The organism is Endozoicomonas sp. (assembly GCF_965196975.1).
Taxonomy (GTDB): domain Bacteria; phylum Pseudomonadota; class Gammaproteobacteria; order Pseudomonadales; family Endozoicomonadaceae; genus Endozoicomonas.
The window spans coordinates 1,384,110-1,614,795 of sequence record NZ_OZ239981.1 but is presented as its reverse complement, the minus strand read 5'-3'; the positions used below and the strand labels follow the sequence as shown (position 1 = coordinate 1,614,795).

Sequence of the window (230,686 nt, the reverse complement as noted above, 5' to 3'; positions counted from 1 at the left end):
TAACTCAACCATAATGATTCAGAATCACACCTCCCAATTGAAAACCAACGGGATAATACAAACCTGAAACCAACATTTTCGATTGCTCAAACCATCAGCGAACTAATAAAACGCTCTGACAAAAAAGCCCGGGAAGAACCGGGCTACTGGCTGTAGAGAGTGATTATAACAGACACGTTAAAACGATGATCAAACCCTTTCAAAAATAGTGGTTATGCCTTGACCAAGGCCCACACACATCGTGGCCAGCCCCACTGTTCCACCATTTTGTTTCATAACATTCAGAAGTGTTCCTGAAATTCGCGCTCCTGAGCATCCAAAGGGGTGACCAAGAGCAATTGCCCCACCATTCAGATTAACCTTTTCGTCCATCTTATCCAGCAACTTAAGGTCTTTCAGGACAGGCAGTGCCTGAGCTGCAAAAGCCTCATTGAGCTCTACATGATCAATATCATCAATAGTCAGCCCTACGCGCTTAAGTGCCTTCTTACTGCTTGGAACCGGACCATAACCCATGATGGAAGGGTCAACGCCGGCAACAGCCATTGCCCTGACCACCGCCATTGGCTGCAAACCCAAGTCTTTAGCACGCTGGGCAGACATAACGATCATGCAGGAAGCGCCATCGGTAATCTGTGAGGACGTTCCTGCAGTCACAGTGCCCTTTGGGTTAAATGCAGGTTTAAGCTGCGAGAGAGCCTCTACCGTCGTTTCAGGACGGATGGTTTCATCCTGCGTGAACAGACAAAGATTGCCATCAGCGTCATGCCCCTGCATGGGAATAATTTCATCTTTAAAATGACCCGCTTCGGTTGCCGCCCAGGCGCGCTGATGGGAACGGGCTCCAAACTCATCCTGAGCCTGACGACTGATACCGTGCATGGTACCCAGCATTTCTGCGGTCAGCCCCATCATACCGGCCGCCTTGGCTCCGTACTTGGACAGCCTTGGGTTCGGATCAACACCGTGCATCATGCCCACATGTCCCATGTGCTCTACACCACCGATGACAAAGACATCACCATTATTGGTCTGTATGGCCTGAACGGCTGTCTGCAAGGCACTCATGGAGGATCCACACAGACGGCTGACCGTCTGGGCACTGGAGGTATGAGGAATCGGTGTCATCAGCGACGCCATTCGGGCAATGTTCCAACCCTGTTCTAGGGTCTGATTTACACAACCCCAGATGACATCTTCCACCTCAGCCGGGTTCACTTCAGGATTTCGATTCAGTACACCGGTGATCAACTCGGCGGACAGGGTGTCAGCACGCACATTACGGTACATTCCACCCTTGGAGCGCCCCATTGGGGTACGTCCATAATCAACAATTACCGCATCTCTTGGATTCAGGCTCATGATATTCTCTCTTTTATATTCCCTGAAAATGGTTCAATAACTTAAGACTCACGCAGTTACTCAGAGAGCCATCAACCGTAGAAGGTCTTGCCTTCACGAGCCATTTCCCGGAGCTTGTCAGTAGGTGCATACAGTGGGCTGATATGAGCATACTTATCTGCAAGCTCGACAAACGCCGCCACACCCAGACTGTCAATATACTTCAGGGCACCACCGCGGAAGAGAGGGAAGCCAATACCCATAATCAGTGCCATATCCGCTTCAGCGACAGAATCAACAATACCATCTTCAAGCGTACGAACGGTTTCCATGCACAGTGGCACCATCATGCGGGCAATGATTTCCTCATCATCAAAGGATTTTTGCTCCGCACAAACCTCATCCAGCAAGCCATAGACAGCCTCATCAACCACCTTCTTCGGCTTGCCTTTTTTATCCTGTTCGTACTGATAGAAACCGGCCCCGTTTTTCTGACCAAAGCGCTTGTTTTCAAACATCACATCAAGAGCGGTTTTGAAATCACGTTTCATGCGATCCGGATAACCTTCAGACATGACGCCCTCGGCATGGATACCGGTATCAATACCCACCACATCCAGAAGATAGGCAGGCCCCATAGGCCAGCCGAAACGTTCCATGATTTTATCCACCTGCTGGAAGTCAGCACCATCACGAAGCAGGGCTGAGAAACCACCAAAGTATGGGAACAGTACACGATTGACCATAAACCCAGGACAGTCATTAACCACCACCGGTGTTTTACCCATCTTACGGGCATACTCAACGACCGTTGCTACGGTTGCTTCGCTGGTCTTCTCGCCACGAATAACCTCAACCAATGGCATGGCATGAACAGGGTTAAAGAAGTGCATACCACAGAACTGTTCCGGACGCTTCAGGTCGCTGGCCAGTTCAGTAATCGAAATGGTGGAAGTATTGGAAGTCAGAACAGCCTTCTCTGAAACCTGGCTTTCCACGTCTGCAAGTACGGCTTTCTTGACCTTTGGGTTTTCAACAACGGCTTCAACAACAACATCAACGCCTTCAAAGTCACCGTAGGACAAAGTAGGCACAATATTATTCAGCACACTTCCCATCTTGCCAGCATCCATCCGCCCCCGGGAAACCCGTTTGGAGAGCAGTTTGGTGGCTTCTGCAAGGCCCAGATCCAGTCCATCCTGATTGATGTCCTTCATCAGAATAGGCGTGCCTTTCAAGGCTGACTGATAGGCAATACCCCCCCCCATAATACCCGCACCCAGCACTGCCGCTTTGTTGGTTTCAGCAGCAATACTGGCAGACTCTTTGGCCTTTTTCTTAAGTTGCTGATCGTTCAGAAACAGGCCAACCAGGGCATCACACACTGAAGACTTGGCCAGTTTGATAAATCCTTTGGCTTCCGCTTCAAGAGCCTTATCACGCTCCATGAAAGCGTGCTTCTGAATCGCCTTGACCGATGCTATTGGTGCCAGCATATGGGGACCGGCCTGCTGTTTTACGACGGCAGACGTGGTTTCAAAAACCATCATCGCTTCAACCGGTGGCAGTTTTAGCTTGCCTTTTTTCTCATGCTTTCTGGCCTGATAATCCAGTTCACCATTCATGCAGCGACGCACCAGGGCTACAGCAGACTCTTTCAATTTCTCAGGAGCAACCACCGCATCAACAGCACCTACTTTCAAGGCAGCATCAGGGCGATACTCTTTACCACTGGCAATCCACTCAACGGCGTTATCCGCACCAATCACCCTCGGCAGCCTGACGGTGCCGCCCCAGCCCGGATAGATACCCAGTTTCACTTCCGGCAAGCCAACCTTCGCTTCGGTGGAAAGAACCCGGTAATCCGCACACAGACAGATCTCAAAGCCACCACCCAGAGCAATGCCATTCACGGCCGCCACGGTTGGCATGTCAAGATCTTCAAAGCCAGAAAATACCTTATTCACCGTTATCAATTCGGCCAACAACGTTTCATCATCCTGCTTAAAAGTCTGGGTAAACTCATTAATATCAGCGCCAACGATGAATACCTCTTTACCACTGGTGAGAATAAGGCCCTTGATACCTTTATCAGAACGGATGGCATCCAGCGCAGCGGCAAGATCCTCAATAGCAGAACGACTGAACTTATTGACACTTTCGCCGTCGAGATTGAACTGCAATTCGGCGATACCATCTTCCACAGGCAAAACCCTGAACGCCTTCCCCTGGTAGATCATGAACTTCTCCTTTCGGATTGAAGATAGATAGGCTAACAATGACGAAACGATCTGCCAGCTTAAACAGGCTGATCTTTTTTTCCATTAACAATGGTAGCTATCTGATTATTATTGCTTTACTTCCTGACTTTACCCTGGCAGGTACCAAGTGCTTCCCAGCAAATTCATACACTTGTTTGAATTTAGTGCTTACCTTCTGTGAAATGGTGTTTAAAGTCAAGTCTGAAAAAGCATGAAGATGCCACCTTTCCCCATACTTACACAAGAATGATCATTGACAAAATAACAACTTACGAATCTGGATCATTGTTTATGGTGAATTACCGGACAGACAGCGAAGAAAACCATGAATAAAAGCAAAATAGGCCTTACAATAGACATGCCATGACTTGAGAAGCGTTCATGCACACCATGAACCCCTCAATGTATTTTATTGATTTCATGAGGAATCGCGACAGCGGTCTGGCCATCCAGATGTTATAGGGCGGATCACTTTTTGCATCTATTGAAGAAGGAAGACAGCTTATGAGCCTCTACAAGCACGTTCTGGTTGCGATCGATTTGTCCGACGAAGCCGATGAGGTGCTCGAGAAAGCAAAATCCATTGCCGAAAAAAATCAAGCCAGACTGACCATGGTTCACGTTGTTGAACCACTCAGTGTCGCTTATGGCAGTGATATCCCTCTCGACCTCACCACCCTTCAGGATGAAATCACCGAACAGGCAAGAGAGCGCATCGCCCGCCTGGCTGATTCAATCCAGCTGAAGAAAGGTGAACAGCATGTCGTCTATGGACGACCCGAGCGGGAAGTTCATCGAATTGCTGAGGAGTCAGACGTTGATCTGATTGTCGTTGGCAGCCATGGCCGTCATGGACTGGCACTGATCCTCGGTTCCACTTCAACCAGCATCCTGCATGGTGCCAACTGTGATGTACTGGCTGTAAGAGTCGGCAAAAACAACAGTTGATCTCTTTACTAAAGAAGAGCCACCCGAAAACCCTATGGCTCTTCTTGATCCCTACATATTGTCCAGCTCTTCCCAGCGTTCCATTTTCTGTTCTATCAACTCATTCAGCTCAGCCAATCTGCTCAGAACAGATTGGACTTCAGACTGATCTCCCTGATAAAAGCTCGACTCAGCGGTTTGAGCTTCCAACTCACCCAGCTCTTCTTCAAGCGCCTCGATCTCACCTGGCAATGCATCCAACTCACGCTGCAGTTTGTAACTGAGTTTCTTTTTAACCGGTTTGCTGGCAGCTTCAGTCTGACTTGGCCTCGTTGTGACCTTTTCCTCTTTTTTGACAACCTGAGTTTCAGCCACCAAATTGGAAATTGAACCTCCCTGGTGCAACCAGTCATCAAATCCACCAACATACTCACTGATATGACCACCTGACTCAAACACCAGAGTACTCGATACCACATTATCCAGAAATGTCCGGTCGTGGCTCACCAACAGAATGGTGCCAGTAAACTCCACCAGCAATGATTCCAGAAGTTCCAGTGTCTCAACATCCAGATCATTGGTAGGCTCATCCATCACCAACAGGTTAGCCGGCTTGCTGAACAAGCGAGCCAGAAGAAGACGGTTTCTCTCGCCACCCGAAAGCGCCTTGACCGGAACACGACAGCGGCCAGGGGGAAACAGGAAGTCTCCCAGGTAACCAATGACATGACGACTTGAGCCATTAATGGAGATACTCTCACGGCCTTCAGCTACGTTATCAATGACCGTTTTCTCAAGATCCAGCTGATTACGCAGCTGGTCAAAGTAAGCCACCTCAAGCTTGGTCCCCATTTTGACAGAACCCGATTCTGGCTGGAGATTACCCAGAAGAATGCTTAGCAGCGTTGACTTCCCAGCCCCATTGGCACCAATCAAGCCAATCTTGTCACCACGCATAAGCCGCAGATTGAAGTCTTTGATAACGGTATGCTGATCAAAGGACTGGGATATATTCTTAGCCTCAAGAACCAGCTTTCCTGATGACTCTCCCTGCTCCAGTCCAAAACTGGCATTGCCCTGAACTTCGCGACGCTGACGACGCTCATCCCTGAGTTTTTTCAGGTCACGAACCCGTCCTTCATTACGGGTACGGCGTGCTTTAATCCCCTGACGGATCCACGCCTCTTCCTGTGCCAGCTTTTTATCAAACAAGGCATTTTGCTCAGCCTCAACCTCAAGCGCATGAGCCTTACGCTCCAGAAAGGTTTTATAGTCACATTCCCAGCTGGTCAGCTGACCTCGGTCAAGTTCAATAATACGGGTCGCCAGCGACTGGAGAAATGAACGGTCGTGGGTAATAAAAAGCAGGGCTCCGGAGAAATCCTTCAGCTGCTTCTCAAGCCAGTCTATAGCAATGATATCAAGGTGGTTAGTCGGCTCATCCAGCAACAATAGATCAGGTTCTCCCACCAGCGCTCTGGCCAGTTCAACCCGCCGACGCCAGCCACCGGAAAGCTCTTTCATCTGTTTTTCAGCAGGAAGCCCCAATTTCTGAATAACCGTATCCACCTTCTGACTGAGACTCCAGCCATCTACGGACTCAAGCTGTTGCTGGACTTTCTCCAATGCTTTCATATCAGCATCAGTGCTGATATTCATGGATAAGGCATGGTAGCGACTGATCAGTTCGCCAACAGCCTCAAGGCCTGAGGCAACCACATCATAAACTTTTTTCTCATCCTGATCTGGAAGATCCTGGTTCAGAACCCCTACTTTCAGGCCCGGTTTACGCCAAAGGGTGCCATCGTCTGGCAGAATACTGCCCGACACCAGCTTCATCATGGTAGACTTGCCTGCGCCATTGCGGCCTAATAAACAGACCCTCTCACCTTTTCGAATCTGAAACTCGACATGATCCAGCAGGGGTTGGTCGCCATAAGCCAGGCTGACCTTTTCGAATCTAAGTAACGGCATTATCCATCCAAGCGGTGAAGCCCTTTGCCAGCTATCACCACCAGCAAAAGTTTCTCAACGGAAAGTGTTGAATAAAAACGGGCTAGAATAGCGCCAACCACCAGCAATGGGTAGAAGTATCACTGTTTTTTCAGGCAAATCGCTACGATCAAAGCCATTAACTGGCAAAGTAATAAAGGCAGAAAAGCCAACTGGTAGTCCTGAACGGACAAAGCACTTAACCCATCATGCCCAATGCCTTCCAGGATAAACCCTATCAGCAACTGCATGATCGGACCTGCTAACAGCATGGAGCCATTGGTGACAGCCAACAGAATTCCAACCCGCTCTGGAGGACTGATACTTTTCACTACAGAGAATGCCAGCATATACCCACCACTACTGATCCCTGCCATAAAGCAGACGATCCCCATGAGTACCATCGAGCAAGGGTAAAATATCAAGATGCTGAACAATACTGGCGAAGTAACAGCACATGCCACCATTACTTTTCGAGTAGACCCCAGCAAACAAGCGATCCAGCCCAGAAGTGGAGCGCCAATAGCAGCACCGATAAAAATTAACGCAACCATATCAGCAACGGCTTCCTGTTCCCCAGGGAAGCGCTCATAAAAGAAAGGGATTCCCCATAGGCCACCAAAACTGGTGATAACAGCAAAAAGGCCAAAGCCATACAGGCAGCAGAGGGTTAAGGAGGTGCGATCCAATGGGGGCTTATCACTCGCGCTGATCTCAGGCCCACTATCACACCCCACGTCATGCAACCTGACATCACTCACAGATACGGGTGGAGTACTTTTAACAAAGATGGCAATCATGCCGGCAAGTACAACGCCAAAAATTGCAGCAGCCTGCATTGCACCCTGCCATCCATAAGCTGCCATGAGATTTGGCAGTATCAGTGGACCAAGCCCTCCACCGGCTAAGGCAAAAGCTTCTATTGCACCCGCCAGTGTTGGAAAATAGCGTTCTGGAAACCAGCGGCTGGCCAGGGTCATACACACAACAATTACCGGTGAAGTCACCACCCCCATGAACGCCCGGGAAGCGCTGGCTGATAGCATGCTTCCAGATATACTGAACCAGTAACAGCAAACAGCCATCAAAACACTGCAAGTCACCAGTAATAACCGGGCATTGCAGTGATCCGCCAGATAGCCTCCCGGCACTTGAAAAAGCAGATAAAAACAGAGGAAGCTGCTCGTTAACCAGCCAATATCTGCAACATCAAGGTCGAATGCAGACATCAGCTGAGGAACCATTACGGATGGCGCCCCCTGAAGCAGAAATTGATAAGAGCAGAATAGAGCTGCAATCGAGCAGATAAGAATGCCTCTGAGGCTTATAGAACTTGTCGCCACCTTACTTACTCCCTAACTATCCCTATACCCTTTCCCTGCCTAAAGCACCAGCAACATGGGACATGAGCATGATTAGATTAGATGGCAAATGAAAAGTTCATTAAGAAATCAACACCTGACAATTGAATTTGGAGTTATCAACGATCACAGGCTTACAAGAACAGAAAGATAGCCTGAAAAATGCGGAAAACAGGGGGATTTTCCGCAGGCAGAGAGGTCAGGTTTACGGCAGAAATGCGCAATCAAGAGCGAAACTTCATCACCTAAAATGACGGAGTTATGCGCTCAATAACTCTACCCATTCCAGGCGCAAGAATGTCCATATCCAGAACCAGAGCCATTCCTGTTTGGAAAGTTGGGCCTGCCTTAGGGGTTCCGTCGCACAGTAGACCAGTCAAATAGCCGACCATTGGCATATGACTGGCCAATAGCACCACACCGGAGTCAGGAAGGGATTCGAGCACTTTAACAGGATTACCGTCAGGCTCCAGCTCATCCAATGTCTCTAACTCAAGTCGAAACTCCTCTGCAGCAATGGAGCCTGTTTGCTGAGCTCGAAGGTAAGGACTGGCAATAACACGATCTACCTTGTGGCACATTAATGAAGAAAGGGTATCAGTCACCTCTCTAACTCCCTGCTCAGTGAGACTCCTTTCCCTATCAGAAGCAGCGGACCATGAAGCCTGACCATGACGCATAATGATGAGTTTCATATACTTTAATCGCTATTTCTACCGCTCAGGTCTTTTTCATCAGAGCCTGAAGATGCCCTACCTTGACCAGAAGCAGGCCAGTCTGAGAAAGGGTATGGCTTGATGTCTGAGTTGTAGGTCAGGAATCCGGCAATCTGGAAGATGTACTGATTCACACCAGCACTGAATTTCAGCAGACGATCATTTGGCTCACTCATAATGAACCCATGAACAGCCTGCACAATGGCAATCAACATCACCAGAAATGCTGACAGATAGGCCACAACACCAAAGACCACCATAAAGACAAGCCTCAACCAGCGAGACTCAGATTTAAGATTATTAACTACCTTCTCATCCATTGCGCTTCTCTCCAAGCTGTCTTAGTTGAGTCCAGCAATTATCTGGACATAAACTCAACATCCGTTTTCTGCTCACGGAGCATCATTCCCTTAACAAGAGCGCCAATGGCATTGCCCTCAAAAATAATGCTGTACAAACCATCGACAAGAGGCATATACACCCCCAGTTCATCGGCTTTTTGCTTCACCTGTTTAAGGGTATTCACGCCTTCTGCAACCTGACCAAGCCTAGATTCAGCCTCATCGAGAGAGCAACCTTCACCCAAGGCAAAACCAACACGGAAATTTCGACTCAAATCAGAAGTACAGGTTGCAATAAGATCACCTACCCCTGCCAGCCCCAGAAATGTCATCGGGTTAGCGCCAAGCGTTACAGCGAAACGACTCATTTCCGCCAAACTTCGAGTAATTAACATGCTTTTGGTATTTTCACCCATACCCAGTGCTGCACCAATACCAGAAACAATGGCATATATGTTCTTCAATGCGCCTGCCAACTCCACACCATAAACATCGTTGTTGGAATAGACTCTGAAATAATCACAGTGCAGTACAGACTGTATAATCTGACACAAGCCTTCATCTTCACTGGCAATCACTGTTGCAGTCAGTGCTTTAGCAACGATCTCACGAGCCAGATTGGGCCCACTGAGCACACCAATGCGGGCACTTTCAACTTCCTCCACCAGAATCTGACTCATTAGATCAAAAGTAGCCGGCTCAATTCCTTTCGTAGTACTAATGACGATCTTGCCAGAAAGCAGCCCATTCGTTTTTTTAACCACTTCTCTGAAAGATTTACTGGGGATAGCGATAAAAACAATATCTGCTTGTGAGACTACGGCCGCCAAATCATTACTTGCACTAACGGAAGAGTGAATTTTGAACTCGGGCAGATACCTGGCATTGACATGATCATCATTAATGCTCCTGACCTGCTCTTCATCTCTCATCCAGAGTTTTACTCTGTGACCATTGGTTGCGGAAATATCAGCCAGAGCCGTTCCAAAACTGCCACCGCCAAGAACAGCGATTCTATATTCATTGGCACCACTTTCTAAGGTACCATGTGGCCTGTCTGTCATAAAGTTGATCCCAATTTACACACTCAAAGCTGCTTTAAGATGTCTAACAAGCCGCTTAATAATAAAGCATTATTTAATCACACTAGCGGATAGGGTTGCACAGAAGATACCTGTCAGGCACTGAATTTTATCCATCAATAGTGAGCTTTTTTAAAATTGTACTATAGTACAAAGCTAGCAAACCATTACTGACTGTATTACCTTTACCCTCCATATGACTATATTTGCCTCTGCAGGCTCATTAACATCTTAAGCCAGTTTTGCAATAGGCCTGACGCTTATCGTCTTTCTGGTAATAAAAAGCTACGAAACTTATCATTGACTGCTGTTTCAGCAGTTCAGTGTTGTCTTTTTGTTACAAACAGGCCAACAGCACTATGACAGACAAAAAGCAATGGTATAGTTCATCTCCGGAACGATAGTAATGCATTTTGCAAGACTGTTAGGATTAAGCGGGGTCATAGACCCCTGATGTGAACGCCGTATCGGCAGGGAAGTCCCGATCAGAGTATCGGCTCCCGGGTGTCATCACTGGCCTGATGCCATGCAGGTGCTGGACCTTCCAGGAACCAATAAACTAATGAAGCAACCATTTAAACAAAACTCCTTCAGTAAAGAAGATTTGTTGCGCTGTTCTCAGGGCGAACTCTTTGGTGCAGGTAATGCTCAGCTACCAGCACCAAATATGCTGATGCTTGATCGCATCATTCGCATTTCTGAAGAAGGTGGTGCCTACGGAAAAGGCGAGATCATTGCAGAACTGGATATTAATCCAGACCTCTGGTTTTTCTCCTGTCACTTCCCGGGAGATCCTGTCATGCCAGGATGTCTCGGACTTGATGCCATGTGGCAGCTGGTTGGCTTCTACCTGGGCTGGATGGGCAACCCAGGACGGGGGCGCGCTCTTGGCAGTGGCGATGTAAAGTTTACAGGCCAGATTCTGCCTACTAACAAAAAAGTAACATACCGTATTGATATTAAACGTATCATCGCACGTAAACTGGTTCTTGGTATTGCTGACGGAACGGTCAGCGTTGATGGTCGGGAAATTTATACAGCGGAAGGGCTACGAGTAGGTCTCTTCCAGAACACTGACTCTTTCTGATTTCACTAATCCCTCTTACTGAATTAACGAGGGACATCTGAAATCTGACTCTGGTTTTTCTGACTTAAACAGGCTATTCAGGTTGACATCAATGAAACGTGTTGTAGTTACAGGGATTGGAATCACATCCTGCCTGGGTATCACCCAGGATGAGGTAGCCGAGAGCCTTAAACTTGGGCGCTCTGGTATTCGCTTCAATGAAAGCTATAAGGAGCATGGTTTTCGAAGCCAGGTATCCGGCACAGTAGACATCGATTTCGAACAGTTTATTGACCGTAAAACCCTGCGCTTTATGGGCAACGCCGCTGCATATGCCTACATTGCCATGAAACAGGCCATTGAAGATGCTGGCCTGACTGAAGATCAGGTTTCCAACCCTCGAACTGGACTGATTGCTGCGTCTGGCGGAGCTTCATCAGAGAATATTGTCGACTCTGCTGACATTATGAGAGAAAAAGGTGTCAAGCGCGTCGGCCCATACCGTGTCACCCGCACCATGGGTAGCACCGTTTCAGCCTGCCTTGCTACCCCTTTTAAAATCAAGGGCGTTAACTATTCAATTACCTCTGCCTGCGCAACCAGCGCACACTGTATCGGCAATGCCATTGAACAGATCCAGCTGGGCAAGCAGGACATCGTCTTTGCCGGTGGCGGTGAAGAGGAGCACTGGACGCAAACCGGTCTGTTTGATGCCATGGGTGCCCTGAGCACCAAGTACAATGAAACACCTCAGCAGGCTTCCCGCGCCTACGATGCCGATCGTGATGGCTTCGTTATTGCCGGTGGTGGTGGCATGATCGTTGTCGAAGAGCTTGAGCACGCTAAAGCCCGCGGTGCCAAAATTTATGCTGAAATCACCGGCTACGGTGCCACTTCCGATGGCTATGACATGGTCGCCCCTTCTGGTGAAGGTGCTGCACGCTGCATGCGCATGGCCATGGAAACCATTAAAGCCCCTATCGATTACATCAATACTCACGGAACCAGTACACCGGTCGGTGATGTGGCTGAGTTGAAAGCGCTTCTTGAAGTATTTGGTGATAAGATGCCAGTCATCAGCTCCACCAAATCACTTTCCGGCCACTCTCTGGGAGCCGCCGGTGTTCAGGAAGCGATATACTGCCTGCTGATGATGAAGCACAACTTCATCACAGCTTCTGCTAATGTTCAGAATCTGGATGAAGCGGCTAAAAACATGCCAATTCTGACTGGTGAAGCCCGTGAACAAACCCTGAACCGGATTATGTCCAACAGCTTTGGCTTTGGTGGTACTAACGCATGTCTGGTATTTGATCGTTATCAAGGATAACGGTTACTAACAACACAAAAAAAACCGGCGTTAAAGCCGGTTTTTTTGTGTGCGGGCAGGCGTATTTATCGAACGAAAATACAAAGCTGGCAATCCGACCTCATTACCCCCCATAAAACACACTCTAACTCTAACTCCCCAACCATCGTTCTCTGAAAGAAGAACTCAATGGTTATAATATTTACTCTTTTTTACTATTTCTTTTAGTACTTTTTAGAATGATTACACCAGACCAGCACCGCATGAATAGTGCCAATACATACAAAATCTCAGCAAATTTTCGAAATAGCTAAAACAAATTATAAGAATTTACCGAAACAAACTCTTTGAAAGATAAAAAACCGTCTAAAATACCACAAATCAAAAAATAATCATTGTGATCTGCATCAAAACACGAAATGCACAATTTCTGTACAGTCCGCGCCAACTGATTAATTACTGACCGGATAACACCACATGTCACAAACCTTTACTCAATCCATTGCTGTAAATGATGCCTCGACGGGCGGTTGGGAGAAACGTGATACGGAATGGATGCTGACACTGTTTGGCACTGCAATTGGTGCAGGCGTTCTATTTTTACCAATTAACGCAGGTCTTGGCGGTATCTGGCCTCTGATCCTGATGACCATCCTTATCGGTCCGATGACATTTCTGGCTCACCGCGGTCTCAATCGCCTGTGCCTGTCCTCCAAAAATCCACAGGCCGATATTACCGAAACCGTTACAGAGCATTTTGGTCAAAAGGCGGGCAGCCTGATCACTCTGGGCTACTTTGCTTCCATCTACCCTATCCTTCTGATCTATGGCATTGGTATTACCAACACCGTCAGCTCACTGATGATTAATCAGCTGGGGATGGAAGAACCAAACCGCGCAATCCTGAGCTTTGTTCTTGTAGCTGCCATGGTGAGCGTTATGGTCGCCGGTCAAAAGACCGTACTGAAAGTCACCAACGCGATTGTATACCCTCTGATTGCTGTACTTTTTGGTACCTCTCTGTACCTGATCCCCCAGTGGAATACTGCCCAGTTTGAAGCCTCTGTTTCCGCTGGCGACTTTTTGAAAACTGTTTTTCTAACCATTCCAGTGCTGGTATTTGCATTCAACCACTCACCAGCCGTCTCTTCTTTTGCATCAACCTATCGTAAGGAGCTGGGCAACAACGCGGAACATCAGACCAGCAAGACACTTAAGCGCACCACCATGATGCTGGTCGGCTTTACCATGTTCTTTGTTTACAGCTGCGTTCTTACCCTGTCTCCAGCAGAGCTTCTTCATGCCAAAGCTGCAAATCTGCCAATTCTGTCCATTTTTGCAGAGCGTACTGATAATCAGATCTTTGCCTGGCTCGCTCAGGTAGTTGCAATTGTTGCGATCTCTTCATCCTTTTTTGGTCACTACATGGGAACCCGCGAAGGACTGCAGGGCATGATCGTTAATCGTGCAAAAGCACAGGGCAAACAGGTAAATATGAAAGCCATCGATAAAGGCATTATCGTCTTTATCACCCTGTCAGTGTGGGCTGTTGCTTATGCCAATGTCAGTGTAATGGGCATGATCGAATCATTGGTTGCCCCAATCCTGGCGATGATTCTGTTCATCCTGCCGGTATACGCGACCCATAAAGTGCCTGCAATGGCCAAATACCGCTCAAAAGCCAACATCTTCACCGTTGTGATGGGCTTGATTGCAATTACCGGTTTCATTACTTCCCAGCTGATCTGACTCCCTACCGGGGCTCTGGCTGCCCCGGAACAATCACAATCATCATTCGGAAAACCGGGAGAGCGGATAGCTCTCCCGTAATATCAGTCCAGAACAAATGACGGCACAATAAGATAAGAAATTTTTATGTAAAAATATCTAAACAGCCATGGGCATTAACAAGGCAACAGGCTGAAAGATATTAATAATGTCGCCGTTTTCTTTAAATCTTTTTATAGAGCCAGCAAAGACTATGCTCAGCATTTTTGATATTTTCAAAACAGGCATTGGCCCATCCAGCTCACACACTGTTGGTCCAATGTGGGCAGGCCATCGTTTTTTAAATGAGCTTGAAGAAAAAGGCATCCTGTCCAGCATCTCATCCATTCGTGTTGGCCTGTACGGTTCACTGGCGCTGACTGGTGTAGGCCATGGAACCGATAAAGCCACCCTTCTTGGCCTTGCGGGTTATCGTCCGGACACTATTGACCCAGATGAAGCCGATCAGATTTTTGAAAACATCAAAACAAATAAAGCACTCGAGCTGGCCGGTAAGCACTCCATTGAGTTTGATTACGATACACACCTGATTTTCCATAACGGAGAAACGCTGCCTGAGCACCCTAATGGCATGCGAATCTTCGCTTCCGACAAAAATGGTGTTGTGGTTTATTACAAGTCTTATCTCTCCATTGGCGGTGGCTTTGTCGTCAGTGCCGATGAGTTCAATCAGCCAGAGGCAGCCAACAGCTCTGAAGATTCATGTCAGATTCCTTACCCTTTCAGAACAGCCGCAGAGCTTCTTGATCTATGCCATGAACACAATCTGACCATTGCTCAGTTGAATATTGAGAATGAAGTTGCCCGACATAATGGTGATGTGGTCCTGGTAAACGACAAGATTGATTCCATTTGGGAAGTCATGCACGCCTGCATCGAACGAGGCCTGCGAATGGAAGGAACCCTTCCGGTCAGCGGCCTGAAGCGCCGTTCAGCTGATATGCATAAAAAGCTGACCAGCAACCCTGAAGCCATGCTGATGGATCACTTTGCCATCATGGACTGGGTAACCCTGTTTGCCATGGCGGTTAATGAAGAAAATGCCTGCGGGGGGCGTGTAGTCACGGCACCGACAAACGGTGCTGCCGGCGTTATCCCGGCAACCCTGGCGTACTACACCCGCTTTATCTCCCGAAACAATCAGCAGGGAGTTCGTGATTTTATTGCCACAGCCGCCGCCATTGGCTCGCTGATCAAGATGAATGCGTCTATTTCCGGTGCCGAAGCTGGCTGTCAGGCGGAAGTAGGCTCTGCATGTTCAATGGCAGCCGCAGCGTTAGCTGCCGTTCAAGGAGCAACGATGGAACAGGTGGAAAATGCCGCTGAAATCGGTATGGAACACCACCTGGGGATGACCTGCGATCCAATTGCCGGACTGGTTCAGATTCCATGCATTGAGCGCAATGGAATGGCCGCCATCAAAGCGATTACCGCAGCCCGTCTTGCCATGCGTGGTGATGGTGATCATGCAGTATCTCTGGACAGCTGCATTGAAACCATGTACCGGACAGGGCTCGATCTTCAGGCAAAATACCGTGAAACATCATTGGGCGGCCTGGCCGTTTATGCCAAGGCTCAACCCATCAAAATAGTCAAAATGGTATCCTGAAAGTTGTCATCGTTTTGATACAAAAAAGGCGAAGTCATGACTTCGCCTTTTTTATTGTTAACTCACTTTTTTTCAGACTGCCATTTCCAGCAACAGCTTGTTAAGACGCTGAACATAAGAGGCTGGATCATCCAGCTGACCACCAGCCGCCAGACTGGCCTGATCAAATACAACACGGGTCAGATCGGCAAACCGGTCTTCATCAACTTCTTTATCCAGTCGACCAACCAGTGGATGCTCAGGGTTAATCTCAAAGATCGGCTTGGACTCCGGCATGCTCTGGCCTGCAGCTTCCATAATACGGCGCATCTGCATGCCCATATCATTCTGACCAACCACTAGGCAGGCTGGTGAGTCTGTCAGACGATGAGTAACCCGCACATCCTCAACATCAGAGCCCAGTACATCCTTGATACGCTTGATCAGATCTTCATTCTCTTTGGCGGCCTCTTCCTGAGCCTTCTTCTCTTCTTCAGAATCCAGCTTGCCGAGATCCAGATCACCACGGCCAATATCGACGAATGACTTGCCATCAAACTCAAACAGGTGCGACATCAACCACTCATCAACACGATCAGAAAGCAACAAAACTTCCAGGCCTTTCTTGCGGAATACTTCCAGGTGAGGACTGTTAGCTGCCGCTTTAGGTGTCTCTGCCGTGATGTAGTAGATCTTGTCCTGACCTTCCTTCATCCGGGCAACATAGCCTTCCAGCGATTGATCCTGCTCAACACCCTGACTCTCAGTCGATGAGAAACGCAGCAGTTTGGCAATACGCTCACGATTGGCATAATCTTCAGCTGGCCCCTCTTTCAGAACCTGGCCAAACTCCTTCCAGAAACTGGCGTATTGTTCAGGCTCTTTCTTGGCCAGTTTCTCCAGCATATCCAGCACCCGCTTGGTCAGCGCGGTTTTCATGCTGTCTACGGCTGGATCTTTCTGCAAAATCTCACGGGAAACATTGAGAGACAGATCATTCGAATCAACCACGCCCTTGATAAAACGCAGATACATGGGCAGGAACTCATCCGCCTGATCCATGATAAAGACACGCTGAACGTAGAGTTTCAACCCTTTCTGCATATCACGGTTATACAGGTCAAACGGTGCCTTGGCCGGAATATAAAGCAGGCTGTTGTATTCCAGTTTGCCTTCTACTCGGTTATGGCTCCACTTCAGCGGGTCGGCATGATCATGGCTGATGTGTTTGTAAAACTCTTTATACTCATCGTCAGTGATGTCGCTGCGGGAACGGGTCCACAGGGCTTTCGCGGTATTCACCGTTTCCCATTCTGGCGCCTTATCTTTGACTTCTGTTTCTTCCTCCTCTGCACCAGGCATCTCTTCTTTACGCATCAGGATTGGCATGGAGATATGGTCAGAGTATTTGCGGATGATATTACGCAGGCGCCAGCCATCAGCAAACTCTTCAGCTTCCGGCTTCAAGTGCAGAATAATGGTTGTGCCACGCTTGTCCTTCTCAATTGGCTCAACAGTAAACTCACCAGAGCCATCAGACACCCAGCGCACGGCCTCTTCTGCGTCTGCCTTGCGGGTTTCAACAGTCACCTTGTCTGCAACAATAAACGCAGAATAGAAACCAACACCAAACTGACCGATCAGCTGAGAATCTTTCTTCTGGTCACCCGTCAGTGTTTTCAGGAAATCCGCAGTGCCGGATTTGGCGATGGTACCCAGATGGGCAATCACGTCATCACGGTTCATACCAATACCGTTGTCAGCAATCGTTACGGTTTTGGCTTCCTTATCGAAATCCACCCTGATTTCAAGATTAGGGTCACTTTCCAGCAGCGCACTGTTATGGAGTGCCTCATAACGCAGCTTGTCTGCGGCATCGGAAGCATTGGAAATCAGCTCCCGTAAAAAGATCTCACGATTGGAATAGAGAGAGTGAATCATCAGGTGCAGAAGCTGCTTCACCTCAGTCTGAAAACCCAGAGTCTCTTTTTTCGCTTCAACTGTCATTAGAACCTCAATTCCGGTCAATCATCACATTGAGTATTTTGATAATCAGGAGATATGGGCGGTGATTGAGAATTCAACCCTCTGCAAGGCAAAGCTCAGATTCTATTGAGGGAGGGCTATAAAAATCCCGGCTCATAAAGTCATATATCATGGGGATGAACGAGGAAAAATGCAGGGCTAGAATATCAAGAAAAATCATCAGGCAAGTGATAACTGGACAGTACCTGCAGAACTTTTGAGTGAAACTCCCGGCTATATAAAATGACCACCACCAAGACCGCTGAAAACATCAGTAGCTTTGGATCTATAAACCAACTCAACGTTGCCAGCGCAAAATAGTAGGCCCGCAGCCCAAAGTTAAAGTGTTTGGCTGCCAACGTCATGATAAAGCCGGATGCCCTGGCATAATCCAGCTGTTCTGAGTGAGCATGCTCAACTTCTTTATAAAGTGGTGCACTGCCCATAACGACACAGCCGAAGTTATAGAGGCGAAGGCTCCAGGTAAATTCAAAAAATGAGTACACAAAAATAATAACCATCACCAGCATTTTCAGCTCCCATAACTCACGGGTTGTGGTACTGACAAATGGAATGGTTGAGAGCACACCAACAGCCTCCTCAGAAGCCGCTATCCCAGTGATAAGCCCAGCCAGCACGAGTATTGATGTTGAGGCAAAAAAACTGACACTGGCTCTAAGGCTACTCAGCAAGCTGGCATCTGAGGTTCGGTTTTCCCTGGAAATAATTCTGATCATCCAGTCCTGACGATACCTCGCGAGAACACTGGAAAGGCAAACTGCACTATTGGATTTGTAACTGGCATAACACGTGTAGCCAACCCAGCTGACCAACAGAGTTGCCAGAGCCAGCCAGTCTTGGAAGCTACCTGCACTTAAAAACATAGTGATGCCGCCTTTCCATTTTTGTATCAATGGTCTTCCCGGGTCTTCTGGCAAAACAGCTGTAATACCTGAAGAATGCCGCAGTTTGCCTGCCGGAGATTTTTTTATTACTCAATGATGAGCATTTACCAAAAAGAGCCTAAGTATCTATTTATCGTTTTCAACAGCATTTTATGGTTAACAGCTGTTTTCATCTGATGGCCAATTGATGCAAAATGCACCTCTGATGGTTATTTACTATAGCCCAGAGCTTCATTCTAGCTGGTAATATCACTTTCTCTTCCTAAGAATAGGAGCAATTAACGTCTCGTGAGGAAGCTGGAAAGTGCGGTTTTACTGCCACTCATTCTGTGGCAGTTGTTGGAGAGTCAATGACAGAAATGCAGTATTATTGGGGCTGGGCTGTTTACCTTGCAGGTGCCTTCGGCTGTCTGCTGAGCCTGTGGTTTATTGTTCGTAAGTGGCACCCTCGATTAAAACGACCTTTGATGATGGCCTGTGCTGTTCTGTTTTTCCTGCCTGGTACGATTCAGCCAGAGCAGAGTTTTCTTGGCCCAGCCCTCCTCATCAGCCTTTATGATGGCCTTAGCCTAGGGGTAGATGCCATGTGGCGTACTGGACAGACTGTTGCCATTACAGCGGGCATTGCTGCAATTGTGGGCCTGTTATTACCTATAGGTAAGGTAAAAACCGGTACTCATGACAAGGGGAGAAAGTCTCAGACAAGCAAGAAAGGTGGAAATGCTCAGCGCCAACGTAGAGAGCCTACTTGCTGATACTGACATCAAGAAGATTCATGTCCGAGGATAATGAGTCAAGACACAATCATTTCTAATCATAAATCTTCAACTTAGCAGCGTTTTTTAAATTTATGTGTGAACTTCTTGGAATGAGTGCCAATACCCCCACAGACATTGTGTTCAGCTTCAGCGGCTTGATGCAGCGTGGCGGTAAGACTGGCCCCCACAGCGATGGATGGGGCATCGCATTCTATGAAGGAAAAGGCTTACGAGAGTTCCGTGATCCTAATCCTAGTTGTGATTCTGAGATCGCCAATCTGGTTTGTCGCTACCCGATCAAAAGTAATATCGTTGTCAGCCATATTCGTCAGGCTAATGCAGGAAGAATTGCCCTGGAAAACACCCACCCTTTCACGCGGGAGCTCTGGGGAAAGTACTGGACCTTTGCCCATAATGGCCAGTTAAAAGGCATCAAAAAATTCCCTCTGAGACATTACTTTCCAGTGGGGACCACTGACAGCGAACATGCGTTTTGCTGGATAATGGATCAGATTCGTGATCGCTTTCCTAAATCTCCCGGACGGATGGCCACACTGCAACGTTTTATCAAGAAACTCTGTGATCAGTTACGGGCTCTGGGGGTATTTAATATGCTTCTGACAGACTCCCGTTACCTCTACTGCTATTGCAGCACACGATTAAACTGGATTACCCGAAGAGCGCCATTTGATCAGGCCAGTCTCAAAGATGCCGACATTACTGTGGATTTTGCCAAGGAAACCACTGAAAACGACATTGTTACCGTGGTTGCTACAGACCCATTAACGGTTGATGAAACCTGGACACCGATTCAGCCAGGTGAAATGGTGGTTTTTGATAATGGTGAGCTTTGCTAATAGCAAGATTCACAACAACTAATAATCACTTTAAGAACTTAGAAAGCTTCGTATAGAAAACAGATATAGCAATATATTACCCGATTGCTGGCGGTACATTTACTCCATGACCGCCACCTCTCTCTCCCCCTCAGTGCATAACGATCAGGACTATAGCTTGGGAAGGCACGCCCTATAAAATACAACCTGCTAACACTTTATTTTTCGGGTAAATGCTTACCCCTTATTGCTTAAAGGGCTACTTTTAATAACTGCCTCTAAGGCAAAATCATACCTACAAAAATGTAAAAACAAAAAGACTAAAAAGCCAAAGATATTTATGCCTCACATAGTTCAGATTTACTCAATACTTATCATGGATCGCCAATGAATGTACTATTCAAAAAGTGCCAATCTGATAGTGATATAAATGCCATTCCCTCAGGAGAAATTTCAAATATTACGCCAGGAAAACCTGCTTTCCATGTCTGGAATACTCGCAGTCATCATTCTCAGTCGATCACAAAAGCTGCCTTTAGAGTAGAAAGTGAGGCAAGCTCTCCATGCACATCAGGCATTCTAACCAGATCCATAACATCACAAGAAAAACCCGCCTCTTGTCGACACTTGAAATCAACCGAACATGAAAGCTGTAAAATGTTCACTCATGATAATGAAGAGCGCACACCGGAATTTAATCGCCAAAAGAAAAGCACTATAACAACAGGTATTGATCTCAACTTCCTGTCAATGGAAGATTCCAACGACTCAATATGTGATATTCGAGAGACAAGAAACGCCAACAGACGTTCTATCAGGGCTGCAAATAACACTGTTAACAATGACACTCATCACCTCACGACAAGGTCTAACAGCTGGTGGGAACGGAGTACAAATTGCAATTCCATTTTAATCATTAGCAGCATAACCGTTGCCGTTATAGTTTTGGCTTCGCTCATTACCGATATATTCAGGGATGGTGATGATGCATTATTTCAGAGGTCAGGAGCAGTCTTGATTTGCTGGACAGCACTGTTTGGGTTTATCAACTATTCAAAGAGAAAAGATAAAGAAGAAATCTTTGAAATAGTGTCTAAAGTCAATAATAAAGAATTACCAAGTGAAGACAATATCCGTTTAATGAGTCCAAACTATGATATAGAAAGTGCAAGATTAATAGCAAGAAGGGCAAAAGGGAGAGTCAGTAAGGCCGAATGGATAATGCTTCTAACCAGCATTACTGGCACTTTGATCTGGGGATATGGTGACTTACCTTTCAAAAAGTAAACTAAAGCACTATTAGGCATAATATCATCAAGATTTTGGTATTAAGTAAAAGCGCGGCACCAGCATTTCGATGATCTCCGATGGTTTCTATCAGGCTCACTGATGGCAAAAATTGAGATTCAAGAGTTTTCAATAAACCAAGATGCCCCCACCAACTACTTCATAGCGTACGACAGGCGGTATTTTTCGCTAGAAACCAGGGGGTAATGTAGTTAAAGCGCTCTATACCAGCCACTCCAGCCTAATGATACAATTTGCGACAACTTTCCCAACATTTCAGGGTATCAGTGTGGTCTCTGAAGGATATAATCCTGCGCATAAATGAATCATACGCCAGATTCCCCCCAAAATCTGATGCCTCAGGAGACTCCCCGAGCCATGACTGCAACTTCTCATTTTACTCAGCCCGGGTTGATATTGGCTCAAATACTCCCGACCAAATTCAGGGCAATTCTGCTTATTGCCCTGACCTCGCTGGCACCTTTTACCCATTCAGCACCAAAAGGCCAGGCACCCACGGTAACAGCCTTCCCAGTCATGGAAACCACATTACAGCAAAAGCTAATTGCACTGGGAAACCTGAAAGCCAACCAGTCAGTTGACATCACCCCCCAAATCAATGGCCGCATTATTGCGCTTCATCTGAAAGATGGCGCCAAGGTCAAATCAGGAAAACTGCTGGTCGAACTGGATGACCGTGAGCAGGCGGCCATAACCGCTCAGGCACGTATTGCCTTTGAGGATGCCCAGCGTCAACTGGAATATATGGAAACCCTGATCACCAGAAAAGCCATCTCTGTTGATGAACTCAAGGCTCAGCGGGCAACGGTTGAGCGTCTTGAAGCTGCGCTTCAGGCGGAGCTGGCCATACTGGATCATTATACATTGGAGGCCCCTTTCACAGGGACGTTAAGCTTCCACGAGCAGAGCATTGGTGCACTTATCAATGCAGGTACCGTATTGACCACATTGGATGACCTCAGCACCATGAAATTAACGTTTGACCTGCCTGAAAGCAGTCTCAGCCATGTCAGAAAAGGTGCCCGTATTACTGCGACTACAGATGCGTGGCCCGGAAAGACGTTTACCGGTACCATCGACAGCATCAACTCCCGGATTGATCCAGTCAACCTGACCTTTCAGGTCAGAGCGCTTCTGGACAACCCGAACTCACAACTCCTTCCTGGCATGCTGATGCGCACCTCTATCGAGCGCCCGGGGGAGCAACAGCTGGTCGTTCCTTCCCGCAGCATTTTGTTTGATGGAAACCGTCGCTACGTATTCGTTATTGATGAGCACAATCAGGTGGAACGCAGAACCATCACAACCGGCCAGACCATTGATCAATACATCGTTGTGCTGTCTGGGTTGGCCGAGGGAGAGATGGTGGTCAATGAAGGTGCGGTAAAAGTGACTGATGGCCGCCGGGTAAAAGTACTTGAAGAAGAACAGCCTGTTCTCTCTTCCAGCCCGGTTCAACCTGCAGCTGCGGATGGATTGCTCTAATCATGATATTGTCTGATTTATCCATTAAACGTCCGGTGTTTGCTACCGTTGTCAGCCTGCTGCTGATTACTTTCGGGGTCGTCTGCTTCCAGATGTTGCCGGTAAGGGAGCTGCCAGATATCACCCCCCCAACTGTCATGGTTTATACCGGGTATGACGGGGCTTCTGCAGAGGTCATTGAAAGCAAGATCACCAACGTCATTGAGGACCAGCTCGGTGGTATTGAGGGTGTTCGCTTTATTGAGAGTACCAGCCGCAATGGCACATCCCGAATTAATATCGAGTTCTCGCCCGACCGGGATATGGAAACGGCGGCCAATGATGTCCGCGAAGCCATGTCACGGGTTATATGGCGCCTGCCGGATGAAGCCGAATCGCCCATTGTCTGGAAGAATGATGGCAGTGGTGAGACCATTCTCAATGTCAGCCTGCAAAGTGACACCATGTCACTGATTGAGCTCACTGACTACGCAGAACGGACCTTACAGGATCGGCTTTCCCTCGTTGATGGCGTCAGTTCTGTTGATGTAATGGGCGCCCGCGAATACGTCATGCGTATTGAGTTGGATGCTCAAGCCATGGCCGCCCGACAAATAACCACCAGTGACGTGCGAAGCGCCCTGCGCCGTGACAACGTCGAGCTTCCTGCCGGTGAATTAACCGACAGTTTGAGGACGTTGCCCGTTCGCGTTAATCGTGACTACAACACCATTAATGATTTCCGCCGTCTACTTATTCGTCAGGACGGCAGCAGCAAAGTCTATCTGGAGGATATTGCCTCCATCCGCACAGAAGCAAAAGAAATTGAAACGCTGGCAAAAGCCAATGGCCGGAACGTACTAAGCCTTGGAATTGTGCCGCTTTCCCAGGCCAACCCGCTGGAAGTCATCCAGAACGTGAAAGATGAGATCGAAGCGTTCACCCCTTTCCTTCCGGAAGGCACCTATATGACCACCACCCGGGACTCCTCCATTTACATTCAGTCAGCCATCGATGAAGTGTATGCCACCCTGGCCATGACCATTGCCCTGGTCATTCTTGTCCTTTATATATTCCTTGGCAATCTTCGAGCGACCCTGATTCCTGCAGTGACCGTACCGGTTTCTCTGATCAGTGCTTTTATCGTAATTCACCTTCTGGGCTACTCAATCAACTTGCTGACACTTCTGGCACTGGTTCTGGCAATTGGTCTGGTGGTTGATGATGCGATCGTGGTTCTGGAAAATATCCACCAGCATCTGGAGCGCGGAGAACCTCCGCTGGTCGCCGCCTGGAAAGGTGCCCGTGAAGTTAGCTTCGCGGTAGTCGCAACCACGGTCGTTCTGGTGATGACATTCGTACCGATTGTGTTTATGGAAGGCTCTGTTGGCAGACTATTTTCTGAATATGCAATGACACTGATCGGTGCCGTGGTTTTCTCAAGTCTGATTGCTCTGACCCTGTCTCCAATGATGAGTTCGCAGCTGCTCAAATTGAATGTAAAACCTTCAAAAGCAAGCCAGCTGATCGAAAAAGCACATCAATGGCTGACTGATGTATACCGAAAAACACTGGTAAAAGTCCTTAAATTCCAATGGGTGGGCCTGCTTTTACTGCTGGCTTCATTGGGTGTAACCGCACTGCTCTACCCAATGATCCCCCAAACCTTCACGCCATCAGAAGATCGGGGTGAGTTTATTGTGATCTTAAAAGGTCCTGAGGGTGCGAACTATGACAGCATGGAAGAAAGCATGCTGCAGCTTGAATCAAAACTATTGCCTCATCTCGGCGAAGGCGTGCTGAAATACCTGTTTGTCCGCTCGCCTGGCTGGGGCGGCAACAGTGGCAGTAACTCCGGTATTCTGATCGGAACTCTGGAAGACTGGGACGACCGGGATGTCAGTGCTGCCGAAGTCATGGGGCAGGTACGCCAGCTTATGGCCGGCATTCCAAATGTTCGGGCCATTCCTGTTATGCGTTCCACCATTGGTGGTCGTTCCGAAGCCCCGATTCAATTCGTCCTTGGTGGTGGTTCCTTTGATCAACTGGTTGAATGGGCAGATGTCATTGCAGAAAAGGCTCGTGAAAACCCAGGACTCAGGGATGTTGATATTGACTTTAACCAGAATCAGCCCCAGCTCGAGATAACGATTGACCGGGAACGAGCCCAGGAGCTCGGTGTTTCTGCAGAAGAAATCGGAGCAACACTGGAAACCATGCTGGGTGGAGTCACCGACACGACTTTTATGGAGCGCGGCGAGGAATATGATGTTTTCCTGCGAGCCAAAGAAGAAGCCTTTAACAGTGCTCTTGACCTGGCTTCACTCTACGTCCGGTCCCATACCACTGGCGAGTTAATCCGTCTCGACAACCTGGTATCCGTGGAGGAAGTGGGTAAAGCGGCCATGCTGAAGCACTATAACCGGAACCGGGCAATTACTATCTCTGCCAGTCTCGTAGGTAACTACTCCATTGGCGAAGCACTGGAGTTTCTCGACCAGCAGGTGGTTGAACACCTGCCCCCGGAAGCAATTGTCAACTACAAAGGGGAGTCTCTGGACTATCGATCCAACCAAAGTGCCATTTTCTTTGTCTTCGCGATGGCTATGCTGGTTGTGTACTTGGTGCTGGCAGCCCAGTTTGAAAGCTTTGTTCATCCACTGATCGTTATGCTCACCGTACCTCTAGGTATTTCCGGGGCTCTGTTTGGTCTATACATCAGCGGTGAAACTCTGAATATCTTCAGTCAACTGGCCATGATCATGCTGATCGGACTCTCTGCCAAGAACGGGATTCTGATTGTGGAGTTTATCAACCAGCTCCGGGACCAGGGGCTGGCCTTTAATGAGGCGGTACTTGAAGCCTCGGCCTTGCGACTGCGTCCAATTTTGATGACAGCGCTTACCACAGTGGTTGGCGCCATCCCCCTCCTCCTGGCAACAGGAGCCGGTTCCGAGTTCCGGTTCTCTATCGGGGTCGTCGTTTTTGCCGGGGTCGCCGTCTCCAGCCTGTTAACCCTCTTTGTAGTGCCATCCATATATGCACTGATTGCCAGGAGAACGACTTCACCTGACCATATAACAAGGGCATTGGAAAAAGCGTTAGCTTAGTCAACAGAATAGATACAGGCTCTTTCCATATTAAGAGCCTGATTACTTGTCGGTTAAAGCAATTAAAGAGGCGTCAAGGCGAGGAAGTGTAAATCTACTGCCAGCGCTACCTAGCCTGGGATACCGCTGTGAAATCGAAAATTTTGATCCGGAGACAAAATCGCATCTTGTTCAATACCGGCAAAGAGATTCACTCGATCGCCAATATCAGAACCATTAATCACTTCAGCCAGAGTGAGATAATCCTGAAAATGCCGACTCTCAGACTTAAGCAGTGATTGGTAAAACTTCTTTAATTCATCATCCAGCCAAGGGGATAGTGCTGCAAAACGCTCACAGGAGCGAGCTTCTATAAAAGCTCCCATAATCAAAGTGTCCACTAATCTGGCAGGCTCATAGGTCCTGATGATGGTACTTAACTGTCCTGCATACCGACCCGCTCCCAGGTGAGTATAAGGAATCTCCCTTCGCGCCATAATGGCCAGTACCTGCTCATAATGCCTTAGTTCTTCACGAGCCAATCTGGACATTTTGTTCAACAGACTTAGCTGGTCTTCAGGCTTAAGTTGCAGACCTCCCGTTTCTTCGTCATTCCTACTACGTCCTTTGTTTCGATCAAACTTTCCCGTACGGTAACGACTCATGATCGCCATTGCCGATTGAGCGGCCTTGAGTTCGTTATTAGCATGATCCACCAGAATCACCGAAAGATTTTCTGGCTTACGAGCTTCTTCGATCCAGTCTTGGGGGGTTGGGCAAGGTAGGAATTCTAAAATATGAGAAATATCAACTATCATATGGCCTCCAAGTGGGAAGGCCATAATACCAAATAATCAAAAGATCATTACTCAAATATTCTAGTTATCAGTAACAGGAAACCCTTACATTACCAATTCACAAATAAAGTATTATCAGAATACGTGTGTTGTTCTCAAAAGATGGTTTACATGATTTTCACCAGAGTATCCAAATAGAACTACAGCTTCTACTTCAGGTAAAGTAAACCCTAATTTATCCTGCCCAACAAATAGGACACATGAGTTAAGAATAATAAGTCAATATAATGTGCTGACCAAATTCATCGTGGCCAAGGTTTGGTTGACACTTAGCTCTCAAGAGGTATTTGGTAATATCATCAAAATCACCAAATATGATTGGATAATATCACATACAACATCTGATTTCTGACTAAGGCAGAAAACTGAAAGGGTTCAGGGAATATACTTTTCATTTTCATGAACAATACCCTTCTTACACAAGGCTTCAGCAACCATTTTATTGGTATTATCTGTAATCTCGAAGCCCGTCGTAGAGCAAATTTTTATCCCATTATGCAGATAGACGGTCATGGAAAGATAATAAGGGAGATGCAGTACATAACTGGCCCACCTAACTGAGCCAGCAGGGTAATAACACGAACAATTTACGGATAGGAGAGCATTAAAGCGAGGTATCAATATCTTTCTTTTTCTTATGAAGCAGAAGATCGAGCAACCCCATAAAGAACGCTGAAGCCACGAAGGTCAGATGCATCAATACGGCCCACATCAACTTATCATTAGGGATATTTCCCGCATTCATAAAGACTTTAAGCAGGTGAATTGACGATATGGCTACAATAGACGCTGCAACCTTGGCTTTGAGAGAGCCGGCATCCATTTTGCCCAACCAGCTCAGTTTTTCAGAAACTTCGTCTAAGTCAATCTTGGAGACAAAGTTCTCATAGCCAGCATACATCACCATAACGATCAGACCGCCAACCAGTGCCACATCTACCAGGGTCAGCACCTTCAACGTTACTTCGGTCTCATTCATATTGGAAACATTAAGTAATAGATATGTCACGCTCTCAAAGAACTCAATCAACAGAGCGATTAATACAAGACTCAAACCAATATAAATTGGAGCCAGCAACCAACGGGCGGAATAGAGCATTTTTTCGAACAGTTTTTCCATAAAGCAGCCAAATCAGTCAATACAGCAACAATTTTTCCAAAATAGTAACACATTTCAAACCACTGGATTATATAAAGTCGTATTGGAAAAGACGACAGCCATCTACTAGCTTGAAGCAGTGCTGACCCCCTATCACTTATAAAGTGGAGGAGCTATGAACAAGCTTCTTATCGCATCAATCCCTTCGTTGATTCTTTCTCAGGCACTTTTTACTCATGCTGAAGAGCTGGAAAAAAAACTCTCTGAACAAGAGCAAAGCCAGTCTCAAAGAGCTTACATCCATGTTCATGAACCAACCAAGGAACAACGACTAAAAAGCAGTGAACTGATCACACAAACACTAGAAGAAGGTGAAGTTGTTCTTGGTGACAAACATAACACGCAGTACTTTGGCGCATTTTTAATGGGCTCCCAAAATCAGGAATTCACCGGTGTACTTGACACTGGCTCAAGCAATATCTGGACACCCGAAAAGAACTGCCTGTCGGCCGCCTGTGAGAATAAGCAAAAGTTTGACCCAGAGCTCAGTCAGACATTTTCAACCAATGACCAGGAATTATCCATACAATATGGAACTGGAAACATGCAGGGATACGTTGGTTATGACACCGTAACCTTTGGGGGGATCAGCGTCTTTAATCAGGGTATCGGATTGGCCAGCCAGCTTTCTGATAACTTCCAGAACTCTCCTTTTGACGGTATTTTCGGGCTTGCCTACAAAAATATTGCCAGCGATCAGGTAACCCCATGGATGGATAATGCCGTTCAGCAAGGTTTGATCCCTAAGGCTATTTTCTCATTCTATCTTTCAAACACCCCCTCTGACGGGAAAGGACGGCTCATTATTGGCGAGCCGGACCCTCGATACTATCAAGGTGATATTACCTGGCATCCGTTACAGTCACTCGAAACTGGAGGCCCCATCGATTTTTACTACAACATTGCCTTTGACAGCATCGCTGTGAATACAGAAAACGTGCCTTTAAGCTGCCAATATCAGGGAAATTGCAGAGCAATTGTTGATTCCGGAACATCATTAATTGTTGGACCTGCAGAGGATGTGTCCAACATCCTTGATACACTGAATCTCAGTCCAGACTGTTCAAATCTCAAGGACCAACCCTCTCTGACTTTTAGTATTGGTGGCCAGAACTATGTAGTTCCACCCGAATTTTATGTGGTCAAGCAAGTAGACTGGTGGGGACAGGAGCAGTGCACCGCGGGTCTGGCACCAAGCAACCAAGATTTCTGGATTTTTGGGGATGCCTTTATGAGAGCCTTCTATGTAGTCTTTGATAAGACCGACAGTAAGGTGGGCTTCGCTAAGCTGGCAGAAGACCTCAGTTCACCTCAGGAACTGCGCAAACATTTCACTTCTCACCCGATGATCGCGACAAATCCCATTCAATAGTAATAAGGCTGCTATCAGTGATCTGGCAGCAGCCTTCCATTCAATGAGCTAGTGATGTATCAAAAACGATAGGCTACACCGGCCATATAGACCCACGGATCCAGAGAAACATCGATTTTGTAGTCACCAGTTCCATTAGCATTTTTAAAGGTTCCTGTGGTATCAATATCCATATACCACACAGCAGCATTTAAGCTCCAGTTTTCGGCAATCTCATAATCAAAACCTACCTGAGCTGCTAACCCAAGAGAATCATCTAACTCCAGGCTGCCAAAAGTTGCATCCGCCCCATTGATGAATTTTTCACTGAAAAAGATAGTATAATTCAGGCCAACGCCAACATAAGGCTGAAAAGCTGAACTATTGTCCATTGGGTAATATTGAACCGTCAATGTTGGCGGTAAATGCTTCACCTCTGCAAAGTCATTCAGGCCAGCAAGACCACCTTTTCCTTGCAGGTTATGTGAGAAAGGCGTTGCGGCCAAAAGTTCGATACCAATGTTATCTTGAACCATGTACGTTAAAGACAAACCCATCTGGGTATCATTATTAACATCAACTCTCTGGTCTGCTTGCTCTACGCCACCCGCATATATGTTCCCACTATCCACATCTGGGTTCACACTGGCCAGACCACCGCGAACGATAATGTCGCCAGTTTCATAAGCCTGGACAGCACCTGACAGCAGTGCAGTTGCGCTGATAATTGCAAGAGAAAGGGATTTAATCTTCATTCCTTGTCCTTTTTGTTATTAATTCACGGGAAATGTAAGATGATGTTATTGTATAAACTTCAAGCAATAAATTTATTGACACAGATCAAATCACTAAAAGGAACAACCAATGTCGCAAAATCTCTTTTGTTAATGTAAATTTTCATGAGATAACATTCACATACTCCTAACTGCACAGTATTTTATTGATCGTAATCATAAAAACATCAGTTACGCTCATGCATGATGGAACTATAACAAACAGAATATCCAGCAAGAGAGGAAAAATTATGCGTGGAATTACCAAGGTTCTGGCCGTTGTTGATACCAGAAAGGACCAGCAGCTTGCCCTTGAGCGGGCCAGCCAGATCTGTCGGGTAACCGGCGCTGCCCTGCATATTCTTGCTCCAAACCCCAAAGCGGACGGTGAGTCAATGGTTCGCCTGGAAGCACTCGCTGAGCCATTAATGGCTGAGGGTCAGGAGGTCTATCTTCATGAAACGTGGAATGGCTCCGTTATAGAAACCATTATTCATGTGCGTCAGATGGAACGTTGTCATCTTGTTGTTAAAGATGCCAAATTAATCACTGCCATTCAGAAAGCGTTTTCAACACCTGAAGACTGGAGCCTGCTACGTCGCTGCCGGGTTCCTGTGCTGCTGGTTCAGGATAATAGCGACTGGACTCAAGGCAAAATCCTCGCTGCCATTAATGCCGACCCAAGGGACCATTATCACAGTGTGCTTAACCAGGCGATCCTGCAATACGCAACTGATATCGCCAATGAGTTCTCATCAGAGCTGCACTTGGCCACTGCTTACCCAACCACCATGCTGGCGATTCAGGACCATGGTGATGGACGGACTGACAAGGACTATTACGAAAAGCATTGTCAGGAATATGCTCAGGAGTTCAATCTGAATGAAGACTATTTCCATATTGAACCAGGTCCAACCGAGACCATGATCCCCGCACTACTGAAAGAAACCGATGCCAAACTGCTGATTCTTGGAACTCACGCAAGAACCGGTATTAGTGCCCTTGCAATTGGCAATACCGCTGAGCAGCTTATCTCTGAGGTCAAGACCGATATATTGGTACTTCAGCCTAAACACCACATGATTCCACTGGAGCGCGAACTGGGTAAATAAGCCAGCATAATAGCTGCCAGTCTTTCATACTGGCAGCCATCTCAAAATAAATTCACCTCTTTCTGTAACGAAACCGGATAAAGCGCCTAAAAACTTCTATATTGTTTCATTGAGGCTCTTTTCCCATCACAGCTTTCATTCAAGTAATAGATACACTCCAGGCTGATTGTGTTTCACCACCTGCCCAGGTTTATCCCTGAGCCGAGCGAAGCCAGAAGCTGATAATCAGGCATTCTGGTATTTTCTTTCCACATAACTGGTAATTCTCTGAGACTGGATATGAACAAGAAAGAACTGGTTGAGCAAGTCGCTGAACAAGCAAACCTACCCCGCAGCAAAGCAGAGCTGGTTGTCAATGCCTTTATCAACAACACGCAAGAAACGCTGGCAAGCGGCGATATCGTTCAACTTATTGGTTTTGGCACATTTTCAGTAGCAGACCGGGCGGCCAGAAAGGGGCGTAATCCGCAGACTGGTGAAGAAATTCACATTCCTGCCTGCAAGCTGCCACAATTCAAGCCAGGTAACAAATTCCGGGAAATGATCAAATAGGCAATACACTTACTGCAATTTCCGGGACTGTAGCCTAGAAAGCAAAAAGCGCCTTAACGGCGCTTTTTTTTCTGGAAACATGTAATGATATTTATGCCATCGCTCTCATCACATTAAGAATGGCTCTTTTTTTCATCAGGTTCATCCGGTGTAACTGACCGATGATCTCACCATCCACTTCAGAATCACTGATTACCTCATCAGAGGTGGTCAGGTATTGATTGCCACGCCCGGTAGCCAGCCACTCGAAAGATACCTCAAGGATTTCAGCCATTTTACGGAGATTATCAAGACTGGGACTACTCATGCTGGTTTCCCACTGGGCCAGCGCACTTCTGGACACACCAATCAAATCGGCCAGAGCCTGCTGGGAAAGCTTCTTGTCTTTACGGGAGCATAAAATCCTTGTTGTCAGGTTCATCCTTGCACACTCACGAAAGGTTCAGAAAGATATCCATGCCTGCAAAGCACAGATACCCCAACACATAATTCATTCACTATGTGATTCGGCCATTTCTTTAAAAGCGTTAGATCAAGCTGATGAAGGGAAAATATGGAAAGGAGAGGAAAACAGGCCACGGGTAAACCATGGCCTGAATAAAAGTATTACAGGGTAAGCATCAGACCTGCAATCGTAGCACTCATAAGGTTTGACAGGGTACCAGCGGCTACCGCCTTGACCCCCATGCGAGCAATATCCTGACGACGGTGTGGCGCCATGACACCCAGACCACCCAGCAGAATGGCAATGGAAGACAGGTTGGCAAAACCACACAATGCGAAAGTAATGATGATTTGAGTACGCTGTGACAGCACTTCAACACCCGCAGCAGCAGCAGCTTCAGGGTTCAGGTAATTCACAAAATCCATGTAGGCAACGAATTCGTTCACCACCAGCTTCTGGCCAATGAAACTGCCGGCAGTCACAATTTCATTCATTGGCACACCAATCAGGAATGCCAGAGGGCTGAACAGATAACCCAGAATAATTTCAAGGCTCAGATCAGGGTAATCAAAGAATCCGCCAACCCAGCCCATGATACCGTTGATCATGGCGATCAGGGCAATGAAAGCCAGCAGCATGGCGCCAACGTTAGCAGCCAGCTTCATACCGGAAGAAGCACCAGAAGCAGCGGCATCGATCAGGTTGGCAGGCTTTTCGTTGCTGCCTTCTTCATCAACCAGCTCAGAATCATCCGGTGTATCCGTTTCCGGCTTGATTATTTTAGCCATCAGCAGACCACCAGGTGCCGCCATAAAGCTTGCTGCGATCAGATACTTAAGCTCAACACCCATGCCTGCATAACCAGCAAGAACAGAGCCTGCAACAGAAGCCAGACCACCCACCATAACGGCAAACAGTTCAGAATTGGTCATACGGCCAATATAGGGTCTGACCACCAGCGGAGCTTCAGTCTGACCGACGAAGATGTTCGCTGTTGCAGACAGGGATTCTGTACGACTGGTACCCAGTACTTTCTGCAGTGCACCACCGAGGAAGGTAACGACCTTCTGCATGATGCCCAGGTAGTACAGAACCGCAACCAGGGAAGAGAAGAAAATGATAATCGGCAGTACGTTGATGGCAAAAATAAAGCCAACCTTAAAGTTACCCAGATCACCAAACAGGAAACCAATACCCTGATTGGCGTAACTGATCACATTACTTACCGCGTTGGAGACACCACCAAGAATTTCCTGACCCAGGGGAACATAAAGCACCAATGCTCCCAGTCCGGCCTGAATGGCAAAGGCACCACCTACCGTTCGCAGGTTGATCGCTTTTCGATTATCGGACAGTAAAAAGGCAAGTGCCAGAAGGCTGGCAATACCTACCAGACTCATAAGTATTTGCATGGGAACAGGTTACCTCAGATGGATGATCGGTGCCGACCGGTTACCCGGTCAGAACTATAGATAATTCGCGGGAATTGTATAACCTGATTTACAAAAACAGAACAGTTATCTGACACAACTGTTCAAAATTAAAACAACTTCAGAGCAAAACATTGAGCCAAATCAACAGATGGAAAATAAATTAAACGATGATCGGCAACTATCTATTGAATAATATAATTGATCATGCATTCAAATAAATCGTTGCCTTTACACACAAACAAAGCAATAGCCACCATCATTCAACAGAATGTCATCAAGAATGATCACACCAATAACTAGTCAGCTGGATCATACAGCTGGATAATGCTTGAAAAGTCTTGTGTGCTACCCGAACGAATTGAATGCATTCTGTACAGATTATCGGCAAGAGAAGCCATGGGGGTTGCGGTCCCGCTACCAGTAGCGGTATTCAGAGCCAAACCGAGATCCTTGGCCATAAGCCCCACCATAAAACCACCCTGATAACCATTACTGGCCGGTGTCTGAGGCATGACGCCTGGCACCGGATTATACTTTTCAAGTACCCAGTTCCCGCCTGAGCTTTTGTTCATGATTTCTGAGAGTACTGCTGGATCAAGACCATTATCGATACCCAGCTTAAGTGCTTCCGAAGTACCTGTCATAAGAATAGCCAGAAGCATATTGTTGCAGATCTTTGCCAGCTGCCCCGCGCCGGCTCCACCAGCATGGAAGATATTCTGTCCCATTACCTCAAGATACGGTCTGGCCTGCTCTACGGTCTCAGCATTGCCTCCCACCATAAACGTCAGTGTTCCAGCTGCAGCACCGGCTGTACCACCGGACACGGGTGCATCAATAAAGCCGATACCCTGCTCTTCTGCCTGCAGACTGACTTTTTTAGCCACATCAGCCTCTATGGTGCTGCAATCAATAACCAGACAACTGCGATCAATGGCTTTAAAGAGACCATCATCTCCCAGGTAGAGTGATTCAACATGTTTGCCAGCGGGCAACATACTGATCACCACACTGGCACTCTCTGCAGCCTCTTTAACGGACTCAGCCTTTGAGCCTCCGGCTTGCTCCAATTGATCGAGAGCCTCAGGAACCAGATCAAAACCACAGACATCATACCCGGCTTTCACCAGGTTCTGAGCCATGGGACCACCCATATTGCCAAGGCCGATAAATGCAATTTTTGTCATTATTATGATCCTTATTCAAAACAGCCGGACTCAATGCGGTCTGATGAAAAGCTCTGCGGGAAGAGCCTCTATTGCTTAGGGGGCGTTCTCAATTAGCCATGAGACCAGTTGATAACACAAGCTCTCAGGCAAGACGAACGACGCAGGGCATGGTGGTTCCATGTTCAAGTCGTTCAACGCAGCATGAGTGCTTGAGTTATCAACCCGAAGGGCCGCCCTCGGTTTGCGCCATTCTGCGTTGCTCACTGCTTATGTGGAATAACCACACCGCGCAGTTCACGCCTTGTCTGGCACAAACCGCGGGTGGCTGGTCACATGTCTAATTGAGAACGCCCCCTAATCACTCGTAATGCCACTCAGGTTTACGCTTCTCAAGAAACGCGCTGACACCTTCCTGCTGATTCTTGCCACTAAACAACTCAAGGAACAGCTCTCTTTCCGTTGGCAGTGCTTCCCTTGAGAAACCGGAGCGTCCCATCTGCACCAGCCTTTTACACGCTCTCAGAGCGTCAGGACTCTGTCTGCCAGCATCACTTGCGAGGGCTTTTGCCCGCTCAAAGCTTTCACCTGTGCCTACCATTTCCTCTATCAGCCCAATCTTCAATGCTTTTTCAGCATCCACTTTCTCTCCACAGAGGATCATACGCTTGGCCCAGGCCTCCCCTACCAGCAGGGTAAGGTTCTGAGTTCCGCCGGCACAGGGCAATAGTCCTACAGCAGCTTCAGGCAAAGCCATGATGGCTCCCTCTTCAGCAATACGCAGGTCACAGGCCAAGGCCACTTCCAGCCCTCCCCCCATGGCATAACCGTTGATTGCTGCAATACTGAGCCCTGAAAAGTCACTGAGAGCTTCAAAAGCCCTGCCAAAGCTTTCAGCAAATGGACGAGCTTCATCGGGCGTCAGGTTATCAAAGCGTTTCAAGTCAGCACCGGCACTGAAAAACTTCTTTGAAGCCGAGGTGATAACCAGGGCAATCACGTCGGATTTACAGTTCAACTCTTGAACAATCTGTTCCAGTTCATCCAGACTTTCAGGAGTCCAGGTATTCGCCGGAGGATTATCCAGTGTAAGAATCGCGGTACGACCTTCATAGGCGAGATGCAATACTTCAGACATGATCACTGTAACTCCATACCAGTTTGTGAAATGCTCTCAGAGAGCAAACGACGTGCGACAATCAATCGCATAATTTCATTGGTTCCCTCAAGGATCTGGTGGACCCGGTTGTCCCGTACATGTCGCTCCAGAGGGTACTCCTTGATATAGCCATAACCGCCATGAATCTGAAGCGCTTCATTACAGACCTGGAACCCGATATCCGTAGCAAAACGTTTAGCCATGGCACAGTAGGCCGTCGCTTCAGGATCCTGATGATCCAGCTTGAAGGCCGCCAACCGAACCATCTGCCGGGCAGCCACCAGCTCCGTATTCATATCCGCCAGTTTGAACTGCAATGCCTGAAAACCTGCCAGTTCACGACCAAACTGCTTACGCTCTTTCATATAGGCACGTGCCGTGTTGAGCGCCAGCTGCGCAGTACCGATGGAGCAAGTGGCGATATTGATTCGACCACCATCCAACCCCTTCATCGCGAAAGAGAAACCCTGACCTTCCGCTCCCAGCAGGTGGTCTGCCGGTATACGAACATTATCAAATGAAATCAGCCGGGTTGGCTGGGCATTCCAGCCCATCTTTTCCTCTTTCTTACCGTACTGGATACCTTCCAGATTGGCGGGAACAGCAAAGGCTGAAATACCTTTTGGACCGTCTTCACCGGTTCTTGCCATGACCAGTAGCAGATCGGTGCTGCCAGCTCCCGAAATGAACATTTTAGAGCCATTGAGCACGTACTCATCACCCTCAAGTACAGCTCTGGTTTTCAGTGATGCAGCATCACTGCCAGCGCCAGGCTCGGTAAGACAATAGGATGAGAGCTTACTGCCACTCACCAGCCCTTCCCCCCAGTCGGCTTTTACCTGGTCGGTGGCAAATTCACTGATCATCCAGGTCACCATATTATGAATGGTGATGTAGGCGGTTGTTGCCGTGCATCCCATAGCCAGCTGCTCAAAAACAATATGCGAATCCAGCCTGGAAAGCCCCAGCCCCCCCATGGATTCATGGGTATACAGGGCACAGAACCCAAGATCACCCGCCGCCTTGATTACATCAACCGGGAAATGAGAATCAAGATCCCATTGCGCTGCATGGGGAGCCAGTTCGGCATCGGCAAATTGCCGAGCCAGATCACGAAAAGCGACCTGCTCTTCAGAAAGGTTGTAATCCATGACTTCAGCCTCTTGTTCTTATTGACAGCAAATGACCGGGGCTCATTCGATACATAAAGAAAGGGTCAAAAAGCCCTTTCACTTTATCATATCATTTCCACAGCAATGGCAGTCGCTTCACCACCACCAATACAGAGTGAAGCAACGCCTTTGCGACCTCCGGTCTTTTTCAGGGCATGCAACAAAGTGACCAGAATACGGGCACCACTGGCACCCAGGGGGTGACCCAGCGCACAGGCACCACCATGAATATTGACCTTGTCATGATCCAGACCCAGCTCACGAATAGCCATCATGGCGACGACGGCAAACGCCTCATTCACTTCAAACAGGTCTAGCTCACTGGCCTGCCAGTCAATTTTTTCCAGCAGCTTACGGATACAGTCTACCGGTGCAATGGTAAATTCTTCAGGCTTCTGGGCATGACTCTGGTAACCCAGAATTCTTGCTATAGGTTGAAGGCCCTGCGCTTTTGCATCACTTTCACGCATTAAAACGAGAGCTGCTGCACCATCAGAAATTGAGCTGGAGTTTGCCGCTGTGACCGTCCCGTCTTTGGTAAAGGCAGGGCGCAGCTGACGGATTTTTTCCGGCCGGGCTTTACCCGGCTGCTCATCAATTTCGACCACGCCTTTCCGGGTTTCAACAGGCACAATTTCTTCAGCAAATGCACCAGAGTTGATCGCTGTGTTGGCCCGTTCCAGAGAAGCAAGGGCATAATCGTCCATAGCCTCACGAGTCAGGCCGAAGCGATCAGCGGTTTCCTGGGCAAAGACACCCATGGCCATCCCCCGGTAGGCATCCTCCAGGCCATCAGTAAACATATGATCCTTTACCTGCCCATGTCCAAGACGCATCCCCCCTCTGGCTTTATCCAGCAGGTAAGGGGCATTGGTCATACTTTCCATACCACCGGCAACCACCAGATCGGCTTCACCGGTTTTTAACTGCGTCGCACCCAGCATGACAGTTTTCATACCGGAACCACAAAGCTTGTTAAGAGTGGTTGTAGGTACATGAACGGGAATACCTGCATTCAATGCAGACTGACGAGCTGGCCCCTGGCCGGTACCTGCTGGCAACACGCAACCCATTAATACTTCCGATACTTTCTCGGGAGCAACGCCTGCCCGCTCCAATGCTGACTTGATAGCAATAGTACCCAGTTCAACCGCCGTGATAGACGACAAGTCACCCTGAAATCCACCCATTGGGGTACGGGCAGCGGAAACAATGACAATGCTTTCCTGTGATGGGTTGGGTGCAGAAGACATACTGAAACTCGCTTTTTTTGTTATTTATTTTTCTGGTTGAAAGGACAGTGTTCTGTGTTTTTCGCGTAACTGTCTCTTTGCATCATAGCTCTATTGGTACCAGAAAACGATATCAGAGCAAAACTGAAACAGGCAATTCTTCACTATCCATTACGATTCGAGGGCGATTATACGAGTGATTTTCGCGTTGTAGCTCACCCTTTTGAACTACAAATTAAGAATTGATGATTATCTCCAGATGGAAAAACAACAGATCACTGATATTTTTTAAAAGGCAATGTCAGTATAAGGAGCCAATCATGCCTCTCAGAGTCGGCCTCACCGTTTCTACCTGCGTTCTGTGTACCTCCCTCGCTCTACAGACATCAAATACCCATGCCTGCACAACCTTCGCCTCCGTTGGTACAGCCAATAATGAGGGCGGACTCATCATGGCCAAGAACCGTGACTCCCTGGCTGCTTTCGAACAATTGGAAGTAAAACGGGAGCCCGGTGAGAATGCTTATCTGGGACTCTTCTACAACACCACTGACCGGACGCCTTTCCCCTACATTGCCGCTGGCATCAATCAGTTCGGACTGTCTGTGGTGCAAAATGAGTCTGCCTCTATTAATAATGCCAGCAAATTCAATGATGGCGACCAGTCTGACGCTATTTACAATATTCTCAAACGTTACCGTTCAGTAGCGGAAGTACTGGCTGACCAGGAGGCATTATTCGGCAATGGGCTTGCCAACTTCCTGATCATTGGCGACAAGACCGAGGCCATTCTCGTTGAAATTGGCCCCGTTAAAGGCTCCTATGAAATACTGAAGGCCAGTCAGAACCAGAACCGCCTGTATCACACCAACCATTATGTTCTGGAGCCCATGAGAAAGTTCAACAAAGTGTTCTACCCAGACTCCGAAGATCGCTTTGAAACCATAAAAGCTCTGATGAAAAACGCTCCCGGCCAGCTGACGGCTGAAGGCAACTACTACCGCTGGATGAACAGCGCACAAAATGGCCCTTACAACAGTATTCTGAGAGAAGTCACCGTTGCCAGCTGGGTAGTCACTCTGCCAGAGGATAATAACCCTGAACTGAACCTCCGCTTTACCTCACCCAGTCAAACCTTCCAGCGTTATGAGGTGGAGCTTACCCCTGAATTCTGGAATTACCCTCCTGAACACTTACTGCCAATGCCACTGAATGCGGATGGTATTGAAAGTGAACCGGTCGGTAGTGAACGCCGCTACACGTATACCGAAGGTGAACTTTAAGCCCAGTTCGTGACTCCAATGACAGATGGCAATAAGTAGCCACTTAACGCCATCTTTCATAACTCATTGAAAGAAAAGAAAAATAAGATAGTCATTTACCACTACATTCACGTAAAATACCGTTACTTCTGCACTTCCAAAGACAGGCCATGCTGCAGAAGCCTTATCGATATACAGAGTCAATCTCTGACTGACGAGATTCCCGGATGAAAAGCAGTATCCGACTGAGAGCACTGGAAAAGAAAGACCTGCGGTTTGTGCACTCTCTTAATAATAACCGCAGCATTATGTCCTATTGGTTCGAAGAGCCCTATGAGTCTTTCGATGAGCTGGAAGACCTCTATGGCAAGCATATCCACGACAATACTGAACGCCGTTTTGTTGCTGAGCACACAGCGACTGAAAGTAATGAAGCGGAATCCATCGGTCTGGTTGAATTGATCGAAATTGACTATGTTCACCGTAAAGCTGAGTTTCAGATCATCATTGCGCCGGGACACCAGGGCAAAGGTCACGCCCGGGCATTGATCAAATCAGCGCTGGACTATGCCTTTACCATCCTTAACCTGAACAAAGTGTATCTGGTTGTGGCCGTTGAAAATGAGAAAGCCATACACCTATATGAACAGACCGGCTTTATTGAAGAAGGTCGGATGGTTCAGGAATATTTCACCAATGGTCAATACTGTGACGTATTAAGAATGTACATTCTTCAGCGTGACTATCTCAACAAGAATCGCTCTGTCAGCCCCTGAAGAATTCTGCCATTTATAACAATGAAGACGCCGGGACTTTCGGCGTGGTCTCAAGCACTGGCATCCCTGACAGGTATCCCCATATAATTGAACAAAAAACGATGCTACGTCAGGGATAACAAAGCATGCCAAATATCAAAGGATTGAAATCTCTTTATTTTGCATTCCTGCTTTCTTCCTGTTTCCTATCCCCTTCTCTTCAAGCCCATAACAACAAAGTGTCTATCACCATTAAAGATGGGAAGCGATGTATAGTCTCCAACGGTCTACCAGATCATGAGACCGGCCGCTTCCCAAACCGGGGAAACCCAAACTCAATTGTTGAACAACAGGTCCACCTCTGCTTTTCACTCAATCCTGAAAAAGGCCATAGACCTCAGCCTGTCAGAGGCTCTATTGGCGTTGCCATTAATGGCGTCCAGATCCGTCCAGGCACCGCTGAGTATTACGACGCGTCCAGCCCCAGGGGGTTCAGTCGTGACCGGAGCTCTGGCTGGAATCTGGAAGGCATAGGTGCCAAAAACCGGCTAGGCATGGATCAGAATAACGCCCATGTGGACCAGCGTGGGCTCTATCACTACCACGGTATTCCCGATGATCTGCTAGACACTATCAACTCAACACTGATTGGCTATGCCGCCGATGGCTTTGAGATACATTATGCCGGTGAACGACAGATATCGAGCTATCAGCTGAAACCTGGAAGCCGTCCTGTACCTCCCGGTGGGAATTTTGACGGCACCTATAATCAGGACTGGGAGTATTTGGCAGGTGCAGGAACATTGGATGAATGCAATGGAGGCTTTCTTGAAGGGCAGTTTGTCTATTACGCCACCGACACATATCCGTTCTTTCCCAGGTGCCTGTGGGGCGAGATCAGTGGTGACTTTCTAAACAGCACTGCCAATCGTGAAAGCCGGCGAAATCAGAGTAATCAAAGAGAGTCAGGCAGACGTAACCCACCTGAAGAAGCGATCTACGCATGCTATGGCAAACAAACCGGTGAACGATGCAAATTCACTGTACCAAGGCATGGCCATCAAATAACTGGGGTGTGCGGTATGACACCCGAGCATTCAACCGCCTGCATTCCACAAAGGAAACACTAAGACCGGAAAGCCGGGTAATCAAGCTTGGTCATTACCCGGCGATACCTAAACGACCAGAGTTTTAAATATCAATCACATCAAAAGGCACATTGGGATTAACATCAGTGTCATAATCCACACCATCAACGCCAAAACCAAACAGCTTCAGGAACTCTTCTTTATAGAGAATATAATCCGTTAGCTCGGTCAGGTTTTCATTGGTCAGCTGCGGCCAGATTTCCTGACAATGCTTCTGTATGTCTTCTCTCAGTTCCAGGTCATCAAGGCGGAGGCGGTTGCTGTCATCAACTTCTGGAGCAGCTCCATCACTGCGATAAAGGCGCTCACGGAACATTCGGTTGATCTGTTCGATACAACCCTCATGTACACCCTCTTCCCGCATCTTCTTGAAGACCATTGAGATATAGAGAGGCATCACTGGAATCGCAGAGCTGGCCTGCGTGACGACACTCTTCAAAACGGCGATATTGGCAGAACCGTGCAGGGTCTTCATCTGGTCATCAATGGCATGAGCTGCGCGGTCCAGATCTTTTTTGGCTTCACCAAGGGCACCATCCCAATAGATCGGCCAGGTCAGTTCTGTACCAATATAGCTGTAAGCAACGGTCTTGCAGCCTTCTGCCAGAACACCCGCTTCAGACAATGCCTTCATCCAGAGCTCCCAGTCCTGGCCACCCATTACGGTGACGGTCGCCTCGACTTCCTCTTCTGTAGCCGGCTCTACAGAGGCCTCAAACAGGGTGTCTTTATTGGTATCTACGGCAGTAGCACGATAGGTTTCACCCATCGGCTTCAGTACCGAACGGATCACCTCACCGGTATCCGGCAGTTTTCGTACGGGCGATGCCAGCGAGTAAACCACCATATCCACCTGACCCAGATCCTGCTTGATCAACTCGATCGTCTTCTCTTTAGCAGCATGGCTGAAGGCATCACCATTCAGGCTTTTTGCATAGAGCCCTGCTTCATGTGCCAGTTTTTCAAAGGCAGCAGAATTATGCCATCCAGCAGTTCCGGGCTTAGTTTCAGTAGCTGGCTTCTCAAAAAAAACACCAATGGTAGCAGCGCCAGAGCCAAATGCTGCTGTGATTCTGGAAGCCAGTCCATAACCACTGGAAGAACCGATCACCAGCACTTTTTTGGGGCCGTCAGCCACAGGGCCCAGTGACTGGGTATAAGCAATCTGCTCCTTCACATTGGCTTCGCAACCCACCGGGTGAGTGGTTGTACAGATAAATCCACGAATCCTTGGTTTAATGATCATCGTTGTCCCCAACAGGTGAAACTCGGTTCGGCAATCAGAGGCTCATCAGCCTCACTGTAAAATAACGAAGTAGCTTATCCAAAAGCCACACATTGGGAAAGAGATGGTGAGTATTACTCAGTAGCGTTATGGGTCAATTTGTTACAACTTGTAAGCACGATACCTAATAGTACCTGCCCTGAGAAGTACACTAAAACCGAGCAAGCCATTTGACCAACCCCAGAGCCTGAACTAGATATTCTTCTCGATTAATCGACTCATTTCCTGTCAGGCAGGATTGTACTGACATGAGCCTATTAAAAGCGCCTGCGGTTCTAATCTTGATGATTGTTGACTATAAAACAAAAACTATAGTCTCTGGCAATCCAGACAATCCGCTGCCTTATCACTCTCAGCGAGAGATAGAAAAAGCATGAAACCAAAGTACTTACTTTCAATTGTTGCCATCAGTGTCTGCTGTCATTCCGATTACCAGGGTGAGCTGGACAATCATGAGGCTTTAGAAAGCCTGGCAACCCATTGTGACACAGAACAAATCGACTTAAACAGGGTCAATACACCTGAAGATATCCAGCCAACCGCCAAATTACTGGATATGCAGAAAATAAAACTAACGAGCTCCATTACTCGAATCAGTCAAAATGCTGAGGAAGATGAACCTTACTACACTGAGGTGCTGGGTCATACATACCGTGCGGTGCCTGACGTATTTTCGCCCAAGTATTTCCGCTCAACGGGTGTTCTGACTAAAGCGCTTCCCTTGATTGAGAACGAGCGATTTCTGGAAATAGGAACCGGAATAGGAGTAACCGCAATCACCGCTGCAAGGGATTACCTTAACAGCGTGGTAGCCGTTGATCTAAACCCTTCTGCTGTTAAAGTGACCCGTGAAAATGCAGCAATGCACGGTGTCACAGTCGATGTGAGAGAAAGTGATGTTTTCTCTGCCATGACTGATGAGCGCTTCGATACCATTTACTGGGATCTTCCTTACGTCTATGCGGAAGGAGATGAATGTTCGAAGGTACTGTTTCGAGCAGTTTGTGACCCAGAATACCGTTCTATAAACGTATTTCTTAAAGAAGTACGCAACCACTTGAACGATAATGGTCGCATATTCATTGGCTTTGGTACCAATGGAGATGAGGGTCGGTTTGATCAGCTACTTGAGAAATACAGTTTTAAGAAAACACTGATCCACCAGGAGCACTTTGACATCCGTGGAGGAATGGATTACTACCTCTATCAACTCGTTGATAATCACTAAGTACACCTTAATAAGCGACAAGCAAGGTAATCCATACTTAGAATGGTATCAGCTTCTGCTATTAAATAGTTAATCCAGCGGATACCACGAACCATCTGATGAACATCCTGATGATTAAGTGAGTGAGAGCATAGTTTTAGTTGCCTGGTTCATACTACAAATCGAGCGAATAAACCAAGGCAACTCTATCCAGAATTACCTCTCAATACGCCAGGTTGTCCCTTCCCTGCTGTCCTGAAGGATAATTCCCTGGGCAGCAAGCTCATCACGGATACGGTCTGCTTCAGCAAAGTTACGATTCTTTTTGGCGTCATTTCGTTGCTGAATCATGGTTTCAATCATGGCTTCATCAACATCCGCACCTGACTTCAGAAATGCTTCAGGATCCCGCTGCAGAATACCCAGAATGCCACCGAGTTTGACCAGCAGTGCAGCCAAAGGAAGTGCTGCCACTTCATCCTGACTGCGCACAGTGTTGAGGTGACGCACCAGCTCAAACAATACGGCAAGTGCTTCTGCAGTATTGAAGTCATCGTCCATGACCTTGAAGAACCGCTGCTCAAACTCATTATCTGCTGGTGCAGACACCCCATCAAGATCAAGCCCCTTCAATGCAGTGTACAAGCGCTCAAGGCGAACACCCGCTTCTTTCAGGCTGTCTTCGGAGTAATTAATCGGGCTCCGATAGTGACTGGAGATCATGAAGTAGCGAACCACTTCCTCATCGTACTTATCCAGCACTTCACGGATGGTAAAGAAGTTGCCGAGGCTCTTGGACATCTTCACATTATCGATAAGGATGGCTCCCGAGTGCATCCAGGTATTGACAAACTTGGCATCGTTACAGGCTTCACTCTGGGCAATTTCGTTTTCATGGTGGGGGAATTTGAGGTCAGATCCACCACCATGAATGTCAAACGTATCACCCAGACAGCATTTACCCATCACTGAACACTCAATATGCCAGCCGGGTCTTCCTTCGCCCCAGGGCGATGACCAGCTCGGCTCACCTGGTTTTGCCGCTTTCCACAGAACGAAATCCAGTGGATCTTCTTTCTGCTCTTCCACCTCAATTCGGGCACCGGCTTCCAGCTCATCAAGCACCTTGCCAGACAGTTTGCCATATTCCGCAAACTTGTGAACCCGGTAATAGACATCGCCATTTCCCGGTGCATAGGCAAATCCTTTGTCGATCAGCTGCTCGATCATTTCAACCATGCCAGGTACAAATTCGGTCGCCTTTGGTTCATGGTCTGGTGGCAGGTTACCCAGTCGCTGAAAATCTTCCTGCATAGCTGCGATCATACGACCGGTCAGTGCCATAAAATCCTCACCGTTTTCTGCCGCCCGGCGAATAATCTTGTCATCCACATCCGTGATATTGCGGACATAGGTCAGGTCGTAACCTCGGGCGCGCAGATAACGGGCCACCACATCGAAAGCCGTCACTGTCCGCGCATGGCCAATATGACAGTAGTCGTAGACCGTCATACCACAGACATACATGCGTACGTGGTTTCCATCCAGCGGGGTAAACGGTTCTTTCTTACGGGTCAGGCTGTTATAAATCTGCAGCACTATATCTATCCTGTTTTGCAATTGCCTGTCGGGCTCTTATTGACAGAGCCTAGTTCTGAGGTATAGGAAGTCCGTGTTGCCTTAGGAATGACAATTTGTCCCAATATCCCCGTTGAAACACGATTTTTCCATCTTTGACCTGGAAAAACCCACAGCCACGCAGGCCCAGCGGATCTTTCCATTCCAGAATAGCCCAGTCACCATCCTGAAAAATATGCTCAACAATGCAGACCATTTCTGCAGTGGCAAATTCCTGTTCAAACCGAGAACGAATTGCCTCTTTACCGATCACTTTATCATTGGCTACCTGATGATTGACGGCATCATCGGCATAAAAGCTGGTGATCAGCTCAACATCCGCGTTATTAAATGCCTCAACCCATGCAGCAACAACGTTTCTGGCTTCCATGACGTTTGATCTTCTGGAATAAGTCAAAAATACGGGGCGATGGCACCCCGTATTTGCATCGAATCAGGCTTTGTTAGCCCAGGTATCTTTCAAGCCAATGGTCAGGTTAAACACTGGATGTTCGGCCGAGTGGTCACAGCGGTCTGCAACAAAGTACCCTTCCCGCTCAAACTGGAAAGACTGCTCTGGTGCCGCATTCACCAGCGATGGTTCGACCCACGCCTGTGTTGTCTTGAGAGATTCTTGATTCACATGACTCAGAAAATCTTCTTCGCCACGATCCGGCGCCGGGTGGCTGAACAGGCGATCATAGATTCTCAACTCTGCCTGCTTGCCATGAGTTGCCGAAACCCAGTGAATAACACCACGGGGACGAATGCCCTCAGGTGGATCTTCACCTACGGTACCTGGTACATAAGAGGCATGTACCTCAACAATATTGCCGCTGTCATCACGGATCACTTCATCTGCCTTAATGACATAAGCACTTCTGAGGCGAACGTAATCACCAATCACCAGGCGCTTGAACTTCTTCCGGGAGAGCGTGGTGTCTTCAGTGAAGTCTTCCTGATCGATATAGATTTCCCGGGTAAACGGCAGCGTTCTCTGCCCGAGCTCCGGACGATTCGGATGTACCGCTGCCGTCATCTCCTGCACCTCGCCTTCCGGCAGGTTCTGAATTACCAGCTTGAGTGGAGAGAGTACCGCCATGGCACGGGCAGCGTTCGTATTCAGGTCATCACGAATGGCATGTTCCAGCATGGAAACATCAGCGGTACCATCGGAACGACTTACACCCACCATTTCGGAAAAGCGACGAATGGAGTTCGGGGTATAACCACGACGGCGCATACCGGAGATGGTTGGCATCCTAGGGTCATCCCAGCCATCTACCACACCTTCATCCACCAGCTTCTTTAACTTCCGCTTGGAAGTCACGGTATAATTCAGGTTGGTACGGGCAAACTCATACTGTCGCGGCCTTGCAGGTACCGGCAGATTATCCAGGAACCACTCATACAGAGGGCGGTGATCCTGAAACTCCAGGGTACAGATGGAGTGGGTAATATACTCAATGGCATCTTCCTGACCATGAGCAAAGTCATAGCTGGGGTAAATGCACCACTTGTCCCCCGTCTGATGATGAGGCACCTTGCGAATTCGATAGAGAACCGGGTCCCGCATATTCATATTGGGGCTCTGCATATCGATTTTCGCCCGCAGGGAAGCCTTACCCTCCTCATATTCACCAGCCCGCATTTTTTCAAATTCGGCCAGGTTTTCTTCAACGGACTTGTCTCTGTCTGCACTCTCAACACCCGGCTTATTGAAATCACCCCGGTTAATGCGCATGGACTCAGCATCCTGATGATCAACGTAGGCCTTGCCTTCACGGATCAGGTGCAGCGCCCAGTCATAAAACTGGTCAAAGTAGCTGGATGCGTAGCGAACCTCACCGGACCACTGGAAGCCCAACCAGCGGATATCTTCCTGAATGGCATCCACATAGACCTGCTCTTCTTTCTCCGGGTTAGTATCGTCAAAACGGAGGTTACATTCACCCTGGTACTTCTCTGCCAGACCAAAGTTAAGACAGATAGAGGTGGCATGGCCAACATGGAGAAAACCATTCGGCTCTGGAGGGAAACGGGTATGAATACGACTGACCCGGCCTTCTGCCAGGTCTTTTTCAATAATCTGTTCCAGAAAATTTCTGGCTTTTTCGGTAGCAGTCATTGTCACTGATGCATCTATGAGAGGTTACTGGCGAATACTGTCTATACACCTACGCCATAATCGGTTGAGACTACCATATCTACCAATACTGGAAAATAACTCATTACCCTGCTGACAGAATTTACCGGGCAGGATAACGGTTTTTACCGACAGATAGTCTTAACAGGCAATAATAGATCGTATTGAATATCAGTATTCAGACACAGGTCTAACGAATAGGTTTTACACTAGTACGAGAAACACCTAGAATCCGTTGTTTTCCTGACTCTCACAGAGTCTGTGGACGTTATTTAACAAGAGTGGTGCCCCACATGATGGTTGTATTACACACCAACTTCGGTGATATCAAACTGGAACTGGACGCTGAAAAAGCCCCAAAAACCGTTGCCAATTTCCTTGAGTATATTAAAAGTGGCCATTTTGATGGCACCATTTTCCACCGTGTTATTGATGGCTTTATGATTCAGGGCGGTGGCTTCGAGCCAGGTATGGTTCAAAAATCCACCAAGATGCCCATCGAAAATGAGGCCGACAACGGTCTCAAGAACGAAACCGGTACTATTGCCATGGCCAGAACCATGGATCCGCATTCTGCATCGGCCCAGTTCTTTATCAACGTTAAGGATAATCACTTCCTCAATCACACGGCAAAAAACACCGATGGTTGGGGTTACTGCGTATTCGGTAAAGTGACCGATGGTATGGATATTGTAAACAAGATCAAAGGGGTTAAAACCACGTTCCGTGCAGGCCACCAGGATGTTCCCGTGGATGACGTGGTTATTGAGTCCGCTGAAGTTCTTGAAACGGTGGAAACTGCCTGATGAAGGCGCTGTTTATTTCAGACCTTCACCTGACACCAGAGTGCCCGGCTGTTGCCCGGGCATTCTGCCATTATTTGATGGATCGCGCCCCTCAGGCTGATGCACTCTACATTCTGGGTGACTTCTTTGAATATTGGGTGGGTGACGATGCCATGGATGACTTCCAGCACGATATTGCTCGACGGCTAAAGCAATACACGAATAGTGGCAAGGCCGTTTATCTGATGCCGGGCAACCGGGACTTTGCCATCGGCAAATCATTTCTCAGAGAGACGGGTGTAACGTGGCTGAAAGACCCAACACTGGTCACCCTTAACAATCAGAAAATCCTGCTAACGCATGGCGATTCACTGTGTACTCAGGATAAGCAGTACCAGCGATATCGAAGAATCATCCGCAACCCTCTGGTCATGGCCATACTGCGAATGACTCCCCTCTCCTATCGCAAGAACCTGGGCCAGAAAATACGTCGGAACAGTAAAGCGGCCAAAGTTGGTAAAACTCTGGACATAATGGATGTCACGCCATCTGCCGTTATTGATGTCATGGAGAAATTTCAGGTCAATACCATGATTCATGGCCATACACACCGACCTGACATTCATGAAGTCACTTTAGAAAATGGAACGGGTAAAAGGTATGTATTAGGTGACTGGACCGATAAAGGCTGGGAAATTGAAGTAAGCCCTGAGACAATAAAAATGACTCATTTTCCAATCCAATTGTGAAAACCAGCTGCTTGGAAATAACTGATACATTTCGTGAAAATCATCCACTTTAATTCGACCACGATAAAAAAGCATTACCGCCGATTAAGCCTGCAGAGTAAGTATATCCAATATCGTCTCTATCGGTATTGCTAATTAATCAAACAAACATACTTAGCTCAACAGACTCAGCAACACTGATTTCCAGCTGATTAAATGGAGAACAGAAAAATGTATAATTGTCTTAAGGTTGGATACCAGTCAGTAAAAATGCTTTCCTGCAATATGTTGGATGAAAAAACAGTATTTTCTCGCCACTTACGATTTATATCCTTCACACCATGCACTACAAATTATCTCCAGCTTGCATTAGAAAAGATGCAGTGGCAAGCCAGCATCTCTATTTTGCCCGCACCAAATCTTTTATTATGGGAATAGCGCCAAAAAACAATATCCACCCTATAAGAATCAGTAAAAGATATGAAGACCAGCGGTAAATACTATCCCAGCCTTTATTCGCATCATGGAGAATTGAAAAGTCAGTAATGTAGATGGTTTCACAGGCACCATTACCTGTATCGGTACGGGTAATACTGGTTTCCCTGTTTATCTTTCGTCCCCGGTAATTCGAGAGGTAGCCCTTTAAATGAATAATATCCCCATAGTTGGAATCAAGAATTGTCTCTGCAACCAACGGATCGTCTGTTAGCAGATGATTATTCGCTAACCTCGTCCCTTGAAAACGACCATATACTTCAGGGTCATCTGTCCAGAAATAGCAGGTCCATTGCCCACTGCTGAAATCAATATTCTTATAAACCAAGGGATCCATATTAGCTCCCCCCCAGATAACACATAAATCCTTAATATTGAGATTATCCGCCCACTTTTCGTGAACACGATCCATCCATGAATCACTGTGATGGTAGGAAACGACCATACCCCACTGCTCATAATCGTACCTGGGAGTGATTTCGTAACGCTCTCCCCCTACCTGAGTCATGAAAGGTTCTGCACGGGTAGGCTTCTGTACAGGATCGTTCAACAGACCATCAACGGCAACGGGCTGTGCAGGTAGCTGGTCTTTCATCCACCCTGAACCTACCCAGACCGCCGCCAAAATAATCAATAAATATTTTTTCACGTATATTCTCCAGCCCATCCCTGCTGACATCGGCTGGAGAATACGTTTATCCAGACACGATAGAAGACCTTTAAAACCTTTGTATCGTATTAGAGATTGGTCAGGCTTCCATTTTCCATCCGATAGACCTTATCCATCTTCTCAAGGGCAGTCCTCTTATGGGTGATCATAATGATGGTACTGTCTTTAAATTGACGAAAGACGGCATCCATCAGTACCTGTTCACTGTGAACATCCAACCCTTCGCCCGGCTCATCCATAACCAGTACAGGTGCCGGTTTCAGCATAGCCCGCGCAAGAGCCAGGCGACGCTGCTCACCACCAGATAATGCAATGCCACCCTGCCCTAACCAGATATCCAGCAAATTGCCGTCGTTCTCTCTGGCAGCTGCAAGTCCACTCAGCCCTGAATTTTTAATTATCGTTAAAAGCGCCTCATCACTGGCTGCAGGTGCCGCCAACAGCAGATTTTCCCTGAGCGTGGCACTGAAAACATGGGTTTTCTGAGGCACAAACGTGATTGACTGGTAAAGCGTCTGCTCAGAAAATCGTTGAATCTCCTGTCCATCCAGTAATATTTTCCCAGCAGAAGGCTCCAACCCACGGTTTAATAACTTGATCAGTGTTGATTTACCGCAGCCCGTTTTGCCGAGCAGAGCAACATGACTGCCTGCAGGAATATGAAGAGATAGCTTATTAATAACTGTCTGGTCATTGGCATAGCCACAGGACACATCCGTAAACTGAATCTCACCCTTTACCTCGACCTCAGGTGCTGTCTCTGGAAATACAACCACCGGTGAACTCACTACCTGACGCAATCGACTGGCCGCGTGTCGTGTATGACTGAGAAACTGAAATGCAACGGGTAACGGCATCAGCGCTTCAAAGCTGGCCAGCATTCCAAAGACCATCATGACCATGACTGGCCCACTGAACAGGCCTGCATTCATTTCACCACTGGCAATGTACAAAACCAGTAATGCAGCTGCACCGGAGCCGGAAACAAACAAGGCTGAGCCAAACCCTTCCATCACTGCCATACGGGACTGGTCTGCAACTAGCTTCTCTTCCGATTCAGCAATCGTGGCGCGGCCATTGGCCTCACTGCCGTAGATCTGCTGTTCAGCCATACCCTGCAGATAATCCAGCACCTCCTGTCTCAATCGCGCCTGCCTGACACCCATGGACTCCCCGGTCCTGCGACCCAGGACATAAAACAGCAATGGCATGGTAATGATCCAGAGCATCATCACCAACAACACCACCATGGCAACGGTTGTACTGAAAAAGGAGATAAACAGTGAAAACAGCAATGCAACAACAACAGCGGACAGTAACGGACTAACCAGCCTCAGATAAAGCTGATCCAACGCATCAATATCGGCCACCAGCCGGTCAAGCAGCTCACCTTTCCGGTATTGCCCTAGCTGCTCCTGAGATACTGGAATCAGTTTACTGAAAAACCAGCTTCTCAAGCCTGACAACAACCGAAAAGTGGCATCATGACTGACCAGTCGCTCTGCATAGCGGGCAGCCGTTCGGGCAATGGAAAAACCTCGAACACCCGCTCCGGGGGTAAAGAAGTTAAAGGTCTGAGCCGTTGCAAAGCTCAGTCCCGCTATCGCTGTGGCAGTAATAAACCAGCCGGACAGTGAAAGCAGACTGAGACTTGCCAGCAGGGTAACAATCGCCAGCAAAACACCCAGTGATAACATCCCAAGATGCTGACGGTACAGTTTTAGAAAAGGCCAGAGGTCATTCATCGTCCAGACTCCCGCTGTGCATGCTGACGAACTGCTGATACAGAGCACTTTCCCTGGCCAGCGTTGAGGGAGAACCATCAGCCACCAGATTCCCCTTATCCAGCATCAGGATCTGATCCATGGCATTGAGTTGACTGATTCGATGGGTAATCGTGATGACCGTGCATTCATCCGGTATGGCGTCCAGGGCATCCAGAACCAGACTCTCACTGACAGAATCCAGGCTGGCCGTCGGTTCATCCAGTATTAATAAACGCACCGGAAGTACCAGAGCTCTCGCCAGAGCGATTCGCTGAGCCTGACCAACCGACAGGTTTCCCCCCTGCTCCTTGAGTACACTGTCCAGACCGTCCGGCAAATTAGCCAGAATGTCCATACCCTGCGCCCTGGCCAGCGCTTCAAGACACTGATCATGAGAGACAGCACGGCCAAACGCAATATTGTCATAAACAGAACCATGGATAATCAATGGAAGCTGACCCAGCCAGGCAATCTCTTTGCGCCAGCTATCGAGCTGAGTATCCGCTAGAGACTGCCCCCCTAGTTTGATTTCACCCTGATAGTTCCAGAACCCCATGAGGGTATTAATCAGCGTCGTTTTACCGGCACCGCTGCTGCCAATAATACCAACACGACTTCCGGGCTCGACCTTAAACGACAGATGATCCAGTAATAGCTGATGTTTATTTTCAGAATCATCCGCTGACTCAGAGCCAGCAGAGGATCTTATGGCTGCTGAAACGGAGAGTTCTTGTACCTCTAGGGTCAACGGCATGGCTTCTGGTACAGACAAACCGCCACGATGCGCTTGCGGTTCTTCACGGGACAATACTTCCAGAATCTCTTCCGTCGCACCGATGGCCTTGGCCTTGGCATGATAGTAGGTTCCCAGTTCCCGCAATGGCTGATAATACTCAGGAGCCAGCAGTAACAGGAAAAGTCCGGTATACAGAGTAACTTCACCGCCAAAGGTAATGTGGCCAAGAAAACTCATCCCAAGGAATACCGCCACAAGCGCAATGGAAACCGAAGCAAAAAATTCAAGCACCGTGGAAGACAGAAAAGCCAGGCGAAGCACCTGCATGGTTTTTATCCGAAAGTCTTCACTGGCATCAGCCAACTGTGTTTCTGCAAAGCGGGTTCGCTGAAACAGTTTCAGCGTTTCCAGACCCTGGAGACGATCCAGAAAAAAGCCCCCCAAACGAGAGAGTGCCTGAAAGTTTTTACGATTAGCCTCCGCGGCTTTCATTCCAACCAGAATCATAAAAACAGGAATCAGTGGTGCAGTTCCCAGGAAAATAATACCCACCACCCAACTCTGGGGAAAAGCAACCACCAGCATAATGGCCGGTATCATCACCGCCAGAGCCATCTGAGGCAGATATTTAGCGATGAACTCCTGAAGTTCTTCTACCTGCTCAACGGCAATCGCCGACCAGCTGCCAGCAGGCCGCTCACCAATTACCAGGGGGCCAAGACGGCGCAGTTTATCCAACAATAGTTTGCGCACTTCCACCCGGACGCTGGCGCCTGCGCGGAAACCACAGAACTCTCGCCCCCAGGCACAGGCACCACGAATAATGACCAGCACCAGAACCCAGAGAAAATCTTCCGTTAGCATCTCCCGGGTTGCACTTTCCATCACCAGCCGGTGGATCATTCCTGCCATGATCGAAGCCTGAGCAATCAGAAAGACTCCATTGAGCAAGCCCAGTACCATGGAGATCAGTAGCCATTGCCGGGCCGGCCTTATCTGCCTCAACAACCAGCGATAGGCCTGCTTTTGCGTAGTTTGACTCATCTTTTGAATGTATTTCCCGGACTACTTACGACGTGGAGTGCATTGTACATAACTCGATCGGTACTCACCACGAAGATACAGACTGGTTTTCAGGTACTTCCGCCCCCTATAATTACGGACCAAATTCACTATGTAGTTTAGGCTCTGTTGACATAAGGTTGCAGGCTCAGTGGTTCGTATAGCCGTCTTCCGCAAGGCGGACTGGTGCAGGTATAGTGGTTCTACATCAAACCAGTCCAACGAAGCTGGAAGGCGGCTATACGAGCCACCCTTCGGGCTCAAACCAGAGCGCCCATGACGTCGTTGCAAGAACTTGAAAGACGTTGGTATTCCTGCGTTCTTGCGCCTGGCCACGAACGCCCTGGTTTGAGCTGAGCCTGCAACCTTATTGTCAACAGAGCCTAGAGCAGTCCAACAGGACAGCACCTTCAGTAACTCAGCCATTGGTCATCATGCTTCAGAATATTCGAATCATCCTTATCAACACGTTTCACCCTGGCAACATAGGCTCCGCGGCCCGAGCCATGAAAACCATGGGCCTGAGTAACCTCTGCCTGGTAACCCCTCAACGATTCCCTGCTCCCGAGGCGGACTCTATGGCAGCAGGAGCGCTGGATGTGCTTGAGAATGCCCGAGTATTTGACACTCTGGATGAGGCTATTGCGGACTGCTCTCTGGTCATTGGTACCAGTGCCAGAACACGCACCCACTCTTTCTCACGCCCGATGTTGGGTGCTGAAGCATGCGCTGAGAAGCTGCTCTCGGATTCCCGTCAATCTCCCGTTGCCCTGGTATTTGGTCAGGAAACCATGGGCCTTACTAACAGCGAACTGGAAAAGTGCCACTTTCATACCAGTATCGATGCAAACCCAGAATACCCGGTTCTTAATGTTGCCTCCGCTATCCAGATCCTCTGTTATGAGATCTTCAAGGCTTCACTGAAAAAAGAGAGCGACTGGCACGATGAAAAACCGGAACAGGAATACCCTCTGAATCAGGAACTGGAAAAGTTCTATAAGCATCTGGAAACCACACTGACCGACATCGACTTTATTATTCAACAGCACCCGGGCTTAGTGATGACACGGCTCCGTCGCTTCTTTAACCGCGCTCGCCCAGAAGCCAAAGAACTGAATATGTTGCGTGGTATTCTTGGAGCCGCCCAGAAAGCATCTGGAAAAAACAGTACTGATGGCTGAACCTGCTCCGCTTACCGTTGATGAGATCAACCCAATAGCCTTTCCCCTGGTTAACCGTTTTTTTAAAGAAAATGGGCATAAAGGCAAAGTGTCCGGTAATGAGCGGGTTTGGGTCGCCCGCTGTCCAGAAGGAAACATCGTCGCTGGCCTCAGGGCCAGTCCAAAAGCCAATGACTATCTTCTGAGAAGCGTCTGGGTCGGCAGAAATGTCCAGAGAAAGGGTGTTGGGTCGTTCTTTTTGAGAGAAGTCCTGAATGACCTGGGGAGTATTCACTGCTGGTGCTACCCATACGCTCACCTTGAACTTTTTTACCAGAGAGCAGGCTTTTTCAGTCCAGATCCTGACAATGTACCGCCTGATATTCTGGCCCCTTACCTGAGGTACCAACAACAGGGACACGATTTCTTATTGATGTGCCACTGCCCTAAGTAATCCAGAGATTTCTTCGTCCAGAAGCAGGCGATGCTGACCAGGTCCCGTTCCATCCAGAAGTAAGTTCACCATACGAATGCGCTGCAAATCCATTACGCGATAGCCCAGCGCCTGACACATTCGACGTATCTGACGATTCAGTCCCTGGGTCAAGACAATCTTAAAGGCATGACTGGCTACTCTCGTTACCCGGCAGGGCTTTGTGGTTACATCCCCATAACGGACACCCGGCGCCATCGACAAAAGAAAAGCCTCATCAATCGGCTTATTGACCGTGACCAGATACTCTTTTTCATGGTAATGATCCGGATGCAGCAAGGTCTGGCATAATTCACCATGGTTGGTCAGCAGCATCAAACCATGAGAGTCTTTATCCAGTCTGCCAACGGGAAAAACCCTTAAAAGCTCATTAAGTTTAGGCATATGATGAACAATACTGGCCGGATCATCAATGTCACACACTGAGTCAACACCTACCGGCTTGTTGTAGAGAAAGTATATTTTTTCAGTCGTTAACTTCAGTTCACGCCCATCAACTGTCACACAATCGCTGTCTGTTACTCGATCAATATGTAACCCCAGTCTGCCATTGAGCAGCACGCAACCACTGTCAATCAGACGGGAGGCCTTCCGCCGCGAGCAAAAGCCGGCATCAGCAATGAATTTGGAAAGGCGAATCATAGGCAATTTTCATGTATTATCCGCCTTTTAAATCGATAGTAATTCACAGATACGGACATGTTAAAACAGATTTTCAAAACTTCAGCCATACTGAGCACCCTGCTCAGCCTGATCATAACCTCAATGCCTGCAGTGGCAACCATCAATGATGCAGAAGCCATTAACAAAGCAGGCCGTCAGCGAATGCTCAGTCAGCGGATCGCCAAAAGTTACATTATGATTGGCTCCGATGTAAATCCCGATCAAGCGACAGCTGACCTGGATATCAGCATGGCCCTTTTCGAGCAGCAGTTTCTCGAGCTTCTTGATTACGCGCCCAATGAAAGGATTCGCAATAGCTTGAATGATGCCGCTATCATCTGGCAGGAGTTCCGCTTAAAGGTGCTGGAAGCACCAAGCCGTGAAGACGCATTGACTGTACTGACACTCAGCGATGAACTTCTGGCGCGCAGCGAACTGGTTGTTAAAGCCATTACTGAGCATGTGGGACATGAAGCGGGGCATCTGGTCGATATTTCTGGTCGGCAGCGGATGCTCAGTCAGCGGATCGCCAAACTCTATATTGCTCGGGCCTGGGGGATTAAGAATCAGTCGGTTGATGAATCGCTGGCCGTGGCCATCAATGAGTTTGGAACCGCGCTGACCACTCTCCGCCAGTCTGAACTGAACTCCACCGATATCAATCAAAAGCTGTCCAAGGTTCAGAGCCAGTGGGATTTCACCAATGCCGGATTTAAAATCAGCGATCAGGGCAAATTTGTCCCAAACATGGTGTCAGTGACAACCGAATCCATTTTGAAAAAAATGAATGATCTGACCTACGACTATGAACAGCTGATGATAAAATCCAAAGGCTGATTATCCGGCAAAAATCGTCTGATTGGATGATATGAAAATCATAAACCAATCAAGACAATGGAGTGCTCAATAGAACAATAACAAAGAGCCACTCCCATGAAAAAAGTTATGCTCAGTCTGCTTGCCCTGATTGCTGCTACAGCAGGGTTATTACAGATAACGGCGGTTCAATCCTTTCTGGTCGGCCTTATCTTTCCATCCTTTCCTGAATACCCGCAACCCATTACTCAACTGAATGAGCAAACTGAGGGCACTATCTACTATCAGAGCGCTACCCCCTTTGATCTGGATGTTCTACTCAATAATATGGACGACGCCAAGCCGACAACCGGACTGGGTCATCTTTATATTCCCGAGTCAGCCACCAGCAAGCAGCCGGTTCCAGCAATGGTGATACTGCATGGCAGTGGCGGTATCTCGCCTGGACGTGAGCATGAACATGCCAAACTGCTGAACCAGAACGGTATTGCAGCGGTAGTTGTTGACTACTACCAGCCCAGGGGGCTTACTGAAGATAAAAGCTATATGATGAAGATTAATGCCGTCACAGAGTTTGACGTCATTACCGATGCCTATTCGGTTTATAAACTGCTGAAAACCAGTCCCCTGATTGACGGCTCACGCATTGGGGTTATGGGTTTTTCCTACGGGGGAATGGCCAGTCGGATGGCAATGGATGAACGTTTCCACAAGACACTGGCTCCCGGAACGGATGGATTCAGTCTGTACGTTGATGTTTATGGTCCCTGCTTCCAGAACCTGGGAACACAGTCAACCAACGGCAAGCCACTCCTGACACTGAGAGGCACAGAAGATTATTCAAATGATCTGCAAGCCTGCGCTGATCGGGAGAATGAACTCCGAGCACTTAATGTCGATGTTGAAAGTATTGTGTATCAGGGTGCTGGCCACTCCTGGGAAAATCTGGCGCCTCAGATGCTCAAAGAAGACGCCCCTTATATTTCAGGGTGCGAAGTCACCTATGATGCCCAAGGCAATCCTCTGCTGAATGGCGACTCTATTCTGGAACTGTCAGAAACAGCAAGCCGGGAAGAGCGAATTGCTGCTCGCCTCAAGAGTGGACCTAAATATAAGGATTGCCTGAAGTATGGTTACCTGATCGGCAACGATGATGAGACCAAGCAGCAGGCATACAGTGATTTATTGAGTTTCCTCAAAAAGAATTTTGATCGCTCAATGGCTTTAGCTGCTGTTAATGAATCTTAATATGCAAAAATCCACCCCCAGAGACCGTAAAGAGCACAAAGGAAAGAAAATCTATTCTTCATGCTCATTATGGCCTCTGGGGTCAGGCTTTTTCTTCACTGAAGAAAGCCAGAAATGGTAACTATTCAGCACCCAGCAAAGGCGTATTGTTGTAATTTCGAACCGCTTTAAGAAGCGCCTGAAATATGTTCAACCCCTGCTTTTTAGCAGATGATAAATAGCTTCGGATTCGGGTAAACATGGTACCTCCGTCTTCGCTTCTGAAGCAGCCTGAGATCTTCTGCTTAAGTTTGGCCATCCTGGCATCACGTTCACTGCCATTGTTATCGAAGGGAATTGAAAAGTCCGACATGAAGCGCAACGTTTCAACCTTAAACTCAATAAGCCTTTTGAACAGGTTGTAGGCCTTGGTATTCCTGACCTTCTTACGTCCAAGCACCTGTCGTTGTTTTTCCATATAAGCGGTTTCCTTCGTGAGAGCCCTTTGAAGGATTTGGTCGTATATCGTCTCAATGCGAAGCTGTATTGCACCAGGCATTTGAGTCAGACCGGCTGCTTTGTATTTCTTGCAGAAGTGCCAGGAGAGCGTAAGCAATTTCATCAGCCGCAGAGCCAGCTTATTCGCATCCCTATCGACAACTCCCTGAAGCTCTCTCAGATGATGGGCATTACAAAGCACATGCACTGCCGCATAGGCAAAGTAGGACTTCCAATGATCGTGAACCAGAATGCCTGCAAAAGTCAGCAGGATGCCCATTGCATCCATTGCTTCACAACCTCGCCTTTCTGAGAGGTAGTAAAGCGTCCATTGGTCATCTCGCATAATGTGTAACCACCACAGTGAACCGTCAACCCGCATGCCAGTTTCATCCGCTCCTGCAACCGGACTTTCTTGTAAAGCATCGCGGATACTCTGCTCAGTAGAGGCCAGGTTCTCATGGGTATAGGCAACAAAATTGGCAACAGAGCCTGCGCTGACACTCATGCAATAAATAGTATTGAAATACTCAGACACCCGGTGATATGGGATGAAGTGATACTGGTTTAAATGAACAGCCATTGCCTGAGTCACTTCTCCGTATTGAGCAGCGGCTTTCACTCCTTGGGGAAACTCAGCGGTGTTCCGTTTACCACAAGGACATACTTTAACGTCTGCCCAGTACGCGGTAACTTCAAATTCTCCGGGTCTACCTGGATCAAAAACCTGTCGCTCAATGTATTTGGTGGGTTTAATATCGATAAGCGAAGACTGGCAACAGCAACATTTTTCAACCTTCAGATGCCTGACATAATCGGGTAAGGCGACACGTCTCAAACAAGAGCCTTGATGACCTTTCTGGCCACCTGGTTTATTGCCTGAAGATGGTCTAAGGCTTTTGGGGTTCGGTGTTTCCTGTGAGGAGCAGGGGGCTTCTTTGGAAGATGTATCACCTTTATCACTCCCTTTTTTACTGGGCTTTTGATAACCATCTGACGATGGTGGCTTACTACTGTTTTGACTGTTTTTATTAACCCTTTCTTCCAGTTCGCTGCAACGTTCCCGTAAAAGCGCATTCTCGGTCCGAAGCTCTTCATTCTCTTTAAGGAGAGCTTCGGTAAACGGAGTAGCTGGGAAGTCTGGTTCCATACTGGAGATTTGTTAGAAAAATTGAGTATAAGATGATGGTCGAAAAATCAGAAAATTCCAGATTTATATGAAGGGTGCTGAATAGTTACCAGAAATGTTACTGGATTAGCCAGGCTCTATGAGAATAAAATAATCACTCATAACAGCACTGGGGTTTTACCATGGAAATATGGGTTGATGCCGATGCTTGCCCCCTGGTAATAAAAGAAATTTTATACCGGGCAGCTGAGCGCACCAAAACACCAACAACTTTTGTTGCCAATCACTTTTTACAAGTAACTAAGTCTAAATACATTAAATTCATGCAGGTGAGCACTGGCTTTGATGTCGCTGACAATGAAATAGTTAAACGTATAACCAGCAAAGACTTGGTGATTACCGCTGATATTCCTTTAGCAGCTGAAGTCATTGAAAAAGGTGCACTGGCATTAAACCCACGAGGCGAGTTATATACCGACAGTAATATCAGGGCGCGATTTTATGGACACCCTGAGGTCAAGTGGTATTCAGACGGGTGGTGTTCCGGCCATTAGCCAAAGTGATCGACAAACCTTCGCCAATAATCTGGACAGACTATTAGCGAAGAAGTCAGAAGCATAAGCATGCCATGAATTAATACGGTAACGCTGGCAAGTGTCTAGTAGTTAGAAATTCGCCCCCGGGAAGTCAGCACCAATGATAACTATTTACTCTTTACCTGCTGCCAGTAATTTTCCATTTCTTCTAATGTTAACTGCTCAAAAACCCGATCGTTTGTTGTGGCAAGCAGCTCCATTTTACGAAAACGCCCATCAAATTTATGACATGCCTTCCGCAAGGACATATCCGCATCAACCCCTAGATGACGGGCAAGATTAACACAGGCAAATAGAAGATCTCCTACCTCTTCAGCAACCCGCTCCTGGCTCTCACTTCCTGCTGTGCGGATTTCGTCCAACTCTTCATGTATCTTGTCAAATACCGGCTCAGCTTCAGGCCAGTCGAAGCCGACTCTTGCTGCTGCTGCCTGAATTTTTTCGGCACGCTGCAGTGTTGGCAACAATCTGGGCAAATCATCGGGCATAGCAGAGCGACGCTCTTTTTGCCCCTTTTGTCTTTTTTCTTCTGCCTTTATTTCCTGCCATTTCTGCTTAACCTCCTCTGGTGTCAGCTTCTGCTCAGAAGCAAACGACTCGAGGCTACCATCAGGAAATACATGAGGGTGCCGGCGCAGCAGTTTTGTTAACAACCCCTGACTGATATCTGCAAAGTCAAAGAGTTCGCTTTCCTTTGCCATCTGAGCATGAAAAATGACCTGAAACAGCAGGTCTCCCAGCTCTTCTTTAAGGTTGTCATAATCTTCACGCTCAATGGCTTCGGCAACTTCACAGGCTTCTTCCAGAGTATAGGGAGCAATGGTGGCAAAGGTCTGCTTCAGATCCCACGGACAACCATGCTCTGTATCTCTAAGTCTGGCCATCAAAATAATCAGATCATCAATGGAATGTGACAAACCAGACTCCTACAGGTATTAAAATGCATGAAAAGGGAGGGTACTCCCACGCAAAGCGTGGGAGTTAATAGAGTCATTTAACTCATTTTACGGTGACGAACGGCATCAATAACGTTGGGCAACTGACTGACCTTGGCAAGAAGACGCCCCAGGCTTTCCAGACTGGGAACTTCCATGGTCAGCAGCATACTGGCCAGATGCTCTTCTTTGCTGGTACGGGTCTGCATGGAGAGAACATTCACCTTATCGTTTGCCAGCACCATGGTAATGTCCCTTAACAAGCCCGGACGGTCATAAGCCGTAATAATGACATCAACCGGATAACTGTAGTCAGGCCTAGTGCCCCAGTTAACCTCTATCAGACGCTCAGGTTCACGGTTACGCAGAGAGAGCGCAGTATTACAGTCTTCCCGGTGAATCGTTACGCCACGTCCAACGGTGATATAGCCAATGATCGGATCACCCGGCACCGGCTGACAGCAGCCCGCCATCTGAGTCAGCAGATTACCGACACCATCAATATTAATAGTGCTGTCCGATAGACGGTCTTGCTGTGGCTTAGTGCGGATTTCAAACGTTTTCTCTTCTTCGGGCGCAACCTGTTTCTGTGCCAGCGAAACCACATGGCGAAGCTTTATGTCTCCGGCACCAATACCCGCAAACATATCATCAGGAGAGAGACAGTTTACGGCCAGAGCAAGCTCTGAGTAATTAACGCCATGTAACGCCTGACGCTTAAGCTCCAATTCCAGAAGGCTCTGACCATCCGCAATGTTGGCGTCTCTGTCCTGCTTTTTGAACCAGCTGGTGATCTTAGCCCTTGCACGACTGGTGGTGACATAGCCAAGGTCAGGGTTTAGCCAGTCCCTGCTGGGACGCGCATTTGGAGCGGTAAGGATTTCGACCTGATCACCCGTTTTGAGCTTATGAGTCAGCGGCACAATACGACCGGCGACTTTTGCGCCCCTGCAACGGCTACCTACCTCAGAGTGAATCCGGTAGGCAAAATCGATAGGGGTAGCCCCGACCGACAAGTCAACCACATGACCATCTTTGGTAAATACGTAAATTCGGTCTGGCTCTACATCCGCACGCCACTGGCCACCCAGCTCACCCAGATCTCCAAGGTCTTCATGCCATTCCATAACCTGACGCAGCCACGAGATCTTTTCTTCGTAGCTGTCACTGCGGCTATTAACATCAGTGCCCTTGTACTTCCAGTGAGCACAAACCCCGAGCTCTGCTTCCTCATGCATATCATGGGTGCGTATCTGAACCTCAAGGGTTTTTCCTTCAGGGCCGAATACCGCCGTATGCAGTGAGCGATACCCATTCTCTTTCGGAGTGGCAATGTAATCATCAAACTCTTTGGGAATATGATTCCAGAGAGAGTGCACGACGCCCAGCGCTGCATAGCAATCACGCACTTCATGAGTAAGAATACGGACCGCACGAATATCATAGAGGTCACGGAAATCAACATTTTTCCGCTTCATCTTCCGCCAGATACTGTAGATATGCTTCACCCGCCCATTGACATCACCCTCGATTCTGGACTCCGACAGCGATGTTTTCAGGGTATCTACAACGTCGGTAATGTATTTCTGACGATCAAGTCGCTTGCCGTCCAGCAGCTTGGCAATCTTCTTATAGTCATGGGGCTTTAGATAACGGAAGGAGAGGTCTTCAAGCTCCCACTTGATATAACCAATACCGAGCCGATGAGCCAGCGGCGCATAGATTTCAAAAACTTCCCTGGCAACACGCTGCCGTTTTTCTTTACTGGCATGCTGAACAGCTCGGATAGCGCAGGTTCGCTCGGCCAGTTTGATCAGGGCAACACGGACATCGTCGATAATAGAAACCAGCATCTTGCGAACTTTTTCAAGCTGATCCTGACGATGATCCAGAACCTGCCTTCTGGGGTTCTGGATATTGCTGATCGCTGCCATGCCTTGAACGTCTTTGATCAGACCGGCAACCACTTTACCAAAATTCTCTTCAACCTGATCAAGAGACAATTTGGTTTCACGGACAGCTCGATAGAGGACGGCTGCAACCAGGGTATCCATATCCAGTTTCAGCTCTGCAAGGATCTCCGCCATTTCCAGTCCGGTTCGGAAACACCCTTTTCCCGTTGGCCAGGCTGTTTCTTCAGCGCTCTGATGGAGAGACCGCTGCAATGCCAGCAGCTCAGCCTGTCGGGCCAGCTCACAGGCCTCCCTCAGGCTATCAGTATCACCAACGCCATAACGTTCCTGCAGGCGATTCAGCCAGGCACCCAGATCGACACTGCCGTCGAAGTGCTGAGGCTGATCCTCTCTGACCTTGACCATCTATTCCATTCCGTCTCTTTCTATATAAATGATGCCCTGTCGCCATTCCTGGTACTTAGGGCCTGTTGACGTTTCGTTGCGTGCTCAGTGGCCCAGAAAAGCGTCATATGCGCGAAAGACTTGCGCAGGGTGTAGTAATCTACATCAAGCAAGTCTGACAAAGCAGATGCGCTTTTCTAGGCCACCCTTCGGGCGGATCAGGGCGACCCTATGTCTTCGTTGCGGCATTTTGAAAGGCAGCCAGCCTTCCTGCAATGCCCCGCCTTGCCATAGAAGCGCCCTGATCCGCTGAGCTCGCAACGAAATATCAACAGGCCCTAGAGCCCTGGTCAGGCGTCGGCTTAAGACTACTACCTGAAAGCAGCCATTAATAGACTACTTTCTAATAAATTACTGTCTGATGAACTTAGTCCTGACAGCCTATGCACGAATAAAAAGTGCCATGGACTCCACATGAGCAGTTTGCGGAAACATATCCATCACACACAAACGCTCAAGTTTGAAACCATAGGAAGCAAGATTGCCAGCATCCCTGGCAAGAGTTGCCGGGTTGCAGGAAATATACAACAAGCGATCGGGCAATAAACTGGCCAGTTGTTCAATCATAAAGTCCGCACCGGCCCTCGGTGGATCCAGAACCACTATGTCGTAATGCTCTTTTGCCCAAGATTCCGCAGTAAAATCACTGGACAGATCCGCACAGTAAAAGCTCACATTATTCAAACCATTCAGATCGGCATTTCTTGTCGCCTGTTCAACCGAATTCTGTGAACCCTCAACACCCGTGACATGGCCTGACTTTTTAGCCAGTGGTAGTGAAAAATTGCCCAGACCGCAGAAAAGATCAAGCACTTTATCGGAGGCATTCGGAGTAAGCCACTGTAGAGCTTGCTCAACCATCGCCTGATTAATCACCCAGTTTACCTGAGTAAAGTCCTGTGGCCGGAAGCACAGCTTCACTCCGGATTCAGGAAGAAAGTAATTCAGTGCTACAGACACACCTTCATCGGGCATGCCGGGATATAGAACCCTGATACTCTCAGGACTATCCTGCAGATACAGAAATAGCTGATGAGTAGCGGCAAATTCTTTCAATAGCACCCGATCTTCTTCAGACAGAGGGCGAATATGACGCAGCAGCAACCCACGCCCCTGCTCTGCCAGAAAGCACTCTGCATGAGAAATTGCTTCACGGCCTTTCAGTGTTGGCAAAAATGACTGGAGAAGTAAAGGCATCTCCTGCAAAGGCTCTGCCAGCACTGGGCATTCATTTATTTCACAGATGGTATTACTGCCCTTTTCCCGAAATCCGAGGCTCAGCCTTCCTTTGCGCCAGCGGATGGCAAAACGACAACGGTAGCGATACCCATAGGGAGGAGAAATCAGAGAATCTTCTACATGCTCAGGCACAACATTGGCAAAACGCCTTAGCTGATCAAGCACAATTTGCTGCTTACCTTCGAGCTGCCCGGCATGAGACCAGTACTGAAGATTACAGCCCCCGCACCGATGAAAATGCCGGCAGACAGGCTCACAGCGCTCGGAGGACGCTGACAGAACCTCTTTTACACGGGCGTTCATAAAGCGACGTTTATCTTCCACAACCTGAACACGAATGGTTTCACCCGGCAGTGCGCCGTCAATAAAGAGGGTCTTCCCATGGTAACGGGCTATCCCACGACCATCATGGGAAAGGCCGTCAATACGCACATCCTCATTCAGAAAAAAAGGGGTTGAGGTAGCACGTTTAAAGCGCATAAAGTACTTCCAACATTCTCATTACTGCCCATTCAGGGCTGTTTAAAAGCCTCATTCTACATTGGATATGGGTTACAAAAAACTCGCAGTCATACGTCCATACCTGGAAATTTCAGCCATTTATAAAAAATGGCTATGGTAAAAATACGCCTGTTGAAAGATAACGATCACCACGGTCGCAGATAATCGCAACAATGGTGGCATTCTCTACGCTTTTTGAAAGTCTCAGAGCTGCCGCAACGGCCCCACCTGACGAAACACCACAGAATATTCCCTCTTCACGAGCCAGCTGCCTCATGCACTCTTCAGCCTCTCTCTGACCAATATCCATCACTTCATCAATAGCGGAACGGTCAAAAATGGCTGGTAAATATTCAGGGCTCCAACGACGAATACCCGGTATTTGAGCTCCCTCTTCTGGCTGAAGGCCAACAATCTGAATAGAAGGGCTCTTTGTTTTCAGGTAACGAGAGGTGCCCATTATTGTCCCGGTTGTCCCCATGGAGCTGATAAAGTGCGTCACTGTACCTTGGGTTTGCTGCCAGATTTCCGGCCCGGTCGTACCATGGTGAGCTAATGGATTATCAGGATTGGCAAACTGGTTAAGCACCTTCCCCATTCCCTGCTCTTGCATTTCCAGGGCTTTATCACGGGCACCTTCCATTCCATCACTGACAAGAATCAGTTCCGCTCCATAGGCACTCATTGCTGCACGACGCTCGGCACTCATATTGTCCGGCATAATCAGAATCATTCGATAACCACGAACAGCCGCCGCCATGGCTAGCGCTATTCCCGTATTACCACTGGTGGCTTCAATTAATGTATCCCCCGGCCTGATGGCATCACGGGCCTCGGCCTCCGCGATCATCGACAAGGCCGGGCGATCTTTCACTGACCCGGCCGGATTCTGCCCTTCCAGTTTGAGCAATATGGTATTGGAGCTATTCCCTTGCATGCGTTGCAGGCGAACCAGAGGGGTATTGCCAATAATCGACTCTATTGTCGGATATTCCATGGACATATAACTTACGTAGACTTTATTATTCCAGCACAGAGAAGAATAGTTCTGGCTATTGGCTATTTATCAGCGCCCTTACCCTAAAAAACAAACCTCTGGAGCCTGTCGGACTTAACCAGCCGGAGCAAGACAAGTCCTACACATTCCTGAATATAAGGCGTTTATTTTTTAATAGCTTTGAGCATAACCCTGCAATAATACCGAACAAAAGCCAAACAGGGAAAGGCAGTACCATGAAACAGCACCTTATGGCATTCCGCCAGCGCATACTTCTACTGGCTTTTCTGCCCGGCATTATCGTTTCCCTACTCATGGGCGGTGTCTATCTGAGTAAGCGCTATAACGAGCTGGATAACCAGCTCATGGCCAAGGCATTGACTCAGTCTGAACAAAAAGCAGCCATTGCGTCACTACTACTGAATAAAACCCAGCGTGAAGACCTTCAAACCCTGATCAGTATGCTGCTCGATGATATGGATATACGTGCGGTCAGTCTGGTCGATGAGCAAGGCAAGGAAATTGTCCATGCCGGCCCCAAGCTCACTGATACCGGAAAATCATCCTCATTGATGGGTGCCGGCCAGAGGTGGTTCCAGAGCGATCAGGTCATACAGGTTGCCAATCCAATCTCCAGCCCAAATACGACAAAAAGCAGTGGCTGGCTGATTATTGATTACACCTATGCAGAAACTCACCTGACCCGTTATCGCTCTCTGGCGTTCAGTATTATCGTCATCTCGATGGGGTTAGCGATTGCATTGGTTATTAGCCTTAAGCTGGGCAATGGCGTTACCCGCCCACTGGATCATATGGCAAGGGTCATTGGTCGTATAAAGAATGGCTTCTTTGATACCCGACTGCCAGACAACCCGAGTAGCCTGATGTATGAACTGGAATCATCTATCAATGAAATGCTCGATAGCCTGCAGGCCAAACACCAGAAGATGACCAGTCATATTGCCCAATACAATGATGAGCTGCAGGAAACGCTGGAAACCATTGAAGTTCAGAATGTCGAGTTGGATCTCGCCAGAAAGGAGGCTCTTGAGGCAAGCAGGAGCAAGAGCGAATTTCTGGCTAATATGAGCCACGAAATCAGAACTCCTTTGAATGGTATTATTGGTTTTTCCAACCTGATGCTGAGCTCCAGGCTCACAACACAGCAATACGACTACGTCAGCACCATTGAGAAATCCTCTCAAGGACTTCTCACCATGTTGAATGACATTCTTGATTTTTCCCGTATGGAGGCCGGGAAGCTTGAACTGGATCCCCAGCCCGTCAGCCTTCGAGAGATCGTTGAGGATGTTATGACTTTTATGGCACCTGCTGCGCATGGCAAGTCTCTGGAAATTGTTCACTTTATCTACGACGACGTTCCTGAGAATATCATTATTGATGGCCAGCGGTTGAAACAGATCCTGACCAACCTCATCAGCAACGCTATTAAATTCACCAGTTATGGTTCCGTCGCGGTTCGAGTAATGCTGGATCAGGAAGGCAAACCTCATCAGAAAGAAAGTAGTGATGAACCCCTGACCTTGAGAATTTCAGTGGCGGATACTGGCATTGGGCTAACCCGGGAGCAGCACCATAAACTATTCCATGCTTTTGCCCAGGCAGACGCCAGCCGAACACGCAAGGCTGGAGGAACCGGACTTGGCTTATCAATCTGTAAAAATCTGGTTGAGCAAATGGGTGGAGAAATTGGCCTGGAGTCCGATTTAGGACAGGGGGCAACATTCTGGTTTACCTTTAAAACAACCCTTAATGACAAAAATAGTGAACCGACTGCTCATGATGGTTCTGAGCAAAAAAACATCGTACCGACACTGTTGAACGGCCGGAAAGTACTCCTTGTCGAGCCCCATGAGCTGACTCGGCTCTCAATTTTTCATTTGCTGGATAAACTGGGTGCAAATATTACCGCAACAGCCAGCATCCAACAGGGAGTCTCACCCAACAAGACAAGTGTCTCCTACGACTTTATTTTCATTAATCTTGATGATGTCGAACCCATTCAGGTTATCAGGCACTTAAAAGAATCCTATAAAAACGCCAGTATTATTGTTCTCAGTTCAGCAGGCATCACAGGAACAATGGATCCTGTGATGCCTGAAAGTACTGACACACTTTTGAAGCCTGTTGGACTGAACAGACTGAAAGCACTGCTTACCCATATAAAAACAGATCAGGAAGGCAAAGACACTCATCAACAACAGACCTACAAAGCCCTGAACATTCTGGCCGTTGATGATAACCCCGTAAACCTGAAATTGCTCAAAACCATTCTTGGAAATCTGGGGCAACATTTACAAACCGCAGAAAATGGTTTTGATGCCATTGAACTTTGCAAGCAGTTCGCTTTCGATATTATTTTCATGGATGTCCAGATGCCGATAATTGATGGACTTGAAGCAACAAAGAGAATTCGAAGTGAGCTCCCAAATCATCAGCGTACCCCTATCATTGCAGTGACTGCCCATGCACTGCCCGAGGAGAAAAAGATACTTTTGCAAAGTGGATTTGATGACTACCTGAGTAAACCAGTCAGTGAGAAACACCTAATCAGTATGATGAATCAGTGGGCTAAGATGCCAATCGACACGGAGAATAGAGAATACTTCCCAACATCAAAAATCAGCGTGTCTATCAATCAGACAATCGAGCAGGCTGAAAGCCCAGTTGACATCAATCTTGCTACTCAACTGGCCGCAGGAAACCGGAGTCTGGCTCAAGAAATGCTGCTTATGATGCAAGATGGATTGGATGATGACCTAGAGACACTCAAAGAGGGATGGACCACCAACGATTTTTCAGCGGTACTGGAGCGTGTACATCGATTACACGGAGCCTGCCGATACTGTGGAGTCCCCGAACTTGAACGTGTTTGCAACCGGCTGGAAACACGACTGAAAAAATACAATACCCTGAACAATGATAAAGTCAGGGAAGATTTTCAATTATTGATCCAGTCCATCATCCGACTGAATGAGTGGGAAATAAAGAGCCTGAATACGGCTGAATCAGAAGTCTGATACCCATTAAACTTTCCAACTGTTATTAGAATGATGGGCTGGGCAGAATAGAGAAGCTGGTGCGACGAGTCATACTATGGTGATGAGAAAGAGAGCTGATATCAGCTCTCTAATACGACAAAGGCAATCGCATTATCCTGTTCATCAGAGAGACTGAGGTGAAGCCGCTTAACCGCTCTTTGATGCTGCAGCTCAAGACCATAATCATACAATAACAGCCCAGGAGCTCCGGACGCGTTATTTCTTACTTCTATGTGCTGAAATGAAAGCTTACCGATGCCCGTTCCAAATGCCTTGGCAACCGCCTCCTTGGCCGCAAAACGCTTAGCCAGCCAAGCTGCAGAGGATGAGCGCTCCCGCCATTGTGACTGTTCATAATCGGTGAGAATTCTTCTGGCAAACGCATCACCCAGCCGGCTGAGTGAACGCTCTATCCGATCAATTCTTACAATATCGGTGCCTATACCCACAATCACTTAAAACGCTTTCCGTGAAGCTTCCAACATCAGCGCTTTCATTTCACGAACCGCTGGTTTCAAACCGGTAAACAGTGCACGGGCAATGATCGAGTGACCAATATTCAGCTCATTGACACCGGCAATCATCGCCACAGGCTCAACATTCTGATAATTAAGGCCATGGCCAGCATTGACGATCAATCCCTGTTCCAGACCAAATACAACAGCATTTCTAAGACGTTCAAGCTCATCCTGCATGGCTTCAGCCGTCAAAGCTTCGGCATAAGCACCGGTATGCAGCTCAATAGCAGGCGCTCCTGCCCTGGCTGCTGCCTCAACCTGATCGAGATCAGGGTCGATAAACAGAGAAACCTCACTGCCCTGCTTTCCGAGGCGATCACAGGCTGATGACACACTGTCAAAAAGGCCTTTGACATCCAGTCCGCCTTCAGTTGTTACTTCTTCCCGCTTCTCAGGAACCAGGCAGACATGTTCAGGTCTGACCTTTTCGGCGATCGCGATCATTTCGTCGGTAACCGCCATCTCAAGATTCATTCTTGTCTGCAGAACATCACGAATCCGAAATACATCATGATCCTGAATATGCCGACGATCTTCGCGCAGATGCAGTGTGATGCCATCTGCCCCCGCCTCTTCAGCTTCAATTGCAGCCTGCACAGGATCTGGGTAGCGAATTCCCCTAGCCTGCCTGATGGTTGCAATATGATCAATGTTGACACCCAGCAAAATACGCTGATGAGGAACCATGAATAAACCTTCCCGTTAATCAAACAATGTCAGTCTTTGGCAATAAATCAGGCTTTCCCGAATGCGCTCGAGTCCGCCCTGCAAACAGCATTCGGCTCTGCATCGGCCTTTCACCGATAAGCGGTCTCATGGCCTGTCTGGTAAACCGCTTAAAACCCGGATAGAAATCAGTATTTGAGAAATCCCTGACCGAAAGCGCTTTAAGCAACTCTGCAGTGTAGCAAAAAGGTCTCTCATGGTAACCGATATGCTCATTTGCCGGGACCAGCCCATGCTCTGGTTCAAAGCGGTAAACCATGCCTTCTTTTAGAGGAGCACCACTAAGTGCATCCCAGTCAAGAGATGGGGCATAACCACAGAGTTCCAGCAAATCCAGCTCAAATGATCGGAGCAAAGGTTCAAGAGGAGCGCTCTGATTAAGATGAGCCAATGTTTCCCGGTATAAATCCGTCACGCCATCGACCGGCTGCCCTGGAATCATTGATCTCATCAACAACTCATTGGTATAGAATCCACAATAGAGTCGTTCACCCGTAAGAAAGCTAAAGCGATCAAGCTCAAGATCAACCAGAGTCTTCAACTCGCCTCGCCCCTTCCAGCGAACCAGTACCTGGTGAAAAGGCTGTAATAGTGAAGCTAGCCGGGACTTCGACTGCCGTACCCCACGAACCACCATGGCCATACGGCCATGATCTTCCACTAAAAATTCAGCAATGACAGAACGCTCTTTATAAGAGCGCCGATGAAGCAACCAGGCTTTATGAAAATCATTCCCAATCACTGGTTGTGATCATACCCCAGACTTTTCAGGGCACGCTCATCATCCGACCAGCCTGCCTTAACCTTAACCCAAAGATTTAGCATGACTTTTGAGTCGAACATATGCTCCATATCTTTACGGGCCTCCTGTCCGATTTTCTTCAGCCTTGCCCCCCGGTCACCAATCACAATGGCCTTCTGACCCGCTCTCTCAACAAGAATCAGTGCACTGATGGTCAACAGAGGACCTTTTGGCCTCATTTCGTGCTTGAACTCTTCAATTTCTACCGTAACTTCATAGGGCAACTCATCGCCAAGCTGCCTCATTACTTTTTCCCTCACCAGTTCAGCAGCAAGGAAGCGCGAGCTCCGGTCAGTCAGCTGATCTTCAGGAAAGTGATGGATACCTTCGGGGATCAGCTGGGTAATCATTTCATCCAGCTGTTTCAGGTTATGGCCGTGCTGTGCGGAGATTGGCACCACCGCATGAAAATCCATATTTTCAGACAGGGACTCAAGATGCGGGATCAATTGAGCCTTGTCACTGATCTTATCCACCTTGTTAACCGCAAGAATGACTGGACAACGGGCTCCTTTTACCTTTTCAAGGACCATCTGATCCTCTTCATTCCAGGTAAGCCGGTCAACCACAAAAACAATGGCATCAATACCTGCCAGAGCACTGCTGGCAGCCTTGTTCATATAACGGTTGATCGCTTTTTTCTGAACTTTGTGCATTCCCGGTGTATCAACATAGACCGTCTGAACGCCCTGCTCTGTCTTGATGCCAAGCACCTGGTGACGTGTCGTCTGAGGGCGGCGGGAGGTGATAGAAAGCTTCTGCCCAAGAATATGATTCAACAGGGTGGATTTACCAACATTGGGTCTGCCAACGATAGCAACATAGCCACAGCGGGTGAGCTCCGAAGAGGGATCGGACAGGCTGAATTCATGAGCAGTGGGCTCTTCGCGATTTACATCAGATGTCATCTGTTTTCTGCTCTCTATTCTACGCCAAGCAATTTCAATGCATTGCGAGCCGCCTGCTGTTCAGCACCACGACGACTCGACCCTTCCCCCTTTGACGGCTCATCCAGACACTCCAGTACACAATTCACTGAAAAGTGCTGATCATGAGCTTCCCCCTGAATGTCAGTCACTTGATATTTTGGCAGTGACTGCTGCCGAGCCTGAAGATATTCCTGCAAGCGGGTTTTTGGGTCTTTATTCTGCTCATCCGTCGTGGTCAGCTTATCCAGACGGGTTGTAAACCAGCTGCGAATTCGCTGGTGGCAAACAGCCATCCCGGCATCAAGATAAATCGCACCAATAATGGCCTCAACCGCATCCGCAAGAATCGACTCCCGCCTGAAGCCTCCGCTTTTAAGCTCACCAGAGCCAAGACGAAGAAAATCACCCAGCTCAAACTCCCGCCCAAGCTCCGCAAGCGTTGCACCACGAACCATTCGAGCCCGCAGACGGCTCAACTGACCTTCTTTGGCATCGGGGAAACGCTCATAGAGCGCTTCAGCAATCACAAAGTTCACAATCGAGTCGCCAAGGAACTCCAATCTCTCATTATTACGACTGCCAAAGCTACGATGAGTGAGCGCAAGCTCTAACAGGCTCTGATTGGAAAATTCATGCCCTAACTTTCTCTGAAGTCGGGCAAGTTCAAGCATTTTCACTGAGTTCCAGCTTTCCAGTTATGTTCAAACGTTAATACAAGATCAACGTTATAGAAAAAATGAATCCGCCGCTCGTAGTCAATATCTACAGCAACAACACCGTTTTCGCGGGTTACATTAACCTCATTGCGATCAAGCTTAACCAGATTTAACTGCAGCCCTTTATTTATCCAGGTTCTAACCTGAGTAACGGATGCAGTAGAAGAGCCCGGCCGGTCGGTTAACGAAGACACTACCTGCTTTACAGAGTGGTCATCCATATAAAACGGCACAACCTTAACCGCAAAAGACAACAATAGTCCACCAATTAACAGGTAAAACAACCAGCTGACCGCACCACTGCCTCGCTGCCTGCTCTTCATACCATACATAAGATTCTCTCCTTAGAGTTCCTATACAGCTTACTCAATCGCCCCATTATTCTTAAAGCCGGGCAGTTGAGTCCAGCTAGGCCAGTGCATCCAAATGTAAACCGCCTTACCTACAATGTTTTCTTCTGGCACAAATCCCCAGTAGCGACTGTCATTACTGCGGTCACGGTTATCCCCCATGACGAAGTACATGCCTTCAGGCACCACCCATTCACCTTCAGCCCTGAAATCATTGCTGGTCAGTTCTTTACGAATCTGGTACTGCTTTCCTTCACCTTCGTTATAAAGACGGTAAATAGATCGGTCATCACTTAACTGAGCGACAAACTCCTCAGGTACTGGCTTACCATTCACGGTCAAACGCTTTCCCATGTACCGGACCACATCACCAGGCAGGCCAATTACACGCTTAATAAAGTTGATATTTTCTTTACCTGGCTGTTTAAACACCATCACGTCACCACGATCAGGCTCACCAATGGAAAGAACCTTGGTTCCTGTCACTGGCAAGCGCAAACCGTAGCTGTATTTATTAACCAGAATAAAATCACCCACTTCCAGAGTCGGAATCATGGAACCAGACGGAATTTGAAAAGGTTCGAACAAAAAGGATCGAATCACGAGAACAAACAAGAGAACAGGAAAAATGGATTTAGAAGTCTCAACGATCGCTGGCTCCTTAGCCAGCTTTTCAGCAGCCTCTGTGCCCGCCCCCACATCATTGAGTTGTGCAACCGCTGCCAGACGCTTCGGCAACAGGAAAAATCGGTCTATAAGCGCAATGATACCCGTAATGAAAACTGAGAGTACCAATAGCAGCGGAAAGTTAAAATCCATGGCTGTTTTTCTCTAAACCTGTTTTATCAGACCTGAACCCATCGGCAGATCTGCACAATAAAGTCCAAAATGCAGTAATTCCCCGGCACACAATGAGCCGGTAATCCGGCTCATTGTGTCAACCTTACATAGTGCAGGTTATATATAATAAAAGGTCAATTACTTGTCGACCTTAAGAACTGCCAGGAAGGCCTCTTGAGGAATTTCCACACGCCCCACCTGTTTCATTCTCTTCTTACCTGCCTTCTGTTTCTCCAACAGCTTACGCTTACGGCTAACATCACCACCATAACATTTGGCCGTTACGTTCTTTCTCAGTGCCTTAACCGTTGTACGAGCAATAATCTGACCACCGATGGCAGCCTGAATGGCAACATCAAACATCTGACGATGAATGATCTCTTTCATTTTTTCAGTCAAAACCCGTCCGCGGGAAACGGCGTGATCCTTGTGCACAATCACTGCCAGCGCATCTACCTTTTCACCATTAATCAGAATGTCAACCCGAACCATTTTGGCGGATTCAAAACGATCAAAAGAATAATCCAGAGATGCAAACCCCCTGCTCACTGATTTCAGTCGGTCAAAGAAGTCCAGAACGACTTCATTCATCGGAATATCATAGGTTAGCGAAACCTGACCGCCGGTGAACTGCATATCTTTCTGTACACCACGCTTTTCAACACAGAGAGAAATCACATTGCCAAGGTATTCCTGGGGTACCAGAATATTTGCCCGGGAGATGGGTTCACAAATTTCATCAATTCCTGCGGGATCAGGTAATCTGGAGGGGTTATCTACTTCAACCACGCTGCCATTCTTCATATGACATTCATAGATTACCGTTGGTGCGGTGGTAATCAGATCCAGGTCATATTCACGCTCAAGACGCTCCTGAATGATTTCCATATGCAGCATACCCAGAAAGCCGCATCGAAAACCAAAGCCCAGCGCATCACTGCTCTCCGGCTCATAAAACAGCGAAGCATCATTCAGGCTTAATTTCTCAAGCGCATCACGAAAATCTTCAAAGTCATCAGCGCTGACTGGGAACAAGCCTGCATAGACCTGCGGCTTAACATGTTTAAAGCCTGGCAGCGCCTCAACATCCTGAGTTTTCAGGTGAGTCAGAGTGTCACCGACGGGGGCACCGTGGATATCTTTGATACCGGCAACCACGTAACCAACCTCACCGGCTTTAAGCACCCCGGTAGGTGTCCGCTTTGGAGTAAAAATACCAACATTATCCACCACATGAGATTGTTTGGTGGATTTTACAATGATCTTCTCGCCCTTGCGTAACGTGCCATTTTTAACTCGAACGAGAGACACTACACCAAGATAGTTATCAAACCATGAATCAATAATCAGTGCTTGCAGCGGGCCATTAATGTCACCTTCGGGGGCAGGAATCGTTGACACCAGACGTTCAAGAACATCTTCAATTCCCAGACCACTCTTGGCAGAGCAGCGAACAGCATCGGTTGCGTCAATACCGATAATCTCTTCAATTTCCTGTGAGACCCGGTCAGGCTCAGCCTGAGGCAGGTCCATTTTGTTAAGGACCGGCATAACTTCCAGCCCCTGTTCTATCGCTGTATAGCAGTTAGCAACGGACTGGGCTTCTACCCCCTGCGCCGCATCAACTACCAGCAAGGCACCTTCACAGGCAGCCAGAGAACGTGAAACCTCATAGGAAAAATCGACGTGCCCTGGAGTATCAATGAAATTCAACTGATAGGTATTACCATCTTTTGCATGATAATCCAGCGTAACACTCTGAGCTTTGATCGTAATTCCACGCTCACGTTCAAGCTCCATAGAATCAAGAACCTGAGCCTGCATTTCACGATCACTGAGCCCTCCGCAGGTTTGAATAAAACGGTCGGCCAGCGTCGATTTCCCATGGTCGATATGGGCAATGATTGAAAAGTTCCGAATAAGGCTTAGGTCGCTCACGATAGCATCTACTATAAAAACATCACAAAAAGTTGTCCCCGCAGTGGCGGGGACTTTCTTGGCCTAAACAGTTGGCCTGCAGATCAATATGACGCTTCTGGGCGAAGCCAAAGCATAAGTTTTTTAACTCATGCTGAGAAACAGGCTTCAGCGGCGCTTAACAATGTGTCTGATCTGTTATTAATGATTCCTCACTATTCTATAACATGTCAGCACAGTACTCCATGGTCATATACTGTGCTGATCATAATTGGTCACTCCTGTAGGCGGAAAGTGATGTAACCCGGGCTACCTCCACGAATTACCCTCATGGAAATTGAGCGATTTTTGGGCAGTTTGGCAACCACTTTTTTGAATTCTGCGACAGTAGTCACACTGCGATTATTAAGGTCCGTTATAACATCACCCTGCCGCAGCCCAATAGAGCGCCCTGCCCCCCTATTGACACCGATCACGACAAGCCCCTGGACATCCTCATCCAGACGCAACTTACTGCGATAATTCTCATCTAGCTCAGCAACCTGAACACCTAACGGATTTTTATCAGAAGATGCCTTACCACCGTTCTTTTCAGGGGGAGCGCCCTCATCCGGTAACTGACCTACTTCAACAGTCACGTTTTTTCGTTTGCCATCACGAATAAATTCAAGAGCAGCTTTCTCACCCGGAGTAACAACACCAACAGACATGGGTAATATTCCAGAACTGGTAATTGCTCTATTATTGAAACGAACAATAATGTCCCCAGGATGCAGTTTTGCTTTATCGGCCGGGCCACCTGGCACAACCTGACTTACCAGGGCTCCCATTGGCTTTTCAAGGCCAAATGACTCCGCAAGATCACGATCAACATCCTGAATAGCCACTCCTAGCCAACCGCGCGTTACATAACCTTTATCCTTCAGCTGATCCACCGCCCACATAACGTGATCAACAGGTATGGCAAATGACAACCCCATAAAGCCGCCAGAACGGGTGAAAATCTGTGAATTAATTCCAATCACTTCCCCATTCATATTAAATAGAGGACCACCTGAGTTGCCAGGGTTAATAGGTACATCAGTTTGAATAAATGGAACATATGAGTCGTTGGGCAAGCTTCTGTTCAGAGCACTGACAATGCCTTTGGTAATCGAGTATTCAAAATTAAACGGAGACCCTATGGCCGCCACCCATTGACCAGGCTTAATTGTCTCAGAATCACCAAGTTTGACCACTGGCAAGCTTCGGTCACTTTTAATTTTTAGCAATGCAAGGTCAGATCGCTTATCAGCACCTATTAGCTCTGCTGGCCGCTCACTCCTATCACTGAGCCTGACAATGATCTGATCAGCACCATCGATGACATGATTATTTGTCAGAATATAGCCGTCTGAGGAAATTATAAAACCAGACCCCAGAGACATTGGCTGAGAGCGACCAGAACCACCATCATCAGGCAATGGAATACCAAAATACCGCCTGAATATTTCAGGAATCTCTTCACCACCGGGACCATAAATCTGCTGCCTGGCTTTTGGTTTAGCCAAAGTACTGATATTAACTACAGCAGGTGAAGCTTGCTCAAAAAGCCCAGTAAAATCTGGCAACCCAGATCTATCAACCGAAGCATTTGCCAATGACACATAAAACAAAAGAAGCGATATTCCAACACTCTGGAATGACCTTTTGAAGAGAAAAAATACCCTGCTCATAAATATGATTTCTCCATTTTTTGATAATTAAAAGTATTCACCGCAGACATATAACCCCTGCAATAATATTTATAATCACATGATAGAGATTTGATTTCGGCCAGATACTATCCGCCATGAAAGCAAAATGCATACAGATTCGTGTAAACTAAAGAGTACTTATCATCGAGCGATTAAAACTGCCCCAAAGATGAATTTCGTTCAGACGAGAGCTCTGAAAACCCCCACTCCTTTGAAGGCAGCTTCCTTATCACTTCCACACGACACATATCAGCAGACCTTTTTCCAACCACCCTTACCAAGCTAAACCCACTTAGAAGCAGGATGCCAGCGACAAGAGCCAGCACCCAGTCTGCAACCACCAACAGAGATAGCAACCAGACTCCAGACATCATCAGTAAAAGCGGAAAAAGATATAGCAGAAATGAAGCCTTCAACAAAGAACCTTCCGGAATCCCAACGATAACTCTATCACCCTTTTTAAGCACAATAGCGCTAACTGCATTGATGTATGAAAGTGAAGCATCGGGCTTGTACTTTTCGGAGAGGTGCTGACCACAGCCATTGCGCGCACTACAGCTAGCACAACTGGATTGTCTAACTGTTTCCACCCAAACACAGCCACGCTCTACACCAACCACCCGTCCCTGCTCTTCTATCATTTTCCTGAACGCCTGAAGCACATCGGTAACGAAACAATAAAAGAAATATCCAACCCAAAGTCCAGCAAACTTACTTGATCATTACATCAGGGCGTTTTTTTTATTGGACGAACAGAGACCGCCACTCGCTCTGCGGTTCCAAGTGGAAGATCACCAACGACAGTGACATGGAAGTACTGATCACCTTCTCGGTAGATCTTTGAAACGGCAGAGAGAGCTCCGATTTTTTCTGAAGCCTGACTAAGAACACGAGTATCGTCTTTCTCAACAAAAACAGAAAAACCGGCAATACCATCAGAAAAGATAAGCGCATCTACACTGTGTTCACTAACAGGTGAAGGTCGAACACTTCTGCTTTCCAACACAAAACCATCAGGTAACCAGCCAGTCTCCCAATCAAGAGGCAAAACAGAATTCTCTGGATACTCTTTCAAGGAGCTACTTTTTACGTGGATAGTTTCATCAACAGCAGAGGGCTTACGCTCTAGAAGAGCCTGAGCATCATCTGATAGCTGACCTATGCTCAAAGCGGTAAACTGTAAACGCTCAATAATTTTGCCCTGCTCATCAACCATTACTGATTTGAGCAGCAATGAAGACTGCCTGTCGAGCCATAACTGGTATCCGTAGCGAAATCTATCCTTTGGCAGTACAAGCAATAAGACAGCCTCTCTACCAGCAACTCGATCAATACCGATAATTTTCAAATCATAGTAACTGTCAGTCACACCTGAGCGAAATTTGTTTATCACTGGCATCAACGAACCATGATTAAACTTCGTGACCCCTTCATTGTAACTTGAAAAGAAGAGCTCACTGCCAGAACGCATTACCTCTCGGGGTGCACCATCGAGATAAAGAATACGCTCTCTTTCCGGCCTTTTCTGATCTTCAGCCTGATGAATAATACTCAACGTTTCAAGCTGTGCACCCTGCTGATAAACAAACTCACCTTGAAAACTGAGCTTTTTAGAAGATTCAGCCATCCTTTCAAGCAGGTAACTGGCATCTTGCGTAGCTTCTGCATACAAAAATCCGCTGACAAAAAAACACAAAATCAGCAGCTTTCTGGAAATCCATTGCATCTGTTTCATAAATTCATTGATTGTCAAAACTGGTCAATCTGGCAAATGACAAAATACTCTGCCCACTTCCCATTGCAGACAGCTCTGCATGCTGAAGTGCATAGGCATGAAAGCGCTCTCTGGTTGCTCTATCAGCGAGACTCTGCGCGTAAGCAAGCTGTTCAGGTGTAATACTGTCATGTTGCTTAGAGTTATACCCGGCACGAATACCCGACGCACCATAATCGTTATGACCTATTTGCGCGAGCTGAACTGGCTGAGTAAGCGTAGCAGGCTCATTTTCAGCGAGAACCTGCAAATCAGGAGAGGGACTACTGTTTCTGACCCCAATAACAACAGCAACCGCTACCGATGCTGCAACAGCAACCTTGCCCAAAGAAGCCCATAAATCTTCAATAAAACGATTTGGCCTAGACCTATTATCAGAAGAAGCCCCAGCTCCTGATGCGTTCTGCGAATAAGCGGTATCGACTTCTTCCTGCTCTATGGCAGACATAACGCCTTTGGAAATATCAACATTAGCGAACTTGGGGGATTTACCTCGCAAAGCTTCACCAATCAGTTGATAACGGCCAGCCAAACCGCGCAAATCTTCATCTCTACCTATACGGTCAATTACGCGCCGTAATTCGAGCTCACTGGCCTGTCCATCCAGAGAAACCGACAATGACTCTTTCAATCGTTCTCTGGCGTTATACTGGGAACTCTTTTCACTCATAGACAAACCTCTGGTAATCACGCAGGCACGGTTTATGCCGAACGTGCGTTAAACCTTTTTAACCGCCTTGCCCTAATAACGGTCTAATTTCACGATCAATTGCTTCTCGAGCTCTGAATATTCTGGACCTCACAGTCCCCACCGGACAGTCCATGACATCAGCAATCTCTTCATAGCTAAGACCATCAAATTCCCTGAGCATAACTGCGGTTCTGAGCTCATCCGGCAAACGCTGAATAACATCATGAATAACCTGTTCAATCTCATCACAGTACAGGTTGCGTTCAGGGGTATCAACAACTCGAAGCGTTGTTGCAGTTTCCAGGAAATCGGCATCATGCACATCAATGTCAGACTCCGGAAGCCTGCGCCCTTTTGACACCAAATGGTTTTTGGCAGTATTGACAGCTATACGATACAACCAGGTATAAAAAGAGCTATCACCTCTAAACTTATCCAGCGCACGGTAAGCTTTGATAAATGCTTCTTGGGTTACATCCTGCACTTCTTGAAAGTCACTGACATAACCGCCAACAAGGCCCAGAATGCGATGCTGATATTTAATGACCAACATATCATAAGCACGTTTATCGCCTTGTTTAACACGATCAACCAGCTGCTGGTCAGAGTCTGGACTGTCTACCATTCAAGCATCTCCACCCAGATACGGAAGGAGATCAAAAATAGCACTATCGTGCAAAATTAAATTTAGCTCGACCACCAATCTATAGACCATCAAAATGAAAAAAAGTTCCTGATATTTTCAATTTTTTACTATAAGAAAAATTTATCCACCACATCCCAGTTTTCCTGAACACTGTATTTATATATTACAAAAGGTTCAGCGATTGTCAGCGCCAACATGGCGCTATAGTACCTCTAAAAAATTCTATATAATGCCTATGACAGTTACACAATAACGTATTTTTGACCTAGCTCACCAAAAATCAGGTAAATTCATTTAGACTTCTGCCCGATTCATTGAAGTCAGCAGTATTCTTAACATCGACCTGAAAAATAGCTGCTTTAGCCTGAAATACACTACAAGTAATTGTAATCAATCATACTTACAAATGACCAAGCCTCTCAAGAGAGAACTTCACTTGTCCTGTACCGGACTGTCACAGTTCCACAGGCTAGCACATTAATCCACATTACATTCATTTTCTTATGGATTTTATGAAGGATAAATTACGTCAGAGTCATCTGATGACAGGGGATCCCTATGCAACAGCCCGCTAATTACGATGTGATTATCATTGGTTCTGGTGCCGCCGGTCTGACTACAGCACTTCAGCTACCCTGCACTACACGCATAGCCATTTTCAGCAAAGATTCATTGAGCGCCGGATCAACATACTGGGCTCAGGGTGGCATAGCAGCAGTATTGGATCAAGTTGGGGATAATATCAGTCAGCATGTCCAGGACACATTGATTGCCGGAGCAGGATTATGCAACGAGCCTGCAGTTCGCCACATCGTCGAGAATGGCAGGAACAGTATTGAGTGGCTAATTAATCAGGGAGTCCCATTCACTCCAGATAATGATATCAACAGACCTTTCGATTATCACCTTACCAGGGAAGGTGGACACAGCTCCCGAAGAATAATTCATGCAGCTGATGCAACGGGCAGAGCAATCTCAGACACCCTGCTTGAAAAGACAAAATCAAAGCCAAACATTGACTTGTTTGATCATCATTTGGCGATAGACCTTATTACTACCAGTAAACTAGTGGGCCTATCCGAAAACCCCATTGACAACAGTCATCGCTGCGTTGGCGCCTACATTCTTGATCTGAAGACTGATCGAATCAAAGTATTCAGAAGCCAATGCACTGTACTTGCTTCCGGAGGAGCCAGTAAAGCCTACCTTTATACCAGTAATACAGACGGCTCCTCTGGAGACGGTATTGCCATGGCTTGGCGTGCAGGCTGCAGGGTTGCAAATATGGAGTTCAACCAGTTTCACCCTACCTGCCTGTATCACCCCAACGCCAAGTCATTCCTTATATCAGAAGCGGTTCGGGGTGAAGGAGGGTTATTAAAACGCCCGGATGGTTCCAGATTTATGAAAGAGTACGACCACAGGGAAGAACTGGCTCCAAGAGATATAGTTGCCCGGGCAATTGACCATGAAATGAAACGACTGGGCTCAGACTGCCTTTATCTGGACATTAGTCATAAATCATCAGAGTTTATCCGGTCACACTTTCCTACGATTTATGAACGCTGTCTAAGCTACGATATTGATATCACCAGAGACCCAATACCTATCGTTCCAGCAGCACACTATACCTGCGGTGGAATCCTGGTTAACCATAACGGCCAGACAGATACGGAAGGCCTGTTTGCCATAGGCGAATGTAGCTTCACCGGACTGCATGGAGCCAACCGGCTAGCCAGCAATTCCCTCCTGGAATGCTTTGTATCCGCAACAAGCTGCGCTCAAGTTATTGGTGATACACTCCACGAATACCCTGAACTACCTTTACTGCCAGCTTGGGATGAAAGCCTGGTGACAGATTCTGATGAAAACGTCGTTATCTCTCATAACTGGGATGAGCTTCGCCGTTTTATGTGGGATTACGTAGGAATTGTCCGCACAACAAAACGCCTGCAACGAGCCTTGAATCGTGTCGAGTTACTACAATCTGAAATTCATGAATTTTACAGTAACTTCAAAATCAGCAATGATCTAATTGAGCTTAGAAACCTTGCACAGGTATCCGAGCTGATTATTCGATGCGCCATGGCCAGAAAAGAGTCTCGCGGCCTGCATTATACCCTGGACTTCCCACACTTGGATGATACTCCAGAGGACACTATTCTAGTCCCTGACAATTTTAGTCCTTACCATCAAAAAGGGAGAAAGAATCAAGCATCATCTTTAGCCTGAAGCCATGCAGTTCAACAGGGTCAGCGCTATCTGGAAACAGAATCAGATAAGAAGGATGGCGCTTGCCTTCAACCCGCAACTTAAAGCAAATGTAACTATTCAGCACCCAGCAAAGGCGTATTGTTGTAATTTCGAACCGCTTTAAGAAGCGCCTGAAATATGTTCAACCCCTGCTTTTTAGCAGATGATAAATAGCTTCGGATTCGGGTAAACATGGTACCTCCGTCTTCGCTTCTGAAGCAGCCTGAGATCTTCTGCTTAAGTTTGGCCATCCTGGCATCACGTTCACTGCCATTGTTATCGAAGGGAATTGAAAAGTCCGACATGAAGCGCAACGTTTCAACCTTAAACTCAATAAGCCTTTTGAACAGGTTGTAGGCCTTGGTATTCCTGACCTTCTTACGTCCAAGCACCTGTCGTTGTTTTTCCATATAAGCGGTTTCCTTCGTGAGAGCCCTTTGAAGGATTTGGTCGTATATCGTCTCAATGCGAAGCTGTATTGCACCAGGCATTTGAGTCAGACCGGCTGCTTTGTATTTCTTGCAGAAGTGCCAGGAGAGCGTAAGCAATTTCATCAGCCGCAGAGCCAGCTTATTCGCATCCCTATCGACAACTCCCTGAAGCTCTCTCAGATGATGGGCATTACAAAGCACATGCACTGCCGCATAGGCAAAGTAGGACTTCCAATGATCGTGAACCAGAATGCCTGCAAAAGTCAGCAGGATGCCCATTGCATCCATTGCTTCACAACCTCGCCTTTCTGAGAGGTAGTAAAGCGTCCATTGGTCATCTCGCATAATGTGTAACCACCACAGTGAACCGTCAACCCGCATGCCAGTTTCATCCGCTCCTGCAACCGGACTTTCTTGTAAAGCATCGCGGATACTCTGCTCAGTAGAGGCCAGGTTCTCATGGGTATAGGCAACAAAATTGGCAACAGAGCCTGCGCTGACACTCATGCAATAAATAGTATTGAAATACTCAGACACCCGGTGATATGGGATGAAGTGATACTGGTTTAAATGAACAGCCATTGCCTGAGTCACTTCTCCGTATTGAGCAGCGGCTTTCACTCCTTGGGGAAACTCAGCGGTGTTCCGTTTACCACAAGGACATACTTTAACGTCTGCCCAGTACGCGGTAACTTCAAATTCTCCGGGTCTACCTGGATCAAAAACCTGTCGCTCAATGTATTTGGTGGGTTTAATATCGATAAGCGAAGACTGGCAACAGCAACATTTTTCAACCTTCAGATGCCTGACATAATCGGGTAAGGCGACACGTCTCAAACAAGAGCCTTGATGACCTTTCTGGCCACCTGGTTTATTGCCTGAAGATGGTCTAAGGCTTTTGGGGTTCGGTGTTTCCTGTGAGGAGCAGGGGGCTTCTTTGGAAGATGTATCACCTTTATCACTCCCTTTTTTACTGGGCTTTTGATAACCATCTGACGATGGTGGCTTACTACTGTTTTGACTGTTTTTATTAACCCTTTCTTCCAGTTCGCTGCAACGTTCCCGTAAAAGCGCATTCTCGGTCCGAAGCTCTTCATTCTCTTTAAGGAGAGCTTCGGTAAACGGAGTAGCTGGGAAGTCTGGTTCCATACTGGAGATTTGTTAGAAAAATTGAGTATAAGATGATGGTCGAAAAATCAGAAAATTCCAGATTTATATGAAGGGTGCTGAATAGTTACAAGCAAATTAACATTGAGGTAACAACAATTTCACCCTCAGGCCAGGCACGATACCAGACACCTGCAAGATTTACTCGCCACTGATCTTCCTGCAATCGAACGGCAAAAATACTGGTCGGAAGCTTCTGTGCAATAAATTGAAGGTAGTATCGATACAAATGCAAAGCCAGAGCCATGGCCAGAGCATATTTTAAAATAAGCAAGATTGAAGAAAGCCATAGAGCAACAAATCCAGCTCCATGGCTTAGCAACATTAAAACAAGTTGGTAACGGGAACGTCTTAAATTAACTTCACAAAGACTCGCCTTTGTATCGCCCACGTTCCAATACCATATCAACCATGCGGCTCAGTGCCTCATCTTCAGGCCTTGTACCACTCATAAACCAACTGAAGAGATCCGGGTCTTCACACTCCAACAGGCGAACATAAGTTTGCTGATCAGCCTCGCTCAAGTCAGGCAGTGCCTCCCTGGTAAAAGGCTCCAAAAGCACATCAAGCTCAAGCATCCCACGACGACTTCGCCACTGCAGGCATTTCAATTCATTTTCGCCCAGCATTTTAGAATAACTCCAATTATGGATTTTGCCGGTTATTATACCTTTAAATTTGAAGCAATAATCCTCTATTATGCCAGCATTCACTGAATGCATGCCCCAGGGCATAACTGGCAGACAAAACAAACGTACGGCGATCAATTATTTTTAATTTTTCGGGTGCCAGGGCCTGTTGACGTTTCGTTGCGAGCTCAGCGGATCAGGGCGCTGCCTATGACGAGGCGCGGCATTGCCGGAAGGCTTGCGGCCTTTCAAAATGCCACAACAAAATCATAGGCACGCCCTGATCCGCCCGAAGGGTGACCCAGAAAAGCACCATCTGCGTTGTCATGCTTGCTTGATGTAGAATAACTACACGCTGCGCAAGCCTTTCGCGCATATGACGCTTTTCTGGGTCACAGAGCACATAACGATACGTGAACAGGCCCTAGTGTTCTGCCCTATCACATTGCGGCAACCAGATAACAAGGTAATCAGATGGCCACCGACTGGAAGACCTACTTAAAAACTCAAGGCGCTGTTTATGAAGAAGAGCTGTTGACAGGCTTTTCTAAAGTGCCACATGCACTGGGTGAAAATGCTGTCTCAGTATTATCTGGCCAAAACTTCATCAAGGTCGACGGCACCGATCGCCAGAAGTTTTTACAGGGACAAATATCAACACATATGGTTCAGCTTGCCGCTCATCATTTCAGTACTGGGGTGGCATGCTCACCTAAAGGACGGATGTATACAAATTTCAAAATAATGGACAATGGTGAAGACTATCTGTTGTGCATGAACTCAGATCTTATTGAAACCACAATGGAAACTCTGAAGAAATACGCGGTTTTTTTTAAGGTTAATCTCACCAATCAACCCGATTACGTAGCTCTCGGCCTGTCTGGTGCAAATACCAACACAATACTTACCAATATTTTCCCCGACTCATCTCTACCAGAGCAAAATGAAGTTATCAATGTTTCCAGCAGTAGCTACCTCATGAAGGCCCAAGGTAACAGGCCTCGTTATGAGCTCTGGCTTCATCAGGACGACCTTCCTCTGTTATGGCCAGAACTGACAAAAGAGCTTACACCTGCTACTGAAGATTTCTGGGAGTTGCTGAATATCGAATCTGTCATTCCAGAACTTCGTCAGGAAACCATCGATAAATACATCCCCCAGCACCTCAATCAACCCTCGCTTGGTGGTGTCAGCTTCAGAAAAGGATGCTATACCGGACAGGAAATTGTGACCCGGATGCAAAACCTCGGGCAGCAGAAGAGCCGATGTTACTGGTTGACCCTTGATAACGCCGAAGAGCCTGACATTAACACCCGCCTATATAACAGTGCCAGTAAACCTGTTGGCGAAGTCATCCAGCGTGTCCGTAATATTGAAAACAACAACTTTGAATTACTGGCTGTGATTCGGATTGAAGCAGCTGAAGCCAACGATGTATTTCTCGATGCAGAACAAAGCCACCAGCTGGAGGTTCACGAAATACCCTACGTAATAGACCCAAAGGCCGAACTTCAAAAGTAGTGGCACCCGATCAGTCTTATCCCCCAGATTCACTCCCAACTCTGGGGGATAGCGCATGGCTGGTAACCAACGCTGGCCATCAGCTGATATTTTTTTTAATCTCCCCCAGCACTCCATAGGCTTCATCAAAATCGTAACTGATAACAGCATCCTGAAACAGCTTAAGCTTTTTCTGGTCAATCTGGTCTTTCAACCCTTGAATGAGCGTTGGAAGGAGAGAAACTACATCCACATCACCCTCACTCAGCTTTTGCTCCATCTCATCAAGCAGGTCATTCAACTCACCAACTTCTATAGATCCTTCCCCGGCAGGCTCTAAATCTTCTTTGACCGGAGGCAAATGCTCAAGACCTTCCATCACCTGATCAAAGGCCAGCACAAACGAGTCCATTAAGCTGTTATCGGGCATTTCACTCTGTTTTCGCAAGCTATTTTCCAGCTGGGATGCCTGCTCATGGAGCCGGTTCGCCCCTAAATTACCAGCAACACCTTTCAAAGCATGTATCAACTGACAAGCCTCATGCCATTTTCCTGCTTCCAAAAATCCCTGTAATTGAATCAGATCTTCCCGCTGACCTTTGTAGAAGTCCGCCAATAACTTTTCATAAAGCGCCTGATTTCCCTGAAGCCTCTTAAGAGCTTCGTCTACATCTATTCCTGGCAGCTTCAAACAAGAAGTAGTGTCAGATGCTTGCTCCAAAGTCACAGAATGAAGTACGTCAGTTTCTCCAACCTGCAACCAGTGGCGCACCATTTGTTTAAGCGCTTCAGGGCTTAATGGCTTGGAAATATGATCATTCATTCCAGCCTGCAGGCAGCGCTCTCTATCACCGGTCATGGCATGAGCGGTCATGGCAATGATAACCAGCTTATCTTTGCCAAGCTTTCGCCTGATCATCCGTGTTGCCTGATACCCATCCATTTCAGGCATTTGGATATCCATAAAGACCAGATCAAAGTCTTCGCTCTTCACCCTCTCAACCGCTTCAGCTCCGTTCGTGACCATGACAACATCAAGCCCCATACCCTGCAGCAGTTCACGGGCAACCTGGCGGTTGATCTCATTATCCTCAGCCAGCAGTATGCGCCCCTTAGGCATAATCTCGCAAAATCGAGCTTCTTCAATAATTTCAGCTTTCGGATTATTCTGACACTTCAACATGCGCAGAATAGTCTCTACCAGAACGGAGCGATTGACCGGCTTGATCAGAAAAGCATCGACTTCATCGGAAGCTCTTGCCATAACCTCTTCGCGACCATAGGCCGACACCATAATCAGCTTGGGGTCAACAGCAAGATTGAGTTTATGAATACTTTCTGCCAGCTCAATACCATCAATATCAGGCATTCTCCAGTCCAGCAGCACCAGGGAAATAGCCTCATGATCACTGGAATTTTTCTCTTTAAGTAACGAAAGCGCCTTATCACCATGACCACTTTCCCAGGTTTCACAACCGGATGTTTTCAAATGGCTGATCAGAAGTGCTCTTGCTTCCGGGTTATCATCCACCACAAGGACACGAACCCCTTCAAGCGACTGTTCCAGAATCTGGGTCTGATGGGCGACCCCTAACTCAACGGTAAAGCGGAAAGTGCTTCCCTTGCCGGGTTCTGAGTCAACAGAGATGTCCCCATTCATCATGTACACAAGGTTCTTACAGATAGCCAACCCGAGCCCGGTGCCTCCAAACTTGCGGGTTGTTGAACCATCCACCTGAGAAAATGACTGAAACAGCTTACTCTGTTGCTGTTTACTGATACCAATGCCCGTATCAGATACTGAGAACTGAAGCCTGACAACGTCCTGCCGGCTGGAAATCAACTGAACCGATACATTCACTTCTCCTTCACTGGTGAACTTGAGCGCATTATGGGTCAGGTTGATGAGTATCTGCCCAAGTCGGAGTGGATCACCTCTTAGATGCCTGGGAACGTCAGACTGAATATCGTAAGTCAGTGTGAGTCCTTTCTCCCTGGCTTTGATGCTGCTGAGGTTATAAACGTTGTCAAAAACACCGCCAAGATCAAACTCAATACTCTCCATATTGAGTTTACCCGCCTCAATCCTTGAGAAATCAAGAATATCGTTGATGATACCCAGAAGATCATGAGCAGATATCTGAATTTTACTGATGTAATCTCTCTGCTGATGAGACAGCTTCGTTTCCTGAACCAGGTGGCTCAAGCCAATGATGGCATTCATCGGCGTGCGGATTTCATGACTCATATTGGCCAGAAAATTGCTTTTGGCCTGATTTGCCTGATCAGCGACTTCTTTCGCCTTATGTAACGCTTCTTCCGTCTGTTTTCGATCGGTAATATTTCGCCCGGAAGCAAAGAGGTAACCCTCTCCTTCATACTCCATGTAATTAGCGGTTACTTCTACTGGAAAGATGCTGCCATCGGACGTTTTTCGTAGCGTCTCATAAGTCATCCCTTTTCTGAGCACCAGCTGCTCCCAGAGTTTTTTCCAGGAGCTCCGTGTAACCGCCGGATTAATGTCCATGATGGACAGTTTCATTAACTCTTCCTGAGAGAACCCCAGGGCTTTACAGGCAGATTCGTTGACATACTTGTGATAGCCGTCTCTTCTAAACCAGTGAATATGATCGCCCGCGTTATCCAGTGAAAAACGAGCCATCGATAGCTCACGTTCACGTTCAATCTGGTGAGTAATATCCACCATTGTACCAATAACACGCATTGGCTTACCCACCTCATCCCTGAATACCACTTTCCCCTTGCTGCGGACTGTGGCGTAACTGCCATCTTTACGACGGATACGGTAAACGAACTGAAAGGAGTTATCAGAAGTCGCCAGCTGGTGCTCGAAGAAGCGTATTGTTGATATTTTGTCTTCCGGGTGAAGCAATCGGCGCCAGGCACGTATCGTGTGCAACAGCTCCCCAGGCTGATACCCCAGCATGGTCTGGTACCGGGGACTCAGATACATCCAGTCACGTTGCACATCCCAGTCCCAGAGGCCATCAGAAGCAGCATCCATAGCCAGTTGATAACGCTCTTCACTGACCCTCAGAGCATCTTCCGCATTTTGCCGATCACGAGCAACCGCAACCAGCTCACCCATTCGGTGCAGCAAATCCATTTCATTGATATAGACCTGATATTTTACCGGAATATTAATCAGGCCAATGCCGCCAACCACACGGCCAAACAGCATCATAGGTGCATATACTGCGATGGAGATACCCAAGCCATCAAGAATTGTAGCCCCTTCCAGATCACCCTTCTGCAATATTTCATCACGAACCAGAATGTTGACCTGATCCTTTTTCACTTCTCCATAAACACCGGTAAAGTCGTGGTCAAACAATGGTTCAAAGGCTGCAGGATCAGGGTTAGACCTGCATGTCCAATAATGTTCAATACGAGCTTTGGGCTCCCAGGAGAAGATACAAACGGCTTCAGCATTGAGATAGCTCCCAAGCTGACTCAGAAAATAGTCATTGGCTTGATGAACCGGCTGATCCATAAAATGTCTGGAAATATCACTTAGGAGACGATCCAGCTCTGAACGAACCCTAAGCCCTTCTTCCGCTTTTTCCCGATCAGCAATTTCTATAGTCAAGCGACGATTCCAGTAAACAATGAGAATCAGTGTCACCAGAATTAATACCAGACCAATAAACAGTTCTTTATTGGGTCGCCACATTCCCCCCTGAATGGACAGCCAGCTGCTTTCAAGAACTTCACGATCTTCCGGAGTAATGGTATCAACCGCTTTTTCAAGAATAGATGCCAGCTCAGGCGCGTTGTTTCTCGATGCCATGCTAAAGTCATAGTTAAAACCAGCCTCAGCAACGACCTGCAAGTTGGTGATTTTCATCCGCTCTATTTCATAACTTGCAGAAGCCAGGTTAACAACCATGGCATCAAGAACCCCACTGGCAACCTGATTCAACCCCGTGGCAATATCCGGAATATTGACAAAATTAATTCCCGGATATTTCTGCCGGAAGAGTTCATAAGTGACATAGCCGGGGGTAAAACCAACTTTTTTCCCATTTAAATGGGATGGCGAGCGGATGCTTTTGTCGGAAACACGGGCAAGAATCACGGCAGGCACACTGACCAGTGGTTTGGTAAAATTCAGATAACGGCTGCGCTCTTCCGTTTTCTGCAGCATCGCTACTGCATCAACATCATGCCGATAAGCCTGACTCAACGCATTTGTCCAAACGGGATCCTGATGAAGCTGAAAGGTAATACCGAGCCTATCCTCCAACAGCTTGAGATAAGCTATGGCAATTCCCTGCCACTGTCCTCTTCTATTAATATACGAAAAAGGAGGTTTATTATTATCAACCAGCACACTGATTACTGGATTCTCTCCTAACCAGCGACGCTCAGAGTCATTCAGCTCAACCACAGAGCCGCTACGACGGAAATAGCGATCTCTGTTACTGATGATCCAGCGGTTTTCAATGGCCCGATATTCATCAGGAGTAATGGCTCGAAACCCATTATTCAACTCAGGCAATAAGTCAGCAGATCGGTTCAGTAAAAGTCCTGCCCCAACCGCCTCATTCAGATTAAAGTACTCACTGGAATTCACTTCTCCAACCAGACCATGCCGATTAAGTGCTGACTGGACAATCACAGGTTCACCCAGAAATGCGTCTATTTCTCCTGAAAAAAGGCTTCCAATCATGTCGGACACACTGCCGTGTTCAATTGGATAAGCATCCGGTAACCAGCGGCGAACAAACTCCTCCTGACTTGATGAACTGATCACACCCAGTTTTTTGCCATTAAGCTCAGCCCCGGGATCGTCCAATTTACTGGTGGGACGAAAATAAATTCGAGTATTCAATCCATAATAGGGGTTGGACAGCGCCATCCACTGGCTTCGCTCCATCGTCGGTGACACGGCAGCAATAACGTCGACCTTACCCTCTTTTAATGCATCAATATTTTCGCCAATAGGACTGACTCTGAACTTAACTGGCGTTCCAGTTTTTTCTGACCATAAATTCCAGATATCAACAAATAGGCCTGAAGGCTTACCCAGCGCATTAATAAAAGATAATGGTGCTAGACCAGCATCAAGAGCAACCACCAGACTTTCCGGGTTACAAGGAGTAAACCTGAACCACTCTTCGATAAGCCCTGCCTTCTCCTGATCAGAAACGTTAGCCATCCCATGTTGAACAATACTGACAAGATCCGGTCTATCTGGTGCAATAGAGGCTTTAATCTCAACCGGTTGCAGAGGGGCGTGAACAACCTGATACTCATCTTCAACCCCTAAGCTTTTCAGGTAGTAGCTCAAACTTGCACGACCACCGAGTATTGCATCAACCTCTCGATTCGTTGCTGCTCCGGCCATTGACGAATAAGAAGTGAATGGCACAACAACAGCTTCAGCATTAAATTTTTTAAGATGGGGCTGACAGTTATGACCTTTGACATAACCAACCCGGAGTTTGGCAAGTGCCTCTTCAAAGCTGCTGATCTGATGACTCTTCTCAATGAAGAGCACAGGAACAAACGTGTAAATCAGTGCACTCTCTGCCCCACTTTTACGTAACTCATCTTGAATACCGGGTGGTGTATACGCCAGTGCATCAACCTCCGAACGTGTGAGCTGCTCTCCTATTTTCCCTGATGAAGACGCGACAAATTGTATAGCTACGTTATTTTTTACTGCCCACAACTTCCATAGATCATGAACCAGCCCATCAGCCTGTCCCTCACTGTTGGTAAACATCCAGGGAGCATCATCTGTGAAATAAGCAATTTTGATCGGTTTTTTACCGCCCGCTGCGTAAAGAACAGAACTGATAGACAACATCAGATAAAAGAGCAGGAAGGATATCAAAGTCCAGGAAATCGATCGGAAATAACGGCTCTGGGCGAAGGGCATAGTAGTTCGAAGTAAGTCAGGGAACCGGGAAGCGAGCCTATCTTACCCTGAATCAAGACAATCACCTATTAAAGAGAGGGTAAATTCGGTTATTTGCTAGAATAACTAGGAGAATAACTATCAGGTAAATACCATGGAAACCGAACAATTATCCATTAAACAGCTTGACGCCAGCAAAAAAGCTATCGCTCAGGCTAAATCATTGATGGATTTAATGAAAATGCTAAAGAAGAAGTTACATCTCAGTGAGGGTTGCGGACAACGTTTCCTGCAAAAGACCAATCCCGACCTCGCACTCTTACAAAAAGCTGAACAAGAGATTACCGCAGCTTTTAGCGGCATGCCCCAGAAAACCCAACAGAAGAGCTCCAAAAGTAAAACTGGGCTATTGAACAATATCGCCCGCAGGGGGCAAGCCTGACACCCTGCCAATTTGGTTGACAGCATGATGGATACCGCCGACAGTAGCCTTACCTGTAGATTACTGATGACGTTAACCTGTGCTGACCATATACCACTCTAACCATCTGGATGTTCTTAAGGACCTTCTGGTCGAGCTTTTTCGCCAAAACCCACCAGCCAATCCATTGGAAGACGAACAGGTTCTGGTTCAAAGTCCGGGGATGGCTCAGTGGCTCAGGCTGGAACTGGCAAAAGGGCTGGGTATTGCAGCCGGTATCAATTTTCCTCTGCCTGCCAGTTTTCTCTGGCAAATGTACACCCAGGTCCTCCCGGACGTTCCCCGCCGCTCCGCCTTTAATAAAGAGTCCATGACCTGGAAGCTGATGGGCCTCCTCGACTCCCTGAAACACGATCCGGACTTCCTGTCATTATCTCAATACCTAGCGAGCGATGATGACGACATTCGAAAATTTCAGCTATCTGGGAAAGTTGCAGATATTTTTGACCAATACCTTGTCTACCGCCCTGACTGGATTCTGGACTGGGAACAGGAGAATGACACCTCTCTAATTACTTCAGACCAACCCTGGCAGCCAAAATTATGGCGTGCCCTGGTCGCAAGAACGGCTGAACTTGGCCAGTCTCCCTGGCATAGGGCCAATATGCACCATCGATTCCTTCAGGCAATGGCAGATCAGAACAGAAGCTCACAGCTGCCACAACGGTTGTTTGTCTTTGGTATTTCAGCCCTGCCACCACACTTTGTAGAATCCATTGAGGCCATGTCCAGCCAGTGCGATGTCCATTTAATGGTTGCCAACCCCTGTCAGCACTACTGGGGAGATGAACGGGACCCCAAATACCTGCGAAAACTGGCCGCCCGCAAATTACTGGATCGAAAGAAACCGAGTGGCAATGAGCACCAGCAGGATGATAAAGGCTGGTTCAGTAAAGAAGGGCTTTCTCTGGACAACCTCGATTCTATTGGTAATCCATTGCTTGGCTCTATGGGTAAGCTTGGCAGAGACTACTTTCATCAGCTCCATGGCTTGAATGCTTTTGATATCGATGTCTTTGTCAGTGACCACAAAGATACTCTGCTGGGGAATTTGCAAAACGACATTTTCGAACTGCACGATCGGACAGCTCAAGGCCAGAAAACGGAAATGCAAAACGACCAATCTCTGCAATTTCACAGCTGTCACAGCCCACTCAGAGAGGTGGAAGTCCTTTATGACCACCTACTCAATATGTTTGAGAAGAACCCGGAGCTGACCCCAAAAGATATTGTGATCATGCTGCCGGATATCGACAGCTATGCCCCCTGGATTCAGGCCGTATTTGGCAGCATCGATGACCAGCGCCGTATTCCCTATGCCATTTCTGATGTCAGCGCAAAAAGCGAGCACCCTGTTCTTTCTGCATTCCTAAAGCTTCTGGAGCTGGACAAAAGCCGTTGCTCTGCACCAGAGCTCATGGAGCTGCTGGAAGTACCTGCCATTCAATATCGTTTCAATCTGACAACCGGTGACCTGGACATTCTGAGGCAATGGACGCATGAGTCAGGTATACGCTGGGGATTAACCCCTACCCACCAAACCCGGTTTGACCTGCCGGAGTTACAGGCCAACTCCTGGTTATTTGGAATCAGAAGGATGCTGCTGGGCTATGCCATGCCTGAAAATACTGGAGTCTATGGTGATATTTTGCCTATGGATGCAGTTCAGGGAATGAATGCAATATTGGCGGGCTATCTGGCCAGTTTTATTGATAGTGCTGAGCAATTGCTCAATGAGTTGGATAACACCCGATCCATTGAACAGTGGATCCAGTTCACTCACCAGCTGCTTGATCGATTTTTCCTTACCCGGTCGGAAGAGGACGAATCAGCGCTCAGGCTGGTCAGGGAGACACTTTCCCATCTCTATGAACAACTGCAGGAAGCGGGGTATAACCAACCTTTATCACGAAGTGTATTTATCAGTTATCTGACAGAGCGTCTGACTCAGGAGCGCAGCAGTCAGCGATTCCTGGCAGGTCAGGTCAATTTCTGCACATTGATGCCCATGCGCTCCATCCCGTTCAAGATTGTCTGCCTGCTGGGTATGAATGACGGCGCCTATCCCCGCAGTATTGCCCCGGCAGGATTTGACCTGATTGCCCGGCACGGCAGGCGCGGCGACCGCTCACGCCGGGTAGATGACCGCTATCTTTTTCTTGAGGCTCTGCTCTCTGCACAGGATACCCTTTACATCAGCTATGTCGGACGACGGATACAGGATAACAGTGAAAGAATACCGTCCGTTCTGGTAACCGAACTGCTCAACTACTGCGAACAGGGCTTTGGCCTGAGTTCAGATCAACTGGTTATCGAACACCCCCTACAGCCGTTCAGTCACAGAAATTTTCTGGATCATCCTGAATCCGACCAGACAGGACTGCCTTATTACAGTTACATCAAGGAGTGGTTACCCGCAGCCAGTCGCAATGAAGAAAAGCCAGCTCAGTTCATTCAGGCTCGCCTGCCCAATGAAGAGGGGGTTAACTTCCATGACGTTGAGCTTGCTGAACTGTTGAGGTTTTACAACAATCCATGTCGCTACTTTTTCAATCGCCGTCTGAAAGTCTATTTCTCCGTTCAGGACCAGGCTCTGGAGGAAACCGAAACCTTCGCCATGGGTCCGTTGGAGAACTACCAATTGAAAGCTGGACTGCTTGAAAGCCTGATTAACAGAGAAGATCCGGAGCACCTTGCCAGGCGACTTCAATCCACCGGAGAGCTTCCACACTCCGCTTTCGGGCAAATCCTGCTGGATGAGCAGATAAAAGACCTCACCCCGATGGCTAACCGATTAAGTGTTCAGCTGGAGAGCAGTGCTGAAGATCGGGAGGTCAACGTGCATATTCCCTCCCCTGAATTTTGCCAGAACCCGGTTCATCTAACCGGCTGGCTGAAAGGCTTTTCAGCACCTGGTATGCTTCGCTACCGACCCGCCAGTTTTAAAGGTAAAGACCTGATCAGGGGCTGGATTGAACACCTGTGTCAATGTATGGCTGATAATCCAGAAGTGACCCGTATTCATGACCCAGAGAAAGAGCGCCTGTTACCGGTTATTCCTAAGCAGGAAGCAGAACAATACCTGGCCACGCTTGTTCATTATTTCCATATGGGGCAGAACCTGCCGCTTCCCTGGTTCCCGGAAACGGCCTACAGCTGGCTAAAGGCCACTCCGGATGAGAATCCAGACAAAGCAGAGAAAGCCGCTGAGAAAGCCTTTGCCGGTGATGACTTCCATTTACGGGGTGAGTGCAGTGATGACTACATACAGCGAGCCTATCCTGAGCTGACACCCGTATTCACTGAAATGACCAGCCTCACCAGAGAGATTCTGGCCCCTGCATTTGCCACTCTTCAGGAGGTGCAGCCATGAGCCAGACAACAGCCACTGACCAGACCAGCCGTTGTCCGGAAACACTGGATCCTCATGCGCTTCCCCTGCATGGCGTTCGCCTGATAGAGGCCAGCGCCGGCACCGGCAAAACCTATACTATTGCGAACCTCTACCTTCGAATACTGCTGGGGCACGGCAGCGATAAGACACAGCATGAAACCCCGTTAACCGTTGACCAGATACTGGTAGTCACCTTTACCGAAGCAGCCACCGGCGAGTTACGCGATCGTATCCGAGCCAGAATTCATCAGACCCGGGATGCCTTTATTGAAGGCAAATCCAGTGACCCATTCATTCAACAGCTGATTCAGGATATGGATCAACCAGAACAGTGTCAGGCACTGTTGCTGGCCGCAGAACAGCAGATGGATGAGGCTGCAATTTTCACCATCCACGGCTTCTGCCAGCGCATGCTGAAACAGCACGCCTTTGAAAGTGGCACACTGTTCTCCAGTGAGCTGATTACGGATACAGAGCCTATGTTACAGCTGAGTGCTGCAGACTACTGGCGCCGTAACTTCTACCCTCTGGAAAAGCCGCTGGTAAAACTGATCCGTAATCTCTGGAAAACACCCAACGACCTTCTGAGTCATTTGCGCAGCTGGCTGCCTTTGTCAGACTTGAAACTGGCCGGAGATCAGGTTCCGGACTCAATGGAAGCGTTCAGAAGAATCTATTTGGCGCCAGCCAGTGAACTGAAGTCACTCTGGCAGAATGATCAGAACACCATCACTGACCAGTTGACTAACTGTGGCCTGCGAAAAGATCGTAAACCTCTCAAGCGCCTCGGTGAAATGCCGCGTTTTCTTGCCTCTGACGACCTGATACCCAACCTGGATAAAGACAGCTGGGAGATCTACGGCACCGATGTGTTACAGAAGAGTCTGTTAAAAACTGGCAAGTTGCCGGAACACCCCATTTTCCGAAAAATTGATGAATTCCTGAGTTTGCCCCTCTCTCTTAAAGAAGCGCTTCAAGGTTTGATCACCCGGGATGCTCTGCAGCATATCAAATCCCAGCTGACACAATTGAAAGCCAGCCGTTATCAGCTTTCCTTTGACGACCTGCTGACCAACCTGGCCCACGCGTTGTTCGCTGGGACCAATTCAGGAGAGAATGCCGGTGATAGTGAACTGCTGGCCCAGGCTATACGCAGCCAGTATCGAATAGCGATGATTGATGAATTTCAGGATACCGACCCCCTTCAGTACCGTATTTTCAACAAGATCTATATGGAAGGCAGCGACCCCGGCGTTGGCCTGTTTATGATCGGTGATCCCAAGCAGGCCATCTATGCCTTCCGTGGTGCTGATATTTTCACCTACATGCAGGCCAGGCAACAGGTACACAGTCATTACACGCTGGATACCAACTGGCGCTCAAGTGATGCAATGGTGTCTGCGGTTAACACGATATTTCAACAGTCGGCCACACCCTTTATTTACAACGACAGCATACCTTTTGATCCCGTTCACCCATCACCGGGAGCATCACAGAAACGTCTTTATCATGAGGGTGAAGCACTGCCCTCAATGACCCTGTGGCTGCAACAGCCCATGGATGGACCAACCATCAATGCCGAGAACTATCTGGATACCATGAGTCAGGCAACCGCGACCGAGATCAATCGCCTGCTCTCAGCCGCAGATCGGGGTAACTGCAATATTCACAATGGAGACCGGCAAACACCTTTACAACCCGGAGATATTGCCGTTCTGGTTCGCAGTGGCCGACATGGACAAAAGATTCGTGAAGCCCTGGCAGCACAGAACATCGCCAGTATTTACCTGAGTAACCAGGACTCGGTGTTTACATCACAGGAGGCGTCTGACCTGGAGAAAGTACTGCAGGCCTGCCTGCACCCCACCAGCGAGCGAGTGTTAAAAGCCGCCCTGGCAACCTCGCTTTTTCATCTTGACGCCCTGTCGCTGGACGCACTCAATGTTGATGAGCAAGCCTGGGAAAGTGCAGTAGAAGAGTTCACCCACTATGGAGAGCTCTGGCAGAACAAAGGCATCCTGCCCATGCTGCGGCAGCTCATCTTCCACCGGAAGATTGCCGAACGACTGCTCTCATTTCAGGATGGGGAACGCCGACTGACTGACCTGCTGCATCTGGGCGAGTTACTGGCTGCGGCCAGCCTTGAACAACAGGGAGCATCCGCTCTGGCCCGCTGGTTTTCCGAACAGATCATCAGACCTAACCACAATGCCGATGATCAACAACTGCATCTGGAGAGCGAGCGAAATCTGGTCAAGATCATTACCATTCACAAGTCCAAGGGACTGGAATACAAAGTGGTCTTTATCCCCTTTCCATGTCATCTGCGTAAAGCCGACTCCCCCCTGTACCATGACCCGCAAACCAGTGAAACCTGGCTGGCATTAACGCCATCCGAGGAAGCCTTGGCCCTTTCCGAAAAAGAGCGTCTGGCTGAAGACCTGCGCCTGCTCTATGTGGCCCTGACCCGCTCAGTCTACTGCTGCTACCTGGGCATGGCGCCCTACAAATCGGGAAGAGCCAGTAAAGATGGTAAAACGGACCTGCACCAGACCGCGATTGGCTACCTGCTCAACCAGGGGTCGGACATTGTCAGTCAGGACCTTAACGTGTTGCTGGAGCAAATGGCTGAATGCTGTGATCAGCAACAGATTGTGATTTCTGAACCACCAGCAGCCACTTTGCCTCCCTTCACTCCAGTGGCTTCACAAGAACAGTCGTTAAGTGCCCGGAATTTCGAAGGAAATATTGAAAAAAACTGGTGGACCACCAGCTATTCAGCCCTTTCACGGCACAGCTCGGGATCACCGGCAGATGCCAGCAATGAATCGCCAGGCTTTGATACTGATGCCATCAATGAACAGCATACTGCCCAGGATAACCAGCAGGCTGAAGTCCCCATCGACCCTTTAAGTCTGTTCAACTTTCCAAAAGGGGCTCAACCGGGAACGTTCATGCACAGCCTGTTTGAAGAGCTGGAGATGAACACACTGCGTTCTGCTGATAGTGACTCCTATCTCGACAGTTTTCTTGTTGATCGTCATGCCCGGGCCGGATATGGAGAAGAGTGGCTGCCGGCCACCAAAAGTATGCTGTTAAATTGCCTCAACACGCCGCTGGATGGGGAAAACCTTCGTCTAATGAACCTTCAGGATTCAGCGCGACGAGTTGAGATGGAATTTTACCTGCCTATTGAACAGCTGAACCCGCAGAGCCTAAACCAACTGATTGCTCGACATGACCCTCTCAGCGCCAGGGCCGGAGAGCTGCAGTTCCACCACATGAAAGGCATGTTGAAAGGATTTATTGACCTGACCTTTGAATACCAGGGACGCTGGTATGTACTCGATTACAAATCAAACTGGCTGGGAAATACCATCAGTGATTACTCCAGGAACGCCATGGAAAACGTCATGGTAGAGCATCGATACGACCTGCAATATCAGCTGTATTCTCTGGCACTACACCGACTGCTCAGGCAACGTGTACCAGATTACGACTATGACAAGCATTTTGGTGGTGCCATCTACCTTTTTCTACGCGGGGTTCAGATGAACGATCCTGAGCAACATGGGATATTTAGCCATAAGCCCTCTTTCGAGCTCATCAACGGCCTGGACCAGCTTTTCAGGGGTGAAGACGTTAGTAGTGAAGTAGAGGAGCTGATAACATGTTAAATCAGCTGCAGACTCTGGAACAGCAGGGAGTTCTTCGTGCCCTGGATTATCAATTCGCCAAACTGATTCACTCCATGAACCCAGACCCCTTACTGACTCTGGCGGCCGCCAATGTCAGCTTTGAACTGGGACAGGGTAATGTATGCATGTCTCTGTCATCAGACTTCACCCTTTTTGGACTGGATGAGAAAGAAAGCTCCCAACTGATGGATTCCATTGCCATTCCTAAAGAGCAGTGGTTGACCAACCTTAAAAGCACTCAAATTGTGGGTGAAGGCAATAGGCCAACTCCCCTGGTTATCGATAGTGACCGCCTTTATCTCTACCGATACTGGCAATACGAACGCAATGTCGCCAGCTTTCTCAAGAGCAGAAGCACAGAGGCATTGGATACGGATGAAGCCCGCTCAATATTGCAGAGGCTTTTTACCAGGGATTACCACTACCTGGCTCAACAGTGCAATGGTAAGTCCGAAGCCAGTCAGAAAGCTGAACTCATTAAATGGCTGGATATTGAGTCAATTGATGGGCTGGATTGGAAAGCTATTCTGGATGCAGTTAACCAGGGGGCCGATACCGATACCCTGGATTCTCTTATTCCAGAGTCGGCGTGCCTGAACTGGCAGAAAATTGCAGCGGCATTGGCGGCCAGCCGCTCATTTTCAGTCATCAGTGGCGGTCCGGGAACCGGCAAAACCACAACCGTCACTCGGCTTCTTGCTCTTCTCACAGAGCTCGGCCTAAAACGCCATTCACCTCCGGATATTAAACTGGTTGCCCCCACCGGCAAGGCTGCAGCCCGCTTAACAGAATCCATTGGGGGAGCCCTGGCAAAAATCAACTGCAGTGAAAGGGTAAGAGAGAGGATCCCTGCCCAGGCTGGTACCCTGCATCGCTTACTGGGTGTCATTCCCGGGAAAGCAGGATTTGTTCATAATAAAAACAACCTGTTGCATCTGGATATTCTGGTAGTGGATGAAGCATCCATGATCGATCTGCCACTGATGAGCCGTTTACTGGAAGCACTGCCAGATCATGCCCGGTTAATTCTGTTAGGTGACCGTGACCAGTTATCGTCGGTGGAAGCTGGCAGCGTCCTCGGTGATATCTGTGCAGCAGCCAGCTTTGGCTACTCAGACGAACAGCGCAATCTTCTGGAAGTGTTAACGGGACATGAGCTTCATAAACATGATCTTCTTACAAGGAAGCCTGAACAGACTTATGCACCCAACTCAGTTTCAGACAGCCTTTGCCTGCTTCGCAAAAGCTACCGCTTTGACGCTCATTCGGGTATAGGCAGTCTGGCAAAAGCCATCAACAACAACGATCATCGAACTCTGAAATCGGTATTCGCATCAGGCTTTGACGATATTGAGCTCTTTTCCATCGCCAGAGACTCCGGTTATCAGCAATTGATACAACAATCTGTTGAATCCTACCATCACTACTTGGAACTGATTAAACAGAAGGCTGAAACTCACCTTATTCTCGATGCCTTTAACCAGTTTCAGGTGTTATGTGCTCTGAGAGAAGGCCCATATGGTATTTCAGGCCTGAACGAAGAAATACAAAAAGCCCTTCAACAAAAAGGTCTCATTGAAGTGACTGGGCAATGGTACGAAGGGCGCCCCATCCTGATCACCCGTAATGACCACGGGCTTGGCCTCTACAATGGTGATATTGGGATTACCATCAGAGGCTCTGATGGTCGACTCAGGATTGCTTTTCAGTTGCCCGATAAACAAGTCAGGCAGTTTCTTCCCAGTCGGCTTCCTGAACATGAAACCGTTTTTGCGATGACCATTCACAAAAGTCAGGGTTCTGAGTTTGCGGATATTGTGATGGTCTTACCGGATAAAGACAGCCCCATCATCACCCGTGAGCTGGTATACACGGGTATTACCCGAGCCAAGTCAAAACTTACGCTCTTTGCCGAAATGGGTATCTTGATCAAAGCAGCAAAGTCTCCAACCAAGAGACAATCCGGCCTTTATCAGCGGCTGGTTCAATAATAACCAAGACATAATCAGTAAAACACAGAGATCACAAAATGCACAAAGGAAAAGACAAGCTTTTCTGAGTGCCCTTTGTGGTTTCTTGGGCTCTAAACCCGTCAAGCCACGCTACTTTCAGGCTCATGGTTTTTATCTTCACTGCCATCATCGTCGCCATTAAGCCCAAGGCACTGGCATAACCTTGAGAATACAATCGCGAAAGCACCATTACCACTGACATTCATGGCGGTACCAAAGGGGTCAAAAATCATATAAACGGCCGTGATCAGCCCCAGCATCTCATCTGAAAACCCCATCAGACTCTGCAATATGGGGCCTACCACAAGAATGACGCCTCCTGGCACAGCCGCTACCGAAAATTTGGCCAGGGCATAGTAAAAACCAAAGATGGCAAAACTCTGAAGGTCAGGAATTGGCATATTGAAGGTATTCAGCGTCACCAGTGCCAGAATGGTCAAACCAATCGCGCTGCCAATGGTATGAATATTGATTGTGGCTGGAACAATGGTTCTTGCCATGATCTGGCTACCAATATTCTTTTCAGTACTATCAATCAAAACCGGCATGCTTGCTGCGCTGGAGACCGTACTTAACCCAGTCAGCCATGCAGGAAATACATTCCCCACATACGTTATAAAATCCCGAAATGAGCACTTGGCTGCGACAAAAAAATAGATAAAGAGGTACGTCAGCTGTGAAACAATAACCAGCAGCAAAATCGGACCATAGGCAGAGATTGCCTGGCTCAAAATACCATCAGCATGGAGTTTGAAAGCAAATCCAAGGATAAAGAAAGGAAGTATTGGGATAAAAATATGTTTCAGAAACCAGCTGGAAACATCACTTGCACGAAAGAAAAGCTCTCTTAACGGTTGAATATCCAGCAGATTCACCAGCATTCCTGCAATGAACCCCACAATTAAGGCATTCATATTGGTGAAAAGAGGAGGCAATTCAAATACCCACATGGTCGCCAGGCCACTGCCCTCCATCGCATCAAGGGTGATAGGCATTGATATCAGCGGCACCATGACACTGCCAATTGTATACCCGGTAAAAATGGCCGTGATATTGGAAGCGAACACCATCACGATAAGCAAAAGGGTAAACAGCAGAGCGCTCTTTCCCATTCTGGCGAGACAGGAGACCACAAAGCTGAAAACAATGAATGGAAGAACAAAAACCAACAGCGACTTAATGGTAAGGCTCAGAGAGAAAAAAAACGATTTAACATCATAACTCACCCAGGAGTCTGTAAGAAAAGGGATAAAAAGAACCACCAGAAGCATGGCCGGCAGTTTTACTTTGGCAAGATGCTCAACAATCTTCACGACTCTCCCCTTCCATAGTTATCAGACTGACTGTGATGAAAACATAGACTTTTTTTCTGTATCGTCAAAATGTGACAGTCCTCTCACCCTGAAATTTTACAAATTCGAACAAAAGTTGTCCCAGCGCACTGTTTTTCACTTTAGAACTTACGCATTGACAGCTCTGATAAAAGATGGTCTCAGCCAGTCTTTACCATCAGAGAAGCTCTTAATGAAGTCCCAAATAGCATCCTTGAGCGCATCATTCTTAACGCGATAGATGCTACTGAGAGATTCAGATACTTTCTTGGCCTGAAGGCAGGCATACCCAAAGATAGAGGCAAAAATATGGTTCCTGACCTGCTGCTTTCCTCTCACCTGAAAGCGCTCAATACTGCAGAGTTGTTTCAGCGCCCGGTGATACTCTTCGATCGCCCAATGGTGCAGGTGAAGTTCATTAAAGCCTACCTGTGGTGATACCTCTGATCCAGCATGGGGTGTGTAGACGACGTAATGGCGCAGCTCGTTTTTTAGCCGCGTCCGGTACAAACGCACAGAACCAAAATTACGTAGCCAAACGGTTATTCCCTCTTCAGGAATCTCCAGGCTCTGCACTTGTTGGTAGTCACCCTTTTGGATAGAAACAGTACGGTTGCTTTTAACGGCAAACATAAAACCCAGACCGTTGTTTTTCACAGTCTTCAGGTTTGCGGCACTGCTATACCAGGAATCCCCCGTAACAAATGCAGGTCGTAAGCCCCATACAAGTACTTCTTTCAGCATCTCGAGAAAATAATCATTTTTGGACTTTCCGTCCGCAGAGTCATAGATACGGAAATTGACAGGAAGGCTATAGCCTTTGATATCGGTGTAATAGAGCGTTATGAGATTAATGCCCTTGACGGCTTTATGATGCTTGCCCGAGTAATGATAGCCGATGAATGCCGTGTAGTTACTGTACGGCTTATCCAGCACCGTATCATCAACCGATAGCGTGCCCCCATCAAGAATCAGCCTTGCGGCTACTTCCATGAAAAGGTCATTGGGAGCAAAGTCTTCACGTTGTAGAAAACGGTTAACGCTGTGGTGTGACATATCTCCGATCTCACTAAGGCGAGTACAGGTTGCTGATTTCGGCTCACACAATAGAAACCCTGTATATTTCGGCAAATCACACCCAGCTGTTGTAGGTCTTGTTATCTTTCTACGCACGACGACATCCGCTATTTTTTGCTGATCTAGCAATTTTTACAGCTGCCTGTCAATGCGAAAGTCCTACACTTTTCTAAAGCTTTTCTAAAGAGAACGTAAGGAATCGCTGTCATTTTCTGACATAGATCAAAAAACATACCCGCCAAATCGTTAGGATATGCCCGCACGATGCCTATAGCTAAGGAAGCTAATAGCTAGATAACGCATTGATTAAATTAATAAACCCTCGGAGTTCATTCATGGAGCAGAAGATCAAGTTACCTTCTATGGGACAAGTGTCCCTGGTATTAGGTACCTTTCTGGTTCTCGCTTTTGCGTTTACCGCCAAACTGAACCTTCCTATTCAATTAGCACTCTGCATAGGCTGGTTCCTTGCCATGGGACTGGGTGTCAAACTGGGCCACAACTACAAGGATCTTGAAGCGGCTGCCGCTGAAGGTATCTTCAAAGGCACCGGTGCGATCCTGATTCTGATTGCAGTAGGCGCACTGGTCGGTACCTGGATTGCTGGAGGTATTGTTCCTTCCATCATTTACTACGGCCTGAAGACCATCCATCCATCCATCTTCCTGCTGGCCACCATGGTGATCTGTTCCATGACAGCCCTGGCAACCGGTACCTCATGGGGTGCTGCCGGTACTGCCGGTATTGCCATGATGGGTATTGGTCAGGGTCTGGGTGTTCCTGCTCCTGTTACTGCCGGTGCCATCCTGTCCGGTGTTTACTTCGGTGATAAACTTTCTCCCCTGTCTGACAGCGTTATCCTTGCTTCCTCTATGTCCGAAGTTGAGATTGTTGACCACATCAAGGGCATGCTGCCAATCAGTTTGACAGCTTATGTTCTAACCGCCATCGCTTTCACTGTATACGGCTTCCAGTTCGGCGGCAGTGCGGATATGGCCCAGGTTCAGGAAGTCATGAACCTGATGGATGAGAACTTCAGCATCTCCATCATGGCGTTTGTCCCAGTGGTTATCGTCCTGTTCCTGCTGGCCAAGAAATTTCCATCCTACCCTGTCATCATGCTGGGTGCCGGCCTGGGTATGATCTGGGCTGTTCTGTTCCAGGACCGTACGCCAATTGAAGCGATGAATGCGCTGTGGGCTCCTTTGACAGTCGATTCCGGTAATGCCTTCCTGGACAACATTCTGAATAGGGGCGGTATGGTTAACATGCTGGGCTCTGTTGCAGTTATCATCTTCGGCCTGGGCTTCGGTGGCCTGCTGGATAAAGTTGGTATCCTGGAAACCATCGCACGCACTTTTGAAAACCGCATCACCAACGAAGGTAACCTGACTGCATACACCGTTGTGACTGCCTTCCTGGCTAACGTATTCGGTTCTGCCATGTACGTATCGCTGATCCTGACTCCTAAGATCATGTCCGGTAATTACGACCGCATGGGTGTTGACCGTCGCATGCTATCTCGCAGCTCTGAGTTCGGCGGTACTCTAACCTCCGGTATGGTGCCATGGTCTGACAACGGTATCTTCATGGCTGGCCTGCTTGGTGTATCTACTTTCGCATACGTTCCTTACATGTGGATGAGCTTCATCAGTATCGGTCTGGTTGTTGCCTTTGCCTACATGGGTAAATTCCGTCCAGTCGATGGCAAGTACGTGAAAAAAGCAGAAGATCACGCAGTTCACGGCCAGATGGCTACTGCCTGACCAATCACTTAATCATTCATTCTCAGCGCCGCCCGGGTTGTCATAAACAGGGCGGCGTTTTTTTCAGCCTCTGCCTCAGATCAACCAAGCGATGCATTGAAGTGATAGACTTGATAAAAGTCCATTACCCAATGACAATCGCCGCTTACATCAGGAAGCAGGCTGTTTCTTGAGATAAAAAGCATTAGGAAAAGTCATGAGCAAGAAAATCTACGTTGCTTACACCGGTGGAACCATTGGCATGCGCCCTTCAGAGTCTGGTTATGTACCCGGCGATAATCTGATGGGACTTCTGGAAGAGAAGCTTCCACCCGATGTAATGGCCAGCCTGCCAGAGTTCGAGCTCTATGAGTACCCTCAACTGATTGACTCCAGTAATATCCGCCCGGATAACTGGAAACAGATCGCCTCTGATATTGCCAGCCGCTATGAACAGTTCGACGGTTTCGTGGTTCTTCACGGTACGGATACCATGGCTTATTCCTGCAGTATGATCTCTTTTATGCTGCAGAACCTTCAGAAACCGGTCATCTTCACCGGCTCTCAGATTCCTCTGTGTGAAGCCCGTACCGATGGTCTGGAAAACCTGGTTGGCGCTTTGACCATGGCCGCCGATGATCGAATCAAAGAAGTTTGTCTGTATTTCAATGGCCGTTTATTGAGAGGCAACCGTTCACGTAAACTGAACGCCTATCTGTTTGATGCCTTTGACAGTCCGAATTATCCGTGGCTTGGCCGCGCAGACATCCATGTAGAGCTCAATGAAACGCTCCTGTGGCAACCGAAGGGGAAAGAAAAATTTCAGCTGGAATGCGATTCAGAAACTCATGTTGGCATTCTGCAGCTGTTCCCCGGTATTAATGCCCAGTGGATGGAGTCTGCTCTGAACCAGCCAATGGACGCCTTTATTCTGCGTACTTACGGTACGGGAAATGGCCCAGATGCTGACCATGCCCTACTGGATACCTTCGCTAAGGCAACCGCAGCGGGCAAACTGATTGTAAACCTGACCCAGTGCCATCGGGGTACAGTGCACCAGGGCAGTTATGCAGCAGGCTCAGCGCTTGCCAAAGCGGGTATTGTGGGAGGCCTGGATACGACAACCGAAGCCATGTTCTGCAAACTTCATCACCTTTATTCTCTGGGTCTCAGTACCGAAGAAGTCAAAGCCATGCTCAGTGTCAATCTGGCTGGTGAAGTCTCTATCTGATAGAGCCTCCTTCTAATGATAAGGGTGCCCAGACCACCCTTATCTCCTCCCACGTTTTGAGCTACCAGCTTCCCCTTCTATCGCATCAAAACCCTGTTTAAGGCTATAATCCGTTCCCATCGGTAATACCGGGAATGATCATAACAATGAATGTGGGGTAACAGTTTGAAACCGGTCAAAGTAGGTATCTGTGGACTTGGCACTGTCGGTGGCGGCACTTTCAATGTCCTTCAACGTAACGCCAGCAGTATTGCTGCCCGGGCCGGTCGACCTGTAATTATTGAGCAGGTTGGCGCCCGCCGTGATAACCCTGACTGCGACACCGGGAACATCAGCGTTACCCGGGATATTTTTGAAGTCGCTCACAACCCTGACATTGATATTCTTGTAGAAACCATTGGTGGCTATGACGTTGCCAAAGAGTTGATTCTGACAGCAATCGAGCAGGGAAAACATGTTGTCACCGCCAACAAGGCTCTGATTGCCGAGCATGGGAATGAAATTTTCGAGGCTGCCCGCGAAAAAAACGTCATTGTCGCCTATGAGGCCGCGGTTGCTGGTGGTATTCCCATCATTAAGTGTCTGAGGGAAGGCTTGTCGGCGAACAGTATCAGCTGGCTGGCGGGCATTATTAATGGAACTGGTAACTACATCCTGACCGAAATGGGCGACCACAATCGTCCTTTTGACGATGTTCTGAAAGAAGCACAGGCACTGGGTTACGCAGAAGCAGACCCAACATTTGATGTAGAAGGCATTGATGCCTGCCATAAACTGACCATCATGGCTTCTATCGCCTTTGGTATTCCTCTTCAGTTCAATAAAGCCTATACCGAAGGAATCAGCAAAATTACCCCAAGCGACATCCAATATGCTGCCTCTCTTGGCTTTAGAATCAAACACCTCGGGGTTGCCCGCAAGACAACCAGTGGAATTGAGCTGAGAGTACACCCGACACTGATTCCATCCGACCGCCCACTGGCCAACATTAATGGCGTTATGAACTCTGTTGTGGTTCAGGGTGATGCCGTAGGCCAGACCATGTACAGCGGTCCAGGGGCTGGCGCTGAACCCACGGCATCTTCTGTCATCGCCGATATCATCGATATTGCCAGAACTCTTGATACCCCAGATGCCGCCGTTAATGCACTGGGCTTCTCCGCAGAAAGCCTGAGCGACTCCCTGTCAGTATTACCAATTACTGAGACTGAATGCAGTTTCTATCTTCGTATCCATGCCGACGATCACCCGGGTGTCATGAATGCTGTTACCCAGGTATTGAGTAGCCACGGCATTAATATCGATGCCATTACCCAGAAAGTCACTCGTGAAGATGATGGATGTGCAGATATTGTTATTCTCACACACCGTATTCTCGAAGGTACCATGGACAAGGCCATCTCCGAACTCGAAGCGTTGGAGGATATTAAATATCCCATTACCCGAATTCGTGTTGAAACCATGGCCTGAAGCTATTCACCCGCTCGCTTACCTTTTTATGGGTAAGCGGTGCTGTCAGAGGAATCTGGCACAGTAATAAACAGATATACGGAATTCCCAGTGAAATACATCAGTACCCGAGGACAGGGACAAACCAAAGACTTTCAGGATGTTCTGCTGGCTGGGCTGGCGGATGACGGCGGTCTATACGTACCTGAAACCCTGCCACAGTTCAGCGCTGAGAAAATTCGTGCCCTTAAGGGGCTCCCCTACAATCAGCTGGCCTTTGAAGTCATTCAACCGTTTGTCGGTGGTACCATTGAAGACGACAAACTCAGGCAGATGATTGATGACAGTTATGCCGAGTTCAGCCATCAGGCTGTTGCACCTCTGCAACAACTCGGTGCCAACCAGTGGGTCATGGAGCTTTTCCATGGCCCAACACTGGCCTTCAAGGACTTTGCACTGCAGCTTCTCGGTCGCCTTCTGGATCACACCCTGACTGAGCGCAATGAAAAAGCGATTGTACTGGGTGCAACTTCCGGTGATACAGGTTCAGCAGCCATAGAAGGCTGTCGTCATAGCGAACACCTGGAAATATTCATTCTTCACCCCTATCAACGTGTATCAGAGGTTCAGCGTCGCCAGATGACGACGGTTCTGGACAGTAATGTTCACAACATCGCCATACAAGGCAACTTTGATGACTGTCAGGATATGGTGAAAAGGTGTTTTTCCGACCAGTCGTTCCTGCCAGAAAACACCCGCCTTGTTGCTGTTAACTCCATTAACTGGGCCAGAATCATGGCTCAGATCGTGTACTACTTCCATGCCGCTCTGGCCCTTGGTGCTCCCGATCAACCTGTCAGCTTTTCAGTGCCTACTGGAAATTTTGGTGATATTTTCGCAGGCTATATCGCCCGGGGAATGGGCCTACCGGTAGAAAAGCTTATTGTTGCCACCAACAACAATGACATTCTCCACCGTTTCTTCCAGAGCAATGACTACCGCAAGGAAGAACTGCACCAGACACTGTCGCCCAGCATGGACATCATGGTTTCCAGTAACTTTGAGCGGTTGCTCTTTGATATGCATAACCGTAATGGCAATGCCATGACAGAGTTAATGTCCGTTTTCCAGAAAACAGGGAATATCCGCGTTGATGATCGGGCATGGCAGGCCATCAAGGAACTGTTTGACAGCAGCCGATCTGATGACCAGCAGGTCTGCGACACCATCAGTGCTCTTTATGATAATACCGGTTATCTGGCAGACCCCCATACAGCAACCGGTATCCGGGCAACTGAAGAAATTGAGCTGGCCAGAAAAACTCCAGTGATTACACTGGCAACCGCACATCCAGTCAAGTTCCCTGATGCGGTGATCAAAGCGGGGCTGGATGCTCCAGCGCTGCCAGCCCACATGTCAGATCTGCTTGATCGGGAAGAGCGCTACGAGATTCTTGAAAACGATCTCGCCGCACTCAAGACGTTCATTCAGAATAACTGAGACAGTTAGCCATCATCCTGTTTAAGGCAGGGTGATGGCTACACTTCACTTTGCATCGCGCTGTGTTAATCTGAACGTCTCTCTTTCTGCTGCCAGCTGTTTTCATTCCTATGCCAGTAAACATAATCCACCGCTCATATGACCTTTCTGCCTGCCATTTCACACCCGATACAGACCCGCTACTGGCACGAATTTATAGCGCAAGAGGCATAACATCAGCGAGTGATCTTCCAAGACAACTCCAACAGCTAAACGACTATAGACAGCTTAAAGATATCGATGAAGCCGCTGAAATACTGGCTGATGCCATTATCCAGAAACAACGCATGTTAATCGTTGGAGACTTTGATTGCGACGGTGCCACCAGCAGTGCTCTGGGTGTTTTAGCTTTAAGAAGTATGGGCGGCCATGCTGAGTTCCTGGTACCCAATCGCTTTGAGTATGGCTATGGTCTGACCCCTGAAATTGTTGAAGCGGCGCTTCCTTTTCAACCAGATGTACTAATCACTGTTGATAATGGCATTTCCAGTATAACGGGTGTTCAGGCGGCAAAAAGCAAAGGTATGAAAGTCGTGGTTACTGATCATCATCTGGCAGGTCGGGAGTTACCAGAAGCTGATGCGATTGTTAACCCTAACCAGCCAGAATGTTCTTTTCCTGGAAAAAATACTGCCGGTGTGGGTGTGATTTTCTATCTGATGTGCGCCTTGAGAACCTTATTACGATCAAGGGGGTATTTTACGAATAAAACAGAACCCAATCTGGCTGAACTGCTCGACCTTGTGGCACTGGGCACCGTGGCTGACGTGGTCAAACTGGACAGCAATAATCGCATACTGGTGTATCAGGGACTTGCCCGCATACGATCCGGACGATGCCGCCCCGGTATTACAGCACTGATTGATGTATCGGGTCGAAATGCTGAAAAGCTGGTGGCTTCAGACCTTGGCTTTGCTCTTGGCCCCAGACTTAATGCTGCTGGTCGCCTCGATGATATGTCTATTGGTATCGAACTGCTCCTTTGCGATGATATGAACCGCGCCCGCGAGCTGGCTTTTGAACTGGATGGGCTAAACCGCGACCGGAAAGCCATTGAGGGTAATATGCAAAGCCAGGCTATGGCAGAGCTGGAGAAAATCCAGTTTGATAAGCAAACAGAGCTACCATGGGGAGTCAGCCTGTTTCAGGAAAACTGGCATCAGGGTGTGGTTGGAATTCTGGCTTCCCGAGTAAAAGAGAGACTAAATCGTCCAGTTATCGCGTTTGCTGAAGCCGATAACCCGGTGGGAGAGCCTGAACTCAAGGGTTCCGCCAGGTCTATTCAAGGACTGCATATGCGCGATGCCTTAGACAGTATCGCCCGTGAAAATCCTGACCTGATTATTAAATTTGGTGGTCATGCAATGGCTGCCGGCCTTTCTATAAAAAAATCAAATTTTAGTGCATTTCAAGAGGCCTTTGACGTTGAGGTGAGAAAGCAGTTAACAGCTGATGATCTTCAGGCAGAAATACATACTGACGGTGAGCTGATGCCTGACCAGATGACCATGGTCACTGCATATAACCTCAGAGAGGGTGGCCCCTGGGGGCAAAATTTCCCTGAACCCAGCTTTGATGGAAAATTCCAGATTGTTCAGCAAAAACTGGTTGGAGAGAAACACCTGAAAATGGTACTCAAAATACCGGGCAGTGAACTCTGGCTAGATGCTATTGCCTTTAATATCGACAATAGAGTGTGGCCAAATCCCAATGTGCGGCAAATCAAAGCGGTATATAAGCTGGATATCAATGAGTTTCGTGGCCAGCATAATCTGCAACTGATGGTTGAGCACTTTGAACCAATGTGAATTAAGTGATCTTAAGCTGACAAGACCCGACTATTAGACCAGACTGATCTATCAGGTTCTATTACTAGTCTACATTAAAGCCAGTAGCGATTTTGTTGCAAACTCAGTGTCCCAAAGAGCGTATAACAGTACCTTAATGGGTCACAGAGAATACTGGTAAGAACAAGAATGAGTTCACAAATGACAGCGTCCAGATTATTGATCCCTTTAATGATAATCATCTCCCTTTGTTTGCTGGTTCCGGGCTTAACACAACCCATGATAACCATGAAGGCAGATCTCAATCGTCAAGCGATGCTGAATGAGGGAAAAAAAGTCATTCAACAGCAGAACCTTCATCCTGCCATGGCGAGCATAGCCACGCAGTTCATTGGCAGCCTTGACGTTAAAGGAACCTCCAGAGTTTACGAAAAGAAACGATCCATTCTTGGTACTGCTGAAGATCTCTGGAAAAGTGGCTATCATCTGGTGGCATTACTGATTGTCTCTTTCAGCCTATTGGTTCCTATTTTAAAACTTGGCTTACTCTTTCTGGCGCATTTTCTGAAAAAAAACCACAAATTGCTAAAGCTGAACAGTTTATTAAGCAAATGGTCCATGGCGGATGTTTTTGCCATTGGCATATTAATCGCCTTTCTGGCAGCAAATTCGTCCGCTGTAGAAAATGCCATTCTACAATTTGATGCAGAACTCCACTCCGGCTTTTACTGGTTTGTTGCTTATTGTGTTATCAGCAACTTCTTCGGACAATTTATCGAAAGGGAACTAAAGACTCCCCCAACCCAATAGCTTTCTTCTCGAAGAGTTCAAGCTGTTCCAAAACACTCTCTTCACGCAGATCCAAAAGCCTGACCCCTAACCCAAGAAGCCTGACTGGACGCCCTTCCCGTTCCCAGGCTTTTACCACCAGCTGTGTAAAATGATCTTTCACGGTTTCACCAGTTGTCGGCAAACTTTCCTCAAGGGTGGTCTGGGTAAAATCTGCAAACTTCACCTTCACAACGTGCTTATGAACTTCATATTCATTTTCAATTCGCTTGTATCGTTTCTGAAGCTCTTCAAGCAATGGTCCGACTTGAGCTTTGACTTCATGGAGCCCTGAGAGATCGCTATCATAGGTATGTTCAACAGAGAGGGACTTCCTGCGTCGACGGGTCTGTACTTCTCGATCGTCCTGCCCCCGCGACAACTCCCACAATCGCTCACCAAAACTTCCAAACCAACGGCTTAGCTCAAGCACAGAATACTGACGTAACTGCCCACAGGTCTTAATGCCTTTTTTGTAAAGCTTCTCTGCAGTAACGCGTCCAACCCCATGAATTTTTTTCACGGGCAGATCGAAAATAAAGTTACTTACCTGGTCTGGAGTGATCACAAAAAGACCGTTAGGTTTATTCCAATCACTGGCAATTTTAGCCAGAAACTTATTTGGAGCCACGCCAGCTGAGACCGTCACATGCAGTTTTTGGAAAATCTGCTGCCGAATAGCTTCGGCAATTAATGTGGCACTGCCTCGACAAAGATCAGTTCCAGTAACGTCCAGGTAAGCCTCATCCAGGGATAAAGGTTCAATAAAATCAGTATATTGGCGAAAAATAGCGTGAGCCTGCAAAGACGCTTCACGATAGACAGGAAAGCGGGGAGGTATAATTTTAAGGTCTGGACACAGCCTCATTGCCTGTGCCGACGACATGGCTGAATGCACCCCAAATCTTCTGGCTTCGTAGTTACAAGTGGCAATAACTCCTCTGCGATCTGAAGCCCCCCCAACAGCAACAGGCTTCCCTGACAACCTCGGATTATCACGTATTTCAATACTGGCAAAGAAGGCGTCAAAATCAATATGTATGATTTTTCGTTGAATCACCTTTTGCTGAAGGTTGGCATTACTGTCCATCATGTTCCAAATAGCTCCGGGATAAACACTGTATATACATACAGAAAGATTTTGGCAAGCACTTCATTGCCTGTTCACCAGTACCCAGAAACTATCTTTTTGCAGCCGGGAAAGATCCAGTGCAACCCTGCTGTAGATACTCATTATCTGTTTTTGAAGCTGTGTTTAAAGCGATCATTATTTTGATAGTTTTCAACACCGCTTCCTGTAAACCAGGATAGCAAGGCAATCACAGCATCATGCAAACCACGATTTTCAATACGCCTATTATCAGTCAGGCCCTCTCTCTATTGGCAAAGCTGTTCCTAAAGTCCATGGGCTGGGAAATTCAAGGCAAAGCGCCCCGTTTGGCCAGGTACATTCTGGTAGGAGCCCCTCATACCAGTAACTGGGACTTTATCTATGGTATGGCGATTGGGCTGGCTACCGGTGTTCAGTGTTACTGGGTGGGGAAGCACACCCTGTTCTGGGGACCTTGTAACTGGGTTATGCGTTGGATGGGAGGCATTCCCCTCGATCGAAAAGGTCGATGCCGAAGAGGAAGCCTGGTAGAGCAAACTGTCTGCACCTTCAAATTACATCGAAAGCTTGGATTAGTGATCTGTCCCGAAGGAACACGCTCCAGGGGAGAGCGCTGGCATACTGGTTTTTATCACATGGCTAAAAATGCAGGGGTTCCTATCGTTCTGGCATTTTTAGATTTCAAAAACAAAGCAGGCGGTTTCGGACCTATTATTGAGCCAGGCGATGATATGGAAAAAGATTTATCCGAAATCCAAGCGTTCTACGCAGATATCCATGGAAAATACCCGGAGGATTTTAGTCCCGTCACCCAGAAATGCCTTCAAAGAAAGAGGGACTGCTCTCATAAGCCATACTTGCATAAAACATGATGCGCATGCCTCGCTTTGAGATAGGCTATTATCCCACCCCGACAAGCATAAACCGCCTTTAAGCAGGCGTTCAGGTTTGAGACAAAACAGATTGAAACTGATCAATCGACTGTTTGCAAAATCTACAAGCGCTTCCTGAAAGAGCAACAACCCTATCTTTCAGATCTTTGCCATTCATATCCTGGAATGGCGCAATGTAGTCACGCATTATCTCGTTATAAGTACTGGTCATCAGCCACTTATCCCTTTTTTCCACCCATTCGAAATTATCGTTACGAAAGGCGGAGTAGATCTCGATACCTTCATATACCATCAGTCCTGCCCAAGCTACGGTAGGTATCACTCCCGCTACCGAGGTGACTACATAGAAGCCAATGAGCGGAAAAACACGATCCGTAATCGGGTTTATGAACAAAGAAAGTGTTACTTGACAAACCTTTATCGTCCAGTCGGCAAAACTCTTCGGGCACCCCAAAAGATAGGAAGCCGCCATCCCAACCGGAGCAGTCACTATACTTACAGAGAGTCCGATTAGTGCAGTACCAACTGCGGCTACGGAGAATTGCAGCCAACACCCAACTTTGGACGATAATTGAAATGGAGCGTTTTTTGGGCATATCGGTATCGGTAAATGCCACAAGAGCTGAGTGCACGCCTTTTTAAGGGGCGAGTTTTTTCGTTGATCATGCAAACTAACGCCATCGGCAATACGAACGCCATTTTTGTCAAGAGGCGGCTCATTTAACTGGTAATCGATGTCTACCTTTTCCTTTTGGCAGATGTTGGTCCATAGTTCTGTATGGCTACTAACTGGAGTCGTCATGTATTGCCCGATTATCAATCACTTACAATTAGTACGACCAGTTCATTATCAATTAGTTCCTGTATAAAGAGGTTTATTTACATATGCTTAAGTAATAGCTTCTGTGTCTTGCTCTTTATTCTTACAAATCAAACCAATTGACCAATCCACCTTATAGTGGCAAGCTCAAATAATGGATTACACAGTAATAATTGCAGATGACCATCCTTTATTCCGGACTGCTCTAAAGTCCTCAGTTGGTCATGCACTTCAGGAACCTATGATCTTGGAAGCCGGCTCAATTGCCGAGCTACAGGCACTGCTGGAAAAAAGCGCCTCCCCAGACCTTATCTTACTGGATTTGCATATGCCGGGAGCTCATGGCCTATCAGGACTGATCTTTCTGAGAGGACAATACCCCGACGTTCCTGTCGTTGTCGTATCAGCTTCTGATGACCAGCAGGTCATACAAAAAACAAAAAATCATGGTGCCAATGGCTTTATTCCAAAATCCACGCCATTGGAAGACCTCAAAACAGCCATCTTGAAAGTTCTGGAAGGTGAAAACTGGTGGCCTGTTAACTTCCAGCCTGCGGAATCCAAAGAAACCAGTGACATTGAAGCCCGGCTGGCAACCTTGACCCCCCAACAATTCAGGGTTCTCGGAATGATCAGTGAAGGTATGTTGAATAAACAAATCGCCTATGACCTGGAAGTTTCAGAAGCGACGATAAAGGCACACGTGACAGCTATTTTTAAGAAGCTGGGGGTTCGAAGCAGGACACAGGCAGTCATCGCCATTAAAGAGCTGGAAATTGAGATGCCTGGCCAAGACACAAAGGACCAGGATAGTCCAGACTAAACAGTCTCTGCCCTGTGGATTTCGGCTTCATAACGATTCAGGACTGCCCTCATCGCAGCGGGCTTCACGGGCTTTCTCAAATAGCTGATATTCAGCTCACGGCATTGTTGTCGTAAGTCATCCTGTTGATTAGCTGTGACCAGAACAGCACCGGCTTGATAACCTAACCTCTCACGAATACGCTCAATCAAGTCAATACCGTTGACTTGATCACCCATCTGATAATCAACCATTAATAAATCCGGTGTCATACCCTTAAGCGACTGGATTGCTTCCTGATGATTTTGAGCAGTCTCCACCCTGCACCCCCAACGAGTTAACAAGCCGGTCATACCTTTGATAATCTCCAGTTCATCATCAACACAAAGAATCTTTAATCCCATATCACCGTTTTCAGGATTATTAGAAATCACTCTGTTTTCCAAAACGCTTCGAGTTACCAAAGGCACCACTACGGAAAAAATAGCTCCTTCTCCGGGCGATGATGATAAGGAAATTTTTGCGCCAAGGATCTGGGCAATTCCTTTGGCTATAGAGAGCCCAAGGCCGAGCCCATTAACCGCCGTTGATAAGCGCTCAAATTCTGCAAAAATAAGCGCCTGTTTGTTTTGTGGTATGCCCTGTCCGTTATCCCTTACCTCAATTTTCAGCTGTTGATTTTTCATATAACGACAACACAACATTACTTTCCCAGGTCTATTGGTGTTTTCAACATAACGAAACGCATTGGTAAGAAAATTTTGTAAGATTCTTCGTAACTATTCAGCACCCTTCATATAAATCTGGAATTTTCTGATTTTTCGACCATCATCTTATACTCAATTTTTCTAACAAATCTCCAGTATGGAACCAGACTTCCCAGCTACTCCGTTTACCGAAGCTCTCCTTAAAGAGAATGAAGAGCTTCGGACCGAGAATGCGCTTTTACGGGAACGTTGCAGCGAACTGGAAGAAAGGGTTAATAAAAACAGTCAAAACAGTAGTAAGCCACCATCGTCAGATGGTTATCAAAAGCCCAGTAAAAAAGGGAGTGATAAAGGTGATACATCTTCCAAAGAAGCCCCCTGCTCCTCACAGGAAACACCGAACCCCAAAAGCCTTAGACCATCTTCAGGCAATAAACCAGGTGGCCAGAAAGGTCATCAAGGCTCTTGTTTGAGACGTGTCGCCTTACCCGATTATGTCAGGCATCTGAAGGTTGAAAAATGTTGCTGTTGCCAGTCTTCGCTTATCGATATTAAACCCACCAAATACATTGAGCGACAGGTTTTTGATCCAGGTAGACCCGGAGAATTTGAAGTTACCGCGTACTGGGCAGACGTTAAAGTATGTCCTTGTGGTAAACGGAACACCGCTGAGTTTCCCCAAGGAGTGAAAGCCGCTGCTCAATACGGAGAAGTGACTCAGGCAATGGCTGTTCATTTAAACCAGTATCACTTCATCCCATATCACCGGGTGTCTGAGTATTTCAATACTATTTATTGCATGAGTGTCAGCGCAGGCTCTGTTGCCAATTTTGTTGCCTATACCCATGAGAACCTGGCCTCTACTGAGCAGAGTATCCGCGATGCTTTACAAGAAAGTCCGGTTGCAGGAGCGGATGAAACTGGCATGCGGGTTGACGGTTCACTGTGGTGGTTACACATTATGCGAGATGACCAATGGACGCTTTACTACCTCTCAGAAAGGCGAGGTTGTGAAGCAATGGATGCAATGGGCATCCTGCTGACTTTTGCAGGCATTCTGGTTCACGATCATTGGAAGTCCTACTTTGCCTATGCGGCAGTGCATGTGCTTTGTAATGCCCATCATCTGAGAGAGCTTCAGGGAGTTGTCGATAGGGATGCGAATAAGCTGGCTCTGCGGCTGATGAAATTGCTTACGCTCTCCTGGCACTTCTGCAAGAAATACAAAGCAGCCGGTCTGACTCAAATGCCTGGTGCAATACAGCTTCGCATTGAGACGATATACGACCAAATCCTTCAAAGGGCTCTCACGAAGGAAACCGCTTATATGGAAAAACAACGACAGGTGCTTGGACGTAAGAAGGTCAGGAATACCAAGGCCTACAACCTGTTCAAAAGGCTTATTGAGTTTAAGGTTGAAACGTTGCGCTTCATGTCGGACTTTTCAATTCCCTTCGATAACAATGGCAGTGAACGTGATGCCAGGATGGCCAAACTTAAGCAGAAGATCTCAGGCTGCTTCAGAAGCGAAGACGGAGGTACCATGTTTACCCGAATCCGAAGCTATTTATCATCTGCTAAAAAGCAGGGGTTGAACATATTTCAGGCGCTTCTTAAAGCGGTTCGAAATTACAACAATACGCCTTTGCTGGGTGCTGAATAGTTACGATTCTTCTAAGCAGAACCGGATCGGTTTTTATCCATGCGTCTGATTTCACCACCCTGAATATCAGACCATCTTCCCTCGACAAAAGGGAAAACTCAGACTTCAAGGGTTCCAGAACATCCATTACCGGCAAATTCCGAAAATTTACTGCCATCTTTCCAGCTTCAATTCGTGACATGTCCAGTAAATCGGTCAATAAATGCTCGGCAGACCTCAATGAATTGCTGATATTTTTCGCCAGCTCTTCATGTACGCTTCCCTTTGCTTCCAGCTCCATGGAGGCAGTAAACAGTCGCGCCGCATTCATTGGTTGCATCAGGTCATGACTGATCGCGGCAAAAAAACGTGAGCGCAGATGATTCGCTTTCTCTGCCTGAGACTTTGCTCCCAATAGTTGCACATTTAACAAAGAAAGCTCTTTTGTCCGCTCCTGTACCCGGTGCTCCAGGCTTTCATTCACGTCTTTCAATGCATTTTCAACCTGACGGAACCCGGTAATATCCGTGAAGGTCATGACAAAGCCACCCCCAGGCATCGGATTTCCCTGAATCTGGATCACCCTGCCATCCTGTCGTCGCCTTTCTGAACGATGAGCCGTCCCATTCCTCATATAGGACAGTCGTTTATTGACGTGATGATCGACTTCCCCTGCCCCACAGAGCCCATTTAAAGCATTATGCCGAATCATATCAGCGATGGGGCGACCTACCTTAATCAAGCCATTTGGGTAATCAAACAACTCCAGGTACTGTTGATTCCAGGCAACTAACTCCAGGTTACGATCAACAACACTGACCCCCATACTGATATGCTCAATTGCTCCCTGGAGCAGTTCCCGGTTGAACTGAAACACTTCAGAGGCCTCGTCCACCATGGCCTGAACCTCTTCAAGCCCGACATTCCCATGAACAAGCGACTTCATAACAATACGGGCCGATGATGCCCCCAGTGTTCCTGCCAGCAACCGCTCAATCGCTGCCACCAGCTGAGGCTCTGCCTGTTGATTACTCTCCAGCGCTCCAAAAAGAAGTCCTCTGTCTCCGGACTCAAAGCTCTGAATAACACCATGCACCCGGTTTTTACTGACAAAACGGGTGGCCAGCTGTTCAAGCTCTCCTACCTTAATGGCGGCATCCAGAAAAACACCGTCCTCAGAAAGGACCGCATCAACGAACTTACGGGACTGCCTTCTCTCCTCAATACCAGGCCTCAGATAGAGACACCCGCATAAATAAATAAACGTATTCAGGGATAACGCGACCAGAGTCGCTCCTGTGACCGTATCAGTCATATTAAGGCCAAAAAGACTCCCCGGCTTTAGCCACTCATAACCAAAAACTCCGTACTGAACAATACCAGAGTCCAGCCATGAGACTTCAACCAGTACTGGTACCACCAGACAGAAAAGCCAGACTGTGAAACCCACGAGTAAACCACCAGCGGCTGCTTTAGAATTGCTTTCTTTGATGTAAAGGCTACCGAGCAACACCGGTGCAAGTTGAGCAACGGCCGAAAATGACATCTGACCAATAGCTGCCAGAGACCCCGAACCTTCAAGCAGCCGATAAACAACCCATGACATCATTAATAAAATAACAATCGTCGTACGCCTTACCGTCAGCAGAAGCCCACTGAACCGGTAAAAGTCATTGCTATCCCTATAGCTGTGATTATTTCTGCGCAGCAGTAGTGGCATTAAAATTTCATTGGATACCATGGTTGTCAAAGCAAGTGTTGCAACAATCACCATGCTGATGGCAGCAGATACGCCCCCCAGAAAAGCCAGCACAGCCATTGGCAAGCTACCCATTAGCTTTGGCAGTTCAATCAAATAGGCATCGCCGGGCACATCACTGCCCAATAGTTGATTGCCGGCCAGCGCCAGTGGAACCACAAACAGAGCCAGCAATACCAGATAGGTAGGGAAAAGCCATCGAGCCTTATAGAAATCCTCAATGCTGCTGTTTTCAACGACTGTGACATGAAACTGTCGGGGCAAACACAGTATGGCCGTCATAGCCATTACCGTAGGCATGAAAACACTATCAAACCAGCTGAAATCTGCATTCCGGCTACCCTGCTGAATGATGCCATCAAGATGAATATGATCCAGGGCAGCCCACGTGACCCAGCCTCCAACCAACAGAAATACAGAGAGTTTGACCAGAGACTCAAAGGCAATTGCCGTCATAATGCCATTCTGATGCTCGGTAGCATCCAGCTTTCGAGTACCAAACATAATGACAAAAACAGTCAGGGTTACGGTAATGGCTAATGCCAGATCTTCACGGGACCATCGGCCAGGCCCAAGACTGTCATTTGTTAGCTGAGCAAAGCCCATTACAATGGCTTTTAGCTGCAGCGCTATATAGGGGAGCACGCCAATGACCAGAATTAGGGTCACCAGAATCGCCATAAAGTGGGAACGACCATGACGGGAAGCGATAAAGTCAGCAATAGAAGTAATGTTCTCCCGCTTACTGACAGTGATCAGCTTAACCAGCAGTTTCCAGAAAAGAACAAAAACCAGGATGGGACCAAGGTAGATTGGAATAAATGACCATAGGTTTTCACTGGCCTGCCCAACTGCGCCGAAAAAAGTCCAGGAAGTACAGTAAACCGCCAGAGAAAGGCTGTAAATCAACGGCTGCCAACGTTTCCTGAAAGTAGCCCCCCGATAATCACCAAACCAGGCGGCAACAAACAGACAGGCAACGTACACCGTTGCAATAAGGGCCAGTATCCATCCAGACATAGCTATTATTCTTATGAGTCATATTTCAGCAGCCAAAGCAGAGTTTTCTGTGGCTTGTTTCAGCGAAATATACACCTGATCCAATGGTATGTCGCCCCTGATACACATCAGTCAGGAGACTGATACTACCGGTAGTATTCGAAATAATGATAGGGTTATTATTTAGACAAGCCCAGAACGGATACTTTTCTGATACAGGTTAAGACCAAAGTCTAATACCAGAAATCCCCATAAATCCTAAACTGAGAACACGTTAATAAATGCGTCCACAGTCGTTTTTTTCGAGCAATTGCTCAAACTGAAAAATATAAAAAGAACCGCCCTGAGTCATTTTGAACTAAATTAGGACTTTCGCATTGACAGGCAGCTGTAAAAATTGCTAGATCAGCAAAAAATAGCGGATGTCGTCGTGCGTAGAAAGATAACAAGACCTACAACAGCTGGGTGTGATTTGCCGAAATATACAGGGTTTCTATTGTGTGAGCCGAAATCAGCAACCTGTACTCGCCTTAGTGAGATCGGAGATATGTCACACCACAGCGTTAACCGTTTTCTACAACGTGAAGACTTTGCTCCCAATGACCTTTTCATGGAAGTAGCCGCAAGGCTGATTCTTGATGGGGGCACGCTATCGGTTGATGATACGGTGCTGGATAAGCCGTACAGTAACTACACGGCATTCATCGGCTATCATTACTCGGGCAAGCATCATAAAGCCGTCAAGGGCATTAATCTCATAACGCTCTATTACACCGATATCAAAGGCTATAGCCTTCCTGTCAATTTCCGTATCTATGACTCTGCGGACGGAAAGTCCAAAAATGATTATTTTCTCGAGATGCTGAAAGAAGTACTTGTATGGGGCTTACGACCTGCATTTGTTACGGGGGATTCCTGGTATAGCAGTGCCGCAAACCTGAAGACTGTGAAAAACAACGGTCTGGGTTTTATGTTTGCCGTTAAAAGCAACCGTACTGTTTCTATCCAAAAGGGTGACTACCAACAAGTGCAGAGCCTGGAGATTCCTGAAGAGGGAATAACCGTTTGGCTACGTAATTTTGGTTCTGTGCGTTTGTACCGGACGCGGCTAAAAAACGAGCTGCGCCATTACGTCGTCTACACACCCCATGCTGGATCAGAGGTATCACCACAGGTAGGCTTTAATGAACTTCACCTGCACCATTGGGCGATCGAAGAGTATCACCGGGCGCTGAAACAACTCTGCAGTATTGAGCGCTTTCAGGTGAGAGGAAAGCAGCAGGTCAGGAACCATATTTTTGCCTCTATCTTTGGGTATGCCTGCCTTCAGGCCAAGAAAGTATCTGAATCTCTCAGTAGCATCTATCGCGTTAAGAATGATGCGCTCAAGGATGCTATTTGGGACTTCATTAAGAGCTTCTCTGATGGTAAAGACTGGCTGAGACCATCTTTTATCAGAGCTGTCAATGCGTAAGTTCTATAAATAACAATAACAAAACTAAGGGAAGTGATATGTCTGACACCTCCGTTTATCCAGTAAAGTCCGCTGTTCTTGAAAACACACTGGTTAACAACGACCAGTACCTGGAAATGTATCAGCAATCCATCATCAACCCTGAAGGCTTTTGGCGCGAACACGGCCAGCGCATCGACTGGTTCCAGCCTTTCTCCAAAGTGAGAAAAGTCTCTTTTGATGACCACTTCGTCAGTATCAATTGGTTTTATGATGGTACCACCAATGCTTCCCACAACTGCCTTGACCGGCATCTGGAAGAGAGAGGTGACCAGCTGGCCATTATCTGGGAACCGGATGACGAAGGTGAAGCAAGAAAGGTGACCTACCGGGAACTGCACGAGCTTGTCTGCCGTTTTGCCAATGCATTAAAGAGTCAGGGAGTCCGCAAAGGTGATGTTGTCGCGATCTATATGCCGATGGTCATCGAAGCCACCGTTGCTATGCTGGCCTGTAGTCGTATAGGCGCAATTCACTCTGTGGTGTTTGGTGGATTTTCACCGGAAGCACTGGCAGGAAGAATCATTGACTCCAAAGCAAAGATTGTTGTTACCGCAGATGAAGGGGTTCGAGGTGGGCGCACGGTGCCTCTCAAAACAAACGTCGATGAGGCACTGACACACCCTGACACACACACCATTGAGAAAGTCATTGTTCTCAAGCACACAGGTGCCGATATCGCCTGGCATCGTCACCGTGATGTCTGGTGGCAGGAGTTAACAGCACTCACTTCACCACACTGCGAAGCCAGGGAGATGAATGCCGAGGACCCACTCTTTATCCTCTACACTTCAGGATCTACCGGGAAGCCAAAAGGCGTCATGCATACCACAGGTGGCTATCTGGTATACGCATCCATGACCCATCAGTATGTATTTGACTATAAACCCGGCGAAGTATTCTGGTGTAATGCTGACGTTGGCTGGATTACCGGACATTCATACGTTACCTATGGCCCTTTATTGAATGGCGCAACGATTGTGATGCATGAAGGTTTACCCAATTATCCGGAAACCAATCGCATCAGCAAAATCATTGATAAACACGGTGTGAATATTCTGTACATCGCACCTACGGCTATCCGTGCATTAATGGCAGAGGGTGATGCCGCAGTCAAAGATACTCATCGCAATTCGCTGAGACTGTTAGGCTCGGTAGGTGAGCCTATTAACCCCGAGGCTTGGAGCTGGTACTACTCAACAATTGGCGAAGAGCGCTGCCCTATCGTCGACACCTGGTGGCAGACCGAAACCGGTGCTGCCATGCTGACTCCACTTCCAGGAGCCACTGACCTTAAGCCCGGTTCTGCAACACGGCCGTTCTTTGGTGTTCAGCCAGCCCTGGTGGATAACATGGGTCGCCTTATCCATGGTCCCGGAGAGGGCAATCTGGTCATTCTGGATAGCTGGCCTGGACAAGCCAGAACCGTCTATGGAGATCACGAACGTTTTGTACAGACCTACTTCTCATCTTTTAAAGGTATGTATACAACCGGTGACGGAGCTCGAAGGGATGATGATGGCTACTACTGGATCACCGGTCGTGTGGATGATGTCATCAATGTTTCAGGCCACCGTATGGGCACGGCAGAAATAGAATCAGCAATGGTCGCTCATCAGCAGGTAGCCGAAGCCGCGGTTGTTGGCTTCCCACACGATATCAAGGGCCAGGGTATCTATGTTTATGTCACACTCAATAGTGGGATAGACACCAGTGAAGACCTGAAAAAGAACCTGAAGGACTGGGTGCGAAAAGAAATAGGGCCTATTGCTACCCCCGATATTATTCAGTGGGCCCCGGGACTGCCCAAAACCCGGTCAGGAAAAATTATGAGGCGAATTCTTCGTAAGATAGCCGCTGATGAATACGAAAACCTGGGAGACACTTCAACTCTGGCGGACCCTGAAGTAGTGAATCAATTAATCGCTAATAAAGCAGTAGCCAGTTAGTAACTGTCAATTGTCGTGCGGTATTCCTTCTATAGCCAATACCGCACGTACTTCTACTCTCCCCCCTGTCACAGCAGGTAATCCTTGACATTATAACCAGCGTCCCTATAATTCGCCTCTCTTTCGACGCGGGATGGAGCAGCCTGGTAGCTCGTCGGGCTCATAACCCGAAGGTCGTCGGTTCGAATCCGGCTCCCGCAACCACTTTTAAAGCAGTTGATGTTCCCTTCTTTTTTAAAGGGATCGGCTGAACAGTTTTGTCGCGGGATGGAGCAGTCTGGTAGCTCGTCGGGCTCATAACCCGAAGGTCGTTGGTTCGAATCCGGCTCCCGCAACCACTTTTAAAGCAGTTGATGTTCCCTTCTTTTTTAAAGGGATCGGCTGAACAGTTTTGTCGCGGGATGGAGCAGTCTGGTAGCTCGTCGGGCTCATAACCCGAAGGTCGTTGGTTCGAATCCGGCTCCCGCAACCACTTTTAAAGCAGTTGATGTTCCCTTCTTTTTTAAAGGGATCGGCTGAACAGTTTTGTCGCGGGATGGAGCAGTCTGGTAGCTCGTCGGGCTCATAACCCGAAGGTCGTTGGTTCGAATCCGGCTCCCGCAACCACTTTTAAAGCAGTTGATGTTCCCTTCTTTTTTAAAGGGATCGGCTGAACAGTTTTGTCGCGGGATGGAGCAGTCTGGTAGCTCGTCGGGCTCATAACCCGAAGGTCGTTGGTTCGAATCCGGCTCCCGCAACCACTTTTAAAGCAGTTGATGCTCCCTTCTTTTTTAAAGGGATCGGCTGAACAGTTTTGTCGCGGGATGGAGCAGTCTGGTAGCTCGTCGGGCTCATAACCCGAAGGTCGTTGGTTCGAATCCGGCTCCCGCAACCACTTTTAAAGCAGTTGATGTTCCCTTCTTTTTTAAAGGGATCGGCTGAACAGTTTTTTCGCGGGATGGAGCAGTCTGGTAGCTCGTCGGGCTCATAACCCGAAGGTCGTTGGTTCGAATCCGGCTCCCGCAACCACCTTATCTATATATTCAAAACCTCATAAATACCCATCATTCAACACGATGCCCCTTCTTCATCAGTTAAAAGAGCGCTTGTTGTTGAAGGTGGTGGCATGCGTGGAATCTTCACCGCTGGCATTTTGGATGCTTTTCTTGATAAAAGAGTCAGAGCTTTCGATGGATACTATGGCGTATCTTCTGGCGCCCTGAACCACAGTTCATTTATTGCGGGCCAACGTGGTCGTAATCTGGATATCTATACCAATCTATGCCTTGACTCAGATTTTATCAGCATTTTGCGTCACATCAGAGGCGGGAATCTATTTGATCTGGACTGGTTTTTCCAGAAACTCTCACAGCAAAACACGTTAAATTTTGCCCGTTTCAGAAAAAGGCTGAATACTCAACGCTTTACCGTTGTCAGCACATGCATTGATACCGGAAAACCTGTTTATCACAGCATAGACAGCAACACTCCAAATGAGGTTATCAACGACACATTGAAGGCAAGCAGTGCCTTACCCATGATTTATCGAAAGCCGGTATTGATTAACAACCATGCCTTGACCGATGGCAGCTTATCAGACCCCCTGCCAATACAAAAAGCTATTGATGACGGTCATACTCAGATCGTTGTACTTAGAACCAGACAAGCAAACTTTCGTAAACGATCTACGACCGGATCAAGGGTTTATGCCTGGCAAAATCGCCAAATGCCAGCAGTATCAATGCTAATAAAAGATCAGAATATTATTTACAATCAGGCGGCGGACTTTGCTGAATCTATTTCACAAAGCACAAGTGTACAGCTCATTCATATCTCTCCACTGAAGCCACTGAATACCTCCAGAGGAACAAGGCATAGAAGCCACCTTGTTTCTGACTACCACAGTGGCTACTCCATTGGCTACAGCCTTGCTGAACAGCTGGAATAGAGCTCCACTTCAACCCAGCATCATTTCGCCATCAAATTTGTCTCACCAATCTTAACTATCTGCTAGATTAAAATTCTGTCGGCACAAGAGCCTGTTTAAATATCTTAATGCGAACTGAAAACGGTGATAAAACAACCCTGTTATTCATTATTTCTCATTGTGTAGTGTGACTTTGCGCAGTAGAAAGCCAATATACAGAAGCTTTGTCTCTCAGTTTTAAATACCCGCAAAAGATCGTATACGGCCTTTAGCTGCAGACGCTTCACATTTACTTAATACCCCACTTTCTAATGAGGGTCTACCATGCCAAGACAGGTTCTCATCCCAGTTGCTGATGGCTCTGAAGACATTGAAGTTGTGACTATCATAGACACTCTCAGGAGAGCGGGAGCTCAAGTTACTGTTGCCAGCTGCCTTCCAGATGGAAGTCAAACCATCACCGCTTCACAAAAAACACAGATCACAGCAGATGTACATATAGAAGCCTGCACAGGAAATCAGTTCCATCTGATCGTCCTCCCAGGAGGAATGCCCGGTGCAGAGAACCTTAAGAACTGCAAACCACTCATAGCACTACTTCATGATCAGCAAAAGGCTGGAAAATGGTATGCTGCCATATGTGCCTCCCCTGCCGTAGTTCTTGCTCACCACGGTTTACTGGATAACGTACACTCAACCTGCTATCCCAGCTTTATGGATCAAATGGAAGGGGCCTTACCACACCCTGGAAACGGCATAGTAGTGGACGATAAAAAAAGGGTAATAACAGCCCAAGGCCCAGGAAATGCTATGGGCTTTTCATTCAAATTAATTGACGCCCTCTATGGAAAAGACGCTTTTCGGCCGATAGCTAAACAGATGATTGCAGACTGGGCCTTGTAACCCCTTTCCAGCAAAATACCAATCACAACAGCGATGTTAATTGAACACAGTTGTACAAATGCGTATAGAATAGATATAAGGGTTTTCCGTAACTTCAGGGAAGCCCAGTGCATTAACCCACGAGGTATGAAAAATGGAAAGCTTTATCCTGATTGTGGCTAGCATTTTTGCACTGTATTACCTGAGTCAAAAACAGGACATCATGGCAAACAAGATGTTTGGTCATGAATTCAATCGCTTCGAGAGGATTTACCAGAACGTCACATACTCTTGTCAAAATTCCACCATCGTCAGAAAACAACTAGTCAGTGGAATGCCTCTACCGTTCGTCCCATCAACTAGCTATTCTGTCAGAGCGTTATGTCTTACTGAAGACAAAAACTGGTTTTGGTTTGATGCCTCAATACGTCGCATGAAGCTTCATCGTACCAGTATAACTCCGACAAATTCCAAAGAAGCGTTTAACGCCTTGAAAGATGACCCTGAAATTTTACACCGCTATTTTTCTAACCATGACCAGCAGTCAGCTTAACTGACTGCTGCCCTGAAACATCTTGGATAACTTGAAATCAAAAAGACTGATCCAGCTTCAGGTACGGAATCGATAGTCTGCATATTTCGGCATGAGTTTTCCAACATAAAAAGTCAAGCTATTCCCTCCTCCTGCCTAAGGTCTTTTCGCAAGATTTTTCCAACAGGAGTCATGGGCAGCTCATCACGAAACTCACATACTTTTGGTACTTTGTACGCTGTCAGATAATCACGACACCAGTTTAATAACTCTTCCGCCGTAAGACTGGCATCAGACTTGATGACAAACAGCTTGACCTTCTCTCCCGAGCTTTCATCAGGAACACCAATAACTGCACAGTTAGCAACCTTTGGATGGCCAGATACAACATCCTCAATTTCATTAGGATATACATTAAAACCGGAAACCAGAATCATATCCTTAAGGCGATCAACAATCCGAACAAAGCCGTCTTCCTGAATCACAGCCACATCACCCGTCTTCAGCCACCCATCTGTACTTAGCACCTCAGCTGAAGCCTCAGCACGCTGCCAGTATCCAGGCATAACTTGCGGCCCCCGCACACAAAGCTCACCTGGCTCACCTACCGCTGTCTCATCACCATTATCATCTATAGTCTTCAGCTCTGTAGAAGGTATTGGCAAACCCGCAGTTCCTGGCTGCGACAAGTCACCGGCTGGATTCATACATACAGCTGGTGAACACTCAGTCAAGCCATAAGCCTCAGAGATGATACACCCTGTTTCTTTATGCCACCTTTGTGCTGTTGCCTCCTGAAGGGCCGTACCTCCCGAAAGTGTCAGCTTAAGACCCGAAAGGTCACATTCTTTAAAACGGGGATGGTTCAACAAACTGGCAAACAAAGTGTTCAAACCAATAAAGGCAGTAAAACGCCACGGTTTGATGAACTTGATGAACGTATTAGTATCCCTCGGGTTAGCAATCAAAATGCTGTGGTTACCCATAAAAGGCATACACATCAAATGAACAGTGAAGGCATATATGTGATAAAGAGGCAAAGGAGCTATAAGAATTTCCTGACCCGCTTTTAAAATTCTCTGTCCTTGGTCATCCACTTGAGACAGCATTTCTTTGGACTGAAGCATATTTGCTATCAAATTTCTATTGGTCAAGATAGCCCCCTTCGCTACACCGGTAGTACCACCTGTATATTGAAGCACTGCCGGATCCGACAGTTTTCCTTCTGGAACAGGCTTATAATCAGAGGCGCTCACCGACCTAAGAGCATTAAGGAGAGGGACAGCTCCAGGCAATGCATATTTCGGTACCATCTTTTTTACATGTTTGACCAAAAAATTAACAACCTGCCGCTTTGGCGCTGGAAGCATATCCGCAAGCCGAGTAACAAAAAGGTGTTGTATTTCTGTCTGACCAACAACCTCCTCTACGAGATGCCCAAAGTTTTCAAGAAATACCAGTGCTTTTGCCCCCGAATCCTTAAACTGATGCAGCATTTCCCGTGCGGTATAAAGCGGATTAGTATTAACAATGACCAAACCGGCTCTCAACGCTCCATAAACGACAACTGGGTACTGCAAAAGGTTGGGCATCTGGATCGCGATTCGATCCCCCGGCTTCAGGTCGGTATTTTTCTGTAGATAAGCCGCAAACTGCCTACTCTGAAGATCAATATCCTCATAGGAGAGTGTATGGCCAATACCTGTAAACGCTGGGCGGGAGCTATTTTCATTCAAAAAAGCATTGATCACGGATAATGCACTGGAATATTCGTCAGGATTAATAACATTCCCAACACCAGCAGGTCTTTTACCATCCCAGAACGATGCATCCATAGCACTACGCCTCTTATTTTATGGTTATTGTTATCAGGGCTATTTTGCCTTTTTAAGCGATTCTACCCAACATTTTATCGATAGGCATCTAATAAGTGACGAATTTGCCGAATAATTATCATGCAATGTCTGGCAATGACGTTTTTTTTACCTTAATCTGTTTTTTAAGGATTATAATTTCGCTGGCAGTCAACAAGTCAAATGACACCAGCTACTACCACGGACAGAATCAACAGGATGTTGGCAATTTTAGCGATTATAAGCTCTGTCACATTACTTTCTGCCACAAACTGGCAGGGGGTATCTAATGACTGAATTTTATCTCAAAATACTTTCTGGCAATCACATTGGTGCTGAGATTCCTCTTGAGCCAGGGCGCTACTCCTTAGGCAAGAATGATAGCTGCGACCTGATTCTTACCGATGAAAGCCTGAATGACATTGAGCTTATCATAGAGATCTTTGATGATGGGCAGATAAAAATTCAATCCAGTACTGCAGACACGCCGCTATATCTAAATGGTGGGCCTGCTGGCTCCAATATTAGCTACAAACATTTTGATATTGTGGCATCTAACAATCTTTTTATGGCATTAGGTCCTTCAGACGCAGATTGGCCTGAACTAACACTGCCCGATGCAAGCCCACCAACCAGAAGTAATACTGTCCCAAATGATGATAATGAGCAGCTTCCTGAAGCTAACGAAACAGAATTATCAGCAACAGACTTTGGCGAAGAAATATCAGATGATCTCGAGCTTGGTGAAGATGATGATGAGTTCGACGAAGAACCCTTTTCAAGCAATATTAATAAAAAATGGCTTGCAGCAATCCCAATAGCACTTGTTTTAGTCATAGCTATTTTAAGCCTCATAGTTTCAAACACAGATACACGAGTCCAAAAAGTAACCAGAATCCCCGGCATTCTTGAAATATCTACAACAGTAAAGAACAAGCTCGGACTCAAAGACATAACCCTCAAACAACTGCCTGACAAAGCACTGCTGGTTTCCGGCTATACACAAACCCTTCAAGATAAGCTTGAACTTCAAAAACTCCTCAGAAAGCAAGGCATTCCTTTTAACTCGCAAATAGTGGTAATGAATGAAATGCGAGATAATGCAGAAATGCTGCTGCGAAACCGGGGATACAACGAACTGGAGCTTGAACTGGATAACACACCAGGGTCCCTTGTATTGATTGGTTACGTTGCGACCTCTGATGAGCTTGAAAAAATCATTAGGATGCTTAAGCAGGAAATTTATGGGCTTGTCTCAGTAGTTGATCAGGTAGAAAACCAGATAGGCAGAGTAAACACCCTCAAGTCCATGCTTCGAGAAAAAGGGCTTATCCCCAGAATTCATGTAGTCGTTCGAGACCAGACAATTATTTTAAAAGGTCATTTATTGGACGAAGGACAAGTTTATGACCTTCAAACCGTTGTAACAAAATTTCAAAAAAAATACGCCAATAAACCATCCATCGAACTAGCAACCAAATATTCAGGAGGCACGCTAACCAATAGCCAATCACCATTATCACTAAATATTCGTGGTATCAGCATGGGCAAGGTGCCTTATGTCATACTGATAGATGGTTCCAAATACCTAATAGGAGCAAAACTCTCCAATGGGTATATAATTGAAGATATTAACCTTGAGTATCTTTTATTAACTAACGGAACTGACAGAATCAAATACCGTCTTGGAGGGAACCGTGACGGACAAAACAACAAACGATGAAAAAATTCATCTATCGACAATCGAAGAGCAATTGATCGATGACAAAACCGGTACCTATCGGGATCAGCTGCTTGGTCAACTATTTTCTGAAGCCACTCGCCTCAAAGGTTTAAAGGATCAAGGCGCTGCTCCAGAAGATTTTTCAAAGATTGACAGCCTACTGACAGCAGTCGTAGCGGCTATGGAGGTTGTCGACAAGAGCTGGAAGCAGCATCACGGTCAATCAAAAGCCTGAGAAGGAACTCAGCCATGGCATATCAGGATACCTATAACCCAAATTACAATCAGCCTGGGAGCACCAGTTTCAGCTTTGACAGAGTCTCTGAAACATTTGGTAGTCAGGCAGAAGCACTGGATGCAGCCTTAAAAACCCGTGTTGCCAATATGGATCCAAATAGCACCAAGGATATGGTGGAGTTTCAGGTTGAGTTCAACAAATACATGATTGTTGAAGGCCTTCGCTCCAGTATCGTTAAATCAATAAAAGATACGATACAGAGCATAATTCAAAAACTCTAAATACAATCCATGGATGGAGATAACTGGCAATGATTGATGATAAACTTTTAAAGTCCCTGGCTGACATCGGCTTTATGGCCAGTGGCACAGGCCTCCCTAAACATGCCTTTGGGATATTCAATGGTATTGAAGCAGCAAGGCCTGATAGCCCACTTAGCACGATTGGTTTTGCTCTTGAGTTTATGAATCGAAAGCGCCACCAGGAAGCTATCGATATACTTCACAAAGAAGGGCTTTCAAAGCACCCTGAAGACCCAACTATCAAAGCATTTCTTGGACTGGCCCTGATGTTTGCAGGTCGCAACAAGGAAAGTGAGGATTATCTCAAGCCTTTACTTTCATCTAAAGAGTCAGAACCTTCTATTATGGCAAAAGAGCTGTTAGCGAATATTCACGGCAAATAAACTAATCTGGGAGCCTTTCTTTTAAGGCTTCTGGTAGACCTTTCCCAGGCACCATCTTTTCCAGCTGCCACTGTTTAACAATTGCCGTAAAGAAAATCAGGAAACGCTCTGCCTTCTCTGGCTCATCAACGATCGCTTTCAGCAACTCTAGAGACTTAGCTAGCGTGTCAACTGCAAAGTAATCATCTACTACAATTCGTTTAGACCCGCCATAGTGTCTCTGGGCAAAAACGGCAGCACTTCCAATCTCTTGTCTGAACTCAGTGACAGTACCTGAAAGCAACCCCTCAAGCAAAGTATCCGACAGCAATGCCACCGGCTCCTGCCAGCGCGGTTCAACCCATCGCTGAATCTCCTCTCCCCCCTGACACAACCTACGAATGGTTCTTGTAAAATAGTTCCTGAGGCGCTGACCTGAAAACTCTTGAAAGCCGTCAAATGTCCATAAATCAACCATCTGTTTCCATAAAAATTGACGATCGTATCTCTGGAGATAGCATACTGGCATTCCTTTACATGCATTCAAAAGCTCGCACCACTCATCATGATGAGTTATCACAGCTGTAAATACGGAGACAATACCTTTTTCAACCTCATTATCATAATGCCTCCCAAGGCAAGGTTGAACATCATCCAGTGAGTGCCTTTGACCAATACGGATCCAATTATTCAATACCAGATTTTCTTTGACTGGAGGACTTTCAACCAGCTCACCATTAGCCAACTGGAAAACGCATGCCGTATAACTATTAAAGTGAAAAAGCTCCCAAAGGCTTTGAAGACCCGTTTTCTTAAAACTGTTATCTTCTCCTGCAAATCCCTTCATCGGATCATTTAGCTCTGACTCATAAGCACGAATAATGCTGGGGCAGAAAGCGGTTTTAACGTCGACGATGTAAGGCTTCCCCTTACTGGATATAATGTTTCTATGATGAAGGTCACCTAACCCCAGCAGTATTGCCAATCCAGCAATAACACCCAGACTCTGGTAGTAATGTGTCGCCAGATTATCATCCAACACGTCATCCGTACTGGAATTAACAAATTCACAGAAACCATAAGCACCATCAAAGCGCCTAGGCAAGACCTTAATAGTAGCTAGCTCAATACCCTCTTCCAGCCACTGGTTAATTTTGCCAGCAATATTACTCCGATCTTTGATATCACCGATAATTTGATGCTCAATACTCAGGTCTCTATTTTTATAAACCACCTTTTGCCCATTATCGCACTCAATAATTGCAACCACTGTAGAAGAGGTACTTAATGGAAAATATAAACTGGCAATTTTCTGAGCTGGCTTATCCCAGTGATCAGAAAATAGCTGATTAATATCAACAAGATCTCGATCAAACCTTTCAAAGAGTTTTTTATAGTCTCTTAGTGTATGAATAATTCTCAGTCGATTTAGTCGATACCACAGAGGAAATCTCGTGCTAAGAAATTGAAGCCCTCCCTGCTCAACAATGTAATCCATAATATCTGCATACTGATGATTTTCTCTCTGCTGGCCAATCCAACCAATAGACTGAAGCAGTTGCTCATCCATTGTTGAAGCAAGCGTCTTCAGCAAACTGAGCCTAAGCTCTAAATTCGCTGGCTGGTTATGATATTGAACCAGCATCTCATCCAGCCAGAAAAGTATAGGCTCCAAAAGCCTGAACCGGCGGGGCTCAGCAAAATCCATATGGCTCATAACTTCAGATGGCAACCGCATTTCTTCAGGCCACCAATGTCTCTGACGACCAGCAGATACCATGGGCATGCAGTCAATTTGATACAATAATTGATACTTACACATCCAAATAACCGTTAGCAGAAGCATTCGCTCATCAGAGAATTTCGCTGATATTTCATCAACAGAGCGACCAGACAAACAAAACCTGGCTAACTGATCGATTAATTCTGGATTTAAAAATGAACCCATTTCATCATAATGAAAATATTGCTCGGACCTTGTCAGTATTCTTACTCCACGATCCGTAGTCTTAAAACAATCGGACTCACGTAACTGTTTAGCCGGGTAATGCTCAAATATTTGATGATAAGGAAGCCCAACAGGCCGATTAGCCAGTCTTGAGATCTGATCCGCTTCCTTATTTAAGGCATCCACGAGGTGGTGATAATCATCAACGATGGACTCCCATCGATAATACCTGTACACCCTATCCCTTCCCTCTTTTCCAATTTTTTCACGAAGCTGAGCATCCAAAATCAACTGATTCAAAACTTCTGAACACCTGTCCAAGTCAACAGAGGCTCCCTGGGACTGAAGCAAATGGGCATGTTCTGTCAACAATGCCCCCAAAGGACGAGCAAGGTGATCAACATCCGTAGACATCGTATCGATTAAATAGCCACTCTTACCATCCTCAACCAGCTCTGAGTAGCCATTCCAATTGGAAATAACTACAGCCTTTCCATTTATCATCCCCTCCAGAGGCACCAGCCCAAAGCTTTCCTGAATATTATCTGACAGTGACAACACAACATCGCAGGCTGCCAGCCACTGATGCTTTCGCTCATCACTAACCTCTAAATCAAAACGAATACAACCTTCCAGATTCAAATCGTAAGCCTGTTTGAGTAAAGACTGAACCGCAGGGCTAGCTGCATCCCCAGCACCAGCAATAATCCACTTAATATTTCTGTGCCCAAACCCTTCTGTCAGATCATTCAACACCAACAGTAATGGATGAAGATCCATCTTGTCCGCTGGAGCAATTCGACCCAGCGTCAAAATCACAAAATCCTCAGGATCACAATTGAGCTGGTTCCGCGCTTCTTCCATATTTCCAGTAAAATACTCATCAGGCTCAACCCCTAGAGGCAACCTTAAGATGCTGCCTTTGTATGGAATAGCAACACCAATATGATCTGAAATACTTGAGCTTGCCGCAGAGAGCAAGCGTTTCATTACCTTTTTTTGAGCTTTACTACTGCATAAAACTGCATCGCAACTCTTTAGTGGCGACAGAAGCAAATCCCGGGATCTCGAAAGATGGGAATCTGTGCTTAAAGTATGAGCCCGCCCAGTGATAGGAAATGGTTTCTGGCAATATTGATCGCGCAATGCAGAAAGATGACCAATCCAGGGGTCCCCTTGATGAAAGACCTGATAGTTCACTTTTGAGAAATAGTCACTGAGTTCATGCGCTGGTAAGAAATGAACGACCTTGCCGCTGCCATAGTGCTCTAAATAGCCAGACCAGCTTAATTGCAAACCAGGCAGAAGCGCCAACGGAGAAAAAATATGGATTTCTTTAAAACGGCTATAACGAATAATGGCCTTTAAAAAACCGTCGTTCGCCCTTCGAAGTCCATTGAAGTAAGCACCCTCAGCACTTCCCACCAGACAGCCAAAAATTGAAGTATTAACTGACCGCTGTTTTCTTAAAGACATATCGAGTCATTCTGTCTATTGATATATCTTATATATCGAACTTAAGGTGCTTTCTATTAGGGCATCAGCATCATGGAAGGAGTCGGTGGTGGAGGCGCGCTTTGCCCCGCCCACTGAAGAAAAAGCTCAAAGTTATTACTCAGTGTTTCGATGCACTCTTCAATACGGCCGAGATTAAGATCTTTAAGAGGGCTTGAAAGAAAAATTGCTAGAGCATTCTCGTCGGAATCAATACAAAGTGAAACACGCTCAGTAGCAAGAAGAGCCAGATTTTTTTCCAATAAAGAAGTCAATAGCTCGGCACGCTTAGCGTCATCCTCTGGAAGCTTGGCGACAACACCATAAACGTAAAACTGCCCATTCGCTTGAAAGCAAGCGATTTCCATGCGGTTATCAATAGTCAATAAGAACTGGTTATTATTGAATTCAAGCGGTCCAAGCTGCTGACGAGTGGCAAAGGCATTCATCAGGTTTTCAAAGCTCATGGCATCCATGCTCCCATTATGAACAAACAAAGAAGGCCTCCTTGCCTTCCCTTAAGCTTAGTGTAGCTTTATTACTTGGCCAGATGTCCAGAAGCTGGCGCCAATGAGCGAGACTTTTCAGAGAGTCTTCTAAATAGGACGACAAGACCGATAAAGGCAACAAGTGATGCAACAAAGCCCGCTGAAATAGAGTGGCTGATTCCCATTACCAAGTATCCGAACATCGCTACAGCCGCTATGCTAAGGGCATACGGAAGCTGCGTATTAACATGATCCATATGGTGACAGGAAGCCCCAGTAGACGAAAGAATAGTGGTGTCAGAAATCGGAGAACAGTGATCTCCAAATACAGCACCAGCTAAAACAGAGGCCAGCATAGGCAGCATCATAGCAATATCCGCTGCTGCTGCCATATCTCCGGCTATCGGCAACATAATACCAAAGGTTCCCCAGCTGGTTCCGGTAGCAAACGCCATCACACCGGAGACAATAAACAGAATCATGGGCAGGAAACTGGGGGAAATATTGCCACTAACCAGGCTGGCCAGATATTTCCCGGTCTCAAGCTGACCGATTATCCCCGTCAAAACCCATGCAAATACAAGGATATAAATGGCTGGCAACATAGACTTGCTGCCTTCAATTAGAGCCTTACTCCAAATTTCTCCAGCAATATTGCGGCTCAACAGCCGAACTATTGCAAACAAGAGCCCAATCAACCCACCGCTGATCAACGATAAAGTAACATCAGTATTCTCAAAGGCGCCAAGAATAGAAAATACCTGATTATCAGCGGCCAGTGCGGAATAACCTGTCCATATCATGGCTGTCAGAGTAGCCAGAACCAGCACCAGAATCGGTGCAACAAGGTCAGCAACTCGGCCATTCTTATCTTCTTCAAGAGCCGGTGCTCCCGGAGGGTTCCCCTTATTAGCATCAAAAAGACTGCCGGAAAGTGCTGCGTTCTCGTGCTTAGCCATTGGGCCAACATTGAGATCCATGGCTGCGGTACAGAAGACTAGCGCCAAAGCAAAAATGGCATAAAGATTCATAGGAACCATGCCCAGGAATGAAAAGACAGGGCTTTCACCGCCAACACCATGGGTCGCCATAATAGTACCCACCAAAGCTATGATATAAGCACCCCAGCTTGAAATTGGTGTAATTACGCAGATAGGGGCAGCGGTTGAATCAATCAAATAAGCAAGCTTGGCTCTTGAAACCTTGTGCCGATCAGTGAGCGGCTTACTAATACTACCCACGGCGAGGCTGTTGAAATAATCATCAATAAAGATGATAACACCGAGAAAAACCGTCAGCACCTGTGAACCCTGACGGGTCTTAACGCGTTGACGAGCCCACTCGCCAAAAGCTCTGGCTCCACCGGAAATACTGATCAGACTGGTGATAATACCCAGTACCAGCAAAAAGAGCAGAATATAGATATTGCTTAAATTAAGCCCCTCATCCCAAAATACGCCAACAAAGCCATCAAAAATACGGTGAATGGTTATAAGCGGGTTCAAGCCGGTAAGAAGCAAAGCACCGGTGACAATACCAGCCCCCAGAGACCACAATACTTTTCGAGTTATTACTGCCAGAATAATCGCGATAGCTGGAGCCAATAAAGATAACGACGAATCACTGAAACTGGTTAATTCCATAAAACTGATCTCGTTTTTTGATCACACACGCCTGTTATTCCATTGCTTATTAGGGTGGGTGAACCATTTGTCATTAGATCAGGAGGCAAGCGTACATCGAGGAAGCACATAAAGAGTAGACCTCAGTGCTCTCTGGTACCCGTTAGCTCTCCACAGTAAAAACTGTGACAGTAGTACACCTCTTCGATGCACTACCAGTGAAGCTGGTCGACCACCAGACTCACTTCGGCGCCATTTCCTTTCAATCGGACTGCGGGTGTCACCCTATTCCGATTTACTGATAAACAGCGCGCCTCTAACTAGGGAAAGAGGATCACAGGCAGGAACGTAGCAAGAACAAGCCCACTACATCACCCCTGAATGGGCGCATTATGCACCATTGCTCCCGATATAAATACCCAAAGCAAATATAAGAACAGGAATCAGGCATTACATTTAGTAATAACCGTATCACTCCCACTCAATCGTAGCCGGTGGCTTACTGGATACATCATAGGTCACCCTTGAAACATGCTCAATTTCATTGATGATTCGATTTGAGACTTTTTCCAGCAGTTCATATGGCAAGTGAGCCCAACGGGCGGTCATAAAGTCAATGGTTTCAACCGCTCTAAGAGCAATAACGTACTCATAACGACGCCCATCTCCGACGACACCAACAGACTTAACTGGCAGAAATACGGCAAATGCCTGACTGGTATTATGATACCAACCGGATCTACGCAACTCTTCAATGAAGATAGCGTCTGCCTGACGCAGAATGTCCGCGTACTCTTTCTTGACTTCACCAAGGATACGAACACCAAGACCAGGCCCCGGGAATGGATGGCGGTAAACCATGTCATATGGCAATCCCAACTCAAGGCCAATGGTACGAACCTCATCCTTGAACAGCTCACGAAGTGGCTCAACCAGCTCCATTTTCATGTCTTCTGGCAAGCCACCCACATTGTGGTGCGACTTGATAACATGCGCTTTACCAGTTGATGAACCCGCAGACTCAATTACATCCGGATAGATGGTTCCCTGGGCAAGAAATGCGATGTTATCCAGAGCACTGGCGTGCTCATCAAACACCTCAATAAAGGTGTTACCAATTATTTTGCGTTTGTCTTCAGGGTCCTGAACACCTTTAAGGCGATTGAGGAATAAGTCTTCAGAATCCGCTCGAATAACCCGAACCCCCATGTTTTCTGCAAACATGGCCATGACCTGATCACCCTCATTGAGACGAAGCAGACCGTTGTCAACAAAGACACAGACCAGCTGATCCCCAATTGCCTTATGCAATAGAGCCGCTACGACACTGGAATCAACGCCACCGGACAGTCCCAGCAACACCTTCTGGTCACCCACCTGCTCACGAACACGGGCAATAGCGTCATCGATGATCTTGCCTGGAGTCCACAGTTTCTGACACCCGGCAATATCAACCACAAAACGTTCTAGAATTCGTAACCCCTGGGTCGTATGCGTCACTTCAGGGTGGAACTGAACTCCGTAATACTGCTTTTCTTCACAAGCCATTGCAGCAATCGGGCAAGAGCCAGTAGAAGCAGCAACCACAAAGCCATCAGGTATTGCAGTCACTTTATCACCATGGCTCATCCAGACATCCAGGGTAAGATGGCCACCTTCACAGACATGATCTTCGATACCATCAAAAAGGCGTACTTTCTCTTCCAGCTGAACCTGGGCATAGCCAAACTCACGCAGATCAGAGGTACTCACCTTACCACCCATCTGCTCTGCCATGGTCTGCATACCATAACAGATACCCAGTACTGGAACACCGAGTTCAAAAACAATATCAGCAGCTCTTGGAGAGTTATCACCGGTAACGGATTCAGGGCCACCGGACAAAATTATTGCTTTCGGGTTGAATTCCCTAATAGCTGCATCATCCATATCGTAAGGATGAAGCTCACAATAAACGCCAATCTCACGAATTCTACGAGCGATAAGCTGAGTGTACTGCGAACCAAAATCAAGAATCAGAATGCGGTCTGAATGGATATCCTGGGACATGATTAATCTCTAAGTCCTGTATCAGCAGAGCAAGGAAACTTAACCCTGCTGAAAGTAAGCAGCCGGCCAGAAGTGTTATCATTTCTGCCCGGCTGTAAGTTTCAACAATAACATCGCTATGAAGCTGTCTTAACCAACACGGTAGTTAGGGGCTTCTTTAGTGATCGTCACATCATGCACATGGGATTCAGCCATACCCGCATTGGTCACGCGAACAAACTGTGGCCGGGTACGCATGGTTTCCATATCAGGAGAGCCGGTGTAGCCCATTGCGGCACGCAAGCCACCCACCATCTGGTGGATGATGGCATGGAGGGGGCCCTTGTAAGGTACACGGCCTTCGATACCTTCAGGAACCAGCTTTTCAGCCCCCTCTTCGGCACTCTGGAAATAACGGTCACTGGAACCGGAAACCTGCGACATTGCTCCAAGAGAACCCATACCACGATAAGCTTTGTAGCTACGCCCCTGATAGAGCTCTACTTCTCCGGGCGCTTCTTCCGTGCCGGCCAGCATACTGCCCAGCATAACCGTGCTGGCACCCGCAACAATTGCTTTTGCCAGGTCACCTGAAAAACGGATGCCGCCGTCAGCAATAACAGGAACCCCGGTATCTTTCAGCGCTTCGACCACATTGGCTACCGCACTGATCTGAGGAACACCAATGCCGGTGACAATACGGGTAGTACAGATAGAGCCAGGGCCAATACCCACTTTAACACCATCAGCACCCGCTTCGACCAGGGCCTTGCCAGCCTCAGCCGTCGCAATATTACCGCCAATCACCTGAACCTGAGGGTAGTTTTCCTTTACCCACTTCACTCGCTCAATAACACCACGGGAATGGCCATGAGCAGTATCCACGATAATGACATCAACACCAGCAGCCACCAGAGCAGCAACACGTTCAGGTGTTTCAGCACCCGTACCGACCGCTGCACCGACTCTCAACTGTCCCTGACCGTCTTTCGATGCATTCGGGTACTGCTGAGCCTTTTTGATGTCCTTAACCGTCATCATACCGGTGAGATTAAACTGATCATCAACCACCAGCACTTTTTCGATACGGTGCTTGTGCAACAACTTGCGAACGGTTTCCGGATCCGTACCTTCCTTAACCGTCACCAAACGGTCTTTCTGGGTCATAATTTCGGAAACGGCCTTATCCAGATTGGAGACAAACCGAACGTCACGACTGGTAACAATACCCACTAGATCGTTACCAGAAAGCACGGGAACACCGGAGATATTATGTCTGGAGGTCAACTCCAGAAGATCTCTGACGGTCGCACTGGCATCAATGGTAATCGGGTCTTTGACCACACCACTTTCGTGCTTCTTAACCTTGCGAACTTCAGCGGCCTGCTGCTCGGGCGTCATATTCTTGTGAATAATCCCGATTCCGCCTTCCTGTGCCATGGCAATAGCCAGAGACGCTTCGGTAACGGTATCCATCGCCGCAGAAATCAGCGGAATATTCAGCTCGATACCGCGGGTCAGTTTCGTTTTCAGGGAGACATCTTTGGGGAGGACTTCGGAGTAGCCGGGCAGGAGGAGGACATCATCGAAGGTGAGTGCATCTTGTGCAATTCTCAGCATTGCCTGTTACCAAGAGTTTATGGGAAAAAAATTCGGACAAGTATACCCTATATTTCAACTTCAGCTAAACCACTTATTCAGGCAGAATACCAAAAAACTGATAATCTCCTGCAAGGCTTGATCCATGCACCACTATACAGACACACCTGCTCACAACGTTGAGGCCTCTGCAAAAGCCCTCTCTGTCACGGAGTTAAATGGTAAAGCCAGACGATTGCTGGAGATGAATTTCAATAATGTCCGCGTTGAGGGTGAAATCTCCGGACTGGCCCGCCCCAGCTCCGGTCACTGGTATTTTACCCTGAAAGATAAACAGTCTCAGATCCGCTGCGCCATGTTTCGCAACCGGAACCAGGCACTTAAGTTTGTTCCAACTGAAGGTATGCTCCTCATGGTCAGGGGGCGTGTTAGCCTATATGAAGGACGAGGCGATTATCAGCTGATTGTCGAACATATGGATAATGCCGGCACCGGAGACCTTCAGAAGGCGTTCGAGGTTCTCAAGGCGAAACTTGCCACTGAAGGCCTGTTCGATATGACACGCAAACAGCCGCTGCCCACTCATCCGAAACATATCGGGGTAATCACCTCACCGACAGGCGCAGCCATTCGGGACATTCTCACCGTACTGAAAAGGCGATTTCCTGCCATACCGGTCACCATCATCCCCAGCTCAGTTCAGGGAGAGCAGGCTAAACACGAACTGGTCAGTGCGTTAAAGCTTGCAGAACGCTCCAACCGATTCGATGTGCTGATTATTGGTCGTGGAGGCGGCTCACTGGAAGATTTGTGGCCATTTAATGAAGAACTGGTCGCCAGGGCGATAGCGAACTGCCCTATTCCCATTGTCAGCGCCGTTGGTCATGAAATTGACTTCACCATAGCCGACTTCGTTGCTGACTACCGGGCGGCGACACCATCAGCAGCGGCAGAAATCCTCAGCCCGGATCGTCAGGCCATATTGAACCAGCTTCACCTTTTTAGCAGAAAGCTCACCACACTGACACGCCATAAGCTTCAGTTAAGCCAGAAAGAGCTTGATAACCTGAAAAAGCGCCTTAGACACCCCGGCGAACGCTTGAGAGACAGTAGCCAGCGACTGGACGATCTGGAAATCCGATTGAAACAGGCCATAACCCTCAGTCTGGCGCGAGCTCAATCAAATCTCGATCGAACCAAAGATCGAGCACACCAGCAGGGTCCCCAACGCAAATTAGAGCTGTTCAAAAATAAAAATGAGCATATCAGGCAAAAGTTGATTCACCTCATGCTGAACAACATGGAAAAGCGCCAATTAAAATTGGAAAAGGCTTCCGGAGAACTTAATGCAGTAAGCCCTCTGGCAACCCTATCCCGAGGTTATTCTATTACAAAGTCACACAATGCAATCATCCGAGACAGTCAACAGCTAAAAGAAGGCGATCTGATCAGTACGCGATTCCACCGCGGTGAAGCAATATGCAAGGTAGAAGAGCTAAAAAGTGAAAGCTAGAGAGGGAGGGCAAGATTGCATTCCGCTATGCGCAATCTTGCAGGAGCGATGGAAGTTCTTAATTAAGTATCAGGAATGTGCTGATTCCAGATAACTTTTTACCGTTCTTACAATAGCCTGAGTCTGACTGTCTATTTCCAGGTTAATTTTATCCCCGACTTCTGCCGAACCAAATGACGTGATTCTCAGCGTTTCTGGGATGAGATGAACACAGAAACGCCCACCTTCAACTTTCTCACCAATAGTCAGGCTGCAGCCATTTAAAGAGACGTAGCCTTTAGGCAGAATGTAGTCTTTCCATTCAGGAGCAAACTGAAAGAACACCGTCACATTATTTTCTTCGTGCTGAATTTCACAGATCTCAACAGTATCGTGAATATGGCCAGACAACAGATGACCACCAATCTCATCACCAAAGCGCGCAGCGCGTTCAATGTTAACCTTACCGCCTTCTTCAAGCGCCCCCAGGTTTGTCACCCTTAGCGTCTCTTTCATCACATCAAAAGTGGCACTTCCCTGATCAAAAGCAACAACCGTCAAACAACACCCATTCACCGCAATACTGGCTCCGGTCTCAAGGCCCTCCAGTAATGGCAGAGGCAAAAGCACTGTTATACGGTTCAGTTCGTTGAACTTTTCAATTCGACCAACCGGAAAAAATCCCTTCACAATACCTGTAAACATACACTACCTATGTTGGCATACTTCAGAATGTTTTAAGACAGTGAACCAGTCTCTCAAGAGCAACCAGACTGTCTGGAGTATAATTTCTGTGGTTTCGATTAGATAGCACCTCTTCCGGTGACTCAAGAACCACACTGGCAACTTCTTCTTCCTGCAGGGATAATGGGCCATCATAATAGCAGCTGTATACTCTGCCCCAGACCTGACAGTCGTCATTCTGGAAGAAAAAATGAAAATGGGAAGTGATCGGCACTCCTTCGACCCCAAGTTCTTCAGCCAACTCCCGTTCAGCAGCCTGATCATAGCTTTCCCCTTCGGTAACCACACCTCCGGTCGCAGGATCAAAATATCCGGGATAAATGTCCTTACTCAGAGTCCTTTCCTGCACATAAAGTTGCCCTTTTGAATTAAAGACAAATATATAGGTTGCCCTATGGCACAGTGTTTCCTCTCTCATTTGCCCCCTGGGTACAGACCCAAGGACAAAATTATGGTCATCAACTACCAATACACTTTCCACAGACGTTTCCACCTCTTGCTGGCCAGGCATCGAGATCTCCTGTTATCTGCCTTCATTTGTTATTATGGCAACATCTTATATCATGCCATTCGCAATCGAAAACAGAAAATTAGCCAATCGCCTCACGCTGCTTCCCAGTTATCAATATCGGATGGACCAGTTTATTGAAATCGTCCCAGCTAATTTCCAGCAACTTTGATGAGCTGCCACTGCTGAATGCAAGCGTATTCTTCTGGTTCAATGAGTCAGAAAGATAAACCGCCATACCAAACAAGCCACCAAAGGGAGGCATAGCACCAGGTTCAAACCCGGAAAAGTGGTGAGCAAACTCCTCTTCCCTTGCCAGCTCCGCAGTCTTGCTGCAGGCAACTTGCCTTAGTAGGCTCAAATTAACCCGTTCTACAGCGGGTAATACGCAAAGGGCTATCTGCCAATCAAGCTTGACAACTACCGTCTTGGCAACGCGCCGACCACTGATGTGAGCCTTTTCTGCCACCTCCTGAGCAGAAAATGCTGGCATGTGATCTCTGACAGTAAACGGGATGTTATGGACATTTAAATAAGTGATGATGCTTTGGACAGACATGGTCAGATACCTCACGGAAAATCCCGCTCTGACGCAAAAGAACACAGTAAAAGTTTTCTATTTCAGCACAAGCCAATGAACGGATGACTATTGGTAAAATCTGAAAATACAAAGTGATAGCCGGGAAAAGCGCAAAAGAGCAACTGCTACTTCCTCCAATTTGTCAGAGACGTATCATTTCGTCAAGACTGATCAGAAGCGAATAAAACCAGTATAATTAGCCCATGGTTATAGGAATTATAACTTCCCAAACCTCTCTGAGCTTTAATTTTCACTCGATTTCAACTCATAGGATCCGATATTTAGTTAAGAGTATTTTTGTCCTGATAAGTATCGTTATTGCCAGAACCACCGGAAAGATGCTACTGGACACCAAACATCATCCTCTAAGGGGGCATAATGAGTAAACCTAATGTAGTCTCCGCCATTGTTAACCCGGTTGGCTCCATGCGAGTTCTGTCCAGCCGGGAAGTCAATATTCTTCAGGATAATACCAAAGCAGGTCTTCACCGCCTTTTTCGCCAGTGCGCCCTGGCAGTTTTAAGCAATGAGCTGGAAGGCGACAGCGCAGAAGAGCTTTTACAAACCTATACCGACTTTGACATCCGCATTGTTCAGGAACACCGTGGTCTGAAACTTGAGCTTATTAATGCGCCTGCCTCGGCATTTGTTGATAAAAAACTGATCCGGGGTGTTCGGGAAAACCTGTTTTCAGTACTCAGGGATATTCTGTATGTCTCTTCCCTGATCACAAACGACAAGCGTTTCAGTCATGAAAGCTCTTCAGACATTACCCACCTGGTGTTTGAAGTCCTCAGAAATGCCAACGCCTTCATCACCAAGCAGACGCCCAATATTGTTGTCTGCTGGGGGGGCCACTCCATTGGCCGTGATGAATATGAATACACAAAGCTGGTCGGCTATCAGCTGGGGCTCAGAAGAATGAATATCTGCACCGGCTGTGGTCCGGGCGCAATGAAAGGCCCCATGAAAGGCGCCTACATCGGACATGCCAAACAGCGTATCAGTAATGGCCGATTTATTGGTCTGACTGAGCCAGGGATCATCGCTGCTGAGTCCCCCAACCCCATCGTAAATGAGCTGGTTATCCTGCCAGATATTGAGAAGCGCCTGGAGGCTTTTGTCCGCCTGGGGCATGGAATTATCGTCTTCCCTGGAGGACCGGGAACCTGCGAGGAGATTCTTTACCTGATCGGAATTCTCCTGCACCCGGACAATAAAGACATCCCTCTGACCATGATCCTTACCGGCCCCGCTGGGTCGGAAGTTTACTTTGAACAGATAGACAAGTTCATCGGCAACACACTGGGAAAAGAGGCTCAGGAGAAATATCAGATCATCGTCAATGATCCAGCAAGAGTGGCAACGGTCATGGCAAGGGGTCTGGAAAAAGTAACTCGCTTCCGCCGTCGCCATGGAGATGCGTATTACTTTAACTGGCTGTTAAAAATTGATCAGGAATTCCAGCAGCCATTCGAACCCACCCATGAAAACATGGCCAATCTCGAACTGCACAGCAAGCTTCCAGCACACCAGCTGGCAGCTAATCTACGCCGTGTGATGTCGGGCATTGTCGCAGGAAACATAAAAGAAGACGGTGTTAACCTGATTCGTGAGCATGGACCGTACAGGCTAAGTGGTGAGCCAGAACTGATGAAGCAGATGGATACCCTCCTGCAGTCGTTTGTTGAGCAGTACCGGATGAAATTACCTGGAAGCCATTACGAACCCTGCTACGAAATCATCGAGTCATAACTACTGATCACTTCAATCGGGAGAGACCTTTTTGGCTTCTCCTGAACCTATTTATACAAATCACAAATATTGAACCAACCATTCACAGAAAAAATAGTGGTTATTTCGGTCTTTACTTAACTTGAAAAGCACCTTCCGCTATACTGCCCGCGCCACCAGTGCTTTATCTGCCGAAAATCTTCAACCATAGAAAGATCGTTCAAGGCCGTACCACGTAGCACTGGTAAAGATTTCCTTGGAACATCTGACGGACCCATAAGATCATAATGGTTTGTCGAAGGATCGCCCAAGAGCCTGCCACAGATGATGAGGGTAGAACTCGTGTTAGAAGCCTACAGAAAACACGTCAAAGAGCGTGCCCAAGAGGGTGTCCCACCAAAGCCGCTGAATGCAGAGCAGGTGTCAGGCCTGGTTGAGCTGCTGAAAAATCCACCAGCAGGTGAAGAACAATACATTCTGGATCTTCTCGAAAATCGAATTCCTCCCGGTGTTGATGAAGCAGCCTATGTAAAAGCTGGCTTTCTTTCCGCCATCGTAAAAGGTGAAGCTGAATCACCACTGGTTGACAGTAAGAAAGCCGTTGGGCTGCTGGGCATGATGCTGGGCGGTTACAACATTGAAACCCTGATCACCCTTCTGGACAGCACTGAGCTGGGCGAACTTGCTGCTGAGCAGCTGAAAAGCACCCTCCTGGTCTTCGACTCTTTCCACGACGTTGAAGAAAAAGCCAAAGCAGGCAATGCTAATGCTCAGGCCGTTTTGAAATCCTGGGCTGAAGCGGAATGGTTCACCAAACGTGATGCCGTCCCTGAGAGCATTAAGGTCGCTGTATTCAAGGTCACCGGCGAAACCAATACCGATGATCTTTCCCCTGCCCCAGATGCCTGGTCCCGCCCGGATATTCCTCTGCACGCTCGTGCTGCCTACAAGATGACCCGTGACGGTCTTGAGCCAGAAGAGCATGGTGTTACAGGACCTTTAAAGCAAATCGAAGATATCAAGAGCAAAGGCCTGCCGGTTGCTTTCGTGGGTGACGTAGTCGGTACCGGTTCTTCCCGGAAATCTGCAACCAACTCCGTACTCTGGTTCTTTGGTGATGATATTCCGGGTGTTCCTAATAAGAGAGCCGGTGGTATCTGTATAGGCAGCAAGGTAGCCCCTATTTTCTTCAACACCATGGAAGATGCTGGCGCATTGGTCTTTGAAGCACCGGTTGATCAGCTGAATATGGGGGATGTTATCGAAATTCGCCCATACGATGGCAAGATTCTCTCTGAATCTGGGGAAGTTCTGTCTGAGTTTACTTTCAAATCCGATGTCATTCTGGATGAAGTGCAGGCCGGTGGCCGTATCAACCTGATCATTGGTCGAGGGCTCACTGACAAGGCTCGTGAAGCACTGGATCTGGGTCATTCTGAAATATTCCGTCGCCCACAGGCTCCTAAAGAATCAACTCATGGTTTCACTCTGGCCCAGAAAATGGTCGGAAAAGCCTGTGGCGTTACCGGTGTCCGCCCTGGTCAGTACTGTGAGCCCAAAATGACGACTGTCGGCTCTCAGGACACTACTGGCCCAATGACCCGTGATGAACTGAAAGATCTGGCCTGCCTGGGCTTCTCTTCTGACCTGGTTATGCAGTCTTTCTGTCATACTGCCGCCTATCCAAAGCCGGTCGACGTGGAAACTCACCACACCCTGCCAGACTTCATCATGAACCGTGGCGGCGTTGCTCTGCGTCCTGGTGACGGCATCATCCACAGCTGGCTGAACCGCATGCTGCTGCCAGATACTGTGGGTACCGGTGGTGACTCCCACACCCGCTTCCCGCTGGGCATCTCTTTCCCTGCAGGCTCTGGCCTCGTAGCATTTGCTGCAGCAACCGGTGTTATGCCCCTGGATATGCCGGAGTCAGTTCTGGTTCGCTTCAAGGGTGAAATGCAACCTGGTATTACCCTCCGCGACCTGGTCCACGCAATTCCGCTTTATGCCATCAAGCAGGGCCTGCTGACCGTCGAAAAGAAAGGCAAGAAGAATGCTTTCTCCGGCCGTGTACTGGAAATTGAAGGTCTTGAAAGCCTGACAGTCGAACAGGCTTTCGAACTGTCTGACGCTTCTGCTGAGCGTTCAGCTGCTGGCTGTACCATCACACTGTCTGAAGAGTCCATCACTGAATACCTGAAGTCCAATATCACCATGCTCCGCTGGATGATCAGCGAAGGCTATGGTGATCGTCGTACCATCGAGCGTCGCGCCAGGAAGATGGAAGAGTGGCTGGCAAACCCAGTCATGATGCGTGCGGATGCTGATGCAGAATACGCCGAGGTGATCGAGATCGATCTGGCAGACATCAAGGAGCCGATTCTTTGTGCACCAAACGATCCTGACGATGCACGTACCCTGTCGGATGTTGCCGGTGACAAGGTTGACGAGGTCTTCCTGGGCTCCTGCATGACCAACATTGGTCACTTCCGTGCTGCAGGCAAATTGCTGGAACAGAATCACGATCCACTGAAGACCCGCTTCTGGATGTCACCTCCCACCAAAATGGACAAGGCCCAGCTGGAAGAGGAAGGTTATTACAACATCTACAACGACAACGGTGTGAGGACTGAAATTCCAGGTTGTTCACTCTGCATGGGTAACCAGGCGCGAGTAGAGCCAGGTGCAACAGTTCTTTCTACCTCTACCCGTAACTTCCCTAACCGTCTTGGTGATGGCGCTAATGTGTACCTCTGCTCTGCTGAGCTGGCATCGGTCGGCGCCATTCTTGGCAAGATTCCAACGGTGGAAGAGTATATGGAATACGCCAGTAATCTGGATGCCATGGCCGGTGATGTTTATCGCTACCTCAATTTTGATCAGGTGGAGTCTTATCAAAAGGCTGCTGACGATATCATCGCCAAAGCCAGCTGATAGATTTCAGCGTTAATCAATACAAAAGCCCCTGTTTTCAGGGGCTTTTTATTTTTAACATAGATAACTAAATACACAATGAGTGATGGTCTTCAATATGGACACGGCAACACCAGAATCCCTGTTTACATCAGAACTGATAGCGTGGATAAAAGACAACATTCCTCTGCTGAATAACATGGAAGTCAGTTTTGATCAGTTCAACAATGGAGAACTGGCTATCAGCTGCCCGCTGGAGCCCAATATTAACGACAAAGGAACGGCTTTTGGTGGAAGTATTGCTGCACTCGCTACTATCTGTGGCTGGCTCTTCACGACACTGCACGCCAGAACTCATGTACAGGACTGCGCTGCCGTTATTGCCGACTCCCAACTGACCTACCATGCTCCCGGCAAAGGCCGAATATCAGCCCGCTGCAAAGCCATTGTTCCAGACACGTTTTTTGATCGCTTAAATGAACGTCGCAATGCCAAACTGGAATTAACCGTTGAGTTATATTCAACAGGGAAAGAAGAGAACTCACTCACCAACATCGCGACTTACAAAGGTATTTATGTGGCGACGCCTTAGCCTCGGCCTACCAGGGTTTGAAATGCTCAGTGAAAGCCTGAACCTTCAGATCACGGCGCAACTGTGCAGGATTACAAGACCGCTACCACCTTATAGCTGCTTGATCATTTTGCTCAACTGGTCAAGCAACTGCTTATTTATTCTCTTACGCCCTGAGTAAGCAGACAGGATATAGAGATCAACTATTGGCAATAGTTGCGCGCCCATCAATGCATTTTCAGCGTTTACTCTCAGTGCAAAATTCTTTGGTCCTTCCCCTGCCTGTCGCTCAAATCCCTTTGCAAACAGTTTACGTTCGAGGCGTAGCCAAAGTACTTGGTGAGGATTTAGAGCTGGTCTTTGAAACAAGGCAAAGACCCCGTAAAGCATGAGAAACAGAGCCAATAATGCGCCAAGCACACCGATCTGCTGCCAGTAGAAGGATGATGTACCAAACAAGTCCCTCATAAAAGACTGCTGTTTTTCCTGTTGGTACTGTACCACTGACTTCTGCCAGCGGTACTCCAGCCGCTCCCAACCCTGTCGAACTGACTTGAAGACACCTGTTTGACCAAAGCGGTAAGCCAGAGGGATCCGCCCCTGCAGCAACCGACCCTGATCAATCATTTCATCAATTCCAAGATCAATACGCTCAGGAGCGACCGCTGCGGTAGGGTCAAAACGAATCCACCCCTGCCCTTCGACCCATATCTCTGCCCAGGCATGAGCATCTCGCTGAAGCACCCTGACCACCTGTTCTTCGGGTAAGTATTCTCCTCCGAGATAACCCGTCACAATGCGTGCAGGAATACCCACCGATCGCATCATAAAGACGAAACTGCTGGCATAGTGCTCACAAAACCCTCTACGGTGAACAAACAGAAATTGATCAACCTCATTCTGCTCCATCAACGGTGGTGACAGAGTGTAATAAAAAGGCTCCTGATTGAAATAGTCCATTACTCGCTTGCCCATGGCCGCGGGATTCCGGCCTGATTCAGCGAATAACTGTTGAGCCAATATACGGCTCTGAACATTTCCATCAGAAGGCAGCGATTTATTGAGCGCCCTCAACCAGGAAGGCATGGTGATCGTCTCCACAACCACACTTTGCTGCGCAGGCTGGTATAGCCGTCGTTCAAAAACAGGTTTATCCGCTTCAAGACGAAGGGTTCTTAGAACCCTTGTTTCTGGAATTGATGCAGCAACCATCCCCAGAACGGGAAGCCACTGTTGACCACTGGGTTCCAATAATACTTCATAGTTATACTGCCCGGGCTTTACCTGCCACCAGCCATCACTTATCGGCAACGTACTCTGCCAGCTTCGTTCATCATCAATTTCTCCAGGGTACTGATTGAGTAGCCGTATAAGATCACTTTGCCGCCACTGTTCACCATCATATTGATCAAGAACCAGTGCTCTCCAATAACGCTCTCTGGCCGGTGGTACAGGGCCGGTAAACTGAGCACGAAAAGCCAAATCATAGGACTGGCTGAGCCTTGCAACATCACCTGGCTGCATCGTGTCCGACAACCCCGTTTTAGCCTCACCTTCAGGCCAGGGCACAGCCCATAATGGGCCAAGACGAGGAACAAAGATGAATAGAGCCAGCGTTAGTGGCACAGTCTGCAGCAGAATGAAGCTGGTAAAGCGAAGGCTGCCTTTTAAAGCGGAACTTGGTGCCGAGCTGTTGGCTGGCGAATACATCGCATGAATGGCTGCGACTAATACCCCCACACACAGTAACTGGAATAGTGCCTGCAATAGTGACAGGGAATAAATCACCCCAGCCCCCACCACAAAAAAACCAATATAGGCGATCACCAGTGCATCCCTACGTGTTTTCATTTCCAGCATTTTTAATGCATAACCGGTCACCAGAAACGTCACAGCAAGCTCCAGTGAAAACTGCAAGCCAGAAGAAGTGACAACAAGTATCAGGGAAAGGACGACTAACAGACGTCTTAAAAAGTCAGAAGGCCAGGCACCTCTGCCAAACCAGATCAGTGCACGCCACATCAGGGTAAGCATCAATAGAGGAAGTACCGAAATGGGCAGGACCTCAAGCACCGGCAATGTCACCATGACCTGTGCAATCAGAAGCCAGAGAGTGGCATAACGGGAAACAGACGGGCTATCCATTTACCCCTCCAGAACGAGCCATCTCCCCATCCAGCTCGTACAACGCCAGCATTTCCAGACACTGCTTCAGATGCGCCTCACCGGTTGACGGTGCCAATTTCTGCCCTGCCAGCACCAGACCATAGGCATATTGTTGTTTATCACACTGCAGACACCAGGCGGTCAGTACCGATAATCTATGCTCAATATCCCCGTCGGGTACCTGCCCTAGGGAAAACCAGAGTTCACGGCCGGATGGTTGATCAAACCGCTTGGTCAACAGCTCTCCGATTCGTGCATACCCTTTCCAGAAAACGTGAGCAGGATTATCAGTCTCTTGATACCCCCTGAATCCGGCAAAGTCGTCAAAACCAGACGCCGTCAATGAATGCTCACCATCATCCGCTATATCATTCTCCGGTAATGGGTAACTGTCATCTGGTGCAGGGTAAACCACCGAATGAAAGTCCAGCCGAACCCAGCTCCATGCCCGGCATAGCCCAAGAGGGTAAATACTTTCTATGCGCATTCGCCCGGGCCGAAACCATCCCCTTGAACCAGCCTGAGCAACCAGCCGCTGCTCAATATCATTGCCAAAACTAACCAAAGTGGACTCCGTTTCTGGCCAGCCAATAGCGATAGAGTAGCGTGGCCTACGTTCTCTGAGGCAATCAATCGTTACGGGTATAAGCTCACCAGCATGTCCAGCTTCGGCGCCTTTGGCCACCAGGGTTATACCTGCCAGATTACGCCATGTATGCAGAATGGATAATAAGAAAAGGCTCAGCATAAAGAAACAGAGCCCATAGGCCAGTGAATTGCTGTAATTGACCGCCACCAGAAAAATCACCAGCACCATCGAGAGCCAGAAAAATCCGGAACCAGTAGGTACGATATAAATGCGACGTTGGTTAAGCTGAATTATGGATGCCCTGGGTGTCCGCTGGTCAGCCCATTGGTGAAAGCGGGTTGTCAGCCAGCGCCAGGGGAGGGTATAAGGCGAGTCATTCATTGATGAAATACTCAGGCCATTGCATTAATGCGGCCAAGAAGTTCACCTGGCGATATGCCCTGTTTCTGCATGGTCAGCCGGTGCGTCGCAACCGGGACAAACACCGCCTGAATATCTTCCGGAATCAGGTAATCCCTTCCATCTATGTAGGCCCAGGCACGGGCTGCCTGTAAAAGCGCCAAACCCGCTCTTGGTGATAAACCAACGGCAAAATATCCCTCTTCACGGGTGGCTTTAAGTAATCGAAGCACATACTCCAGTAAAAGATCACTGGCATGGACGTTATTGACATCCTGCTGCATCAACAGAAACGCTTCCGGTGTTACTGATTGATCCAGCCGATTGACAAGAAATCGCCCTGCCTCCCCCCGGAGAATGGCCTTTTCTGAGTCTGAATCCGGATACCCCATGGGAATACACATCAAAAAGCGATCCATCTGCGACTCTGGTAGAGGGAATGTTCCCTGTTGTGTCAACGGATTCTGGGTCGCGATCACAACGAATGGCTCAGGCAGCGATCTGGCCTGCCCCTCTATGGTCACCTGTCTTTCTTCCATGGCTTCCAGGAGTGCACTCTGGGTTCGAGGTGAGGCACGATTGATTTCATCAGCCAGAAGCAGCTGAGAAAAGACAGGGCCTGGCTTGAACTGGAATTCGGATGACTCACGATCAAAAATAGAAACGCCCAGAATATCAGCCGGCAACAGATCACTGGTAAACTGGATTCGTTGATAGTCCAACCCCATCAATCGGGCCAGTGACAATGCCAGTGCTGTTTTTCCATACCAGGCAGGTCTTCGATCAACAGATGGCCTCGAGCCAGCATACAGCACAATGCCAGTCGAAGTTCCCGGTCTTTTCCCCGAATAACACCAGACAGTGCATCCAGAGAATTCCGCAGCGTTGAGTTCATAAATGACGGTTCCAGCTTTATTCTTATTAAGGGTGCCACCTTTGGATAGCACCACACTGGGCTTACAACAACTGCTTGAGTCCTTTTTCCAGATCAGCTTTGAGATCCTCTATATTCTCAAGACCAACGGCAATGCGAACCAGACTTTCCGTGATACCTGATTTCATTTTGTCTTCATCAGACAAACGACAGTGTGTTGTTGTTGCCGGATGTGTAATGGTTGTCCGGGTATCACCCAAATTGGCAGTACGGGACATGATTTGAACACTGTCAATGACTTTCCAAGCTGACTCCCGACCACCTTTCACTTCAAAGGCCAGTACACCGCCGAACCCTTTCTGCTGTTTTTTTGCCAGCTCATGACCCGGATGAGAGCTTAAACCTGAATAATGGACACGCTCTACCGCTTTATGATGACTGAGCCAAGAGGCCAACTCAGAAGCATTTCGACAATGAGCATCCATACGCACAGGGAGTGTTTCCAGCCCTTTATAAAACACCCAGGCATTAAACGGACTCATGGTGGCCCCTGCAGCCCGTTGCCATAAGTGAACTTCATCCACAAGCTTTTTCCTGCCAACGACCATGCCCCCCAGACAACGACCCTGACCATCAATATATTTTGTGGCCGAGTGCACCACCAGATCTGCACCAAAAGACAGTGGGCGCTGCAGAGCAGGCGTACAGAAGCAGTTATCGACCATAAGTAATGCGTCGTTACTGTGGGCAATGTCAGCCAGAAGCTCAAGATCAGCAACATCACTCAATGGATTTGAAGGGGTTTCCAGAAAAAGAAGACGGGTTTCTGGTGTCATTGCCTGACGCCACTGCTGATAATCCACCAGATCAACAAATGTGGTTTTCACACCAAATTTTTCAAAATACTTAGCAAAAATAGTGAATGTCGTGCCAAATACATTGCGGGAACAAATAACATGATCCCCACTTTTCAACAGAGACATACAGGTGCCAAGAATAGCGGCCATACCAGAGGCTGTGGCGCACGCTGTAATTTCGCCTTCAATGCCACCGCCTTCCAGCACAGCCATACGATCTTCCAGCATCTGCACGGAAGGGTTGGTATAACGGGAGTAGACGTTACCTGACTCATCCCCTGCAAAGACAGCCTGAGCCTGAGCCGCGCTGTCATAGACAAAACTTGAACTCAGATAAATGGCTTCGCTGTGCTCACGCTGATCACTGCGAAATGAACCTGCACGGATAGACTGAGTTTCAAATGCCAAAGCCTCAGTCAAATCATGATCATTCATGGAACTTCCTGAATTACTGCGTATTTTTGTAATTTATACCTATACCAGTCCGCTAACATACCAGAAGAGAGGTCAAATCCACAGCATGCCTTGAGCAAATTTCCGTTATCATTGTCGAAAGTAAATAATGACCACTGGAATCACCGGAAAAGATGGTACCAACGCTACTTCTGATTGATGCTCTGAACCTGATACGTCGCATCCATGCTGCAATCCCTTCAAAGGACTCACAGGCCGATGCAAGCCAACAGGTGGATGGTGCATTATCCGCAACACTCTCATCCGTTCAAAGAGCCATTAAAGAGTGTAACCCAAGCCATATTTTGATTGTCTTTGATGGCGACCCTCCTACCTGGAGGCACCAGCTTCTACCAGGGTATAAAGCGCAACGTAAGCCGATGCCAATGGTCTTACGCCAGAGGCTGGTTGAATTCAATAATGCTTTCCGCCAGATGGGGCTGATGACCTTCCGTCGTAACGGCATAGAAGCCGATGATGTTATTGGTGCAATCACTCATAAAGCCATTGCTGCAAATATAAATACAGTCATTCTCTCAACGGATAAGGCCTACCGGCAGCTTCTGCATTCACCCCGGGTCATTCAACGGGACCACTTCCAGAAAGCGAATTTTGATAGTGCCTCTGTTAGTTCAGAGTATGGAATACCCCCTGAAAAATTACTCGATTACTGGGGTATTGCAGGGGTTGGAGATATTTCTGGCGTGGAAGGCGTGGGGAAGAAAGGCGCGAGTGAACTACTCAACCGCTACGGTAGCTTGAAAGCGATATTCAAACCTGAAGTGGAAAATGAAGAAAAGGTTAAAGGTGCTTTGAAGAAAGTGCTGGCTCAGAGGGAACAAGCCGAGTTATCGGTACGTTTGGCTACGCTACAATATGATGTGGAATTAGGGCTGAGCTTAAAAGACCTTCGATACAGGCCGGAAGAGAACAAGGCAAGCCGGATAAACCAGCCTGCCTGATGATAAAAGAGAGTTAGATTTCCCCTTCATTATGCAGGTCAATAATATCGCTCTCAGCCTGGCGACTGTCATCATTCCGACTGGAAGCCAGCTGCTCCAGATAATGATCATCAATATTACCGGCCACATAGCAACCATCAAACACCGAGCAATCGAAATCTTCTATGGCCGGGTTAAGAGAGGAAACCGCTTTCTTAAGGTCTTCCAAGTCCTGAAAAATCAGCTTATCGGCACCAATCAGTTCACAAACCTCCTGATCAGTACGACCATGGGCAATCAGCTCTTCCCGGGTAGGCATGTCGATACCGTATACATTGGGGTAACGAATGGCCGGAGCCGCTGAACAGAAATATACCTTATTTGCTCCTGCATCTCTGGCCATCTCAATGATCTGCTCACAGGTCGTTCCACGGACAATGGAATCATCTACCAGAAGCACATTCTTGCCCGCAAACTCCTGATCAATGGCATTCAGCTTCTGGCGAACAGATTTCTTGCGAATGGCCTGACCGGGCATGATAAAGGTTCGGCCAATATAGCGGTTTTTAACAAAACCTTCCCGGTAAGGCAGGCCCAGACGGGTTGCCATCTCAAGAGCAGAGTTTCGGCTGGTATCCGGAATGGGCATCACCACATCAATATCATGATCTGGCCATTCACGGAGAATTTTATTGGCCAGCGTCTGCCCCATGCGCAAACGGGACTGATAGACAAAAATACCATCTACACTGGAGTCCGGTCTGGCGAGATAGACATACTCGAACATGCAGGGAGTGAGTTTACCCGGAACACACTGGAATGTATGAAGCTGACGTTGCTCATCAATATAAATGGCTTCCCCCGGGGCTACATCACCAATCAGCTCAAAGTCAAGGGCATCAAGTGCCACCGATTCGGAGGCCAGCATATACTCAGTACCGTTCTCAGTTTCCCGCTTACCATATACCAGCGGCCGAATACCATGAGGATCCCGGAAACCGACCATACCATGACCATTAATCAAGGCCACAACAGCAAAGCCACCTTCACAGCGCTGGTAAACACCTGTCACCGCATTAAAAACATCTTCTGCCTGTGGCTTATGTTTGCCCTCTTTCGCCAGCTCATGAGCGAAAACATTCAGCAGAATTTCAGAGTCGGAGTGGGTATTAATGTGGCGAAGGTCACTTTCAAACAGCGACTGTTTTATATCATCCGCATTGGTAAGGTTGCCGTTATGGGCTAAAGCGATGCCATAAGGGGAATTTACATAGAACGGCTGGGCTTCTGCTGAACTGGAAGTACCTGCAGTCGGGTATCGAACATGCCCAAGGCCTGAACTACCACTGAGGCGCTTCATGTGACGAGTACGAAAGACATCCTTCACCAAGCCGTTATCTTTGCGCAGGAAAAAACGGCCATCATCAAGAGTCACCATCCCCGCAGCGTCCTGCCCCCTGTGTTGCAGCACAGTCAGCGCATCGAACAACAGTTGGTTAACATTCACCGTTGCCGAAATACCGACAATTCCACACATGTACTCATCCTCAGGATTGATCAGCTAAATTGTATGTTCAGCCCAGCGACTGGGGATTACTGCCTGTTCAGTCGAATTTGCCTGTTCCCTGAACAATGAGGCAGCTTACCAGCCGGACAACTGTAAAGGCTTGAATCATACGCTATTTAGCAGGCTAACTGGAACAGTAGATGGTAAAAGGCCGGATAAAGTTCAAAGTTAACCGGCCTTGTACTGAGGAAAGGAGGGAAAAATATGAGGAATGCATTACGGACAGAGGAAGGTGAAACTAGCTTTGCATCAGAGGCCCCATAAGATCGACTACGGTTTGCTTGGACCAGTCTGCCAACAACATAAAATGGGGTAAAAATACAGACTGCTTCCAGGCCGGATCTTGTTCCAATGGCGCGAGTGTCAGCAGACCTACGAGAATCGTGACCAACAGACAGCCCCGCAACCCACCAAAAGCCATGCCCAGAATACGGTCAGTACCCGACAGCCCTGTCACCTGAACCAGTTCAGCGATAATACGATTAACCAGCGCACCAACCATCAACGTTGCAACAAACAACAAGGCACAAGCCGCCATGACTCGAACCGACGGGGTTGCAATGTAATCAGTCAATCGCTCTGACAGGGCTCCACCAAAAGACCAGGCAACAAAAATAGCTGCCAGCCAGGTCAGCAGAGAGAGAATCTCTTTAAAAAAACCGCGCTTTAAGCTGACAAGCGCGGAGATGATAACAATACCGGCGATCAGCCAGTCGATCCAAGTGAAAGTCAACTGAAAAGCCCTAAATTAACAAGCGTGATGATTCTTAAAAAAGTTTACTTTTAAGTTAGACTCTTCCATAAGTATCCTCAAAACGAATAATATCATCTTCTCCTAGATAGCCCCCACTCTGGACTTCTATCAACTCAAGATCAAACTTTCCCGGATTCTCCAGCCTGTGCAAAGCACCAATTGGTATATAAACAGATTGATTCTCTGTCAGTAAGAGTTCATCACCATTTACCTCCACCAAAGCTGTTCCCTTCACCACTATCCAGTGTTCTGCACGGTGAAAGTGCTTTTGTAATGAAAGCTTGGCACCAGGCTTCACAGTAATACGCTTAACCTGAAATCTGTCACCAGCATCAATTGAATCATAAGCCCCCCAAGGGCGATAAACCTTCCGGTGCAGACTCACCTCTGGCCGCCCTTCGGCTTTCAGCTGCTCAACCACCTTCTTGACGTCCTGTACGCGGTCTTTATGAGCCACCAGAATGGCATCATCACTTTCAACCACCACCAGCTCATCCACACCGACGGTGGCAATCAGTTTTTTATCACTGCGCACATAGGTGTTGCGGGTATCGTGCAGCAGCACATCACCCTGCACTGCATTTCCCAGTTCATCCTTTTCAGAAATATCCGCCAGAGAAGACCAGGAACCCACATCAGACCAACCGGCATCCAGAGGCATAACAACGGCAGCCGTCGTTTTTTCCATCACCGCGTAGTCAATGGAATCATCCGGACAGGCCTTAAAAGCTTCTTCATCAAGGCGGACAAAATCCAGATCCTGATTCTGCACCGCCATCGCCTTTTCACAGGCTTCCAGAATATCCGGCCGGAACTGCTTCAACTCTTCCAGATAGCGGGATGCCTTAAACAGAAACATTCCCGAGTTCCAGTAATAATCTCCGGAAGCCAGATACCCCTGAGCCGTCTCCAGATCCGGCTTCTCAACAAATTCCTGAACAGCAAAAACCTGTTCTTCGCTTGTCTTTTCCTTGCATATCTTTTCTTTGTGGGCTTTGTGATCTCTGTGGTTAAACGCTTTTATATAACCGTACCCCGTTTCCGGATGAGTAGGCACAATACCGAACGTCACCAGCTTACCTTCCATCGCCGCCGGCAACGCCGCCTCAACCGCCCGGTGAAACGCCTTTTCGTCCTGAATCACATGATCCGCCGCCAACACCAACAAAACAGACTCTTCTTTATAAAGAGCCTTTTCTTTGTGCTCTGTGCGACCACCAAGGACGGTGGAAGTGTCTGTTTTGCATGGAGCATTAACAGACCGACCACCAGGGATGGTGGAAGTGCCGGTGTTGTCGGGAACAATCACCGGCTCTTTGTGTTTAAGCGCTTTTAAAGCTGCCAAAGCAACCGCAGGAGCAGTATTCCGCCCCACCGGCTCCAGAATAATCGCCTCAGCACTGCGCCCCATCTGGCGAAGCTGTTCTGCCACCAGAAAACGATGATCCTCATTGGCAATCACCACGGGAGCACCCACCGCATCCAGGCCATCCAGTCGGGCTACTGTGTTCTGCAACATGGTCTGTTCATTGACCAGTGGCAGAAACTGCTTCGGATTCAGAGATCTGGACTGAGGCCAGAGGCGGCTGCCAGAACCGCCAGACATGATTACGGGAATTAAATTCATAGGTTTCTTTTTTGAACCACAGAGAGCACAAAGTTCACTAAGGCAAAGATAAGCTTTTTCTTTCTTTGCTGGCTTTGTGGTTCAATCATTTAAAAAATAATCTTTAGTGTGTTGATGAACCTGCTCGGAAGACAACAGCTGCTCAACGGTAAACCAGTGATAGTCACAATGCTGATCATCCGGCAGCTGCCCGGGCACAATATCCAGCGTCAGTTCATACCCTAACACAACATAATGGGTAGAGAAGTCACGACCGGAAAAGTTATCGTCATAAAAGTGCTGATAGACGCCCAGGAAACGGGCCTGTTCCAGCGTCGCTTCAACACCCAGCTCACCAGAAACCAGGCGGTGAAAGGCATCAGCCATCCGCTCATCTTTGCGGATACGGCCACCCGGTACAAACCAGTAACCCTGGGCCGGACGGTTATTCCTCAGGCCCAGCAGCACCTCACTTGCCTGATTACGAACCACAAGGTCGATTGAAACCAGCGGTGTTGAGGCAACAACCGTTTTAAAAGTCTCGAACTCAAGCATGTTAAAAGCCCTTTCAACCACAAGCTCACAGAGGAAAAGGACAGATTTTTGTTTAACCACAAAGAGCACAAAGTCCACAAAGAAAGAAAAAAGAGAAAAAAGCCTTCTCTTTTCCTCAGTGAACTTTGTGCGACAGCCAAGGATGGCGGAAGTGTTGGTAATGCAGGAGCAATGACCAGTGCCCTTTGTGGTTCCAAGCTTATAAACCACAGAGAATACAAAGCTCACAAAGAAAAAAGGTAACTATTCAGCACCCTTCATATAAATCTGGAATTTTCTGATTTTTCGACCATCATCTTATACTCAATTTTTCTAACAAATCTCCAGTATGGAACCAGACTTCCCAGCTACTCCGTTTACCGAAGCTCTCCTTAAAGAGAATGAAGAGCTTCGGACCGAGAATGCGCTTTTACGGGAACGTTGCAGCGAACTGGAAGAAAGGGTTAATAAAAACAGTCAAAACAGTAGTAAGCCACCATCGTCAGATGGTTATCAAAAGCCCAGTAAAAAAGGGAGTGATAAAGGTGATACATCTTCCAAAGAAGCCCCCTGCTCCTCACAGGAAACACCGAACCCCAAAAGCCTTAGACCATCTTCAGGCAATAAACCAGGTGGCCAGAAAGGTCATCAAGGCTCTTGTTTGAGACGTGTCGCCTTACCCGATTATGTCAGGCATCTGAAGGTTGAAAAATGTTGCTGTTGCCAGTCTTCGCTTATCGATATTAAACCCACCAAATACATTGAGCGACAGGTTTTTGATCCAGGTAGACCCGGAGAATTTGAAGTTACCGCGTACTGGGCAGACGTTAAAGTATGTCCTTGTGGTAAACGGAACACCGCTGAGTTTCCCCAAGGAGTGAAAGCCGCTGCTCAATACGGAGAAGTGACTCAGGCAATGGCTGTTCATTTAAACCAGTATCACTTCATCCCATATCACCGGGTGTCTGAGTATTTCAATACTATTTATTGCATGAGTGTCAGCGCAGGCTCTGTTGCCAATTTTGTTGCCTATACCCATGAGAACCTGGCCTCTACTGAGCAGAGTATCCGCGATGCTTTACAAGAAAGTCCGGTTGCAGGAGCGGATGAAACTGGCATGCGGGTTGACGGTTCACTGTGGTGGTTACACATTATGCGAGATGACCAATGGACGCTTTACTACCTCTCAGAAAGGCGAGGTTGTGAAGCAATGGATGCAATGGGCATCCTGCTGACTTTTGCAGGCATTCTGGTTCACGATCATTGGAAGTCCTACTTTGCCTATGCGGCAGTGCATGTGCTTTGTAATGCCCATCATCTGAGAGAGCTTCAGGGAGTTGTCGATAGGGATGCGAATAAGCTGGCTCTGCGGCTGATGAAATTGCTTACGCTCTCCTGGCACTTCTGCAAGAAATACAAAGCAGCCGGTCTGACTCAAATGCCTGGTGCAATACAGCTTCGCATTGAGACGATATACGACCAAATCCTTCAAAGGGCTCTCACGAAGGAAACCGCTTATATGGAAAAACAACGACAGGTGCTTGGACGTAAGAAGGTCAGGAATACCAAGGCCTACAACCTGTTCAAAAGGCTTATTGAGTTTAAGGTTGAAACGTTGCGCTTCATGTCGGACTTTTCAATTCCCTTCGATAACAATGGCAGTGAACGTGATGCCAGGATGGCCAAACTTAAGCAGAAGATCTCAGGCTGCTTCAGAAGCGAAGACGGAGGTACCATGTTTACCCGAATCCGAAGCTATTTATCATCTGCTAAAAAGCAGGGGTTGAACATATTTCAGGCGCTTCTTAAAGCGGTTCGAAATTACAACAATACGCCTTTGCTGGGTGCTGAATAGTTACGAAAAAAGCTTATCTTTTCCTTTGTGAACTTTGTGCCCTTTGTGGTTCAAAAATCTTACCTTTTCCTTAGTGAGCTTTGTGCGACAGCCAAGGATGGCGGAAGTGTTGGTAATGCAGGAGCAATTACCAGTGCTCTCTGTGGTTCCAATAATCAAACTGACCGCAGCTCAGCTGCATTTTCCAGAAACCACCGATAAGTCTCTGCCAGGCCTTCCTGCAAAGAAATCAATGCCTTCCAGCCCAACCGCTCCAGGCGGGAAACATCCATCAGCTTGCGCGGTGTGCCATCAGGCTTGGTGGTATCAAACACCAGTTCGCCTTCGAGGCCGATCACCTGCTTCATGGTCTCTGCCAGCTCGCGGATCGTACAGTCCACGCCAGTGCCCACATTAATGTGCGACATCATTGGGTCTGTATGCTCGCTGTAAATCGCCTTGTCTAGGTTCATCACATGCACACAGGCTGCGGCCATATCATCCACATGAAGAAACTCACGCATTGGTTTACCCGTACCCCAGACCACCACTTCTTTATCACCACGGAGCCTGGCTTCATGAAAGCGACGCATCATCGCCGGGATCACATGACTGTTTTCCGGGTGGAAATTATCATTCTCGCCATAAAGATTGGTGGGCATGACAGAGCGGTAATCCACACCGTACTGACGGTTATAGGATTCACACAGCTTGATACCGGCAATCTTGGCAATGGCGTAAGGTTCATTGGTTGGCTCAAGATGGCCATTCAACAATTCACTCTCCACCATCGGCTGTTGCGCCAGTTTCGGATAAATACAGCTGGACCCCAGGAACAACAGCTGACGTACACCAGCCTGAAATGCCTGATGGATAATATTGCACTCCATCATCAGGTTTTCATAAATAAACTCGGCCGGATAGATGTTATTGGCATGAATGCCACCCACTTTGGCTGCAGCCAGATAAACCTGGTCAATCTGCTCAGCCTGGAAAAATTCCGCCACCGCCTGCTGGCTGATCAGATCCAGCTCACTGCGACTACGAGTGACCAGTTCAATATCAGCCTGTTCTGAGAGCTGACGAACAATAGCCGAACCCACCATTCCATTATGCCCGGCAATAAAAACTTTCTTCATAGCAACCTTAAAAGCTGTGAACCACAGAGGGCACAAAGAACACTAAGAAAATCAAAAGCCTTTTTAATAAGGACTCTGACCAAAAACGTTTAATCTTTCCCTTTGTGCGCTTTGTGAACTTTGTAAAATTCTCTTCATATCAACCTTTAAAAGCGTTGAACCACAGAAAGCACAAAGAGCACTAAGACAATCAAGAGCCTTTTAATAAGGGCTCTTTTACCAAAAATCTTTTAATCTTTTCCTTTGTGCGCTTTGTGCTCTCTGTGGTTCAAAAAAATCTTATTCCCGCGACACCTTCACATCGTAGCCATGCTCTTTCAACAAAGCATGCTGCTTGGCCTTGACCAGATCGTACTCAACCATCTCGGCCACCATCTCTTCCAGCGTGGTGGTCGGCTCCCAGCCCAGTTTGGCCTTCGCATTGGAGGGGTCACCCAGCAGGGTTTCCACTTCTGCCGGGCGGAAGTAACGGGGGTCAACCGCCACCACCTGCTGGCCAACGGTCAGTGCCGGGGCGTTATCACTGTCGATACGCTCAACGTAGGCGCACTCATCCACGCCTGTACCTTCCCAACGCAGCTCTACTCCAATGGCCTTGGCGGTGAAATCCACAAACTGTCGTACAGAGTACTGAACACCGGTCGCAATCACAAAATCTTCCGGCTGTTCCTGCTGCAGCATCAGCCACTGCATCTCGACATAATCACGGGCATGGCCCCAGTCGCGCAGGGCATCCATATTGCCCAGGTACAGGCAGCTGTCCAACCCCTGGGCAATATTGCTCAGGCCACGGGTAATCTTGCGGGTAACAAAGGTTTCACCACGACGCGGAGACTCATGGTTAAACAGAATACCGTTACAGGCATACATGCCATAGGATTCGCGATAGTTAACGGTGATCCAATAGGCGTACATTTTGGCCACCGCGTAAGGTGAGCGCGGGTAGAACGGTGTGGTTTCCTTCTGGGGAATCTCCTGCACCAGACCATACAGCTCAGAAGTAGAGGCCTGGTAAAAACGGGTTTTCTTCTCCAATCCTAAAAAGCGGATCGCCTCCAGCAGACGGAGAGTACCCAGGGCATCCACATCGGCCGTGTATTCCGGAGACTCAAACGAGACCGCCACATGGGACTGTGCTGCCAGGTTATACACCTCATCCGGCTGCACTTCACTGATAATGCGGGTCAGGTTAGAACTGTCGCTCAGATCACCATAGTGCAGTTTAAACTGGGCATTTTGAACATGGGGATCTTCATAAATATGATCCACACGCTCGGTATTAAAGGAAGATGCACGACGCTTAATACCATGCACCTCATAGCCTTTTTTCAAAAGAAACTCAGCAAGATAAGACCCATCCTGACCGGTGACACCAGTAATTAGAGCAACTTTTCTAGACATGATGTATCAACCAACGTAAACAAGAAATTATATGAGCAGCTTTCCATTGAAAGACTAGCGAGAAAAAAACTGTGGAATCTTACTAAAATTCTTCATCAACAGAGTATTAATACCACCGATATTATGGTGTTTTATAACCTGATAATCTTCCTGACTTTTTAGTAACATATTACCTAATGAGCGGTTAGAAATACCACCTACTCTCATACGCACTAGAACTTCTGGTATATAACGAACGTGAATATCTGGTGTGAGAAGATAGCGCAACATTGAATCATAATCAGCAGAGATACGATATTGCAAATCAAATCCACCATACTTCTCATAGAACCTACGTTTCATATAAAACGTAGGATGAGGTGGCATCCAACCTTTGGAAAGCATATTTTGATCAAATTCATTACTTCGCCAATAGCGAACTATTTGATTTGTATTTTCCTTTTCAACATAGATAAGGTCACCATAAACAGCATCAATACTACTATCATCAAAACTATCTTTTATCCTAAGTAAAGAAGAATGATCAAAAAAAAGATCATCGGAATGCATAAAGCCAATAACGTCACCAGTTGCTAGGGCAATACCTTTGTTCAAGGCATCATAAATTCCATTGTCTGGCTCGCTTATTAAAACACTGATATGCTCAGAAAACTCTTGTAATATATTGATTGTGTTATCCGTTGAAGCCCCATCGATAATGATTATTTCGATATTTTTATAAGCTTGACTAATAATTGATTCCAAGGTGCTTCTGAGTGTATGCTGATTATTATAAACGGCTGTAATAATAGATATTTTCAATTTAGAACACATCCGAACAACTAACCTTCTAAATCCATGGAAATATTAAACATTTTAACTGCAACTGAATTCCAGTCAGCAGGCAGGTAATCCAGTTGCTCTTGCCAGTCTGGCCACCAACCTTCATCAAGCTTATGCTTTAATATAACGATAGCTTCAAGAAGAGACATAACATTATTATCTTGAAAATAGATTGCCATATCACCACATAACATTCTGGCATATGGGAGATCTGGACAAACTATTGGTATTCCACAATACATCGCCTCAATTAAAGGAAAACCAAAACTTTCCTCCTGAGAAAGAAAAATTAATGCATCTGACTCTTTATAAAAAGATACCATTTTATCTGGTGCAATTAATCCAACACATTGAATAGCAGGCCAATCCAAATTAGGGCTGCAGAATGAATCAATCGTTAAAGTTATGTTCTCAACAGGCCAGCAATGGAAATCTTCAGCATTGACGTTCGAAAGCAAGCGGTGATTTTTATGAGGATATGACGCTGCTGGATAGAAAAGCCTTAGACCTCCAGAAGTACAGCGTCCAACCCTAAATACATCAGAGTGGATTAGCCAGCCTGGTACAGGTTGAGGGACTACTGAAACTCGACCTTTGACAACAGGATAGAAAGACTCAAGCCTCTCTTTCATCACCTCTGTTTGCACTATATAGTGTTTGACATATTTATGATTAAGTAAAAAAATGGACTGAGCAACTGAATACTTTAAATAATCAAAGTTAATTAGTGAAGGTTTATGATTACGAACCAGATTGGATGTCTGGACAAACAGTGTTTGCGAGGCGTTAGTTCGTAGTGGCAAATCACCAAGTACTAATAATTTACTATTATCTGGTAATTTGAAAGAAGAAAAAAAACACTCAAAAAATCGAGAGATAAATTTAGGCAGTCTTCGACGTACGTTAACAACACGTACTTGATTACTTTTCCATTTAAAGTCACTCAGTTCACCACGATCAGGCAAAATTACAGTGGTTGTATGCTCGGATATACGAAGCAATTCCGGCAATAAAGACTTGACTAACTGAACAGCCCCTGTCCCAATAACATTGCTCAGATGAAGATAAAGTTCTCCAGATTCTGATTCATACTTTTCCATATAATATTCTCACAGATCCTTATATGAGCTAATCTGAAAACTATCTTTTTCAGCAAGATGACTGTATATATCCTTTGAAAGTAACTCGTAACCTTTTTCTGAAATAGAGCTGAGTAAGCCATGAATACTTTTGTAATCTGGCTCAACGACGTAGCCATTGATACCATGGTTAATTAATTCTGCTCCTCCACAGTGACTTGAAACTATCACAGGAACATTAAAGTACAATGATTCTTCAATAACCAAGCCCCATGGTTCACGTAGACTCGGCAAAATAAGAAAATCATATTCGCAGAATAAAAAAGATAGGTCTTTATTATCTATATGTTCTCTAATTTCAACATTATTTGTCTTTATTTTGGACAGGTATGAACTGAGTGGACCATTCCCAATCAAAGTTAAACTACTACAAGGGAGATCCTTGAAAACCTTTAGTAATTCAAATAAATTTTTTTCCGGTGACAGTCGACCTAGAAATAGAAACCGTCCCTGATAACGATCTCTGTGTTTGCGATTGTTACCAACATCAGGTTTATTAATAATCCCAACACCCTTAGTTATCCTGACATCGCCTTTATAACCAAGATGAAAAAGTAACTCTTTATGCAAATTGCCAGAGGCAAGAACCCGAGCAACTCTTGATAAGAAAACTCTTTTTATTATACCCTTGAACCCTGAAGAAGCACTCTCATAGACAGTGGATTCAAGAGCAAGGTTATTCTTATTTTTTTTATTAATAAAAACAAGAAACCAAAACTCTGGTAAATCCCAGCCGCTAACCAGTAATTGATTAAACGACAGAGTTTTAACCAAAGAATAGAGATTAATAAGACTTTTTATCTTGGGCCTACGTTCAAATTCACCATCGAATAAGAAAACATGATCAAAATTAAAATCATTACTGACAAAATCACTGGTTCGACAACTAGATTGATGCCCAACAAAAACAACCATTATTTTACTATTTTTTGAAATTTCTTTATACAGGTTAACCTTATAGAAGGCTGGAAGGTGAGTTACGATTAATATGTCATACATACTTTAAAAAACCATTTGTTCCAAACTTACTTCTTATGAAAACAAAAAATGCTATAAAAACCAGACTTAACAAAAGATGAACAAGCCAAAATCCATCTGCGATCTTCATTGCTAGTAAATAACCAATATTATTGGTATAAGTATGAAATGCGAATATAAACAGAAAATAAGGTGATATAAAATCAATAAAACAACGTTTATCTTCAAAATACCCAGATAACAATCTCCCAAGACAAACAAGAAAAACAATAACACTGAGCGCCCATACGACATTAACCAAGGGATGACTATAATTTAGTCTAGCCATATCAAGAGCAGGGACTCCCCAAAAATAAAAAATAAAAACAATTAATAAAACTGAAAAAAACAAAATAAAATTGACACTAAAATAATTAATCCATCGTTTATATAAAATGCCAAGTGAAACCCAGAAAGCAGCATTTAGAGCAATATCAATCGAGAAAGGAAGATCAACATTAAAGCTTAACGTAAATATTAATATTGATAAAGCCGGAAAAAAATACAAAGCATCCTTACAAATATACATCAGAAGATTGACTATTATTTTTGCAAAAAACAAAGCGCTCAGAAACCATAATACAAACCCGTAATGATTAGACAGTGACTCAATACTCATATCGTACAGAACACCTCGAATCTCATAAAAATAATCTAACCCCCTCCTATTTAACAGCGTCCGTTTAATACTTTCAGCAAGTAACGCCAATAATGAAAATACATAAAATGGAATCATAAGATTTTTGAAATCTTTGATAATTCTGCATTTAAGCTCAGTCATATTTGTCAGTTTTTTCATAAACAGACCTGACAAAAAGAAAAAGAATGGCATATGCCATGAGTATATAAAACCAGAAAATGGGCTGGCAATATGCCCTAGAATAACAAAAAAAAGTCCAGTTAATTTAAGGATATCTACCCATAACAGGCGATCAGCAGTCATTATTTTATCGACTCAATATTTTTTTAACGTGAAACTTAAAAAGAATCCATTGATTGATCAGTGACAGAATGATTTCTTTAGCTATCATATTTTTTCGTTTAATAAGATCATATTCTGCTAATACCTCTAACTCTCTCTTATTTCCAATACCGTCTGCTCTCCATCTTGCAACGACAATATCTTTTGTTACAACTTCAGGAAATTTTTTATAGGCTCTAAGAAGGTGTTCATAATCCATACAGAAAGTATTTTTTACATCAAAGAGACCATAATCAATAAATAAATTCCTGTGAGTAAATAGGCCTTGATGGGGAAGAGACATTCGAAACAGAAGGCTGCTTTTGTAAAACTTCTTTTGTTTTTTTGAAAAATACAAGTGTTCCCCCTTATCACTTACTCTTTCAATTCTGCCAGAAATCAACATAACCTTTCTAGGATCAACAGACTTCATCAATCTCTCAATAACGTCATCAGCAACAAAACCATCCCCATCACCCTGGAAGTTTATATAGTCTCCACTCGAAGCAAGTATACCTTTGTTGAAGGCATCAGATATACCTCCATCCTTTTCGCTCACCCAGTAACTGATATAATTTTCATATTTTTTTATAATATTAACGGTACTATCAGTTGACCCACCATCGATAACAATGTATTCAATGTTACGATAAGTTTGGTTAATAACACTCAGAATAGTTTCTTCAATGAAACGTTCTCCATTAAATACAGCAGTAATAATAGTAACCATTGGAGTTTGATTTTTCTCTGAAAAATCAAGACTGCCAGCACACTTATCAGACTTGAGCATAAGAAAATCTTGAACTTAAAACGCTTTTTCAAAAACCATAATTTTATTGGCACTTTGCAATCTTTTTTCAACCATTTTTTTATTCCGGATAAAGATTGTATTACCAGATTCTGAATTTTTATTCGCCATATGAATCAGTTTACGATTTATTGGATCATATGAGTAAGTATCAAAACCATAACCATGCATTAACCTTACAATAGCAGACTCATCAAAACCATAATAGGTACCACTACCATTCAACTCCATGATAACAGCCTGCAGGGAGTCCTTTTTCAGGATTTCGCAGGCGCCATCCAACACAAGTGTCTCATACCCCTCAACATCAATCTTCATCAGAAATGGTGACTGATCAGCCAAGACAGCATCTAAGGAAGTAACATCAACTAAGATTGAGTTTTCATTGGTTTCATTATCAGCTAATGCATGGTTCATTGTGTCATTATCGCAAGTGAATGCAATATGACCTTGTACTGAAGCAACACCTTTGTTGATTAGATTAACTTTATTATTCAAATTATTAATCCATATGTTTTGTTGCAAACGTTTAAAGGTGCTTGGTACTGGCTCAAATGACACACTATTTGCTCCAGCAACACCACTAGCCAGAAGCGTATATGAACCAACATTCGAGCCTACATCAATAAACAAATCCTCACTTTTTAATACGTGAAGCAGAAAACTCATCTCTTCAAATTCATGAAGCCCTGTATATATGTTTCCCGTTAGCCCTGTTTCACCATTTCTTACAATAAATTTTACACCGCTGATCCATTCATAAACAACTGCCCCAGGGACAAGCCTACTGCCAATTTGCCACCGTAAGAAACGCATTATTGGTTTTATTTTCTGGCCATTATTAACAGGATGATCCAAAATAAACTTTAAAATCTTGAGAAAGGGCATACTATACCTTTGATCGAAAAATATTTCACAAATAAACTTTTATTTAAACATAAAAGGCAATCACTTAATTCCATTATTATTACTAACCATAGCGGAGCTATTATGTGGAAGCTGTAATTCACAAGGCCAATATAGTGTTGACTTTTTACATGGTACTTTTTATATAAAGCAGAATTCATTATTGCAAGCTTACTCTAATCTCGTTTTTTTAAGAACAAGCCTATAAATGAAATCGTTATGAACATCCTGGAAAAATCTGATGAAGCGTATGACTCCCCTTTCATAGTTGCTATTAAAAACACTGAAATAAAAAGAGATAAAATCATTACGAACTGTTTTTTTGACTGTGCAAGAAATCTTGAGGCAGAAACAAACAATAAATAATAAAGATACATCAATAGGAATAATAGCCCTAGCCCTCCTTGCTGTAATAATCTGATAAACCCGATATCAGAATAGCATTGCGAATCTAAACTACAGACATGGCCACCACCAAAGACCCAGCCGAAGAAACTCTCAGGCCAGTGTAGCATTAAGTTTAGGTCACTAATTGTTGTCAGCTCTTCAGGCTCATTGTTGAAAAACTGAGTCACACCAGTCACCCACCACCTAATCAGTACGGCTGATTCCAATCTTATCTCTAATATCAAAAAGATAATGATAAAAAAAACAGCTAGTAGTCCCAAAAAAAAGTACGCTTTTAATCTGGAAATTCTTATTGATAATGTACAAGTCTGGATAATTGCAAAAATAATTGGAATGCATCCAATTCTTCCATTAAGTAAGGAAATAAAAAAACCCATTAATAATAAAAGAGAGATCGTAATAGTATTATTGTAATTCCAGCCAATAATACATAATGCTGAAGCTAACCCTGCGGCCATCGGCAGCCCATAGAGATGATGCTGGCTTAGACCATAGCCACGAAAAGAAAGGGCATTCTGAAATGCTTCACCTTCATATGTCAAATGATTATAGAGTAAACTTAGCAACCAAGAGCGCTGCTCAGGAAAAACAAACATCAAAATAGAAAGTAAAGCTTGAAAAAATAAGAATATAAACAAAATTTTGTAGCAATCATCCGGAGTTTTAACATATTTGAAATGATACAAAATAACTGCGATCAAAAATCCTTCAATCAGAGGCCTAATGAATTTCAAAGTTAATTCAATACTTCCTCCCGAAATAACAATCGCATAAATAATTAAAAGTGCAATTCCATAAAACTCTTTACTCGAATAAGGGAGTTTAAGAAAAATAGCAACAAAAATTGAAAAAATGAAGTAGAATAGCTGTATTGAAATAGGCAGTGTATTAGCAACACTTACCCCAAAAATAAAAATAAGAGCTGGTATAAATACTCTTAAACCAAGTACTCCATTGTTTTCTCCTAATAACATAAAGAGCTTCATTTAGAGAAAATTATTTTTATCAACACCCAGTAAAATCGATAATCACCTAATGCAAATCCTGCCGATTTCCAATAACTAAATGCTTTAGATTTGTTAACCCGTGAAAGCATGAGTGCATTTCGAAGCGACCACTCTCTTAAAACCTCTTTCTTGTTTCTAATACCATCAGAATAATATTGTACGATTTTGAAGTGACTATCTAACACTTTTTCATTGTAAAGCATGTGTGTATTTGTATGATGATGCCGGTAATATGTGAGCTTCTTTTTTATAACCTTTGCATAGCCACCATCTTTTAATAATTGCAACCACAACGCCAAGTCTTCCACATAAAACTCAGGATTTATCTCGCCCGTCGTATCGAAATCTTTTTTTTTGAACATAACTGATGCAGGCGGTAGATCAGCCTTCATTAATACATCGATAAAAGCATATTTTTCTATATCCCGTGTAGAATATTCAATTTCACAAATAATATTTGAATTTGAGTCAATTGCAAAGCCTTCTGTAAAGAGTATCTTTAGATTATCATCAGCTTCAAATACTTCCACCTGCTCTTTGATTTTATCAATATGAAAATAATCATCAGATGCACAGACGGCAATATATTTACCTGAGGCAAGACCTATTCCAGTATTTAATGAATCAATTATTCCCTTATTCTTACTTTTTCTAAAAACATGAATTTTTTCTGAAGCAGCTAACGTAGATACATATTCAGAAGTACCATCACTTGAATTATCATCGACAATAATCAGTTCAATATTCCGGTAGGTTTGACTCATAATAGAAGCAATAGTTTGCCCTATATAATCTAAATGATTGTATGAGGGGACAATAACAGAAACTAAAGGCTGACTCTCTACCACAGTTTTTTTCCTGCACTATAACAATAAAACACTATTAATCACGTACAACGTTACGTAAATTAAAAAAAACAAAAAGAAAATAAAAAAGATAATTTAACAGGTAAGAAATAGTAACACCCTGCAGACCAAACTCTTGAATGAAGCAGTAAGACAATCCTACAAAGCTTAGTGCACCACCCAATTCTGTTAGAACAAACCATTTTGTAGCGCCCTTCGCTAACATAGGAAATGCGTACAGCCATGCAACCACCTTTACAGTATCACCCAATAGCTGAATAGCGAATAAATCACGGGCAGGACTGAAGCTTTCAGTGAAAAGTAGTGTTATCACCAAGTCTCTGAGTAGATAAATGCTAACCGCCAAAAGCATGACCACCGGCAAGACTATTTTAAGTGTGCTCTGAATTTCTTGTCTGATCGATGAATAACCATTTAGTTGAGATAGTCTTGGCAAAAAGTAGGTACTAAGCGCCATCGTAATAACACCAAGATATACCTCTGAAATTTTCCAAACTGCCTGCCAATAACCAGCGTGCTCCCAACCCACTCTTGCAACCAAGAAATTACGAATCAGTAATAGAGCAACCGGAAAAGTTATACTAGAGGTTAGGGCCATTAGTACATAACTACCAATAGCCTTCCGTTGTACATTTCCTGACTTTCCTAGCCACAGTGAAAATCTGAACCAGGGTTGATTGAAGGAGAAAACTGTTAGTACAAATCCAATCAGTCCCATTTGAATGGCTGCCGCCAATAGTGCACCTGACAAACCCTCTATTAAAATCAAAAACACCATCACTGAGCTTGAAGCTACAGTTGCCAAGGCACCCATAACTACATAACGTCGATATTGCTGCTGACCATTGATCACTGAGGTAATCAACGTTCCAATTGCCGAGAAGGGTAATACCAGAACAGTTATGTAGATTAACCAGTAGTATTCAGTGCTTTCAAATAGCCAATAAGAAAGATGTCTGGCAAATATGATACCTGAGGGAATTAGAATGACAGCAAAAAGTAATATCCATTCACTGGCAGCCTTCCACCAAGGAGAGCATGCCTCGAAGCCCTCCCTATAATTTTCAGCAGTATACCGAACGATGCCACTTCCCACCGGTGCACTCATAATTCCTGAAAGGGAACTAACAACGTTCTGTATTTGGCCAAGCATTGCCATTCCAGTTGGACCGGTATAAATAGCAACGACTTTAGCGATTAAAAACCCCGTCATCATCCTGAACAGAGTCAGCAATCCTGTCAGAAAGGTAATCTTCAGTAAACGCTTCATCCCTTAAACCCATTAAGTGCGTCAACTACTAAGTTCACTTCATTGTCATTAAGTACTGGACTTATTGGGATACTTAGTACTTCTTGGTGCAACTGCTCTGATAGAGGATACGATTGCTTGTTCCAACTACTGTAGGCTGGTTGATGATGGGGCGGTGTAGGGTAATGTACAAGTGTACTAATTTCTTTATCTTGTAAATAAGATAATAAAGCATGCCTATTGCTGCTGCGAATCACATAGAGGTGCCACACATGTGTCTCAGGGCTTGTAAGATGGGGCAGCATGACCAATGGGTTTTTTATTTTGTCTGAATATTGTTTGGCAATCCACTGCCGTGCCGCCGTTTCTATGTCAAGATAACGAAGCTTCACTCTTAGCATCGCCGCTTGAATTTCGTCTAAACGGCTATTAACACCACGATAAAGGTTTTTATACTTTTCATGCGATCCGTAGTTACGAATAGCTCTTATGGCGACTGCCAGATCTTGGTCAGAGGTAGTTACAGCACCAGCATCACCCAGTGCTCCCAGGTTTTTACCTGGATAGAAACTAAAACCAGCTGCATCTCCGAGACTCCCAACCTTCTTCCCTTTATATATTGCACCATGAGCCTGAGCACAGTCTTCAATCACTTTCAGTTCATACTTTTTGGCTATGGTATTAATCTCTTCCATGGCAGTTACCTGACCATAGAGGTGAACAGTCAGGATAGCTTTTGTTTTTTCAGTAATATGCTGTTCTATCAGTGACGGGTTGAGGTTATAGGTTCGTAGATCAGGCTCCACAAGTACTGGTTTCAGACCATTTTCAGATATTGCTAAAATTGAAGCAATATAGGTATTTGCAGGCACAATGACTTCATCACCCTCTGCCATAATACCCAACTCCTTATAGGCTCGAAGTATCAGTACTAATGCATCAAGACCATTAGCCACTCCTAGGCAATATTCCGCTTGACAGTACTTGGCAAACTCTTTTTCAAATTGCTCGACTTCATTCCCAAGAACATACCAGCCTGAATCGATAACACGCGTAGTCGCTTCAATCAGTTCTTCACGGTATTGAGCATTGATTGCTTGTAAATCCAAAAATGGAATCACTGATAAATTCCTATGCAAAGCTTAGATAGACTCAAAAAACGATTTTGAAATATGGTTTCCATTTTGCACTACATAGTCTTTTACTGTAAGACCACAATAATCTCTGATATCAATTTTACCGCCCATATCAATAATCTCTTCGATTAATTTTGTATCGCCAGACTTCTCTAAATAGTCCTTTGCAAACATAAGAACAGTTGTACCCTTGTTATTCTGATCATTTATTGCTGCACCTTTACTTACAAGGATACTGACTATATCAATAAATCCATAATATGCGGCAACAATTATTGGGCTCCAACCTTTACTATTTTTCTCATTAATAAGAAATGAGTTTTCTGAAAGCTTGTTGATCAATTCTTTATCACCTGCCTTACATGCTTTTAACATTTTTTCAAGTGAGTCTTTATACAAACATAAGTTATAATCTATGGTTGAAAAGATTAATTTATCATCATCTTCATTGATAAGCTTTCCGGATTTTTCAGTGCTTCTATGCTCTAGAATTTTGACACCAAAAATACTATGACCTCCAATATTTGGTAGCTGATAATCCCTGAAAGTAAATGCTTTTATCTGGTTGGCAATTTCAAAAGCAGATTTATTAAAGTCAAACATTAAATTTGAGTAGTCAATGGATTTCTGACTGTAATAACTTGAATTCCGAAACCTCTGAGGAGTGGAGTTAACTTCACCACTAATTAGTGATTCAATATTTTTAATTACCAGCCTAGTGCCATGCGTGATGTACTTTAAATAGAGTGATTTTGCCGTTTCGTTCTCATCAAGGTTGAAATCTAGCTGACTTATTATATCACCAGTGTCAATGCCGCTGTCGATTTTATGTAAAGTAACTCCACTTTTATCTTCACCATTTAGTATTGGCCAAACGGATGTATACATTCCTTTATATTTAGGAAGTAATGAGAAATGGATGTTATATAAATTGTCGTGTTTAAATAATTCTGGTTTTACGATACGGTCAAACTCTAAAGATAAAAAAACAGAATTTTCTAGTGAGTATGCTTCCTCTAGTGTGATTACCGGTATGCTATTTTGCTCACTAAACTTCGCAAAGGATCTCTGAAAACCATCAATCCCCTTGTCTGTTCTATTAATTACTGAAAAAACACAATGCAATGGAAATTTTTTGATAATATATGCTGCTACATCGACAGCTATATTATTTTTCCCAGCTATAATAATATTCATTATTAAACTTCTTTGAGAAAATCGTTGTAATCTCTAATGTAATCAGATTCATCATACAGTTCACTAGCCAGTACCATCAGTACGCAGTCATCAGTGAAATTATACATTTCATGCCAAATATTCTTCCCGATATAGAGGCCGACTGCTGGCGAATCTAGGCGACAGTCTACTTTTCCTTTGCCATTATCCAACAAAAATGAACAGGCGCCCTTTACACAGATCGCCACCTGTTCAAGAGCTTTGTGGGCATGGAAGCCTCTACGAGTGTTTGCCGGTGTGCCGTAAATGTAATAAACCCGCTTAATCTCGAAGGGAACATTCTGGCCCTGTTCTAGCGCAACCAGCCCCCCCCGGTAATCTTTGATCTCTTTAAAATGTATAAATTCTGGTTCTATCATCACGTTTTTTGTCTCGCTTCAAAAGCCAGCCTTATCAGATATTGACCATAACTGGTTTTGCCCAGTGCTTCACCTTTGTTATGAATATCTTCGAGGCTGACCCAATTATTATTGAAAGCAATTTCCTCCAGACACGCGACTTTCATGCCCTGCCGGTGCTCAATGGTCTGGACAAAATGACCTGCTTCAAGAAGCGCATCATGAGTACCAGTATCCAGCCAGGCGAAGCCACGACCAAGTAGCTCAACATGAAGCTGATTTTGTTCCAGATAGACACGATTCAAGTCGGTAATTTCCAGCTCGCCTCTCTCTGATGGTTTAATCTCACGAGCTAAATTAACGACATTATTATCATAAAAGTACAAGCCGGTTACGGCATAGTGGGACTTGGGCTTTTTGGGCTTTTCTTCAATCGATGTGGCTTTTCCAAAATCATCAAAAGTGACCACACCAAAGCGTTCTGGATCACCAACCCGGTATCCAAATACAGTTGCCCCCTCTTCTCTGGCTGCGGCTTCCTGTAATTTCGGGGTAAAGCCCTGTCCGTAGAAAATATTATCACCCAATACCAGGGCAACTTTATCACTTCCGATAAAGTTTCGGCCTATGGTAAAAGCCTGAGCCAACCCTTTTGGTTCAGCCTGAATGGCGTAGCTCAGATTAATACCAAACTGGCTACCATCGCCCAGTACATTAAAAAAATTAACCTGATCTTCAGGGGTGGTAATAACCAGAATGTCCCTAATTCCTGCCAACATAAGTACTGACAGGGGATAATAGATCATTGGTTTGTCATAAACCGGTAGGAGTTGCTTGGATACTCCTTTGGTAATTGGATGCAACCGGGTACCACTGCCACCGGCCAAGATAATTCCTTTCATTGTTTATTCCTGAATTGACCCCAGTCGTTCCCGTCGATAACTGCCATCCAGTACATGTAAGCACCATTCACTATTATCAAGATACCATTGCACTGTTTTGCGCAATCCGGTTTCGAATGTTTCTTGAGGCTTCCATTCAAGTTCTCTCTCAATTTTTCCTGCATCAATAGCATACCTCTGATCGTGGCCTGGTCTGTCCGACACAAAAGTAATCAGATCTTTATAATATGCCACGCCTTCAGGTTTATCAGGCATGAGTTCTTCCAACAAGTCACAGATGGCTTGTACTACCTCGATATTCTGTTTTTCATTCCACCCACCAATATTATAAGTTTCTCCAATTTTACCCTCTGTAACCACTTTATAAAGTGCACGTGCATGGTCTTCAACATAAAGCCAGTCACGAACTTGCTGACCCTTTCCATACACTGGAAGCTGTTTACCATCCAATGCATTGAGAATAACTAATGGTATAAGCTTCTCAGGAAAGTGGTATGGGCCATAATTGTTTGAGCAGTTAGTAATAACAACTGGAAGTCCATAAGTACGATACCATGCTCTGACCAAATGATCTGCTCCCGCTTTACTGGCAGAATAAGGAGAGCTAGGAGCATATGGTGTACTCTCTGTAAACAGTTTTTCAGAATTACTTAAATCACCGTATACTTCATCAGTGGAAACATGATGAAATCGAAAAAGTGCCTTCTTTTTAGTGTCCAATTCGCTCCAGTACTTCCGCACTACTTCCAATAATGTGTATGTACCAACTATATTCGTCTGAATGAACTCTGCAGGACCATCAATGGAGCGATCAACATGACTTTCTGCTGCCAAATGCATTACCAAATCAGGTTGATACTTAATAAATATTTGAGCAATAGTATCAGCACTACATATATCAGCCTCAACAAACTGATAGCGATCATTATCTGCTACATCGATTAATGATTCCAAGTTTCCTGCGTAGGTAAGCTTATCAATATTTACCAGGTTATGAGTCGTATTATTTATCAAATGCCTTACAACAGCAGAGCCTATAAAGCCGGCTCCACCTGTAACAAGTATCGTTTTATTCATAAATACCTTTTTTAAGCCCGTTAAGCACACAACCGGAAACATTAACACCCCCAAGCTGCAAGCGACGCTTAGCCATTTTAATTTCATAGGTCGTGGTTGTTTCTGCACGAACAACCATTATGCAAACATCACATAATCCACCAATAATCACTGAGTCGCTGCAATCTAAAATGGCAGCAGAGTGGATCAAGACTACGTCATAATGGGATGAAAAGACTTCTAACAATTGTCCGAGAACTGGTTGCATTAATAATTCGGATGGGCTGTCAGTTGAGTTATGCTCAGTTATCAGATCCAAGTTGTCTTGTAATGATACAATCGCTCTCAAATAATTTTTCTCTATATCAGTTCCACTTTGCAGTAAGTCAGATAGGCCTATTTGAGTTTTAACAGACTCCTTATATTCATTTACCTTGCGTAAATCAGCATCAATTAACAAGACCTTTTTACCAGCTTTCGCTAATAACTTAGCAAGATTTACAACTACCGAGCATTTTTCTTCAGCTGTGGTTGGGCTGCAAACCAACACTCGATTAGTTGTGCTATTTCCAAGCAGGTAGAGCAAATTAGTTCTTAGCTCTCGGATACCTTCAAGGTCTCTATCAACCACAGAGGCCAGCACACTCATCTGAGCTTTATTTTCCAACTCTACGGCTGTCCTTACTCCTCTGCGAAATACTTCCTGGAAAAATACAGCTATAGCACCCAACCCAACCCCTAACATCAATGCAAACATAATTATCAGTTTGTATTGGGGATACGCTGATTTTACATCCACTTCCGGGCGGTTAAGCACATAAACACCAGATCCTGCCAGGTCTTTAGCCTGCTTCAACATTACTTGTTGATGAAGGGCATCAGTGTAACGGGCGCGAGTCTCTACCAAAGCATTCTCAAGCTTTAATAACAACATACTCCCCTGTTTATCAGGCATCTTTGAAACCGCAACCTCAGCCTCAAATAACACAGCTCCCGCTTCCTTCAAATCACTATAGCTTAGCGCAACACGATTATTAACTACGGTAACCACCCTATCCAGCGTCGCCTGAAACTTCTCACCACCCTGCTGAATAAAATAGTTAGTGATCCGTTCCAGTTGACTGACGATTTCTTGTGAGTCATTTCCTTTCAGGGAAATCTCAATAATACCAGCACCCTTCACTTTTTCCTTGACTATATAATTGTTCAAAAACTCATTAACATTTAGTTTTTGTTCACCTAGCCCAAGAAGGGATGCACGCACAAAATCAGTAGTCTTTAATAGTTCAATTTCTGCTGCCAGTGATGGTTTTTCCAATTTAACATTACCCACCCCATGCAAAGCAATGATGAATTCACTCTGGTTATAATCTACTTTAATAAGTGCACTGGCTCTCCATACCGGCTTTACCATTAAAAGATAGAGTAAACACACAGACAAGCAGATTAGCGTTGACACAATTATCAAACGCTTTTCTCTCAACAACATCCAGCCAATATCAGATAAAGAAATCATATCGGCATCCATGTTTTGGATGACATAACGGTCAGGATTATTTGTCATTAGAACATGTTCTTCTTGGAAGTTACTTTAACGATATAAAAGACTAAATTTATTTTAATGAGGAATAACTAAACCTATCATTAATATTTTATTTACAAGGTCAAAAAGACTATTTCACTGCAAAAGGATACCTTTTTTATATATAATACCAATGGACAGCCTAGGCTATCTACGCGCATTGGACGATACAGTCTAGCCTAGGCAAAAAATTAAATTTCACCTACCAATTACTCGCCATTCTCTATTTCAGTCTTTTTCGCTGCTGAGCTTTTCGATTCAAAAACGATATCTTTTTTCAACCTATATTTTTTACTCATAACACCAAGCTTTGTTCCAGACACTTTCACAATAAATGCGAAATAAACACAAAACAAACCTAGGAATACAAACAATTGAAAACTCTCCCGGACTTCATAAGTATGCAAAAAAACGCCAAAAGCATTGACTATCAACTGAGCTACTAAAAGGAAAACCAGCACTACTCCAGTGCTATAGCCTTTGTCTAGAAGAACATGATGGACATGGGAACGATCCGGCATAAAAGGGTTTTTCCCTCTCATCGATCTACGAATCGTAGTTGCCACCATATCCATTAATGGTAAACCGAGTACAAACAAAGCAGTAGCAGGCTCAATAAATGCTGGACGAAGAGGGAGATAATCCTGTGACGAACGAATCAGAAGCCATACCAGAGTAAAACCGAGCAGCATTGATCCAGCATCCCCAAGAAATACTTTTTTGAACCCCGGATATAGCTGTAAATTAAAGGCAAGAAAGGCCCCCAAACCGGCAATAATTGAAATTATTGGAACAAGTGAAGATCCTGTGTCACCTAACAAAACAACAAATGTACACATTGATAATAGGCAGAGGCCAGCAGCAAGACCATCAATACCATCTATCATATTAAGACAGTTTATCGTTCCAAATACAGCGATGATGGTAAAAGGCACCGCTATAAACATCGGCATGTGAATATTACCAAAACCAAATAAGTTACCAAGGTCAGACAATACGACGCCTGCACCAAAAATCATCATACATGCTGCAATAACTTCCGCAAGCAACCGGATTCTGACCCCTAATCCAAAGCGGTCATCATAAGCACCTGTAAAAACCATAAGTGCAGCCGCAGCCAAAAAATAGTATAGCTCTGCCCCAGCCTTTCCCCATATCAAACTAGTTACCGTTACAGTAAAAAATAGCGCAACACCACCAATCATAGGGGTTGCCTCATCATGCTGCTTTCTGCCACCCGGCTTATCCATTAGACCAAACCGGTATGCTAAGGGCTTCAGGAATTTTATTAGAATGGCTGTAAAAAAGAAGGTAAGTATTAGCTTTATAAGTTGTTCAATCATACATACAAGCCGAAAAGTACGCTACCGCCCGTCGACTTAAGCATATGTCGAAACAGCTGCACGGAAAACAACAAGCATGATCGAGCAACTCGTTGCATCAGCGTAAAGTTTTATATATCAATCTAACGTAAAAGGAACTCTAAAGGCCTTCTACGTTAGAAGTTTCACAAGACGGAGCATTCTACACGACAATCGTAAAGTTATCACGGCAGGAAAACCTTTTATGCATGATTTCTATAAGGACTATATTGAGATCGTCGGATTTCTGTGGATTGAGTCCTTAAATATAAAGCTATTGTGATAGCTGCCCTCTCAATTTGATAACTAAATCATAGGTTGACTTCAACATTTCCAGTCAAGAACTCAGACCAAAGCTGTTTACAGCACCCTTCACTCTGGATCAGTGCTCTGCTACTTTACCAGATCCTTACAAGCCGCTTCAGCAACCCCGGAATCGATTAGCTAGTGGCGCTTAACCGCCTGATGGTAATTCATTAACTGGTGATTGTTTGCAAAATAGTTCACAGCTTTGAAGCGCTTCTCTGTTATTACGATTGTCTTTTTCGCGAGCTGTGCAGTTCAGTTTCTTGGATGTTTTTTTGACTGCTCCACGTTTGTTTTTCAAACCATGCAGCCGTCTTCAAGCCACTGGCGTCACTTCGCCTTACTAGCTGGAAACAATGCTTCTTCCGCTACTGCTAAATACTTAGATGCATGATAAAAATCGAGCATCTGCCCAGAGGTGTGTTGTCTCTAATAACTTCAATTTCATCTATCACCGTCATCTAACCCCATTTAAGTAACATTTGGGCAGGACACTTTAGCTCTGCAACCTCCTCATCGAGCTTGCTCATAAAGCCTTGTTTAACATATTCTCGCGAACTGGTGGCTGCATAAATCCCGTGAAACCTGCCTACACCTGCAGAATATAGGCTCAACACCCCTCACACGGCTTCCCGCCAGACTTCTTCACAAATCAGCAGGCAGTTAATGACGAGCTAAAGTACATATTTTAGATTCACTTCAGCTTGCAAAGTACACAATGACGATCAATAGGAACGTAGTAAAGATATCTTGCCCAGCAGTGCTTCTGATTACGGAACGACAGCTGCCATTAACCGATTATATGTTGAAGCTGTTCTCTGGAGAGTCTGAACTGGAGAGCCCTGGAGATATTTACCAGAAAAGTTTTGCAGCTGGCACAATCGATACAATCGGTGGTGCTCAAAAGGTATTTGGGAGAAAGCCTTCGAAGCATTAAGCTCCGATCGTGATATGAAACACCTCATGTTTGACGAATCAATTGTTACCATATCCCGGCAAAGCGGCTCGATCTAATGAAGCCGCAGGTAAATCGAAAGGTGGATTAACCACCAAGATTCATGCTTCAACTGATGCCTTAGAAAACACGTTTCCCTTCATTATCACAGCTTGTCAAGTATCAGAATATGTTCAGGCCAATGCCACGATCAATGGATTGAGCTCGGATTTTATTCTTGCAGGTAAAGGTTACGACTCGAATGAGTTCATCAAATCGATTGAGATATCAGGAGCTCAGTCGGTAACCCAACACAAGAGCAACAGGTTAAATTAGAGGACTTATGATAAAGAGGTCTATAAAGAACATTATCTGATTGAATACTTATTTCAAAAGCTAAAGTACTTTCGACGTGAAGCCACGCAACACGCTATAAAAGGCCGACAAGAAGCTATATGGGCATGTAGCGGCCTTAATGATCGAAATTGTATAGTCCTGCCGATCTGTTGCTTGAAATTCGTACTCATCTCAAACGACTGACTCGAAGAATAATATACTTCTTAAAGACCAGAAGAAGTGCGTGACAAGGTTATCTGCGAACCCATCTTCAGAATATGGCATCTCTTATTCCAAACATCACCAACAATGAACAAGAATCCTCAACCGACTGCAATGAAAATCACAAACCCCATTAGGGAACATAGCGAACAACAATACCATCAAGCCCCATCTCTTTCTTAATGGTGACTTTCAGCTGCTGCAGCTCATTCGGTCGCACTTCAGGACCGATATAGACCCGATAAAATATCTTCCCCTTCTCCGTAGAAATTGTCTTCTGAAAAGCACTGTACCCCTTGCTTTTCAGCTGCTCCTCCAGGTTACGGGCATTATTTTTATCGGCGAAGGTTGCCAGCTGCAGGGACCAGGCTTTCAGGTACCCCTTCTCATCCACGCCGCTTGCCTGGTCAGCACGTTCGCTTTCTGGCTCGAGAATTATCTCCGAAGAAGAAGACACCACTTCAACAATATCCTGCGGGACATCAAGCTGATCAACAAATGCAGGAACCGGGGGTGAGTCCTGCTGTGGCGCTTCAGGGGAGGATCTGGAGGTTACCAGTGGATGAGATTCTCCCCCCCTGAACAGCGCAGGGGCGAGAATGATCAATAAGGCCAGCAATACGACAGCACCTATTAGTCTTTGCTTAAGTCCCTCGCCCAAGATACGCTCCAAATGTGCACGACAGGAAGAATGTTAGTAGTTATATAGTTTCAACTTAGCGGCTGCTGGTCAAGGCAGCAGATACCGTCATAAAGGATCCTGTGACCAGCACCCTATCTCCACCAGTAGAGCTTGCAAGAGCATGATGCAATGCTTCAGCAACACTTTCATAGTTATTGACCACATATTCTCGTGCAATCAGCTTTTGTGCCAGCTCTTGTTCAGGCAGCGCCCTTGGAGACTCAAACTGCGCAACATACCACTCATCAATATTGTTGCTTAAGCAGTCGACAACCGCCATGTAGTCCTTATCCTTACACATGGCAATAACAGCTCTTGTGTTACCGTCAACCGGAGACTCATCAAGACGCTGCTTCAGCATTTCTGCTGCCTGGGGATTGTGGGCAACATCCAGCACAACCTCGATTGACTCACCCGATTCGTTTTTCATAGCCAACTTCTGGAATCGCCCCGTAACCGATACCCGCGATAAGCCTTCTCGAACAGCCTCAATGGCAATAGGTTCCGGTAAAAATTGCAGCGCCTGCAATGCAGTTGCCGCATTATCAATTACCACACTGGGAACAGGCAGGTTTTCCAGCTTCCGATTCTCACCACCTGACCAACTCCAGCTACTACCTTCCCTTTCAAGTGTAAACGCCTCCCCTTTGCAATAAAGAGAGCTGCCAAGGCGTCCTGCCATTTCAGTGATTGCATCTGGCACTGGCTGATCACCAAATATCGCGGGCTTATTGGAGCGGAATATACCTGATTTCTCTTTGGCAATGGCTTCAATGCTATAACCCAGGTACTCCTGATGATCAAGCGCCACCGTAGTTATTACCGACACATCCGGGTCAACCACATTCGTCGCATCCAGACGCCCACCCAAACCAACTTCCATCAGTGCTACATCCACCTTCGCTCGTTTAAAGCAGTCGACGGCTGCCAGCGTGGCAAATTCAAAATAGGTTAACCATGTCGTTTTTCTGCCATCATTAATCTTCTCAAATGAATCACATAACCAGTCATCACTCACCGGTTCGCCATTAATACGAACTCGTTCGTTAAACTTGAGAAAATGGGGTGAGGTAAATAACCCAACTTTATACCCGGCTGACAGCAAAATAGCCTCAAGAACCGCCAGTGTTGAGCCTTTGCCATTGGTCCCTCCCACCGTAATAACGAACGGTGCGGGCTTGAGCAAATCGAGCCTCTCACCCACCAGCCGAATCCGGTCCAACCCAAAGTCGATCTCGTGCTCTGGACGCGTCTCCTCCATCCAGGTTAACCATTGAGCCAGATTTTTTTCTTTCTGTTCAAAAGAGTTTTCAAAAGAGGACAACGTCACTTCTCCAGACGATCAGTTATAAGGCAAGTATTAGAACGATAAAGACAGAGAATAATACGCAATTACATAGAAAGAAAAAGGCCGGTTAGAAAAAACCGGCCTTAGGAGGGATTAAGCAACTTCTGCTGTCTCAGCAAATTCTACATCAGAATCGGGCTTACCCTGCATTTTGCGACAGAGCCTGGCAATAGTGGACCGCAGCTCTGATCGAGAAACAATCATATCAATCGCGCCATGATCCAGAAGAAATTCACTGCGCTGGAAACCTTCAGGCAGCTTTTCCCTTACTGTCTGCTCAATAACCCTGGGGCCAGCAAAACCAATCAGAGCTCCCGGCTCAGCCATGTTGACATCACCCAGCATGGCAAGACTCGCAGAAACGCCACCGTACACCGGATCAGTCATCACAGAGATATAAGGAATACCTGCCTGGCGCATTCTTTCCAGGGCTGCACTGGTCTTCGCCATCTGCATCAGAGAAAACAGAGCTTCCTGCATTCGAGCACCACCACTGGCAGAAAAACAGATCAGGGGCATCTTTTCTTCGAGGCATAACTCGGCAGCTCGGGCAAACTTTTCCCCGACCACAGAGCCCATGGAGCCGCCCATAAACGAAAACTCAAAAGCAACGGCAGCTACCGGAATTTCCTCGACGGTACCTCGCATGGCAATCAGAGCATCCTTTTCGCCCGTTTGTTTTTGAGCTGCTGCCAGTCGATCACGATACTTTTTCGTATCACGAAACTTCAAGCGGTCATTGGGCTCAAGGTCAGCAAACAGCTCCTCTTTTCCTTCCCGGTCAAGAAAGTAATCGAGCCGTGTGCGGGCACTGATTCTCATGTGATGCTGACACTTGGGACAAACACCCAGATTTCTGTCCAGCTCTGGACGATAGAGAACGGCCTCGCATTTCACGCATTTGCGCCACAATCCTTCTGGCACATTACTGCTCTTCTGCTCACTGGCAGAACGCGATAACGATGGAATCAGTTTATTGACTAACCAGTTGCTCATTCATTCATCCTGTCATCTATAAAGCTGTCTAAAAGTAATCTCGTTAAATCTGATATTTCGATCAGATGCGCACTTAAAGACAGCTTCAGGAGAGCTTTACCTAAGAGCCTGTTCTTATTACCAATTCCACCTTCTAAACATGAACTGCGCAGCCATTTTGGCCAGCTGGATCTTCGTTGGAACTCCTCGCAATAGCCCGGCTATTACTCGTCATTCCGCCTTGCCCAGCTCTCCAAAATAGCTTGCTCGATATCATATCTAGAAGGCGAAATTGGTATTAATCTTTCGCGGGCAGCAAACGCCCATAAAACGCCTCAGTTTTTCAGTTTTCTTCGTTACATAGCACCACTATGCGCCTCAAAAAAACGAAAAACTGAGACATTTTCTCTACGCTTTCACTATCCACGTAAGATTATGAACAGGCTCCAAAAGCCCTCCAAGGGAGGCAGTTAGATAGCCTCAAACCACCCACCCTGTTTCATCTGTCCATAGCTGAGCGCATTTCGGCAATTCTGCTGGCAACACGGTCAATGGAGGCCTGCCCCTCACTGCCATACTGAGCCAACTCAGATACCAGAACACTGCCCGCAATAACACCATCTGCTGTTCGCCCAATAGCAGCAGCAGACTCACCATCACGGATACCAAAGCCAACACACACCGGAACATTGGCAAAGCGCCGGATGTGATTGACCCGCTCTTCAACTTCTGCAGTATTTAATGTTGCCGCACCCGTTACTCCTTTCAGAGAAACGTAGTAAAGGTAACCACTGGCTACACTGCAGATCTTCGCAATTCGCTCATCGGATGTGGTTGGTGTAATCAGGTTAATCATGTCCATACCGCGATCATGCAGCATACCCAGGAAATCACCTGCCGCTTCCGGTGGCAGATCCACCATCAGCACACCATCAACACCCGCCTGACTGGCCAACTCAACAAACCGGTCGTATCCCATGATTTCTACCGGATTGAGATAACCCATCAGGACAATCGGTGTGACATTATCCCTTTCCCGGAATTCAGAAACCATTGCAAAAACGTCATACAATGTAACACCTTGTGATACAGCACGCTCATGCGCCTGGGCAATCACCGGGCCATCCGCCACCGGGTCCGAGAAAGGAAAGCCCAGCTCAATCATATCCGCACCACTGTCAACCAGGTGATGCATAACATCGACGGCCTTTCCCGGAGGGTCACCGGCAAGAATATAGGGTATCAAGGCTTTACGCTCACACCCCTTTAACGTTTCAAAACAGGCTTTGATTCTGTTCGCTTCAAGACTCATGCTGTGCCCACCTTATACTTCGAGGCCGTCAATGGCGGCAACGGTATGAATATCCTTATCACCACGGCCTGACAGGTTACAGATAATGATCTGATCTTTGTCCATCGTGGGCGCGAGTTTATCAACCCACGCCAGGGCGTGAGCACTTTCCAGCGCAGGCATAATACCCTCAAGACGGGTCAGCTTACGAAACGCCGCCAGAGCCTCTTCATCCGTTGCCGCCGGGTATTGTGCACGACCTATATCTTTCAGGTAGCTATGCTCTGGCCCAACACCGGGGTAGTCCAACCCTGCTGACACCGAGTGACTTTCAATAATCTGACCATGATCGTTGGTCATCAGATAGGTTCTTGCGCCCTGAAGCACCCCCGGACGACCGGAACTCATACGGGCTGCATGCTTATCAGTATCAACACCATGACCTGCAGCTTCCACACCGTACAGTTTAACGTCTTTATCTTTGATAAATTCGTGGAACAGCCCCATGGCATTTGAGCCACCACCAACACAGGCAACCAGTGCATCAGGAAGACGACCTTCCTTTTCCAGAATCTGCCGACGGGCTTCGCGGCCAATAATACTCTGCAGATTGCGCACCATTTCAGGGTAAGGCGACGGACCGCAAACCGTACCCAGCAGATAGAAGGTATCCTCAGGACGCGCCACCCAGTCCCTGAGCGCTTCGTTAATGGCGTCTTTAAGCGTTTGGGACCCGGTCTCAACAGGTACAACGGTGGCTCCCAACAGCTTCATGCGATAGACGTTCAATGCTTGACGCTTAACGTCTTTGGCGCCCATATAAACGACACACTCAAGCCCAAGGCGAGCGGCCACGGTCGCTGAGGCAACACCATGTTGACCGGCACCGGTTTCCGCAATAATCCGGGTTTTACCCATATGTTTGGCCAGCAGCGCCTGACCAACCGCATGATTGATTTTATGAGCACCGGTATGATTAAGGTCTTCACGCTTCAGGTAGATCTTTGCGCCACCAAGTTCCTTAGTCCACCGCTCAGCATAATAGAGGGGAGATGGACGACCGACGAAGTCAGCCAGATCACGATCAAAATCTTCCTGAAAGTTCTTGTCCCGCCAGAGCTCACGCCAGGTGCTGTCCAGGTCTTCCAGCGCACCCATCAGGGTTTCGGCCACGAAACGTCCACCGTAACGGCCAAAATGCCCCATTAAATCTGGTTGATCGTACTTGTGTTCTTCAGAGGAACGCACGAGGGATTCAGAATTTTCTTGATCGACCATCATCTTCCCGCCGCCTTGATAAAGGCTTTGATTTTGTCGTGATCCTTAATGCCAGGCTGGCTCTCTACACCACTGCTGACATCAACTCCATAGGGTCGAACCCTGTTAATTGCCTGAGCGATATTGTCAGGACTTAAACCTCCGGCAAGCACCACAGGTTTATTCAGCTCATGGGGTATCAAATCCCAGTCAAAGGATTCACCGGTACCACCTACCTCCCCGGGCTTATAACTGTCCAGAAGGTAGCCACAGGCCGTTGTATAGGGAGCCACCATTTCTGCTACTGCAATGTCTGGTCGAACACGGAAGGCCTTCATATAACGTACTCCCCAGCGGGCGCACTCGGCTTCCGGTTCATTTCCATGAAATTGCAGGAGAGAAAGAGGGACTGCATTCAGCACCGATTGAATCAGTTCATCTGAGGCATCCACAAACAACCCAACCACTGAGACAAAAGGTGGCAGAACCCGAACGATCTCCACGGCCTGTTCAACCGTCACGTACCGACTGCTCTTCCGGTAAAACACCAGACCAATGGCATCAGCACCACTTTCAACAGCAGTTAGACCATCTTCAACACGGGTAATTCCGCAGATTTTTATACGAGGAGATACTTCCATTTCCCGGTGTTCTCTTTCCCGCGCTCAGTGCCTGGAGACTGTCCAGAACACCGAGCCAACCACAGGATAAGGGCTTGAAGGTGCTTCCACACCTGGCTATACAACATAAGGCGCGAAAGGATAGGCAACCCCTGAGCGATCGTTGATCTTATCAGAACATTTCGGTGATTACTGCACCTGATTCTGGAAAAAGCGTCAAATTACAGCGGAATCAAAGGTGCAATAAAGTGCGGGTTTGATTCACTGGGGGGCAATTCAAAAGCCTCATCGTATCCGGCATCGATAAAATAAAGCCCACAAGGGGAAGCGGTTACCCCACCCTGTGCACGATCCCGGGCATCCAACACCTCTTTTGCCCAGCCTGGTTCACGCTTACCACACCCCACAGCCATTAACACGCCGGCAAAGTTACGAATCATATGATGCAAAAAGGCATTAGCCTGAACATCGATAATAATAAGAGGCCCGTGGCAGGAAATATCCAGCCGGGTAACATTCCGAACCGGATTTTTGGCCTGACACTGAATCGCACGATAGGACGTGAAGTCGTGCTCCCCTACCAGATACTCTGCTGCCGCTTTCATGCGCTCAACATCCAGAGGCCGATAGTTCCAGGTCACTCCTTTGGAGAGGTGCGCTGGCCGAATGGGGTGGTTATAAATAACATAGCGATAACGTCGCCAGAGAGCAGAAAAGCGGGCATGAAAGTCATCCGAAACGGGCTTCACCCAGTTTATGGCAACTTCATCCGGCAAATTGGCATTCGCACCATAGGCCCAACCCCGTTCTGTGCGAACAGCATCCGTATCAAAATGGATGACCTGGTTACAACCATGAACCCTGGCATCCGTCCTTCCTGCACAGATAACAGAAACAGGATGGTTCGCCACTTTTGAAAGCGCAGCCTCGACAGCGGCCTGCACAGTAGGTAAACCGGTTTTGAGAATCTGCCAACCAAAAAACTGGGAGCCATCGTATTGAACACTGGCGGCATAACGGGGCATGAAAGGAAAACACCTTTAGAAAAACTAGACGCAGATTTTAAGCATCAGTGTCAGCAGGCGTGTTACCACCAAGAGAGACCTCTGGGGAAGTAATACCTCTAACACTATGGGATTTAATCGTAACAGATTCATTACCCGTTACAGAAGCACTCTCTGGAGAGTGATATACAACACGCGACCTGGATGGTGACTCCACATCGTGTGGTGAGTGCCTTATGGCAGGGCGATGACAGGGAAGATTTTCACACCACGGCCTGCAAACCCTTGGGGGATTGAATATCAAACCACTTAACATAATCACCCCCCCCAAAATAACCAGAAACCCACCAACGACAAAAGCTGGCACCGCATTGCAACCACCGGAATCGCCTGCGGGTGCGACAGTTGTTGATTGGTAGGTCTGATTACCGGCAGAGAATGGAAAACCAAGACCTGCCCCACTATCACCATCCTTCCCACCTTTAGCCTCACAAACAGCTCCGTAATACAGCAAACCGATTCCTGCCAGAAACAAACCTCCACCCAATGTATGTGACCCAAGCGTACCTTTATTTTCAACCACCCTCTGCCAGCAGACATTCTCGCCGGCAGAATCCACTTGATCAGCACAACCTTCACACTCATCAATGGCTTTTTTTACGTCATGGTAAAGTGGCATATCGGTTTGCCCCTTCTGTTCCATATTCTTCGCCACTACACTTAGGAGCTCTTTATGCTGCGAAGCCATTTGATCTCGGAGAACTTTTATCGCATCTTCCGACTTTTTATTCTCTATAGATTGACTGAGTAATTGAAAAGTTTTTGACGCCTGTTGAGCCAAACGCGCAATGTCCACATCATCATATGCCACGAATTGTGCAATTAATCCATCAGGCTTTCTGACAGCACTAACTTCGGTACTGCATGAAGCAGTAGGTAACACATGGAGAGAAACGGATCTTCGAGACACAAGAGCTAAATTGCTGGGGGCAGGCTCAACTTTGGCTTTAGATGCTGAACTAGAATCCGTTTGCAAAGAGGTACTACGTGCTTCTATGCTTGAAACATCACCAACCCCCGCCATTTTACCTTTTAAAGGCTTTTGAAAAGCATCAGCCTTAGCTTCGGAAGCAGAACCCGACTTTGAAGAACCATTGACTGAAGCACTACCAGTATCCATATTCCAAGAAGTATGAAATGAACTTACTTAACAGACTCATTGACACTTAAAAAGTTCAATGACGGATGTAAGCTTGTTCAGCCTGCCAGAAAAGTATCGCCTTAAATATACGTCAAAAGTCTTATAAACACTTAAACCAGAATCTATGGCATCTTTTCTTCACAGCAATTAAACCACTGCTTTTTTAACCCTTAATTGATAAAGAAATAATCAAGAACCAAATGCTTTGCCCTAAAAAAAGAGCGCCCATAAAAAGCGCTCTATGTCATTTTCTTTCTTTAGTCTATGAAAATATCAATCAATCTCAAGTCGAGTCTTACCCCAAAGACTGGTGTAATGTAAACGACCATGCATATCAATCAGAATGCCGGCATACAGGCTATTAAATCGAGAACTCCCTAACACCCAGGTTCTAGCCGTTTCACCGGTCGACCAATCAATAGCTTCAACGGTGTATTTGCCATCACGCGCTCCTACGGTATAAGCCATATCTGACTGTGCTGCCATCGTTGGCGCCGCGTTAAGCGAACTGACATCCATATTCACCCATGCCGATGTAAACTCACGAGCTACCGGATCCCACTCAAACTTCTCAACACCGTGAGGCTTATAGGTATCATGGTGTCCGACCCAACCCACAATCATGGAGTCACGCCCTTCAGGGAACCAGGCGGGGCGACCAGACGGTGTATTATTCACCACCATGGCACCATAACCATTAACCAGCACAGACTGCTCAGTTTGAGTACCTTCTTCCAACGGCACCATTGAGGTGTTCAAATAACCGGCATAACGGGGGTCATCAACACCTTCCGGCGGCATCCAACCATCAGGGATTTCATTACGCCAGAACAGCGCAATCCCCATATGCTCTTTACCATCGGTAATAACCACAAACTGATCTTCTTCACCAAACCCCATCAGCGATGGTGTAGAACCGGAACCAGTGGTTTCATTAGGATATTTGGCAACCCACGCACCGGATCTCTTTCCAGACCGGAACTTCCTACCATCCCAGACAACTTTAACCATGTAATTTTCAGTGGCGACATAAACACCACCGTCTTCATCAATGGTTACTGAATTACGTACAGTGACTTGATCAACGCCATCAATCATAGAAGCAATGTCAAACACTTCCATTCTTCTCAGCCTTTTTGATACCGCGACCAGCTTTCCATCACCAGCAATCATCATGTACCAGCCATCAAAGGTCACATTCATCCCTACCAGGGAGCCACGAACCTCATCTGGCAGATAAACAGTATCGTATTTCGTTATCTGTGAGTCTGGATCCCCCTCAACAGCATCCCCATACACATTGATGGAGCTGCGAAACCCTTTGCTTTTATCAGAGGGGTCAATAGGATCACTTCGACCAATAACAAACTGGTTATCACTGTTGATCACCGTATAGGCTCCAGACAGATCCGCCATTAAAGGAGCGACGTTCTGGAATACCCATTGAAGCCCCTGATCCGCATCGAGCGTATCCATTTTCTCAAACACTTCCAGCCCCATACCCATATTCAGGTAGTCACGACCTGGGAGCTTATAGATTGACAAGACATCATGGGTTTCATAATCAATTTTGACGATACGATCTATACCACTGCCCCACAAAACACGACGACCGTCAGGGTAAGGACCAGAGGTCGGCTGACCAAACTGGAACGTTCCTGATGCCAACCAGGTGACATCCTGATATGGATCAAGAACACGGCTCGGAGATGTTGGGCCTTCCCCCGGAACGCTGGTCTGCTGAGCTGAATTATTATGACCGATCGGATTATTCGAGTCAGCCAGGTAAGGATTTAATGGTGCAGGGTTACCCGCAAAAACGGAACCAATGGCCATGGAAGCCATTACTGATGTAAGTACTGCTTTTTTTAGTTTTGTGCGCATTAGTTTTACTTCTTTTAATTTATTTTGAAATCAACAATGGCCATGAGCACAGCCATTGCGGCATGCATTTTTTTTCAATGCCAGATTACAACACTGCAGATAACACAAATGATTACCTCTTAACGCCCTCCTGCTGTATCAGCCCCCCATTTCGAATCATACAACAGGTGCATTATAAATAATTATGAATACTAATACCCATTGATATTTTTGAATACTAGTATTCATTTTACCAATAACAACCTATCACTATTATCTTTTGTAACTGCAACTTGAAGTGACATTAAAAGAATCCCCACAGCCATAAAAACAATGGTAAAAAAGTAGATGAATGACTAAAGCTGGATATGATGTGAGCTTCGTAGTATTGACGGGCTGACCAATGCGTACAGTCAGGACACACAACAGGTATTTCTGCAAAGCCCAATGCCCAAACGATAAAGTAAAAAAAAGAGCTCACAAGAGCTCTTTTAGATGTAGAGAGTTAATTAATCAGATGAAGATCAATTGGTTCCGGCATTCTCAAGCAGTGACATGGCTTCCTGTTTCTGCTCATCACTACCCTGCTCAATAACTTCCTGAAGAATTGCAGAGGCACCTTCCATATCACCCATGTCCATATAAGCTCTTGCCAGATCAAGCTTGGTAGCAACCTCATCACCTTCTGAAAGGAAGTCCAGGTCATCATCCAGAGAAGCTTCAAGACTCGAACCGCCTTCATCAGAGAAAGCCGCCTGACTATCCTGGGCCAGAGTATCTTCGGCATCTGAGCCAAAATCGAGATCAAGATCATCCAACTCATCAAGATCAAAATCCAACGTTCCATCAGTGTTGTCGGCAACTGCAGCAGCCTCAGGCGCAATCTCAGGTTGCTCAGCAGCTTCTGACTGCTCTTCCATATCGAAGTCATCGAGATCAAAATCAAGATCATCAAGAGAGTCAACGTTTTGATCGCTGTCATCATCCAGATCAAGGTCATCAAGATCCAGATCTGGCATTTCATCCTCTTCAACCGGTGCAGAGACGCCTTCAAACTCATCCGGGAAGCGTGCCTTGAAATTATCAGCTTCACGAATAGCCGCTGCATCACCTGTTGCTTCAAGCGCAGCCAGTGCTTGATTAAACTTATCAAGCTCACCGCTTTCAGAGTAAACCTCCAGAAGCTTCAACCTCAAGTCACTTCTGTCTGGCTCGTTGAAAATGGCTTGATTCAACAGCTCCTCAGCCTGATTCAGACGCCCATAGGCAATATAAATATCTGCTTCACTCAGAGGGTCTTCAGTTTGTTGAGTCGTCTCTTCATCGTCCGCTTCAACCTCTTCAATGACCGAGTCATCAATGGCCAGCGCTTCATCGAACTTCAGCTCATCTTCTTCGCTGGGCTTAGCTGCGGGCTTTGGGGGCTGAACTGGATCCTCCTCGCTCAGATTCAACGGCTGAAAATCCATTTCCTCCTCTTCATCCGCTATTGCTTCCTGCTGTTTCTTGCGACGCTGATAAAATAGAGCTGCACCAGCCAGCGGTATTAAAGCCAGTAAAATCAACAGCAGTGGGTTGCCAAACAAGACATCCATCATACTCGGCTTTTTCGCCGGCTCAGGCTGTCGTTGAATGGGTTTAGGTGCAACCACAGCCTGAGGCTTATTCTGAGCTTGCGCCCCCTGATTCTGGAGAGCAGCCATCTGATCATCTTTCATAGCGACCAGGCGTTTGAGGGTAGCAATCTGCTCATCAAGATCTTTAAGCCGGCTCTTGAGTTCAGCATTCTCCCGGCTGAGCTTATCCAGCTGCTCCCGAGTCATTGCCAGTTCTGTCTGAAGCGCCCCATTGCCTTCCGCGGAGCCACCACCCAGATCCTGCCCCCGACCAGATGCCACTTCATCCGACACAATAGCAAGCTTGCCATCCACTGGTCTCTGACTGCCTTTAGAAACAGCAGAAGTTCTCCGGGTAGCATCAAGCTGGGCCACCCGGCTACGCCCTTGCCACTCACGATTTTGTCTTGAAACATCTGCAATGGCTTCACGAACAGTAAGACGGGCAATGTCTCTACGATCGGGTATTCTGAGAACCTGACCACTTCTCAGGCGATTGATATTGTTATCGATAAACGCTTGAGGGTTTCCACGCTGAATGGCCAGCATGGTTTGCTGAACTGTAACATCAGCCCCTGGTCGAAGCTTCTCAGCGATCTCCCACAGACTGTCATTTCTCTGAACTCGATAACTTCTGCCCGGAGACCCAGCGTCCTGAGCGGATGCATAATTACGATTGGAAGGCACTCGCTGAACCGACTGACGCTGATTATAGTCCTTGTACTCAACAGGTTCAGGCGAAGGCAAATAGTCACGATTGGTTGTTGGTGGTTCATCCCAAATGGGTTTCGTTCCATAATGCGCCGGAGCTGATGACGGCTTTGCAACGGGAACGGCTGACTGCCCATTAAAGGCTGGGGGATCCAGAAGAAGTGTATATTCTTTCAACAAGCGCCCACTGGGCCAGTGAACCTCTACCAGAAAATTCAGATAAGGTTCATGAATGGGACCAGAACTCGTTACCTTGATAATACCCTTGCCATCAGGTCCCACTTCTGTTTTAAATTGGAGGTTATTCAACATGAAGGGGCGCTCGACACCCGCCCGCTCAAAGTCTGACTTACTGGCCAGATTGGACAGTATTTCACTGCGGGTCAGATCCTTGACTTGCATCAACTCAATTTCAGCCACCAAGGGTTGGTTTAAAGCAGAATGAAGCTTCACTTCCCCCAAGCCCAGTGCATGGGAATTAATTGAAGCGATACCCCCTGCCAGCGCTGACATCACTACTACAAGTTTTTGCAGTCTCATCGTGAATCCTTGTTATATACATAGACTGTTTGACCCCCTCCTGCCCTCAGCCATCGAGAAAGCAGCCCCCCTTTCTCTGAACAGCCGCTATTTACAACACGGAACGTCAAGCAGTAAGCCTAAGTTATCACTTAGCAAAGTCTTTTATCAATAACCCAATTAATTCAACAGCATGAACAGCACCTCTTTTGAGGCTATCGGCCGCAACCCAGAAACTCAAGTCTGTTCCGAAGTTTGTCTTCTGCCGAATTTTACCAATATGAATCTGATCACTGCCTGCTGCATTCTCAATCGTGGGCACATCAGAATCTGAATACAGAGAAATCTCCGGAAGCTCTTCCAGTAAAGACTGTATTTCCCCAATATCAACCGGTTGAACAGTATCCAGATCAACAGCGTAACTGTCACCAAAAAAAACAGGGGCTGTGATACAGGTCACACGCACATCGATTTCTTCGCCAAGTGCTACCAGCAACTCATTTTGTACGGTGTTTTCATTACCAAAGGGCCCATCTTCTTTTCCTGCTGGCGCTGGAAGCAGGTTGTAAGCCAGACGATGTGAATAGCCATCATGCTCAACGGGTTTACCATTAAGGAGTTCAATCGTTTGCTTACGCAGCGCATCAATGCCCTTTTTGCCCAGTGCGGCAGCCGGTTGCATAATCGTTAAATTCAGGCGGGTAAGTGCAAAGCGCTGGTGTATTATATGCAATATTGGCAATAAGCAGGCAGCGGAAGAGCCCGGAACAGAAAAGTAGCGATTTTCAACGGCCTCTTCGATAAAGTACTCATTAAAACCCACCATAACCGGCAGGGTATACCCTTGTGATGCTGCCCCATTGGAGGCATCGATAATGACACAGCCATTCTCAACCGCTAGAGTCATTAATTCTGCATTTCGGTCACACCCGGCCGGCATCACCAGAAAGTCGGTAGAGGAAAAGTCGGCATCACTGATAGAGATATATTCCAAAGCTTCCCCATGAAACTCAACAGACCCTGAAGGCTCGGTAGATTCAATAAGAGGATAGAGCGTCATCACCGGTAATGCTTTGCCATCAAACAATTGTTCTTCCAGTTGCCGAACCAGAGTTTCACCCGCCAGTGTGTCGGCAGCGTAAATTGCAATATTGTATGTTCGGTTCATGGAATGAGGGTCCCGCAAGTCACAGAAAACAGGTGCAATCCTGACCCTCTCTGAGTCAAAATCACGCAAATGATAAAAACCGCTGACTTTATACAGAGCCTTTACATCAGGCAAGCAGTTTCAGGCACTTCCTCTGGAAAGCTTAAAATGCCCGCGCGCTATCGCTATTGGTAACTCCCTTTTACTCTGCCAGGCAGTCACTGCCACATTGGCTACCCTGGCTCCCTGACGACAGACTTCACAGTGAGCAAAAGTATCTTTTGGTTGCCCGGAGCGTAGATAGTCAATGGAGAAGTCAATAATTTTGGGTAACCTTGGCTCATCCATAAACAGCATCAAGTGCAGAGCCGCTGACATCTCCATAAAACCACCAATGACTCCCCCATGAATGGCAGGAAGTATCGGGTTGCCAATATTGGTCATCTGATTCGGCAGGGTAAACAGGGCATCATCGCCCATGGGCGTGCACTGCATACCGATCAGGCTGGCATACGGAATACCACTGGTCAGAATACTGTAATCTCTTGAGTCCCTTGCATCCTTTATAATTTTTGCGAACTCAGCCTTCATTGAAAACGCTCCTGCATCGACTTCATGGAGTTTTGCCCTATTCGCATAAAGGTGCCTACCGCATGCGCAATGGGTTGATCACGACTCTCCTGATAAGCAACACCCCGGGTAAACACCATGGAACGAGTTATATGGTATGCCTCGGCAAATGCCCGGACAGGCTTATCAGGCTGAGCGGTGGTCATATGGTCAATGCGCAGATCCAGTGTCGGGCATGCTTCCAGCTGTTCCATACGGGTGAACACAGCCAGACCGCAACAGGAATCCATCAACGTGGTAATGGCACCAGAGTGTATGACTCCGGTTTCAGGGTTCCCAATCAGCCGGTTATCGTAGGGCATTTCCAGTTCAATGCCATTACGATCCGCTTTGACCAACGACATATTCAAATGAAGGCAATGAGGAATTACTTTGACAAAGTTGCTGGCAAATTCTGTCAGCTGTTGTTCAGAAAGCATGATGAAGTCATTTTTCTAATTGTTATGAAAAAAGCCGGAAAGTAGCACCCCTCCGGCTATACGATTTTACTGTCAGAAAGGAAAAATTACAGCAAAATTGTCAACATGCGACGAACTGGCTCTGCGGCCCCCCACAACAGCTGATCACCCACGGTAAATGCCGCCAGGTAGTCAGGCCCCATATTTAATTTACGAAGGCGGCCCACCGGAATATCCAGACGCCCAGTTACCACGGCAGGTGTCAACTGATGCATAGTTTCTTCCCGGTGGTTTGGAACAACGGACACCCAGTCATTGGCGCCAGCAATCATCGCTTCAATATCTGCCATGGGAATATCTTTACGCAGTTTGATGGTCAATGCCTGACTATGGCAGCGCATAGCTCCGATACGAACACACACACCATCAACTGGAACTGGTGAAGCCTGACGACCCAGGATCTTGTTGGTCTCCGCCTGAGCCTTCCACTCTTCACGGCTCTGACCATTATCCAGCTCTTTATCAATGTAGGGAATCAGACTTCCAGCCAGTGGAACACCAAACTCACTCTGTGGGAGGTCCGAGCTTCTCAAAAGAGAGGATGTCTTACGATCGATATCCAGAATGGCACTGGCCGGATCCGACAGTTCTGCAGCAACGTTGCTCTGAATAGAGCCCATCTGACTGATCAGCTCACGCATGTTTCTGGCACCGGCACCACTGGCCGCCTGGTAGGTCATGGCACTGACCCACTCAACAGCATCCTGCTGAAAGAGCCCGCCAATAGCCATCAACATCAGGGAGACCGTGCAGTTACCACCGACAAAGTTCTTGACGCCATCATTCAGCGCACGGTCAATCACATTTCGGTTGACGGGATCAAGAATAACCACCGCATCATCGTTCATCCGCAGGGAGGAAGCGGCATCAATCCAGTACCCCTGCCAACCACTATCACGTAATGGCTGGAAGACTTTGCCCGTATAATCACCGCCCTGGCACGAGATAATAACGTCCATTTCACGGAGGACATCTACATCATGGGCATCCTGAAGCTCACCCACCGGTACACCAACATCTGGCCCGGGCTGGCCCAGCTGAGAGGTCGTGAAGAAAACAGGCTCTACCCCTTTACCCTGCAAACGGGCAAAGTCGTTTTCTTCCTGCATACGCTCCATTAATACGGAGCCCACCATTCCTCTCCAGCCAACAAATCCTACTTTTTTCATACTGCGCTCCCCCGAACAAACAGCCACTGCTCATAACAGCAAACAGAAGCCGTCAATATTCTATATACGTTATGCATTCAACAAACAGTCAACAACCGCATCACCCATTTCTACGGTTCCCATCAACTGACAACCTTCAGAGGCAATATCCCCGGTACGATAGCCTTTATCCAGAACATCGCTGACGGCTTTTTCAATCGCGTCCGCCGTAGGACCTTCACCAAGGGAATAACGAAGCAACATGGCCAGCGACAGGATCTGTGCCAGAGGATTCGCTTTGTTTTCACCGGCGATATCCGGGGCAGAACCGTGCACTGGCTCATACATACCCTGGTTCTTTTCATTCAGAGACGCTGAAGGCAGCATACCGATCGAGCCAGTCAACATCGCTGCACAGTCACTGAGAATGTCGCCAAACATATTGCCGGTTACCATCACATCAAACTGCTTGGGTGCTCGTACCAGCTGCATGGCTGCATTATCAACATACATGTGGCTCAGCTCAACATCGTTGTAGCCGGCAGACTCCTCGATAACCACCTCACGCCAGAGACCGGTGACTTCAAGAACGTTCGACTTATCAACCGAACAGACTCGCCCACCCCGCTTCTGGGCCGCTTCAAAAGCAACTTTGGCGATACGACGAATTTCAGATTCCCGGTAAACGTAGGTGTTATAACCTTCACGTTCACCATTTTCCAGAGTACGCACACCGCGGGGTTCCCCAAAATAGATGCCGCCGGTCAACTCCCGCACAATAAGAATATCAAGACCAGCCACCAGCTCCGGCTTCAAGCTGGAAGCTTCGGCCAGTTGAGGAAAAAGAATTGCCGGACGGAGGTTGGCAAAAAGGTCCAGTTCAGAGCGAAGTTTCAGCAGCCCTTTTTCAGGACGGTTGGCCATGGGCTGGTCATCCCACTTCGGGCCACCCACCGCACCAAACAGAATCGCATCCGAGTTTCTGGCCAGTGCCAGCGTTTCATCACTCAGCGGAACGCCATCCTGATCAATGGCAGCACCTCCGACCAGACCATGACTGACTTCAATATCAAGCCCGAAACGCTGTTTGGCCGCATCCAGTACCTTCAGGGCTTCAGCCATAATCTCAGGGCCAATACCATCACCTGGAAGACATAAAATCTGCTTGCTCATTGTTATTCCTTATTAATAGCTACTTTGAACCACGAAAGTCACGGAGAACACTCAGTATTTCAACCAGACTTTTCTTTGTGTTCTCCGTGGTTCAAGAAATCATTCGCTGGCAAATAACCATGGGTTATCTACCTTGTAACGCTGTTCGAAACGTCGAATCTGGTCCGCATCCTGCAGGGTCAGACCAATATCATCCAGACCATTGAGCAGGCAGTGACGACGGAATGCGTCGATGCTGAATGGCAGTTCTTCGCCATTGGGCTTAACCACCACTTCACGCTCAAGATCGACCGTCAGCTGATACCCTTCATTGGCTTCAACCTCGTTGAACAGCTTCTCTACCACCTCATCAGACAGCGTGATCGGAAGAATACCGTTTTTAAAACAGTTGTTATAAAAAATATCCGCAAAACTCGGTGCAATAACACAGCGGAAACCAAAATCTTCCAAGGCCCAGGGTGCATGTTCCCGACTGGAGCCACACCCAAAATTCTGCCGAGCCAGCAGGATGGACACGCCCTGATAACGGGACTGATTCAAGACAAATTCAGGATTCAGTGGCCGCCTGGAACAATCCTGCCCCGGGTAACCTTCATCCTGATAGCGGAGTTCATCAAACAGATTCACACCAAAGCCGGTACGTTTGATGGACTTCAGAAACTGCTTGGGAATGATCATGTCCGTATCAACATTGGCACGATCCAGGGGAGCAACTAACCCCTGATGAACAGTAAAAGCCTGCATGATTCCCCCTACGCTACGGATGCTTGACGATCAAAATCACGGACATCGACAAAATGCCCCGCAATGGCAGCCGCAGCAGCCATGGCCGGACTGACCAGATGAGTCCGTCCACCAAAGCCCTGACGACCCTCGAAATTCCGGTTAGAGGTCGATGCACAGTGCTCTCCCTGCCCCAGCTTGTCGGCATTCATGGCCAGACACATGGAACAGCCCGGCTCACGCCACTCAAGGCCAGCTTCCACAAAAACCTTATCCAGCCCTTCGGCCTCAGCCTGGGCCTTTACCAAACCTGAGCCAGGAACCACCAAAGCCTCTTTAACCGTGTCAGCCACCTGCTTGCCTTTTACGACAGCCGCTGCTTCGCGCAAATCTTCAATCCGGGAGTTAGTACAGGAACCGATAAAGACTCGATCCACGGGAATGTCGGTAATCTTCTGACCCGCCGTTAACCCCATATACTCCAGGGCACGGGCATAGCCTTCCTTACGGGTTTCATCCGGTGCATCCTCCGGGAAAGGCACCTGGGCATCAACCGGCAACACCATCTCCGGAGAGGTTCCCCAACTCACCTGAGGCTTAATCTCATCACCATTAAGCACAACAACTTGATCAAAAACAGCATCACTGTCTGAGTGAAGGGTTTTCCAGACAGTAACGGCCTGCCCCCACTGCTCACCTTTCGGTGCAAACGGTCGGCCCTGCACATAGTCGATGGTCGTCTGGTCAACCGCCACCATTCCAGCTCGAGCGCCCGCCTCAATGGCCATGTTACAGAGGGTCATTCGCCCTTCCATGGTCATATCGCGAATCACATCACCACCAAACTCAATGGCAAAACCGGTGCCTCCTGCGGTACCAATACGACCAATAATGGCAAGGATAACATCTTTGGGAGTGACCCCTGTTCCCAGGGAGCCATCAACACGAACCAGCATATTCTTCATCTTCTTGGCCACAAGACACTGGGTTGCCAGAACATGCTCAACTTCTGAGGTTCCGATACCGTGAGCCAGCGCGCCAAAGGCTCCGTGTGTTGATGTATGGGAGTCACCACAGACTACCGTCATGCCTGGCAGCGTAGCGCCCTGTTCAGGACCCACCACATGAACAATTCCCTGGCGCTGATCCTGCATATCAAACTGGGTGATTCCAAAATGATCACAGTTTTCATCCAGCGTTTTTACCTGAATTTTGGAAACCGGATCTTCAATCCCTTCAATACCATGCTGACGCTCATTCAACGTGGTGGGTACATTGTGGTCAGGTGTGGCGAGGTTAGCGTCCAGACGCCATGGCTGACGGCCGGCCAGCTTCAGACCTTCAAAAGCCTGTGGTGAAGTCACTTCATGGAGCAGTTGCCGGTCGATATAGATCAACGCGGAACCATCATCACGCTGACGAACAAGGTGGGCATCCCACAACTTGTCATAAAGCGTCTTGCCTCTGGAAGCCTGGCCAGCCATCGGAACCATCCTCATTGAAGTAATAAAACAGAAAGACTGTTTTTTGTTTGATTTATAAGCAGTTTTAAAGCGTTTTTATAAAAAGACTTCGGCTTATCCTAAGGCTCCGTTGACATAAGGTTGCTGACTCAGTGGCTCGTATAGCCGTCTTCCACAAGGCGGACTGGTGCAGGTGTAGTGGTTCTACATCAAACCAGTCCAACGAAGCTGGAAGGCGGCTATACGAGCCACCCTTTGGGCTCAAACCAGAGCGCCCGTGACGTCGTTGCAGGAACTTGAAAGACACTGGTATTCCTGCGTTCCAGCGCCTGGACACGAACGCTCTGGTTTGAGCTGAGTCTGTAACCTTATGTCAACAGAGCCTGATACTGCGTATCCTAGTCGCTCATAAAAAATTACTCAAATTCATCTTTTTTATGCTATTGATAACTTTCTGGAATCAATTGACTCAAAAAGGGTGTTATGGATACCACCAATCTCACTGCTTTTCTGGCCATCGTCGACACAGGATCCTTTTCTGAAGCGGGTGAAAAACTGTTTCTGACCCAGCCAGCAGTGAGTAAAAGGATTGCGGCTCTGGAAGAGCAGCTGGGCACGCCGGTGTTTGATCGAATAGGCCGTCAGGTCACGCTGAATGAAGCGGGTAAAGCCCTGCTACCCCGAGCCAGAAAGATGCTTGAGCTGGTTCACGATACGAAACTGGAAATCATCAACCTCAGTGGTGAAGTGAAAGGCCCACTTTCCATTGCCACCAGCCACCACATCGGCTTACGACGATTGCCTGATATACTGAAAACCTTCACCAGATTGTTTCCCGACGTAAAACTGGATATCCGGTTTGTTGATTCAGAAGCGTCTTATGAAATGCTGAGCCGTGGTGAAATAGAGCTCGGTATTATTACGCTGTCTCCGGACAGCCACCCAACTATTTATTCTGAAAAACTCTGGCATGACCCTCTGGGTTTTATGGCAGCAAAAGATCACCCTCTGACAAGATTGAAAACCGTTTCAACAGAACAGCTGAGTGAGTATCAAGCGGTACTGCCTGGCAGAAACACATTTACCTATCAGGTAGTACAAAACCTGTTTGACCAGGAAGGCTTGAAATTGCAGACGGCCATGTCCACCAACTATCTGGAAACCCTGCGTATGCTGGCTGCTATCGGTCTGGCCTGGTGCATACTCCCTTTGACGATGCAGGATGATGATCTGCGCGTCCTGAATGTTGAGCTCAAGGGAGTCAAATCACCACCAAGTCGGGAACTGGGGTATATCCTTCACCCAAAAAGAACCTTATCGAATGCCGCAAGAGCCTTTATCGAATTATTGAAACAACACAAAGACAACAGCTAATCTGTTTTTGGTTAGACATGTATCTTTAAGACTCTACTTCAGCTCGGTAACAACCACTTCAATAACGCCTGGACCAAGGTTAACGCAGGCGTGCAACTGGTCAGGTGGGTCAGCATCCAACCAATACGACTCTCCAGCTTTGAAATGACGAACCGCTAAAATTTCCCCTGACTCGGTAACGGACTTCAAAACCCCTCCCCTGAGAACCGTAACAACCCTTGGATATTCATGACGATGAAGCTTCAAGGGCTGATTAGGTGCAATGATGGTTCGCCAGGTTCGGACCTGTTTATTATCAATTTGGGGAAACCGCTCAGACTGAATCCCTGATTTCAGAGGTTGTTCACAAGCGATAGACCAAGAGGGCTGTAGCATTTCAATGATTAATAAGTAAAGAAATGCCAGAAAGAAACGGGTCATAGCTCATTCTTATTCGAAAGGTTTCCAGAAAATACACTCCACCACACCTGACCATTATTTACAGCAAACGCTTGAACTAACCCATACATTTGGTAAAGCAGGAAGAGCACCCGATAAAAACCATAGCTTACCCATGGTTTTACACAAGTGGTCAGCTTAAATAAACGGTTGCAGTCTGCTCTGTGCTACCTACTTTGACAACGATCGCTACCCCCGGTTCATTACCTTTGTTAGTAACATTAATGGGGACCCCTACCGGCTCAAACATACTATCTCCACTCTGAAAGTGGTTACTCATTTCATGTTGAACCTGAAGCTCAAACGAACCGGACTGGATATAGGCAATTACTGGAACATTGTGCATATGCCAGCCACTGCTCTCACCTGCAGCCAACTCAACTCTGAAGACAGACACCAATGGGGAACCGTTCTGCGGATATTCAATGACCTGATTAATGTCATTCGTGTGACTCTCTTTCAACAATGTAATATCCATCGCTCATGCCTGCCTGAAGTCAAATAAAATAGAAACAGCCCTCGCTGCCTGCCCGTTGCAGGAGTATAGTTCACGCTCTCACCTTTTTAAGAGATTGTCGTTTATGTTCAAGGCGTTAGTACTGAACCAGCAGGACAAAAACACTGTCGCTTCCATAGAACAGCTGGATGAAGCCACCCTGCCAGCAGGGGATGTCGTTGTTGGTGTTGACTATTCATCACTGAATTACAAGGACGGTCTGGCCATCACCGGAAAAGGAAAGATTATCCGTGAATTCCCGATGGTGCCGGGTATCGACTATGCAGGTCAGGTTATCTCTTCAAAAGACGACCGGTATCAGCCTGGCGACTCCGTTATCCTGACTGGCTGGGGTGTCGGTGAAAATCATTGGGGTGGCATGGCAGAAAAAGCCAGCGTACCTGCTGACTACCTGGTCTCCATGCCTTCTGGGCTGGACAGCCGCAAAGCCATGGTTATTGGTACCGCAGGCCTGACCGCCATGCTCTGCGTCATGGCACTCGAAGATGCAGGTATTACGCCTGAGAAAGGTGAAATTCTGGTCACCGGAGCCAGCGGTGGTGTTGGCAGCGTCGCCGTAACCCTGCTGGACCAACTGGGCTATCAGGTAGTGGCTGCTTCTGGTCGTCCAGAAAACAGTGACTGGTTAAAGTCCATCGGGGCTGATCGGGTGATCGACCGGGCAGAACTCCTTGAGCCCGCCCGCCCACTGGAAAAGCAACTCTGGGCAGGATGCATTGATACCGTTGGCAGTAAGGTCCTTGCCAAAGTACTTGCACAGGTTGACTACGAAGGCGCTGTCGCCGCCTGTGGCCTGGCCGGTGGTTTTGATCTGCCAACCACCGTGATGCCTTTCATTCTGAGGGGCGTAAAACTGCTGGGTGTTGACTCGGTAATGTGCCCATTTGAAAAACGTATGCAGGCATGGAACCGGATTGCCGAACTGTTGCCAGAGTCATTCTACAGCGACGCTGCCACGGAAGTTGAACTGGATGCCGTGCCCGAACTGGCAGAGGCAATTACCAATGGACAAGTCACCGGTAGAACACTGATTAAGTTGTAATACCACTTCCAGCTTCTAAACTTCTCCAAGACTCGTCAGATGCGGTTACCCAACAGCATCTGACCGATCCTCCACGCCTTGTACCGCTGTTTAAGCTCAGGAGCCTGTTGGACTTAACGCTGACCTACCTGCGAAAAAGTCCAACAGACCCCCAGGGTTCAAGGCGTTTATTCTCAGTTATTGCCATTTAAAAAGAATGAACCACCGTCCAGTACTCTATGTGATTGGCCTGTTCCTGACCGCGATGGCCAAATTTATGCTGATTCCTGTCATCTACGATCTGCTGACAGGTGACTCTGATATCTGGGAATTTGTGGCTGCTGCTGGCATTACTCTGATTACAGGCGGTGCCCTGACCATCAATTTCAAGCCAGAACATTTCAATATGAAACCAAGGCAGGTCTTTGTACTGACCACGCTCTGCTGGCTGGCAGTATGCACTTTTGCGGCACTTCCCTTCTGGTTCAAACTCCCCATCAGCTACACCGATGCTTTTTTTGAAACCATGTCGGGTATTACCACCACTGGATCCACCATATTGACCGGGCTGGATCACATGGACCCCAGCGTACTGATCTGGAGGTCACTGCTGCAATGGTTTGGCGGTATTGGTTTTATTGTGATGGCTGTTGCCGTTCTGCCATTTCTCAAAGTAGGTGGCATGAGGTTGTTCCAGAGTGAATCGTCCGATTGGTCCGAAAAAGCCATGCCTCGCTCAGGCAGCATTGCCAAGCGTATCGTTACTGTCTATCTGATCATGACAGCTATCTGCGCCTACCTTTATTTCCTGGGAGGCATGACCGGGTTTGAAGCCATCAACCATTCGATGACCACGGTATCAACCGGCGGATACTCCACCTCAGATGCGTCCATGGGATTATTCAAAAACCCGTTTATCATCTGGACAAGCACCATTTTCATGATCCTTGCCAGCCTGCCCTTCGTTCTGTTTGTTCGCTGCATGCGGGGTGAAGTCAGCTGCTTTTATGAGGATACCCAGGTACAGGCCTTTATTGGTTTTCTTCTTGTCGTCTGGCTGGTTCTGAGCATCTGGTTATGCTTTCACTCTGACTACACCTTTCTACAGTCACTGACTCTTGTCTCTTTTAATACCACCTCAACAGTCACCACAACCGGGTTTGCCTATGGTGATTACACGCTGTGGGGCGGTTTTTCCAATCTGATGTTTTTCTTTCTACTGTTTGTGGGAGGCTGCTCCGGTTCAACGGCAGGAGGCATCAAGATTTTTCGTTTTCAGATTGGAGGAAAGTTACTGAACATTCAGCTAAAGCAACTGGTTCATCCAAGGGCCTGTTTTGTACAAACCTATAATGGCCAGCAAATCAGCAGTGAAATACTCCGGTCTCTGATCGGTTTCAGCTTCTTTTTCATTCTACTTATTGCGTTGATGAGCCTCTTGCTGTCCCTTTGTGATCTCGACCCTATTACCAGTATCACAGGAGCTACCACAGCCGTAGCCAATGTTGGCCCCGGTCTGGGAACCATCATTGGTCCTGCCGGGAATTTCAGCTCTCTACCTGATGCAGCCAAGTGGATATTAAGTGTCGGGATGCTACTTGGCCGACTGGAGGTTATTACGGTTCTTGTGCTTTTTACGCCTGCGTTCTGGAAAGGATAACCTACTCACTGATGGGTTTCGGGCTCAGTTCAATTAAGTAGGCAGGCTCCCCACCCGAAATCTGGTTTGTTAATGAGTAGTGACTATGTTCATTAAGAATCCAGACTTTAGGGCGATCTGCGGACTCTTCAGCCGGTTTTGCAAAGTTCAGCACGGCATCACCATTGGCAAGACTCACCACAGAAGTTTATGAATTCAGTCGTCCTATCAGAAAAAAGGTCCGGTCATTACTATGAATTTCGAGCGGCTCTTCACTTACCTGAACCTTATACAGTGCAACCTTGCCCTTTGCTGATCCGCTATTAACCGATGATATTCCGGGAAGCAATGCGTTCCATCAATGTTATCCGGCCAGAAGTCACCAGTATAAGCAGAGATAACCTGTAAACTGTATACAGGCCCAACGGCAGCCAACATCAGCACCACTGAACACAATTTCCCTGCAAATACACGGAAATAAAGAAGCTCAACACGGGCATCACCATCGACTTGCCTCTCATCAGAGAATCAATCTAAAACATAGCATATGAGTATTATTCATCTGGGCCAAGATTCCAGACTGGAGAAGATATAAAACAGATTCAGCAGACTCAGTGATGGTATAATCTACACCCATTCCACAAAAATGATGGGGTTTGTTTACGTCCAGTAATAATCGTTACTAACCGTTACATTTTCCCGTTCTGGATGTCACCAAAAATGATCTGGATCAATTTTGGTATTCCAAGTCATCCTGTAACATCAGGCTTCCATCATTTTGTTGTCTACATTTTCATCCAGCTGTTGAGAATACTTTCTGTGCCGATGAACTCTCCCTTGAACATGCACCTGATCAGCCAGATCCGTGATCGTGCCCAGCGCAGCCCGGAACATATCGCCATGCGCTTCGCCACTCAAAGCTCTGATCAAGATGCTCATCAAAACGAGTGGCAGGAAGTCAGCTGGCATCAGCTCAGTGAAAAGATTGACCAGGCTTCCCGTGCACTGCTGAAACATAACCTTCGTGTACAGGCAAAAGTGGGCATATGGTCCCAGAATATGCCTCAGTGGACAGTAGCCGACCTGGCCTGCCTTCAGGCACGACTGGTTACCGTGCCATTGTACCCCACCAGCACCACTGAACAGGTCAAATACATTCTGGATGAAACAGAAGCCTCTCTGCTGTTCGTGGGTGAGCAGGCACAATACCAGGGTGCGCTTGAGTTGCTGGCTCAGTCAGCCACGTTAAAGACCATTGTTGTCTTTGACCGATCAGTTGATATTGCAAGCTGCCCGCAGGCACTCTACTTTGATGACTTTATCCAGCATGGTGTAGAACAGGCCATTCTCGAAGAAAGACTGGCTGCCCGCTGCATGGAAGACCTGTTTACTCTGATCTATACCTCCGGCACTACTGGCGAGCCCAAAGGCGTTATGCTGGACTTCGCCAATATGGCGGCCAGCTTTCGAGGTCATGACCAGATCATCCATCTGGACAGTCTGGATACCTCTCTCTGCTTCCTGCCACTCAGCCATATTTTTGAGCGCGCCTGGAGTTTTTATGCGCTGGCCCGTGGTGCAACCAATGTATACCTTAAAGACCCTCATCAGGTCAGTGAGGCTCTGAAAACCGTTAAACCAACGGTACTGTGCGTCGTCCCCAGGTTCTTCGAAAAGGTCTATACAACCATTCACGGGAAAGTATCCACTGCTCCATTTGTTAGGCGCATGATTTTTAATACCGCCGTAAAAATTGGCACTGCCAATATGGAATACCGCCGCAAGGGTGATGACGCTCCTGCATATCTGGAGAAGCTCAACAAAATCGCGGATAAAATGGTATTCAGCAAAATTCGAGAAGGCCTGGGCGGTAATATCCGATTTATGCCCTGTGGTGGTGCTCGTCTTGATGACGACATCAACCGTTTCTTCCATGCCCTTGGTATTGATGTAAAAGTCGGTTACGGCATGACCGAAACCGTAGCAACCGTGACTTGCTTCCGCGATACTGAATTTGAATTTGGCTCCTGTGGTATTCCTTTACCAGGCATACAGGTGCGCATCGGTGCAGAAGGTGAAATCCAGGTAAAAGGCGATACCGTAATGCGCGGCTATTACAAAAAGCCGGAAGAGACCGCCAAAACCTTTACCGCTGACGGCTGGCTGCATACTGGCGATGCCGGCCTGATCGATGAAAACGGTGCACTGCGCATGACTGAGCGCATCAAGGAGTTGATGAAGACGTCCAATGGTAAATACATTGCCCCTCAATATATTGAAGGCACCCTGACCAAAGACCGCTTTATCGAGCAGATTGCAATTATCGCTGATGCCAGAAACTATGTGACCGCCTTGATTGTACCTGCATTCGAAGCACTGGAAGAACACGCAAAAGCCTTGAACCTGAAATACAAGAATCACAAGGAGCTGATTCAACACAGCAGTATTCAAGAGCTGATTCAGGAGCGTGTAATTAAGGTACAGGAAGGGCTTGCCAAATTTGAGCAGGTGAAAAAATTCACACTTTTACCGAAGGAGTTTTCAATCGAACTGGGTGAGATCACACCGACATTGAAACTGCGTCGTAAAATTATCATGAAGCGTTTCCAGAAAGAGATAGAGGCAATGTACGCTTCCAAGGCAAAAGCCTGACAATTGTATTTTTCAGGCACCATAGAAAAGGCATCCATTTGGATGCCTTTTTTCATTCTAATGACACTGCTTTTTATACAGGTCGACTCACACTTCCACCAGGGCATCATTCAATGAAGGATAAAACTTCACTACCCGTTCAACAGGCTCAATACCGGCTCGGGCCAGTGTTTTCAATGGCTGAAATTGTAATTCGCTGATCAATAGCCGAGTATCGTTCTTCCTGCACTGCTCAATCAATCGAGTAAGTGCAGAGAGCCCTCCTGCATCCAGCAGATAGACGCTTTCCATCTGTAACACGATTGTGTGTTTATCCTGACTTAAACGACTGATCTCTCCAAATACATGATCAGCAGCAGCAAAAAACAGCGGCCCCTCAATGCGCAGCACGGCTGTCGTTTCTGATACTGGTGTATTTACATAGCGCTTATCACTGGTGATATCCCTGACCTGTATCATCTCAGCAACTTCTTTCATAAACAGCAATGCTGCCAGTACAACACCGACACTGATGGCAATGACCATATCGAAGACCACGGTCAGGAAAAAACAGACCAGAAAAACCAGCACATCGCTGCGCGGTGCCGTTTTCAACAGGTGTACGGCTTTAGGCGCTTCGCTCATGTTCCAGGCAACCACCAACAGCAGGGCGGCCATCGCCGACATGGGTATGTAAGAAAGAATACCGGTGAGCGCTACCAGCGCCAGCAGTACAACCAACGCGTGCACCATACCTGACACCGGACTCTGTGCCCCGGCTTTCACGTTGGCGGCCGACCGGGCAATGGCGGCGGTGGCTGGAATCCCGCCAAAAAATGGCGCAACAATGTTACCGACACCCTGCCCTAACAGCTCACTGTTTGCACTGTGTCGTGTGCCCGTCATGCCATCAAGAACAACCGCACACAACAGCGATTCAATAGCGCCCAGCATGGCGATGGCAAACGCTGATGGCAATAACGCCTGAACCAAAGACCAGCTGATTCCCAGCGGCTGCCCATCAACACCTGCCTGCATCCAGGGCCAGGCAAACTCGGGAAGGAAAGGTGGAATCCCCATTCCCATGGAGCCATCAGGTAACAGGTACTGGAACCGGCTACCAATGGTTTCAACCTCAAAGCCATAACGCCCCATCACCAGGGCCAATAAACTACCAATAATCACCGCCGGCAAATGAGCGGGAACAGGTAGCCGTAACCGCGGCCATAACAACATCACAGCTAATGTCACAACGGCAATCAGCAGGCTTGGCCAGTGGGTACTGCCTGCACCATTGACCAGAACAGCTACTTTCTCCCAGTAGTGTTCTGGCATGGCGCTAACGGTCATCCCAAAAAAATCTTTCAACTGAAGCGTCGCAATCACAACACCAATACCAGCAGTAAATCCCAGTGTAATTGACTCCGGTATGTATTGGATAAGACGTCCGAGGCGCATCAGTGCCATCAGCACCAGAATGATTCCGGACATTACTGTTGCCAGTAACAGCCCGGCAAGACCAAATTTTTCAGCGACGGGAAAGAGCAGTACGACAAAAGCCGCAGTTGGGCCAGATATGCTGTAACGCGAACCACCCAGCAAGGCAATAATAAACCCACTGATGATCGCCGTATAAAGACCGTACTGCGGCGCAACACCACTGGCAATCGCCAGTGCCATGGATAATGGAATAGCAATAATCCCGACGGTCAACCCCGCCAGAAGATCGTTGGCAAAGCGCTTACCAGTATACTTGTCTGCAATGCAGGCCTGACTCAGAGCATGGCAGAGTTTCAATGACAGTAGATGGGCTCGATGTGGCACGGTAATGGCCTGTTCAAGGTAAGAGGGGAAGAAAGGCGAGGTATAATATTCCTAAATCCTGACGGCGACTATGCGTATTATGTGTCGCCAAGTTATTCTTACTTTCCACCCGTCAGCAAGAAATATTCAGAGAGGCCAGGTTGTATATTGCAGAATGGTAAACACTTCCATAAAATTCTCGGATTTATTTTCCTATGGCCTGATGCCGATCTTCTATGCCAAACATTCAGCAATACAACTTTACCTATAACAATATTCATAACACCATCCGCAATACGGCCAAAACCATTGCCGAACTTGGCTATGAGCCCGACTATCTGCTGGCCATCGGTGGTGGCGGCCTGATCCCCGCGCGCATCATGCGGACCTACATTAACCGCCCTATTCTGATCGTTTCTCTGTCTCGATACAGCGATGAGACCGGTACAGCGCCAGCCAGTCAGCCCATCAAACTGCAGTGGCTGGAAACAGACATCGACCTGACCGGTAAGAAGGTACTGGTGATTGATGAGGTAGACGACGAGAGGACAACGCTCGAGTTTACTCTTCAGCATCTGTTCGACAGTCACCCTGGCGCCGAGTTTTCTGCCTTTGTCGTGCACAATAAAAAGAAGGAAAAGAAAGGACAGCTTCCTGAACAGCTCAAGCACTTCTTTGTGGGCGAAGAGATCGAAGATTACTGGATCAATTATGCCTGGGATGCCGAAAACATTGATGCATTTGGCCAATAAAATACGCTGATCTGCAAATAAAAAAGGCTTCCGGATGGAAGCCTTTTTATGTTTTAAACAACCGGTGCCGGACTGACCACGTCCGCATTCTGTGCCCGATGCCGCATAAAGTGATCCATCAGCGTAATCGCCATCATCGCTTCCGCAATGGGAACCGCACGAATACCTACGCAGGGATCATGGCGCCCTTTGGTCACGACCTCAACCGGCTCACCCTGCATATTAATGGACTGGCCTGGGGTGGTAATACTGGACGTTGGCTTAAGGGCGATATGCGCAACAAGATCCTGCCCGGAACTGATACCACCCAGAGTTCCACCAGCATGGTTTGAAAGGAAGCCATCTGGGGTAATCTCATCCCGATGCTCTGTACCCTTCTGGCCGACACTGGCAAATCCATCACCGATTTCAACGCCCTTCACGGCATTAATGCTCATCAGAGAGTGTGCCAGATCTGCATCAAGGCGATCAAAGACGGGTTCTCCAAGCCCGGGGGGGACACCGGTCGCCATGACGGAAACCCGGGCACCTACTGAGTTACCTTCCGAACGAAGACTGGTAATCAACGCTTCCATTTCCGGTACTTTGTCCGCGTCTGGTGAGAAAAACGGGTTATTTCTGACTTCATCCCAATCCAGCTTCTCAACACGGATATCACCGATCTGGGACAGCCAGCCACGCACTTCAATACCCTGAGACTGCAGGTACTTGCGGGCAATGGCTCCGGCAGCAACCCTCATGGCCGTTTCCCTAGCGGATGAACGGCCACCACCACGATAATCCCGAACACCGTATTTATGGGTGTAGGTGTAATCAGCATGACCTGGCCTGAACAGATCCTTGATATTGGAGTAATCCTTGGAACGCTGATCCTGGTTCTCAATTAACAGACCAATGGGGGCACCGGTGGTCACTCCCTCAAAGACGCCAGACAGGATCTTAACCTGATCCGGCTCACGACGCTGGGTTGTGAATTTGGACGTACCCGGCTTACGACGATCGAGATCAACCTGCAGATCCGCTTCGGTGATTGACAACCCCGGGGGGCAACCGTCAACAATGCAACCCAGCGCCAGACCATGGGACTCACCAAAGGTAGTGACCCTGAACAGTTGTCCTATACTATTTCCTGCCATACTTAAGCGATCTCATTCTTATTTTCAGAAAAATCTAAAAACCTTAAAAGCCCATTACAGGGCTTTTAACCGATTCTTGAACAAAGACTGATACTTTCTGCAATCTTCAGCGGACAGAACCAGAACGCCATGACCACCTTTTTCGAAATCAGGCCAGACAAACGGTACTTCCGGATACTCATCCTGTAAAGCCCACTGGCTGTTGCCCACTTCCAGTACCAGCAGCCCCTGTTCATCCAGGTAATCACCGGCCTGCGCCAGAATGGAACGGGCGAAATCAAGTCCGTCATCTCCGGCGGCCAGACCCAGCTCTGGTTCATGGGTAAACTCTTCCGGCATATCGGACATATCTTCAGCATCCACATAAGGTGGATTACTCAAAATGAGTTTATACCGTGGGCGCTCTGGCAAGGCATCAAAGAAATCAAACAAATCCGACTTAATGGCCTGTACCCTGCCCCAGAGCTCGTGGCGATCAATATTGATATTGGCCACTTCCAGCGCATCTTCAGAAATATCCAGTAGATCCACCTGAGATTCAGGAAACGCATGCGCTGCCGCAATGCCAATACAACCGGAACCTGAGCACAGGTCAAGCACACGGCTGATCTCTACATCGCCCAGCCACGGCTGGAACTGCTGGAGAATCAGTTCAGCAATGGGGGAACGGGGAACCAGAACCCGCTCGTCCACATAAAACGGCATATCACAGAACCACGCCTGGTTCACAAGATAGGCCAGGGGTTTACGACTGACCGCCCGCTCTTCAATCAGGTTGGCCAGTTTTTCACGTTCACGAAGGGTTAAACGACTGTCAAGATAGTTGTCGGGAAGATCCCAGGGCAGTTGCAGCACTTGGAAAACCAGATGCAGGGACTCATCCAGCGCATTATCACTGCCATGACCAAAGAACAAACCCGCCTCATTAAAACGGCTCGCTCCCCAGCGTACAAAGTCTCGAATAGACACCAGTCCTTCGCAGGACTCATTGGAACCTGTCACATTTGCTCCTTCGGATTCGAAACTCCCGGGATTTTCACGGTGAGTCGAACCCTTACTGCCTTATATAGGCGGCATAAAATAGCATATTCCTTGCTCGCGGGTAACGACTGTTTAAAAGTTAGCAGGTAACCTTAATCGGAGAGATAATACTCAATGGTCGCAACCACCCGGACTTTCTTGATATGCGGGTTATTTCGGTCACGGTTGCTGACCGAAAACTGCCCCTGAGAGGCTCTCTTGATTTTGCCCAGTTCACTTTGCGAGTCTGAAGCAAACTTTTCAGCCACTTCCCGGGCTTTGCGGGTCGCTTCCTCAATCATTTCCGGCTTTACATCATTCAACCGGGTAAACAGGTACTCGGGCTGTGAGCCATAATTTCCCCCGGTAAAAACAATGCCTTCCCGACCGAGGTCCGAGAGCCGCTCCATCACCGAGCGTACCGCCTCAATATTATTGGAATAAATAGTGATGGTTTGCAGGGCGGTATAGCGAAACTCCGGACGACTGCTGCTGCCATATTGGTTGGCCGATTTATCAGTAATATCAGGCGACATCAGACTGATTTCATCAGCAGCGATACCACTCCTCTCCAGAAATGCTCTGATTCGGCTAGTGTTGCTCTCAATCGTGCCATAGAGCGATTTCAAATCATTATCTGCCGCTGAAAACTGAATCGGCCAGATCACAACGTCTGCCTGATACTCCCTCTCCGACAACCCTTTGACAGTTACACTTCTCTCATACTGCTTGTACTCAATGGCAGCATTCGCCAACAAATACCCCAGACAGGAAAGCCCCAGAAAAACAGAAATGCCCAGTATCAAGGCACTGACTCTACCGGTACTCATGTTTCTTCCACCTGATGCTTTTGTTTAAAAAATAACGAATCCCGTCCTTAGGACTAGCCGCTAAATTATCAGATTCCGCGCTCATGTCATCTCATTTACCAGATAATCAATAAAACAGCGAAGCTGAGCAGGAACATACCTTGACCTTGGGTACTGAATATTAATCCTGCCCTGGTAATTCCCCATCACTTTCCAGTCTGCAAGCACCTGTACAATCGTCCCTTCCCGCAACGCTGGCTCGGCTGTAAAGCTGGGCAACATACCAATACCGAGTCCCTGAAGAATGCCATTCAAGCGCATTTCGGTATGATTCACGGCATACTGACCGTCTACGGCAACCCGGACTTTTTGATCCCCGCACACAAATTCCCAGTGGTTATCATCTGTCTTTTCCCCAAGGTAGAGACAATTATGTCTGACCAGGTCTTTGGGATGCTCAGGGGTTCCATACTGCCGCAACTACTCTGGCGTTGCACAGAGCTGAAGTTCGACCTGCCCCAGAGAGCGTGAAACAAGACCTTCTATGGGATGATCAGTGATCCTGAAGATGGCATCCACTTCATCCTTAATCGGATCCACAAAATAATCGGTGATCTTCAGCTTAAGACGGATATTCGGATACTGGGCAAGAAAAGGAAAAATCAGGGGTTCAAGAACCTGCTTGCCAAATGCCTTTGGAACGGCAATCCGGAGATAACCCGCTGGATCCGACTTATCATGACCGGACGCATGAACAGCCTCCCTTGCCGAATCCAGCATTACACGACAATAATCATAGGTTGGTTTTCCAGATTCACTGATCCTGACCTGTCGTGTGGTTCTTTCCAGCAGTGTAACTATTCAGCACCCAGCAAAGGCGTATTGTTGTAATTTCGAACCGCTTTAAGAAGCGCCTGAAATATGTTCAACCCCTGCTTTTTAGCAGATGATAAATAGCTTCGGATTCGGGTAAACATGGTACCTCCGTCTTCGCTTCTGAAGCAGCCTGAGATCTTCTGCTTAAGTTTGGCCATCCTGGCATCACGTTCACTGCCATTGTTATCGAAGGGAATTGAAAAGTCCGACATGAAGCGCAACGTTTCAACCTTAAACTCAATAAGCCTTTTGAACAGGTTGTAGGCCTTGGTATTCCTGACCTTCTTACGTCCAAGCACCTGTCGTTGTTTTTCCATATAAGCGGTTTCCTTCGTGAGAGCCCTTTGAAGGATTTGGTCGTATATCGTCTCAATGCGAAGCTGTATTGCACCAGGCATTTGAGTCAGACCGGCTGCTTTGTATTTCTTGCAGAAGTGCCAGGAGAGCGTAAGCAATTTCATCAGCCGCAGAGCCAGCTTATTCGCATCCCTATCGACAACTCCCTGAAGCTCTCTCAGATGATGGGCATTACAAAGCACATGCACTGCCGCATAGGCAAAGTAGGACTTCCAATGATCGTGAACCAGAATGCCTGCAAAAGTCAGCAGGATGCCCATTGCATCCATTGCTTCACAACCTCGCCTTTCTGAGAGGTAGTAAAGCGTCCATTGGTCATCTCGCATAATGTGTAACCACCACAGTGAACCGTCAACCCGCATGCCAGTTTCATCCGCTCCTGCAACCGGACTTTCTTGTAAAGCATCGCGGATACTCTGCTCAGTAGAGGCCAGGTTCTCATGGGTATAGGCAACAAAATTGGCAACAGAGCCTGCGCTGACACTCATGCAATAAATAGTATTGAAATACTCAGACACCCGGTGATATGGGATGAAGTGATACTGGTTTAAATGAACAGCCATTGCCTGAGTCACTTCTCCGTATTGAGCAGCGGCTTTCACTCCTTGGGGAAACTCAGCGGTGTTCCGTTTACCACAAGGACATACTTTAACGTCTGCCCAGTACGCGGTAACTTCAAATTCTCCGGGTCTACCTGGATCAAAAACCTGTCGCTCAATGTATTTGGTGGGTTTAATATCGATAAGCGAAGACTGGCAACAGCAACATTTTTCAACCTTCAGATGCCTGACATAATCGGGTAAGGCGACACGTCTCAAACAAGAGCCTTGATGACCTTTCTGGCCACCTGGTTTATTGCCTGAAGATGGTCTAAGGCTTTTGGGGTTCGGTGTTTCCTGTGAGGAGCAGGGGGCTTCTTTGGAAGATGTATCACCTTTATCACTCCCTTTTTTACTGGGCTTTTGATAACCATCTGACGATGGTGGCTTACTACTGTTTTGACTGTTTTTATTAACCCTTTCTTCCAGTTCGCTGCAACGTTCCCGTAAAAGCGCATTCTCGGTCCGAAGCTCTTCATTCTCTTTAAGGAGAGCTTCGGTAAACGGAGTAGCTGGGAAGTCTGGTTCCATACTGGAGATTTGTTAGAAAAATTGAGTATAAGATGATGGTCGAAAAATCAGAAAATTCCAGATTTATATGAAGGGTGCTGAATAGTTACTGTTGAAGAAACGGGTGCTTCATCTCTACCTTTAAACTTGGAAAACGCCGTTTTAAGTAAAGAGCTGGGAAGTGGCAGATTTGGTAAAGTGTATTTGGTTGAACAGGACATTGATAATAAGAGAACATGTAATTTTGCCTTGAAGACAGCACAGGGAGACTCGAGAGAAGAGAAAGAAGCCAACCTGGCAAAACTGAAACATGAGGTTGAGGTTCTTGAGGCGTTGGGAGTACACCCAAATATTGTTGAGTGTGGAGGGTTTGCCAAAGTTGATCAGGAAGAAGGGGTTCTCTTTGGTTTGATTCAAGGGCCTGATTTGAGTGGACTTAACAACAAGCTTTGCGAACAATTTGAGAAGGGAGATATTACTCTTCATGAATTGAGTGATACCTTAGCCTTTTTAGAGCAGCAAAAGCTGGATGCGATGCTTTACTTGCAAGAGGCAAATAGAATTCATGGAGATTTGAAAGCGTCGAACTTTATGTGGGACTCTGAATCAAAATTATTGAAATTGATTGATTTTGGCCAGTCCGCCAGCTGCGCGGGAGACGGCCGAGTGGTTTGTGGGCATGAGGATTATACTCCTCCGGAAGCAATAGATTCTTTGCAGGGATCTGCACATGCTGTGAAAGCAAATATTGCGATCGATAATTATGCACTGGGTCAAATGCAGTTCATGATGCACGATTACCTGCTGGGGGGGAAAGGACACGCTTTCAGTAATGGTGCGAAAACTGAGGGCCTTGCACCAAGCCAGAGGACAGAAAAAGCCTTTCTATTCAGGCAGGCTATGAAGGCATTTACAACACCAAAGGAGGATGGCTCTTATCAAAAAGTGATAGAGGATGTATCTTTTGATGAATTGATGATGCAGATATCAGAAAAAGATCAGCCCGCCACTTTCGATCCCCTTTATGATAAGGCGACTGAAATGTATGAAAAAATGCAGGTGTTAAAGCCTATGGCTGATTACGCGTGTCGTTTCATGCATCCAATTGCTGAACATAGAGCAACGGCACAAGAAATGATGAATCACCCATGGATTATTAATAGGAGTACTGATATTGATCGTATAGAGAATATTATTGCAGCCGCTGCAGCTTAATATAAATGGTGTTAAATGGTCAGGAAGATTTGATTTAAAAATCAGATGTATATAACCCAGGTTTTAACTTGACCCTCAGATATAAACTGATTGATTAACACCCGCAGGCATTTCTATTCTTATGATGTATGCAAGGGTATTTCATAAAATACCTCTCATGTATTTTTTATCTTTGCTGAGCTAGAGAGAATGTTCATACACAACATTATGCATGCTGACTACAGTGTGAATCGTATCTGAAGTAGTAACTTGAAAATACCCTGACCGCACTTTCAATCAATAGCCATCTCAACCCATTCCTTTTAAAGTATGACCAAATTCAGTAGAGTCTCTCATTCACAATTACAACAAAAGGTTTTTTCATGAGACTGGCTCGTATCATGATGTTTGGGACACTTCTGGCATTCAGTTCTTTTTCCATGGCCAATAGCGAAGCTGAGAGAGAGGCAGAAAAACTATTGAATGTGATGGGAGCGGAAAGAGCAATAGAGCAATCGATGACCCAGATGATGGATCTTCAGGTGCAGCAGAATCCATCGCTAGTGCCATTCAAGCCCGTTATTGCTGATTTTTTTGAAGAGTTTATGAGTTATAAGAGCCTTAAGCCCGAGATGATCAAGCTATATGCCGAGGAGTTTACAGCTTCTGAGCTGCGTGAGTTGAACGCATTTTATCAAACAGCGGTAGGTCAGAAGACGATTGAAAAAATGCCGGTTCTTTTTGCTAGGGGTGGGCAAATTGGAATTCAGCGGGTTCAGGAAAACCTGCATAAACTGGAGGCAATGATTGTTGCAGAAGCGGAACGTTTGCAGCTATCCGAAACTCAGTGATGAGTGTCTGACTCTGGAACCGCATGCTCTACCAGTCAGTTATCGGATAACATCCTTGCCCATGGTGCCCATGGGCTTCGATAGAATAGAGCTTTAATCATGGGCTTTATCCATAGAACTGTAAGTTGCGGATGCGATAATTAATACCCCGCCCAGGATCTGCAGCCATAATAAGTGTTCTCCCAGCCATAGAATTGCGAAGGCTGCGCCAAAAGCTGGTTCGGTTCCCATCAGTAATGCGACCCTGGATGGCGAGGTCTGACGAACACCGTAGTTCTGTGCAAAAAATGCAAAGATAGTGCAGAACAGTACTAAGTAGAGAGTGGTGAACCAGAATGCAGGGGACGTAGGAATATGGATATTGGCTTCCGGGTTAATCATCAGGCAGAGTAGCAATGCGCTGACACCAACAACTCCGGATTGAATCGCTGTCAGGCTAATTGATGAGAGCTGTCGTTCAATCATCAGTTTTCTGGTGACAATAACCATAATCCCTCTGAAAAGGGCGGCAAGGAGTATAAAACCATCGCCCAGGTTTATGCTAATTCCCACTGTCTGGTTATAAGAGAGCAGAAGTACACCGATCAGACATAAAGTGGCATTCAGAAAAATTTTTCCTCCGGGATAATTTTTGAATACCACCCATTCGATAAAGGGGGTAATGAGAACGCAAAGACTGATTAGAAAGGCAGCGTTAGATGCTGTTGTGTTGGCCACGCCATACGTTTCGCAGAGGAAGATCAGCAGCAGTATACAGCCTGTTGGTAGTGCATATTTCCAGTCGTATGCGTTACCCGACTTTAGTTCTCTGTATAGTACCGGAAGTAAAATGCAGAATGTCATCAGAAACCGGATGGTAAGAAATCCGAGTACTGTGACATAAGTAAGCGCCTCTTTGGTTAATCCATAGCTGGTTCCCCAGAATATGGCGACTAACAGCAGAGAAAGCTCTGCCAGATGTCGCTTGTTATTATTAACCCCTGTTTGAATCAATGTATACATAGCAAATCTGACTGTTACTCAACAAATTGTTGATAAATTTTGATTTTCAATTTTTTCTATCGGGTATGGTGAATTTAGCCTGATGTTTATGCTAATAGATGTCTTTGATGTTTATAATGACCTTTAAAAGAACATGATTTTTGACGTATGGACACAAATAAACTGATCTCGCTCATGCCGGACCTGGCTGCTTTTGTCACTGTTGTTGAATGTGAGAGCTTTACTGCTGCGGGAAAGAAACTTGGCGTTACGCCGTCGGCGGTGAGCCGACAGATCTCAAGGCTGGAGTCGGCCCTCTCGATCAAACTGCTGGGTAACTATTCAGCACCCTTCATATAAATCTGGAATTTTCTGATTTTTCGACCATCATCTTATACTCAATTTTTCTAACAAATCTCCAGTATGGAACCAGACTTCCCAGCTACTCCGTTTACCGAAGCTCTCCTTAAAGAGAATGAAGAGCTTCGGACCGAGAATGCGCTTTTACGGGAACGTTGCAGCGAACTGGAAGAAAGGGTTAATAAAAACAGTCAAAACAGTAGTAAGCCACCATCGTCAGATGGTTATCAAAAGCCCAGTAAAAAAGGGAGTGATAAAGGTGATACATCTTCCAAAGAAGCCCCCTGCTCCTCACAGGAAACACCGAACCCCAAAAGCCTTAGACCATCTTCAGGCAATAAACCAGGTGGCCAGAAAGGTCATCAAGGCTCTTGTTTGAGACGTGTCGCCTTACCCGATTATGTCAGGCATCTGAAGGTTGAAAAATGTTGCTGTTGCCAGTCTTCGCTTATCGATATTAAACCCACCAAATACATTGAGCGACAGGTTTTTGATCCAGGTAGACCCGGAGAATTTGAAGTTACCGCGTACTGGGCAGACGTTAAAGTATGTCCTTGTGGTAAACGGAACACCGCTGAGTTTCCCCAAGGAGTGAAAGCCGCTGCTCAATACGGAGAAGTGACTCAGGCAATGGCTGTTCATTTAAACCAGTATCACTTCATCCCATATCACCGGGTGTCTGAGTATTTCAATACTATTTATTGCATGAGTGTCAGCGCAGGCTCTGTTGCCAATTTTGTTGCCTATACCCATGAGAACCTGGCCTCTACTGAGCAGAGTATCCGCGATGCTTTACAAGAAAGTCCGGTTGCAGGAGCGGATGAAACTGGCATGCGGGTTGACGGTTCACTGTGGTGGTTACACATTATGCGAGATGACCAATGGACGCTTTACTACCTCTCAGAAAGGCGAGGTTGTGAAGCAATGGATGCAATGGGCATCCTGCTGACTTTTGCAGGCATTCTGGTTCACGATCATTGGAAGTCCTACTTTGCCTATGCGGCAGTGCATGTGCTTTGTAATGCCCATCATCTGAGAGAGCTTCAGGGAGTTGTCGATAGGGATGCGAATAAGCTGGCTCTGCGGCTGATGAAATTGCTTACGCTCTCCTGGCACTTCTGCAAGAAATACAAAGCAGCCGGTCTGACTCAAATGCCTGGTGCAATACAGCTTCGCATTGAGACGATATACGACCAAATCCTTCAAAGGGCTCTCACGAAGGAAACCGCTTATATGGAAAAACAACGACAGGTGCTTGGACGTAAGAAGGTCAGGAATACCAAGGCCTACAACCTGTTCAAAAGGCTTATTGAGTTTAAGGTTGAAACGTTGCGCTTCATGTCGGACTTTTCAATTCCCTTCGATAACAATGGCAGTGAACGTGATGCCAGGATGGCCAAACTTAAGCAGAAGATCTCAGGCTGCTTCAGAAGCGAAGACGGAGGTACCATGTTTACCCGAATCCGAAGCTATTTATCATCTGCTAAAAAGCAGGGGTTGAACATATTTCAGGCGCTTCTTAAAGCGGTTCGAAATTACAACAATACGCCTTTGCTGGGTGCTGAATAGTTACCTTTAATTTAGAGTGGAGCGGGTATCTCCCTCAGTCAGGCCATCAAGCTGGCAGTAATATTCAGCTGTGGGGCACTGTGAATCAGATCTCCGGTATATGCATAATATCTTCCAACTGCTGCTCTCTCTGAGCCGTTAAGCTATTAAGGCATTGCTCTTGAAACTGCTGATCAATGGAAGCGAGCAAACTGCATGTTGCATCTCGGAACTTGATCCACTGCCTCTGCACCTCCCTTAACTCCTGAGGCTTTGGCATCTCACTGCCTGAAGACTGCTGTTTAATCTTACTCATTACCACTTTATAAGTGGTATTCAACCTATTATCTGTGTCAGCCAATGGCGCCGCCACTCGTTCGATATTGCCCTGAAGGGCTTTTTCAAGCATTTCGATATATCGATTTTTCTGCTCCTGAATCGATTCCGATATCCACGCTAATCGCCCCGTACCACCGTGCATTTCTTCTTGATAAGCTTTGAGGGTAACAAAAGCTTCCATTTCTTGATAGGCGACATCAACTAAAGCACGGTTTTCGCCTGACAGTTGCTCTTTTAGAGCAGCCAAGTCACTCTGCCGGCGTATTTCCTGCTCATCAGCAACACGCCTCGCGCAAAAGCCAGCGCCATCGCCACTGGTCACATACTGACAAATGTCGAAGGGTACCACTTGATTGTTTTTCCAATGCTGATAGTAATCCTTAACCGCATAAGACAGCTCAGCAGGAACATGTCCTCCACGGGTAATCAACCATAAGGTAAGCTCAGGGTCTGGTTTGCCAAATATACCTCCTTCCTTTGAAGCTTGCTCTGCCAGTTCCCATACATCGTAGAAAGGCCACTTACCATCTTCATCTTCTACCTGATAAGTATCGAAAAAGGCATCGATATCTCGCTCTGGCACTTCAGCAGCATAGGTGAGAATTTGGACACTTCGATCTTCATCATAAAGAGACAAGTTGGGATTCTGTTTCTTGGCTGCCTGATAGGCAGCAAGAGCACTTTTCGGATCAGACATTTTTATGCTGCCAGCTCGAAAAAAGACCGCTTCAAGATAATACTTTAATGCCTCTTGATGACCTTGCAAGGCGGCTTGTTGGTAGTGAAACGCGCGCTGCTCATCTGGCAGGATATATTGGTAGGCAAGCCTGAAGTGGGCTTCAGCCTTACCCTGCTCCGCTGCCAATGTGTACAAGGATTTAGCTTGGTCTCTATTGCCCGCTTCATAGAGCTTATTTGCTCTAGTGACTGGATCTGTCTCCACAGAATTAACAGAAAAAGCCACGCAGCAGCCCAGTAAAACCAGACATAGTTTTTTGATCATTGATTCATCAACCCAACTTGCTTTTTGAGCAACAGTCCAAAAGTGACGGCCTCTTAACCTGAAGATCAATGTAGCTGTATTAAGAACTGTAAAGAAAACTGACTGTCAGCAACGCTCTCAGTTATCACAATCATTGTATTCTCAATAATGGCGTTGATCCGAGACTTGCGATAATTATTTTGCCGGACACTGAGGTGCATTTGGCCAGAGCAATACAAATGTCCTTAATTCATCAAACATGTAGAAATTATCTGCACGAATTTTTAATGCTTTAACAATGCACAGGAGCGCCAGTACAGGCACCGCGACTTTCAAATCCAGCTGGGCAGCCGTCGTAATAGGAGTCGATTACCATAACTCAGCAAGTATTAGGAAATCACGGAACAATGCCATAGTAGATGACGGAAACCAATCGAATACGTACAATCCCATAGACAGATTTAATAATCTCTAATGAGAACAGATTTATGCAGCAAAGCCCCACCTGGAAGTGGCTCGCTATTCTGACTGCAGCCGTGCTGCTCTCAGGATGCAATGGTCCATGGAATGATCCAAACCCACCGACCAACCCGGAACAGGTCACCTATTTCGGCAGTTTTATTACCCGTCCCAAGCACCTCGACCCGGTACGCTCCTACAGCGCCGAAGAGGCGATGTTTATTGATCAGATTTATGATCCCCCTCTGCAGTACCACTTTCTGAAAAGGCCCTATGAACTGGAGCCGGCAACAGCTGCGACCATGCCTTCTCTGGAACTGCTGGATGAGCAACTGCAGCCTCTGCCAGAAGACAGCAAAGAAGCGGCTTTCAGCCGAATCACCATTCGCTTGAAGCCGGATTCCCGGTACCAGCCTCACCCGGCATTTGCTAAAGACGACAGCGGTAATCCTCTGTATGTTTTCAGTACCCCTGCTGAAGGAGAACAGTACAAGTTGCTTACTGATTTTCCGGCTACCGGAACACGCAACCTGACCGCTGATGATTATATTTATCAGATCAAGCGCATGGCGGACCCAGTCAATAAGTCTCCCCTGCTGGGGCTGATGTCTGGCTACATTATCGGCATGAAAGCGTTCGGGCAATGGGCCAAAAACAACCGACAGCCCGGAGAGTGGCTGGATCTGCGCCAGCAGGATATGGAAGGTCTTGAGAAAATTGATGATCTGACTTTTGCCATTCGAATTAAAGGCATCTATCCGCAGTTTCAATACTGGCTGGCCATGCATTTCTTCGCGCCTGTGCCCTGGGAGGCCGACCGTTTCTACCATAACCCGGGTTTTCCGGAAAAAAACCTGACGCTGGACTGGAACCCCATCGGTACCGGACCATTCATGATGACGGTTAACTCACCTAACCGGGAAATTGTTCTGGAGAGAAACCCTAATTACAGAAAGGACTTCTATCCATCAGAAGGCTCTGAGAATGACCTTGAGCGCGGCTATCTCGCCGATGCAGGAAAACCACTGCCGTTTATCGACAAAGCCGTTTATCGCTATGAAAAAGCGGCCACCTCCATGTGGAGCAAATTTGTCCAAGGCTATTATGACCGTTCGGGGGATGGCAACTCCAATATTAACAGTGCCACCTTTGACCGGGCCTTCACCACTGGCCCGGATGGGCTCGAACTGACGCCAGAACTGGCCAGCCGCGATATCGTTGTCGATGAAGAGGTCAGCCCGTCACTTTATTATATTGGCTTTAATATGGTGGATCCGGTGGTGGGTGGCTACAGCGAAGAGAAGCGTAAACTGCGTCAGGCCATCAGCATCGTGTATAACGATCAGGAGTATATCGATATCTTCCGCAATGGCATTGGCCAGGTTGCCCAGGGGCCCATACCGCCAGGGCTATTTGGCTATACCACCGGAAAAGAGGGTTTGAACCCCCATATCTTCGACTGGGATGAGGTTACACAGACAGCACGGAGAAAACCGGTTGAGTATGCAAAGAAACTGTTAGCAGAGGCTGGCTACCCCAATGGCCGTCATCGTGAAACCGGCAAGCCACTGATTCTTTATATGGATACGACGGCCGGAGACAGCAACCCACGATCCGACTGGATCAAAAAACAGCTGGCTAAAATCAATGTTCAGCTGGAGTTCAGAGCCACCGACTACACCCGCTTTAAAGAGAAGATGCGTCAGGGCAATACCCAGATGTTTGGCTGGGGCTGGCTGGCAGACTACCCCGATCCGGAAAACTTTCTGTTTCTACTGGACAGTCGACAGGGGCTGGTTAAATGTCAGTGCGATGGCAGTAACTCCACCAACTATGATAATCCTGAATATGACGGCCTTTATGACCGGATAAAAACACTGCCGAATGGGCCGGAAAGGCTTTCAGCCATCAATCGAATGCTGGCTATCGTCCAGAAAGACAGTCCCTGGATCTGGGGCTTTAATAACAAGGAGTATTACCTCTCCAATCAATGGGTTTATAACACCAAACGCCACGGGATCAGTCAGGCAACCCTGAAATACCTCCGTGTAGACCCGGATCTCCGGGCACAGAAACAGAAGGCGTGGAACCAACCGGTAATCTGGCCAATGTTTGCAGGTATTGGTTTGCTACTGATGATATTGATACCGGGTATCAGAGCTTATCGCCAGCGTCAGAAACTGACGATTGAAGACTAGCGCCTATTCATGGAGAGAAGGATATGTTCGCTTACATCATAAGAAGGCTCTGTTACGCCATTCCTATTTTGATCGGAGTGAATCTTCTGACGTTTATTCTGTTTTTTATCGTCAATACACCAGAAGATATGGCCAGGGCTCACCTGGGCGACAAATACGTCACCGAGCAGGCTATCCAGGAGTGGATTGCTGACAAGGGCTATGATCAGCCCCTGTTTTATAACCCTCAGGCCAGTGGTCTGGAGCAGTTGACCGGCACCATCTTCTTCGAGAAATCCGTCAAACTGTTCGCCTTTGACTTTGGCAACTCTGACGAAGGCCGGAATATCCGCTCCGATGTGGTGGATCGCATGGGCCCGAGCCTGGCTCTGGCTCTGCCCACCTTTATCATTGGCATCTGGGTGAATATCAGCGTTGCCCTGATGGTGTTGATGTTCCGGGGCAGCCGACTGGACCGATTTGCCGTTGCCGTCTTTGTGACCATGATGTCGGTGTCGTACCTGTTTTACATCGTGGTTGGCCAGTTCTTTATTGCCAAGGTTTCACGACTGGTGCCGGTATCCGGTTACAACGAAGGGGTTGATGGCTGGCGCTTTCTGATTCTGCCCATTGCCATTGGTGTGATTGCCGGTATAGGTGCCGGCGCCCGCTGGTACCGAACCCTGTTTATCGAAGCCTCCGGTCAGGACTTTGCCAGAACCGCCAGGGCAAAGGGAGTCAGTGAAGCCGGTGTTCTGTTTCGTCATGTACTTCCCAACGCCATGCTACCCATATTGACCGGTGTGGTGGTGGTGATCCCCTCACTGTTTATGGGCAGCCTGATCATGGAATCCTTCTTCAGTATTCCTGGTCTAGGCAGCTATCTGCTGGATGCCATACAGGCCCAGGACTTTGCCATTGTCAGGGCCATGGTATTCCTGGGGTCGGTGCTCTACATCATCGGTCTGATTCTTACCGATATTTCTTACACCTGGGCCGACCCCAGGGTTCGATTAAACTGATCAGAAAGGGATAAACGACACTATGGATTTCTCTATCGGATCAGATCTTTTTGGG

185 protein-coding genes, 7 tRNA genes, 2 pseudogenes and 1 riboswitch (1 of these 195 running past the window's edge) are annotated in these 230,686 nt (G+C 46.9%); of the genes and pseudogenes, 76 read left to right on the top strand and 118 right to left on the bottom strand.

Going from position 1 to position 230,686, the window contains the following annotated elements:
* Nucleotides 1-189: 189 nt before the first annotated feature.
* Nucleotides 190-1,362 carry an acetyl-CoA C-acyltransferase FadA gene (gene fadA, locus ACOCLE_RS06970; protein WP_419536097.1) on the bottom strand — a complete coding sequence of 391 codons (1,173 nt, stop codon included), beginning with the start codon at nt 1,360-1,362 and terminating at the stop codon, nt 190-192.
* 71 nt (nt 1,363-1,433) lie between these two features.
* Nucleotides 1,434-3,581, bottom strand: coding sequence for a fatty acid oxidation complex subunit alpha FadB (gene fadB / locus ACOCLE_RS06965; protein ID WP_419536096.1), 2,148 nt, complete (start codon nt 3,579-3,581; stop codon nt 1,434-1,436).
* A gap of 38 nt (nt 3,582-3,619) precedes the next feature.
* On the opposite strand from fadB, the gene ACOCLE_RS06960 reads away from it, so the two are divergent.
* Nucleotides 3,620-3,817, top strand: a complete 198-nt coding sequence (locus ACOCLE_RS06960; RefSeq protein WP_419536095.1) for a hypothetical protein — start codon at nt 3,620-3,622, stop codon at nt 3,815-3,817.
* 289 nt (nt 3,818-4,106) lie between these two features.
* Nucleotides 4,107-4,550 (top strand): universal stress protein, encoded by a 444-nt coding sequence (locus ACOCLE_RS06955; protein WP_066014915.1) that lies wholly within the window; start codon nt 4,107-4,109, stop codon nt 4,548-4,550.
* A 51-nt stretch (nt 4,551-4,601) separates the two neighbouring features.
* Here ACOCLE_RS06955 and ACOCLE_RS06950 read toward each other — a convergent pair whose 3' ends face one another.
* From ACOCLE_RS06950 to ACOCLE_RS06930, 5 genes are all read right to left on the bottom strand, one after another.
* Entirely contained in the window at nt 4,602-6,503 is a 1,902-nt protein-coding gene (locus ACOCLE_RS06950) for an ATP-binding cassette domain-containing protein (RefSeq protein WP_419536094.1), read from the bottom strand.
* A gap of 119 nt (nt 6,504-6,622) precedes the next feature.
* Complete coding sequence (locus ACOCLE_RS06945; RefSeq protein ID WP_419536093.1) at nt 6,623-7,750, bottom strand: MFS transporter; 1,128 nt, start codon at nt 7,748-7,750, stop codon at nt 6,623-6,625.
* Nucleotides 7,751-8,127: 377 nt separating this feature from the next.
* Entirely contained in the window at nt 8,128-8,577 is a 450-nt protein-coding gene (gene sixA, locus ACOCLE_RS06940) for a phosphohistidine phosphatase SixA (protein ID WP_419536092.1), read from the bottom strand.
* 5 nt (nt 8,578-8,582) lie between these two features.
* Nucleotides 8,583-8,918 carry a DUF4389 domain-containing protein gene (locus tag ACOCLE_RS06935; protein WP_419536091.1) on the bottom strand — a complete coding sequence of 112 codons (336 nt, stop codon included), beginning with the start codon at nt 8,916-8,918 and terminating at the stop codon, nt 8,583-8,585.
* 38 nt (nt 8,919-8,956) lie between these two features.
* Nucleotides 8,957-10,003, bottom strand: a complete 1,047-nt coding sequence (locus tag ACOCLE_RS06930; RefSeq protein WP_419536090.1) for an NAD(P)H-dependent glycerol-3-phosphate dehydrogenase — start codon at nt 10,001-10,003, stop codon at nt 8,957-8,959.
* A 580-nt stretch (nt 10,004-10,583) separates the two neighbouring features.
* Here ACOCLE_RS06930 and fabA point away from each other — a divergent pair.
* From fabA to ACOCLE_RS06910, 4 genes are all read left to right on the top strand, one after another.
* Entirely contained in the window at nt 10,584-11,108 is a 525-nt protein-coding gene (fabA, locus tag ACOCLE_RS06925) for a 3-hydroxyacyl-[acyl-carrier-protein] dehydratase FabA (RefSeq protein WP_419537166.1), read from the top strand.
* A 91-nt stretch (nt 11,109-11,199) separates the two neighbouring features.
* Nucleotides 11,200-12,417, top strand: a complete 1,218-nt coding sequence (gene fabB / locus ACOCLE_RS06920; protein WP_419536089.1) for a beta-ketoacyl-ACP synthase I — start codon at nt 11,200-11,202, stop codon at nt 12,415-12,417.
* A 456-nt stretch (nt 12,418-12,873) separates the two neighbouring features.
* Complete coding sequence (locus ACOCLE_RS06915) at nt 12,874-14,145, top strand: aromatic amino acid transport family protein (RefSeq protein ID WP_419536088.1); 1,272 nt, start codon at nt 12,874-12,876, stop codon at nt 14,143-14,145.
* 232 nt (nt 14,146-14,377) lie between these two features.
* Nucleotides 14,378-15,793: an L-serine ammonia-lyase gene (locus ACOCLE_RS06910; RefSeq protein ID WP_419536087.1), complete on the top strand. Its 1,416-nt coding sequence runs from the start codon at nt 14,378-14,380 to the stop codon at nt 15,791-15,793.
* Between the two features lie 72 nt (nt 15,794-15,865).
* Here the strand turns inward: ACOCLE_RS06910 and htpG are convergent, their stop codons facing one another.
* Entirely contained in the window at nt 15,866-17,779 is a 1,914-nt protein-coding gene (gene htpG, locus ACOCLE_RS06905) for a molecular chaperone HtpG (RefSeq protein ID WP_419536086.1), read from the bottom strand.
* Between the two features lie 185 nt (nt 17,780-17,964).
* On the bottom strand, nt 17,965-18,681 hold the full coding sequence (locus tag ACOCLE_RS06900; protein ID WP_419536085.1) for a DUF599 domain-containing protein: 717 nt from the start codon (nt 18,679-18,681) through the stop codon (nt 17,965-17,967).
* 371 nt (nt 18,682-19,052) lie between these two features.
* On the opposite strand from ACOCLE_RS06900, the gene ACOCLE_RS06895 reads away from it, so the two are divergent.
* From ACOCLE_RS06895 to ACOCLE_RS06875, 5 genes are all read left to right on the top strand, one after another.
* Nucleotides 19,053-19,457: a hypothetical protein gene (locus tag ACOCLE_RS06895; protein WP_419536084.1), complete on the top strand. Its 405-nt coding sequence runs from the start codon at nt 19,053-19,055 to the stop codon at nt 19,455-19,457.
* A 95-nt stretch (nt 19,458-19,552) separates the two neighbouring features.
* Entirely contained in the window at nt 19,553-20,317 is a 765-nt protein-coding gene (locus tag ACOCLE_RS06890; RefSeq protein ID WP_419536083.1) for a class II glutamine amidotransferase, read from the top strand.
* 366 nt (nt 20,318-20,683) lie between these two features.
* Nucleotides 20,684-21,583 (top strand): hypothetical protein, encoded by a 900-nt coding sequence (locus ACOCLE_RS06885; protein WP_419536082.1) that lies wholly within the window; start codon nt 20,684-20,686, stop codon nt 21,581-21,583.
* Between the two features lie 378 nt (nt 21,584-21,961).
* A complete protein-coding gene (locus ACOCLE_RS06880) occupies nt 21,962-23,089 on the top strand; it encodes an efflux RND transporter periplasmic adaptor subunit (protein ID WP_419536081.1) in 1,128 nt (375 codons plus the stop codon).
* A 2-nt stretch (nt 23,090-23,091) separates the two neighbouring features.
* The gene (locus tag ACOCLE_RS06875) at nt 23,092-26,178 is read left to right on the top strand and encodes an efflux RND transporter permease subunit (protein WP_419536080.1); all 3,087 of its coding nucleotides are present in this window, start codon (nt 23,092-23,094) and stop codon (nt 26,176-26,178) included.
* Nucleotides 26,179-26,288: 110 nt separating this feature from the next.
* Here the strand turns inward: ACOCLE_RS06875 and ACOCLE_RS06870 are convergent, their stop codons facing one another.
* Both ACOCLE_RS06870 and ACOCLE_RS06865 read right to left on the bottom strand, forming a co-directional pair.
* Nucleotides 26,289-26,975: a tRNA-(ms[2]io[6]A)-hydroxylase gene (locus ACOCLE_RS06870; RefSeq protein ID WP_419536079.1), complete on the bottom strand. Its 687-nt coding sequence runs from the start codon at nt 26,973-26,975 to the stop codon at nt 26,289-26,291.
* Between the two features lie 643 nt (nt 26,976-27,618).
* Entirely contained in the window at nt 27,619-28,134 is a 516-nt protein-coding gene (locus tag ACOCLE_RS06865) for a TIGR00645 family protein (RefSeq protein ID WP_419536078.1), read from the bottom strand.
* A 154-nt stretch (nt 28,135-28,288) separates the two neighbouring features.
* Between ACOCLE_RS06865 and ACOCLE_RS06860 the strand changes: the two genes are divergently transcribed.
* Nucleotides 28,289-29,545: a pepsin-like aspartic protease gene (locus tag ACOCLE_RS06860; protein WP_419536077.1), complete on the top strand. Its 1,257-nt coding sequence runs from the start codon at nt 28,289-28,291 to the stop codon at nt 29,543-29,545.
* 59 nt (nt 29,546-29,604) lie between these two features.
* Here the strand turns inward: ACOCLE_RS06860 and ACOCLE_RS06855 are convergent, their stop codons facing one another.
* Entirely contained in the window at nt 29,605-30,279 is a 675-nt protein-coding gene (locus tag ACOCLE_RS06855; RefSeq protein ID WP_419536076.1) for an OmpW/AlkL family protein, read from the bottom strand.
* A gap of 269 nt (nt 30,280-30,548) precedes the next feature.
* On the opposite strand from ACOCLE_RS06855, the gene ACOCLE_RS06850 reads away from it, so the two are divergent.
* Together ACOCLE_RS06850 and ACOCLE_RS06845 are read left to right on the top strand one after the other, a co-directional pair.
* The gene (locus ACOCLE_RS06850; protein WP_419536075.1) at nt 30,549-31,409 is read left to right on the top strand and encodes a universal stress protein; all 861 of its coding nucleotides are present in this window, start codon (nt 30,549-30,551) and stop codon (nt 31,407-31,409) included.
* Nucleotides 31,410-31,688: 279 nt separating this feature from the next.
* Complete coding sequence (locus ACOCLE_RS06845) at nt 31,689-31,961, top strand: HU family DNA-binding protein (protein ID WP_066014744.1); 273 nt, start codon at nt 31,689-31,691, stop codon at nt 31,959-31,961.
* 91 nt (nt 31,962-32,052) lie between these two features.
* Here ACOCLE_RS06845 and ACOCLE_RS06840 read toward each other — a convergent pair whose 3' ends face one another.
* From ACOCLE_RS06840 to ACOCLE_RS06815, 6 genes are all read right to left on the bottom strand, one after another.
* Nucleotides 32,053-32,382, bottom strand: a complete 330-nt coding sequence (locus ACOCLE_RS06840) for a helix-turn-helix domain-containing protein (RefSeq protein ID WP_419536074.1) — start codon at nt 32,380-32,382, stop codon at nt 32,053-32,055.
* Between the two features lie 185 nt (nt 32,383-32,567).
* A complete protein-coding gene (locus ACOCLE_RS06835; protein ID WP_419536073.1) occupies nt 32,568-33,818 on the bottom strand; it encodes a NupC/NupG family nucleoside CNT transporter in 1,251 nt (416 codons plus the stop codon).
* A 317-nt stretch (nt 33,819-34,135) separates the two neighbouring features.
* A complete protein-coding gene (mmsB, locus tag ACOCLE_RS06830) occupies nt 34,136-35,026 on the bottom strand; it encodes a 3-hydroxyisobutyrate dehydrogenase (protein WP_419536072.1) in 891 nt (296 codons plus the stop codon).
* Between the two features lie 340 nt (nt 35,027-35,366).
* Nucleotides 35,367-36,143: an enoyl-CoA hydratase gene (locus ACOCLE_RS06825; protein ID WP_419536071.1), complete on the bottom strand. Its 777-nt coding sequence runs from the start codon at nt 36,141-36,143 to the stop codon at nt 35,367-35,369.
* Between the two features lie 2 nt (nt 36,144-36,145).
* On the bottom strand, nt 36,146-37,315 hold the full coding sequence (locus ACOCLE_RS06820; protein WP_419536070.1) for an acyl-CoA dehydrogenase family protein: 1,170 nt from the start codon (nt 37,313-37,315) through the stop codon (nt 36,146-36,148).
* An 86-nt stretch (nt 37,316-37,401) separates the two neighbouring features.
* The gene (locus ACOCLE_RS06815) at nt 37,402-38,589 is read right to left on the bottom strand and encodes a thiolase family protein (RefSeq protein WP_419536069.1); all 1,188 of its coding nucleotides are present in this window, start codon (nt 38,587-38,589) and stop codon (nt 37,402-37,404) included.
* A 299-nt stretch (nt 38,590-38,888) separates the two neighbouring features.
* On the opposite strand from ACOCLE_RS06815, the gene ACOCLE_RS06810 reads away from it, so the two are divergent.
* From ACOCLE_RS06810 to ACOCLE_RS06800, 3 genes are all read left to right on the top strand, one after another.
* Nucleotides 38,889-39,851 carry a carcinine hydrolase/isopenicillin-N N-acyltransferase family protein gene (locus ACOCLE_RS06810; protein WP_419536068.1) on the top strand — a complete coding sequence of 321 codons (963 nt, stop codon included), beginning with the start codon at nt 38,889-38,891 and terminating at the stop codon, nt 39,849-39,851.
* Between the two features lie 206 nt (nt 39,852-40,057).
* On the top strand, nt 40,058-40,606 hold the full coding sequence (speG, locus tag ACOCLE_RS06805) for a spermidine N1-acetyltransferase (protein ID WP_419536067.1): 549 nt from the start codon (nt 40,058-40,060) through the stop codon (nt 40,604-40,606).
* Between the two features lie 218 nt (nt 40,607-40,824).
* Nucleotides 40,825-41,715 (top strand): YHYH protein, encoded by an 891-nt coding sequence (locus ACOCLE_RS06800; protein WP_419536066.1) that lies wholly within the window; start codon nt 40,825-40,827, stop codon nt 41,713-41,715.
* 61 nt (nt 41,716-41,776) lie between these two features.
* Here the strand turns inward: ACOCLE_RS06800 and fabV are convergent, their stop codons facing one another.
* The gene (gene fabV / locus ACOCLE_RS06795; protein WP_419536065.1) at nt 41,777-42,979 is read right to left on the bottom strand and encodes an enoyl-ACP reductase FabV; all 1,203 of its coding nucleotides are present in this window, start codon (nt 42,977-42,979) and stop codon (nt 41,777-41,779) included.
* Nucleotides 42,980-43,391: 412 nt separating this feature from the next.
* Here fabV and ACOCLE_RS06790 point away from each other — a divergent pair, with 412 nt between their 5' ends.
* Nucleotides 43,392-44,246 (top strand): methyltransferase, encoded by an 855-nt coding sequence (locus tag ACOCLE_RS06790; protein WP_419536064.1) that lies wholly within the window; start codon nt 43,392-43,394, stop codon nt 44,244-44,246.
* A gap of 195 nt (nt 44,247-44,441) precedes the next feature.
* On the opposite strand, the gene cysS is transcribed toward ACOCLE_RS06790, so the two are convergent.
* The 3 genes from cysS to ACOCLE_RS06775 all read right to left on the bottom strand — a co-directional run bounded on the left by cysS (nt 44,442) and on the right by ACOCLE_RS06775 (nt 47,970).
* Entirely contained in the window at nt 44,442-45,821 is a 1,380-nt protein-coding gene (gene cysS, locus ACOCLE_RS06785) for a cysteine--tRNA ligase (protein ID WP_419537165.1), read from the bottom strand.
* 52 nt (nt 45,822-45,873) lie between these two features.
* Nucleotides 45,874-46,233: a nuclear transport factor 2 family protein gene (locus ACOCLE_RS06780; protein WP_419536063.1), complete on the bottom strand. Its 360-nt coding sequence runs from the start codon at nt 46,231-46,233 to the stop codon at nt 45,874-45,876.
* 63 nt (nt 46,234-46,296) lie between these two features.
* A complete protein-coding gene (locus ACOCLE_RS06775) occupies nt 46,297-47,970 on the bottom strand; it encodes a glutamine--tRNA ligase/YqeY domain fusion protein (protein ID WP_419536062.1) in 1,674 nt (557 codons plus the stop codon).
* 314 nt (nt 47,971-48,284) lie between these two features.
* On the opposite strand from ACOCLE_RS06775, the gene ACOCLE_RS06770 reads away from it, so the two are divergent.
* Nucleotides 48,285-48,794 carry a peptidylprolyl isomerase gene (locus ACOCLE_RS06770; RefSeq protein WP_419537164.1) on the top strand — a complete coding sequence of 170 codons (510 nt, stop codon included), beginning with the start codon at nt 48,285-48,287 and terminating at the stop codon, nt 48,792-48,794.
* Nucleotides 48,794-49,522, top strand: coding sequence for a UDP-2,3-diacylglucosamine diphosphatase (locus ACOCLE_RS06765; protein ID WP_419536061.1), 729 nt, complete (start codon nt 48,794-48,796; stop codon nt 49,520-49,522). Before ACOCLE_RS06770 ends, ACOCLE_RS06765 begins: the two co-directional genes overlap by 1 nt.
* A gap of 379 nt (nt 49,523-49,901) precedes the next feature.
* Here ACOCLE_RS06765 and ACOCLE_RS06760 read toward each other — a convergent pair whose 3' ends face one another.
* The 3 genes from ACOCLE_RS06760 to cydD all read right to left on the bottom strand — a co-directional run bounded on the left by ACOCLE_RS06760 (nt 49,902) and on the right by cydD (nt 54,212).
* Nucleotides 49,902-50,645, bottom strand: coding sequence for a hypothetical protein (locus ACOCLE_RS06760; RefSeq protein WP_419536060.1), 744 nt, complete (start codon nt 50,643-50,645; stop codon nt 49,902-49,904).
* 89 nt (nt 50,646-50,734) lie between these two features.
* The gene (gene cydC / locus ACOCLE_RS06755; RefSeq protein WP_419536059.1) at nt 50,735-52,411 is read right to left on the bottom strand and encodes a heme ABC transporter ATP-binding protein/permease CydC; all 1,677 of its coding nucleotides are present in this window, start codon (nt 52,409-52,411) and stop codon (nt 50,735-50,737) included.
* On the bottom strand, nt 52,404-54,212 hold the full coding sequence (gene cydD, locus ACOCLE_RS06750; RefSeq protein WP_419536058.1) for a heme ABC transporter permease/ATP-binding protein CydD: 1,809 nt from the start codon (nt 54,210-54,212) through the stop codon (nt 52,404-52,406). Before cydD ends, cydC begins: the two co-directional genes overlap by 8 nt.
* Nucleotides 54,213-54,664: 452 nt before the next feature.
* On the opposite strand from cydD, the gene trmJ reads away from it, so the two are divergent.
* Together trmJ and ACOCLE_RS06740 are read left to right on the top strand one after the other, a co-directional pair.
* Nucleotides 54,665-55,411 (top strand): tRNA (cytosine(32)/uridine(32)-2'-O)-methyltransferase TrmJ, encoded by a 747-nt coding sequence (gene trmJ / locus ACOCLE_RS06745; RefSeq protein ID WP_419536057.1) that lies wholly within the window; start codon nt 54,665-54,667, stop codon nt 55,409-55,411.
* Entirely contained in the window at nt 55,404-55,844 is a 441-nt protein-coding gene (locus tag ACOCLE_RS06740; protein ID WP_419536056.1) for a GNAT family N-acetyltransferase, read from the top strand. The genes trmJ and ACOCLE_RS06740 overlap by 8 nt, the downstream gene beginning before the upstream one ends.
* On the opposite strand, the gene ACOCLE_RS06735 is transcribed toward ACOCLE_RS06740, so the two are convergent.
* Nucleotides 55,818-56,525 (bottom strand): pseudouridine synthase, encoded by a 708-nt coding sequence (locus ACOCLE_RS06735; protein WP_419536055.1) that lies wholly within the window; start codon nt 56,523-56,525, stop codon nt 55,818-55,820. The genes ACOCLE_RS06740 and ACOCLE_RS06735 overlap by 27 nt on opposite strands.
* Before the next feature lie 57 nt (nt 56,526-56,582).
* Here ACOCLE_RS06735 and ACOCLE_RS06730 point away from each other — a divergent pair, with 57 nt between their 5' ends.
* Together ACOCLE_RS06730 and ACOCLE_RS06725 are read left to right on the top strand one after the other, a co-directional pair.
* The gene (locus ACOCLE_RS06730) at nt 56,583-57,383 is read left to right on the top strand and encodes a type IV pili methyl-accepting chemotaxis transducer N-terminal domain-containing protein (RefSeq protein ID WP_419536054.1); all 801 of its coding nucleotides are present in this window, start codon (nt 56,583-56,585) and stop codon (nt 57,381-57,383) included.
* Between the two features lie 96 nt (nt 57,384-57,479).
* Nucleotides 57,480-58,610 carry a dienelactone hydrolase family protein gene (locus tag ACOCLE_RS06725; RefSeq protein WP_419536053.1) on the top strand — a complete coding sequence of 377 codons (1,131 nt, stop codon included), beginning with the start codon at nt 57,480-57,482 and terminating at the stop codon, nt 58,608-58,610.
* A gap of 121 nt (nt 58,611-58,731) precedes the next feature.
* Here the strand turns inward: ACOCLE_RS06725 and tnpC (ACOCLE_RS06720) are convergent, their stop codons facing one another.
* Nucleotides 58,732-60,237, bottom strand: a complete 1,506-nt coding sequence (gene tnpC, locus ACOCLE_RS06720; RefSeq protein ID WP_419532963.1) for an IS66 family transposase — start codon at nt 60,235-60,237, stop codon at nt 58,732-58,734.
* 161 nt (nt 60,238-60,398) lie between these two features.
* On the opposite strand from tnpC (ACOCLE_RS06720), the pseudogene ACOCLE_RS06715 reads away from it, so the two are divergent.
* Nucleotides 60,399-60,837, top strand: a pseudogene (locus tag ACOCLE_RS06715) (YaiI/YqxD family protein).
* A gap of 82 nt (nt 60,838-60,919) precedes the next feature.
* Here ACOCLE_RS06715 and mazG read toward each other — a convergent pair.
* The 4 genes from mazG to cysM form a co-directional block, all read right to left on the bottom strand.
* On the bottom strand, nt 60,920-61,729 hold the full coding sequence (mazG, locus tag ACOCLE_RS06710; protein WP_419536052.1) for a nucleoside triphosphate pyrophosphohydrolase: 810 nt from the start codon (nt 61,727-61,729) through the stop codon (nt 60,920-60,922).
* A 77-nt stretch (nt 61,730-61,806) separates the two neighbouring features.
* The gene (gene relA / locus ACOCLE_RS06705; protein ID WP_419536051.1) at nt 61,807-64,065 is read right to left on the bottom strand and encodes a GTP diphosphokinase; all 2,259 of its coding nucleotides are present in this window, start codon (nt 64,063-64,065) and stop codon (nt 61,807-61,809) included.
* Nucleotides 64,066-64,485: 420 nt separating this feature from the next.
* Nucleotides 64,486-65,823: a 23S rRNA (uracil(1939)-C(5))-methyltransferase RlmD gene (gene rlmD, locus ACOCLE_RS06700; protein WP_419536050.1), complete on the bottom strand. Its 1,338-nt coding sequence runs from the start codon at nt 65,821-65,823 to the stop codon at nt 64,486-64,488.
* Nucleotides 65,824-65,956: 133 nt separating this feature from the next.
* Entirely contained in the window at nt 65,957-66,847 is an 891-nt protein-coding gene (gene cysM, locus ACOCLE_RS06695) for a cysteine synthase CysM (protein WP_419536049.1), read from the bottom strand.
* Between the two features lie 230 nt (nt 66,848-67,077).
* Between cysM and ACOCLE_RS06690 the strand changes: the two genes are divergently transcribed.
* A complete protein-coding gene (locus ACOCLE_RS06690; RefSeq protein WP_419536048.1) occupies nt 67,078-69,882 on the top strand; it encodes a response regulator in 2,805 nt (934 codons plus the stop codon).
* Between the two features lie 101 nt (nt 69,883-69,983).
* Here the strand turns inward: ACOCLE_RS06690 and acpS are convergent, their stop codons facing one another.
* From acpS to rpoE, 13 genes are all read right to left on the bottom strand, one after another.
* Nucleotides 69,984-70,358 (bottom strand): holo-ACP synthase, encoded by a 375-nt coding sequence (acpS, locus tag ACOCLE_RS06685; RefSeq protein WP_419536047.1) that lies wholly within the window; start codon nt 70,356-70,358, stop codon nt 69,984-69,986.
* A complete protein-coding gene (gene pdxJ, locus ACOCLE_RS06680) occupies nt 70,359-71,108 on the bottom strand; it encodes a pyridoxine 5'-phosphate synthase (protein WP_419536046.1) in 750 nt (249 codons plus the stop codon).
* 19 nt (nt 71,109-71,127) lie between these two features.
* The gene (recO, locus tag ACOCLE_RS06675; protein ID WP_419536045.1) at nt 71,128-71,889 is read right to left on the bottom strand and encodes a DNA repair protein RecO; all 762 of its coding nucleotides are present in this window, start codon (nt 71,887-71,889) and stop codon (nt 71,128-71,130) included.
* Nucleotides 71,886-72,857: a GTPase Era gene (gene era, locus ACOCLE_RS06670; RefSeq protein WP_419536044.1), complete on the bottom strand. Its 972-nt coding sequence runs from the start codon at nt 72,855-72,857 to the stop codon at nt 71,886-71,888. The genes recO and era overlap by 4 nt, the downstream gene beginning before the upstream one ends.
* Nucleotides 72,858-72,871: 14 nt before the next feature.
* Nucleotides 72,872-73,549: a ribonuclease III gene (gene rnc, locus ACOCLE_RS06665; RefSeq protein ID WP_419536043.1), complete on the bottom strand. Its 678-nt coding sequence runs from the start codon at nt 73,547-73,549 to the stop codon at nt 72,872-72,874.
* 2 nt (nt 73,550-73,551) lie between these two features.
* A complete protein-coding gene (locus ACOCLE_RS06660) occupies nt 73,552-73,926 on the bottom strand; it encodes a DUF4845 domain-containing protein (protein WP_419536042.1) in 375 nt (124 codons plus the stop codon).
* Between the two features lie 30 nt (nt 73,927-73,956).
* The gene (gene lepB / locus ACOCLE_RS06655; protein WP_419536041.1) at nt 73,957-74,763 is read right to left on the bottom strand and encodes a signal peptidase I; all 807 of its coding nucleotides are present in this window, start codon (nt 74,761-74,763) and stop codon (nt 73,957-73,959) included.
* 159 nt (nt 74,764-74,922) lie between these two features.
* Nucleotides 74,923-76,722, bottom strand: coding sequence for a translation elongation factor 4 (lepA, locus tag ACOCLE_RS06650; RefSeq protein WP_419536040.1), 1,800 nt, complete (start codon nt 76,720-76,722; stop codon nt 74,923-74,925).
* 254 nt (nt 76,723-76,976) lie between these two features.
* The gene (locus ACOCLE_RS06645) at nt 76,977-78,416 is read right to left on the bottom strand and encodes a DegQ family serine endoprotease (protein ID WP_419536039.1); all 1,440 of its coding nucleotides are present in this window, start codon (nt 78,414-78,416) and stop codon (nt 76,977-76,979) included.
* Nucleotides 78,417-78,589: 173 nt separating this feature from the next.
* Nucleotides 78,590-79,078 carry a SoxR reducing system RseC family protein gene (locus ACOCLE_RS06640; RefSeq protein ID WP_419536038.1) on the bottom strand — a complete coding sequence of 163 codons (489 nt, stop codon included), beginning with the start codon at nt 79,076-79,078 and terminating at the stop codon, nt 78,590-78,592.
* A gap of 86 nt (nt 79,079-79,164) precedes the next feature.
* Nucleotides 79,165-80,172, bottom strand: a complete 1,008-nt coding sequence (locus ACOCLE_RS06635) for a MucB/RseB C-terminal domain-containing protein (RefSeq protein ID WP_419536037.1) — start codon at nt 80,170-80,172, stop codon at nt 79,165-79,167.
* A 4-nt stretch (nt 80,173-80,176) separates the two neighbouring features.
* Nucleotides 80,177-80,881, bottom strand: a complete 705-nt coding sequence (locus ACOCLE_RS06630; RefSeq protein ID WP_419536036.1) for a sigma-E factor negative regulatory protein — start codon at nt 80,879-80,881, stop codon at nt 80,177-80,179.
* Between the two features lie 58 nt (nt 80,882-80,939).
* Entirely contained in the window at nt 80,940-81,527 is a 588-nt protein-coding gene (gene rpoE, locus ACOCLE_RS06625) for an RNA polymerase sigma factor RpoE (protein WP_419536035.1), read from the bottom strand.
* A gap of 579 nt (nt 81,528-82,106) precedes the next feature.
* On the opposite strand from rpoE, the gene nadB reads away from it, so the two are divergent.
* Nucleotides 82,107-83,780 (top strand): L-aspartate oxidase, encoded by a 1,674-nt coding sequence (nadB, locus tag ACOCLE_RS06620; protein ID WP_419536034.1) that lies wholly within the window; start codon nt 82,107-82,109, stop codon nt 83,778-83,780.
* A gap of 95 nt (nt 83,781-83,875) precedes the next feature.
* Here the strand turns inward: nadB and tnpC (ACOCLE_RS06615) are convergent, their stop codons facing one another.
* The 3 genes from tnpC (ACOCLE_RS06615) to ACOCLE_RS06605 form a co-directional block, all read right to left on the bottom strand.
* A complete protein-coding gene (tnpC, locus tag ACOCLE_RS06615; protein WP_419532963.1) occupies nt 83,876-85,381 on the bottom strand; it encodes an IS66 family transposase in 1,506 nt (501 codons plus the stop codon).
* A gap of 85 nt (nt 85,382-85,466) precedes the next feature.
* Nucleotides 85,467-85,724, bottom strand: coding sequence for a hypothetical protein (locus ACOCLE_RS06610; RefSeq protein WP_419536033.1), 258 nt, complete (start codon nt 85,722-85,724; stop codon nt 85,467-85,469).
* Between the two features lie 37 nt (nt 85,725-85,761).
* Entirely contained in the window at nt 85,762-86,028 is a 267-nt protein-coding gene (locus ACOCLE_RS06605; protein ID WP_419537163.1) for a succinate dehydrogenase assembly factor 2, read from the bottom strand.
* A 474-nt stretch (nt 86,029-86,502) separates the two neighbouring features.
* On the opposite strand from ACOCLE_RS06605, the gene ACOCLE_RS06600 reads away from it, so the two are divergent.
* Nucleotides 86,503-87,549 (top strand): YgfZ/GcvT domain-containing protein, encoded by a 1,047-nt coding sequence (locus ACOCLE_RS06600; protein WP_419536032.1) that lies wholly within the window; start codon nt 86,503-86,505, stop codon nt 87,547-87,549.
* Between the two features lie 79 nt (nt 87,550-87,628).
* Here the strand turns inward: ACOCLE_RS06600 and ACOCLE_RS06595 are convergent, their stop codons facing one another.
* Complete coding sequence (locus tag ACOCLE_RS06595; RefSeq protein ID WP_419536031.1) at nt 87,629-93,280, bottom strand: response regulator; 5,652 nt, start codon at nt 93,278-93,280, stop codon at nt 87,629-87,631.
* Nucleotides 93,281-93,569: 289 nt separating this feature from the next.
* Between ACOCLE_RS06595 and ACOCLE_RS06590 the strand changes: the two genes are divergently transcribed.
* The 4 genes from ACOCLE_RS06590 to recD all read left to right on the top strand — a co-directional run bounded on the left by ACOCLE_RS06590 (nt 93,570) and on the right by recD (nt 102,979).
* Nucleotides 93,570-93,857 carry a hypothetical protein gene (locus ACOCLE_RS06590; RefSeq protein WP_419536030.1) on the top strand — a complete coding sequence of 96 codons (288 nt, stop codon included), beginning with the start codon at nt 93,570-93,572 and terminating at the stop codon, nt 93,855-93,857.
* 79 nt (nt 93,858-93,936) lie between these two features.
* The gene (recC, locus tag ACOCLE_RS06585; RefSeq protein ID WP_419536029.1) at nt 93,937-97,269 is read left to right on the top strand and encodes an exodeoxyribonuclease V subunit gamma; all 3,333 of its coding nucleotides are present in this window, start codon (nt 93,937-93,939) and stop codon (nt 97,267-97,269) included.
* Nucleotides 97,266-100,967, top strand: a complete 3,702-nt coding sequence (gene recB / locus ACOCLE_RS06580; RefSeq protein WP_419536028.1) for an exodeoxyribonuclease V subunit beta — start codon at nt 97,266-97,268, stop codon at nt 100,965-100,967. The genes recC and recB overlap by 4 nt, the downstream gene beginning before the upstream one ends.
* On the top strand, nt 100,961-102,979 hold the full coding sequence (recD, locus tag ACOCLE_RS06575) for an exodeoxyribonuclease V subunit alpha (RefSeq protein WP_419536027.1): 2,019 nt from the start codon (nt 100,961-100,963) through the stop codon (nt 102,977-102,979). The genes recB and recD overlap by 7 nt, the downstream gene beginning before the upstream one ends.
* A 101-nt stretch (nt 102,980-103,080) precedes the next feature.
* Here the strand turns inward: recD and ACOCLE_RS06570 are convergent, their stop codons facing one another.
* The gene (locus ACOCLE_RS06570) at nt 103,081-104,313 is read right to left on the bottom strand and encodes a cation:dicarboxylate symporter family transporter (protein WP_419536026.1); all 1,233 of its coding nucleotides are present in this window, start codon (nt 104,311-104,313) and stop codon (nt 103,081-103,083) included.
* A 147-nt stretch (nt 104,314-104,460) separates the two neighbouring features.
* Nucleotides 104,461-105,504, bottom strand: coding sequence for a transposase (locus tag ACOCLE_RS06565; protein ID WP_419533005.1), 1,044 nt, complete (start codon nt 105,502-105,504; stop codon nt 104,461-104,463).
* A 239-nt stretch (nt 105,505-105,743) separates the two neighbouring features.
* On the opposite strand from ACOCLE_RS06565, the gene nhaC reads away from it, so the two are divergent.
* The 6 genes from nhaC (at nt 105,744) to ACOCLE_RS06535 (ending at nt 113,969) form a co-directional block, all read left to right on the top strand.
* Nucleotides 105,744-107,174: a Na+/H+ antiporter NhaC gene (gene nhaC, locus ACOCLE_RS06560; protein WP_419536025.1), complete on the top strand. Its 1,431-nt coding sequence runs from the start codon at nt 105,744-105,746 to the stop codon at nt 107,172-107,174.
* A gap of 196 nt (nt 107,175-107,370) precedes the next feature.
* Nucleotides 107,371-108,384, top strand: a complete 1,014-nt coding sequence (gene ansA / locus ACOCLE_RS06555; protein WP_419536024.1) for an asparaginase — start codon at nt 107,371-107,373, stop codon at nt 108,382-108,384.
* A gap of 165 nt (nt 108,385-108,549) precedes the next feature.
* Nucleotides 108,550-109,854 (top strand): homoserine dehydrogenase, encoded by a 1,305-nt coding sequence (locus ACOCLE_RS06550; RefSeq protein ID WP_419536023.1) that lies wholly within the window; start codon nt 108,550-108,552, stop codon nt 109,852-109,854.
* A 90-nt stretch (nt 109,855-109,944) separates the two neighbouring features.
* Nucleotides 109,945-111,333, top strand: a complete 1,389-nt coding sequence (thrC, locus tag ACOCLE_RS06545) for a threonine synthase (RefSeq protein WP_419536022.1) — start codon at nt 109,945-109,947, stop codon at nt 111,331-111,333.
* Between the two features lie 110 nt (nt 111,334-111,443).
* Complete coding sequence (gene recJ / locus ACOCLE_RS06540; RefSeq protein ID WP_419536021.1) at nt 111,444-113,180, top strand: single-stranded-DNA-specific exonuclease RecJ; 1,737 nt, start codon at nt 111,444-111,446, stop codon at nt 113,178-113,180.
* 267 nt (nt 113,181-113,447) lie between these two features.
* On the top strand, nt 113,448-113,969 hold the full coding sequence (locus ACOCLE_RS06535; RefSeq protein WP_419536020.1) for a paraquat-inducible protein A: 522 nt from the start codon (nt 113,448-113,450) through the stop codon (nt 113,967-113,969).
* Here ACOCLE_RS06535 and dinB read toward each other — a convergent pair.
* A complete protein-coding gene (gene dinB / locus ACOCLE_RS06530) occupies nt 113,932-115,080 on the bottom strand; it encodes a DNA polymerase IV (RefSeq protein WP_419536019.1) in 1,149 nt (382 codons plus the stop codon). The genes ACOCLE_RS06535 and dinB overlap by 38 nt on opposite strands.
* A gap of 236 nt (nt 115,081-115,316) precedes the next feature.
* Between dinB and ACOCLE_RS06525 the strand changes: the two genes are divergently transcribed.
* Nucleotides 115,317-115,970, top strand: coding sequence for a lysophospholipid acyltransferase family protein (locus ACOCLE_RS06525; RefSeq protein WP_419536018.1), 654 nt, complete (start codon nt 115,317-115,319; stop codon nt 115,968-115,970).
* 70 nt (nt 115,971-116,040) lie between these two features.
* Here ACOCLE_RS06525 and ACOCLE_RS06520 read toward each other — a convergent pair whose 3' ends face one another.
* Entirely contained in the window at nt 116,041-116,793 is a 753-nt protein-coding gene (locus ACOCLE_RS06520; protein WP_419536017.1) for a hypothetical protein, read from the bottom strand.
* Nucleotides 116,794-116,965: 172 nt separating this feature from the next.
* Between ACOCLE_RS06520 and ACOCLE_RS06515 the strand changes: the two genes are divergently transcribed.
* Entirely contained in the window at nt 116,966-117,634 is a 669-nt protein-coding gene (locus ACOCLE_RS06515; RefSeq protein ID WP_419536016.1) for a response regulator transcription factor, read from the top strand.
* Here the strand turns inward: ACOCLE_RS06515 and ACOCLE_RS06510 are convergent.
* On the bottom strand, nt 117,631-118,383 hold the full coding sequence (locus tag ACOCLE_RS06510; protein ID WP_419537162.1) for a hybrid sensor histidine kinase/response regulator: 753 nt from the start codon (nt 118,381-118,383) through the stop codon (nt 117,631-117,633). The two genes, ACOCLE_RS06515 and ACOCLE_RS06510, sit on opposite strands and share 4 nt — an antisense overlap.
* A 94-nt stretch (nt 118,384-118,477) precedes the next feature.
* Between ACOCLE_RS06510 and tnpC (ACOCLE_RS06505) the strand changes: the two genes are divergently transcribed.
* Nucleotides 118,478-119,983 (top strand): IS66 family transposase, encoded by a 1,506-nt coding sequence (gene tnpC / locus ACOCLE_RS06505; RefSeq protein ID WP_419532963.1) that lies wholly within the window; start codon nt 118,478-118,480, stop codon nt 119,981-119,983.
* Here the strand turns inward: tnpC (ACOCLE_RS06505) and ACOCLE_RS06500 are convergent.
* On the bottom strand, nt 119,934-122,741 hold the full coding sequence (locus ACOCLE_RS06500; RefSeq protein WP_419536015.1) for a PAS-domain containing protein: 2,808 nt from the start codon (nt 122,739-122,741) through the stop codon (nt 119,934-119,936). The two genes, tnpC (ACOCLE_RS06505) and ACOCLE_RS06500, sit on opposite strands and share 50 nt — an antisense overlap.
* Before the next feature lie 409 nt (nt 122,742-123,150).
* Between ACOCLE_RS06500 and ACOCLE_RS06495 the strand changes: the two genes are divergently transcribed.
* From ACOCLE_RS06495 to ACOCLE_RS06440, 12 genes are all read left to right on the top strand, one after another.
* Nucleotides 123,151-124,194: a transposase gene (locus ACOCLE_RS06495; protein ID WP_419533005.1), complete on the top strand. Its 1,044-nt coding sequence runs from the start codon at nt 123,151-123,153 to the stop codon at nt 124,192-124,194.
* Nucleotides 124,195-124,232: 38 nt separating this feature from the next.
* Nucleotides 124,233-126,182, top strand: coding sequence for an acetate--CoA ligase (acs, locus tag ACOCLE_RS06490; RefSeq protein WP_419536014.1), 1,950 nt, complete (start codon nt 124,233-124,235; stop codon nt 126,180-126,182).
* A gap of 127 nt (nt 126,183-126,309) precedes the next feature.
* A tRNA-Met gene (locus tag ACOCLE_RS06485) sits at nt 126,310-126,386 on the top strand.
* 57 nt (nt 126,387-126,443) lie between these two features.
* A tRNA-Met gene (locus tag ACOCLE_RS06480) sits at nt 126,444-126,520 on the top strand.
* Nucleotides 126,521-126,577: 57 nt separating this feature from the next.
* Nucleotides 126,578-126,654: transfer RNA gene (locus tag ACOCLE_RS06475), tRNA-Met, on the top strand.
* Nucleotides 126,655-126,711: 57 nt separating this feature from the next.
* Nucleotides 126,712-126,788 (top strand) — tRNA-Met (locus ACOCLE_RS06470).
* A 57-nt stretch (nt 126,789-126,845) separates the two neighbouring features.
* Nucleotides 126,846-126,922: transfer RNA gene (locus tag ACOCLE_RS06465), tRNA-Met, on the top strand.
* Nucleotides 126,923-126,979: 57 nt separating this feature from the next.
* Nucleotides 126,980-127,056 (top strand) — tRNA-Met (locus ACOCLE_RS06460).
* A 57-nt stretch (nt 127,057-127,113) separates the two neighbouring features.
* A tRNA-Met gene (locus ACOCLE_RS06455) sits at nt 127,114-127,190 on the top strand.
* A gap of 97 nt (nt 127,191-127,287) precedes the next feature.
* Nucleotides 127,288-128,109, top strand: a complete 822-nt coding sequence (locus tag ACOCLE_RS06450; RefSeq protein WP_419536013.1) for a patatin-like phospholipase family protein — start codon at nt 127,288-127,290, stop codon at nt 128,107-128,109.
* A 303-nt stretch (nt 128,110-128,412) separates the two neighbouring features.
* Nucleotides 128,413-128,991: a DJ-1 family glyoxalase III gene (locus ACOCLE_RS06445; protein WP_419536012.1), complete on the top strand. Its 579-nt coding sequence runs from the start codon at nt 128,413-128,415 to the stop codon at nt 128,989-128,991.
* A gap of 133 nt (nt 128,992-129,124) precedes the next feature.
* Complete coding sequence (locus tag ACOCLE_RS06440) at nt 129,125-129,523, top strand: hypothetical protein (RefSeq protein WP_419536011.1); 399 nt, start codon at nt 129,125-129,127, stop codon at nt 129,521-129,523.
* Nucleotides 129,524-129,636: 113 nt separating this feature from the next.
* Here the strand turns inward: ACOCLE_RS06440 and ACOCLE_RS06435 are convergent, their stop codons facing one another.
* A complete protein-coding gene (locus ACOCLE_RS06435; protein ID WP_419536010.1) occupies nt 129,637-131,337 on the bottom strand; it encodes an AMP-binding protein in 1,701 nt (566 codons plus the stop codon).
* Between the two features lie 307 nt (nt 131,338-131,644).
* Here ACOCLE_RS06435 and sctD point away from each other — a divergent pair, with 307 nt between their 5' ends.
* Genes sctD through ACOCLE_RS06415 form a run of 4 tightly spaced genes read left to right on the top strand, consistent with a single transcriptional unit; the run spans nt 131,645 to nt 134,001 of the window.
* Complete coding sequence (sctD, locus tag ACOCLE_RS06430; protein WP_419536009.1) at nt 131,645-133,078, top strand: type III secretion system inner membrane ring subunit SctD; 1,434 nt, start codon at nt 131,645-131,647, stop codon at nt 133,076-133,078.
* Nucleotides 133,053-133,313, top strand: coding sequence for an EscE/YscE/SsaE family type III secretion system needle protein co-chaperone (locus ACOCLE_RS06425; protein ID WP_419536008.1), 261 nt, complete (start codon nt 133,053-133,055; stop codon nt 133,311-133,313). Before sctD ends, ACOCLE_RS06425 begins: the two co-directional genes overlap by 26 nt.
* A 14-nt stretch (nt 133,314-133,327) precedes the next feature.
* The gene (locus ACOCLE_RS06420; protein WP_419536007.1) at nt 133,328-133,597 is read left to right on the top strand and encodes an EscF/YscF/HrpA family type III secretion system needle major subunit; all 270 of its coding nucleotides are present in this window, start codon (nt 133,328-133,330) and stop codon (nt 133,595-133,597) included.
* A 29-nt stretch (nt 133,598-133,626) separates the two neighbouring features.
* The gene (locus ACOCLE_RS06415) at nt 133,627-134,001 is read left to right on the top strand and encodes a tetratricopeptide repeat protein (RefSeq protein WP_419536006.1); all 375 of its coding nucleotides are present in this window, start codon (nt 133,627-133,629) and stop codon (nt 133,999-134,001) included.
* Nucleotide 134,002: 1 nt separating this feature from the next.
* Here ACOCLE_RS06415 and ACOCLE_RS06410 read toward each other — a convergent pair whose 3' ends face one another.
* The 5 genes from ACOCLE_RS06410 to guaB all read right to left on the bottom strand — a co-directional run bounded on the left by ACOCLE_RS06410 (nt 134,003) and on the right by guaB (nt 143,180).
* Nucleotides 134,003-137,404, bottom strand: coding sequence for a DUF4135 domain-containing protein (locus ACOCLE_RS06410; RefSeq protein WP_419536005.1), 3,402 nt, complete (start codon nt 137,402-137,404; stop codon nt 134,003-134,005).
* A 56-nt stretch (nt 137,405-137,460) separates the two neighbouring features.
* Nucleotides 137,461-137,889 carry a CesT family type III secretion system chaperone gene (locus tag ACOCLE_RS06405; protein ID WP_419536004.1) on the bottom strand — a complete coding sequence of 143 codons (429 nt, stop codon included), beginning with the start codon at nt 137,887-137,889 and terminating at the stop codon, nt 137,461-137,463.
* Between the two features lie 71 nt (nt 137,890-137,960).
* The gene (locus tag ACOCLE_RS06400) at nt 137,961-139,553 is read right to left on the bottom strand and encodes a Na+/H+ antiporter NhaC family protein (protein WP_419536003.1); all 1,593 of its coding nucleotides are present in this window, start codon (nt 139,551-139,553) and stop codon (nt 137,961-137,963) included.
* Nucleotides 139,554-139,688: 135 nt separating this feature from the next.
* Nucleotides 139,689-139,859, bottom strand: a riboswitch (Lysine riboswitch).
* 144 nt (nt 139,860-140,003) lie between these two features.
* A complete protein-coding gene (gene guaA / locus ACOCLE_RS06395; RefSeq protein WP_419536002.1) occupies nt 140,004-141,581 on the bottom strand; it encodes a glutamine-hydrolyzing GMP synthase in 1,578 nt (525 codons plus the stop codon).
* 129 nt (nt 141,582-141,710) lie between these two features.
* Nucleotides 141,711-143,180 (bottom strand): IMP dehydrogenase, encoded by a 1,470-nt coding sequence (gene guaB, locus ACOCLE_RS06390; protein WP_419536001.1) that lies wholly within the window; start codon nt 143,178-143,180, stop codon nt 141,711-141,713.
* 124 nt (nt 143,181-143,304) lie between these two features.
* Between guaB and xseA the strand changes: the two genes are divergently transcribed.
* Nucleotides 143,305-144,672, top strand: a complete 1,368-nt coding sequence (gene xseA / locus ACOCLE_RS06385) for an exodeoxyribonuclease VII large subunit (protein ID WP_419536000.1) — start codon at nt 143,305-143,307, stop codon at nt 144,670-144,672.
* A 69-nt stretch (nt 144,673-144,741) separates the two neighbouring features.
* Here the strand turns inward: xseA and ACOCLE_RS06380 are convergent, their stop codons facing one another.
* The 3 genes from ACOCLE_RS06380 to ACOCLE_RS06370 form a co-directional block, all read right to left on the bottom strand.
* Nucleotides 144,742-145,356 (bottom strand): riboflavin synthase subunit alpha, encoded by a 615-nt coding sequence (locus ACOCLE_RS06380; RefSeq protein ID WP_419535999.1) that lies wholly within the window; start codon nt 145,354-145,356, stop codon nt 144,742-144,744.
* Nucleotides 145,357-145,378: 22 nt separating this feature from the next.
* A complete protein-coding gene (yfcD, locus tag ACOCLE_RS06375) occupies nt 145,379-145,906 on the bottom strand; it encodes an NUDIX hydrolase YfcD (protein WP_419535998.1) in 528 nt (175 codons plus the stop codon).
* 79 nt (nt 145,907-145,985) lie between these two features.
* A complete protein-coding gene (locus ACOCLE_RS06370; protein ID WP_419535997.1) occupies nt 145,986-146,462 on the bottom strand; it encodes an aminoacyl-tRNA deacylase in 477 nt (158 codons plus the stop codon).
* A gap of 399 nt (nt 146,463-146,861) precedes the next feature.
* Here ACOCLE_RS06370 and ppnN point away from each other — a divergent pair, with 399 nt between their 5' ends.
* From ppnN to ACOCLE_RS06355, 3 genes are all read left to right on the top strand, one after another.
* Nucleotides 146,862-148,238, top strand: a complete 1,377-nt coding sequence (gene ppnN / locus ACOCLE_RS06365; RefSeq protein ID WP_419535996.1) for a nucleotide 5'-monophosphate nucleosidase PpnN — start codon at nt 146,862-146,864, stop codon at nt 148,236-148,238.
* A gap of 321 nt (nt 148,239-148,559) precedes the next feature.
* On the top strand, nt 148,560-151,151 hold the full coding sequence (gene acnB / locus ACOCLE_RS06360) for a bifunctional aconitate hydratase 2/2-methylisocitrate dehydratase (RefSeq protein ID WP_419535995.1): 2,592 nt from the start codon (nt 148,560-148,562) through the stop codon (nt 151,149-151,151).
* A gap of 97 nt (nt 151,152-151,248) precedes the next feature.
* A complete protein-coding gene (locus ACOCLE_RS06355; RefSeq protein WP_419535994.1) occupies nt 151,249-151,722 on the top strand; it encodes a YiiD C-terminal domain-containing protein in 474 nt (157 codons plus the stop codon).
* Nucleotides 151,723-151,812: 90 nt separating this feature from the next.
* Here ACOCLE_RS06355 and ACOCLE_RS06350 read toward each other — a convergent pair whose 3' ends face one another.
* The 5 genes from ACOCLE_RS06350 to ACOCLE_RS06330 all read right to left on the bottom strand — a co-directional run bounded on the left by ACOCLE_RS06350 (nt 151,813) and on the right by ACOCLE_RS06330 (nt 157,021).
* Nucleotides 151,813-153,846, bottom strand: coding sequence for a transglutaminase TgpA family protein (locus ACOCLE_RS06350; protein ID WP_419535993.1), 2,034 nt, complete (start codon nt 153,844-153,846; stop codon nt 151,813-151,815).
* On the bottom strand, nt 153,839-154,837 hold the full coding sequence (locus ACOCLE_RS06345) for a DUF58 domain-containing protein (RefSeq protein ID WP_419535992.1): 999 nt from the start codon (nt 154,835-154,837) through the stop codon (nt 153,839-153,841). Before ACOCLE_RS06345 ends, ACOCLE_RS06350 begins: the two co-directional genes overlap by 8 nt.
* Before the next feature lie 11 nt (nt 154,838-154,848).
* Nucleotides 154,849-155,601, bottom strand: a complete 753-nt coding sequence (locus tag ACOCLE_RS06340) for an AAA family ATPase (RefSeq protein ID WP_419535991.1) — start codon at nt 155,599-155,601, stop codon at nt 154,849-154,851.
* Nucleotides 155,583-155,750 carry a hypothetical protein gene (locus ACOCLE_RS06335; RefSeq protein ID WP_419535990.1) on the bottom strand — a complete coding sequence of 56 codons (168 nt, stop codon included), beginning with the start codon at nt 155,748-155,750 and terminating at the stop codon, nt 155,583-155,585. Before ACOCLE_RS06335 ends, ACOCLE_RS06340 begins: the two co-directional genes overlap by 19 nt.
* A 62-nt stretch (nt 155,751-155,812) precedes the next feature.
* The gene (locus tag ACOCLE_RS06330; protein ID WP_419535989.1) at nt 155,813-157,021 is read right to left on the bottom strand and encodes an O-succinylhomoserine sulfhydrylase; all 1,209 of its coding nucleotides are present in this window, start codon (nt 157,019-157,021) and stop codon (nt 155,813-155,815) included.
* A gap of 152 nt (nt 157,022-157,173) precedes the next feature.
* Between ACOCLE_RS06330 and ACOCLE_RS06325 the strand changes: the two genes are divergently transcribed.
* Nucleotides 157,174-158,001: a 5'-3' exonuclease H3TH domain-containing protein gene (locus ACOCLE_RS06325; RefSeq protein WP_419535988.1), complete on the top strand. Its 828-nt coding sequence runs from the start codon at nt 157,174-157,176 to the stop codon at nt 157,999-158,001.
* Between the two features lie 13 nt (nt 158,002-158,014).
* Here ACOCLE_RS06325 and purF read toward each other — a convergent pair whose 3' ends face one another.
* The 4 genes from purF to ACOCLE_RS06305 all read right to left on the bottom strand — a co-directional run bounded on the left by purF (nt 158,015) and on the right by ACOCLE_RS06305 (nt 162,462).
* Entirely contained in the window at nt 158,015-159,517 is a 1,503-nt protein-coding gene (purF, locus tag ACOCLE_RS06320; RefSeq protein ID WP_419535987.1) for an amidophosphoribosyltransferase, read from the bottom strand.
* A 268-nt stretch (nt 159,518-159,785) separates the two neighbouring features.
* The gene (locus ACOCLE_RS06315; protein WP_419535986.1) at nt 159,786-160,280 is read right to left on the bottom strand and encodes a CvpA family protein; all 495 of its coding nucleotides are present in this window, start codon (nt 160,278-160,280) and stop codon (nt 159,786-159,788) included.
* 55 nt (nt 160,281-160,335) lie between these two features.
* The gene (locus tag ACOCLE_RS06310) at nt 160,336-161,928 is read right to left on the bottom strand and encodes a mannose-1-phosphate guanylyltransferase/mannose-6-phosphate isomerase (RefSeq protein WP_419535985.1); all 1,593 of its coding nucleotides are present in this window, start codon (nt 161,926-161,928) and stop codon (nt 160,336-160,338) included.
* A gap of 81 nt (nt 161,929-162,009) precedes the next feature.
* The gene (locus ACOCLE_RS06305) at nt 162,010-162,462 is read right to left on the bottom strand and encodes a GDP-mannose mannosyl hydrolase (protein WP_419535984.1); all 453 of its coding nucleotides are present in this window, start codon (nt 162,460-162,462) and stop codon (nt 162,010-162,012) included.
* Nucleotides 162,463-162,790: 328 nt separating this feature from the next.
* On the opposite strand from ACOCLE_RS06305, the gene tnpC (ACOCLE_RS06300) reads away from it, so the two are divergent.
* Nucleotides 162,791-164,296: an IS66 family transposase gene (gene tnpC / locus ACOCLE_RS06300; RefSeq protein WP_419532963.1), complete on the top strand. Its 1,506-nt coding sequence runs from the start codon at nt 162,791-162,793 to the stop codon at nt 164,294-164,296.
* 155 nt (nt 164,297-164,451) lie between these two features.
* Here the strand turns inward: tnpC (ACOCLE_RS06300) and fcl are convergent, their stop codons facing one another.
* From fcl to ACOCLE_RS06210, 18 genes are all read right to left on the bottom strand, one after another.
* Nucleotides 164,452-165,414: a GDP-L-fucose synthase gene (gene fcl / locus ACOCLE_RS06295; protein ID WP_419535983.1), complete on the bottom strand. Its 963-nt coding sequence runs from the start codon at nt 165,412-165,414 to the stop codon at nt 164,452-164,454.
* Between the two features lie 279 nt (nt 165,415-165,693).
* Complete coding sequence (gmd, locus tag ACOCLE_RS06290; protein WP_419535982.1) at nt 165,694-166,815, bottom strand: GDP-mannose 4,6-dehydratase; 1,122 nt, start codon at nt 166,813-166,815, stop codon at nt 165,694-165,696.
* 54 nt (nt 166,816-166,869) lie between these two features.
* Nucleotides 166,870-167,616: a glycosyltransferase family 2 protein gene (locus ACOCLE_RS06285; RefSeq protein WP_419535981.1), complete on the bottom strand. Its 747-nt coding sequence runs from the start codon at nt 167,614-167,616 to the stop codon at nt 166,870-166,872.
* 20 nt (nt 167,617-167,636) lie between these two features.
* Complete coding sequence (locus ACOCLE_RS06280) at nt 167,637-168,737, bottom strand: glycosyltransferase (RefSeq protein ID WP_419535980.1); 1,101 nt, start codon at nt 168,735-168,737, stop codon at nt 167,637-167,639.
* A gap of 9 nt (nt 168,738-168,746) precedes the next feature.
* The gene (locus ACOCLE_RS06275; RefSeq protein ID WP_419535979.1) at nt 168,747-169,775 is read right to left on the bottom strand and encodes a glycosyltransferase; all 1,029 of its coding nucleotides are present in this window, start codon (nt 169,773-169,775) and stop codon (nt 168,747-168,749) included.
* Nucleotides 169,768-170,736 carry an acyltransferase family protein gene (locus ACOCLE_RS06270; protein WP_419535978.1) on the bottom strand — a complete coding sequence of 323 codons (969 nt, stop codon included), beginning with the start codon at nt 170,734-170,736 and terminating at the stop codon, nt 169,768-169,770. Before ACOCLE_RS06270 ends, ACOCLE_RS06275 begins: the two co-directional genes overlap by 8 nt.
* A gap of 4 nt (nt 170,737-170,740) precedes the next feature.
* Nucleotides 170,741-171,544 carry a glycosyltransferase family 2 protein gene (locus tag ACOCLE_RS06265; protein ID WP_419535977.1) on the bottom strand — a complete coding sequence of 268 codons (804 nt, stop codon included), beginning with the start codon at nt 171,542-171,544 and terminating at the stop codon, nt 170,741-170,743.
* A gap of 15 nt (nt 171,545-171,559) precedes the next feature.
* Entirely contained in the window at nt 171,560-172,450 is an 891-nt protein-coding gene (locus ACOCLE_RS06260) for an FkbM family methyltransferase (RefSeq protein ID WP_419535976.1), read from the bottom strand.
* Nucleotides 172,451-172,644: 194 nt separating this feature from the next.
* Nucleotides 172,645-173,862 (bottom strand): hypothetical protein, encoded by a 1,218-nt coding sequence (locus ACOCLE_RS06255; RefSeq protein WP_419535975.1) that lies wholly within the window; start codon nt 173,860-173,862, stop codon nt 172,645-172,647.
* Nucleotides 173,859-174,731 carry a glycosyltransferase family 2 protein gene (locus ACOCLE_RS06250; protein WP_419535974.1) on the bottom strand — a complete coding sequence of 291 codons (873 nt, stop codon included), beginning with the start codon at nt 174,729-174,731 and terminating at the stop codon, nt 173,859-173,861. Before ACOCLE_RS06250 ends, ACOCLE_RS06255 begins: the two co-directional genes overlap by 4 nt.
* 34 nt (nt 174,732-174,765) lie before the next feature.
* Nucleotides 174,766-176,019, bottom strand: coding sequence for an O-antigen translocase (locus tag ACOCLE_RS06245; protein WP_419535973.1), 1,254 nt, complete (start codon nt 176,017-176,019; stop codon nt 174,766-174,768).
* Nucleotides 176,016-177,119: a DegT/DnrJ/EryC1/StrS family aminotransferase gene (locus ACOCLE_RS06240; RefSeq protein WP_419535972.1), complete on the bottom strand. Its 1,104-nt coding sequence runs from the start codon at nt 177,117-177,119 to the stop codon at nt 176,016-176,018. The genes ACOCLE_RS06245 and ACOCLE_RS06240 overlap by 4 nt, the downstream gene beginning before the upstream one ends.
* A gap of 21 nt (nt 177,120-177,140) precedes the next feature.
* Entirely contained in the window at nt 177,141-178,331 is a 1,191-nt protein-coding gene (locus ACOCLE_RS06235; RefSeq protein ID WP_419535971.1) for a formyltransferase family protein, read from the bottom strand.
* Nucleotides 178,332-178,333: 2 nt separating this feature from the next.
* Complete coding sequence (locus tag ACOCLE_RS06230) at nt 178,334-178,729, bottom strand: sugar 3,4-ketoisomerase (RefSeq protein ID WP_419537161.1); 396 nt, start codon at nt 178,727-178,729, stop codon at nt 178,334-178,336.
* On the bottom strand, nt 178,729-179,610 hold the full coding sequence (gene rfbA / locus ACOCLE_RS06225) for a glucose-1-phosphate thymidylyltransferase RfbA (protein WP_419535970.1): 882 nt from the start codon (nt 179,608-179,610) through the stop codon (nt 178,729-178,731). Before rfbA ends, ACOCLE_RS06230 begins: the two co-directional genes overlap by 1 nt.
* Before the next feature lie 3 nt (nt 179,611-179,613).
* Nucleotides 179,614-180,687, bottom strand: a complete 1,074-nt coding sequence (gene rfbB, locus ACOCLE_RS06220) for a dTDP-glucose 4,6-dehydratase (protein WP_419535969.1) — start codon at nt 180,685-180,687, stop codon at nt 179,614-179,616.
* Entirely contained in the window at nt 180,680-182,230 is a 1,551-nt protein-coding gene (locus ACOCLE_RS06215; RefSeq protein WP_419535968.1) for a Wzz/FepE/Etk N-terminal domain-containing protein, read from the bottom strand. Before ACOCLE_RS06215 ends, rfbB begins: the two co-directional genes overlap by 8 nt.
* Before the next feature lie 227 nt (nt 182,231-182,457).
* Nucleotides 182,458-183,498: an MraY family glycosyltransferase gene (locus ACOCLE_RS06210; protein ID WP_419535967.1), complete on the bottom strand. Its 1,041-nt coding sequence runs from the start codon at nt 183,496-183,498 to the stop codon at nt 182,458-182,460.
* A 1,396-nt stretch (nt 183,499-184,894) separates the two neighbouring features.
* Between ACOCLE_RS06210 and ACOCLE_RS06205 the strand changes: the two genes are divergently transcribed.
* The gene (locus ACOCLE_RS06205; protein ID WP_419535966.1) at nt 184,895-185,185 is read left to right on the top strand and encodes a hypothetical protein; all 291 of its coding nucleotides are present in this window, start codon (nt 184,895-184,897) and stop codon (nt 185,183-185,185) included.
* Between the two features lie 355 nt (nt 185,186-185,540).
* Here ACOCLE_RS06205 and ACOCLE_RS06200 read toward each other — a convergent pair whose 3' ends face one another.
* From ACOCLE_RS06200 to leuC, 17 genes are all read right to left on the bottom strand, one after another.
* Nucleotides 185,541-186,068, bottom strand: coding sequence for an SPOR domain-containing protein (locus tag ACOCLE_RS06200; protein ID WP_419535965.1), 528 nt, complete (start codon nt 186,066-186,068; stop codon nt 185,541-185,543).
* 55 nt (nt 186,069-186,123) lie between these two features.
* Nucleotides 186,124-187,350, bottom strand: coding sequence for a bifunctional tetrahydrofolate synthase/dihydrofolate synthase (folC, locus tag ACOCLE_RS06195; protein ID WP_419535964.1), 1,227 nt, complete (start codon nt 187,348-187,350; stop codon nt 186,124-186,126).
* 180 nt (nt 187,351-187,530) lie between these two features.
* On the bottom strand, nt 187,531-188,433 hold the full coding sequence (gene accD, locus ACOCLE_RS06190; RefSeq protein WP_419535963.1) for an acetyl-CoA carboxylase, carboxyltransferase subunit beta: 903 nt from the start codon (nt 188,431-188,433) through the stop codon (nt 187,531-187,533).
* 478 nt (nt 188,434-188,911) lie between these two features.
* Complete coding sequence (trpA, locus tag ACOCLE_RS06185; RefSeq protein WP_419535962.1) at nt 188,912-189,724, bottom strand: tryptophan synthase subunit alpha; 813 nt, start codon at nt 189,722-189,724, stop codon at nt 188,912-188,914.
* Nucleotides 189,725-189,736: 12 nt separating this feature from the next.
* Entirely contained in the window at nt 189,737-190,909 is a 1,173-nt protein-coding gene (trpB, locus tag ACOCLE_RS06180; RefSeq protein ID WP_419537160.1) for a tryptophan synthase subunit beta, read from the bottom strand.
* Between the two features lie 71 nt (nt 190,910-190,980).
* Nucleotides 190,981-191,601 carry a phosphoribosylanthranilate isomerase gene (locus ACOCLE_RS06175; RefSeq protein WP_419535961.1) on the bottom strand — a complete coding sequence of 207 codons (621 nt, stop codon included), beginning with the start codon at nt 191,599-191,601 and terminating at the stop codon, nt 190,981-190,983.
* 200 nt (nt 191,602-191,801) lie between these two features.
* Nucleotides 191,802-192,605 carry a tRNA pseudouridine(38-40) synthase TruA gene (truA, locus tag ACOCLE_RS06170; protein ID WP_419535960.1) on the bottom strand — a complete coding sequence of 268 codons (804 nt, stop codon included), beginning with the start codon at nt 192,603-192,605 and terminating at the stop codon, nt 191,802-191,804.
* Between the two features lie 37 nt (nt 192,606-192,642).
* Complete coding sequence (locus tag ACOCLE_RS06165; protein ID WP_419535959.1) at nt 192,643-193,764, bottom strand: hypothetical protein; 1,122 nt, start codon at nt 193,762-193,764, stop codon at nt 192,643-192,645.
* 294 nt (nt 193,765-194,058) lie between these two features.
* Nucleotides 194,059-195,669, bottom strand: coding sequence for a hypothetical protein (locus ACOCLE_RS06160; RefSeq protein WP_419535958.1), 1,611 nt, complete (start codon nt 195,667-195,669; stop codon nt 194,059-194,061).
* 503 nt (nt 195,670-196,172) lie between these two features.
* Complete coding sequence (locus ACOCLE_RS06155; protein ID WP_419535957.1) at nt 196,173-198,515, bottom strand: FimV/HubP family polar landmark protein; 2,343 nt, start codon at nt 198,513-198,515, stop codon at nt 196,173-196,175.
* Nucleotides 198,516-198,642: 127 nt separating this feature from the next.
* Nucleotides 198,643-199,581, bottom strand: a complete 939-nt coding sequence (locus tag ACOCLE_RS06150; protein ID WP_419535956.1) for an Asd/ArgC dimerization domain-containing protein — start codon at nt 199,579-199,581, stop codon at nt 198,643-198,645.
* Between the two features lie 201 nt (nt 199,582-199,782).
* Nucleotides 199,783-200,232, bottom strand: a complete 450-nt coding sequence (locus ACOCLE_RS06145; protein ID WP_419535955.1) for a PaaI family thioesterase — start codon at nt 200,230-200,232, stop codon at nt 199,783-199,785.
* The gene (locus ACOCLE_RS06140) at nt 200,229-200,690 is read right to left on the bottom strand and encodes a PaaI family thioesterase (protein WP_419535954.1); all 462 of its coding nucleotides are present in this window, start codon (nt 200,688-200,690) and stop codon (nt 200,229-200,231) included. The genes ACOCLE_RS06145 and ACOCLE_RS06140 overlap by 4 nt, the downstream gene beginning before the upstream one ends.
* An 86-nt stretch (nt 200,691-200,776) precedes the next feature.
* On the bottom strand, nt 200,777-201,898 hold the full coding sequence (gene asd, locus ACOCLE_RS06135; protein ID WP_419535953.1) for an aspartate-semialdehyde dehydrogenase: 1,122 nt from the start codon (nt 201,896-201,898) through the stop codon (nt 200,777-200,779).
* Between the two features lie 69 nt (nt 201,899-201,967).
* Nucleotides 201,968-203,050 (bottom strand): 3-isopropylmalate dehydrogenase, encoded by a 1,083-nt coding sequence (gene leuB, locus ACOCLE_RS06130; RefSeq protein ID WP_419535952.1) that lies wholly within the window; start codon nt 203,048-203,050, stop codon nt 201,968-201,970.
* A gap of 99 nt (nt 203,051-203,149) precedes the next feature.
* The gene (leuD, locus tag ACOCLE_RS06125; protein WP_419535951.1) at nt 203,150-203,794 is read right to left on the bottom strand and encodes a 3-isopropylmalate dehydratase small subunit; all 645 of its coding nucleotides are present in this window, start codon (nt 203,792-203,794) and stop codon (nt 203,150-203,152) included.
* An 8-nt stretch (nt 203,795-203,802) separates the two neighbouring features.
* Nucleotides 203,803-205,257 carry a 3-isopropylmalate dehydratase large subunit gene (gene leuC / locus ACOCLE_RS06120; RefSeq protein WP_419535950.1) on the bottom strand — a complete coding sequence of 485 codons (1,455 nt, stop codon included), beginning with the start codon at nt 205,255-205,257 and terminating at the stop codon, nt 203,803-203,805.
* A gap of 462 nt (nt 205,258-205,719) precedes the next feature.
* Here leuC and ACOCLE_RS06115 point away from each other — a divergent pair, with 462 nt between their 5' ends.
* Complete coding sequence (locus ACOCLE_RS06115) at nt 205,720-206,610, top strand: LysR family transcriptional regulator (protein ID WP_419535949.1); 891 nt, start codon at nt 205,720-205,722, stop codon at nt 206,608-206,610.
* A gap of 33 nt (nt 206,611-206,643) precedes the next feature.
* Here the strand turns inward: ACOCLE_RS06115 and ACOCLE_RS06110 are convergent, their stop codons facing one another.
* A complete protein-coding gene (locus tag ACOCLE_RS06110) occupies nt 206,644-207,030 on the bottom strand; it encodes a hypothetical protein (RefSeq protein WP_419535948.1) in 387 nt (128 codons plus the stop codon).
* A gap of 151 nt (nt 207,031-207,181) precedes the next feature.
* On the bottom strand, nt 207,182-207,526 hold the full coding sequence (locus ACOCLE_RS06105) for a cupin domain-containing protein (RefSeq protein ID WP_419535947.1): 345 nt from the start codon (nt 207,524-207,526) through the stop codon (nt 207,182-207,184).
* 103 nt (nt 207,527-207,629) lie between these two features.
* Between ACOCLE_RS06105 and ACOCLE_RS06100 the strand changes: the two genes are divergently transcribed.
* Both ACOCLE_RS06100 and ACOCLE_RS06095 read left to right on the top strand, forming a co-directional pair.
* The gene (locus tag ACOCLE_RS06100; protein ID WP_419535946.1) at nt 207,630-208,607 is read left to right on the top strand and encodes an MDR family oxidoreductase; all 978 of its coding nucleotides are present in this window, start codon (nt 207,630-207,632) and stop codon (nt 208,605-208,607) included.
* A gap of 196 nt (nt 208,608-208,803) precedes the next feature.
* Nucleotides 208,804-210,246: a TrkH family potassium uptake protein gene (locus tag ACOCLE_RS06095; protein WP_419535945.1), complete on the top strand. Its 1,443-nt coding sequence runs from the start codon at nt 208,804-208,806 to the stop codon at nt 210,244-210,246.
* A 1-nt stretch (nt 210,247) separates the two neighbouring features.
* Here the strand turns inward: ACOCLE_RS06095 and ACOCLE_RS06090 are convergent, their stop codons facing one another.
* Nucleotides 210,248-210,424, bottom strand: a complete 177-nt coding sequence (locus ACOCLE_RS06090) for a hypothetical protein (protein WP_419535944.1) — start codon at nt 210,422-210,424, stop codon at nt 210,248-210,250.
* Nucleotides 210,425-210,945: 521 nt separating this feature from the next.
* On the opposite strand from ACOCLE_RS06090, the gene ACOCLE_RS06085 reads away from it, so the two are divergent.
* Nucleotides 210,946-212,877, top strand: coding sequence for an AMP-dependent synthetase/ligase (locus ACOCLE_RS06085; RefSeq protein ID WP_419535943.1), 1,932 nt, complete (start codon nt 210,946-210,948; stop codon nt 212,875-212,877).
* An 87-nt stretch (nt 212,878-212,964) separates the two neighbouring features.
* On the opposite strand, the gene dauA is transcribed toward ACOCLE_RS06085, so the two are convergent.
* Nucleotides 212,965-214,680: a C4-dicarboxylic acid transporter DauA gene (gene dauA, locus ACOCLE_RS06080; RefSeq protein ID WP_419535942.1), complete on the bottom strand. Its 1,716-nt coding sequence runs from the start codon at nt 214,678-214,680 to the stop codon at nt 212,965-212,967.
* A gap of 215 nt (nt 214,681-214,895) precedes the next feature.
* Between dauA and ACOCLE_RS06075 the strand changes: the two genes are divergently transcribed.
* A complete protein-coding gene (locus ACOCLE_RS06075; RefSeq protein WP_419535941.1) occupies nt 214,896-215,411 on the top strand; it encodes a phosphoribosyltransferase in 516 nt (171 codons plus the stop codon).
* A gap of 53 nt (nt 215,412-215,464) precedes the next feature.
* Here ACOCLE_RS06075 and aroC read toward each other — a convergent pair whose 3' ends face one another.
* From aroC to tnpC (ACOCLE_RS06050), 5 genes and pseudogenes are all read right to left on the bottom strand, one after another.
* Nucleotides 215,465-216,547, bottom strand: a complete 1,083-nt coding sequence (gene aroC, locus ACOCLE_RS06070; RefSeq protein ID WP_419535940.1) for a chorismate synthase — start codon at nt 216,545-216,547, stop codon at nt 215,465-215,467.
* Between the two features lie 54 nt (nt 216,548-216,601).
* Nucleotides 216,602-217,549 carry a 50S ribosomal protein L3 N(5)-glutamine methyltransferase gene (gene prmB / locus ACOCLE_RS06065; RefSeq protein ID WP_419535939.1) on the bottom strand — a complete coding sequence of 316 codons (948 nt, stop codon included), beginning with the start codon at nt 217,547-217,549 and terminating at the stop codon, nt 216,602-216,604.
* A gap of 131 nt (nt 217,550-217,680) precedes the next feature.
* A complete protein-coding gene (locus ACOCLE_RS06060) occupies nt 217,681-218,397 on the bottom strand; it encodes an SIMPL domain-containing protein (protein ID WP_419535938.1) in 717 nt (238 codons plus the stop codon).
* An 81-nt stretch (nt 218,398-218,478) separates the two neighbouring features.
* Nucleotides 218,479-219,156 (bottom strand): annotated as a pseudogene (locus ACOCLE_RS06055) (substrate binding domain-containing protein).
* A 77-nt stretch (nt 219,157-219,233) separates the two neighbouring features.
* The gene (tnpC, locus tag ACOCLE_RS06050; protein ID WP_419532963.1) at nt 219,234-220,739 is read right to left on the bottom strand and encodes an IS66 family transposase; all 1,506 of its coding nucleotides are present in this window, start codon (nt 220,737-220,739) and stop codon (nt 219,234-219,236) included.
* A gap of 126 nt (nt 220,740-220,865) precedes the next feature.
* Between tnpC (ACOCLE_RS06050) and ACOCLE_RS06045 the strand changes: the two genes are divergently transcribed.
* Together ACOCLE_RS06045 and ACOCLE_RS06040 are read left to right on the top strand one after the other, a co-directional pair.
* Entirely contained in the window at nt 220,866-221,933 is a 1,068-nt protein-coding gene (locus ACOCLE_RS06045) for a protein kinase domain-containing protein (protein WP_419535937.1), read from the top strand.
* Nucleotides 221,934-222,295: 362 nt separating this feature from the next.
* Nucleotides 222,296-222,763 (top strand): DUF2059 domain-containing protein, encoded by a 468-nt coding sequence (locus tag ACOCLE_RS06040; protein WP_419535936.1) that lies wholly within the window; start codon nt 222,296-222,298, stop codon nt 222,761-222,763.
* A gap of 93 nt (nt 222,764-222,856) precedes the next feature.
* Here ACOCLE_RS06040 and ACOCLE_RS06035 read toward each other — a convergent pair whose 3' ends face one another.
* On the bottom strand, nt 222,857-223,765 hold the full coding sequence (locus tag ACOCLE_RS06035; protein WP_419535935.1) for a DMT family transporter: 909 nt from the start codon (nt 223,763-223,765) through the stop codon (nt 222,857-222,859).
* Between the two features lie 174 nt (nt 223,766-223,939).
* Here ACOCLE_RS06035 and ACOCLE_RS06030 point away from each other — a divergent pair, with 174 nt between their 5' ends.
* Complete coding sequence (locus tag ACOCLE_RS06030; protein ID WP_419535934.1) at nt 223,940-224,104, top strand: helix-turn-helix domain-containing protein; 165 nt, start codon at nt 223,940-223,942, stop codon at nt 224,102-224,104.
* Between the two features lie 63 nt (nt 224,105-224,167).
* Complete coding sequence (tnpC, locus tag ACOCLE_RS06025; protein WP_419532963.1) at nt 224,168-225,673, top strand: IS66 family transposase; 1,506 nt, start codon at nt 224,168-224,170, stop codon at nt 225,671-225,673.
* Between the two features lie 85 nt (nt 225,674-225,758).
* Here the strand turns inward: tnpC (ACOCLE_RS06025) and ACOCLE_RS06020 are convergent, their stop codons facing one another.
* Complete coding sequence (locus tag ACOCLE_RS06020; protein ID WP_419535933.1) at nt 225,759-226,955, bottom strand: lysozyme inhibitor LprI family protein; 1,197 nt, start codon at nt 226,953-226,955, stop codon at nt 225,759-225,761.
* 506 nt (nt 226,956-227,461) lie between these two features.
* On the opposite strand from ACOCLE_RS06020, the gene ACOCLE_RS06015 reads away from it, so the two are divergent.
* The 3 genes in view from ACOCLE_RS06015 to ACOCLE_RS06005 are tightly spaced (at most 23 nt apart) and all read left to right on the top strand, a layout consistent with a single transcriptional unit that may run on beyond the window.
* Nucleotides 227,462-229,630, top strand: coding sequence for an ABC transporter substrate-binding protein (locus ACOCLE_RS06015; RefSeq protein ID WP_419535932.1), 2,169 nt, complete (start codon nt 227,462-227,464; stop codon nt 229,628-229,630).
* 23 nt (nt 229,631-229,653) lie between these two features.
* Nucleotides 229,654-230,631 carry an ABC transporter permease gene (locus ACOCLE_RS06010; protein WP_419535931.1) on the top strand — a complete coding sequence of 326 codons (978 nt, stop codon included), beginning with the start codon at nt 229,654-229,656 and terminating at the stop codon, nt 230,629-230,631.
* 22 nt (nt 230,632-230,653) lie between these two features.
* Nucleotides 230,654-230,686, top strand: the 5' portion of a protein-coding gene (locus tag ACOCLE_RS06005; protein WP_419535930.1) for an ABC transporter permease. It continues 1,389 nt past the right edge of the window; the window shows 33 of its 1,422 coding nt (coding positions 1-33); the start codon lies at nt 230,654-230,656; its stop codon lies off the right edge, out of view.

Excerpts from the sequence above, each read along its gene's own strand:
- fadA (WP_419536097.1), bottom strand. The coding sequence starts at position 1,362 with ATGAGCCTGAATCCAAGAGATGCGGTAATTGTTGATTATGGACGTACC.
- fadB (WP_419536096.1), bottom strand. The coding sequence starts at position 3,581 with ATGATCTACCAGGGGAAGGCGTTCAGGGTTTTGCCTGTGGAAGATGGT.
- ACOCLE_RS06960 (WP_419536095.1), top strand. The coding sequence starts at position 3,620 with ATGACGAAACGATCTGCCAGCTTAAACAGGCTGATCTTTTTTTCCATT.
- ACOCLE_RS06955 (WP_066014915.1), top strand. The coding sequence starts at position 4,107 with ATGAGCCTCTACAAGCACGTTCTGGTTGCGATCGATTTGTCCGACGAA.
- ACOCLE_RS06950 (WP_419536094.1), bottom strand. The coding sequence starts at position 6,503 with ATGCCGTTACTTAGATTCGAAAAGGTCAGCCTGGCTTATGGCGACCAA.
- ACOCLE_RS06945 (WP_419536093.1), bottom strand. The coding sequence starts at position 7,750 with ATGTCTGCATTCGACCTTGATGTTGCAGATATTGGCTGGTTAACGAGC.
- sixA (WP_419536092.1), bottom strand. The coding sequence starts at position 8,577 with ATGAAACTCATCATTATGCGTCATGGTCAGGCTTCATGGTCCGCTGCT.
- ACOCLE_RS06935 (WP_419536091.1), bottom strand. The coding sequence starts at position 8,918 with ATGGATGAGAAGGTAGTTAATAATCTTAAATCTGAGTCTCGCTGGTTG.
- ACOCLE_RS06930 (WP_419536090.1), bottom strand. The coding sequence starts at position 10,003 with ATGACAGACAGGCCACATGGTACCTTAGAAAGTGGTGCCAATGAATAT.
- fabA (WP_419537166.1), top strand. The coding sequence starts at position 10,584 with ATGAAGCAACCATTTAAACAAAACTCCTTCAGTAAAGAAGATTTGTTG.
- fabB (WP_419536089.1), top strand. The coding sequence starts at position 11,200 with ATGAAACGTGTTGTAGTTACAGGGATTGGAATCACATCCTGCCTGGGT.
- ACOCLE_RS06915 (WP_419536088.1), top strand. The coding sequence starts at position 12,874 with ATGTCACAAACCTTTACTCAATCCATTGCTGTAAATGATGCCTCGACG.
- ACOCLE_RS06910 (WP_419536087.1), top strand. The coding sequence starts at position 14,378 with ATGCTCAGCATTTTTGATATTTTCAAAACAGGCATTGGCCCATCCAGC.
- htpG (WP_419536086.1), bottom strand. The coding sequence starts at position 17,779 with ATGACAGTTGAAGCGAAAAAAGAGACTCTGGGTTTTCAGACTGAGGTG.
- ACOCLE_RS06900 (WP_419536085.1), bottom strand. The coding sequence starts at position 18,681 with ATGTTTTTAAGTGCAGGTAGCTTCCAAGACTGGCTGGCTCTGGCAACT.
- ACOCLE_RS06895 (WP_419536084.1), top strand. The coding sequence starts at position 19,053 with ATGACAGAAATGCAGTATTATTGGGGCTGGGCTGTTTACCTTGCAGGT.
- ACOCLE_RS06890 (WP_419536083.1), top strand. The coding sequence starts at position 19,553 with ATGTGTGAACTTCTTGGAATGAGTGCCAATACCCCCACAGACATTGTG.
- ACOCLE_RS06885 (WP_419536082.1), top strand. The coding sequence starts at position 20,684 with ATGAATGTACTATTCAAAAAGTGCCAATCTGATAGTGATATAAATGCC.
- ACOCLE_RS06880 (WP_419536081.1), top strand. The coding sequence starts at position 21,962 with ATGACTGCAACTTCTCATTTTACTCAGCCCGGGTTGATATTGGCTCAA.
- ACOCLE_RS06875 (WP_419536080.1), top strand. The coding sequence starts at position 23,092 with ATGATATTGTCTGATTTATCCATTAAACGTCCGGTGTTTGCTACCGTT.
- ACOCLE_RS06870 (WP_419536079.1), bottom strand. The coding sequence starts at position 26,975 with ATGATAGTTGATATTTCTCATATTTTAGAATTCCTACCTTGCCCAACC.
- ACOCLE_RS06865 (WP_419536078.1), bottom strand. The coding sequence starts at position 28,134 with ATGGAAAAACTGTTCGAAAAAATGCTCTATTCCGCCCGTTGGTTGCTG.
- ACOCLE_RS06860 (WP_419536077.1), top strand. The coding sequence starts at position 28,289 with ATGAACAAGCTTCTTATCGCATCAATCCCTTCGTTGATTCTTTCTCAG.
- ACOCLE_RS06855 (WP_419536076.1), bottom strand. The coding sequence starts at position 30,279 with ATGAAGATTAAATCCCTTTCTCTTGCAATTATCAGCGCAACTGCACTG.
- ACOCLE_RS06850 (WP_419536075.1), top strand. The coding sequence starts at position 30,549 with ATGCGTGGAATTACCAAGGTTCTGGCCGTTGTTGATACCAGAAAGGAC.
- ACOCLE_RS06845 (WP_066014744.1), top strand. The coding sequence starts at position 31,689 with ATGAACAAGAAAGAACTGGTTGAGCAAGTCGCTGAACAAGCAAACCTA.
- ACOCLE_RS06840 (WP_419536074.1), bottom strand. The coding sequence starts at position 32,382 with ATGAACCTGACAACAAGGATTTTATGCTCCCGTAAAGACAAGAAGCTT.
- ACOCLE_RS06835 (WP_419536073.1), bottom strand. The coding sequence starts at position 33,818 with ATGCAAATACTTATGAGTCTGGTAGGTATTGCCAGCCTTCTGGCACTT.
- mmsB (WP_419536072.1), bottom strand. The coding sequence starts at position 35,026 with ATGACAAAAATTGCATTTATCGGCCTTGGCAATATGGGTGGTCCCATG.
- ACOCLE_RS06825 (WP_419536071.1), bottom strand. The coding sequence starts at position 36,143 with ATGTCTGAAGTATTGCATCTCGCCTATGAAGGTCGTACCGCGATTCTT.
- ACOCLE_RS06820 (WP_419536070.1), bottom strand. The coding sequence starts at position 37,315 with ATGGATTACAACCTTTCTGAAGAGCAGGTCGCTTTTCGTGATCTGGCT.
- ACOCLE_RS06815 (WP_419536069.1), bottom strand. The coding sequence starts at position 38,589 with ATGTCTTCTGCACCCAACCCATCACAGGAAAGCATTGTCATTGTTTCC.
- ACOCLE_RS06810 (WP_419536068.1), top strand. The coding sequence starts at position 38,889 with ATGCCTCTCAGAGTCGGCCTCACCGTTTCTACCTGCGTTCTGTGTACC.
- speG (WP_419536067.1), top strand. The coding sequence starts at position 40,058 with ATGAAAAGCAGTATCCGACTGAGAGCACTGGAAAAGAAAGACCTGCGG.
- fabV (WP_419536065.1), bottom strand. The coding sequence starts at position 42,979 with ATGATCATTAAACCAAGGATTCGTGGATTTATCTGTACAACCACTCAC.
- ACOCLE_RS06790 (WP_419536064.1), top strand. The coding sequence starts at position 43,392 with ATGAAACCAAAGTACTTACTTTCAATTGTTGCCATCAGTGTCTGCTGT.
- ACOCLE_RS06780 (WP_419536063.1), bottom strand. The coding sequence starts at position 46,233 with ATGGAAGCCAGAAACGTTGTTGCTGCATGGGTTGAGGCATTTAATAAC.
- ACOCLE_RS06775 (WP_419536062.1), bottom strand. The coding sequence starts at position 47,970 with ATGACTGCTACCGAAAAAGCCAGAAATTTTCTGGAACAGATTATTGAA.
- ACOCLE_RS06770 (WP_419537164.1), top strand. The coding sequence starts at position 48,285 with ATGGTTGTATTACACACCAACTTCGGTGATATCAAACTGGAACTGGAC.
- ACOCLE_RS06765 (WP_419536061.1), top strand. The coding sequence starts at position 48,794 with ATGAAGGCGCTGTTTATTTCAGACCTTCACCTGACACCAGAGTGCCCG.
- cydC (WP_419536059.1), bottom strand. The coding sequence starts at position 52,411 with ATGAATGACCTCTGGCCTTTTCTAAAACTGTACCGTCAGCATCTTGGG.
- cydD (WP_419536058.1), bottom strand. The coding sequence starts at position 54,212 with ATGAGTCAAACTACGCAAAAGCAGGCCTATCGCTGGTTGTTGAGGCAG.
- trmJ (WP_419536057.1), top strand. The coding sequence starts at position 54,665 with ATGCTTCAGAATATTCGAATCATCCTTATCAACACGTTTCACCCTGGC.
- ACOCLE_RS06740 (WP_419536056.1), top strand. The coding sequence starts at position 55,404 with ATGGCTGAACCTGCTCCGCTTACCGTTGATGAGATCAACCCAATAGCC.
- ACOCLE_RS06735 (WP_419536055.1), bottom strand. The coding sequence starts at position 56,525 with ATGATTCGCCTTTCCAAATTCATTGCTGATGCCGGCTTTTGCTCGCGG.
- ACOCLE_RS06730 (WP_419536054.1), top strand. The coding sequence starts at position 56,583 with ATGTTAAAACAGATTTTCAAAACTTCAGCCATACTGAGCACCCTGCTC.
- ACOCLE_RS06725 (WP_419536053.1), top strand. The coding sequence starts at position 57,480 with ATGAAAAAAGTTATGCTCAGTCTGCTTGCCCTGATTGCTGCTACAGCA.
- tnpC (WP_419532963.1), bottom strand. The coding sequence starts at position 60,237 with ATGGAACCAGACTTCCCAGCTACTCCGTTTACCGAAGCTCTCCTTAAA.
- relA (WP_419536051.1), bottom strand. The coding sequence starts at position 64,065 with ATGGTCAAGGTCAGAGAGGATCAGCCTCAGCACTTCGACGGCAGTGTC.
- rlmD (WP_419536050.1), bottom strand. The coding sequence starts at position 65,823 with ATGCGCTTTAAACGTGCTACCTCAACCCCTTTTTTTCTGAATGAGGAT.
- cysM (WP_419536049.1), bottom strand. The coding sequence starts at position 66,847 with ATGTCCATGGAATATCCGACAATAGAGTCGATTATTGGCAATACCCCT.
- ACOCLE_RS06690 (WP_419536048.1), top strand. The coding sequence starts at position 67,078 with ATGAAACAGCACCTTATGGCATTCCGCCAGCGCATACTTCTACTGGCT.
- pdxJ (WP_419536046.1), bottom strand. The coding sequence starts at position 71,108 with ATGGTTCCTCATCAGCGTATTTTGCTGGGTGTCAACATTGATCATATT.
- era (WP_419536044.1), bottom strand. The coding sequence starts at position 72,857 with ATGACATCTGATGTAAATCGCGAAGAGCCCACTGCTCATGAATTCAGC.
- rnc (WP_419536043.1), bottom strand. The coding sequence starts at position 73,549 with ATGCTTGAACTTGCCCGACTTCAGAGAAAGTTAGGGCATGAATTTTCC.
- ACOCLE_RS06660 (WP_419536042.1), bottom strand. The coding sequence starts at position 73,926 with ATGTATGGTATGAAGAGCAGGCAGCGAGGCAGTGGTGCGGTCAGCTGG.
- lepB (WP_419536041.1), bottom strand. The coding sequence starts at position 74,763 with ATGGATTTTAACTTTCCGCTGCTATTGGTACTCTCAGTTTTCATTACG.
- ACOCLE_RS06645 (WP_419536039.1), bottom strand. The coding sequence starts at position 78,416 with ATGAGCAGGGTATTTTTTCTCTTCAAAAGGTCATTCCAGAGTGTTGGA.
- ACOCLE_RS06640 (WP_419536038.1), bottom strand. The coding sequence starts at position 79,078 with ATGATAGAAGAGCAGGGACGGGTGGTTGGTGTAGAGCGTGGCTGTGTT.
- ACOCLE_RS06635 (WP_419536037.1), bottom strand. The coding sequence starts at position 80,172 with ATGAAACAGATGCAATGGATTTCCAGAAAGCTGCTGATTTTGTGTTTT.
- ACOCLE_RS06630 (WP_419536036.1), bottom strand. The coding sequence starts at position 80,881 with ATGAGTGAAAAGAGTTCCCAGTATAACGCCAGAGAACGATTGAAAGAG.
- rpoE (WP_419536035.1), bottom strand. The coding sequence starts at position 81,527 with ATGGTAGACAGTCCAGACTCTGACCAGCAGCTGGTTGATCGTGTTAAA.
- nadB (WP_419536034.1), top strand. The coding sequence starts at position 82,107 with ATGCAACAGCCCGCTAATTACGATGTGATTATCATTGGTTCTGGTGCC.
- tnpC (WP_419532963.1), bottom strand. The coding sequence starts at position 85,381 with ATGGAACCAGACTTCCCAGCTACTCCGTTTACCGAAGCTCTCCTTAAA.
- ACOCLE_RS06610 (WP_419536033.1), bottom strand. The coding sequence starts at position 85,724 with ATGTTGCTAAGCCATGGAGCTGGATTTGTTGCTCTATGGCTTTCTTCA.
- ACOCLE_RS06605 (WP_419537163.1), bottom strand. The coding sequence starts at position 86,028 with ATGCTGGGCGAAAATGAATTGAAATGCCTGCAGTGGCGAAGTCGTCGT.
- ACOCLE_RS06600 (WP_419536032.1), top strand. The coding sequence starts at position 86,503 with ATGGCCACCGACTGGAAGACCTACTTAAAAACTCAAGGCGCTGTTTAT.
- ACOCLE_RS06595 (WP_419536031.1), bottom strand. The coding sequence starts at position 93,280 with ATGTTTACCAACAGTGAGGGACAGGCTGATGGGCTGGTTCATGATCTA.
- ACOCLE_RS06590 (WP_419536030.1), top strand. The coding sequence starts at position 93,570 with ATGGAAACCGAACAATTATCCATTAAACAGCTTGACGCCAGCAAAAAA.
- recB (WP_419536028.1), top strand. The coding sequence starts at position 97,266 with ATGAGCCAGACAACAGCCACTGACCAGACCAGCCGTTGTCCGGAAACA.
- recD (WP_419536027.1), top strand. The coding sequence starts at position 100,961 with ATGTTAAATCAGCTGCAGACTCTGGAACAGCAGGGAGTTCTTCGTGCC.
- nhaC (WP_419536025.1), top strand. The coding sequence starts at position 105,744 with ATGGAGCAGAAGATCAAGTTACCTTCTATGGGACAAGTGTCCCTGGTA.
- ansA (WP_419536024.1), top strand. The coding sequence starts at position 107,371 with ATGAGCAAGAAAATCTACGTTGCTTACACCGGTGGAACCATTGGCATG.
- recJ (WP_419536021.1), top strand. The coding sequence starts at position 111,444 with ATGCCAGTAAACATAATCCACCGCTCATATGACCTTTCTGCCTGCCAT.
- ACOCLE_RS06535 (WP_419536020.1), top strand. The coding sequence starts at position 113,448 with ATGAAGGCAGATCTCAATCGTCAAGCGATGCTGAATGAGGGAAAAAAA.
- dinB (WP_419536019.1), bottom strand. The coding sequence starts at position 115,080 with ATGATGGACAGTAATGCCAACCTTCAGCAAAAGGTGATTCAACGAAAA.
- ACOCLE_RS06525 (WP_419536018.1), top strand. The coding sequence starts at position 115,317 with ATGCAAACCACGATTTTCAATACGCCTATTATCAGTCAGGCCCTCTCT.
- ACOCLE_RS06520 (WP_419536017.1), bottom strand. The coding sequence starts at position 116,793 with ATGACGACTCCAGTTAGTAGCCATACAGAACTATGGACCAACATCTGC.
- ACOCLE_RS06515 (WP_419536016.1), top strand. The coding sequence starts at position 116,966 with ATGGATTACACAGTAATAATTGCAGATGACCATCCTTTATTCCGGACT.
- tnpC (WP_419532963.1), top strand. The coding sequence starts at position 118,478 with ATGGAACCAGACTTCCCAGCTACTCCGTTTACCGAAGCTCTCCTTAAA.
- ACOCLE_RS06500 (WP_419536015.1), bottom strand. The coding sequence starts at position 122,741 with ATGTCTGGATGGATACTGGCCCTTATTGCAACGGTGTACGTTGCCTGT.
- acs (WP_419536014.1), top strand. The coding sequence starts at position 124,233 with ATGTCTGACACCTCCGTTTATCCAGTAAAGTCCGCTGTTCTTGAAAAC.
- ACOCLE_RS06450 (WP_419536013.1), top strand. The coding sequence starts at position 127,288 with ATGCGTGGAATCTTCACCGCTGGCATTTTGGATGCTTTTCTTGATAAA.
- ACOCLE_RS06445 (WP_419536012.1), top strand. The coding sequence starts at position 128,413 with ATGCCAAGACAGGTTCTCATCCCAGTTGCTGATGGCTCTGAAGACATT.
- ACOCLE_RS06440 (WP_419536011.1), top strand. The coding sequence starts at position 129,125 with ATGGAAAGCTTTATCCTGATTGTGGCTAGCATTTTTGCACTGTATTAC.
- ACOCLE_RS06435 (WP_419536010.1), bottom strand. The coding sequence starts at position 131,337 with ATGGATGCATCGTTCTGGGATGGTAAAAGACCTGCTGGTGTTGGGAAT.
- sctD (WP_419536009.1), top strand. The coding sequence starts at position 131,645 with ATGACTGAATTTTATCTCAAAATACTTTCTGGCAATCACATTGGTGCT.
- ACOCLE_RS06420 (WP_419536007.1), top strand. The coding sequence starts at position 133,328 with ATGGCATATCAGGATACCTATAACCCAAATTACAATCAGCCTGGGAGC.
- ACOCLE_RS06415 (WP_419536006.1), top strand. The coding sequence starts at position 133,627 with ATGATTGATGATAAACTTTTAAAGTCCCTGGCTGACATCGGCTTTATG.
- ACOCLE_RS06410 (WP_419536005.1), bottom strand. The coding sequence starts at position 137,404 with ATGTCTTTAAGAAAACAGCGGTCAGTTAATACTTCAATTTTTGGCTGT.
- ACOCLE_RS06405 (WP_419536004.1), bottom strand. The coding sequence starts at position 137,889 with ATGAGCTTTGAAAACCTGATGAATGCCTTTGCCACTCGTCAGCAGCTT.
- ACOCLE_RS06400 (WP_419536003.1), bottom strand. The coding sequence starts at position 139,553 with ATGGAATTAACCAGTTTCAGTGATTCGTCGTTATCTTTATTGGCTCCA.
- guaA (WP_419536002.1), bottom strand. The coding sequence starts at position 141,581 with ATGTCCCAGGATATCCATTCAGACCGCATTCTGATTCTTGATTTTGGT.
- guaB (WP_419536001.1), bottom strand. The coding sequence starts at position 143,180 with ATGCTGAGAATTGCACAAGATGCACTCACCTTCGATGATGTCCTCCTC.
- xseA (WP_419536000.1), top strand. The coding sequence starts at position 143,305 with ATGCACCACTATACAGACACACCTGCTCACAACGTTGAGGCCTCTGCA.
- ACOCLE_RS06380 (WP_419535999.1), bottom strand. The coding sequence starts at position 145,356 with ATGTTTACAGGTATTGTGAAGGGATTTTTTCCGGTTGGTCGAATTGAA.
- yfcD (WP_419535998.1), bottom strand. The coding sequence starts at position 145,906 with ATGCCTGGCCAGCAAGAGGTGGAAACGTCTGTGGAAAGTGTATTGGTA.
- ACOCLE_RS06370 (WP_419535997.1), bottom strand. The coding sequence starts at position 146,462 with ATGTCTGTCCAAAGCATCATCACTTATTTAAATGTCCATAACATCCCG.
- ppnN (WP_419535996.1), top strand. The coding sequence starts at position 146,862 with ATGAGTAAACCTAATGTAGTCTCCGCCATTGTTAACCCGGTTGGCTCC.
- ACOCLE_RS06355 (WP_419535994.1), top strand. The coding sequence starts at position 151,249 with ATGGACACGGCAACACCAGAATCCCTGTTTACATCAGAACTGATAGCG.
- ACOCLE_RS06350 (WP_419535993.1), bottom strand. The coding sequence starts at position 153,846 with ATGGATAGCCCGTCTGTTTCCCGTTATGCCACTCTCTGGCTTCTGATT.
- ACOCLE_RS06345 (WP_419535992.1), bottom strand. The coding sequence starts at position 154,837 with ATGAATGACTCGCCTTATACCCTCCCCTGGCGCTGGCTGACAACCCGC.
- ACOCLE_RS06335 (WP_419535990.1), bottom strand. The coding sequence starts at position 155,750 with ATGAACTCAACGCTGCGGAATTCTCTGGATGCACTGTCTGGTGTTATT.
- ACOCLE_RS06330 (WP_419535989.1), bottom strand. The coding sequence starts at position 157,021 with ATGAATGATCATGATTTGACTGAGGCTTTGGCATTTGAAACTCAGTCT.
- ACOCLE_RS06325 (WP_419535988.1), top strand. The coding sequence starts at position 157,174 with ATGGTACCAACGCTACTTCTGATTGATGCTCTGAACCTGATACGTCGC.
- purF (WP_419535987.1), bottom strand. The coding sequence starts at position 159,517 with ATGTGTGGAATTGTCGGTATTTCGGCAACGGTGAATGTTAACCAACTG.
- ACOCLE_RS06310 (WP_419535985.1), bottom strand. The coding sequence starts at position 161,928 with ATGAATTTAATTCCCGTAATCATGTCTGGCGGTTCTGGCAGCCGCCTC.
- ACOCLE_RS06305 (WP_419535984.1), bottom strand. The coding sequence starts at position 162,462 with ATGCTTGAGTTCGAGACTTTTAAAACGGTTGTTGCCTCAACACCGCTG.
- tnpC (WP_419532963.1), top strand. The coding sequence starts at position 162,791 with ATGGAACCAGACTTCCCAGCTACTCCGTTTACCGAAGCTCTCCTTAAA.
- fcl (WP_419535983.1), bottom strand. The coding sequence starts at position 165,414 with ATGAAGAAAGTTTTTATTGCCGGGCATAATGGAATGGTGGGTTCGGCT.
- gmd (WP_419535982.1), bottom strand. The coding sequence starts at position 166,815 with ATGTCTAGAAAAGTTGCTCTAATTACTGGTGTCACCGGTCAGGATGGG.
- ACOCLE_RS06280 (WP_419535980.1), bottom strand. The coding sequence starts at position 168,737 with ATGGAAAAGTATGAATCAGAATCTGGAGAACTTTATCTTCATCTGAGC.
- ACOCLE_RS06275 (WP_419535979.1), bottom strand. The coding sequence starts at position 169,775 with ATGTATGACATATTAATCGTAACTCACCTTCCAGCCTTCTATAAGGTT.
- ACOCLE_RS06270 (WP_419535978.1), bottom strand. The coding sequence starts at position 170,736 with ATGACTGCTGATCGCCTGTTATGGGTAGATATCCTTAAATTAACTGGA.
- ACOCLE_RS06265 (WP_419535977.1), bottom strand. The coding sequence starts at position 171,544 with ATGCTCAAGTCTGATAAGTGTGCTGGCAGTCTTGATTTTTCAGAGAAA.
- ACOCLE_RS06260 (WP_419535976.1), bottom strand. The coding sequence starts at position 172,450 with ATGCCCTTTCTCAAGATTTTAAAGTTTATTTTGGATCATCCTGTTAAT.
- ACOCLE_RS06255 (WP_419535975.1), bottom strand. The coding sequence starts at position 173,862 with ATGAAGCTCTTTATGTTATTAGGAGAAAACAATGGAGTACTTGGTTTA.
- ACOCLE_RS06245 (WP_419535973.1), bottom strand. The coding sequence starts at position 176,019 with ATGAAGCGTTTACTGAAGATTACCTTTCTGACAGGATTGCTGACTCTG.
- ACOCLE_RS06235 (WP_419535971.1), bottom strand. The coding sequence starts at position 178,331 with ATGAATATTATTATAGCTGGGAAAAATAATATAGCTGTCGATGTAGCA.
- ACOCLE_RS06230 (WP_419537161.1), bottom strand. The coding sequence starts at position 178,729 with ATGATAGAACCAGAATTTATACATTTTAAAGAGATCAAAGATTACCGG.
- rfbA (WP_419535970.1), bottom strand. The coding sequence starts at position 179,610 with ATGAAAGGAATTATCTTGGCCGGTGGCAGTGGTACCCGGTTGCATCCA.
- rfbB (WP_419535969.1), bottom strand. The coding sequence starts at position 180,687 with ATGAATAAAACGATACTTGTTACAGGTGGAGCCGGCTTTATAGGCTCT.
- ACOCLE_RS06215 (WP_419535968.1), bottom strand. The coding sequence starts at position 182,230 with ATGACAAATAATCCTGACCGTTATGTCATCCAAAACATGGATGCCGAT.
- ACOCLE_RS06210 (WP_419535967.1), bottom strand. The coding sequence starts at position 183,498 with ATGGATAAGCCGGGTGGCAGAAAGCAGCATGATGAGGCAACCCCTATG.
- folC (WP_419535964.1), bottom strand. The coding sequence starts at position 187,350 with ATGGAGGAGACGCGTCCAGAGCACGAGATCGACTTTGGGTTGGACCGG.
- accD (WP_419535963.1), bottom strand. The coding sequence starts at position 188,433 with ATGAGCAACTGGTTAGTCAATAAACTGATTCCATCGTTATCGCGTTCT.
- trpA (WP_419535962.1), bottom strand. The coding sequence starts at position 189,724 with ATGAGTCTTGAAGCGAACAGAATCAAAGCCTGTTTTGAAACGTTAAAG.
- trpB (WP_419537160.1), bottom strand. The coding sequence starts at position 190,909 with ATGGGGCATTTTGGCCGTTACGGTGGACGTTTCGTGGCCGAAACCCTG.
- ACOCLE_RS06175 (WP_419535961.1), bottom strand. The coding sequence starts at position 191,601 with ATGGAAGTATCTCCTCGTATAAAAATCTGCGGAATTACCCGTGTTGAA.
- truA (WP_419535960.1), bottom strand. The coding sequence starts at position 192,605 with ATGCCCCGTTATGCCGCCAGTGTTCAATACGATGGCTCCCAGTTTTTT.
- ACOCLE_RS06165 (WP_419535959.1), bottom strand. The coding sequence starts at position 193,764 with ATGGATACTGGTAGTGCTTCAGTCAATGGTTCTTCAAAGTCGGGTTCT.
- ACOCLE_RS06160 (WP_419535958.1), bottom strand. The coding sequence starts at position 195,669 with ATGCGCACAAAACTAAAAAAAGCAGTACTTACATCAGTAATGGCTTCC.
- ACOCLE_RS06155 (WP_419535957.1), bottom strand. The coding sequence starts at position 198,515 with ATGAGACTGCAAAAACTTGTAGTAGTGATGTCAGCGCTGGCAGGGGGT.
- ACOCLE_RS06145 (WP_419535955.1), bottom strand. The coding sequence starts at position 200,232 with ATGAAGGCTGAGTTCGCAAAAATTATAAAGGATGCAAGGGACTCAAGA.
- ACOCLE_RS06140 (WP_419535954.1), bottom strand. The coding sequence starts at position 200,690 with ATGCTTTCTGAACAACAGCTGACAGAATTTGCCAGCAACTTTGTCAAA.
- asd (WP_419535953.1), bottom strand. The coding sequence starts at position 201,898 with ATGAAAAAAGTAGGATTTGTTGGCTGGAGAGGAATGGTGGGCTCCGTA.
- leuB (WP_419535952.1), bottom strand. The coding sequence starts at position 203,050 with ATGAGCAAGCAGATTTTATGTCTTCCAGGTGATGGTATTGGCCCTGAG.
- leuD (WP_419535951.1), bottom strand. The coding sequence starts at position 203,794 with ATGCAGGCTTTTACTGTTCATCAGGGGTTAGTTGCTCCCCTGGATCGT.
- leuC (WP_419535950.1), bottom strand. The coding sequence starts at position 205,257 with ATGGCTGGCCAGGCTTCCAGAGGCAAGACGCTTTATGACAAGTTGTGG.
- ACOCLE_RS06115 (WP_419535949.1), top strand. The coding sequence starts at position 205,720 with ATGGATACCACCAATCTCACTGCTTTTCTGGCCATCGTCGACACAGGA.
- ACOCLE_RS06110 (WP_419535948.1), bottom strand. The coding sequence starts at position 207,030 with ATGACCCGTTTCTTTCTGGCATTTCTTTACTTATTAATCATTGAAATG.
- ACOCLE_RS06105 (WP_419535947.1), bottom strand. The coding sequence starts at position 207,526 with ATGGATATTACATTGTTGAAAGAGAGTCACACGAATGACATTAATCAG.
- ACOCLE_RS06100 (WP_419535946.1), top strand. The coding sequence starts at position 207,630 with ATGTTCAAGGCGTTAGTACTGAACCAGCAGGACAAAAACACTGTCGCT.
- ACOCLE_RS06095 (WP_419535945.1), top strand. The coding sequence starts at position 208,804 with ATGAACCACCGTCCAGTACTCTATGTGATTGGCCTGTTCCTGACCGCG.
- ACOCLE_RS06085 (WP_419535943.1), top strand. The coding sequence starts at position 210,946 with ATGATCTGGATCAATTTTGGTATTCCAAGTCATCCTGTAACATCAGGC.
- ACOCLE_RS06075 (WP_419535941.1), top strand. The coding sequence starts at position 214,896 with ATGCCAAACATTCAGCAATACAACTTTACCTATAACAATATTCATAAC.
- aroC (WP_419535940.1), bottom strand. The coding sequence starts at position 216,547 with ATGGCAGGAAATAGTATAGGACAACTGTTCAGGGTCACTACCTTTGGT.
- ACOCLE_RS06060 (WP_419535938.1), bottom strand. The coding sequence starts at position 218,397 with ATGAGTACCGGTAGAGTCAGTGCCTTGATACTGGGCATTTCTGTTTTT.
- tnpC (WP_419532963.1), bottom strand. The coding sequence starts at position 220,739 with ATGGAACCAGACTTCCCAGCTACTCCGTTTACCGAAGCTCTCCTTAAA.
- ACOCLE_RS06040 (WP_419535936.1), top strand. The coding sequence starts at position 222,296 with ATGAGACTGGCTCGTATCATGATGTTTGGGACACTTCTGGCATTCAGT.
- ACOCLE_RS06035 (WP_419535935.1), bottom strand. The coding sequence starts at position 223,765 with ATGTATACATTGATTCAAACAGGGGTTAATAATAACAAGCGACATCTG.
- ACOCLE_RS06030 (WP_419535934.1), top strand. The coding sequence starts at position 223,940 with ATGCCGGACCTGGCTGCTTTTGTCACTGTTGTTGAATGTGAGAGCTTT.
- tnpC (WP_419532963.1), top strand. The coding sequence starts at position 224,168 with ATGGAACCAGACTTCCCAGCTACTCCGTTTACCGAAGCTCTCCTTAAA.
- ACOCLE_RS06015 (WP_419535932.1), top strand. The coding sequence starts at position 227,462 with ATGCAGCAAAGCCCCACCTGGAAGTGGCTCGCTATTCTGACTGCAGCC.
- ACOCLE_RS06010 (WP_419535931.1), top strand. The coding sequence starts at position 229,654 with ATGTTCGCTTACATCATAAGAAGGCTCTGTTACGCCATTCCTATTTTG.